227 protein-coding genes, 8 tRNA genes and 3 rRNA genes (2 of these 238 running past the window's edge) are annotated in these 220,746 nt (G+C 66.1%); 69 read left to right on the plus strand and 169 right to left on the minus strand.

Translation table 11 applies throughout. The features are described 5' to 3' along the window. The 3 genes from KB879_RS29210 to KB879_RS40480 all read left to right on the plus strand — a co-directional run. On the plus strand, positions 1–356 hold the end of the coding sequence (locus KB879_RS29210; RefSeq protein WP_153955438.1) for a nucleobase:cation symporter-2 family protein. 994 nt of this gene lie to the left of the window's left edge; 356 of the gene's 1,350 nt are visible here — the last part of the coding sequence; the start codon falls outside the window, past its left edge; it ends in the stop codon at positions 354–356. Positions 357–359: 3 nt separating this feature from the next. Next, on the plus strand, positions 360–1,766 hold the full coding sequence (locus tag KB879_RS29215) for an amidohydrolase family protein (protein ID WP_211980357.1): 1,407 nt from the start codon (positions 360–362) through the stop codon (positions 1,764–1,766). 351 nt (positions 1,767–2,117) lie between these two features. After that, positions 2,118–2,303: a DUF1484 family protein gene (locus tag KB879_RS40480; RefSeq protein WP_211980358.1), complete on the plus strand. Its 186-nt coding sequence runs from the start codon at positions 2,118–2,120 to the stop codon at positions 2,301–2,303. A gap of 58 nt (positions 2,304–2,361) precedes the next feature. Here the strand turns inward: KB879_RS40480 and KB879_RS29225 are convergent, their stop codons facing one another. The 5 genes from KB879_RS29225 to KB879_RS29245 form a co-directional block, all read right to left on the minus strand. Next, on the minus strand, positions 2,362–2,820 hold the full coding sequence (locus tag KB879_RS29225; protein ID WP_013958156.1) for a DUF2846 domain-containing protein: 459 nt from the start codon (positions 2,818–2,820) through the stop codon (positions 2,362–2,364). Then, positions 2,817–3,224 carry a hypothetical protein gene (locus tag KB879_RS29230; protein WP_153955133.1) on the minus strand — a complete coding sequence of 136 codons (408 nt, stop codon included), beginning with the start codon at positions 3,222–3,224 and terminating at the stop codon, positions 2,817–2,819. The genes KB879_RS29225 and KB879_RS29230 overlap by 4 nt, the downstream gene beginning before the upstream one ends. A gap of 261 nt (positions 3,225–3,485) precedes the next feature. Beyond that, positions 3,486–4,490, minus strand: a complete 1,005-nt coding sequence (locus KB879_RS29235) for a Bug family tripartite tricarboxylate transporter substrate binding protein (protein WP_153955132.1) — start codon at positions 4,488–4,490, stop codon at positions 3,486–3,488. Positions 4,491–4,505: 15 nt separating this feature from the next. After that, the gene (locus tag KB879_RS29240) at positions 4,506–5,927 is read right to left on the minus strand and encodes an amidase family protein (protein WP_211980359.1); all 1,422 of its coding nucleotides are present in this window, start codon (positions 5,925–5,927) and stop codon (positions 4,506–4,508) included. 110 nt (positions 5,928–6,037) lie between these two features. Next, complete coding sequence (locus tag KB879_RS29245; protein ID WP_249221208.1) at positions 6,038–6,772, minus strand: FadR/GntR family transcriptional regulator; 735 nt, start codon at positions 6,770–6,772, stop codon at positions 6,038–6,040. A gap of 304 nt (positions 6,773–7,076) precedes the next feature. Here KB879_RS29245 and KB879_RS29250 point away from each other — a divergent pair, with 304 nt between their 5' ends. After that, positions 7,077–7,400 carry a 2TM domain-containing protein gene (locus KB879_RS29250; RefSeq protein WP_013958161.1) on the plus strand — a complete coding sequence of 108 codons (324 nt, stop codon included), beginning with the start codon at positions 7,077–7,079 and terminating at the stop codon, positions 7,398–7,400. Positions 7,401–7,438: 38 nt separating this feature from the next. Here the strand turns inward: KB879_RS29250 and KB879_RS29255 are convergent, their stop codons facing one another. Beyond that, the gene (locus KB879_RS29255; RefSeq protein ID WP_211980361.1) at positions 7,439–8,200 is read right to left on the minus strand and encodes a LytTR family DNA-binding domain-containing protein; all 762 of its coding nucleotides are present in this window, start codon (positions 8,198–8,200) and stop codon (positions 7,439–7,441) included. A 14-nt stretch (positions 8,201–8,214) separates the two neighbouring features. Next, on the minus strand, positions 8,215–9,129 hold the full coding sequence (locus KB879_RS29260; RefSeq protein WP_211980362.1) for a sensor histidine kinase: 915 nt from the start codon (positions 9,127–9,129) through the stop codon (positions 8,215–8,217). A gap of 326 nt (positions 9,130–9,455) precedes the next feature. Between KB879_RS29260 and KB879_RS29265 the strand changes: the two genes are divergently transcribed. After that, positions 9,456–11,288, plus strand: a complete 1,833-nt coding sequence (locus KB879_RS29265) for a DEAD/DEAH box helicase (protein ID WP_153955128.1) — start codon at positions 9,456–9,458, stop codon at positions 11,286–11,288. Positions 11,289–11,429: 141 nt separating this feature from the next. Here the strand turns inward: KB879_RS29265 and KB879_RS29270 are convergent, their stop codons facing one another. The 8 genes from KB879_RS29270 to petA form a co-directional block, all read right to left on the minus strand. Next, positions 11,430–11,825 (minus strand): type II toxin-antitoxin system VapC family toxin, encoded by a 396-nt coding sequence (locus KB879_RS29270; protein ID WP_013958165.1) that lies wholly within the window; start codon positions 11,823–11,825, stop codon positions 11,430–11,432. Then, the gene (locus KB879_RS29275) at positions 11,822–12,055 is read right to left on the minus strand and encodes a type II toxin-antitoxin system Phd/YefM family antitoxin (RefSeq protein ID WP_013958166.1); all 234 of its coding nucleotides are present in this window, start codon (positions 12,053–12,055) and stop codon (positions 11,822–11,824) included. Before KB879_RS29275 ends, KB879_RS29270 begins: the two co-directional genes overlap by 4 nt. Positions 12,056–12,279: 224 nt before the next feature. Beyond that, positions 12,280–12,355: transfer RNA gene (locus tag KB879_RS29280), tRNA-Thr, on the minus strand. 52 nt (positions 12,356–12,407) lie between these two features. Continuing rightward, positions 12,408–12,896 (minus strand): ClpXP protease specificity-enhancing factor, encoded by a 489-nt coding sequence (locus KB879_RS29285; protein WP_013958186.1) that lies wholly within the window; start codon positions 12,894–12,896, stop codon positions 12,408–12,410. Between the two features lie 57 nt (positions 12,897–12,953). Further along, positions 12,954–13,565, minus strand: coding sequence for a glutathione S-transferase N-terminal domain-containing protein (locus KB879_RS29290; RefSeq protein ID WP_010812311.1), 612 nt, complete (start codon positions 13,563–13,565; stop codon positions 12,954–12,956). Between the two features lie 219 nt (positions 13,566–13,784). Next, the gene (locus KB879_RS29295) at positions 13,785–14,528 is read right to left on the minus strand and encodes a cytochrome c1 (RefSeq protein WP_013958187.1); all 744 of its coding nucleotides are present in this window, start codon (positions 14,526–14,528) and stop codon (positions 13,785–13,787) included. A gap of 36 nt (positions 14,529–14,564) precedes the next feature. After that, a complete protein-coding gene (locus KB879_RS29300) occupies positions 14,565–15,968 on the minus strand; it encodes a cytochrome bc complex cytochrome b subunit (RefSeq protein ID WP_013958188.1) in 1,404 nt (467 codons plus the stop codon). Positions 15,969–15,970: 2 nt separating this feature from the next. Further along, positions 15,971–16,588, minus strand: a complete 618-nt coding sequence (petA, locus tag KB879_RS29305) for a ubiquinol-cytochrome c reductase iron-sulfur subunit (RefSeq protein ID WP_013958189.1) — start codon at positions 16,586–16,588, stop codon at positions 15,971–15,973. 214 nt (positions 16,589–16,802) lie between these two features. Here petA and mscL point away from each other — a divergent pair, with 214 nt between their 5' ends. Beyond that, positions 16,803–17,228 carry a large conductance mechanosensitive channel protein MscL gene (gene mscL / locus KB879_RS29310; RefSeq protein WP_010812315.1) on the plus strand — a complete coding sequence of 142 codons (426 nt, stop codon included), beginning with the start codon at positions 16,803–16,805 and terminating at the stop codon, positions 17,226–17,228. Positions 17,229–17,300: 72 nt separating this feature from the next. On the opposite strand, the gene KB879_RS29315 is transcribed toward mscL, so the two are convergent. Next, a complete protein-coding gene (locus tag KB879_RS29315) occupies positions 17,301–18,047 on the minus strand; it encodes a Nif3-like dinuclear metal center hexameric protein (RefSeq protein ID WP_013958190.1) in 747 nt (248 codons plus the stop codon). 20 nt (positions 18,048–18,067) lie between these two features. On the opposite strand from KB879_RS29315, the gene KB879_RS29320 reads away from it, so the two are divergent. Continuing rightward, positions 18,068–19,261 carry a Do family serine endopeptidase gene (locus KB879_RS29320; protein ID WP_013958191.1) on the plus strand — a complete coding sequence of 398 codons (1,194 nt, stop codon included), beginning with the start codon at positions 18,068–18,070 and terminating at the stop codon, positions 19,259–19,261. Positions 19,262–19,727: 466 nt separating this feature from the next. Here the strand turns inward: KB879_RS29320 and KB879_RS29325 are convergent, their stop codons facing one another. The 27 genes from KB879_RS29325 to KB879_RS29455 all read right to left on the minus strand — a co-directional run bounded on the left by KB879_RS29325 (position 19,728) and on the right by KB879_RS29455 (position 40,897). Next, entirely contained in the window at positions 19,728–20,846 is a 1,119-nt protein-coding gene (locus tag KB879_RS29325; RefSeq protein WP_041228196.1) for a porin, read from the minus strand. A gap of 244 nt (positions 20,847–21,090) precedes the next feature. Beyond that, entirely contained in the window at positions 21,091–21,888 is a 798-nt protein-coding gene (gene tatC / locus KB879_RS29330; protein ID WP_153955126.1) for a twin-arginine translocase subunit TatC, read from the minus strand. Between the two features lie 140 nt (positions 21,889–22,028). Next, entirely contained in the window at positions 22,029–22,538 is a 510-nt protein-coding gene (tatB, locus tag KB879_RS29335; protein WP_013958195.1) for a Sec-independent protein translocase protein TatB, read from the minus strand. Between the two features lie 95 nt (positions 22,539–22,633). Continuing rightward, positions 22,634–22,867: a Sec-independent protein translocase subunit TatA gene (tatA, locus tag KB879_RS29340; protein ID WP_013958196.1), complete on the minus strand. Its 234-nt coding sequence runs from the start codon at positions 22,865–22,867 to the stop codon at positions 22,634–22,636. A 148-nt stretch (positions 22,868–23,015) separates the two neighbouring features. Continuing rightward, positions 23,016–23,372, minus strand: coding sequence for a histidine triad nucleotide-binding protein (locus tag KB879_RS29345; protein WP_013958197.1), 357 nt, complete (start codon positions 23,370–23,372; stop codon positions 23,016–23,018). A gap of 63 nt (positions 23,373–23,435) precedes the next feature. Beyond that, on the minus strand, positions 23,436–23,828 hold the full coding sequence (locus KB879_RS29350) for a membrane protein (protein WP_041228198.1): 393 nt from the start codon (positions 23,826–23,828) through the stop codon (positions 23,436–23,438). A gap of 60 nt (positions 23,829–23,888) precedes the next feature. Continuing rightward, positions 23,889–24,260: a phosphoribosyl-ATP diphosphatase gene (locus KB879_RS29355; RefSeq protein WP_013958199.1), complete on the minus strand. Its 372-nt coding sequence runs from the start codon at positions 24,258–24,260 to the stop codon at positions 23,889–23,891. Then, a complete protein-coding gene (hisI, locus tag KB879_RS29360; RefSeq protein ID WP_013958200.1) occupies positions 24,257–24,661 on the minus strand; it encodes a phosphoribosyl-AMP cyclohydrolase in 405 nt (134 codons plus the stop codon). The genes KB879_RS29355 and hisI overlap by 4 nt, the downstream gene beginning before the upstream one ends. A 2-nt stretch (positions 24,662–24,663) precedes the next feature. Continuing rightward, positions 24,664–25,434, minus strand: a complete 771-nt coding sequence (hisF, locus tag KB879_RS29365; RefSeq protein WP_013958201.1) for an imidazole glycerol phosphate synthase subunit HisF — start codon at positions 25,432–25,434, stop codon at positions 24,664–24,666. Positions 25,435–25,494: 60 nt separating this feature from the next. Further along, entirely contained in the window at positions 25,495–26,241 is a 747-nt protein-coding gene (gene hisA, locus KB879_RS29370) for a 1-(5-phosphoribosyl)-5-[(5-phosphoribosylamino)methylideneamino]imidazole-4-carboxamide isomerase (protein ID WP_153955125.1), read from the minus strand. A gap of 138 nt (positions 26,242–26,379) precedes the next feature. Then, a complete protein-coding gene (gene hisH, locus KB879_RS29375) occupies positions 26,380–27,033 on the minus strand; it encodes an imidazole glycerol phosphate synthase subunit HisH (RefSeq protein WP_211980363.1) in 654 nt (217 codons plus the stop codon). After that, positions 27,030–27,653 carry a YchE family NAAT transporter gene (locus KB879_RS29380; RefSeq protein WP_010812329.1) on the minus strand — a complete coding sequence of 208 codons (624 nt, stop codon included), beginning with the start codon at positions 27,651–27,653 and terminating at the stop codon, positions 27,030–27,032. The genes hisH and KB879_RS29380 overlap by 4 nt, the downstream gene beginning before the upstream one ends. Positions 27,654–27,745: 92 nt before the next feature. Beyond that, positions 27,746–28,333, minus strand: a complete 588-nt coding sequence (hisB, locus tag KB879_RS29385) for an imidazoleglycerol-phosphate dehydratase HisB (protein ID WP_013958203.1) — start codon at positions 28,331–28,333, stop codon at positions 27,746–27,748. Between the two features lie 4 nt (positions 28,334–28,337). Next, a complete protein-coding gene (gene hisC, locus KB879_RS29390) occupies positions 28,338–29,438 on the minus strand; it encodes a histidinol-phosphate transaminase (protein WP_211980364.1) in 1,101 nt (366 codons plus the stop codon). Positions 29,439–29,485: 47 nt separating this feature from the next. Then, complete coding sequence (gene hisD / locus KB879_RS29395) at positions 29,486–30,826, minus strand: histidinol dehydrogenase (protein ID WP_013958205.1); 1,341 nt, start codon at positions 30,824–30,826, stop codon at positions 29,486–29,488. Between the two features lie 39 nt (positions 30,827–30,865). Further along, the gene (gene hisG / locus KB879_RS29400) at positions 30,866–31,540 is read right to left on the minus strand and encodes an ATP phosphoribosyltransferase (protein ID WP_010812333.1); all 675 of its coding nucleotides are present in this window, start codon (positions 31,538–31,540) and stop codon (positions 30,866–30,868) included. Between the two features lie 9 nt (positions 31,541–31,549). Then, complete coding sequence (gene murA / locus KB879_RS29405) at positions 31,550–32,800, minus strand: UDP-N-acetylglucosamine 1-carboxyvinyltransferase (protein ID WP_013958206.1); 1,251 nt, start codon at positions 32,798–32,800, stop codon at positions 31,550–31,552. A gap of 81 nt (positions 32,801–32,881) precedes the next feature. Then, a complete protein-coding gene (locus KB879_RS29410) occupies positions 32,882–33,130 on the minus strand; it encodes a BolA family protein (RefSeq protein ID WP_010812335.1) in 249 nt (82 codons plus the stop codon). Between the two features lie 40 nt (positions 33,131–33,170). Then, on the minus strand, positions 33,171–33,992 hold the full coding sequence (locus tag KB879_RS29415; RefSeq protein ID WP_371827378.1) for an ABC transporter permease: 822 nt from the start codon (positions 33,990–33,992) through the stop codon (positions 33,171–33,173). Continuing rightward, positions 33,989–34,939, minus strand: a complete 951-nt coding sequence (locus KB879_RS29420) for an ABC transporter ATP-binding protein (RefSeq protein WP_153955121.1) — start codon at positions 34,937–34,939, stop codon at positions 33,989–33,991. The genes KB879_RS29415 and KB879_RS29420 overlap by 4 nt, the downstream gene beginning before the upstream one ends. Before the next feature lie 251 nt (positions 34,940–35,190). Continuing rightward, the gene (locus KB879_RS29425) at positions 35,191–35,487 is read right to left on the minus strand and encodes a lipid asymmetry maintenance protein MlaB (protein ID WP_114132218.1); all 297 of its coding nucleotides are present in this window, start codon (positions 35,485–35,487) and stop codon (positions 35,191–35,193) included. A 152-nt stretch (positions 35,488–35,639) separates the two neighbouring features. After that, entirely contained in the window at positions 35,640–36,269 is a 630-nt protein-coding gene (locus KB879_RS29430) for a phospholipid-binding protein MlaC (RefSeq protein WP_013958209.1), read from the minus strand. Positions 36,270–36,483: 214 nt separating this feature from the next. Then, positions 36,484–37,575 (minus strand): VacJ family lipoprotein, encoded by a 1,092-nt coding sequence (locus tag KB879_RS29435; RefSeq protein ID WP_211980365.1) that lies wholly within the window; start codon positions 37,573–37,575, stop codon positions 36,484–36,486. Next, positions 37,572–38,084 carry an outer membrane lipid asymmetry maintenance protein MlaD gene (gene mlaD, locus KB879_RS29440; protein ID WP_211980366.1) on the minus strand — a complete coding sequence of 171 codons (513 nt, stop codon included), beginning with the start codon at positions 38,082–38,084 and terminating at the stop codon, positions 37,572–37,574. Before mlaD ends, KB879_RS29435 begins: the two co-directional genes overlap by 4 nt. A 62-nt stretch (positions 38,085–38,146) precedes the next feature. Continuing rightward, the gene (gene mlaE, locus KB879_RS29445) at positions 38,147–38,926 is read right to left on the minus strand and encodes a lipid asymmetry maintenance ABC transporter permease subunit MlaE (protein WP_211980367.1); all 780 of its coding nucleotides are present in this window, start codon (positions 38,924–38,926) and stop codon (positions 38,147–38,149) included. Continuing rightward, on the minus strand, positions 38,923–39,741 hold the full coding sequence (locus KB879_RS29450; protein ID WP_211980368.1) for an ABC transporter ATP-binding protein: 819 nt from the start codon (positions 39,739–39,741) through the stop codon (positions 38,923–38,925). The genes mlaE and KB879_RS29450 overlap by 4 nt, the downstream gene beginning before the upstream one ends. Positions 39,742–39,874: 133 nt before the next feature. Continuing rightward, positions 39,875–40,897, minus strand: coding sequence for a Bug family tripartite tricarboxylate transporter substrate binding protein (locus KB879_RS29455; protein WP_371827379.1), 1,023 nt, complete (start codon positions 40,895–40,897; stop codon positions 39,875–39,877). 290 nt (positions 40,898–41,187) lie between these two features. On the opposite strand from KB879_RS29455, the gene KB879_RS29460 reads away from it, so the two are divergent. Then, positions 41,188–41,727, plus strand: coding sequence for a GNAT family N-acetyltransferase (locus tag KB879_RS29460; RefSeq protein ID WP_211980369.1), 540 nt, complete (start codon positions 41,188–41,190; stop codon positions 41,725–41,727). A gap of 84 nt (positions 41,728–41,811) precedes the next feature. Here the strand turns inward: KB879_RS29460 and KB879_RS29465 are convergent, their stop codons facing one another. The 11 genes from KB879_RS29465 to pilM all read right to left on the minus strand — a co-directional run bounded on the left by KB879_RS29465 (position 41,812) and on the right by pilM (position 57,597). Next, positions 41,812–43,275 carry a glutamate synthase subunit beta gene (locus KB879_RS29465; protein WP_013958216.1) on the minus strand — a complete coding sequence of 488 codons (1,464 nt, stop codon included), beginning with the start codon at positions 43,273–43,275 and terminating at the stop codon, positions 41,812–41,814. A 120-nt stretch (positions 43,276–43,395) separates the two neighbouring features. After that, positions 43,396–48,189 (minus strand): glutamate synthase-related protein, encoded by a 4,794-nt coding sequence (locus tag KB879_RS29470; RefSeq protein WP_211980370.1) that lies wholly within the window; start codon positions 48,187–48,189, stop codon positions 43,396–43,398. Positions 48,190–48,477: 288 nt separating this feature from the next. Then, positions 48,478–49,203, minus strand: a complete 726-nt coding sequence (locus tag KB879_RS29475; protein ID WP_211980371.1) for a transposase — start codon at positions 49,201–49,203, stop codon at positions 48,478–48,480. A 101-nt stretch (positions 49,204–49,304) separates the two neighbouring features. Beyond that, complete coding sequence (locus KB879_RS29480) at positions 49,305–50,441, minus strand: deoxyguanosinetriphosphate triphosphohydrolase (RefSeq protein ID WP_013958219.1); 1,137 nt, start codon at positions 50,439–50,441, stop codon at positions 49,305–49,307. A 48-nt stretch (positions 50,442–50,489) separates the two neighbouring features. Further along, positions 50,490–51,596, minus strand: coding sequence for a 3-dehydroquinate synthase (aroB, locus tag KB879_RS29485; protein ID WP_211980372.1), 1,107 nt, complete (start codon positions 51,594–51,596; stop codon positions 50,490–50,492). Further along, positions 51,593–52,153 carry a shikimate kinase gene (locus tag KB879_RS29490; protein WP_211982343.1) on the minus strand — a complete coding sequence of 187 codons (561 nt, stop codon included), beginning with the start codon at positions 52,151–52,153 and terminating at the stop codon, positions 51,593–51,595. Before KB879_RS29490 ends, aroB begins: the two co-directional genes overlap by 4 nt. 345 nt (positions 52,154–52,498) lie before the next feature. Further along, the gene (gene pilQ, locus KB879_RS29495; protein WP_211980373.1) at positions 52,499–54,631 is read right to left on the minus strand and encodes a type IV pilus secretin PilQ; all 2,133 of its coding nucleotides are present in this window, start codon (positions 54,629–54,631) and stop codon (positions 52,499–52,501) included. Continuing rightward, positions 54,628–55,179, minus strand: a complete 552-nt coding sequence (locus KB879_RS29500; RefSeq protein ID WP_013958223.1) for a pilus assembly protein PilP — start codon at positions 55,177–55,179, stop codon at positions 54,628–54,630. Before KB879_RS29500 ends, pilQ begins: the two co-directional genes overlap by 4 nt. Then, positions 55,176–55,847: a type 4a pilus biogenesis protein PilO gene (locus tag KB879_RS29505; protein ID WP_114132203.1), complete on the minus strand. Its 672-nt coding sequence runs from the start codon at positions 55,845–55,847 to the stop codon at positions 55,176–55,178. Before KB879_RS29505 ends, KB879_RS29500 begins: the two co-directional genes overlap by 4 nt. A gap of 2 nt (positions 55,848–55,849) precedes the next feature. After that, on the minus strand, positions 55,850–56,509 hold the full coding sequence (locus tag KB879_RS29510) for a PilN domain-containing protein (protein ID WP_013958225.1): 660 nt from the start codon (positions 56,507–56,509) through the stop codon (positions 55,850–55,852). A 17-nt stretch (positions 56,510–56,526) separates the two neighbouring features. Then, positions 56,527–57,597 (minus strand): type IV pilus assembly protein PilM, encoded by a 1,071-nt coding sequence (pilM, locus tag KB879_RS29515; protein WP_035820419.1) that lies wholly within the window; start codon positions 57,595–57,597, stop codon positions 56,527–56,529. Positions 57,598–57,999: 402 nt separating this feature from the next. Here pilM and KB879_RS29520 point away from each other — a divergent pair, with 402 nt between their 5' ends. Further along, positions 58,000–60,372: a penicillin-binding protein 1A gene (locus KB879_RS29520; protein ID WP_211980374.1), complete on the plus strand. Its 2,373-nt coding sequence runs from the start codon at positions 58,000–58,002 to the stop codon at positions 60,370–60,372. Between the two features lie 71 nt (positions 60,373–60,443). Here KB879_RS29520 and cyaY read toward each other — a convergent pair whose 3' ends face one another. Then, on the minus strand, positions 60,444–60,779 hold the full coding sequence (gene cyaY, locus KB879_RS29525) for an iron donor protein CyaY (protein WP_010812358.1): 336 nt from the start codon (positions 60,777–60,779) through the stop codon (positions 60,444–60,446). 381 nt (positions 60,780–61,160) lie between these two features. Between cyaY and lysA the strand changes: the two genes are divergently transcribed. Further along, positions 61,161–62,420, plus strand: a complete 1,260-nt coding sequence (lysA, locus tag KB879_RS29530; protein ID WP_211980375.1) for a diaminopimelate decarboxylase — start codon at positions 61,161–61,163, stop codon at positions 62,418–62,420. A 21-nt stretch (positions 62,421–62,441) separates the two neighbouring features. Here lysA and msrQ read toward each other — a convergent pair whose 3' ends face one another. From msrQ to KB879_RS29570, 8 genes are all read right to left on the minus strand, one after another. Then, the gene (msrQ, locus tag KB879_RS29535) at positions 62,442–63,140 is read right to left on the minus strand and encodes a protein-methionine-sulfoxide reductase heme-binding subunit MsrQ (RefSeq protein WP_013958229.1); all 699 of its coding nucleotides are present in this window, start codon (positions 63,138–63,140) and stop codon (positions 62,442–62,444) included. Next, positions 63,140–64,141, minus strand: coding sequence for a protein-methionine-sulfoxide reductase catalytic subunit MsrP (gene msrP / locus KB879_RS29540; protein WP_153955115.1), 1,002 nt, complete (start codon positions 64,139–64,141; stop codon positions 63,140–63,142). The genes msrQ and msrP overlap by 1 nt, the downstream gene beginning before the upstream one ends. Before the next feature lie 179 nt (positions 64,142–64,320). After that, positions 64,321–65,163 (minus strand): anti-sigma factor, encoded by an 843-nt coding sequence (locus KB879_RS29545; protein WP_041228210.1) that lies wholly within the window; start codon positions 65,161–65,163, stop codon positions 64,321–64,323. After that, on the minus strand, positions 65,160–65,702 hold the full coding sequence (locus tag KB879_RS29550) for an RNA polymerase sigma factor (protein ID WP_013958232.1): 543 nt from the start codon (positions 65,700–65,702) through the stop codon (positions 65,160–65,162). Before KB879_RS29550 ends, KB879_RS29545 begins: the two co-directional genes overlap by 4 nt. A gap of 30 nt (positions 65,703–65,732) precedes the next feature. After that, positions 65,733–66,161, minus strand: a complete 429-nt coding sequence (locus tag KB879_RS29555) for a hypothetical protein (protein ID WP_013958233.1) — start codon at positions 66,159–66,161, stop codon at positions 65,733–65,735. A gap of 159 nt (positions 66,162–66,320) precedes the next feature. Beyond that, positions 66,321–67,490 carry a c-type cytochrome biogenesis protein CcsB gene (gene ccsB / locus KB879_RS29560; protein WP_153955135.1) on the minus strand — a complete coding sequence of 390 codons (1,170 nt, stop codon included), beginning with the start codon at positions 67,488–67,490 and terminating at the stop codon, positions 66,321–66,323. 49 nt (positions 67,491–67,539) lie between these two features. Beyond that, positions 67,540–69,726 carry a cytochrome c biogenesis protein ResB gene (locus KB879_RS29565; protein ID WP_211980376.1) on the minus strand — a complete coding sequence of 729 codons (2,187 nt, stop codon included), beginning with the start codon at positions 69,724–69,726 and terminating at the stop codon, positions 67,540–67,542. A 187-nt stretch (positions 69,727–69,913) separates the two neighbouring features. Beyond that, positions 69,914–70,573, minus strand: a complete 660-nt coding sequence (locus KB879_RS29570; RefSeq protein WP_010812367.1) for a c-type cytochrome — start codon at positions 70,571–70,573, stop codon at positions 69,914–69,916. 500 nt (positions 70,574–71,073) lie between these two features. Here KB879_RS29570 and yihA point away from each other — a divergent pair, with 500 nt between their 5' ends. From yihA to KB879_RS29585, 3 genes are all read left to right on the plus strand, one after another. Further along, positions 71,074–71,775, plus strand: a complete 702-nt coding sequence (gene yihA / locus KB879_RS29575) for a ribosome biogenesis GTP-binding protein YihA/YsxC (RefSeq protein WP_013958236.1) — start codon at positions 71,074–71,076, stop codon at positions 71,773–71,775. 264 nt (positions 71,776–72,039) lie between these two features. After that, complete coding sequence (gene hemB, locus KB879_RS29580; protein ID WP_010812369.1) at positions 72,040–73,032, plus strand: porphobilinogen synthase; 993 nt, start codon at positions 72,040–72,042, stop codon at positions 73,030–73,032. Between the two features lie 22 nt (positions 73,033–73,054). Continuing rightward, on the plus strand, positions 73,055–74,266 hold the full coding sequence (locus tag KB879_RS29585) for a magnesium transporter CorA family protein (RefSeq protein ID WP_013958237.1): 1,212 nt from the start codon (positions 73,055–73,057) through the stop codon (positions 74,264–74,266). Between the two features lie 21 nt (positions 74,267–74,287). Here KB879_RS29585 and dsbD read toward each other — a convergent pair whose 3' ends face one another. The 34 genes from dsbD to KB879_RS29755 all read right to left on the minus strand — a co-directional run bounded on the left by dsbD (position 74,288) and on the right by KB879_RS29755 (position 95,285). After that, positions 74,288–76,195: a protein-disulfide reductase DsbD gene (dsbD, locus tag KB879_RS29590; RefSeq protein WP_211980377.1), complete on the minus strand. Its 1,908-nt coding sequence runs from the start codon at positions 76,193–76,195 to the stop codon at positions 74,288–74,290. 73 nt (positions 76,196–76,268) lie between these two features. Continuing rightward, complete coding sequence (gene cutA / locus KB879_RS29595; RefSeq protein WP_013958239.1) at positions 76,269–76,652, minus strand: divalent-cation tolerance protein CutA; 384 nt, start codon at positions 76,650–76,652, stop codon at positions 76,269–76,271. A 121-nt stretch (positions 76,653–76,773) separates the two neighbouring features. After that, positions 76,774–77,169, minus strand: coding sequence for a 50S ribosomal protein L17 (rplQ, locus tag KB879_RS29600; RefSeq protein WP_010812373.1), 396 nt, complete (start codon positions 77,167–77,169; stop codon positions 76,774–76,776). Positions 77,170–77,304: 135 nt separating this feature from the next. Continuing rightward, positions 77,305–78,285 (minus strand): DNA-directed RNA polymerase subunit alpha, encoded by a 981-nt coding sequence (gene rpoA / locus KB879_RS29605; RefSeq protein ID WP_211980378.1) that lies wholly within the window; start codon positions 78,283–78,285, stop codon positions 77,305–77,307. 167 nt (positions 78,286–78,452) lie between these two features. Further along, the gene (gene rpsD, locus KB879_RS29610; protein ID WP_013958240.1) at positions 78,453–79,076 is read right to left on the minus strand and encodes a 30S ribosomal protein S4; all 624 of its coding nucleotides are present in this window, start codon (positions 79,074–79,076) and stop codon (positions 78,453–78,455) included. A 302-nt stretch (positions 79,077–79,378) separates the two neighbouring features. After that, entirely contained in the window at positions 79,379–79,777 is a 399-nt protein-coding gene (rpsK, locus tag KB879_RS29615) for a 30S ribosomal protein S11 (protein ID WP_010812376.1), read from the minus strand. Between the two features lie 24 nt (positions 79,778–79,801). Continuing rightward, entirely contained in the window at positions 79,802–80,167 is a 366-nt protein-coding gene (gene rpsM, locus KB879_RS29620; RefSeq protein WP_010812377.1) for a 30S ribosomal protein S13, read from the minus strand. 19 nt (positions 80,168–80,186) lie between these two features. Further along, positions 80,187–80,303, minus strand: a complete 117-nt coding sequence (gene rpmJ, locus KB879_RS29625; RefSeq protein WP_008642959.1) for a 50S ribosomal protein L36 — start codon at positions 80,301–80,303, stop codon at positions 80,187–80,189. Between the two features lie 30 nt (positions 80,304–80,333). After that, positions 80,334–80,552, minus strand: a complete 219-nt coding sequence (gene infA, locus KB879_RS29630) for a translation initiation factor IF-1 (protein WP_010812378.1) — start codon at positions 80,550–80,552, stop codon at positions 80,334–80,336. Positions 80,553–80,575: 23 nt separating this feature from the next. Then, entirely contained in the window at positions 80,576–81,919 is a 1,344-nt protein-coding gene (secY, locus tag KB879_RS29635) for a preprotein translocase subunit SecY (protein WP_013958241.1), read from the minus strand. 43 nt (positions 81,920–81,962) lie between these two features. After that, on the minus strand, positions 81,963–82,397 hold the full coding sequence (gene rplO / locus KB879_RS29640) for a 50S ribosomal protein L15 (RefSeq protein WP_010812380.1): 435 nt from the start codon (positions 82,395–82,397) through the stop codon (positions 81,963–81,965). A 22-nt stretch (positions 82,398–82,419) separates the two neighbouring features. Then, positions 82,420–82,602 (minus strand): 50S ribosomal protein L30, encoded by a 183-nt coding sequence (rpmD, locus tag KB879_RS29645; protein WP_010812381.1) that lies wholly within the window; start codon positions 82,600–82,602, stop codon positions 82,420–82,422. A gap of 10 nt (positions 82,603–82,612) precedes the next feature. Further along, the gene (rpsE, locus tag KB879_RS29650) at positions 82,613–83,131 is read right to left on the minus strand and encodes a 30S ribosomal protein S5 (protein ID WP_006160449.1); all 519 of its coding nucleotides are present in this window, start codon (positions 83,129–83,131) and stop codon (positions 82,613–82,615) included. A gap of 21 nt (positions 83,132–83,152) precedes the next feature. Beyond that, a complete protein-coding gene (gene rplR / locus KB879_RS29655) occupies positions 83,153–83,509 on the minus strand; it encodes a 50S ribosomal protein L18 (protein WP_010812382.1) in 357 nt (118 codons plus the stop codon). Positions 83,510–83,520: 11 nt separating this feature from the next. Beyond that, entirely contained in the window at positions 83,521–84,054 is a 534-nt protein-coding gene (rplF, locus tag KB879_RS29660) for a 50S ribosomal protein L6 (RefSeq protein WP_010812383.1), read from the minus strand. A 10-nt stretch (positions 84,055–84,064) separates the two neighbouring features. Beyond that, on the minus strand, positions 84,065–84,460 hold the full coding sequence (gene rpsH / locus KB879_RS29665; protein ID WP_010812384.1) for a 30S ribosomal protein S8: 396 nt from the start codon (positions 84,458–84,460) through the stop codon (positions 84,065–84,067). A 27-nt stretch (positions 84,461–84,487) separates the two neighbouring features. Further along, positions 84,488–84,793 carry a 30S ribosomal protein S14 gene (rpsN, locus tag KB879_RS29670; protein WP_010812385.1) on the minus strand — a complete coding sequence of 102 codons (306 nt, stop codon included), beginning with the start codon at positions 84,791–84,793 and terminating at the stop codon, positions 84,488–84,490. A 9-nt stretch (positions 84,794–84,802) separates the two neighbouring features. Further along, a complete protein-coding gene (gene rplE / locus KB879_RS29675; RefSeq protein ID WP_010812386.1) occupies positions 84,803–85,345 on the minus strand; it encodes a 50S ribosomal protein L5 in 543 nt (180 codons plus the stop codon). Positions 85,346–85,370: 25 nt separating this feature from the next. Beyond that, positions 85,371–85,679 (minus strand): 50S ribosomal protein L24, encoded by a 309-nt coding sequence (gene rplX / locus KB879_RS29680; RefSeq protein ID WP_010812387.1) that lies wholly within the window; start codon positions 85,677–85,679, stop codon positions 85,371–85,373. A 9-nt stretch (positions 85,680–85,688) separates the two neighbouring features. Continuing rightward, positions 85,689–86,057 carry a 50S ribosomal protein L14 gene (rplN, locus tag KB879_RS29685; protein ID WP_010812388.1) on the minus strand — a complete coding sequence of 123 codons (369 nt, stop codon included), beginning with the start codon at positions 86,055–86,057 and terminating at the stop codon, positions 85,689–85,691. 279 nt (positions 86,058–86,336) lie between these two features. Continuing rightward, positions 86,337–86,615 (minus strand): 30S ribosomal protein S17, encoded by a 279-nt coding sequence (gene rpsQ, locus KB879_RS29690; RefSeq protein ID WP_211980379.1) that lies wholly within the window; start codon positions 86,613–86,615, stop codon positions 86,337–86,339. Then, positions 86,612–86,806: a 50S ribosomal protein L29 gene (rpmC, locus tag KB879_RS29695; RefSeq protein ID WP_010812390.1), complete on the minus strand. Its 195-nt coding sequence runs from the start codon at positions 86,804–86,806 to the stop codon at positions 86,612–86,614. Before rpmC ends, rpsQ begins: the two co-directional genes overlap by 4 nt. 11 nt (positions 86,807–86,817) lie before the next feature. After that, positions 86,818–87,234, minus strand: coding sequence for a 50S ribosomal protein L16 (gene rplP / locus KB879_RS29700; protein ID WP_013958242.1), 417 nt, complete (start codon positions 87,232–87,234; stop codon positions 86,818–86,820). A gap of 2 nt (positions 87,235–87,236) precedes the next feature. Then, positions 87,237–88,037, minus strand: a complete 801-nt coding sequence (rpsC, locus tag KB879_RS29705; protein ID WP_013958243.1) for a 30S ribosomal protein S3 — start codon at positions 88,035–88,037, stop codon at positions 87,237–87,239. A gap of 9 nt (positions 88,038–88,046) precedes the next feature. After that, a complete protein-coding gene (rplV, locus tag KB879_RS29710; protein WP_013958244.1) occupies positions 88,047–88,376 on the minus strand; it encodes a 50S ribosomal protein L22 in 330 nt (109 codons plus the stop codon). Between the two features lie 9 nt (positions 88,377–88,385). Continuing rightward, positions 88,386–88,661, minus strand: a complete 276-nt coding sequence (rpsS, locus tag KB879_RS29715) for a 30S ribosomal protein S19 (RefSeq protein WP_010812394.1) — start codon at positions 88,659–88,661, stop codon at positions 88,386–88,388. Between the two features lie 22 nt (positions 88,662–88,683). Beyond that, complete coding sequence (rplB, locus tag KB879_RS29720) at positions 88,684–89,514, minus strand: 50S ribosomal protein L2 (protein ID WP_013958245.1); 831 nt, start codon at positions 89,512–89,514, stop codon at positions 88,684–88,686. Positions 89,515–89,516: 2 nt separating this feature from the next. Continuing rightward, a complete protein-coding gene (gene rplW / locus KB879_RS29725) occupies positions 89,517–89,831 on the minus strand; it encodes a 50S ribosomal protein L23 (protein ID WP_006576245.1) in 315 nt (104 codons plus the stop codon). Further along, entirely contained in the window at positions 89,828–90,448 is a 621-nt protein-coding gene (rplD, locus tag KB879_RS29730) for a 50S ribosomal protein L4 (protein ID WP_010812396.1), read from the minus strand. The genes rplW and rplD overlap by 4 nt, the downstream gene beginning before the upstream one ends. 12 nt (positions 90,449–90,460) lie before the next feature. Continuing rightward, complete coding sequence (gene rplC, locus KB879_RS29735; RefSeq protein WP_013958246.1) at positions 90,461–91,111, minus strand: 50S ribosomal protein L3; 651 nt, start codon at positions 91,109–91,111, stop codon at positions 90,461–90,463. A gap of 298 nt (positions 91,112–91,409) precedes the next feature. Beyond that, the gene (locus KB879_RS29740; RefSeq protein ID WP_211980380.1) at positions 91,410–91,910 is read right to left on the minus strand and encodes a flavin reductase family protein; all 501 of its coding nucleotides are present in this window, start codon (positions 91,908–91,910) and stop codon (positions 91,410–91,412) included. Position 91,911: 1 nt separating this feature from the next. Continuing rightward, positions 91,912–93,153: a styrene monooxygenase/indole monooxygenase family protein gene (locus tag KB879_RS29745; protein WP_211980381.1), complete on the minus strand. Its 1,242-nt coding sequence runs from the start codon at positions 93,151–93,153 to the stop codon at positions 91,912–91,914. Positions 93,154–93,183: 30 nt separating this feature from the next. Beyond that, positions 93,184–93,972, minus strand: a complete 789-nt coding sequence (locus KB879_RS29750) for an SDR family oxidoreductase (protein WP_013958249.1) — start codon at positions 93,970–93,972, stop codon at positions 93,184–93,186. Positions 93,973–94,055: 83 nt separating this feature from the next. After that, entirely contained in the window at positions 94,056–95,285 is a 1,230-nt protein-coding gene (locus tag KB879_RS29755) for a dienelactone hydrolase family protein (protein ID WP_013958250.1), read from the minus strand. A 284-nt stretch (positions 95,286–95,569) separates the two neighbouring features. On the opposite strand from KB879_RS29755, the gene KB879_RS29760 reads away from it, so the two are divergent. Continuing rightward, entirely contained in the window at positions 95,570–96,571 is a 1,002-nt protein-coding gene (locus KB879_RS29760) for an AraC family transcriptional regulator (protein ID WP_013958251.1), read from the plus strand. A 12-nt stretch (positions 96,572–96,583) separates the two neighbouring features. Here the strand turns inward: KB879_RS29760 and KB879_RS29765 are convergent, their stop codons facing one another. The 12 genes from KB879_RS29765 to rpoB form a co-directional block, all read right to left on the minus strand. Beyond that, a complete protein-coding gene (locus tag KB879_RS29765) occupies positions 96,584–96,937 on the minus strand; it encodes a tannase/feruloyl esterase family alpha/beta hydrolase (RefSeq protein ID WP_211982346.1) in 354 nt (117 codons plus the stop codon). 144 nt (positions 96,938–97,081) lie between these two features. Beyond that, positions 97,082–97,432 carry a tannase/feruloyl esterase family alpha/beta hydrolase gene (locus KB879_RS29770; protein WP_211980382.1) on the minus strand — a complete coding sequence of 117 codons (351 nt, stop codon included), beginning with the start codon at positions 97,430–97,432 and terminating at the stop codon, positions 97,082–97,084. Continuing rightward, positions 97,359–97,880: a tannase/feruloyl esterase family alpha/beta hydrolase gene (locus KB879_RS29775; protein ID WP_013958255.1), complete on the minus strand. Its 522-nt coding sequence runs from the start codon at positions 97,878–97,880 to the stop codon at positions 97,359–97,361. The genes KB879_RS29770 and KB879_RS29775 overlap by 74 nt, the downstream gene beginning before the upstream one ends. 99 nt (positions 97,881–97,979) lie before the next feature. Continuing rightward, positions 97,980–98,147 (minus strand): hypothetical protein, encoded by a 168-nt coding sequence (locus tag KB879_RS29780; RefSeq protein ID WP_211980383.1) that lies wholly within the window; start codon positions 98,145–98,147, stop codon positions 97,980–97,982. 500 nt (positions 98,148–98,647) lie between these two features. Then, entirely contained in the window at positions 98,648–98,956 is a 309-nt protein-coding gene (rpsJ, locus tag KB879_RS29785; protein WP_006160488.1) for a 30S ribosomal protein S10, read from the minus strand. 78 nt (positions 98,957–99,034) lie between these two features. Further along, positions 99,035–100,225: an elongation factor Tu gene (tuf, locus tag KB879_RS29790; RefSeq protein ID WP_010810470.1), complete on the minus strand. Its 1,191-nt coding sequence runs from the start codon at positions 100,223–100,225 to the stop codon at positions 99,035–99,037. Between the two features lie 81 nt (positions 100,226–100,306). Continuing rightward, the gene (fusA, locus tag KB879_RS29795; RefSeq protein WP_013958257.1) at positions 100,307–102,415 is read right to left on the minus strand and encodes an elongation factor G; all 2,109 of its coding nucleotides are present in this window, start codon (positions 102,413–102,415) and stop codon (positions 100,307–100,309) included. 117 nt (positions 102,416–102,532) lie between these two features. Continuing rightward, entirely contained in the window at positions 102,533–103,003 is a 471-nt protein-coding gene (gene rpsG, locus KB879_RS29800) for a 30S ribosomal protein S7 (protein WP_010810459.1), read from the minus strand. A gap of 225 nt (positions 103,004–103,228) precedes the next feature. Next, on the minus strand, positions 103,229–103,606 hold the full coding sequence (gene rpsL / locus KB879_RS29805; protein ID WP_010810460.1) for a 30S ribosomal protein S12: 378 nt from the start codon (positions 103,604–103,606) through the stop codon (positions 103,229–103,231). A 349-nt stretch (positions 103,607–103,955) separates the two neighbouring features. Beyond that, entirely contained in the window at positions 103,956–105,803 is a 1,848-nt protein-coding gene (gene recQ, locus KB879_RS29810; protein WP_041228215.1) for a DNA helicase RecQ, read from the minus strand. Between the two features lie 186 nt (positions 105,804–105,989). Next, positions 105,990–110,237 carry a DNA-directed RNA polymerase subunit beta' gene (gene rpoC / locus KB879_RS29815; protein WP_013958259.1) on the minus strand — a complete coding sequence of 1,416 codons (4,248 nt, stop codon included), beginning with the start codon at positions 110,235–110,237 and terminating at the stop codon, positions 105,990–105,992. Between the two features lie 125 nt (positions 110,238–110,362). After that, positions 110,363–114,469, minus strand: a complete 4,107-nt coding sequence (gene rpoB, locus KB879_RS29820) for a DNA-directed RNA polymerase subunit beta (RefSeq protein ID WP_013958260.1) — start codon at positions 114,467–114,469, stop codon at positions 110,363–110,365. On the opposite strand from rpoB, the gene KB879_RS29825 reads away from it, so the two are divergent. After that, positions 114,350–114,730, plus strand: a complete 381-nt coding sequence (locus KB879_RS29825) for a hypothetical protein (RefSeq protein ID WP_162097553.1) — start codon at positions 114,350–114,352, stop codon at positions 114,728–114,730. The genes rpoB and KB879_RS29825 overlap by 120 nt on opposite strands. 158 nt (positions 114,731–114,888) lie before the next feature. Here KB879_RS29825 and rplL read toward each other — a convergent pair whose 3' ends face one another. The 17 genes from rplL to KB879_RS29910 all read right to left on the minus strand — a co-directional run bounded on the left by rplL (position 114,889) and on the right by KB879_RS29910 (position 126,288). Next, positions 114,889–115,263: a 50S ribosomal protein L7/L12 gene (gene rplL / locus KB879_RS29830; RefSeq protein ID WP_010810464.1), complete on the minus strand. Its 375-nt coding sequence runs from the start codon at positions 115,261–115,263 to the stop codon at positions 114,889–114,891. A gap of 69 nt (positions 115,264–115,332) precedes the next feature. Further along, positions 115,333–115,854: a 50S ribosomal protein L10 gene (gene rplJ / locus KB879_RS29835; protein ID WP_010810465.1), complete on the minus strand. Its 522-nt coding sequence runs from the start codon at positions 115,852–115,854 to the stop codon at positions 115,333–115,335. 423 nt (positions 115,855–116,277) lie between these two features. Then, a complete protein-coding gene (gene rplA / locus KB879_RS29840; RefSeq protein WP_013958262.1) occupies positions 116,278–116,973 on the minus strand; it encodes a 50S ribosomal protein L1 in 696 nt (231 codons plus the stop codon). Next, positions 116,974–117,405, minus strand: a complete 432-nt coding sequence (gene rplK, locus KB879_RS29845) for a 50S ribosomal protein L11 (protein ID WP_010810467.1) — start codon at positions 117,403–117,405, stop codon at positions 116,974–116,976. It abuts the gene before it with no gap. Positions 117,406–117,564: 159 nt separating this feature from the next. Beyond that, entirely contained in the window at positions 117,565–118,146 is a 582-nt protein-coding gene (nusG, locus tag KB879_RS29850; protein ID WP_010810468.1) for a transcription termination/antitermination protein NusG, read from the minus strand. 10 nt (positions 118,147–118,156) lie between these two features. Beyond that, on the minus strand, positions 118,157–118,537 hold the full coding sequence (gene secE / locus KB879_RS29855) for a preprotein translocase subunit SecE (RefSeq protein WP_013958264.1): 381 nt from the start codon (positions 118,535–118,537) through the stop codon (positions 118,157–118,159). A gap of 59 nt (positions 118,538–118,596) precedes the next feature. After that, positions 118,597–118,672: transfer RNA gene (locus KB879_RS29860), tRNA-Trp, on the minus strand. Positions 118,673–118,756: 84 nt separating this feature from the next. Then, a complete protein-coding gene (tuf, locus tag KB879_RS29865; RefSeq protein ID WP_010810470.1) occupies positions 118,757–119,947 on the minus strand; it encodes an elongation factor Tu in 1,191 nt (396 codons plus the stop codon). Between the two features lie 45 nt (positions 119,948–119,992). Next, a tRNA-Thr gene (locus KB879_RS29870) sits at positions 119,993–120,067 on the minus strand. A gap of 37 nt (positions 120,068–120,104) precedes the next feature. Then, positions 120,105–120,178, minus strand: a tRNA-Gly gene (locus tag KB879_RS29875). A gap of 51 nt (positions 120,179–120,229) precedes the next feature. Next, positions 120,230–120,315: transfer RNA gene (locus KB879_RS29880), tRNA-Tyr, on the minus strand. A 289-nt stretch (positions 120,316–120,604) separates the two neighbouring features. Continuing rightward, positions 120,605–120,717, minus strand: a 5S ribosomal RNA gene (gene rrf, locus KB879_RS29885). A gap of 126 nt (positions 120,718–120,843) precedes the next feature. Continuing rightward, positions 120,844–123,724 (minus strand): 23S ribosomal RNA (locus KB879_RS29890). A 296-nt stretch (positions 123,725–124,020) separates the two neighbouring features. Beyond that, positions 124,021–124,096 (minus strand) — tRNA-Ala (locus KB879_RS29895). Between the two features lie 11 nt (positions 124,097–124,107). Then, a tRNA-Ile gene (locus tag KB879_RS29900) sits at positions 124,108–124,184 on the minus strand. Between the two features lie 62 nt (positions 124,185–124,246). Beyond that, positions 124,247–125,778 (minus strand): 16S ribosomal RNA (locus KB879_RS29905). The 16S, 23S and 5S rRNA genes sit together here with 5 tRNA genes alongside, the layout of an rRNA operon. Before the next feature lie 219 nt (positions 125,779–125,997). Next, complete coding sequence (locus KB879_RS29910; protein WP_211980384.1) at positions 125,998–126,288, minus strand: hypothetical protein; 291 nt, start codon at positions 126,286–126,288, stop codon at positions 125,998–126,000. Between the two features lie 106 nt (positions 126,289–126,394). Between KB879_RS29910 and KB879_RS29915 the strand changes: the two genes are divergently transcribed. The 5 genes from KB879_RS29915 to KB879_RS29935 all read left to right on the plus strand — a co-directional run bounded on the left by KB879_RS29915 (position 126,395) and on the right by KB879_RS29935 (position 132,707). Further along, positions 126,395–128,068 carry an AMP-binding protein gene (locus KB879_RS29915; protein WP_211980385.1) on the plus strand — a complete coding sequence of 558 codons (1,674 nt, stop codon included), beginning with the start codon at positions 126,395–126,397 and terminating at the stop codon, positions 128,066–128,068. A 40-nt stretch (positions 128,069–128,108) separates the two neighbouring features. After that, positions 128,109–128,495 carry a DUF488 domain-containing protein gene (locus KB879_RS29920; protein WP_153954278.1) on the plus strand — a complete coding sequence of 129 codons (387 nt, stop codon included), beginning with the start codon at positions 128,109–128,111 and terminating at the stop codon, positions 128,493–128,495. 57 nt (positions 128,496–128,552) lie between these two features. After that, positions 128,553–129,797 carry a nucleoside recognition domain-containing protein gene (locus tag KB879_RS29925; protein ID WP_211980386.1) on the plus strand — a complete coding sequence of 415 codons (1,245 nt, stop codon included), beginning with the start codon at positions 128,553–128,555 and terminating at the stop codon, positions 129,795–129,797. Between the two features lie 401 nt (positions 129,798–130,198). Beyond that, entirely contained in the window at positions 130,199–132,316 is a 2,118-nt protein-coding gene (locus KB879_RS29930; RefSeq protein WP_211980387.1) for an FUSC family protein, read from the plus strand. Positions 132,317–132,428: 112 nt separating this feature from the next. Next, positions 132,429–132,707, plus strand: a complete 279-nt coding sequence (locus tag KB879_RS29935; RefSeq protein ID WP_013958269.1) for a DUF1488 domain-containing protein — start codon at positions 132,429–132,431, stop codon at positions 132,705–132,707. A 52-nt stretch (positions 132,708–132,759) separates the two neighbouring features. Here the strand turns inward: KB879_RS29935 and KB879_RS29940 are convergent, their stop codons facing one another. Further along, positions 132,760–133,230, minus strand: coding sequence for a universal stress protein (locus KB879_RS29940; RefSeq protein WP_114134455.1), 471 nt, complete (start codon positions 133,228–133,230; stop codon positions 132,760–132,762). 211 nt (positions 133,231–133,441) lie between these two features. Here KB879_RS29940 and paaA point away from each other — a divergent pair, with 211 nt between their 5' ends. The 7 genes from paaA to KB879_RS29975 all read left to right on the plus strand — a co-directional run bounded on the left by paaA (position 133,442) and on the right by KB879_RS29975 (position 138,975). Beyond that, positions 133,442–134,461, plus strand: coding sequence for a 1,2-phenylacetyl-CoA epoxidase subunit PaaA (gene paaA / locus KB879_RS29945; RefSeq protein ID WP_013958271.1), 1,020 nt, complete (start codon positions 133,442–133,444; stop codon positions 134,459–134,461). Between the two features lie 31 nt (positions 134,462–134,492). Beyond that, entirely contained in the window at positions 134,493–134,780 is a 288-nt protein-coding gene (gene paaB, locus KB879_RS29950) for a 1,2-phenylacetyl-CoA epoxidase subunit PaaB (protein ID WP_012354162.1), read from the plus strand. 10 nt (positions 134,781–134,790) lie between these two features. Further along, complete coding sequence (gene paaC, locus KB879_RS29955; RefSeq protein ID WP_013958272.1) at positions 134,791–135,642, plus strand: 1,2-phenylacetyl-CoA epoxidase subunit PaaC; 852 nt, start codon at positions 134,791–134,793, stop codon at positions 135,640–135,642. Positions 135,643–135,673: 31 nt separating this feature from the next. Next, positions 135,674–136,234, plus strand: a complete 561-nt coding sequence (paaD, locus tag KB879_RS29960) for a 1,2-phenylacetyl-CoA epoxidase subunit PaaD (protein ID WP_013958273.1) — start codon at positions 135,674–135,676, stop codon at positions 136,232–136,234. Between the two features lie 27 nt (positions 136,235–136,261). Then, the gene (gene paaE / locus KB879_RS29965; protein ID WP_211980388.1) at positions 136,262–137,350 is read left to right on the plus strand and encodes a 1,2-phenylacetyl-CoA epoxidase subunit PaaE; all 1,089 of its coding nucleotides are present in this window, start codon (positions 136,262–136,264) and stop codon (positions 137,348–137,350) included. A 195-nt stretch (positions 137,351–137,545) separates the two neighbouring features. Next, entirely contained in the window at positions 137,546–138,349 is an 804-nt protein-coding gene (locus tag KB879_RS29970) for a DUF1835 domain-containing protein (protein WP_211980389.1), read from the plus strand. An 8-nt stretch (positions 138,350–138,357) separates the two neighbouring features. Beyond that, positions 138,358–138,975, plus strand: a complete 618-nt coding sequence (locus KB879_RS29975) for a TetR/AcrR family transcriptional regulator (RefSeq protein WP_013958276.1) — start codon at positions 138,358–138,360, stop codon at positions 138,973–138,975. 27 nt (positions 138,976–139,002) lie between these two features. Here the strand turns inward: KB879_RS29975 and kefC are convergent, their stop codons facing one another. Then, positions 139,003–140,817: a glutathione-regulated potassium-efflux system protein KefC gene (gene kefC, locus KB879_RS29980; RefSeq protein WP_211980390.1), complete on the minus strand. Its 1,815-nt coding sequence runs from the start codon at positions 140,815–140,817 to the stop codon at positions 139,003–139,005. Further along, complete coding sequence (locus KB879_RS29985; RefSeq protein WP_013958278.1) at positions 140,814–141,368, minus strand: NAD(P)H-dependent oxidoreductase; 555 nt, start codon at positions 141,366–141,368, stop codon at positions 140,814–140,816. The genes kefC and KB879_RS29985 overlap by 4 nt, the downstream gene beginning before the upstream one ends. Positions 141,369–141,699: 331 nt before the next feature. Between KB879_RS29985 and KB879_RS29990 the strand changes: the two genes are divergently transcribed. Next, the gene (locus tag KB879_RS29990; RefSeq protein WP_211980391.1) at positions 141,700–142,398 is read left to right on the plus strand and encodes a GNAT family N-acetyltransferase; all 699 of its coding nucleotides are present in this window, start codon (positions 141,700–141,702) and stop codon (positions 142,396–142,398) included. Between the two features lie 89 nt (positions 142,399–142,487). Here the strand turns inward: KB879_RS29990 and KB879_RS29995 are convergent, their stop codons facing one another. From KB879_RS29995 to KB879_RS30015, 5 genes are all read right to left on the minus strand, one after another. After that, complete coding sequence (locus KB879_RS29995) at positions 142,488–142,982, minus strand: Lrp/AsnC family transcriptional regulator (protein ID WP_010813460.1); 495 nt, start codon at positions 142,980–142,982, stop codon at positions 142,488–142,490. A gap of 404 nt (positions 142,983–143,386) precedes the next feature. After that, a complete protein-coding gene (locus KB879_RS30000) occupies positions 143,387–143,992 on the minus strand; it encodes an EF-hand domain-containing protein (protein ID WP_013958280.1) in 606 nt (201 codons plus the stop codon). Between the two features lie 152 nt (positions 143,993–144,144). After that, positions 144,145–144,828: a type II secretion system protein N gene (locus tag KB879_RS30005; RefSeq protein WP_013958281.1), complete on the minus strand. Its 684-nt coding sequence runs from the start codon at positions 144,826–144,828 to the stop codon at positions 144,145–144,147. Between the two features lie 113 nt (positions 144,829–144,941). After that, a complete protein-coding gene (locus tag KB879_RS30010) occupies positions 144,942–146,162 on the minus strand; it encodes a globin domain-containing protein (RefSeq protein ID WP_153954272.1) in 1,221 nt (406 codons plus the stop codon). Positions 146,163–146,256: 94 nt separating this feature from the next. After that, the gene (locus tag KB879_RS30015) at positions 146,257–146,709 is read right to left on the minus strand and encodes an Rrf2 family transcriptional regulator (protein WP_013958283.1); all 453 of its coding nucleotides are present in this window, start codon (positions 146,707–146,709) and stop codon (positions 146,257–146,259) included. A gap of 218 nt (positions 146,710–146,927) precedes the next feature. Here KB879_RS30015 and gspG point away from each other — a divergent pair, with 218 nt between their 5' ends. The 11 genes from gspG to gspF all read left to right on the plus strand — a co-directional run bounded on the left by gspG (position 146,928) and on the right by gspF (position 158,454). Further along, positions 146,928–147,395 carry a type II secretion system major pseudopilin GspG gene (gspG, locus tag KB879_RS30020; protein WP_153954270.1) on the plus strand — a complete coding sequence of 156 codons (468 nt, stop codon included), beginning with the start codon at positions 146,928–146,930 and terminating at the stop codon, positions 147,393–147,395. Between the two features lie 22 nt (positions 147,396–147,417). After that, entirely contained in the window at positions 147,418–147,918 is a 501-nt protein-coding gene (locus KB879_RS30025; RefSeq protein ID WP_153954269.1) for a GspH/FimT family pseudopilin, read from the plus strand. Then, positions 147,915–148,337, plus strand: coding sequence for a type II secretion system minor pseudopilin GspI (gspI, locus tag KB879_RS30030; protein ID WP_013958286.1), 423 nt, complete (start codon positions 147,915–147,917; stop codon positions 148,335–148,337). Before KB879_RS30025 ends, gspI begins: the two co-directional genes overlap by 4 nt. After that, a complete protein-coding gene (locus KB879_RS30035) occupies positions 148,315–149,019 on the plus strand; it encodes a type II secretion system protein J (protein WP_211980392.1) in 705 nt (234 codons plus the stop codon). The genes gspI and KB879_RS30035 overlap by 23 nt, the downstream gene beginning before the upstream one ends. Then, positions 149,016–150,056, plus strand: a complete 1,041-nt coding sequence (gspK, locus tag KB879_RS30040; protein ID WP_211980393.1) for a type II secretion system minor pseudopilin GspK — start codon at positions 149,016–149,018, stop codon at positions 150,054–150,056. The genes KB879_RS30035 and gspK overlap by 4 nt, the downstream gene beginning before the upstream one ends. A gap of 270 nt (positions 150,057–150,326) precedes the next feature. Continuing rightward, on the plus strand, positions 150,327–151,754 hold the full coding sequence (gene gspL / locus KB879_RS30045; protein WP_153954267.1) for a type II secretion system protein GspL: 1,428 nt from the start codon (positions 150,327–150,329) through the stop codon (positions 151,752–151,754). Between the two features lie 14 nt (positions 151,755–151,768). Next, positions 151,769–152,377, plus strand: coding sequence for a type II secretion system protein M (locus KB879_RS30050; RefSeq protein WP_013958290.1), 609 nt, complete (start codon positions 151,769–151,771; stop codon positions 152,375–152,377). Then, complete coding sequence (locus KB879_RS30055; RefSeq protein WP_153954266.1) at positions 152,377–153,186, plus strand: type II secretion system protein N; 810 nt, start codon at positions 152,377–152,379, stop codon at positions 153,184–153,186. Before KB879_RS30050 ends, KB879_RS30055 begins: the two co-directional genes overlap by 1 nt. Positions 153,187–153,220: 34 nt before the next feature. Then, positions 153,221–155,659 (plus strand): type II secretion system secretin GspD, encoded by a 2,439-nt coding sequence (gspD, locus tag KB879_RS30060; protein WP_211982350.1) that lies wholly within the window; start codon positions 153,221–153,223, stop codon positions 155,657–155,659. A gap of 8 nt (positions 155,660–155,667) precedes the next feature. Next, positions 155,668–157,221, plus strand: coding sequence for a type II secretion system ATPase GspE (gene gspE / locus KB879_RS30065; RefSeq protein WP_305852184.1), 1,554 nt, complete (start codon positions 155,668–155,670; stop codon positions 157,219–157,221). A gap of 15 nt (positions 157,222–157,236) precedes the next feature. Next, positions 157,237–158,454 carry a type II secretion system inner membrane protein GspF gene (gene gspF / locus KB879_RS30070; protein WP_013958294.1) on the plus strand — a complete coding sequence of 406 codons (1,218 nt, stop codon included), beginning with the start codon at positions 157,237–157,239 and terminating at the stop codon, positions 158,452–158,454. An 83-nt stretch (positions 158,455–158,537) separates the two neighbouring features. Here the strand turns inward: gspF and KB879_RS30075 are convergent, their stop codons facing one another. Continuing rightward, complete coding sequence (locus KB879_RS30075; protein WP_211980394.1) at positions 158,538–159,839, minus strand: NYN domain-containing protein; 1,302 nt, start codon at positions 159,837–159,839, stop codon at positions 158,538–158,540. Between the two features lie 348 nt (positions 159,840–160,187). On the opposite strand from KB879_RS30075, the gene KB879_RS30080 reads away from it, so the two are divergent. Further along, positions 160,188–163,781, plus strand: a complete 3,594-nt coding sequence (locus tag KB879_RS30080; RefSeq protein WP_211980395.1) for an indolepyruvate ferredoxin oxidoreductase family protein — start codon at positions 160,188–160,190, stop codon at positions 163,779–163,781. Positions 163,782–163,837: 56 nt separating this feature from the next. On the opposite strand, the gene KB879_RS30085 is transcribed toward KB879_RS30080, so the two are convergent. Next, a complete protein-coding gene (locus tag KB879_RS30085) occupies positions 163,838–164,449 on the minus strand; it encodes an HD domain-containing protein (protein ID WP_211980396.1) in 612 nt (203 codons plus the stop codon). Between the two features lie 138 nt (positions 164,450–164,587). Between KB879_RS30085 and KB879_RS30090 the strand changes: the two genes are divergently transcribed. The 5 genes from KB879_RS30090 to KB879_RS30110 all read left to right on the plus strand — a co-directional run bounded on the left by KB879_RS30090 (position 164,588) and on the right by KB879_RS30110 (position 168,532). After that, a complete protein-coding gene (locus KB879_RS30090) occupies positions 164,588–165,007 on the plus strand; it encodes a GNAT family acetyltransferase (RefSeq protein WP_041228224.1) in 420 nt (139 codons plus the stop codon). 32 nt (positions 165,008–165,039) lie between these two features. Further along, positions 165,040–165,390, plus strand: a complete 351-nt coding sequence (locus KB879_RS30095; RefSeq protein ID WP_013958300.1) for a GFA family protein — start codon at positions 165,040–165,042, stop codon at positions 165,388–165,390. A gap of 7 nt (positions 165,391–165,397) precedes the next feature. After that, positions 165,398–165,817, plus strand: a complete 420-nt coding sequence (locus KB879_RS30100) for a VOC family protein (protein ID WP_013958301.1) — start codon at positions 165,398–165,400, stop codon at positions 165,815–165,817. An 81-nt stretch (positions 165,818–165,898) separates the two neighbouring features. Then, entirely contained in the window at positions 165,899–167,215 is a 1,317-nt protein-coding gene (locus KB879_RS30105; RefSeq protein WP_371827380.1) for an MFS transporter, read from the plus strand. Between the two features lie 93 nt (positions 167,216–167,308). Next, entirely contained in the window at positions 167,309–168,532 is a 1,224-nt protein-coding gene (locus KB879_RS30110) for an MFS transporter (RefSeq protein WP_211980397.1), read from the plus strand. Positions 168,533–168,536: 4 nt separating this feature from the next. Here the strand turns inward: KB879_RS30110 and KB879_RS30115 are convergent, their stop codons facing one another. Then, a complete protein-coding gene (locus KB879_RS30115; protein ID WP_013958304.1) occupies positions 168,537–169,421 on the minus strand; it encodes a class III extradiol ring-cleavage dioxygenase in 885 nt (294 codons plus the stop codon). Between the two features lie 232 nt (positions 169,422–169,653). Here KB879_RS30115 and KB879_RS30120 point away from each other — a divergent pair, with 232 nt between their 5' ends. From KB879_RS30120 to KB879_RS30130, 3 genes are all read left to right on the plus strand, one after another. Next, positions 169,654–170,037, plus strand: a complete 384-nt coding sequence (locus tag KB879_RS30120) for a hypothetical protein (RefSeq protein WP_211980398.1) — start codon at positions 169,654–169,656, stop codon at positions 170,035–170,037. A gap of 152 nt (positions 170,038–170,189) precedes the next feature. Then, entirely contained in the window at positions 170,190–171,206 is a 1,017-nt protein-coding gene (locus KB879_RS30125; RefSeq protein WP_249221210.1) for a hypothetical protein, read from the plus strand. Between the two features lie 81 nt (positions 171,207–171,287). After that, a complete protein-coding gene (locus tag KB879_RS30130) occupies positions 171,288–172,598 on the plus strand; it encodes an MFS transporter (protein ID WP_013958307.1) in 1,311 nt (436 codons plus the stop codon). 76 nt (positions 172,599–172,674) lie between these two features. Here KB879_RS30130 and KB879_RS30135 read toward each other — a convergent pair whose 3' ends face one another. Continuing rightward, the gene (locus KB879_RS30135) at positions 172,675–173,031 is read right to left on the minus strand and encodes a hypothetical protein (RefSeq protein ID WP_013958309.1); all 357 of its coding nucleotides are present in this window, start codon (positions 173,029–173,031) and stop codon (positions 172,675–172,677) included. A gap of 105 nt (positions 173,032–173,136) precedes the next feature. Here KB879_RS30135 and KB879_RS30140 point away from each other — a divergent pair, with 105 nt between their 5' ends. Next, positions 173,137–173,754: a DNA-3-methyladenine glycosylase I gene (locus KB879_RS30140; RefSeq protein WP_013958310.1), complete on the plus strand. Its 618-nt coding sequence runs from the start codon at positions 173,137–173,139 to the stop codon at positions 173,752–173,754. A 415-nt stretch (positions 173,755–174,169) separates the two neighbouring features. Here KB879_RS30140 and KB879_RS30145 read toward each other — a convergent pair whose 3' ends face one another. Continuing rightward, positions 174,170–175,138: a cation diffusion facilitator family transporter gene (locus KB879_RS30145; protein WP_211980399.1), complete on the minus strand. Its 969-nt coding sequence runs from the start codon at positions 175,136–175,138 to the stop codon at positions 174,170–174,172. A 150-nt stretch (positions 175,139–175,288) separates the two neighbouring features. On the opposite strand from KB879_RS30145, the gene KB879_RS30150 reads away from it, so the two are divergent. Beyond that, a complete protein-coding gene (locus tag KB879_RS30150; protein ID WP_010813430.1) occupies positions 175,289–175,540 on the plus strand; it encodes a hypothetical protein in 252 nt (83 codons plus the stop codon). Positions 175,541–175,619: 79 nt separating this feature from the next. Here the strand turns inward: KB879_RS30150 and KB879_RS30155 are convergent, their stop codons facing one another. From KB879_RS30155 to KB879_RS30245, 19 genes are all read right to left on the minus strand, one after another. After that, the gene (locus tag KB879_RS30155) at positions 175,620–176,297 is read right to left on the minus strand and encodes an aspartate/glutamate racemase family protein (RefSeq protein ID WP_013958312.1); all 678 of its coding nucleotides are present in this window, start codon (positions 176,295–176,297) and stop codon (positions 175,620–175,622) included. 255 nt (positions 176,298–176,552) lie between these two features. After that, positions 176,553–176,628 (minus strand) — tRNA-Ala (locus KB879_RS30160). Positions 176,629–176,702: 74 nt separating this feature from the next. Then, the gene (gene soxB / locus KB879_RS30165; RefSeq protein ID WP_211980400.1) at positions 176,703–178,424 is read right to left on the minus strand and encodes a thiosulfohydrolase SoxB; all 1,722 of its coding nucleotides are present in this window, start codon (positions 178,422–178,424) and stop codon (positions 176,703–176,705) included. A gap of 61 nt (positions 178,425–178,485) precedes the next feature. Beyond that, positions 178,486–178,980 (minus strand): TlpA disulfide reductase family protein, encoded by a 495-nt coding sequence (locus tag KB879_RS30170; protein WP_013958314.1) that lies wholly within the window; start codon positions 178,978–178,980, stop codon positions 178,486–178,488. Between the two features lie 5 nt (positions 178,981–178,985). After that, positions 178,986–179,648, minus strand: coding sequence for a sulfur oxidation c-type cytochrome SoxX (soxX, locus tag KB879_RS30175; RefSeq protein WP_013958315.1), 663 nt, complete (start codon positions 179,646–179,648; stop codon positions 178,986–178,988). A gap of 19 nt (positions 179,649–179,667) precedes the next feature. Continuing rightward, a complete protein-coding gene (soxA, locus tag KB879_RS30180; protein ID WP_013958316.1) occupies positions 179,668–180,495 on the minus strand; it encodes a sulfur oxidation c-type cytochrome SoxA in 828 nt (275 codons plus the stop codon). A gap of 73 nt (positions 180,496–180,568) precedes the next feature. Further along, positions 180,569–181,021, minus strand: coding sequence for a DsrE family protein (locus KB879_RS30185; RefSeq protein ID WP_013958317.1), 453 nt, complete (start codon positions 181,019–181,021; stop codon positions 180,569–180,571). Between the two features lie 85 nt (positions 181,022–181,106). Then, the gene (gene soxZ, locus KB879_RS30190) at positions 181,107–181,418 is read right to left on the minus strand and encodes a thiosulfate oxidation carrier complex protein SoxZ (protein ID WP_013958318.1); all 312 of its coding nucleotides are present in this window, start codon (positions 181,416–181,418) and stop codon (positions 181,107–181,109) included. A gap of 46 nt (positions 181,419–181,464) precedes the next feature. Further along, entirely contained in the window at positions 181,465–181,920 is a 456-nt protein-coding gene (gene soxY, locus KB879_RS30195; protein ID WP_013958319.1) for a thiosulfate oxidation carrier protein SoxY, read from the minus strand. Positions 181,921–182,075: 155 nt separating this feature from the next. After that, the gene (locus KB879_RS30200; RefSeq protein ID WP_013958320.1) at positions 182,076–182,402 is read right to left on the minus strand and encodes a c-type cytochrome; all 327 of its coding nucleotides are present in this window, start codon (positions 182,400–182,402) and stop codon (positions 182,076–182,078) included. 117 nt (positions 182,403–182,519) lie between these two features. Further along, positions 182,520–183,557: a c-type cytochrome gene (locus KB879_RS30205; protein WP_211980401.1), complete on the minus strand. Its 1,038-nt coding sequence runs from the start codon at positions 183,555–183,557 to the stop codon at positions 182,520–182,522. Next, positions 183,541–184,890, minus strand: a complete 1,350-nt coding sequence (soxC, locus tag KB879_RS30210; RefSeq protein WP_153954253.1) for a sulfite dehydrogenase — start codon at positions 184,888–184,890, stop codon at positions 183,541–183,543. The genes KB879_RS30205 and soxC overlap by 17 nt, the downstream gene beginning before the upstream one ends. 108 nt (positions 184,891–184,998) lie before the next feature. Then, a complete protein-coding gene (locus KB879_RS30215) occupies positions 184,999–185,418 on the minus strand; it encodes a metalloregulator ArsR/SmtB family transcription factor (protein WP_013958323.1) in 420 nt (139 codons plus the stop codon). Between the two features lie 47 nt (positions 185,419–185,465). After that, positions 185,466–186,356: an EamA family transporter gene (locus tag KB879_RS30220; RefSeq protein WP_211980402.1), complete on the minus strand. Its 891-nt coding sequence runs from the start codon at positions 186,354–186,356 to the stop codon at positions 185,466–185,468. Positions 186,357–186,471: 115 nt separating this feature from the next. After that, positions 186,472–187,737, minus strand: a complete 1,266-nt coding sequence (locus tag KB879_RS30225; RefSeq protein WP_013958325.1) for an NAD(P)/FAD-dependent oxidoreductase — start codon at positions 187,735–187,737, stop codon at positions 186,472–186,474. A 15-nt stretch (positions 187,738–187,752) separates the two neighbouring features. Beyond that, positions 187,753–188,103 (minus strand): c-type cytochrome, encoded by a 351-nt coding sequence (locus tag KB879_RS30230; protein WP_013958326.1) that lies wholly within the window; start codon positions 188,101–188,103, stop codon positions 187,753–187,755. A gap of 167 nt (positions 188,104–188,270) precedes the next feature. Next, positions 188,271–189,131, minus strand: a complete 861-nt coding sequence (locus tag KB879_RS30235; protein ID WP_013958327.1) for a BON domain-containing protein — start codon at positions 189,129–189,131, stop codon at positions 188,271–188,273. A gap of 46 nt (positions 189,132–189,177) precedes the next feature. After that, complete coding sequence (locus tag KB879_RS30240; RefSeq protein WP_211980403.1) at positions 189,178–189,765, minus strand: phosphoheptose isomerase; 588 nt, start codon at positions 189,763–189,765, stop codon at positions 189,178–189,180. Beyond that, positions 189,762–190,223 (minus strand): YraN family protein, encoded by a 462-nt coding sequence (locus tag KB879_RS30245; RefSeq protein ID WP_211980404.1) that lies wholly within the window; start codon positions 190,221–190,223, stop codon positions 189,762–189,764. The genes KB879_RS30240 and KB879_RS30245 overlap by 4 nt, the downstream gene beginning before the upstream one ends. Positions 190,224–190,241: 18 nt before the next feature. Here KB879_RS30245 and rsmI point away from each other — a divergent pair, with 18 nt between their 5' ends. Then, on the plus strand, positions 190,242–191,150 hold the full coding sequence (gene rsmI, locus KB879_RS30250; RefSeq protein WP_211980405.1) for a 16S rRNA (cytidine(1402)-2'-O)-methyltransferase: 909 nt from the start codon (positions 190,242–190,244) through the stop codon (positions 191,148–191,150). An 87-nt stretch (positions 191,151–191,237) separates the two neighbouring features. On the opposite strand, the gene KB879_RS30255 is transcribed toward rsmI, so the two are convergent. Next, positions 191,238–192,005 (minus strand): septal ring lytic transglycosylase RlpA family protein, encoded by a 768-nt coding sequence (locus KB879_RS30255; RefSeq protein WP_194946812.1) that lies wholly within the window; start codon positions 192,003–192,005, stop codon positions 191,238–191,240. A 281-nt stretch (positions 192,006–192,286) separates the two neighbouring features. Here KB879_RS30255 and KB879_RS30260 point away from each other — a divergent pair, with 281 nt between their 5' ends. The 3 genes from KB879_RS30260 (at position 192,287) to KB879_RS30270 (ending at position 194,033) form a co-directional block, all read left to right on the plus strand. Next, positions 192,287–192,937 carry an MBL fold metallo-hydrolase gene (locus KB879_RS30260; RefSeq protein WP_013958332.1) on the plus strand — a complete coding sequence of 217 codons (651 nt, stop codon included), beginning with the start codon at positions 192,287–192,289 and terminating at the stop codon, positions 192,935–192,937. 4 nt (positions 192,938–192,941) lie between these two features. After that, entirely contained in the window at positions 192,942–193,598 is a 657-nt protein-coding gene (locus KB879_RS30265; protein ID WP_211980406.1) for an exonuclease, read from the plus strand. A gap of 207 nt (positions 193,599–193,805) precedes the next feature. After that, on the plus strand, positions 193,806–194,033 hold the full coding sequence (locus KB879_RS30270) for a hypothetical protein (RefSeq protein ID WP_010812133.1): 228 nt from the start codon (positions 193,806–193,808) through the stop codon (positions 194,031–194,033). A gap of 83 nt (positions 194,034–194,116) precedes the next feature. On the opposite strand, the gene arsC is transcribed toward KB879_RS30270, so the two are convergent. Beyond that, positions 194,117–194,482 carry an arsenate reductase (glutaredoxin) gene (arsC, locus tag KB879_RS30275; protein ID WP_013958334.1) on the minus strand — a complete coding sequence of 122 codons (366 nt, stop codon included), beginning with the start codon at positions 194,480–194,482 and terminating at the stop codon, positions 194,117–194,119. 174 nt (positions 194,483–194,656) lie between these two features. On the opposite strand from arsC, the gene KB879_RS30280 reads away from it, so the two are divergent. Next, a complete protein-coding gene (locus KB879_RS30280) occupies positions 194,657–195,238 on the plus strand; it encodes a GNAT family N-acetyltransferase (protein ID WP_013958335.1) in 582 nt (193 codons plus the stop codon). 495 nt (positions 195,239–195,733) lie between these two features. Here the strand turns inward: KB879_RS30280 and KB879_RS30285 are convergent, their stop codons facing one another. Together KB879_RS30285 and KB879_RS30290 are read right to left on the minus strand one after the other, a co-directional pair. After that, a complete protein-coding gene (locus tag KB879_RS30285) occupies positions 195,734–197,002 on the minus strand; it encodes a M20/M25/M40 family metallo-hydrolase (RefSeq protein WP_013958336.1) in 1,269 nt (422 codons plus the stop codon). Between the two features lie 57 nt (positions 197,003–197,059). Beyond that, a complete protein-coding gene (locus KB879_RS30290; protein WP_013958337.1) occupies positions 197,060–198,316 on the minus strand; it encodes an allantoate amidohydrolase in 1,257 nt (418 codons plus the stop codon). A 426-nt stretch (positions 198,317–198,742) separates the two neighbouring features. On the opposite strand from KB879_RS30290, the gene KB879_RS30295 reads away from it, so the two are divergent. From KB879_RS30295 to KB879_RS30315, 5 genes are all read left to right on the plus strand, one after another. Then, positions 198,743–200,143 (plus strand): C4-dicarboxylate transporter DctA, encoded by a 1,401-nt coding sequence (locus tag KB879_RS30295; RefSeq protein WP_041228234.1) that lies wholly within the window; start codon positions 198,743–198,745, stop codon positions 200,141–200,143. 47 nt (positions 200,144–200,190) lie between these two features. After that, complete coding sequence (locus KB879_RS30300; RefSeq protein WP_013958339.1) at positions 200,191–200,883, plus strand: GntR family transcriptional regulator; 693 nt, start codon at positions 200,191–200,193, stop codon at positions 200,881–200,883. Positions 200,884–201,450: 567 nt separating this feature from the next. Beyond that, positions 201,451–202,254 (plus strand): SDR family oxidoreductase, encoded by an 804-nt coding sequence (locus tag KB879_RS30305; protein WP_013958340.1) that lies wholly within the window; start codon positions 201,451–201,453, stop codon positions 202,252–202,254. Positions 202,255–202,296: 42 nt separating this feature from the next. Continuing rightward, positions 202,297–203,076 carry an enoyl-CoA hydratase-related protein gene (locus KB879_RS30310; protein ID WP_153954247.1) on the plus strand — a complete coding sequence of 260 codons (780 nt, stop codon included), beginning with the start codon at positions 202,297–202,299 and terminating at the stop codon, positions 203,074–203,076. Between the two features lie 26 nt (positions 203,077–203,102). After that, positions 203,103–203,939, plus strand: a complete 837-nt coding sequence (locus tag KB879_RS30315; RefSeq protein WP_013958342.1) for a crotonase/enoyl-CoA hydratase family protein — start codon at positions 203,103–203,105, stop codon at positions 203,937–203,939. A 10-nt stretch (positions 203,940–203,949) separates the two neighbouring features. On the opposite strand, the gene KB879_RS30320 is transcribed toward KB879_RS30315, so the two are convergent. The 3 genes from KB879_RS30320 to KB879_RS30330 all read right to left on the minus strand — a co-directional run bounded on the left by KB879_RS30320 (position 203,950) and on the right by KB879_RS30330 (position 206,100). Further along, positions 203,950–204,318: a DUF2784 domain-containing protein gene (locus KB879_RS30320; RefSeq protein WP_013958343.1), complete on the minus strand. Its 369-nt coding sequence runs from the start codon at positions 204,316–204,318 to the stop codon at positions 203,950–203,952. A gap of 17 nt (positions 204,319–204,335) precedes the next feature. Then, positions 204,336–205,256, minus strand: a complete 921-nt coding sequence (locus tag KB879_RS30325) for a LysR family transcriptional regulator (RefSeq protein WP_010812145.1) — start codon at positions 205,254–205,256, stop codon at positions 204,336–204,338. Positions 205,257–205,404: 148 nt separating this feature from the next. Next, complete coding sequence (locus KB879_RS30330) at positions 205,405–206,100, minus strand: hypothetical protein (RefSeq protein WP_211980407.1); 696 nt, start codon at positions 206,098–206,100, stop codon at positions 205,405–205,407. 283 nt (positions 206,101–206,383) lie between these two features. Between KB879_RS30330 and gcl the strand changes: the two genes are divergently transcribed. From gcl to KB879_RS30365, 7 genes are all read left to right on the plus strand, one after another. Continuing rightward, on the plus strand, positions 206,384–208,168 hold the full coding sequence (gene gcl, locus KB879_RS30335; protein WP_013958346.1) for a glyoxylate carboligase: 1,785 nt from the start codon (positions 206,384–206,386) through the stop codon (positions 208,166–208,168). 111 nt (positions 208,169–208,279) lie between these two features. Next, positions 208,280–209,062 (plus strand): hydroxypyruvate isomerase, encoded by a 783-nt coding sequence (gene hyi / locus KB879_RS30340; protein WP_013958347.1) that lies wholly within the window; start codon positions 208,280–208,282, stop codon positions 209,060–209,062. A 57-nt stretch (positions 209,063–209,119) separates the two neighbouring features. Next, a complete protein-coding gene (glxR, locus tag KB879_RS30345; RefSeq protein ID WP_010812149.1) occupies positions 209,120–210,034 on the plus strand; it encodes a 2-hydroxy-3-oxopropionate reductase in 915 nt (304 codons plus the stop codon). Between the two features lie 66 nt (positions 210,035–210,100). After that, positions 210,101–211,423 carry a glycerate kinase gene (locus KB879_RS30350; RefSeq protein ID WP_211980408.1) on the plus strand — a complete coding sequence of 441 codons (1,323 nt, stop codon included), beginning with the start codon at positions 210,101–210,103 and terminating at the stop codon, positions 211,421–211,423. A 108-nt stretch (positions 211,424–211,531) separates the two neighbouring features. Then, positions 211,532–212,995 (plus strand): pyruvate kinase, encoded by a 1,464-nt coding sequence (gene pyk / locus KB879_RS30355; protein WP_013958349.1) that lies wholly within the window; start codon positions 211,532–211,534, stop codon positions 212,993–212,995. A gap of 235 nt (positions 212,996–213,230) precedes the next feature. Beyond that, positions 213,231–214,109 carry a neutral zinc metallopeptidase gene (locus tag KB879_RS30360; protein WP_211980409.1) on the plus strand — a complete coding sequence of 293 codons (879 nt, stop codon included), beginning with the start codon at positions 213,231–213,233 and terminating at the stop codon, positions 214,107–214,109. Between the two features lie 412 nt (positions 214,110–214,521). Then, entirely contained in the window at positions 214,522–217,668 is a 3,147-nt protein-coding gene (locus KB879_RS30365) for an efflux RND transporter permease subunit (protein WP_211980410.1), read from the plus strand. A gap of 158 nt (positions 217,669–217,826) precedes the next feature. Here the strand turns inward: KB879_RS30365 and KB879_RS30370 are convergent, their stop codons facing one another. From KB879_RS30370 to KB879_RS30385, 4 genes are all read right to left on the minus strand, one after another. Next, a complete protein-coding gene (locus KB879_RS30370; protein ID WP_013958352.1) occupies positions 217,827–218,240 on the minus strand; it encodes a hypothetical protein in 414 nt (137 codons plus the stop codon). A gap of 269 nt (positions 218,241–218,509) precedes the next feature. Next, the gene (gene rnk / locus KB879_RS30375; protein ID WP_010812155.1) at positions 218,510–218,929 is read right to left on the minus strand and encodes a nucleoside diphosphate kinase regulator; all 420 of its coding nucleotides are present in this window, start codon (positions 218,927–218,929) and stop codon (positions 218,510–218,512) included. 197 nt (positions 218,930–219,126) lie between these two features. Then, the gene (locus tag KB879_RS30380) at positions 219,127–219,303 is read right to left on the minus strand and encodes a hypothetical protein (RefSeq protein WP_153954241.1); all 177 of its coding nucleotides are present in this window, start codon (positions 219,301–219,303) and stop codon (positions 219,127–219,129) included. Positions 219,304–219,467: 164 nt separating this feature from the next. Continuing rightward, positions 219,468–219,923, minus strand: a complete 456-nt coding sequence (locus KB879_RS30385) for a Cd(II)/Pb(II)-responsive transcriptional regulator (RefSeq protein ID WP_013958354.1) — start codon at positions 219,921–219,923, stop codon at positions 219,468–219,470. A 204-nt stretch (positions 219,924–220,127) separates the two neighbouring features. On the opposite strand from KB879_RS30385, the gene KB879_RS30390 reads away from it, so the two are divergent. Continuing rightward, the gene (locus tag KB879_RS30390; RefSeq protein ID WP_249221211.1) at positions 220,128–220,481 is read left to right on the plus strand and encodes a hypothetical protein; all 354 of its coding nucleotides are present in this window, start codon (positions 220,128–220,130) and stop codon (positions 220,479–220,481) included. A gap of 125 nt (positions 220,482–220,606) precedes the next feature. After that, a protein-coding gene (gene htpX, locus KB879_RS30395) for a protease HtpX (RefSeq protein ID WP_013958356.1) crosses the window boundary here: on the plus strand, positions 220,607–220,746 show its 5' end (the start). The gene runs 739 nt beyond the window's last position; the window shows 140 of its 879 coding nt (coding positions 1–140); its start codon is at positions 220,607–220,609; its stop codon lies beyond the right edge, outside the window.

The raw sequence follows: 220,746 nt of genomic DNA on the forward strand, positions 1-220,746 counted from the left end.
TGGTGCCCAAGATCGGCGCGTTGTTTGCCTCGATCCCGGCCGCCGCGCTGGGCGGCGCCACCATGGTCATGTTCGGCGTAGTCGTGGCCGCCGGCATCAAGACGCTGGGCGAGGTCGAATACGAGCGCAACCCCAACAACCTCTCCATCGTCTCCATCACGCTCGGCTGCGCGATGATGCCCGTGATGCTGCCCGGCATGCTGGAGAAGCTGCCCGGCTTCCTGCAGCCCTTTGTCCACAGCAGCGTGATCATCGCCTGTGTGGTCTCCGTGGTCCTCAACCTGATTCTCAACGGCGTGCCCGCTCGTGAAGCCGACGAGCTGCCCGCCAGTGCCGACAACGTCCAAGGGGTCTGAAACATGGTGCAGAACACCAACGCCACCACCAACGCGCCCGCCGGCGACCTGCTGATCCGCAACGCCGCTGCCGTCATGACCGGCCGCACCGGCCATGACGCGCGAGCGGGCGCCGCCGACATCCGCATCCGCGACGGCCGCATCGCCGAGATCGGCGCCAGCCTGCAGCGCCACGACGGCGAAGCGGCACTCGACGCCACCGGTTGCGTGGTCTACCCAGGCTGGGTCAACACCCACCACCACCTGTTCCAGAACCTGCTCAAGGCCGTACCCAGCGGCATGAACGTGGGGCTGGAACAATGGCTGGCCTCCGTCGCCTACCCGCGCCTGGCGCGCTTCACGCCGGAGATCTTCCGCACCGCCGTGCGGCTGGGCATGGCCGAGCTGCTGCTGTCCGGCACCACCACATGCGCCGATCATCACTACCTCTACCACCACGGCCACGGCGCGGAGACTGGCGACGTGCTGTTCGAAGTAGCGGAAGAGCTTGGCATGCGCCTGGTGCTGTGCCGCGGTGGTGCCATTCAGTCAGCCTCAGATCATCCGGGTATGCGCGTCACCGCGCTGGTGCCCGAGACGCTGGACGAAATGCTGGCCGATATCGAACGGCTGAAGGCCCGCTATCACGATGCCTCCGCGGATGGCCTGCGGCGCGTGGTAGTCGCGCCGACCACGCCGACCTTCTCCCTGCCGCCGGCACTGCTGCGCGAGCTGGCCGCCTTCGGTCGCGGCATGGACCTGCGGCTGCATTCGCACCTGTCGGAGACCGACAACTACGTGAAGTTCTGCCGCGAGAAGTACCAGTGCACGCCGGTGCAGTTCGTGGCCGACCACGACTGGCTGGGGCCTGACGTCTGGTTCGCGCACCTGGTCACCGTGAATCCCGAAGAGATCCGCATGCTCGCCGTGACCAACACCGGCATGGCGCACTGCCCCGTCAGCAATGCGCGGCTCGGCAGCGGTATTGCGCCAGTGCGCGCGATGGCCGATGCGGGCGTGCCGATCTCACTGGGCGTGGATGGGGTGGCATCCAACGAGTCGGGCAGCATGGTGCATGAAGCCAACTTCGCGTGGCTGGTGCACCGGGCGCTGGGCGGGGCCGCGCAAACCCGCGTGGAAGAGGTCATCCACTGGGGCACCGCAGCCGGTGCGCAGGTCCTGGGGCTGCCAGGGATCGGCACGCTCGCGACGGGGCAGTCGGCCGACCTCGCGATCTATGACGTCAGCGGGCTGCGGTTCCATGGCTTCCACGACATCGGCACGGCACCGGTGGCGGCTGGCGAGCCTACGCCGGTGCGGGACGTGCTGGTGCGCGGGCGTCAGGTCGTGCGCGATGGCGCGATCGTGGGACTGGATCTGGAGAAGCTGCGTCGGGAGGCTCGGGAGGCATTGGTGACGCTGGTGGATTGAGGGTGGTTTAGGCGTTTGGCTATTTGCTGGCGGGCGGAGGTCGGGCAGGATGCGGCGTCCGTATTGGAATGCGAAGTGTCTTATCGAGTCGAGCGCCACGACGCGGGAGACTGGGGCTGTCATCGAACAACGGTGACCGAGTGTGGAAACTCGAAGGCCAAAGCCGGACCGGTCGTACTTGACGATCGGTCCCGCCCATACGAGCAAGCCATCCTGCAATGGCGGGCCGGGCGAGGTAGCCGCAAGGCTGACCGGCATTGGCTTTGGCACCGGTTTTCCACCCTCGCTGTCAGGCCCGCCGCCCTCCTCTTATGTCGCGCGGCGGACCTTCATCCAACGGTAGGAGGTCCTATGTCGGAAGTCGATCTATCCACGGCGCGGTACAGTCTTGAGACGGTGGCAACAGGTATGGAAGGGGTGCTTGTGCTGCTGGAACAGCATAGCGAGCAGTCGGAGGCCTGCTTTAGTGCGTTTTGTTTGTTGGGGTTGGTGAAGGCGCAGCTGGAGAGTTTGTTGGCAGAGGATTCAGCCGCTTGATCCGGACGCCTTCGGTTGACGACGCATTGCGTCGTCAACCTGAGCAAGCTTGTAATGCTTACTTTGCCGCAGCCTTCACCTGATCACCGGTATAGCTCAGCGACGCCAGCTCTTCCTTCGCCTTCTCAGGCGTTTCCAGCTCCAGCACCACGCGGCCCACCATCAGCCCCAGCGACGGGGAGCTGCGCACGTACTTCGTCTCGCCGGCATCCAGCATGAAGCTGAGCGTCTTCTCGGTTTCGGTCGAAGCCGCCGCGACATACTTGCCAGCCGTGCGGTCCACGAAGAAGAAACCGCCGGGCTTGGATTCGCCCACGACCTGGCTATTCAGGCGAATATCTGGCTGGATGGCCGCCCCGAACATCGACGCCGAACGCAGGAAATAGATCCGGCCCTCGCCCGGCTTCAGCGTGGGCATCGATGCCGCCATCTCGGCGTGCTTCACGCCCGAAGCGCATCCCGCCAGCAGCGACGACACCGCCAGTCCGGCGATCAGCATGCGCGCAATCCGTTTCATTCCGATTCTCCCAAGTTCAAAGGTACTGCTGTCGTTAGCGGGGAGTAGTTCTGCTCCCCAGGCAGATAGAAGCCCACCAGCGTCTTGTTGCGAACGACCAGGTAGGCCTCGTGAACATGGCGGCCCTCGATTGTGAGAATGGTGCCGACGGGGCGGTAGACATCGCCTTGCGGGAGGCGCCCGACCTGCGACCAGGTCGACTTGGCAGCGAGGTCTCGGGAATAGCCGGTGTCGAGCTTGACCTGTGCCGGCGCCAGAAGCTGAACGCGCTTGGCCGTGGCGGCTGGCTGCATGAGCTCCACCGTTGCCGGGGTGGTCGCGATCATTGGGGCGCAGGCGGAGAGTGCCAGGCTAAAGCCTGTGGCGAGCCACAGGCGGCGGGCGCGGAAAGAGAAGGCGGTCATGGCTGGAACCCTCGGGTGTATGGCTCGCAGCCTGTGTGGCTGCGCCCCACAGCAATTGCGCCAGTCGGCACGATGCGGCGCCATTGGCACTTTCCCTTGGCGCCGGCCGGGTTGTCTTCTGAGGCTAATTACGACACTGGGGCGGACATGCTTAATACAAGGCGGCACCCTACAGGAGGAGGGTGCCGCGGGAATTCTCCAGCAAGCTAACACAAATAGAAATCGTCTCCAGCCGAGTCTGGCTGCGGCACGGAATTCCGCTCAATCCCCCTTGAAACCCGACGCCTTGATCACCGGGGTCCACCGTGCCGAGAGCGCGCTCGCATACCTGGCAACCTCATCAGAAGTGCCGCCCGGCAAGATGTCATAGCCAGCGCGCGCCAGCTTCTCGCGCACATCCGGCATGGCCAGCACCTTGCGCACGGCCTGATACCACTGCGTTGTCACGTCGGGCGGCGTGTTGGCGCGGACGTAAAGCAGATAGCGCGACGACGTCACCAGGTTGGGAAAGCCAGACTCCGCAAAGGTAGGCACATCCGGCAAGGCATCGGCGCGCTTTTCCCCTGCCACGGCCAGCACGCGAAGCTTGCCGCCGCGATGCAGCTCGGTGAAGGTCGTAATGGCGTCCATGCCCGCCGCGACCTGGTTACCCATTATTTCCGTCACCATCGCCGCGCCACCGCGATACGGCACCAGCGTACTGCCGGTGCGGGACTGGCTGACGAACTCCACGGCAAGGAAATGCAGCAGCGAGCCAACCGTGCTGATGCCGATCGAATAGTCAGCCGGCTTGGCCCTGGCGGCCTTGACGAAGTCGGCCAGTGTCTTGATGGGTGAGCTGGCGCTGACCGCGATACCGAACTGGACGCCCGTCACATCGGTGATCGCCGTGAAATCGGTGGCGGGGTTGAAGCGCATATTGCTGTAGATCAGCGGCCCGATGAACATTGGATCGACGGGGGCCAGCAGCACGGTGGTGCCGTCGGCCGGCGCGTTCTTCAGGAATTCGGCCGCCACGCGCGTCCCGGCACCGGGCCGGTTGTCGACGATGACGGTGCGGCCCATTGTGTCTTTCAGCTTCTCGGACAGCAGGCGGCCCATGTAATCGGCCGGCCCTCCCGGCGGGAACGGCACGATGATGCGCGATACGGTCTGCCCCCATGCGGTCCTGGAGAGCAGGCCACCGGTACACAGGGCGGCGGCGGTGCCGGCCAGCATGGCGCGGCGCGACAGCCGCGGGGCGTAAGCAGGTTTGCGTTCGTTCATGGGAAGCTCCTGGGACTAGATGCCGGTTTGCACGTCGGTGAAAGGGGTAAAACGCGTCGCGTCTTCAATGGCCTGGCCGGCGCGCAGCAACAGGTCTTCCCGGAAGCGCCATGCCATCAGCTGCACGCCGACCGGCACGCCGCCGGCCATGCCCGTCGGCACGGACAGCCCCGGCATGCCGAGCATCGCCGTTGCCAGCATGGGGCTCTGTGCGTCCAGCAAGGCCCGGTTCTCTTCTGGCGTGCGGATATCCGCGTCTTGCACGCTCGGGCGCTGCCACGACACCGGCATCAGCACCAGCGGATAGGTTTGCATGAACAGCGACCAGCTTCGTGCGATCGCCTGGCGCCGCGCCAGGGCATCCAGAAAGCCATCGCGATCGGTTTCCTGCATCCCGTCCAGCATGTTGCGCTGGCTTTGCCGCATGGCCTCGTCGCCATGCTGGTCAACGCCTGCGATGATGTTGCGGCGGCTGTCGTCGACCGTCAGCGTGCGCCAGAGCGCTGCCGCTTCCATGAAATCAGGCAGGCTGGCTTCCTCGACGGCGTAGCCCGCTTGCTGCAGCCATTGCGCGGCACTGTCCAGCGCTGCGCTGACCGCGGGATCGACGGGAGTGCCCGGACAACGCCGGAACAGCGCGACGCGTATCGGTCCCGGCGGCAACGGCAGTTCCAGCGGCACCGGCACCCATGCCGGGTCGCGCCCGTCATAACGGGCCATGGCGTGGTAGCCGAGCCGCAGGTCGGCAATGCTGCGCGCAAGCGGCCCCTGCACGGACATGAGTTGTGGCGTGATGCTGCGCTCGGCAGTGGCCGACGGGTTGTACGCGGGCACCCGCCCCGTCGTCGGCCGCAAGCCGACGACACCGCAGGCATAGGCCGGATAGCGAATGGAGCCGCCGATATCATTGCCATGCGCCAGCGCTCCCATGCCGGAAGCGACCGCGGACGCGGCACCGCCGCTGGACCCACCGGGCGTGATATCCGCATCCCACGGGTTCAGCGTGCGCCCATGCAGGCCGTTGTCGGTAAACCAGCGCGAGGAATAGGTAGCTGTATTGCTGCGTCCGACGATGATGGCCCCGGCACTGCGCAGGTTTGCGACCACGGGGGCATCCTCACGCGCGATGTTGTGCTTCAGCGGGATCACGCCGTTGGTGGTGGCATGGCCCGCCTGGTCGACATTGATCTTGATCGTGACCGGCACGCCATGGAGCGGCCCCAGTTCTGCGCCCTCGGCGACCTGGCGGTCTGCAACATCCGCGCTGGCCAGCGCCTCTTCTGCCAGCACCTCCGGCAACGCATTCAGACGAGGGTTAAGGGCGTCGATGCGGGCCAGCACGCTGGCCGTGACCTCGCGGCAGGAAATCTCGCGCCGCCGCACGGCATCGGCAATATCGACAGCGCTCCAGCGCCAAAGCAATTCAGCAGGTTTCACGTCAAGGCTCCCAGGATTCAGGCAATAGGAATCCCACCCGCCGTGTCGGATGCGACGATGGCGGTTGGGTGTGCAGAAAAAAGGGGGGGGGACGCTAGCGCGTCAGGGGATCAGTCGACCGGGCTCATCAGCAAGCTCCCGCGGTCCACCCGGGATTCGGCCTCCAGGGCCAGGGATTCGGCATGCTCCATGTGCTCCTGCATCAGGGCACGCGCACGCTCCGGGTCGCGCGACCGGAAGGCTTCGATCAGCGCGTTGTGGCTGTGGAAGATCTCTTCATCAAAGTCGTCGAAATCCTCCTGCGCATTCCGTACCACGATGACGCGGCGGATGATGTCGTTGAGCAGGCGGCAGAACAACGCCAGCATCGGGCTGCTGCAGGCGTCGGCCAGGCGGTCGTGGAACAGCAGGTCGGCTTCGCGCCGCTCGTTCCAGTCCGTGCTGCCGCCATGTTCCGGGTGGCTCAGCCCGACCAGGGCTTCCAGATCGGCGATATCGGCATCGGTCAGGCGCAAGGCGGCGTTGGCTGCCAGCTCCGGCTCAACCGCGCGGCGCAGGGCGTACAGCGTGACGATGTCGACCGACTGGAAGTACAGGAAGTTGGACACTGCCTCCAGGCATCGCTCATAAGGCGGCTGCGTCAGAGTGGCACCGCCGTTCGGCCCCGTGCTGACCTTGACCAGCCCCTGCGCCTGCAGCGAGGCAAGCGCCTCACGCACCGTCCCGCGTGCGACGCCCATCTGTTCGATCAACGCTGCTTCCTGCGGCAGCTTGTCTCCGACCTTCTGGTGCGTCTGCACGATCCAGCGCTTGATATCGTTGACTACCTGGTCCGAACGCTTCACGCGTCTGCTGCCCTCTATCTGAGGAGTGGGCTTGGAGTCCATCGCTTCGTATTTATGATCATAATTACTATGATTATGGTGAAGGACTGGGCTTTTCCTATGCGGGTATTCCCGGCGGCGGGGCGAAAAGCTGATCAGGTCGCAGGATGCCGGGGGTCATGGAGGTGTCGGACCCGCCGACATTCGCACTATCCGGGCGCACACCGGCGAACGAAATCCGTCGATTCGGCCCATGGGCCTGGAGAGGCGCTTTGCAGTGGCCTATACCTGAGGCAAGCCAACCATCTTGATCACGAGGTATCCCATGCACCACGCCCTCCCGCCCAACGACGACCCCAACGCCATGGCCTACTGGCGCGCGCGCCGCATGGTGCGTGCCCTGCGCGGCTGGTACATCCACCTGCTGGTCTACGCTGTCGTCAATGGCTGGCTGTGGTTCCGCTTTTTCTACTTTCCCTCGCCGCGGTGGTCGCACTATGCCAGCACCGGCTGGCCGTGGCCGCTGACCACCACCCTGGCCTGGGGCCTGGCGCTGGCGGTGCATGGGTTGCTGGTCTGGACGCGGCTGTCACGCCGCGGACGTGACTGGGAACAGCGCAAGATCCAGGAATTCATGGATCGCCAGTGAATCCCTCAGCCGGCGGCGCAGTGGCGCCGCTGGCTGCCTTACATCTGCCGGAAACGATGCATGTAGGCGCGCGATACCGGCAGTTCGGCTTCGCTGTCGCGCATCCGGACAAAAAGCCGTCCCGACTCATCGCGGCGCGTGCCGGCCACGTTTTCCATGTTGACGATGGACGAGCGGTGGATCTGCCAGAACACCTCGGGATCGAGGCCGGCAATCAACTCCGCCAGCGGTGTGCGGATCAGGTGTTCGCCATCGCGGGTATGCACGACCACATACTTGTCGTCGCTCTGGAAATACATCACCTCCTGGATCGGCACGTGGCTGGTGGTATTGCCACGGCTGGCGCGTACCCAGCGCAACTGGCCACCGGTTTCCGCGCGCGGCTGGGCGCGCGTGAGCTGGTTCAGTAGCTGTGCCAGTTCCGGCAAAGGCGCCGCTTCCTGCAACGCCTTGCGCAGCCGCTCGATGGTGCGGCCGAGCCGTTCCTCGCTGACCGGCTTGACCAGGTAGTCAACTGCCGCGCGCTCGAACGCATCGAGCGCGAATTCGTCATAGGCCGTGATGAACACCAGCCGCGTATCGGTTTCAATCCCTTGCGCCACCTCCAGGCCGGACAGGCCGGGCATCTTGATGTCGAGGAAGGCTACGCTCGGCGACAACCGTGCGATGGCGTCGGCAGCTTCGATGCCGTTGGTCGCCTCGGCAACGATCTGCAGTTCCGGCCAAAGGCGTTCCAGCTTGCCGCGCAGATATGCGCGCAGGTGCTCTTCATCGTCGGCAATCAGGGCGGTGGGCGTCATAGGGCGTCTCCGTTTCAGGATGCACGCGGCAGCGGGATTTCAATCAGCACGGCGGTGCCGGGCGAGCGTTCTTCAATGCGTACGTGGGCGTCACCGTCATAGAGCACAGCCAGCCGTTCACGCAGGTTCGAAAGCCCGACGCCGGCGCCGGCCGAGGGGCGAAAGCCCATGCCATCGTCCTCGATGGTTGCGAGCATGCGCGGGCCGCGCCGCTCAAGCCGGACCAGCAGCCGCCCGCCTTCGATCTTGGGCTCCAGCCCATGCTTGATCGCATTCTCGACCACGGGCTGCAGCAGCATCGGCGCCAGCGGCATCGATTCGAGTTCGGGTTCGACATCGACCGAGTAGTGCAGCCGGTCCCCCATGCGGATGCGGATCAGCGCCAGATAGTCTCGCAGCAGCTTCGCCTCCTGCGCCACCGTGCCTTGCGTGGCGCGGCTGGCTGCAAGCGATGCACGCAGGTAGGCGATGAAATGCTCCAGCATGAGCGTGGCCTTCTGCGGCGCTGGCTCGATCAGGCTGACCACGTTGGCCAGCGTGTTGAACAGGAAGTGCGGTTCGATCTGGGCCTGTAGCAGGCGCATGCGGGCTTCGACCAGCTGCTTCTCCGTCGACAGCGTGCGCACCTGTTCCTGCGCCATGTATTGCGCGATCTTACGTTCTTCCCACTGCCGCCCGAGCAGGCCGACGCGCCCCCAGGTCATCACGCCGTGAATCGCCAGGCCGATGCCCCAGCCCATGAGCGGCCCACCGGACCACGGCCGATGCGGCGATCCCACCAGATGGAAGCCGATCAGCAATGCATTGACCGCCACGTAGACCATGGCGTGCATATAGAAGAAGCGCAGCGCGCGCACGCGGCGGCGGGCGTCTTCGTAGGCGCGCTGCTCTGGGGCGGATCGCCAGATGCGGGAGTCTGGGGAGTGCACGGGCGGGTGGCTGGGGGCGGAGATAGCGGGAGGTTACCACTGCGATCCGGGCTCTGACATGGGGGTGGCGGGAATCGACGGATCGGCGGCGCGGATCGCCGGAAAGCAGGCGCAGACCGCTTGGCAGCCCCCCGGAGCCGCCGGCTCGCCAGTGTCGCCAGTGTCGCCAACCAGCAAATCACCAAAACTACCGAAATAGCCACCGTTACCGTTTTGTGCCTACAATTGCCCCATAACAAACCTGCCTGACCGCCGTCGCACCGGGTCCGCGGCACCAACCGTGGTCAGCGCAGCTCCTGAACGGGCAATAAGAAGAGCAACAACGCATGGCCACGCTGATTCCCGCGCTGGGTTCGGTCACTTCGCGCATGACCAGTGGAGAGAGACGCTTCGCCGAGCGTCTGGAGACAAAGCTGGAGGACGACTACCTGTGCTGGTATGACGTCGCCATCGGAGAGAAGACCAGGCATCCGGATTTCATCGTCTTCCATCCCAGCCGGGGTCTGCTGGTGCTGGAGGTCAAGGACTGGCGGCTGGATACCATCCGGGAGATCGACCAGCGCGATGTCACGCTGCTGACGGATCGCGGGCAGGTGCGGGAGATGACCCCCCTTGAGCAAGCCCGGCAGTACATGTTCTATGTCACCAACCTGCTGCAGCGTGATCCGCAACTGGTCTGGCCCAGCGGCTCACTGAAAGGCAAACCCTTCTTTCCCTACGGCTGCGGCGTCGTCCTGTCCAACATCACGCGTGCCCAGTTCGACAAGACCAACCTCGGTGACGTCCTGCCGCCGCACCTGGTGATCTGCCAGGACGAGATGTACGAGACGGTCGACGCAGAACACTTCCAGCAGCGCCTGTGGGAGATGTTCCCGGTCAAGTTCACCTTCAAGCTTTCCCTGCCGCAGATCGAGCGGATCCGCTGGCACCTGTTCCCGCAGATCCGCATGCCGGAGCAACGCGCGCTCTTTCCGGAGGATGCCGCTGAGCCGCTGGATATGCCTGACATCCTTCGCGTCATGGATCTCCAGCAGGAGCAGCTGGCACGCAGTCTCGGCGAAGGCCACCGGGTCATTCATGGCGTCGCCGGCTCTGGCAAGACGATGATCCTCGGCTACCGGGCTGAGCATCTGGCAAAGATCGTCACACGGCCAGTTCTCGTGCTTTGCTACAACAAGACCCTCGCGGCCAAGCTGGCGGCGACGATGATCGAGAAAGGCATCGAAGAGAAGGTCCACGTCTATAACTTCCACGCGTGGTGCTCGCGGCAACTAGAGACTTACAACATTGACCGGCCGAAGGGGCGCCCCAGCGATGCGCTGTTTGAGGAAATGGTGAATCGGGTCATCCAGGGCGTGGACCGGAAAGCGATCCCGGCCGGCCAGTACGACGCTGTGCTGATCGATGAGGGGCATGACTTCCGGCCGGAGTGGTTCAAGCTGGTCGTGCAGATGGTGAATCCCGAGAGCAATTCGCTGCTGGTGCTCTACGATGACGCGCAGTCCATTTATGGCGGCGCCAGGAAGCGCGGGATGACCTTTGCCAGTGTGGGTATCCAGGCCCGGGGCCGTACGACCATCCTCAAGCTGAACTACCGCAATACGCAGGAGATATTGGCCGTTGCGCGTAGTTTTGCGGATGAGTTGCTGCGGCCGACTGAGGCAGCCGAAGACGAAGCGCCTACCGTGCAACCTGTCGGTGCCGGGCGCCGCGGCAACAAACCGCTGCTGATCGAATTGCCAAACGTAGAGGCGGAAGCTGAGCGCATTGCGCAGATCCTGACCGACGAGAACCGGGCAGGCACGCCCTGGTCAGAGATGGCAGTGCTCTATCGCCATTGGGATACGGTCGGGCACGTCACTAGTGCGCTGACCCGGAAGGGTATTCCATTCGAATGCCCCCAAGTCACCAAGCGATTTACGCCCGGCGCGGACAGCGTCAAGGTGATCACCATGCATAGCAGCAAGGGGCTTGAGTTTCCGCTGGTGTGCATTCCGGCCACGGGGATGCCGCATAAGCATGATGAGGCGGATGAAGACGAAGCGCGGCTGATGTATGTGGCAATGACGCGGGCTACGCGGCAGTTGGTGATGACGTTTGGGGATGGGTCGCGGTTTGTTGGGAAGCTGCGGGACGCGGTTGGGCGCCTGCAGCAGTAGCTTGTTGGCCCACTGGAATTCCGTGCAGCGAGCGGCAAGGAACTTGGCGTTTCGGGGCGGCCTAGCTGGGCGCTCAGCTCCGTCCAATGGCGTTGCATTCGAGATGGTATCTCGCCGTCTATGCGATCCTAGAGGTGTCTTCTACCAGATTGTCTTCACGTGCGAGTACGCGCGGATTTTCTCGTCGCGGGTAACAAGCGGCACGGCCAGCTTGCGCGCCGTAGCAACGATCATGCGATCCGCGGGATCCTTGTGAAAGTCCCCCGGCAGGTGGACCGATTTGGTTGCAATCTCGGTATCGACGGGGACAAAGCTGATCGCATCGATGTCAGCGATCGTCGCCAGCCAAGTGTCGACGTCCATGGCCAGTACCAGGCGCTCGCGCTCGACCAGCATGGCGACTTCCCACGCGGAGATGGCCGACACGATAATCTGGCCATCCTGTAGCTCGCGATCAATCGCCGCCCGCGCGGGGTCGCTCAGTTCGTCGCTCCCAGTTGCCCACCAGACCAAGGCATGGGTATCCAGCACGATCACTGCCCGGCCTCCCACTCAACGTCCACTGGCTCCGTTGGTGCATCGTAGCGCAGCACGGTGCCGCGCAACACCTGAAGGGGGTCACGCTCCAGCCCGCGATAGGGACGCACTTCGAGTGTGGGCTTGCCGTGGTCCGTGACAATGACCGGATCGCCCGAGGCTTCGATCTGGCGGAAATACTCGAGCGCGCGCGCCTTGAACTCGGTCTTGGAAATCTGGTTGCCGGGCATGGATTGCCTCCCAGTCATTGCTACCAGTCAGGAATTTACGCCAAAATGACTATGCAAACAAGTCATTTCTCGACGCCGGGCAAACTGTGGTGGCAGACCGCCCTGCTCCGCATCGCTTTCTTCCAACGTCAGAAATAGGGGAAGTGAAATGCTCAGTCGTTCGTGCAAGATCACGCCAAAAGCAAAACGGGCTACGCAAGATTGCGTAGCCCGTTTTCAAATTCTGGTGCCGGCTGCAGGACTCGAACCCGCCACCTGATGATTACAAATCAACTGCTCTACCTGATGAGCTAAGCCGGCATGTCTGGTGCAGACCGCGATTCTACTGCATTGCGGTCCGCTTTGGGGTGGCTTACTTCACCACTTTCAGTGCGGGCTTCTTGCTGCCGATGCGGGGCACCGGGGGCGGCGTGTCGTCGTCGCCGGGGCCGGTGTCAGCGGTGCTTGCCGAGGTCTCGGCTTCCACCGGGGCCAGCTTGGGCGGCGGGTTGTTTTCGCGCTCGGTGGCGGCCTGGGTTTCCGGCAGGCTGCGTTCGACCGGGAAGGCCATGCCCTGCCCGTTCTCACGGGCGTAGATGGCCAGCACGTTCTCGACAGGGACGTCGATCTTGCGCGAAACGCCGCCGAAGCGTGCGCTGAAGGCGATCCACTCGTTGCCCATATCCAGGCCGCTGGTGGCGTCGAAGCTGACGTTGAGCACGATCTCGTTGTTCTTGACGAACTCGCGCGGCACGCTGGTGTTGGCGTCGACGAAGACGGCGATGTACGGCGTGAAGCCGTTGTCCGTGCACCATTCATAGATGGCGCGGATCAGGTAGGGCTTGGTGGAGGTTTCAGGCATTGTGCTTCCAATGGCGCCGTGGTGGCCCGAGGGCGGATGCTTTCGGGCCGGTGCCGGTTAGCGGCGCATCACCTTCTCGGACGGGGTGAGCGCTTCGATGTACGCGGGACGGCTGAAAATGCGTTCAGCATACTTCAGCAGCGGCGCGGCGTTCTTCGACAGCTCAATGCCGTAGTGGTCCAGGCGCCACAGCAGCGGCGCGATGGCGACGTCGAGCATCGAGAACTCTTCGCCCAGCATGTACTTGTTCTTGACGAAGATCGGCGCAAGCTGCGTCAGGCGGTCGCGGATCGCGGCGCGGGCGCGTTCGTGGTTCTTCTCCGCGGCCTTGCCCTTTTCGTTTTCCAGCGTGTAGACGTGGGTGAACAGTTCCTTTTCGAAGTTGAACAGGAACAGGCGGGCGCGGGCACGCTGCACCGGGTCAGCCGGCATCAGCTGCGGGTGCGGGAAGCGCTCATCGATGTATTCGTTGATGATGTTCGACTCATACAGAATGAGGTCGCGCTCGACCAGGATGGGGACCTGGCCGTACGGGTTCATCACCGAAATATCTTCGGGCTTGTTGAACAGGTCGACGTCGCGGATTTCAAAATCCATGCCCTTTTCAAACAGGACAAGGCGGCAACGTTGGGAAAACGGGCAAGTCGTACCCGAATACAACACCATCATGGTTGGATTCCTTGGGCTTAGCCGAAGCAGGGTCGGACAGTAAGGTCTGACATTCTGCCAAAGTCGGCCACCAGAAAGCAAATTAGTGGCAAATAGCGCACTTTACTGGTGCGCTTCTGCAGGCTTTCCAAGAGAAAAGGCCAGGGGCGGTGCTGCTTTCGCAGCGGCCACCCCTGGCCTTTGTCCTGTCCTGGCCCGGATTCGGGCCCCTGGCATGCCTTACTTCACGTCTTTCCAGTACGCGGCGTTGAGGCGCCAGGCAAAGACGGTGAACACGCCCAGAAACAGCAGCACCCAGACGCCCAGGCGCTTGCGGTGGTTCTGCGCGGGCTCGGCCATCCAGTCCAGGAAGCCGACCAGGTCGGCGGTGGCCTGGTCGTACTCGACCTTGCTCAGCTTGCCCTGGCTCAATTGCTCGAAGCCGGCGAACTTGTGCACCTTCTCGCCGTGCTCTTCCACTTCCGTGAACTTGGCGGCGCGCTGGCCCTGCAGTTCCCACAGCACGTGCGGCATGCCGACGCTCGGGAACACCAGGTTGTTCCAGCCGGTGGCGCGGCTGTCGTCACGGTAGAACGTGCGCAGGTAGGTGTAGAGCCAGTCGTCGCCGCGGGCGCGGGCGATCACCGACAGGTCCGGCGGCTGCGCACCGAAGAAGGCCTTGGCTTCCTTCGGCTGCATGGCGATGGTCATGGTCTCGCCGACCTTGTCCGCGCTGAACAGCAGGTTTTCGCGGATCTGGTCGTCGGTCAGGCCGATGTCCTTGAGCCGGTTGTAACGCATCATCGATGCGCCGTGACAGTTCAGGCAGTAGTTGACGAACACCTTGGCGCCGCGCTGCAGCGACGACAGGTCAGCAGTGTTCACCGGTGCCGGCTCAAGGGGGAAGCCCCCCTCGGATGCCATGGCAGGCGCGCCGGCAAAGCAGGCGCCGGCCAGCGCGAGGATCGAAAGCAGCTTTTTCATCTTGTGTCCTTGTGCTCTTGTCGGGGTTCGCTTCGCTCAGTGCGGGTGGAACGTGACACGCTCCGGGACCGGCTTGAACTCGCCGACACGGCTCCACAGCGGCATGGTCAGGAAGAAGGCAAAGTACAGCAGCGTACCGAGCTGCGACACCTTCTCACCGACCGGCGACGGCGGTTGCACGCCAAGATAGCCGAGCACCAGGAACACCACCACGAAGACGGTCAGGATGGTCTTGTGGAAGGCAGGACGATAGCGGATGGACTTGACCGGCGAGCAGTCCAGCCACGGCAGGAAGAACAGGATCACCACCGAGCCGCCCATCACCAGCACGCCCCAGAACTTGGCGTCGATGAAGTAGAAGCCCACGGCCAGGATCACCGCGATGGCGATCGCGCCGACCTTGATGCGTGCGTCCTTGCTGCGCAGGAACACCATGCCGAGCAGCAGCGCGAAGAACACCCACAGGATCGGCAGGAAGTTCGACGTGGTGGCGCGCAGCATCGAGTAGAACGGCGTGAAGTACCACACCGGCGCGATATGCGGCGGGGTCTTCAGCGGGTCAGCCGGGAAGAAGTTGTTGTGTTCCAGGAAATAGCCGCCCACTTCCGGGAAGAAGAAGATCACGGCCGAGAAGAGCAGCAGGAAGCCGGCAACGCCCAGCGTGTCGTGCACCGAGTAGTAGGGGTGGAACGGGATGCCGTCCAGCGGGATGCCCTTCTCATCCTTCTTGGCCTTGATCTCGACGCCGTCCGGGTTGTTCGAACCGACTTCGTGCAGCGCGATGATGTGGGCAATGACCAGGCCCAGCAGCACCAGCGGCACGGCGATGACGTGGAACGAGAAGAAGCGGTTCAGCGTTGCATCGCTCACCACGTAGTCACCACGGATGAACAGCGACAGGTCCTGGCCGATCACGGGAATCGCCGAGAACAGGTTCACGATCACCTGGGCGCCCCAGTACGACATCTGGCCCCATGGCAGCAGGTAGCCCATGAAGGCTTCCGCCATCAGGCACAGGAAGATCAGGCAGCCGAAGATCCAGACCAGCTCGCGCGGCTTGCGGTACGAACCGTACAGCAGGCCCCGGAACATATGCAGGTAGACCACGACGAAGAAGGCCGAGGCGCCGGTCGAGTGCATGTAGCGCACCAGCCAGCCCCAGGGGACTTCGCGCATGATGTATTCCACGCTGGCGAAGGCCACGGGAATGCCGGCGGCGTTCAGCGTGGCGTCGGGCTTGTAGTTCATCACCAGGAAGATGCCGGTGACGATCTGGATCACCAGCACCAGCAGCGCCAGCGAACCGAAGAAATACCAGAAGTTGAAGTTCTTCGGCGCGTAGTACTTTGAGAGGTGGTCTTCCCACAGTTGGGTTGCGGGGAAGCGGGCGTCGATCCAGCCCAGCAGGCCGGTCGTCTTGACTTGTTTTTCGGCCGCCATGATCAGGCTTCTCCTTTCTCGTCCTTGCCGATCACGATCTTGCTGTCGGTCAGGAACTGGTAGGGGGGAACATCGAGATTCTGCGGAGCCGGCTTGTTCTTGAAGACGCGCCCGGCGAGGTCGAAGGTCGACCCGTGGCAGGGGCAAAGGAAACCGGGATCAGTGCCGAGCTGAGAATTGGCACCGGGGCCGAAGGGGCCCGAAGGCGAGCAGCCCAGGTGGGAACAGATACCCACCACGACCAGGACGTCCTTGTGGTCTGCGCGCGAACGGGTTTCGTTCTTGCAGTACTCAGGCGTTTTCATGGTGAATGGCACGTCGGAATTGGGATCGGCTACCTCGCCGTCCGTCTTCTTCAGCGACGCCAGTTGTTCGTCCGTGCGCCGCATGATCCAGACCGGCTTGCCGCGCCATTCGACAGTCATCATCTCGCCTGGCTTCAGCGCGCCAATATCCGCCTCGACTGGAGCACCCGCGGCTTTGGCCTTCTCCGATGGTGCAAAAGTACTGACGAAAGGAACCGCTACCGCTACGCCTCCGACGCCGCCAGCGACGGATGTCGCGATCAACCAATTGCGGCGACCTTTATCCACGCTCTTCACGTCTTGCTGGTCACTCATTCCAAACCCCAGGGGAAGTCAATTTAGATTTTGCGTCAACCATAAAGTGTACCTTAGACACCAGCGCACTAGATAGGCAGAAAATGCCACGGCCATGCGCGATTATCGGACGTGCAACCCGGAAAGCGGCTTCGGTGCTTGCTTTCCGGTGAGTGATGCGGCAGGCTTCGAGCTTGAAACCGTTCATCGCTAGTGACAAGAAGGAGAACCCCCCATGGGCATGATCTCGGAATTCAGAACCTTCGCCGTACGCGGTAACGTGATCGACCTTGCGGTCGGTGTGATCATCGGCGCGGCATTCGGCAAGATCGTGGATTCAGTGGTCAACGACCTGATCATGCCGTTGGTGGGCCGCGTGATCGGCAAGCTGGACTTCTCCAGTATGTTCATCGTGCTGGCGGATCCCCCACCGGGAACACCCACTACGCTCGATGCCCTGAAGAAGGCCGGCGTGCCCGTCTTTGCCTACGGCAATTTCCTGACCATCGTTGTCAACTTCCTGATCCTGGCCTTCATCATCTTCCTGATGGTGCGTGCCTTTAACAGGATGCGCGCCGCGGAACCGGAAGCAGCGCCCGCCGCACCGCCTGAGGAAGTCGTGTTGCTTCGTGAAATCCGCGACAGCCTGAAGACCCGCTGATTGGTGCGCCATATGCGCGCCGAACCCGGAAGATAAAACGGCCCCGATGGGGCCGTTTTGTTTTGCGTCAGATCAGACGGGATTAGGAATATCGATAAACGTGTGGCGCAGGCCAAAGCGTTCGGCCACATGCTCGCCAAGCGAGCGGATGCCGTAGCGCTCGGTGGCGTGATGACCGGCGGCAAGATACGCCACGCCGCTTTCGCGCGCCAGGTGCGTGGTCTGCTCCGAGACTTCGCCGCTCAGATAGGCATCGACACCCGCGGCCACCGCGGCATCGAAATAACCTTGCGCCCCGCCCGTGCACCAGCCGACGGTGCGGATCATCTGGTCCGGCTCGCCGATGGCCAGCGGCTCGCGCCCCAGCACGCCACCAACGTGCGCGGCCAGCGCAGAGAGCGGCATCGGCGCGGGCAGCGTGCCGGTCCAGCCGAGCTGGTCGTCGCTGAAGCGGCCGGTCGGCGTAAAGCCGAGCTGCAGGCCGAGCTGGGCGTTGTTGCCGAACTCAGGGTGGTTGTCCAGGGGCAGGTGGAAGGCGAACAAGTTGACGTCCGCGCCCAGCAGGCGCTTCAGACGCGCGTGCTTCTGCCCGACCACGCGCGCATCTTCGTTTTTCCAGAAGTAGCCGTGATGGACGAGGATGGCGTCGGCCCCCGCTTCGATCGCGGCATCGACCAATGCCAGGCTTGCCGTCACTCCCGTCACGACGTGTGTGACTTCCGAGCGACCTTGCACTTGCAGCCCGTTGGGACAATAGTCCTTGTAGCGGGAAACTTCCAACAGGTCGTTCAAGTACAATTCAAGCTCTTTTGTTTTCATTTTCTGCTCAAAACTCCAATATGTTGCGGCGCTTTTGGCTGTTCTTTGCCCAGGCTGTCACCGTCGTGCTGGCGGTCTGGTTCGTCGTGGCAACGCTCAAGCCTGATTGGCTGCAGAGGGGGCGCGTCGCGGTCCAGTCCGGTTCGCCCATCGTGGCGCTCAAGGAAGTCGTGCCCAACGTGTCCGGTCCTGCGGCCGAAGGGTCTTACAGCGAAGCCGCCCAGGTGGCCATGCCGGCGGTGGTCAATATCTTTACCAGCAAGAACGGCAACAAGCGCTCGCCCAACCCGCAGGCCGAGGATCCGTGGTTCCGCTTCTTCTTTGGCGACCGCCTGCCTGAGCGGCAGGAGCCGGTCTCCAGCCTGGGGTCTGGCGTCATTGTCAGCGCCGAGGGTTACATTCTAACCAACCACCACGTAGTCGACGGCGCCGATGAAATCGAGATCGCGCTGACCGACGGCCGCAAGGCCAACGCCAAGGTGGTGGGCTCCGACCCGGAAACCGACCTGGCCGTGCTCAAGGTGACGCTCAAGGACCTGCCCGCGATCACGCTGGGCCGGCTTGAGAACGTGAAGGTCGGCGACGTGGTGCTGGCCATCGGCAACCCGTTCGGCGTCGGCCAGACGGTGACGATGGGCATTGTCTCGGCGCTGGGCCGCAGCCACCTGGGCATCAATACCTTCGAGAACTTCATCCAGACCGATGCGGCCATCAACCCGGGCAACTCGGGTGGCGCGCTGGTGGATGCGCAGGGCAACCTGCTGGGCATCAATACGGCGATCTACTCGCGTTCGGGCGGCTCGCTGGGGATCGGCTTTGCCATTCCCGTGTCGACCGCCAAGCAGGTGATGGAATCGATCATCTCCACCGGCAGCGTGACGCGCGGCTGGATCGGGGTCGAGCCGCAGGACATGACGCCCGAGATCGCCGAATCGTTCGGCCTCGATGCCAAGGAAGGCGCACTGATCGCCGCAGTGGTCCAGGGCGGGCCGGCCGACAAGGCAGGCGTGAAGCCCGGCGATGTGCTGACCAAGGTGGATGGCTTGTCGATCACGGACACGACCGCGCTGCTCAATGCGATTGCCCAGCTCAAGCCAGGCGTGGACATCAAGATGACCGTGATCCGCCGCGGCAAGGCAACGGACCTGACGGTGACGATCGGCAAACGGCCTCCGCCGCCGCGCCGCGCACTGCCGTTTGAAGAGGAAGAGTGAGGCTCGGCACGACACGGGCCTGAAGAAAGAACCCCGCCGCCTTGGCGGGGTTTTTTGTGCCCGGTGGCCAGGCAGCCCGCCGCGTCACGGTGATGCGACGGGAAACAATGGACCTGAGCGGCAGACACCGCGCCTCGATGGCATGGCGGCCCACATCAATGCCCGTGAGGGTCGTAGGCAGGGCAGCCCCTCGAATCCTGTCCACGTGCTGGCGGGCCGCAATCCGCGCCGGCAACGCCTTCCCGATCGTCAGCAAGACGAAGCAGAATTCCCTGCGCGCCGCGAGCCACCCGCTCCCCCTCCCTGCCCGGCTGCCGATGCGCAACATGACACGCGAAGCACGGCAACATGCACAACCCGGCCTGTGCCTGCTCTTGGCAGCCCCACAAGACAAGAGGCCGGCATCCTTACGGATGCCGGCCTCTTGGTTCAAGCCAATCCTAAGCGAGCTTACGCTCGCGTCAGATTAGAACTTGTGGCGCAGACCAACCACGGCGCCGAACTGGTTGTCACCTTCGCCGCTGGCGTTGGTGCTAACCTTGCCGAAGCCGTCCAGGCCCAGGTTGGAGTTGTTCTTGTTCAGAACGTAACCCAGGCTCAGGTAGGCATCGGTACGCTTCGAGAAAGCGTAGTCAGCCGAAGCCACGAAGCTCCACGGATCGCCCTTCTGGCCGCGGAAGTCTTGGTAGTAAGCAGCGCCGGTCAGCGACAGAGCCGGGGTCACTTGGTAGCCAACGCCCAGCCAGTACAGGTTCGACGATGCCTTGGCACCGGTGATAGCCTGGATGTTCTGGCCCTGGAACGGCAGCGCGCCCAGATCCACACCCTTTGCCCAACGGTAGCCAGCGTAGACCTTAGCCGGGCCGAAGCCGTACGAGCCAGCCACCGAAGCGCGGCGGATCGTAGCGTCCGGGTTCACGACCGTGCCCACGGCGTTTGCCGAAGCCAGGTTGACTTCGTCATAGGCAGCACCGACCGCGAACGGACCAGCAGCGTAGGTCAGGTTCGCGCCGAATTCACGGCCGAGCTTGGCCGAACCCGGGACTTCGCCCAGGGCGCCGGCGCCGGTGTTTGCACCAGCGCTGTACAGGGCGCTGGCGGTCAGGCCACCGAACGTGCCAATGTACTTGACCGAGTTGTCAGCACGGCTGGCGAAAGCGGCGTCCTGAGCGGTGATCGAGTACTTGTTCGAAATGGCCATCGGGTCGAACTGCAGACCGAAGTCATAGAACGGGGTCTGGTGACGACCCAGGCTCAGCTGGCCATATTGGCTAGCCAGACCGACGTAGGCTTGGCGGCCGAACAGGCGGTTGTCGTTACCCGACTTGCCGTCGTCCAGGTTGAAACCGCTTTCCAGCACGAAGACGCCCTTCAGGCCGCCGCCCAGGTCTTCCACGCCACGCAGGCCCCAACGGCTGCCCGACAGGTTACCCGAGGTCATGCGAACCACGTCGTGGCCATTCGGTTGGTTTTGCTGGTATTCGATACCGGCATCGACCACGCCGTACAGGGTTACGCTCGATTGGGCATAGGCGCCACCAGCGGCCAGAGCGGCGACGGCAGCAGCAAACAGTTTCATCTTCATATCGACACTTTCCTTGTCAACTGATTGGGAAATCTTGGTTGCCCAAGTACTTGGGCGACGCATTAACGTTCACGTCTGTTGCGTATTATGTGCCAGCCCCCCCGGCCGTCAGAAGGCTTTTTCGGCGTAAACCATGCCCACTGGCGGTTTTTGTTGTCGGGGAGCAACAGGAATGGGTAGAAAAATCCCCGTTTTGGTGCAAAACAGGGATGGCAGGCCGACAAGATCTCCTACCTCAGCCGAATTAGTCCGGCTGCGTTTCCCCTGAAGCGGTGGCTTCAGGTGCCGGGCGGCCCACAAAGCGCGCCAGCAGTAGTCCCAGTTCATAAAGCGCCACCAGCGGCACGGCCAGCAGCAGCTGCGACAGCACATCGGGCGGGGTCACGATGGCCGCGATGATGAACGCCCCCACGATCACATAGGGGCGGATCTGCTTGAGCTTTTCCAGTTCCACCACGCCAAAGCGCACCAGCACGATCACCACCACCGGCACTTCGAAGGTAATGCCGAAGGCCAGGAAGGTGGTCATGGCAAAGCTGAGGTACTTGTCGATGTCGGTCGACATCTCCGCCCCCAGCGGGGCGTTGTAGTGCGCCATGAAATGGAACACCGTGGGGAACACCAGGAAATACGCGAACGCCACGCCGCACAGGAACAGGAAATAGCTGCTCGATACCAGCGGCAGGATCAGGCGCTTCTCATGCTGGTACAGGCCGGGCGCGACAAACTGCCAGATCTGGTACAGCACCCACGGCAATGCGATCAGGAAGGCCACCAGCAAGGTGACTTTCATCGGCACGAAGAACGAGCCGGTGACATCGGTCACGATCATCTTGCCGCCCTTGGGCAGCGACTCCATCAGCGGCGCGGCAAACAGGTTGAAGATGAGCGGCGCCCAGTAGACCAGGCTGACGAAGACCAGGATGATGCCGGCCACCGCCTTGACCAGGCGTTGGCGCAGCTCGACCAGGTGGGAAATAAAGGTTTCCTGCTGCGACTCGTCTTGCGGGTCTTGGGGATCTGGGGACCGGGTGTCGCTCATGGCGTGAACCGCTCAGCCGCGGGGGCTGGCAAGGTGGATCGATGGGGCCGCAACGCGGCGGCGCGCGAGTGCGACCAGGACTGCGGCCACGACGGCAGCGGCCGGAACGACGGCCGGCAAGGTGTTGCCGCGGCGCATGCTCACTCGAAGAAGGATCGGGATGGCCGGGTGACCGGCCGGTGGCGCTTGACGCGCGCCGCGCCTGACTGCACCCAGACGCGGACATTGTGCTGGCGCTTGAACCAGAGTGGGCGGGCGCCCTGCTTGACGCGCCAGCTCTTGCGCCCGTTGTGCGCCTTGTGGGCCGCATCCCAGCTTGGCACAAAGCCGCCACTGGCGTCGGCGCTGCCGCCGCTGGTTCCCTCGGCACCACCCAGGGCTTCGTTCAGCGCCTGGGTCTGCTCGCTGACTTCCTTGTGGATGGTGCGCTCGACATCGCGCGCGGCGTCCTCGAATTCCGTGCGCATCTTGCGCAGTTCTTCCAGTTCAACCTCGCGGCTGACCTCGGCCTTGACGTCGTTGATGTAGCGCTGCGCCCGGCCGACCAGCGCGCCCACCGTGCGCGCAACCTTGGGCAGCCGTTCGGGACCGATCACGATCAGTGCCACGGCGCCGATCAGCGCCAGCTTGGAAATGCCGAGATCAATCATGCGGACACATCATGCGGACAATATGCGGAAAAGCGCAGGCGCGAGACGACACGCGGGCAGCGAGGTTTGCGTAGAAGGGATGGCACACCGCCGGATTACTGCTGGCGGGTCTTTTCCTTGGCTTCGACGTCGATGGTGGTGGAGTCGCGCAGTTCCTTAGACTGGGCAGGATCGGCGGCCGCCTTGCCTTCGCCTTCCTTCATGCCATCCTTGAAGCCCTTAACCGCGCCGCCCAGGTCCTGGCCGATATTGCGCAGTTTCTTGGTGCCGAACACGAGCATGACGATCACCAGCACGATCAGCCAGTGCCAAATGCTAAACGAACCCATTTCTTGCTCCTGATGAAGCCGCGGGCGCAATCAGATATGCCCGGACCCGTTGTTCCGTCCCGTTATGGCCGCGCCGGGCGACGGTTGCCGGCGCAGCTTCTGCCCGGGGCGTTTCCGCCGCGGGCGCTCCCATGCCAAGGCTGCCCGGTCAGGGCAGCGGTGCCTTCCACGCGTGGCGCGGCCCACCCAGCACATGCAGGTGCAGGTGGTAGACCTCTTGCCCACCGTCCGGGCCGGTATTGATCACCGTCCGGAAACCGTTGGCACAGCCTGCCGCGCGCGCCAGTTCAGGCACCTTCAGCATCATTCTAGCAAGCACCGCCCCTTCGCCGGCGCCGCAATCGGCCAGCGAGTCGACATGCAACCTGGGAATGACCAGAAAGTGTACCGGGGCCTTGGGATGGATATCGTGGAAGGCCACCATGTCGTCGTCTTCATAGACCTTGCGCGACGGTAGCTGGCCGGCCACGATCTTGCAGAAGATGCAATTATCCTGAGCGTTCATGAAGATTTCATTGCGACGGCCGCGGCACCCGCTGTCACCTTCGCGCGCCCGGCCTGCCCGGCATCAGAACTGCTGATCCGGGTACATCGGCTTGCTGTCATTCAGGTACAGCCAGCCCTTGACAATACGATACAGCATCCACAGCGACAGCACGCCCCAGACCGCAAAGGCCAGCGGTATCAGCACGACTGTCGCAAACAGCACCCCGCCCAGCACGCCCCACACCACCGACCACCAGAACGAGCGGATCTGCCAGGCGAAGTGCGAGGCATAGAGCGAACCGCGCGCGTCGTCGCGCTTGACGTAGTCGATCACGATGGCGATCAGCGCGGTGATGCCGCCGGTCAGCCAGAAGATCGCATACAGGGCATACAGGATGTGCAGCAGCTTGCGCAGGCTGCTCAACTGTTCGCCGCTTGGAGTGGTGACTTGCCCGGTGTAGTCGTTCGCCATCATTGCCCTTGGTTGGAAACCTGCCTTGCGGGCAGGCGGAAGACCGGCCGGCGCCTGCGCCAGCTAGTCCTTGCGCCGGGCCTTTTCCTCGAGGCCAGACAGCCCCTCGCGCCGCGCGAGCTCGTTGACCACATCCGCCGGGGTCAGACCGAAGTTGGCCAGCAATACCATGCTGTGGAACCACAGGTCGGCCACTTCATAGACCACCTTGCCGGCCTCGGCACCGCTCTGCCCGGCGGCGCGCGCGTCCTTGGCGGCCATCACGGTCTCGGTGGCTTCCTCGCCGATCTTCTTCAGGATGGCATCGTCGCCCTTGCTGAACAGGCGCGCCACGTAGGACTTGTCAGGGTCGCCGCCGTTGGCGGGCTTGCGCGATTCCAGCACTTCGGCCAGGCGCGCCAGGACATCATTGCTGCTGAGTTGGGTGTCGCTCATGGCTTGGTGTAGATCTGGGCAGGGTCCTTCAGCACCGGCTCGACCGTGTGCCAGTCGCCGGCTTCCACATCGCCCTCGAACTTCTGGAAGAAGCAGGAATGGCGCCCGGTATGGCAGGCGATATTGTCGATCTGGGTCACCTTCAGCAGCACCACGTCTTCATCGCAGTCCAGGCGGATCTCATGCACTTTCTGCACGTGGCCGGACTCTTCGCCCTTGTGCCACAGGCGCTTGCGCGAGCGCGACCAGAATACGGCCTCGCCCAGCTCCACGGTGCGCTGGAGCGCGTCGCGGTTCATGAAGGCGAACATCAGCACGTCATTCGAGCCGACTTCCTGCACGATCACCGGCACCAGGCCGTTATCGTCCCATTTGACCTTGTTGAGCCACTTCTTTGCCATGATCAGATCCGCACGGGAATGCCCTCGCGGGCCATGAATGCCTTGGCTTCGCCTACGGTGTGTTGGCCGTAATGGAAGATGCTGGCGGCCAGCACCGCGTCGGCGCGGCCCTGGGTGATGCCGTCGGCCAGGTCCTGCAGGCCGCCGACGCCGCCCGAGGCGATCACCGGCACCGGCACGGCGTCGCTGACGGCGCGGGTCAGTTCCAGGTCGAAACCACTCTTGGTGCCATCGCGGTCCATGCTGGTCAGCAGGATCTCGCCGGCGCCGCGCGCGGCCATCTCTCGCGCCCATTCGACCGCATCCAGGCCGGTGGCCTTGCGCCCGCCGTGGGTGAAGACTTCCCAGCGCGGCGCTTCGCCCGGGGCGGAACTGCGCTTGGCGTCGATCGCCACCACGATGCACTGCGAGCCGTACTTTGCGGTCGCGTCCGACACCAGCTGCGGATTGGCGATGGCTGACGAGTTGACGCTGATCTTGTCCGCGCCGGCATTGAGCAGGCGCCGCACGTCTTCGACCGTGCGCACGCCGCCGCCCACCGTCAGCGGGATAAAGACCTGCGACGCCACATCCTCGATGATGTGCAGCATCAGGTCACGCCCGTCGCTGGTCGCGGTGATGTCCAGGAATGTGATTTCATCGGCGCCCTGCTCATCATAGCGGCGCGCGATTTCCACGGGATCGCCCGCGTCGCGCAGCTCGACAAAGTTGACGCCCTTGACCACCCGCCCGTTGGTCACGTCCAGGCAGGGGATGATACGTTTGGCTAGCATGAGATTCCTTGTCCGCCGCCAGTTCCGGCCTGGCGGCGGCTGCGCCCGCGGCGCGTTGCCTTATTGCCCGTCGCGCAGCTTGTCCGCCAGTGCCTGCGCGGCGGCAAAGTTGAGATCCCCGGAGTAGATCGCTCGGCCGCAAATGACGCCTTCGACACCTTCGCCCTCGACGGCGCAGAGGTTGTTGATGTCGGCCAGGTTGGACAGCCCGCCGCTGGCGATCACCGGAATCGACATCGATTGCGCCAGCTTGACGGTGGCATCGATATTGATCCCCTGCAGCATGCCGTCGCGGCCAATATCCGTGTAGATGATGGCCTCGACGCCGTAGTCTTCATACTTGCGTGCCAGGTCCGCCACCTCGTGGCCGGTCAGCTTGCTCCAGCCGTCGGTCGCCACCTTGCCGTCCCTGGCATCCAGGCCGACGATGATATGGCCGCCGAAGGCCGAGCAGGCGTCCTTCAGGAAACCGGGGTTTTTCACCGCGGCCGTGCCGATGATGACGTACGACAGGCCGTCATCCAGCCAGCGTTCGATGGTGTTCAGGTCGCGGATGCCGCCCCCCAGCTGCACCGGGATCTCGTCGCCGACCTCGGCGATGATGGCCTTGATGGCCTCCTCGTTGCGGGGCTTGCCCACGAACGCGCCGTTCAGGTCCACCAGGTGCAGGCGGCGGGCGCCCTGCTCCACCCAGTGCCGTGCCATGGCGGCGGGATCTTCGGAAAAGACGGTGGCCTGGTCCATGTCGCCTTGTTTGAGGCGTACACACTGACCGTCCTTCAGGTCGATGGCCGGAATGAGCAACATATGCGTGACGAGCGTGGTTGAGTGATAGAGATTGAGCGAGACCGGCGCTGCCGGTCAGGTCGGGTCGATAGTCGATCGGAAACAGGTCGGGTGACGGGTCGAGTTAGCGGTCGATGATCGGTAAAAAAACGAATCGGGTCAGGGATTCCAGTGGACGAAGTTCCGGTACAGCTGCAGGCCCAGGGCCGCGCTCTTCTCGGGGTGGAACTGCGTCGCGAAAATATTATCGCGCGCTACCGCGCTGGTAAATACGACTCCGTATTCCGTTTCACCGGCAACATGGGCCGGGTCCTTCGCCTGCACATAGTAACTGTGGACGAAATAGAACCAGCTGTCGTCCGGGATACCGTCCCACAGCGGGTGCGGCCTGGCCTGGCGAACCCGGTTCCAACCCATCTGCGGCACCTTGTAGCGCGAGCCGTCGGGCTGCGTCATGCCGTCCAGCGCAAAGCGCACCACCTGGCCGGGCATCAGGCCCAGCGCCGGCGTACGGTCCACGCCGGCCCGGCTTTCGGTGCTGAACTGGAACAGCATCTGCTCGCCCACGCACACGCCCAGCATCGGCTTGCTGGCGGCGGCCTGCACCACCGCCTCCTGCAGCCCGGACGCGCCCAGCGCCGACATGCAGTCGGGCATCGCGCCCTGGCCGGGCAGCACCACGCGGTCGGCCGAGCGGATGCCTTCGGGGGCATTCACCACGCGCACGTCCGCTTCCGGCGCCGCGGCACGCAGCGCCTGCGCCACCGAGCGCAGGTTGCCCATGCCGTAATCCACAATTGCTATGGTAGTCATGATTTCAAAACAGGCAACAATGTCTTCAGCCCGTCCACAATGAATTCCACGGCCAGCGCCGACAGGATCAGCCCCATCAGGCGCGTGCCGATATTGATGCCGGTGCGGCCGATGACCCGGGCAATCGGGTCGGCCGCGCGAAACACCAGGTACACCACCGCACCGATCACCACGCCCAGGCCGACCAGGATCAGCAACTGGTACCAGTGCTGGGTCTTGCCGGCATAGACGATCACCGTGCTGATCGAGCCCGGCCCGGTCAGCAGCGGCAGCGCCAGCGGCACCACCGCGATGCTGGACTTTACCTCGGCCTCGTCCTCTTCTTCCGGCGTGGCCTTGGTGCGGCTGGTCTGCGCGTTCAGCATGTTCATGGCCATCATGATCATGATGAGCCCGCCACCCACCTGCAGCGACGCCACCGAGATATTGAAGAACTCGATGATCTGCTGCCCCAGCAAGGCCGACACCGCCACCACGATCGCCACCGAAACCGATGCGATCTTGATGGTACGCAGCTTTTCCGCTTCCGTCTGCAGGCTGGTCAGGCTGATGAAGAACGGGATCGCCCCGATCGGGTTGATCAGCGCCAGCAGCGAAATAAACGACTTGAGCGTATCCATCGGTTGCGGGTCGCCAGCATCGCTGGCCAGGTTCAGGCTTGGAAGGTCAGCGGGCGCCGCAACCAGCCGGCACGCCTACCGTGGTGGAAAGGTCAGAGCGTACCCTTGGTCGACGGGATCGTGTTCGCCGCGCGCGGGTCCAGCTCCACCGCCATGCGCAGTGCCCGGCCAAAGGCCTTGAACACGGTCTCGCACTGATGGTGGGCATTGATGCCGCGCAGGTTGTCGATATGCAGGGTCACGCCCGCATGGTTGACGAAGCCGCGGAAGAACTCGATGGTCAGGTCCACATCGAAGCTGCCCACGCGCGCACGCGTGAACGGCACGTGGAATTCCAGGCCGGGGCGGCCGGAGAAATCGATCACCACGCGCGACAGGCATTCGTCCAGCGGCACATAGCTGTGGCCGTAGCGGGTGATGCCCTTCTTGTCGCCGATGGCTTTTGCCACGGCCTGGCCGAGCGTGATGCCCACGTCTTCCACCGTGTGGTGGTCGTCGATATGCGTGTCGCCGGTGGCTTCGACCTCCAGGTCGAACATGCCATGCCGGGCGATCTGGTCCAGCATGTGGTCAAGGAACGGCACGCCGGACGCCAGTTTCTGGCGGCCGCTGCCGTCGAGATTCAGGGAAACGCGAATTTGCGTTTCCGAAGTATTGCGGGTGACCTCTGCAACACGCATGGTGTTAATCCTGCAGCGACGCTGCGAATGCCTCAAGGAACTGCGCGTTTTCTTCGGGGGTGCTGACCGTGACGCGCAGACAATTGGCCAGCAACGGGTGCATTTTACTCACGTTCTTGATCAATACCTTGCGGGCCAGCAGCCGGTCGAACGTCTGTGCAGCATCCGGCACGCGCGCCAGCAGGAAGTTGGCGGCGCTGGGGAACACCGTCACCCCCGCGTGCGCGGCCATGCCGTCGGCCACGCGGGTGCGTTCGGCGCGCAGCTGCGCGGCCTGTTCGTCCAGCACCGACACATGCTCCAGCGCGAACAGCGCTGTCGCTTCGGTCAGCACATTGACGTTGTAGGGCGGGCGCACCTTGTCGAGCTGCGACAGCCATTCCGGCGCGCCGGCCAGGTAGCCCAGCCGGATGCCGGCCAGGCCCAGCTTGGATACGGTTCGCATCACCAGCAGGTTGCCGAATTCCGTCAGGCGCGGCATCCAGCTGTGCTGCGCGAACGGCTGGTAGGCCTCGTCGACCACCACCAGGCTGTTGCAGACCTCGCCCTGGGCGGCGCGGACGATGGCCTCCATGTCGGCGGCATCGAACAGGTTGCCGGTCGGGTTGTTCGGGTAGGCCAGGTAAATGATGGCGGGCTGGTGCTCGGCCATCGCCGCCAGCATGGCGGCGCGGTCGAGCGTGAAGTCCGCGCGCAGCGGCACGCCGACGAACTGCAGGCCGGCGAACTGCGCCGACATCGCGTACATGACGAAGCCCGGCACCGGCGCCATCACCTTGGCGCCGGGATTGGCCGCGGCCAGCGCCAGCATGCTGATGATCTCGTCCGAGCCATTGCCGAGCAACACATCCATGCCGGCGGGCACCTGCATCACGGTCTTCAGCTTCGCGCGCAGCGCTTCGCTGCTGGGCACCGGGTAGCGGTTCAGCGCAACCTCGCCCAGGCGCTCGGCCAGTTCGCGGCGCAGATCGGGCGGCAGCCGGTACGGGTTCTCCATCGCGTCAAGCTTGACCAGACCGTGCGAATCCGGCACGTGGTAGGCGCCCATGGCGCGTACGTCGTCACGGATGATGCGTTCGATCAGGGAGGGCTCTACGGCTGACATGGGAACTCCAAAGTTGGCTGCGTTATCAGGCAGCGTGGGTCAGTAGATCAACTGCGTTTGTTGAAACGATATTCCGCGCTGCGGGCGTGGGCCTGCAGGCCTTCGCCGTACGCGAGTTCGGCGGCGATCTGGCCGAGCATCTGCGCCCCGCCCTCGCTCACTTCGATCAGGCTCGAACGCTTCTGGAAGTCATAGACGCCCAGCGGCGAAGAGAAGCGCGCGGTGCGCGAGGTCGGCAGCACGTGGTTCGGGCCCGCGCAGTAATCGCCCAGCGACTCGCTGGTATAGGGGCCCAGGAAGATGGCGCCGGCGTGGCGGATCTTCTCGCTCCACTGGCGCGGGTTCTCGGCGGAGATCTCCAGGTGCTCGGGCGCGATCGCATTGGCGATCTCGCAGGCCTCTTCCATGTCGCGCACCTTGATCAGCGCGCCACGGCCGGAGATCGACGCGGCAATCACCTCGCGCCGCGGCATGGTGCCGAGCTGGCGCTGGATGCTGGCTTCGACGCGGGCGATATAGCCAGCGTCCGGGCACAGCAGGATCGACTGCGCCAGCTCGTCGTGCTCGGCCTGCGAGAACAGGTCCATCGCCACCCAGTCGGGGTCGGTGGTGCCGTCGCAGATCACCAGGATCTCGGACGGGCCGGCAATCATGTCGATACCGACGGTGCCGAACACGCGCCGCTTGGCCGCGGCCACATAGGCGTTGCCGGGGCCGACGATCTTGTCGACCTGCGGCAGCGTCGCCGTGCCGTAGGCCAGCGCGCCAATCGCCTGGGCGCCGCCGATGGTAAACACGCGGTCTACGCCGGCGATCTGCGCGGCGGCCAGCACCAGCTCATTGCGCACGCCACCCGGCGTGGGCACGACCATGATGATTTCCTTCACGCCCGCCACGCGCGCCGGGATCGCGTTCATCAGCACCGACGACGGATACGCGGCCTTGCCGCCCGGCACGTAGATGCCGACGCGGTCCAGCGGCGTCACCTTCTGGCCGAGCATGGTGCCGTCGGCCTCGGTGTATTCCCAGCTGTGGCTGCCGCATTCGATCTTCTGCTTCTCGTGGTAGGCGCGCACGCGCGCGGCGGCAGCCTCCAGCGCGGCGCGGCGCTTGGGCTCGAGGTCTTCGAGCGCGGCTTCCAGCTGCTGCTGCGACACCTCCAGCGCGCCCATCGACGACGCTTCCACGCGGTCGAAGCGCTTGGTGTATTCCAGCACCGCGGCATCCCCGCGCGCCTTCACGTCGGCCAGGATCTGCGCCGCGGCGCGATCGATGGCCTCGTCCTCGCCAGCCTCGAAGGCCAGCACCTGGCCCAGCGCCTCGGCAAAGCCAGGCTTGCTGGAATCGAGCCGGCGGATCGGCAGGTTTTCCATTTCGGTTGCGTTCATGACTACTTTCCTCTCAGTCGGCGCGGGCCTGGTGTGGCCTTACGCCAGCGCCGCCGAAGCTCGTTCGAATGCGTCGAGAATCGGCGCAAGCCGCTCGCGCTTGAGTTTGAGCGCGGCCTGGTTCACCACCAGCCGCGACGAGATCTGCACGATCTCTTCGACTTCGACCAGGTTGTTGGCGCGCAGCGTGCTGCCAGTGCTGACCAGGTCGACGATGGCATCGGACAGGCCCACCAGCGGACCCAGCTCCATCGAACCGTACAGCTTGATCAGGTCGACGTGAACGCCCTTTTTCGCAAAATGCTCGCGCGCCGTCTGCACGTACTTGGTAGCCACGGCCAGGCGCGCGCCCTGGCGCACCGCGTTGGCGTAGTCAAACCCGGCCGGCACCGCCACCGACATGCGGCAGCGCGCGATGTTCAGGTCGATCGGCGCGTACAGGCCGGCCATGCCGCTTTCCATCAGCACGTCCTTGCCGGCCACGCCGAAGTCGGCGGCGCCATATTGGACGTAGGTCGGCACGTCCGAGGCGCGCACGATCACCACGCGCACGGCCGGGTCGGAGGTCGGCAGGATCAGCTTGCGCGAGGTCTCGGGGTCCTCGGTGACGCGGATGCCGGCGGCTTCCAGGAGCGGCAGCGTCTCGGTGAAGATGCGGCCCTTGGACAGCGCCAGCGTCAGCTGGTTGGGCGATGCGTTGAAAGTGGGGCTCATCGGACTTCCTCAGGCAATGCGGCGGATCTTCGCGCCCACTGCCGACAGCTTGTCTTCCATGCGGTCGTAGCCGCGGTCCAGGTGATAGATGCGGTCGATCACGGTCTCGCCATCGGCCACCAGGCCGGCGATCACCAGGCTGGCCGAGGCGCGCAGGTCGGTCGCCATCACGTTGGCGCCCGACAGGCGCGGCACGCCGTTGACCACCGCGGTATTGCCTTCGACCGCGATGTCCGCGCCCAGGCGGTTCAGTTCCTGCACGTGCATGAAGCGGTTTTCGAAGATGGTCTCGGTCACGCGCGCGGTGCCTTCGGCCACGGCATTGAGTGCCATGAACTGGGCCTGCATGTCGGTCGGGAAGGCCGGGTACTCCGAGGTGCGGAAGCTCACGGCCTTCGCGCGCTGCGGCATCGCCAGGCGGATCCAATCGGCGCCGGTCTCGAGCTTTGCGCCGGCTTCGCGCAGCTTGTCGAGCACGGTGTCGAGGATGTCCGGCTGCACGCCGCGCAGCACCAGGTCGCCCAGCGTCGCGGCGGCGGCGCACAGGAAGGTGCCGGCCTCAATGCGGTCGGCGATCACGCTGTGGCTGGCGCCATGCAGGCGCTCCACGCCCTGCACCACCAGGCGGTCGGTGCCGATGCCTTCGATCTTCGCGCCCATCTTGACCAGCAGGTGGGCCAGGTCGGTCACCTCGGGCTCGCGCGCGGCATTTTCCAGCACGGTCTCGCCTTCGGCCAGCGTGGCAGCCATCAGCAGGTTCTCGGTGCCGGTCACGGTGATCATGTCGGTGACCACGCGCGCGCCCTTCAGGCGCTTGGCGCGGGCATGGATAAAGCCGTGTTCGATGCTGATCTCGGCGCCCATCGCCTGCAGGCCCTTGATGTGCTGGTCGACCGGGCGCGCGCCGATGCCGCAGCCGCCGGGCAGCGACACGCGGGCCTCGCCGAAGCGGGCCACCAGCGGGCCCAGCACCAGGATCGAGGCGCGCATGGTCTTGACCAGCTCATACGGGGCCTCGAGCACGTTGACGTCGGCGCCGTTCAGGGTCACGCGGGCGCCATCCAACTCGGCCTGCATGCCCATCTGGCGCAGCAGCTTGAGGGTGGTGCGCACGTCCTGCAGGTTCGGCACGTTGTCCAGCGAGACGGTATCCGCCGTCAGCAGGCCCGCGCACAGGATCGGCAGGGCGGCGTTCTTGGCGCCCGACACGCGGATTTCGCCCTTCAGCGGGCCATTGCCGTGGATCTGGAATTTGTCCATGTTCTGTCGTCTGGAGCCGGGCACGCGCCCGGCGTCATGGTTCTGGGGCCGCGCGGGTGGCGCGGCGCATATTGGCGGGGCTTACTTGCCTTCGCCCGCCTGCCACTCGGCAGGCGTCAGCGTCTTCATCGACAGCGCGTGGATCTCGGCACGCATGCGGTCGCCCAGCGCGGCATAGACGCGCTGGTGGCGCTGGATCAGCCGCTTGCCTTCAAATTCGGCGCTGACGATGGTGGCAAAGAAGTGCTGGCCATCGCCCTCGACTTGCAGATGTTCGCAGGGCAGTCCTTGGGCAATGTAATCCCTGACTTGTTCCGGTGTAGGCAGCATGGGGTTCTCTTCAGCGTGATTCAGTATGGCCGGCCACAGTTCAGTGGCGCAGCTTGTATCCGGACTTCAGCAAGCGCAGCGCCAGCGCGGCCAGCACCACGAACGCCGATCCGACCACTGCCAGGCTGAACAGCGGCGACACGTCCGAGACGCCGAAGAAGCCATAGCGGAAGCCGTCGATCATGTAGAAGAACGGATTGGCATGGGACACCGCCTGCCAGAAGGCGGGCAGCGAATGGATCGAATAGAACACACCGGACAGGAAGGTCGCCGGCATGATCAGGAAGTTCTGGAACGCGGCCAGCTGGTCGAATTTCTCGGCCCAGATACCGGCGATCAGGCCCAGCGTGCCGAGGATGCCCGCACCCAGCAGCGCAAAGACGAGGATCCAGGCCACATAGGCAAAATGCAGGTTGGCAAACCACGCCGTCACCAGCAGCACGCCCAGGCCCACGGTCAGCCCGCGGATCACCGAGGCCACCACATAGGCGCCGAACATCTCCCAGTGCGACAAGGGCGGCAGCAGCACGAACACCAGGTTGCCGGTGATCTTGGACTGGATCAGCGATGACGAGCTGTTGGCAAACGCGTTCTGCAGCACGCTCATCATCACCAGGCCGGGCACCAGGAAGGCGGTGTAGCTGATCTGGTCATAGACCTTGACCCGGTCTTCCAGCACATGGCCGAAGATCAGCAGGTACAGCACCGCGGTCAGCACCGGCGCGGCCACGGTCTGGAAGCTGACCTTCCAGAAACGCAGCACTTCCTTGTACAGCAGGGTGCGGAAACCCACCAGGCCGCCCACGGCCATCGGCCCAAGGCCGGTGTCGTCCAGGACCTCGATATCGCCAGGCTGCTTCATGCCACGGCCTCCATCGCCGGATCGGGCAACGCACCGGGCATATGCCCCTCGCGGCGCATGATCTGCACAAATACGTCCTCGAGGTCGGCCTTGTTGATTTCCATGTTTTCGATGTCACAGTCCGCTTCGCGGCAGGCGGCCAGGATCGGTTCAACCGCCTGGTAGCCCGACAACCGCAGGCGCACCGCGCGCTCGCCGGGGTTGGCCGGCATGCGCAGCGGCTCCAGCGCCGGCGGCAGGACGCCGCGCGCAAAGGTCAGCACCAGCTGTAGCCCGGCAAACTGCGTCAGCAGGTTGCTGGTGCGGTCCAGCGTCACCACTTCGCCGAACTTGAGCATGGCGATGCGGTCGCACAGGGCCTCGGCCTCTTCCAAATAGTGCGTGGTCAGGATGATGGTGTGCCCTTCCCGGTTCAGGCGCGAGATGAACTTCCACAGCGTCTGGCGCAGTTCCACGTCCACACCGGCGGTGGGCTCGTCCAGCACGATAACCGGCGGGCGGTGCACCAGCGCCTGCGCCACCAGCACGCGCCGCTTCATGCCGCCCGAGAGCTGGCGCATATTGGCGTCGGCTTTCCCGGTCAGGTCCAGGTTGGCCATGATCTCGTCGATCCAGTCATCGTTGCGGGTCAGGCCAAAGTAGCCCGACTGCAGCCGCAGCGTCTCGCGCACCGTGAAGAACGGATCGAACACCAGCTCCTGCGGCACCACGCCCAGCATACGCCGGGCCATCCGGTAGTCGGCGACGACATCGTGACCAAGCACACTGACGCGGCCGGAATCGGCGCGGTTCAGGCCGGCGAGGATCGAGATCAGCGTGGTCTTGCCGGCGCCGTTGGGCCCGAGCAGGCCGAAGAATTCGCCGCGTTCGACGGTGAAGCTGACGCCCTTGAGCGCCTGCAGGTTGCGGTAGCGCTTGCGAACGTCGTGGATTTCAATGGCTTTCATGGCCGATTGTTTGTGGCGGGTCCGGCTTTTTCGGGGCCTGCCGCCGGGAATTGGGGAGCAACTGCGTGCCCGGACTTCCTGGCCCGGCGTGGCATGAACCGGTAACAGGCGGGGGGATGGGCGAACAACCCGGAATTATAGGGGATGCGGGGAGGGTCCCGCTTGATCTGCCCCCAGGGGCTCGGCGACCGCGCAGGGCCGTCGCCGCGGCATCGCGGGCGGCCGCCGTGCTGGCGACCGGCGATGCCGGATCAATGTCGGTGGTGGTGCCCTTGCGGCGCGGCCGCGGGGGCCAGGCCCAGCAGGCCGTCCACGCCGTACAGGCTGGCCAGTTGCGACAGCTGCGGCGGCACGCCGCGCAGCGACAGCGCCTGGCTGCGCGCGGCGGCGGCGCGGTTCCATGCCAGCAGCACGGCGACCGCAGAGGAATCCACCTGCGCCAGGCCGGTGCAGTCGACCTGCACCTCGCCCTGCGCCACGCGTGCCAGCCCGTCACGCAGCACGGCGGCGGCGTTCTGGTTGGTCAGCGAGGTGCCTAGCGAGAGCATGGATGCGTGGCCTGGGGATCGGTAGCTTGAATACGGTGGCAAAAACGACGACTCCCGCACATCGGGCGGGAGTCTGTGCCGCGAACGGCCATTGTAGAGCAGATCGGCGTGCCGTGCTGCATTGCAGCGGCGCACCGTTGGGCACGCGCGCCTCAGCTCTTGGCGCTGGCCAGCTGGCGGTTGCGGTCCTGCAGCGTCTTGATCACGCCCTCGACGCCCTGCTGGCCGACGATGGTGTTGAAGCTGCCCTTGTAGGCTTCGGTCAGCCAGGCGCCCAGCACGTTGATGTCATAGACCTTCCAGCCCTGGGCGGTCTTTTCCAGGCGGTAGTCCATCTGAATCGGCTCGCCCTTGTTGACGACCTGGGTGCGGATGGTGGCATCAGTATCGTCAGCCGTGCCGCGGTACGGGCGGTACTGCACGGTCTGGTCGCGGATCTGGGCGATGGCGCCGGCATAGGTGCGGATCAGCAGGGTCTTGAACTCCTCGGTGATCTGCTTCTGCTGCTCGGGCGTGGCCTTGGACCAGTTGCGGCCCATGGCGATCTGCGTGGTCTTCTGGAAGTTGGCGTTGGGGATGATCTTCTGCTCGACCAGCGCGGTGATCTTGGCGATATTGCCGGCCTGCATGTCCTTGTCGGCCTTGACGGTCGTCATCACGTCACTGACCACGGCCTTGACCAGCCCGTCCGGGGTCGCTGCGTCCTGGGTCGCCACTTGGGCGTGCGCCGTGCCTGCGAAGGCAACTACCGTAAGGAAGGGGACCAACAGTCGCTTTATCATGGATTTTCCTTCTTTATCAAAGACATTTTTCGCCGAAGGCGAACTGGCCGGGCGCCATTGGCTGGCGCGCGGCCTTGCGGTGATTGGAACATAAGCGCGGAGCGGTGGTTGCCCCCACAAGCGCCTTTTCCGCTACTTATAAACAAATTGTTTCAGCCCTCACAGGGCATTCACAGCCTGGCGCGGGCCCTGGAGCCGCCCGCGCCACGCAGAGTCAGCGGATACGAACACCCGGCACGATCCGCTGCATCGGATCCATGGGCGGTATCGGCAGGCTCTGGCTCTCAGGCTGCAGGTCGCCCGGGGGCGTCTGCGCAGGCTGCGCCGGGGTGGCGGCCGGGGCCGAGGCGTCGGCCGGCGGCGCGGCGGGTGCCGGTGCCGGTGCCGGTGCCGGTGCTGCAGGCTGCGCCGGCGTAGCGGGCGTAGCGGGCGTAGCGGGCGTAGCGGGCGTAGCGGGCGTAGCGGGCGTAGCGGGCGTAGCGGGCGTAGCGGGCGTAGCGGGCGTAGCGGGCGTAGCGGGCGTGGCAGGCTTTTCACCTTCGGCCCCGCCAGGGGCTTCAGGGCGCGCCGCCGGCGCCTCCGGGGCGCTGTCTGCATCCTCGTCGCCTTCCGGCGGGTTGCCGTCGTAGACCAGGTACTGGCGCCGCTGCAGGTAGGAATCGCGCATGAACGAGTACTTGTCCAGCGCCGCCTGCTCCAGCAGGTTGCTCGCGCCCAGCAGCTGCGCCCGGCCGGCGACGATGCGCACGCCGGTCAGCGAGTTGCGCAGCGATACCGGATAGAAATAGGCCGATGGATCGAAACTGCGGTCCACCAGCATGCCGCCGGTGTCACGCACCGTGCTGGGCCCGAACAGCGGCAGCACCAGGTACGGCCCGGGCGGCACGCCCCACACGCCCAGCGTCTGGCCGAAGTCTTCCTTGTACTTGGGCAGGCCGGCCGGGGTGGCGATGTCGATCAGGCCGCCGATCCCCAGCACGGTGTTCATGGCCACGCGCATGGTGTCCTCTGCGGCGCGGGCGGGCTTGCCCTGCAGCAGGTTGTTCGCCGCCGAGTAGACATCGCTCACATTGGAGAAGAAGTTCTCCACCGCGCGCTGCACCGGCGTGGGCATGTAGTCGGCATAGACCTGGGCCACCGGGCGCAGGATGCCCTTGTCGAAGTCCTCGTTGATCTTCGCGACTTCGCGATTGAACGGCTCCAGCGGATCTTTCGGATTGGCGGTGGGGCCCGTGGCGCAACCGGCAAGCACGGCCGCGGCAGCCACCGCGGCCAGGCCCTTGCAGAAGGATGGGGCAACGCTCATTTGAGGTCCCCTGCCGGCGCCGGTGCGCTGGCACCGGCGGACACACCGCCGCCGGCATCTGCCGCCTTGTTGTACAGGAACTGGCCGATCAGGTTTTCCAGCACCACCGCCGACTGCGTCATGATGATGCGTCCGCCTTCGGCCAGCATGGCGGTGTCGCCGCCGGCTTCCAGGCCGATGTACTGCTCGCCGAGCAGTCCGGATGTCAGGATCTTGGCCGAGGTGTCCTTGGGAAACTGGTAGCGCTTCTCCAGGCTCATCTCGACGGTGGCCTGGTAGGTCTTGTCGTCGAAGCGGATCGCCGCCACGCGGCCGACCACCACGCCCGCGCTCTTGACCGGCGCGCGCGGCTTGAGCCCGCCGATATTATCAAAGCGCGCCTGCACGCTATAGGTGTCCTGGAAGGAAAAGGCGCTCATGTTCCCCGCCTTGAGGGCCAGGAACAGCACGGCGACAAAGCCCGCCGCGACGAATAGCCCCACCCAGAAATCGAGTGCATTCTTTTTCATTGGAATCTCTTTCTTCAACCCCGTAGTGTTCTTGTCGCTGTCTTGTCGTTGGTACGGCCGCGTCATTTGCTGAACATCAGCGCGGTCAGCAGGAAATCCAGCCCCAGCACGGCCAGCGACGCAATCACCACGGTACGGGTGGTCGCGCGCGCGACGCCTTCCGGCGTGGGCTTGGCCTCGAAGCCCTGGTACAGGGCAATAAACGTCACGGCAATGCCAAAGATAAAGCTCTTGATCACGCCATTGAGCACGTCGGCGCGCACATCGACACCGCCCTGCATCTGCGACCAGAAGGCGCCGGCGTCAACGCCAATCAACTGCACGCCCACCACGTAGCCGCCCAGGATGCCGACCGCGCTGAAGATCGCCGCCAGCACCGGCATGGCGATCACGCCGGCCCAGAAGCGCGGCGCGATCACGCGCTGCAGCGGGTTCACCGCCATCATTTCCATGGCCGTCAGCTGCTCGCCCGCCTTCATCAGGCCGATCTCGGCAGTCAGCGAGGTGCCGGCGCGGCCGGCGAACAGCAGCGCGGTCACCACCGGGCCCAGTTCGCGCACCAGCGACAACGCCACCAGCAGCCCGAGTGCCTGCTCGGACCCGTAGCGGTTCAGCGTGTAGTAGCCCTGCAGGCCAAGCACGAAGCCCACGAACAGGCCCGACACCGCGATGATCACCAGCGACAGGTTGCCGACAAAGAAGACCTGGTCGGTCACCAGCCGGAAGCGGCGCAGCAGCGCCGGGGACAGGCCCAGCAGCGTCAGGAACATGCGCGTGGCATGGCCCAGCCCCGACAGGCTGCGGCGCACGGCCGCGCCGATGGTGGTAAAGAAGTCCGTCACCGCGCACCTCCGGCGAAATCCTCGGCCAGCGAAGGTCCGGCGTAGTGGAACGGCACCGGTCCGTCGGCCTCGGCATGGACGAACTGGTGCACGAACGGGTCGGTGGAGGCGCGCAGCGCCTCAGGCTCGCCCTGCGCGACGATGCGGCCGTCGGCAATGAAATAGACGTAGTCGGCGATCTGGAAGGTCTCGTGCACGTCGTGCGAGACGATGATCGTGGTGGCGCCCAGCGCGTCGTTCAGGCTGCGGATCAGCCGCGCGGTCAGCCCGAGCGAGATCGGGTCCAGCCCGGCGAAGGGCTCGTCATACATCAGCAGCGCCGGATCCAGCGCGATCGCGCGAGCCAGCGCCACGCGCCGCGCCATGCCGCCCGAGATCTGCGACGGCAGCAGGTTGCGCGCGCCGCGCAGGCCGACCGCGTTGAGCTTCATCAGCACCAGGTCGCGGATCATCGAGTCGGGCAGGTCGGTGTGCTCGCGCAGCGGGAACGCCACATTGTCGAACACCGACAGGTCGGTAAACAGCGCGCCGAACTGGAACAGCATGCCCATCTGGCGGCGCACCGCGTAAAGGCCGCGGGTATCCAGCGTGTGGATATCGGTGCCGGCAAAGCTGACCGTGCCCGCCTGCGGGCGGATCTGGCCGCCGATCAGCCGCAGCACCGTCGTTTTGCCACAACCCGAGCCGCCCATCACCGCAATCACCTTGCCGCGCGGGAAATGCATGGTCAGGCCGGACAGGATCGGCTTGCCGTGGTCCGCATAGGCGAAGTCCACCGCAGTCAGTTCGACGAGGTTTTGAGCAGAATCGGTCACGTGGGCACCGGTCAGGACAGGCGCGCATTATAAGGTGTACTACCTAGCCCTGCTGGCGCCCGTGTGCCCCGCGCCACATGCCCCCTCTCTCAGACTTGCCCTAGCCTCCCAAACCGGTCCACCCCTTTGCTGCTCAAGGCTCCTGTGTCGGCGCAACGTCCTTCAGGATCACCTGCCATTGGATCGATTCCGAGCGGATCGCGGTGGCGAACGCCTCCGGCGAGTCGCGCAGCGGCGTGACCCCCGCTGCCTGCAGGCGCGAACGCACCTCGCGCTCGGACATGACGGCGTCGAGCTCGACCGCCAGCCTGGCGACGATCGCGCGCGGCGTCTTGGCTGGCGCCATCACGCCAAACCAGGCGGCCGCGGCATAGCCTTCCAGCCCCGATTCCTGCAGGGTCGGCACCAGCGGCGCCAGCGGCGAGCGGGCCACGCCCGTCACCCCGACCAGGCGCAACCCGCCGCTCCTGACCTGGCCCTGGACCGCGGCAAACGAACAGAAACAGGCACTGATGCGGCCGGCCAGCATTTCCTGGACCACGGCGGCTTCGCCCTTGGCGGTGACCAGCGGCACGCCGCTGCGGATGCCGCGCACGGCGTACTCGGCGTACAGGTGGGAGGGGCTGCCCGATTGGCCGTAGCCATAGCTGTAGGAGCCGGGATTCGACTTCACCGCGGTCATCCATTGCTCGGGCGTGCGCATGGGCAGCCTGGCATCGATCACCAGGAACAGCGGCGTGGTGGCCACGCGCGCCACCGGCGTGAAATCGCGCACGACGTCGTACGGCACCGGCTCCAGTCCGGGCTGGATCAGCATATTGGCCTGGTGCAACAACAGGGTGTGGCCATCGGAGCTGGCCTTGGCGACCACGTCGCCGGCAATGGTGCCGGCGGCGCCGGGCCGGTTGTCGACCTCCACCGGCACGCCCAGCCGGGCGGAAAGACGCTCGGCCAGCATGCGCGCCACCGCATCGGCAACGCCGCCGGCCGGGAACGGCACGATCAGACGCATCGGGCGGTCGGGGAACGACATGCTGCGGGCGAGCTGCTGGGTCCCGGCATGCGCCGGCATGGCTGGCACCGCCAGCGCCAGCGTGGCACACCCCAGGGCATACAGGCACAGGAAAGGCTGGAGCCAGCGCCGGACTGGGCCCATTGGGGGGCGCGGCGCCAACTTTGCTTTACCTCGCCAAAGCCGCGACAACTTGCGCACTTCGGGCATCAATTTCCTCCGGCCGGTCTCCTGAGGAGGCGGCAAGCTGGTTCTGGGGAAAAAGGATTTGCGAGGCAGTTTTCCGTTAGTTGTTTTTGAAAATTGTAAGGACATTACCCAGGCCACCACAGACACGTAAACCATAGCCGGGAGAACCCTGAAGGCCCCGCCAGGCCTTGCCAAACGCGCCATGGCGGCCAGGGCGCACGGACCTCGCCGGCTATAATCGGCCGATGACGATTTACACCCTGCGGCCCATGGTCACCACCGACCTGCCGGCCGTGCTGGCGGTGCAAGCCAGCTGCTATACCGAAGTCCTGCTGGAGAGCCAGGCAGCGCTGGCAAGCCGGCTGGCGCTGTCCCCCGCCACCTGCTGGGTCGCGGACGATCCCGGGCATCCCGGCGCGCTCGCCGCCTACCTCTTTACCCACGCCTGGCCCGAAGCCACCCTGCCGCCGCTGGACGGCGTGCTCGACGATGGCTGGCGTCATGGCGCCGGGCCGGATGCCCTCACCTGGTTCGTGCACGACATGGCGGTTGCGCCCGCCGGACGCGGCGCCGGCCTGGCGCCGCGCCTGTACGCGGCGGCACTGGCGGCCGCGCGCGCGGCGGGGCTGCGGCATTCGCGGCTGATCGCGGTGCAGTCGGCCGCGCCGTGGTGGCGCAGGCTCGGGTACGCCCCGGTGGCGGCGCACACGGCCGCCGCCCATGCGGCCCAGCTGGCCAGCTACGGCGCCAGCGCGATGCTGATGGAGCGCACGCTGGCCGACTGAGCGCTCCATCAGCACACTGGCGCCAGGACGACAAAAAGCCCGCCGGCTTGCGCCAGGCGGGCTTTTTGTTCTTGCCGGGGTGAATCAGCGCGGCAGTTCGGTGTGGCCCATCAGGAAGGCATCGACCGAACGCGCAGCCTGGCGGCCTTCGCGGATCGCCCACACCACCAGCGACTGGCCGCGGCGCACATCGCCGGCGGCGAACACCTTGGGCACGTTGGTGTGGTAAGCACGTTCGCCCTCGGTCGAGGCCTTGGCGTTCTTGCGCGCATCGGTATCCACGCCGAACGCTTCCAGCATCGAGCCCACCGGGTTGGTGAAGCCCATCGCCAGCAGCACCAGGTCAGCCGGCAGGATGAACTCGCTGCCTTCGACTTCCTGCATGCGGCCATCCTTCCATTCGACGCGGCAGGCCTTCAGAGCGGTGACCTTGCCGTTCTCGCCGATGAATTCCTTGGTCGCTACCGACCAGTCGCGCTCGCAGCCTTCATCGTGCGACGACGAGGTGCGCAGCTTGATCGGCCAGTACGGCCACACCAGCGGCTTGTCCTCTTCTTCCGGCGGCTGCGGCAGCAGTTCAAACTGCGTCACCGAGGTGGCGCCATGGCGGTTGGACGTACCCACGCAGTCGGAGCCGGTATCGCCGCCACCGATCACGATCACGTTCTTGCCTTCGGCGCGGATCTCGTTTTCGCCGTCGCCGGCCACTTCCTTGTTCTGCGGGATCAGGAATTCCAGCGCGAAGTGGATGCCGGCCAGGTCGCGGCCCGGCACCGGCAGGTCGCGCGGCACTTCCGAGCCGCCCGCCAGCACCACGGCGTCAAACTGGTCCATCAGGGCCTGGGCCGAGATGGTTTCACGGGCGTAGTTCTTGATCCCGGCCGGCAGTTCGCCGTCGGTCACCATTACGCCGGCGCGGAAGGTCACGCCTTCGGCCTGCATCTGCTCGATGCGGCGGTCGATCAGCGTCTTCTCCATCTTGAAGTCGGGGATGCCGTAGCGCAGCAGGCCGCCGATGCGGTCGTTCTTCTCGAACACGGTCACGTCATGGCCGGCGCGTGCCAGCTGCTGCGCGACAGCCAAGCCGGCGGGGCCGGAGCCGACCACGGCCACGGTCTTGCCGGTCTTGTGGCGCGGCAGCTGCGGCTTGACCCAGCCCTCTTCCCAGGCCTTGTCGATGATGGCGTGCTCGATCGACTTGATGCCCACCGGCAGTTCATTGATACCCAGCGTGCAAGCGGCCTCGCACGGTGCGGGGCAGATGCGGCCGGTGAACTCGGGGAAGTTGTTGGTCTGGTGCAGCACCTCGATCGCCGACTTCCAGTCCTGGCGGTACACCAGGTCGTTGAAGTCGGGAATGATGTTGTTGACCGGGCAGCCGTTGTTGCAGAACGGGATGCCGCAGTCCATGCAGCGCGCACCCTGGATCTTCGCTTCGCTGTCGGACAGCGCGAACACGAATTCCTTGTAGTGCTTCACGCGCTTGACTACCGCTTCGTAGCCTTCGTTCTGGCGCGGAAATTCGAGAAAGCCAGTCGCCTTACCCATGTTGCGTCCTTGGTCATGCTGCGCGGGACCGGCGGCGTCGCCGGCCCTGCGGTGGGGTCAGAATCTTGTCAGGACCGCGGCGGCTGCCGCGGCCCCTCTGCGTCGTTGCGTTGCGCTCGCTCAGGCCGCGATGGCTTCGCGGTCGCTGTCGCGGGCGGCCTGTTCCTTGGCGTACATCTCGCCCAGCGCGCGCTTGTACTCGGTCGGGAAGACCTTGACGAACTTGCGGCGTGCCGTGGTCCAGTCAGCCAGCAGCGCCTTGGCGCGCTCGGAACCGGTGTAGCGGAAGTGCTGCTCGATCAGGTTGCGCAGGATGGCTTCATCCAGCACGCGCTTGCCGTCGACCTTGTGCCACGAAGCCTGGGGCTGGCCCTTCTCCTGGTCGGCCGAGGCCAGCACCGCTTCCAGCGCCACCATCGAGGTGTTGCAGCGCTTGTCGAACAGGCCGTCCTCGTCATAGACGTAGGCCACGCCGCCCGACATGCCGGCCGCGAAGTTGCGGCCCGTGCCGCCCAGCACCACCACCGTGCCGCCGGTCATGTACTCGCAACCGTGGTCGCCGGTGCCTTCCACCACGGCAACCGCGCCTGAGTTGCGCACCGCGAAGCGCTCGCCGGCCACGCCATTGAAGAACGCTTCACCGGCGATGGCACCGTACAGCACGGTGTTGCCGACGATGATGTTGCGGGTCGGGTCGCCGCGGAACTCGTGCGGGGCGCGCACGATCACGCGGCCGCCCGACAGGCCCTTGCCGACGTAGTCGTTGCCGTCGCCCACCAGGTCCAGCGTGATGCCATGCGCCAGGAACGCGCCGAACGACTGGCCGGCGGTGCCTTGCAGCTGGATGTGGATGGTGTCGTCAGGCAGGCCTTCGTGGCCATGCTGCTTGGCGACCACGCCGGACAGCATCGCGCCGACGGTACGGTTGACGTTCTTGACCGGCTGGATGAACGAGACGCGCTCGCCCTTCTCGATCGCCGGACGCGCCTTGGCGATCAGCACGTGGTCCAGCGCCTTGCCGGCTTCCGCCGACAGGCCGTGGTCCTGCACGTCGGTGTGGTACAGCGGCACGTCCGCGCCCAGCGACACCTGGTGGAAGATGCGGCTGAAGTCCAGGCCGCGTGCCTTCCAGTGCTCGATGCCCGGCTTGGTGTCGAGCAGGTCGGCGCGGCCGATCAGCTCGTCGAACTTGCGGATGCCCAGTTGGGCCATGATCTCGCGGGCCTCTTCTGCAACGAAGAAGAAGAAGTTGACCACGTGTTCCGGCTTGCCCTGGAACTTCTTGCGCAGCTGCGGATCCTGCGTGGCCACGCCCACCGGGCAGGTGTTCAGGTGGCACTTGCGCATCATGATGCAGCCTTCCGCAACCAGCGGCGCAGTGGCGAAGCCGAATTCATCAGCGCCCAGCAGCGCGCCGATGACGACGTCGCGGCCGGTCTTCATCTGGCCGTCCGCCTGCACTCGGATGCGGTTGCGCAGGCCGTTGAGCAGCAGGGTCTGCTGCGTTTCGGCCAGGCCCAGCTCCCACGGCGTACCGGCGTGCTTGATCGACGACCACGGCGAGGCGCCGGTGCCGCCGTCATGGCCGGCGATCACCACGTGGTCGGCCTTGGCCTTGGACACGCCCGCGGCCACAGTGCCGACGCCCACTTCGGACACCAGCTTGACCGAGATATCCGACGACGGGTTGACGTTCTTCAGGTCGTGGATCAGCTGTGCCAGATCCTCGATCGAGTAGATGTCATGGTGCGGGGGCGGCGAGATCAGGCCCACGCCCGGCACCGAGTAACGCAGCTTGCCGATGTAGTCCGAGACCTTGTGGCCGGGCAGCTGGCCGCCTTCGCCGGGCTTCGCGCCCTGCGCCATCTTGATCTGGATCTGGTCGGCCGAAGCCAGGTATTCGGCGGTCACGCCGAAACGGCCCGACGCCACCTGCTTGATCTTGGAGCGCAGCGAATCGCCGTCGCGCAGTTCCAGGTCGTTCTCGATCACGCCGTCGCCCAGCAGGCCCTTGAGGGTATCGCCCTGCTTGATGGGGATGCCGCGCAGCTCGTTGCGGTAGCGCTTCTCGTCCTCGCCGCCTTCGCCGGTGTTCGACTTGCCGCCGATGCGGTTCATCGCCAGCGCCAGCGTGGTGTGGGCTTCGGTCGAGATCGAGCCGAGCGACATCGCACCCGTGGCGAAGCGCTTGACGATCTCCTTGGCCGATTCCACTTCTTCCAGCGGAATCGCCTTGGCCGGATCGACCTTGAACTCGAACAGACCTCGCAGCGTCATGTGGCGCTTGCTCTGGTCGTTGATGATGTTGGCGTATTCCTTGTACGTCTGGTAGGCGCCCTTGCCGTCGTCGGCGCGCACCGAGTGCTGCAGCTTGGCGACCGAGTCCGGGGTCCACATATGCTCTTCGCCGCGGATGCGGAAGGCGTATTCGCCGCCGGCGTCCAGCATGCTTTCCAGCACCGGGTTGTCGCCAAAGGCGTCGCGGTGCAGGCGCAGGGCTTCCTCGGCCACCTCGAAGATGCCGATGCCCTCGACGTTCGACGGGGTGCCATGGAAGTACTTCTGCACCAGTTCGCGCGACAGGCCGATGGCTTCGAAGATCTGCGCGCCGGTGTACGACATGTACGTGGAGATGCCCATCTTGGACATCACCTTGAACAGGCCCTTGCCGATCGCCTTGACGAAGTTCTTGACGGCCTTCTCGGGCGACAGGTCGCCGGACAGGCCCTGAGCCATTTCGGCCAGCGTTTCCATCGCCAGGTACGGATGCACGGCTTCGGCGCCATAGCCGGCCAGCAGCGCGAAGTGGTGCACTTCACGGGCGGTGCCGGTTTCGACCACCAGGCCGGTGGACGTGCGCAGGCCCTTCTCCACCAGGTGGTGGTGGATGGCGGACGTGGCCAGCAGCGCGGGAATCGCGACATGCTCGGCATCCACGCGGCGGTCCGACACGATCAGGATGTTGAAGCCCGAACGCACCGCATCCACGGCTTCAGCGCACAGCGAGGCCAGGCGGGCTTCAATGCCTTCCTTGCCCCAGGCCTTCGGGTAGCAGATGTTCAGCTCGTATGAACGGAACTTGCCGCCGGTGTAGTGCTCGATGTTGCGGATCTTGGCGATGTCCTTGAAGTCCAGCACCGGCTGGGACACTTCGAGGCGCATCGGCGGGTTGATGTTGTTCAGCTCCAGCAGGTTCGGCTTCGGCCCGATGAACGACACCAGCGACATCACCATGTTCTCGCGGATCGGGTCGATCGGCGGGTTGGTCACCTGGGCGAACAGCTGCTTGAAGTAGTGGTACAGCGTCTTGTTCTTGGACGACAGCACCGCCAGCGGGCTGTCATTGCCCATCGAGCCGGTGGCTTCTTCACCTGCCAGCGCCATCGGCGCCATCAGGAACTTGACGTCTTCCTGGGTGTAGCCGAAGGCCTGCTGGCGATCCAGCAGCTTGGCCGCCGGCTTCTTCTCGGCGGCAACGTCTTCCGGCTTGGCGTCGAGCTCGTCGAGCTTGATGCGCACGGCGTCGATCCAGCTCTTGTACGGCTTGGCGTTGGCCAGGTTGTCCTTGAGTTCCTTGTCGTCGATGATGCGGCCCTGTTCCATGTCGATCAGGAACATCTTGCCCGGCTGCAGGCGCCACTTCTCAACGATGCGCGACTCCGGGAACGGCAGCACGCCGGCTTCCGAGGCCAGCACCACGATGTCGTCCTCGGTCACGTAGAAACGTGCCGGGCGCAGGCCGTTGCGGTCCAGCGTGGCGCCGATCTGGCGGCCATCGGTGAAGCAGATCGCGGCCGGGCCGTCCCACGGCTCCATCATGGCGGCGTGGTACTCGTAGAAGGCGCGGCGGTTGTCGTCCATCAGCGTGTGCTGTTCCCAGGCTTCCGGGATCATCATCATCATCGCGTGGACGAGCGGGTAGCCGGCCATCGTCAGCAGTTCGAGGCAGTTGTCGAACGATGCGGTGTCGGACTGGCCCGGGTAGATCAGCGGCCACAGCTTGGGCAGGTCGTCGCCCAGCACCGGCGACGAGATCGCGCCAGTACGTGCGTTGATCCAGTTGACGTTGCCCTTGACCGTGTTGATTTCGCCGTTGTGGGCGACCATGCGGTACGGGTGGGCCAGTTCCCAGGCCGGGAAGGTGTTGGTCGAGAAGCGCTGGTGCACCAGGGCCAGGGCCGAGACGGCGCGCTGGTCCAGCAGGTCCAGGTAGTACTCGCCGACCTGGTTGGCCAGCAGCAGGCCCTTGTACACCACGGTACGGGCCGACATCGACGGCACGAAGTATTCCTTGCCGTGCTTGAGCTTGAGCGCCTGGATGGCGTGGCTGGCGGTCTTGCGGATAACGTAGAGCTTACGTTCCAGCGCGTCCGTGGTCATGATGTCGCGGCCGCGCCCGATGAAGATCTGGCGGATCACCGGCTCGGTGGTGCGCACCGTCGGCGACATCGGCATCTTGGCGTCGACCGGCACGTCGCGCCAGCCCAGCACGACCTGGCCTTCCAGGCGGACCGTGCGCTCCAGTTCCTGCTCGCAGGCCAGGCGCGAGGCGTGTTCCTTCGGCAGGAAGATCATGCCCACGCCGTATTCGCCGGCGGGCGGCAGGCTCACGCCCTGCGCGGCCATTTCCTCGCGGTAGAACTGGTCCGGGATCTGAATCAGGATACCGGCACCGTCGCCCATCAGCGCATCGGCGCCGACCGCACCCCGGTGGTCCAGGTTCTCCAGGATCTTCAGGCCCTGCGAGATGATCTCGTGGGATTTCTTGCCCTTGATGTGCGCGACCATGCCGACGCCGCAGGCGTCATGCTCGTTGCTGGGATCGTACATGCCCTGCGCTTGCGGGCGCAGGTCAATGGCGTGGGAAGACTCGCTGGTCTGCGCTTGGGCCGAAAGATTTTTCGTTTGGTCCACGGGCTGAATTCCGGTGAAGGCTGCGCGAACTGGCTGGGCGTACCGGAACGGGGACCGCGCGCTTTCTCGTTTTCTTTATTCCTCCACCCAAACCGGAAACCGGCGGGACGGAAAATGGGGACGAAGCTGTCAGCGGGCCGCAGCGGCGTACACGAGCGTGACGCGCCGCACAATGACTGTGGGTGGAGCAACTATATGGGAATCGCGTTCGTCTCGCAAAATTTTTAAATGGGGTCAGATCACATTAAGTTACGCACCATTTCCGTGATCCATTTAAATAGGGACATATTAATTTTGCGGCGATTCTGACCCATTCGATGATGCGGCTTGCACCTTTTTGGGGCGTCCTTTCGGCAACGGCTGCACGCGCCGCGTTGCATGCCGCTCCAATTGGGCCAGGAACGCTTCGTCGCCAAGCGGCCAGCCGCTATGGGCATGGCCGCGCAGTGTCTCCAGAGTTTTGCCCGACAGGCCCTCGGCGGTCAGCATCCGGTAGTTCGACTGCCGCTCGAACGGCGTATTGCCCAGCTCCCAGTACGCGGAGTGGTCGCTCACAAACGGGCTGGCCTCGATGCCGGCGTGATGGTGGTAACTGCTCCAGCAATCGGCCTCGGGGGTGGTCACCTCCCCCGCGCGCAGCGCGTTACCCTCGACATAGAGCATCGCCGGCAGCATCCACCGGGCGGGGTCGAACACCGCGGAACGGAAGCGCCCTTCCCACAGAGTGCCGGTGCGGCTGGCCACCCGGTTGAAGTAGCGCGCATAGCGCCGCCCCACCGCCTGCATGGTCAGGCTCAGCGAGTCTGCCTCCTTGGGCGTGGCCACCAGGTGCACGTGGTTGGGCCGCAGCGCGTAGGCGTGGATGGCAAGGTCATGCTCGCGCGCGGCCATGCGCAGGCAGTCGAGGTAGTGCAGGTAGTCGTCCGGCCCCAGGAACACGGGCTGGCGGTTGTTGCCGCGCTGCAACACCAGGGCGGGAAGACCGGCGGGGGAAAAGCGGGGAAGGCGTGCCATGACAGGTCATGCGAGCATTGATGCCCGCATGATAGCCTGATCCGTCCCCACTTATGCGGCAGGCTGGCGCGCCGATCGGAGGGCCAGCCCGAACGCGGCCGTCAGTTGCCTTCGCTGACGGCGAAGATGCGGCGGTGCTCGCGGATCGCGTAGCGGTCGGTCATGCCCGCGATGTAGTGGGCAATCAGGCGCGACTGGTCGCCCCCATGGCTGGCCTGGTACTGCGGCGGCAGCAGGCGCGGGTCGGACATGAAGGCCTGGAACAGGTCACCGACAATGCGCTGCGCCTTGGCCGACATGCGCATCACCAGATAGTGCCGGTACAGGTGCCGGAACAGGAAGCGCTTGAGTTCGGCCGCTTCTTCATGCATCTGCGGGCTGAAGCCGACCAGCGGGCCGGCGGCGCGCACCGCGTCGATATTGCGCGGGTTGGCCGCGGCGATATTGCGGCTGGTGGTCTCGATCAGGTCGACGATCAGCGTATTGATCATGCGCCGGACCGTCTCGTTGATGGCGCGCCGGCCGTTGACGGCGGGGAAGACAGCGGCCACCTCGGCGCGGTGGCGGGCCCACATCGGCACCTCGTCCAGCTGCTCCAGCGTCAGCAGCCCCGAGCGCAGGCCGTCGTCGATATCGTGGTTGTTGTAGGCGATCTCGTCGGCCAAGTTGGCCAGCTGCGCCTCCAGCGACGGCTGCGTGCCCTCCAAGAAGCGCCGGCCCAGCTCGCCCAGCGCCGAGGCATTGACCCGCGAGCAATGCTTGAGGATGCCCTCGCGCGTCTCGAAGGTCAGGTTCAGCCCGTTGAAGCCGCCGTAGCGCTCTTCCAGCTCGTCCACCACCAGCAGGCTCTGCAGGTTGTGCTCGAAGCCACCATGGTTCTTCATGCAGGTATTGAGCGCATCCTGCCCAGCGTGGCCGAAGGGGGTGTGCCCCAGGTCGTGCGCCAGCGAGATCGCCTCGACCAGGTCTTCATTGAGGCGCAGGTTGCGCGCGATCGAGCGGGCGATTTGCGCCACCTCCAGGCTGTGGGTCAGCCGGGTGCGGAACAGGTCCCCTTCATGGTTGACGAAGACCTGGGTCTTGTACTCGAGCCGCCGGAACGCCGTGCTGTGGATGACCCGGTCGCGGTCGCGCTGGAATTCGCTGCGCGACAGCGATGCGGGTTCGGCATGCACCCGCCCGCGCGTCTGCGCAGAGCGGGCGGCGTAAGGGGCGAGATGGCTTTCAAAGTCGGTCATGCGGCGCGTCCGGTGGCTGGGGCGGGGTGGCGAGGCATAACCGATCGGTCAGGCGACCGGGGCCTCGGTGGGAGGTTTGAGCACGGCGTGCGCGAGCGTGGCGCGCAGGTCAGCGTCCGGCACGGTGGTGATGAACGCTTCGCCGAGCTGCTTCAGCAGGATGAACTTGATGCTCCCCGCCTCGGCCTTCTTGTCGACCTTCATCAGTTCGATATAGCGGTCGGCACCGAGTTCCGGCGCCACCACGGGCAGGTTGGCGGCCTGCGTCAGCTCGCGGATGCGGGCGCGGGTTTCAGTGTCGATAAAGCCCAGCCGGTGCGACAGGTCGGCGGCCATCACCATGCCGCAGCCGACGGCCTCGCCGTGCAGCCAGGCGCCGTAGCCCATGCCGGCCTCGATCGCATGGCCGAAGGTGTGGCCGAAATTGAGGATGGCGCGCAGGCCGCCCTCGCGCTCGTCCTGGGCCACCACGCCAGCCTTGATCTCGCAGGAGCGCTGCACGGCGAGCGCCATCAGGTCCGGGTCGCAGGCATTCAGCGGCTTGATGTTGCGCTCGATCCAACCGAAGTACTCGGCATCGGCGATCGCGCCGTGCTTGATGACCTCGGCCATGCCGGCGGCCAGCTCGCGCGGGGGCAGCGTGCGCAGCGTGTCGATGTCGGCGATCACCGCGTTGGGCTGGTGGAACGCGCCGATCATGTTCTTGCCCAGCGGATGGTTGATGCCGGTCTTGCCGCCCACCGACGAATCCACCTGCGCCAGCAGCGTGGTCGGCATCTGGATGAAAGGCACGCCGCGCATGTAGCAGGCGGCGGCAAACCCGGTCATGTCGCCCACCACACCGCCGCCCAGCGCGACCAACGTGGTCTTGCGGTCGGCGCCGGCCTGCAGCAGCGCGTCGAAGATCCGGTTCAGCGTTTCCCAGTGCTTGAAGGCTTCGCCGTCGGGCAACGTCACGGTGCGCACGGTCTTGCCGAGCGCCTTCAGGCTGGCTTCCACCCGCGCCGCGTACAGCGGCCCCACGGTTTCATTGGTGACGATGACGGCGTGCTGGCCGCGCACGTGCGGGCGCAGCAGTTCGGCGTTGTCCAGCAGGCCGGTACCGATATGGATGGGGTAGCTGCGCTCGCCCAGGTCGACTTCAAGCGTAATCATGGATTGGGGTCCTGCGCCGGCGGCTCCGACGCTTCCGGCGGCGCGGAGGCCGGCTGCGGGGGATCGATCGGGAAACCGGCCATTTCAAGTTGCATCAACACCATATTAGCAAGCTGCGCCACCGAGGGCTTGCCGGTTTCGATGATGAAGTCCGCGACCTCGCGGTAAAGCGGGTCGCGCTCGGCATAGAGCGCCTCGAGCTTGCCCTTGGGGTCCTCGGTCTGCAGCAGCGGGCGGTTGCGGTCGTGGCGGGTGCGCAGCCACAGGTCGTGCGGGCTGGCGCGCAGGTACACGACCGTGCCGCGGGCCTTCAGCACCTCGCGGTTCTCGGCGCGCAGCACGGCGCCGCCGCCGGTGGCCAGCACGATGCCCTGGCGCGCAGCCAGCTCGCGGATCATTGCGGCCTCGCGGTCGCGGAAGCCGGCTTCGCCCTCGACTTCGAAGATCACCGGGATGCGCACACCGCAGTGCGCTTCCAGTTCATGGTCGGAATCGAAAAACGGATAGTGCAGGCGCCGCGCCACCGTGCGGCCCACGGTGGTCTTGCCGGCGCCCATCAGGCCGACGAAAAAGAGGTTGGGTCGATCGGATTCCGGTCGCTCGGAGTCGGATCGATCGGCGTCGCGCCGATCCTGGGCCTGGCGCTGTGCCGCCGGGCCTGTCGCTGAGGCTGTCACTGGACTGTCGTTCGGGAGCGTGGCATGTGGGCCGTCCTCCCCGGTTGGGAACTGCATCATCTTCTTATGTTGTGGCGCGGCCGGCAAGTGGCGAATGCGGCATGGCCCACATGGCTGGCCCGTCCCAGGGCCGCCTCCGGGCCTCCCGCGACGCGCAAAAAAAGGCCGCATCCCTCGATGCGGCCTGCCAGTCTACTGTATCCGGCGCCTCCGGACGCCATGTCCCTACCTGAGCGACACGCTCTCGTTCAGGATGCGCGGGGTCAGGAACACCAGCAGCTCGGTGCGGTTGCGCACCTTGGCGTTGCTCTTGAACAGGTTGCCCAGCACCGGGATATCGCCCAGCAGCGGCACCTTGTCGGTGTCGTTGGACTCGGTCTGGGTGTAGATGCCGCCGATCACCACCGTGCCGCCGTTCTCCACCAGCACCTGGGTCTGCACGTGCTTGGTGTCGATGGCAAAGCCCGAGGTGGTCTGGATGCCCACGCTGTCCTTGTTCACGTCCACATCGAGCAGCACATTGCCTTCGGGCGTGATCTGCGGCGTCACTTCCAGCTTCAGGTTGGCCTTGCGGAACTGCACCGAGGTCGCGCCACTGGAGGTCGCCGCCTGGTACGGCAGCTCGGTACCCTGCTCGATCAGCGCCTTGATGTTGTTGGCCGTGACCACGCGCGGGCTGGAGATGATCTTGCCCTTGCCGTCCGCTTCCAGTGCCGACAGCTCCAGCGCCAGGAAACGCGTGGCGGCGCTGTTGAACAGGCTCACCGCGATATTGGCCGGGTTGGTGCCGTTGATGGCGCCTGCCGGCAGGCTCAGGAACGGGCCGTTGTCCGAGGTGGAGCCCGGCAGCACGTTGTTGTAGGTGTTGCCGACCTTGGCGTTGTTGTACTGCCCGGCAAAGCCCAGCTTCACGCCCAGGTTGCGGCTGAAGGTATCGGTGGCCTCGACGATACGCGCCTCGATGATCACCTGGCGCACCGGGATGTCGATCTTGCCGATGAAGTTCTGCACCTCCTCCAGCTTGGTGGCGATATCCGAGACGAAGAGCTGGTTGGTGCGCGCATCGGCCGTCAGCGAACCGCGCTTGGACAGCATGCGCGTGCTGGCGCCCGCCGCCCCTGCCACGCCAATGGGCGCCGCCGCAGCAGCACCGCCGCCCGCCCCCAGGCCCAGCAGCATCTTGCGCACGTCTTCGGCACGCTGGTAGTTGAGCTGGAACACCTGGCTGCGGATCGGCTCCAGGTCACTGATCTGCTGCTGCGACTCCAGCTCCAGCTTCTCCTTGGTCTGCAGCTCCGCCTTGGGCGCTACCCACAGCACATTGCCGTTGCGGCGCGAGGCCAGGCCCTTGGCATCCATCACGATCTGCAGCGCCTGGTCCCACGGCACGTCCTTCAGGCGCAACGTGATGTTGCCCTGCACGCTTTCGCTGGTGATGATGTTCAGGTTGGTGAAATCGGCGAACACCTGCAGCAGCGAGCGGATGTCGATGTTCTGGAAGTTCAGCGACAGGCGCTCGCCGCGGTAGCCCGGGCCACTGATCAGCTTGGTCGGGTCTTCCTTGACCGGGCGCACCTCTACCACGAACTGGGTATCGGTCTGGTACGAGCTGTATTCCCAGTTGCCGCGCGGCTCGATCGTCAGGCGCGCGTTGCCGTTGGCGTCCGAGGCATGCATGCCCTGCACCGGCGTGCCGAAGTCGCTGACGTCGAAGCGACGCCGCAGGTTGTCTGGCAGCGTGGTGCCGAGGAAATCGACCACGACGTTCTTGCCCTGCTGCGCGATATTGATGCCCGAATCGCGCGAGGACAGGTCCACCACCACGCGCCCGGCGCCATCGGCACCGCGGCGGAAGTCGACATTGCGCACCGACGGCCGCGCCGCAGCGGCTGCAGGCGTCGCCGCCGGCGCAAACGTGGGCGCGGCGTTCTTGAGCGCCGGCGCCACGTTATCCAGCGCCACCACGAAGTAGTTGCCGCGCTGGTCGGTGCGATAGGTGGCGTTGCGCGTGAGGTCGAGGATCACGCGGGTACGGTCGCCGATCTGCACCACGTTGGCGGACTTGACCAGCTTGCCGCCGTAGTCGTACTGCGCGCGCCGGTTGGCAAAGCCGGTATCGAAGAAATCGATCGCGAGCCGTGCCGGGTTCTGCGTGGTGAAATCCGCCGGCTTCTGCGCCAGCGGCCGTTCGAGCTCAATCGTGAACACGGTCTGCTCCCCGACCATGCTGACGTCAACCGCCTTGATCCGGTTGCTCTGTGCCAGCGCGGCCGGCGCGGCAATCACCAGCAACAGCGCCAGCGCCATCGTTGTCTTTGCGGCGCCCGCAAGCGCACGGTACCAGCGCGTAAGGGTCATGCCGCCACCTCCAGCTTCAGGCTGGTCATTTTCTCTTTCCACTCTGATACCCCCTCCCGGACCAATTCGCGCAGCACGATCTCCTGATCGGTGATGCGGACCACCCGGCCATAGCTCTGGCCGAGATACTGACCCACCTTGACATGGTGGATCTTGTTATCAACCCGCACGATGCCGAAGGTCTCCCCGTGCTTCATCATCATCCCGAGCATCTTGAAGTTCTCGAGCGGGTAGTCCTCCAGCGGCTCGCGGCGCCGCCCGGCTTCGGGCGAATCCGCCAGCGTCTTGTTCAGCTCGCCGATCTTGGCCTGCGCGAACGGCTCGGGCGCCTTGGCTGCGGCGTACTCGCGCGGCACATAGGGCCGGGCGTCGGGCAGCGGCTCGGGCGGCTTGGCGCGCGCGCTGCGGGTGGCATCCATCCACTGGCGCAAGGCGTCTTCATCGCTGGCGCCGCAGGCTCCCAGCAGGCCGACGGCCAGCGCCGCCGCCGCGAACGTGCGTGGCGCCGTGGTCCAGGCGAGGCTGCGGGTACGCGCGGTGCGGCTCATTTGGCACCTCCTGCCTTGGCTGCCGCAGCGGCTGCCGCGGCCTTGCGCTGCGCGGCCTGCTCGTCCGGGTCGAGCGCGCGGTAGGCCATCGCCACCGCCTCCATCGACATCCCGCCATCCTTGGTATTGGCCAGCTGCAGGTTCTGCATCGAGACGATCCGCGACAGTGCCGCCACGTCGGCATTGAACTGCGCCACCTCGTGGTAGCGCCCGGTCACGCGCAGGTTCACCGGGATCTCGGCGAAGTAGGGCTTGATCACCGCCCCCTGCGGCTTGAACAGCTCGAACTGCAGCCCGCGTGCGACGCCGGCGTGGTTGACGTCGGCCAGCAGTGCATCCATTTCGGCCTTGTTGGGCAGCTGCCGCTCCAGCAGCGCCACGCGCTGCTCCACCTGCTTCTTCTGCTCGCGCAGCGCGTCCAGGTTGGCCACCTGCGCCACCTTGGACTGGTACGCCTGCTTCAGGCTTTCCTGCTCCTGGCGCTGGCGGTCGAGTTCGTCGAACCTGGCGCTCCAGTAGAACTGCCAGCCCAGCAGCAGCACCACGGCCGCGGCCAGCACCGCGAACAGCACGCGCGGCGCGGCCGGCCACGTCTCCGGTTCGCTCAGGTTGAGCCCGCGGAACTGGCCGGTCAGGTCGGCCAGGTTGATTTCAGTATTGAGCGCCATGGTCAGGCCTTTCCGGCTGCGGGTGCGGGAACTGGGGCGGCTGCGGGTGCGGAGGCGCCCGGCACGGCCTTCTTGCCGTCGGCCGCCGCTTCCGGCGCGCGATACGTGAAGCGCATCGAGAACTCGAACAACCGGCGCTGCTCGCGCAGGTTGTTGGTCATGGTGACGGCCTTGGATTCGACCAGCTCGGCCTTGTCCAGCCAGGCCACCCCGCTCAGGTTGCGCAGCAGCTCGGAAATGCGCTCGTTGGACTGCGCCACGCCCGCGATGGTGAAGGCCTCGCCGGTCTGCTTCAGGCTGGTCAGGTAGACGCCTTCTGGCACCTGCCGCACCAGTTCCTCAAGCAGCTGCACCGGGCGGTTGCGCTCGGTCTGCAGGCTTTCAACGGCCTTCTGGCGCTGCAGCAGCGCGTCGATGTCCTTCTTCAGGCTGTTGACCTCGCGGATCTGCCCGTCCAGCTTGGCGTTCTCAGCGCTCAATACCTGGTTGAGCGCGACCACCGAAGCGATGCGCCCGTCGATATAGTAGCCACCCAGCAGCACCACGGCAGCGCCAGCCACTGCGGCGCCGGCCAGCATCGTATAGACCTTCTTGCGGCGTGCTGCCTTGCGGGCTTCGTGGTAAGGCAGCAGGTTGACCGAAGGCAGTGTGTTCGTAGACATCTGATGCCTCCGGTGCGTTATTGCAGGCCGCGCAGGGCCAGGCCGGCACTGACGATATACGCCGGCAGGTCGCGCTGCAGGTAGCGCTCGTTGACCTTGGCGTTGGTCGCCATGTTGGCGAACGGGTTCGCCAGCGTGGTGGTGATCTTGGTCTGGTGCTGGATCGCCGATTGCACGCCGAGCAGCGACGCATGCCCGCCCGAGAGCAGGATCTCGTCGACCCGGCCCAGGCTGGAACTGGCGATGAAGTTGCCGACCGCGGACTGCACTTCCATCGCCAGTGCATCCAGCGACGGCTTGAGCAACTGCGCGCGCCAGGCTTCAGGCAGCGTGTTCTTGCGTTTCTTGATCTCGGCCTTGAGCGCATCGAGGGTGAACATGCGCGCCGCACTCTGCGTGAGCTGGTCGCCGTAGCTGTTCAGCGGCTGCTCGTAGAGTTCTTTCCAGCCCTGGTAGAAGATTGCCTTGGAACGGCTGCCGCCCAGGTGGATCACCGCCACCACCGGCAGCGCGCGCGCATCGGCCTCGGGCATCTCGTGCGGCACGCCCAGCATCTGCACGATCGAGCGCTGCACCGCGTATTCCTCGACATCCATGACCTGGGGCTTGAGCCCGGCCATCTCGGCCGCGGTCACGCGCTCCTGCACGCGGTCACTGTTGGCCGCCGTGACGCGCACGCCGATCCCGCCCTCGGTCTCGCTGGGGCCGATCACGGCGAAGTCGAAGTTGACCGCCTGCGACGGCGGATAGAGCCGGTGCGCCTCGGATTCGACCTGGGAATACAGCTCGTCTTCGGACAGGTTGTCCGGCAGGCTGACCGTCTGTGACTCCGTCAACATGGATGGCACACCCAGCACCACGTCCTTCGAACGGATGCCGGCCTTGCCCAGCGCGCGTTTGAGCGCGATCCCGACGGCCTCGATATTGATGACGTTGCCATCGGCAACGGCGTTGCGGTCCAGCAGTTCGCTGGCGCATTTTTCCAGCCGGTAATCTTGCCTGCTGCCCCCTACGGACAGCTCGACTACCTTGACACTGGACGACCCGATATCCACACCGACCGTAGTCCGGCGTAGAAGCCCCGACAAAATGCCCCGACGCAAGGTGACCCCCTGACTTTTGAACTCGCCCCTGGCTTGAACGCTCTAATCGGGCGAGCCTTGTTTCTTGAATGAAACGTTTGCTCTTTTATGTTGGTCGATTCTCACAAAATCCAGCATCGGTGGCAATGTGCCGAACTGGCGCCGAGTTCTTTTTGAGAAGCCCCTCGCCAATCCGTTGCCAAAACCCCACGGTCGTCGGGTTCCCTTCCGTGCGCGCTTGTGCGCCCGCCCGTACGCCTTTAGCTGCATGCAACGTCGCCGTGCATGCCAGCATTCGCCACATTACATCTTGTAACAGCGCGATAGCGGCGCCCGCACCACTGTACGCCCGGACGGGCCTATGCCGGAAGATATAATCCCGGGCACCCCTGACTAGGTATTTCCCTTATGGCCACCGCACAACACAAGTCCCACCCTGCCCGCCGCTCGATCTGGGCGCGGCTCATGTTCGGGGCGGTCGGACTGGTTGTCGCCGGAGCCGTCGTGATCGCGCTGCTGCTTGGCTACGCGCTGCTGGTGGCTGCGCCCAACCTGCCATCGCTGGACACCATCACCGACTACCGGCCCAAGATCCCGCTGCGCATCTACACCGCGGACAATGTGCTGATCGGCGAATTCGGCGAAGAGCGGCGCAACTTCGTGCCCATCGCCGAGATTCCGGACGTGATGAAAAAGGCGGTCCTGGCGATCGAGGACGACCGCTTCTACGAGCACGGCGGCGTCGACTTCGTCGGCGTGCTGCGCGCCGGGCTGGCCAACCTGCGCGGCGGGCTGTCGCAGGGCGCCTCCACCATCACCATGCAGGTGGCGCGCAACTTCTTCCTGTCCAGCGAGAAGACCTACACGCGCAAGATCTACGAGATGCTGCTGGCGTACAAGATCGAGGCCAATCTGAGCAAGGACCAGATCCTCGAGCTGTACATGAACCAGATCTACCTGGGCCAGCGCGCCTATGGCTTCGACAGCGCCGCGCGCGTGTATTTCGGCAAGTCGGTGCGCGACGTGACGCCGGCCGAGGCCGCCATGCTGGCCGGCCTGCCCAAGGCGCCGTCGGCGTACAACCCGGTGGTCAACCCGCGCCGCGCCAAGGTGCGCCAGGAGTACATCCTGCAGCGCATGCGCGACCTGGGCTATATCACGCCCGACCAGTACGAGCAGGCGGTGCATGCCGAGCTGAAGGTGCGCACCGAGGGCAACGAGTTCTCCACCCACGCCGAGTACGTCGCCGAGATCGTGCGCCAGCTGATGTACGCGCAGTACCGCGAAGAAACCTACACGCGCGGCCTGACGGTCTACACCACGCTGACCAAGCCGGACCAGGACGCCGCCTATGAGTCCGTGCGCTCCGGCATCATGAACTACGAGCGCAAGCACGGCTACCGCGGCCCCGAAGCCTTTATCGACCTGCCCTCTGACCCGGCCGAGCGCGAGCAGGCCATCGACGATGCGCTGGTCGAGCACCCCGGCAGCGGCGACCTGCGCTCGGCCGTGGTCACCAGCGTGTCGGCCAGGCAGGTGAAGGCGACGCTGCTATCCGGCGAAGTGGCAACCATCGAAGGCCCGGCGCTGCGCTTTATCTCGCCGTCGCTGTCGTCCAACGCGCAACCCAAGATGAAGATGCGCCCCGGCGCGGTCATCCGCGTGACCCAGGACGAGAAACGCGACTGGTCGGTGACCCAGCTGCCGGAAGTGGCCGCGGCGTTCGTGTCGATCAACCCGCAGGACGGCGAGATCCGTTCGATGGTGGGCGGCTTCGACTTCAACCGCAACAAGTTCAATCACGTGACCCAGGCCTGGCGCCAGCCGGGTTCCAGCTTCAAGCCGTTCATCTACTCGGCCGCGCTGGAAAAGGGCTTCTCGCCGGCCACGGTGATCAACGACGCGCCGCTGACGATCGGCCCCGATACCGGCGGCCAGGTGTGGGAACCGAAGAACTATGACGGCCGCTTCGAGGGCCCGATGACCATGCGCCGCGCGCTGGCCAAGTCCAAGAACCTGGTCTCGGTGCGGATCCTGCGCGCGATCGGCACGCAGTACGCGCAGGACTACATCACGCGCTTCGGCTTCGAGGCGGACAAGCACCCGGCCTACCTGCCGATGGCGCTGGGTTCGGGCGCCGTGACGCCGCTGCAGATGGCGGGCGCGTACTCGGTGTTCGCCAACGGCGGCTACCGCGTCAACCCGTACCTGATCCAGAAGGTGGTGGACGCGCGCGGCAACGTGATCTCCGAAACCCAGCCGCAGCGCGCCGGCAGCGACGCGGTGCGGGTGCTGGACGCACGCACCGCCTTTATCGCCGACACCATGCTGCGCGACGTGGTGCGCATGGGCACCGCCAACAGCGCCAAGCAGCGCCTGGGCCGCAACGACCTGGCGGGCAAGACCGGCACCACCAACGACGCGGTCGATGCCTGGTTCGCCGGCTACACGCCCAACCTGGTGGCGATCGCCTGGATGGGCTACGACCAGCCCAAGAGCCTGGGCGTGCGCGAAACCGGTGGCGGCCTGGCCCTGCCGATCTGGGTGGGCTACATGAGCAAGGCGCTCAAGGGCGTGCCGGAGTCGCCCGAGCGCCCTGCGCCGGAAGGCGTGCTGATGGTGGGCGGCGACTGGACCTTCGAAGAGAACGCCGGCGGCGCCGGCGTGGCTTCGGTGGGCCTGGGCGATCCGTGGCCGGGCAAGCAGGAGGAATCGGCCACCGCGCCGGCCGACACCGAGGCCGAGAAGAAGAAGATCCTGGAGATGTTCGGCGGCGCCTGATCACGGCCGCCAGACAGCAGAAAGCCGGCCACGAGGCCGGCTTTTCTTTTGCCCGCGAGGCAGGCTTTGCGTCAGCCCAGCGTGAGGGCCGCGCCGGCCTGCTCGCTGACGTAGCCCGACAGCGCCGCGTACAGCTCGCCGCCGTTGCGGGTGTCGATCCAGCGCTCGCCGTCGCGGCGGAAGTGGAAGCCGCCGGCGCGCGCGGCCACCCACAGCTCCTGCATCGGCGCCTGGCTGTTGATGATGATCTTGGTGCCGTTCTCGAACTCCAGCTCCATCACGTTGCCGGTACGGCTGATCTCAATATCGGCGTCGGCCGCGTCGGCGGCCGCCTCGACCGTGGCTTCGATGCGGTCCAGCTCCTGCGTGGCCAGGGCCAGGAACTCGCTTTCGCTCAAGGGGGGCATGCTAAACTCCGAGACCGCCGTTGCCGCCGCTGCCCGGACCGGGCGTACGTGGCGCGAACGGCTTTTTTGTTAAGAATCCTTCGGATGCCCGGCCGTTGCGCGTCGGGCCATCCAACGCCTTGCCAACAGCCTAAAGGACGACCCGATGCTGCGTCGTGTTGCGATTGTATCGGCGTTTGCCGCCGCCCTTGCGATGCCCCTACTGGGCGGATGCGGCATCCGCGGGCCGCTGACCATGCCCAAAGTGCCACCCGAGCCGACCCCGCCGACCGTGACGGATCCGGGCCTGGGCCGCGCCGATGCCATGCCGGCCCCGCCCTCCACCCCTGCCCCCGCCACGCAACCGGCCTCGTCCCCTGCCGCCCCCACCACCCGATAACCATGACCGCATTTTTCCATCGCCAGGACGGCGCGCTTGCCGTCGAGCAGGTGCCGCTGGCGCGCATTGCCGCTGAATTCGGCACGCCGACCTATGTGTACTCGCGCGCGGCGCTGACCGCTGCCTACCAGGCCTACGCCGCCGCCTGCCAGGGCCGCAAGGCGCAGGTCCAGTACGCCATGAAGGCAAACTCCAACCTGGCGGTGCTGCAGGTGTTTGCCAAGCTCGGTGCCGGCTTCGACATCGTCTCGGGCGGCGAGCTCAAGCGCGTGCTGGCCGCCGGCGGCGACCCTCGCAAGGTGGTGTTCTCCGGCGTGGGCAAGAGCGCGGCGGAAATGGAACTGGCGCTGGCACACGACGTGCGCTGCTTCAATGTCGAGTCGATCCCCGAGCTGGACCGCCTGAACGAAGTGGCCGGCCGCATGGGCAAGCGTGCGCGCGTGTCGCTTCGCATCAATCCGGACGTTGATGCGAAGACGCACCCGTATATCTCCACCGGCCTGAAGGGCAACAAGTTCGGCATCGCCTTCGAGGACGTACTGCCGACCTACCGCGCCGCGGCCGCGCTGCCGCACCTGGAAGTGACCGGCATCGACTGCCATATCGGTTCGCAGATCACTGAGGTGGAGCCCTATCTTGAAGCGCTGGACAAGGTGCTGGACGTGGTCGAGGCGCTGGAGCGCGACGGCATCCGCCTGGAGCATATCGACGTTGGCGGCGGCCTGGGCATCACCTACACCGACGAAACCCCGCCGGACATCACCGGCTTTGCCACTACGCTGCTGGAACGCGTGGCCGCGCGCGGTCACGGCCACCGCGAGGTGCTGTTCGAGCCGGGCCGCTCGCTGGTGGGCAACGCCGGCGTGCTGCTGACGCAGGTGGAGTTCCTCAAGCCCGGCGCGGCCAAGAACTTCTGCATCGTCGATGCCGCCATGAACGACCTGGCACGCCCGGCGATGTACGAGGCCTACCACCGCATCGAGCCGGTGGTGCGGCGCGACGCGCAAGCGGTGACCTACGACATCGTCGGCCCGGTGTGCGAATCGGGCGACTGGCTGGGCCGCGACCGCGCGCTGGCGGTGCAGCCGGGCGACCTGCTGGCAGTGATGTCGGCCGGTGCCTACGGCTTCACCATGAGCTCCAACTACAACACCCGCCCGCGTGCCGCCGAAGTGATGGTCGATGGCGCCACGGTGCACCTGGTGCGCGAGCGCGAACTGGTCGAGGACCTGTTCCGCGACGAACGCCTGCTGCAGGACTGAATCCCAAAACGCCCGGCCCGCCTACGCGGCGGGCTGGCGCGCCCCCGCGGGCTTGCGCAGCCGCCACCACAGCCGCATCCCCAGCAGCACGAACACCACCGCGGCGTAGATCGACACTTCGCCAAAGTCGTTCTTGCCCGCCTTGTGCCACCAGTAGTGCAGGATGGCCAGCACGGCGATCGCATAGACCAGCTTGTGCAGCGCCTGCCAGCGCTTGCCGCCCAGCCAGCGCACCATGCCGTTAGTCGAAGTCAGCGCCAGCGGGATCATCAGCATGAAGGCAGTGAAACCGACCGTAATGAAGGGCCGCTTGTACACGTCCTTGATCATGTAGGCGAGGTCAAAACCGCGATCCACCCCGATCCACAGCAGGAAGTGCTGCAGGCCGTAGAAGAACGCAAACAGGCCCAGCATGCGCCGCAGCTTGATCAGCCAGTTCCAGCCAGTGAGGCGGCGCAGCGGGGTGATGGTCAGCGTCAGGCACAACATCACCAGCGTCCAGGTGCCGGTGGAGCGGGTCACGAATTCAAGCGGATTGGCGCCGAACTGTTCCGTGGCACCCAGGTACAGCAGCCGTACGAACGGCAGCAGCGCCAGCAGCCAGAGCGCAAGCTTGAGCGCGCGCACGCGCTGCGGCGACAACGTGGCCAGGCCGACCGGCTTGCGCGCCGCCACGGCGGCGGCGCTGGTGGATGAGGTAGCCATGTGTTCGCCTTGCATCAGAAGAACTTCTTCAGGTCCATGCCCTGGTACAGCGAGGCGACCTGCTGGCCGTAGCCATTGAACGGCAGGGTCTTGCGCTTGGGTGCGAACAACGCGCCAAAGCCGCTGCCGCGCTCCTCGCCGATGCGGCGCTCGGTGGCCTGGCTCCAGCGCGGATGGTCCACGTCCGGGTTCACGTTCGAATAGAAGCCGTACTCCTGTGGCGCGGCCAGGTTCCAGCTGGTGGGCGGCTGCTTGTCGACAAAGCGGATCTTCACGATCGACTTGGCGCTCTTGAAGCCATACTTCCACGGCACCACCATGCGCACCGGCGCGCCATTCTGGTTGGGCAGGGCCTCGCCATACAGGCCGAAGGTCAGCAGCGCCAGCGGGTGCATGGCCTCGTCCATGCGCAGGCCCTCGCTGTACGGCCAGTCGAGCACGCCGCTGCTGACGCCGGGCATCTGCTTCTTGTCGGCCAGCGTGATGAACTGGATGTACCTGGCACCAGGCTGCGGCTCGACGCGCCGGATCAGCTCGGCCAGCGGGTAGCCGACCCACGGGATCACCATCGACCAGCCCTCCACGCAGCGCAGGCGGTAGACGCGCTCTTCCATTGCCGCCAGCTTCATCAGCTCGTCCAGGTCATAGACCTTGGGCTTCTTCACCAGCCCTTCCACCGACACCTGCCACGGGCGCGGGCGCAGCGTGCCGGCGTTGCGCGCCGGGTCGGACTTGTCGGTGCCGAATTCGTAGAAGTTGTTGTAGGTGGTGACATCCTCGAAGGGCGTGCGCTTGTCGGTGATGATGTAGGCGTTGTTGGGTGTGGCGGCCAGCTTGTGGCCGTGCTGCCCCTGCGCCAGGGCCTGGCGCGCAAACCACGGCGCCAGCGTGCTCCCGGCGGCGCCGGCGGCGGCCAGCGCCAGCACGCGGCGGCGCGCTTCGAAGACGTGACGGGGCGTGATCTCGCTGGCGGCGATATCGCCGCCGCGCAGCCATTTGGGGGAAGGGATCAGCATGGTTTTCCTCGTTGCCTGGCCGTGCCGGCGCCGGTTGCGCCAACACGCTTGCAGAATTGGACTCTGGCCTTGGTCGGAGAGTGCGGGCCAGTCCTGACAGTTTTTTGTGCCTGCGTCGGAATGCCGCGGGTCATGAGGCGTCAGACGCACGCAATGTGCCGCCTGCACCTCGCGCCCGGCTATCCGCCCTGGTATTGCTGGTACACCACCTGCGCCAGCGTCAGCAGCCGCGCCCGTTCCAGCGGGCCCGCCAGCGCAAAGCCGAGGTCGCGGTCGATCCAGTAGAAGGCCATCATTGGGTCGCGGCCGGGGGCTGGCCGCCTGGTGCCCGCGCCTGGCATGCGCTCGACGCGGAAGCCCGTATCGGGCGTGCCCTGTGCCATGCGCCGCAGCTGCAGCGACAGGCGCGTACCGTCGTCCGCTTCATACATCAGGATGGCCGACGGGCCGCCCTCGGCCACGCCCAGCCGGCCGCCGATCAGGTGGAAGCCCTGCGCGCGCAGGTCCGGCACCTGCAGCGCCTTGCCCAGGCGCTTGGACAGCCATGCGATCAGGTGGGCCTCTTCCGTCGCCGCGACTTCCACCGGGTGGCGCATTTCCGGAGCGTAGACCGCGTGCGTGGCCAGCGCCTCGCGCGCAAAGCGCTCGCCGGGCGCCATCGCCACGGACACGCCGCCAAGGCGGCCATGGGCCAGCCAGCCGAGAACGCCGCCGACAGACAGCAGCGCCACCGACGCGCAGGTGGCCGCCAGCGCCATGGTCCAGCGCGGCCGCCGTAGTCGCGCGTTGTCGCGCCGGCCATCGCCATGCAGCCCGGGCGGCAAGGCCGCGAGCGGCACCGGTTCGTTCAATATCGGATCCAGCCCCCCGTGCAAGGCATCGGCCTGCCGGCGCCAGGCGGCAACCTGCGCCGCCGCGTCCGGGTGCTGCGCCAGGTACGCCTCCACGGCCGCACGGCGCGCGCCGGAAAGCTGGCCATCGGCGTAGGCGTGGAGATCGGCTTCGTGGATGGCGGACATCATTTCACCCGCTGCAGGGGCTTGCCGGAAGCCGCCGGCGCGGCAGCGGGCGCCTTGCCGTCGAGCAGCCGGCGCATCTGCTCGCGCGCCCGCGCCAGGCGCGACATGACCGTACCCTGCGGCACGTCGAGCACGCGCGCGGCCTCCGCATACGTCAGTTGCTCCAGGCTGACCAGCAGCAGCACCGCGCGCTGCGCCTCCGGCAGTTGCGCCAGCGCCTGCACCAGGTCGCGGCGCAGGCCGGGGTCGTCAGCGGGGGCGCTGACCTCGGGCAGCGTATCGGTGGTGACCACCAGTTCCTTCCTGCGCACGGTATTCAGGCGCAGGCGGTGCATCAGGGTCAGCAGCCACGGCAGCAGGCCATCGGCGCCGTCGCCCCACCAGGCGCCGGGGCGCAGGCGGAAGCGCCAGCGGTAGCGCAGCGCGCGCTCGAGCGTGTCCTGCACCAGGTCGTCGGCCAGCGCCGCGTCGCCGGTGAGGCCGCGCGCATGGCGCCGCAGCCGCGGCGCCAGCGCGACGAGCTGGCCGTCAAACCCTTCCATGCCGTGGCTGCGGTGGTGGCTGCTGAAGCGTCAGGGCTTGGCCACGTGCCAGACGTTGTTGAGGTTGTCGCCGGCGCGGTCGCCCGGCTTGGCGTCCTTGGCAAAGCGGTACAGCGGCATGCCGCGGTACGCCCACTGCTTGCCGCCGTCCTCGCGCGTGATGATGGTGTACTGTCCTGACGCATTGGTGCCAGGTGCTGCCATCAGCGGCGGCCAGTTGGTGGCGCACGGGCCGTTGCAGGCGCTCTTGCCGCTGCCGGCGGTGTCGCGGTCGAAGGTGTACAGCGTCAGGCCCTGCGGATCGGTCAGCACGCCACTGGTCACCTTCACCGTGGGCGGCATATTGCCGGCAGTGCCGCCCATACCGGCACAGCCGGCGAGCAGGACCGCCGCGCAGCCGAGCGCGAGCGCGGCGGGACGAACGAGGGATGCTGCAGCGTTACGACGCGGACTTGCCATGATCTTGTTCTCCATGCAAACCGGTGCCGCCAACCGGCACCGCTCCTCAAGTAAACACCGGATGTGATGCCTTTATTCCTTTGGCGTCCAAAAAAATTAAAAAAAGACGAAAAAAAACCTGCCCGGAGGCAGGTTTTTGCATTGCAGCATGAGGCCGCGTCACAGTTCGCCGTAGCTGTGCAGTCCCGACAGGAACATGTTGACGCCCAGGAACGCGAAGGTCGTCACCAGCAGGCCGACCAGCGCCCACCAGGCCGCCACCGTGCCACGCAGGCCCTTCATCAGCCGCATGTGCAGCCACGCCGCGTAGTTCAGCCAGACGATCAGCGCCCAAGTTTCCTTCGGGTCCCAGCTCCAGTAGCCGCCCCAGGCCTCGGCCGCCCACAGTGCGCCCAGGATGGTGGCAATGGTGAAGAAGGCAAAGCCGACCGCGATTGCCTTGTACATCACATCATCAAGCAGCTCCAGCGATGGCAGGCGCTCGGCCAGGATGCCGCGCTGCTTGAGCAGGTAGGCTACCGAGACCATTGCCGCCAGCGCAAAGGTGCCGTAGCCGATAAAGTTGGCCGGCACGTGGATCTTCATCCACCAGCTTTGCAGCGCCGGCACCAGCGGCTGGATCTCCTGCGCATTGCGGCTGACCGTGTACCACAGCAGGAAGCCCACCGCGGCCGACACCACCAGCATCACGAACGGGCCCAGCGCGCGCGTGGCGTAGCGGCCTTCGTAGTACAGGTAGAACAGCGAAGTGATCAGCGTGAACAGCACGAACACTTCATACAGGTTGGAAATGGGGATATGGCCGATGTCAGTGCCGATCAGGTAGGACTCATACCAGCGCACCAGCAGGCCGGTGAAGCCCAGCACCACCGCGCCCCAGCACAGCTTGCTGCCGATGCTGTAGCCCGTGTCCGAGCGCGTCGCCAGCCCGAGCCAGTAGAACAGCGTGGACAGGAATACCAGTGCGCTCATCCACAGGATGGCCGACTGGCTCGACAGGAAATACTTCAGGAAGAAGGCCTGGTCCGCGCGCGCCAGCTGCCCCTGGTAGAGCTGGATCGCGAACAGCGACAGCGCGGTGAGCGCCAGCATCAGCGGGCGCACCGCCTTCCAGTGCCAGCCGAGCAGCGCGAAGGTAGGCACGGCGCCGATCAGCACGGCCTTGTCGTAGCCGTCCATCCACTGCCCGTATTGCGACAGCGCCACGCCGGCGCCAACCGCCAGCGCCAGCGCAAAGAGCCAGTCCACCCAGGTCAGGCGGCGCAGGAAGGAAGGTTCGAGATAGGCCTCGTCAGCCGCGCCGGTGTCGGCGCGCGTGGTGCCGCGCATGGCGGGACCGGCCTGGTTCACATTTGAGGACATAGCGTACCTGCTCAATTCAGTGGGGAGTGCCGGCGGGCCCGGGCGCATCGCTGCGGCCCCCTGCGGCGCGGCCGATATCGTCGCGCAGCGCCGTGAATTCCTTTTCGAAATCCATCGTGCGGCGCTGAGTCGACATCGCCATCAGCACATGGCTGCCAAGCTCGGTGTCGCCCTCGGCGGGCTTGTCCTTCACCCAGATCCAGACCCGGCGCTCACGGATATAGAACATCGCGAACACGCCCAGCACCAGCAGCAGACAGCCAAGATACACGATGTTCTTGCCCGGCGCACGGGTCAACTGGAACACGCTGGCCTTGATCTCCTTGAAGTCGTCGAGCTGCAGGAACACCGGCGCGCCGTAGAAGAAACTGTCCGACAGCGCGTTGATGGCCTGCTGCAGGAAGGTGCCGCTCTGGGCGCTGTTGGCCACCACCGGCAGCTTGTCCTGGGCGCGCGCCAGCTGCCACAGCTCCCACATCGAGCCGTTCAGGATCTTCAGGAGCACGTCGGCCGCCTTCTGCTGCTCGGCCGGGGGCACGGATTTCTCCAGGAAGGCCGCGATCGCGGTGAAGCCGCCCGGGGGCGAATCCGGCGAGGGCCGCGTGGCGCCGGCGAACAGGTCGAGCGCACGCAGCGAGCTTTCCGCCAGCTGGCGGCGCAGGTCGGCCTTGTCATCGCCTGGCATCGACGCCAGCGCAAAGCGGCGCGCGGCCTCGCCGCGCAGCGCGCGGTCCTGCAGCGCGGCGCGCAGGCGCATCCAGTCGGCCACGCTGCCCTGGTCGTCGGCGGGGATGCGCAGATAGCGGAATTGTTCGCTGGGCGATTCGCGCATGCCGGCCAGGAACACCGACTGGCCGTCCATCTGCACCGGCACCATGTAGTTGTTGTACTCGCGCGCCTGGCCGGTGCGGTCGCGCAGCTTGTACTGCACCGACGGGCCGACGTTACGCAGCGTCTTGGCGCGGTCGGTGCTGGCGGCGGCGCCCAGGTGCTTCTCCAGCGTCTCGTTGAAGGACTTGCGCGCCACGCCGCGCGCGTCGGGCTTGCCCGAGGCATCGGTGACGTTCTCGATATTCATCAGCCGGAAGTCGCTGAACTCGACCGTCAGGCCTTCGCTGTCGGCGCTGGTGCCGGTGCCCGCCAGCGGCTTGTTGCCGCCCACCGCGCCATCGATGGTGAAGGTGGCGTGGCCGCTGCCCTGCATCGGGTAGCCGACGAACTTCAGGCGCGAGCCGCCGTCCTCGAAGCTGGACTGGTAGATGGCGATGCCGTCGACGATCAGCGGCTCGTTCACCTTGATGGTGGCCTCGGTCTGCTTGCCGGTGGCGCGGTCGGTCACGACCACATCCGAGGCAAACAGCTTGGGCATGCCGGTCTCGTAGAAATCGACTTTGAACTTTTTCAGCGTGATCGCGAACGGCAGGTCCTGCACCAGCGCCCCGTCGGCGATGTTCAGGATGGCGGTGGACACGGTCGAGCCCTCGGGCACGTAAGCGTTGCCGCGAAAGCCCGGGTTGCTCGCCGACAGCCGGTGCTGCGGCGGGATCTCGCTGATGACCGCGTTGCCGCTGATCGGGGACTTGCCGCCCACCCACATCTGCGCGCGGATCAGCAGGTCGCCATCCAGCAGGCCGCCAATACAGATCACCACGATAGCGGTGTGCGCCAGGATATAGCCGGCCTTGTTGGCCGCGCCGGCCTTGGCCGCCAGCAGCGTGGCGCCGTCATGCTCGACCGCCTTGAGGCGGTAGCCGCGGTTGCGCAGCAGCGCCGACAGGCGGCTCACCGCCTCGGTGCGCGGGCGCGCGCCGTCGAATTCGCCGCGGTGATGGAAGGCGCGCAGGCTGCGCTCGCGCACATGGTCCTTCCACGAGCGCATGTCCGCCACCATCTTGGGCGCGTTGCGGATCAGGCAGAGGCTGGTCGACACCACCAAAAAGGCCAGGATCAGCAGGAACCACCAGGACCCGTAGACCTTCTGCAGCGACAGCGTATGGAACACATCGGCCCAGAACGGCCCGAACTGGTTGACGTAGTTGGGATACGGCTCGTTCTGCTTGAGCACGGTGCCGATCACGCTGGCGATGGAGATCACCGTCAGCAGCGCGATCGCAAAGCGCATCGAGGACAACAATTCGACCGCGTCGCGCAGCACGCGGTGAGAGGTCTTCAGGTGCAGCCCTGAAGTGGAAGCGGTCGACATGTGCAGGGAAACCTAAAACAACGTGCGGCTTGGAAATGAAAAAAGGGCGGACATGCTTTGGCAAGCAGGCCACCCTTTTCGATTGTGACAGGCGCGTTCGGTTGCATGCCGCGGCACACCCGCCGGAACGGGGGCCGCCAGACCAACGCGCCGGCGCCTGGCGGGCGCCAGCGGAGTCGCGGAATCGTTATCGAACGCCGGCGACGTAATCCGCCACCGCCTTGATCTCGGCATCCGACATCTTGGCGGCGATGGTCGTCATGACCGGGTTGTTCTTGCGGGTGCCCTGGCGGAATGCCACCAGTTGTGCTTCGGTATAGTCCGCCCACTGGCCGCCGATGCGCGGGTACTGGGCGGGAATGCCGGCGGCAGTAGGACCGTGGCAGGCGGCGCAGGCGGGCACGCCCTTGGCAGCGATGCCGCCGCGGTAGATCTTCTGGCCGGCTTCGATGGTGTCCTTGTTCTTGGCGGTCGCCGGCTTGAGCGACTGCTTGGCCAGGTAGGCGCCGACGTTGCGCATTTCCTCGTCGGTCAGCACCGACGCCATCGGCACCATGATCGCGTTGTTGCGTGCCTTGGACTTGAAGTCGGCCAGCTGCTTGTGGACGTACTCGGGATGCTGGGCGGCCAGCTTCGGGTTGGCGGCGGCGGCGCTATTGCCGGCGGCGCCGTGGCAGCTCAGGCAGGCGGGCACATTGCGGTCGGGGGCACCTTGCGTGTACAGCGTTTCACCCTTGGCCGGGTCAGCCTTTGCGGCGGCCTGCTCTGCGGCAGATGCCATTCCGGAAAGGGCGGCGGCAGGAACGGCCAAAGCCAGGACACCCAGAATCTTCGCAATGCGGTTCATTCGCACACCTTCTCTGAATTGTTTTGGATACCGTGATGCGTGCCGGCCCGGCGCTTTGCAGGCGGTGAGGACGCGCCGGTGCAAAGGCTGGTATCGTGGCGACCCGCGCGCGGCTGACCGATCCGCAAAGCGCTGGCCGTGGCGGCAGACCCCGCCAGCCCGCTCCCGCCGCCGCCGCACCCTCCGGTGCAACACGCAATGCGGGGCAAGGGCCCTGCCCACGATGGAACGACACACTAGGCTTCCCGCCCGGACGACGGCAGCCAAGGCACGCGGCCATGGATGCCACGCGTCACCCGTTCAGGAGACCGTTAACCGGCGTATTGTACAATAAGTTATGTGCCGGATTGATGCCTTGCGCCTTGTCATGCCCCTTTCGGGCTGCGCCAGATCAACCCCGGCGGGCGGCCCAGGCCGCCAGCCATCCCACCCTGGCGAGACCCCGGCCCCGGCTTGCGCAATGCGCACAGCCTCCGCGGCCCGCCCCACCGCTCTAGCGCATGTCCCTTCTTCACCAGGCCCGCTTCTTCATCACCGTGAACCACCTGCGCGACCTGCCCGCCACGGCCGTGCCGGAGGTGGCGTTCGCCGGCCGCTCCAACGCCGGCAAGTCCACGGCCATCAACATCCTGTGCAACCAGAAGCGGCTGGCGTTCTCGTCGCGCACTCCCGGGCGCACGCAGCACATCAACTATTTCTCGGTGGCGCCGGTCAAGGCGCCCGACCCGCTCGCCTTCCTGGTCGACCTGCCCGGCTACGGCTATGCCGAGGTCTCGGGCACGGCCAAGTACCACTGGCAGGGGCTGCTGAGCGACTATGTGCAGACGCGCCAGCAACTGTCCGGCCTGATCCTGATGATGGACGCGCGCCGTCCGTTCACGGATCTCGATTGCCAGATGGTGGAGTGGTTCCTGCCGACGGGGCGCCCCATCCACGTGCTGCTGACCAAGGCCGACAAGCTCACCAACAGCGACAACGCCAAGGCGCTGCGCGAGACCCGCAAGATGCTGCAGGGCTACGCCGAGCAGATGGAAACGCCGGTGCCCATGACGGCACAGCTCTTCTCCAGCCTGAAGCGCCGCGGCATCGAAGAGGCGCAGGGCGTGATCGCCGGCTGGCTGAACCTGCCGGAAGCGCAGAAGGCCGAAGCCAAGTCCGCAGCGGAGACGAGCGAGCCGCCTGCTGCCGACCCGGCGGTGTAATCACCAGGTCAGCACACAAAAAAAAGCCCCGCTGCAAGCAACGGGGACAAACTTTCCCGCCGCAGGGGCGGGTACCCGCTCAGGGAGGAGTAGCGGGGGACACCGCGCCACGCAGGGCGCAACGCAAAGTGTCCGCGAGTATGATAGCGGGCACGCTCAAAAGTTTAGTTTTTCTTCGGCCAGCCGCCTTGGACCGCGCTTTGCCGCGCGCGCCGTGCTTGCCGGCCCGCTTTCCTGTCCAGCTCTACAGTCAAGAAGCCCGCCATGTCCACCTTCCCCGAATACCGCCCGCGCCGCATGCGCCGCGATGATTTCTCCCGCCGCATGATGCGCGAGCATCGCCTGTCTCCGGACAACCTGATCTACCCCGTCTTCATCCTCGACGGCCAGAACCAGCGCCAGGCGGTGGCGTCGATGCCGGGCGTCGAGCGCGTGTCGGTCGACCTGCTGATGCCGGTGGCCGAAGACTGCGTCAAGCTGGGCATCCCAGTGATCGCGCTGTTCCCGGTGATCGACCCGTCGCTGAAGACGCCGGACGGCATCGAGGCCACCAACCCCGAGGGCCTGGTGCCGCGTGCCGTGCGCGCGCTCAAGGACCGCTTCCCCGAGCTCGGCGTGCTCTGCGACGTGGCGCTCGACCCGTACACCAGCCACGGCCAGGACGGCGTGCTGGACGACAACGGCTACGTCATCAACGATGTGACCGTCGAGATCCTGGTGCGCCAGGCACTGGCACAGGCCGAAGCCGGTGTCGACATCGTGGCCCCATCCGACATGATGGATGGCCGCATCGGCGCGGTGCGCACGGCGCTGGAAGACAACGGCCATATCCATACGCGCATCATGGCGTACTCGGCCAAGTATGCGTCGGCGTTCTACGGCCCCTTCCGCGACGCGGTGGGCTCGGCCGCCAACCTGGGCAAGGGCAACAAGATGACCTACCAGATGGATCCGGCCAATACCGACGAAGCCCTGCGCGAAGTGGCGCAGGACATCCTGGAAGGCGCCGACATGGTGATGGTCAAGCCCGGCATGCCGTACCTGGACATCGTGCGCCGCGTGAAGGACGAATTCCGCTTCCCCACCTACGTCTACCAGGTCAGCGGCGAATACGCGATGCTCAAGGCCGCCGCGCAGAACGGCTGGCTGGACCACGACAAGGTGATGATGGAATCGCTGCTGGCCTTCCGCCGCGCCGGCGCCGACGGCATCCTGACCTATTTCGCGCGCGACGCCGCGCGGCTGCTGACGGCCTGAGCGGCCAACGGACAGAGCGCCTATGGAACTGCTAGGCTTCTCGGCCAGCCAGGTACACCCGCTCGCCTCGCTCACCGAGGCGGGCAACTTCCTCAACGGCAATGCCGCCGCGCTCTTCGTCTGGGCGGACTTTTCCACCGAGGAAGTCACCGCCGCGCCGGATGCCTGGCGCGAGAGCGTGCGCCAGCTTGCCGGCGCGCCGATCCTGGACCTGCACTTGACCGACGCCACCAATGCCGCGCATCCGTCGTATTTCGATACGACCAATGCGTACGACATGGTGATCTTCCGCAAGCTGACCTTCGAGACCAGCCGCGCCATCGCCGAGGCCGAGCCGCAGGATCCCGCGACCGGCACGGCGAAGCCGCCTGCTGCCGAGACTGCCGCCCGCCAGAAGCGCTATCCGCCCGGCTTCCTCCCGGCACTGGCCAGGATCGACACACAGCCGGTCACGTTCTTCATGTTCGACACGGTGCTGGTCACGGTGCGCTCGGGGCAGTCGCGCACGGTCGACCAAGTGCGCCAGCGCCTGCTGGAGCTGTGCCAGGCACCGCGCCCGCAGGCCACGCCCGTGCGCAACGGCCAGCCGCTGCTGCACGGCGTGCGCCCGCCCAGCCGGCCCGAGGACCTGATGCTGCGCCTGCTCAATGCGATGGTCGACCGCTACCTGGAACTGCGCGCGCCGCTGACGCGCCAGCTCGACCGCTGGCAGCGCGCGCTGCTGAACTCGCGCCGCAGCTTTTCAAGCTGGGAGGGACTGCTGGATGCCCGCATCCAGCTGCGCAAGCTGGAACACCTGAGCGAAGAGCAACGCGACGCGCTGCAGGAATTCCGTGACAGCCTGCTCGATAACCGCTACAGCAGCGACCAGCCCGGCGGCCCGGCCAATGCGCCGGGACGCGACGAGGTGCTGCTGGTGCGCATCAACGACGTGATGGAGCACATCCAGCGCGTGCTGGCGCACGCCAGGCGACTGGAGGATTCGATCGAGTCGGCGGTGCAGATTCACTTCTCGGCGGTGGCGCACCGGACCAACCGCACCATGCGCACGCTGACGCTGATCACGGCGCTGTTCATGCCCCTGACGCTGATCACCGGCGTCTTCGGCATGAACTTCGACCGCATGCCCTGGCTGCGCGAGCCGGACGGGTTCTGGTGGTCGATCGGCCTGATGGGCGCCGTGGCGCTGGGGCTGGCCGCACTGTGGGCGCTGGGGCGGCGGCTGGAGCGCTAGCAGCGCAGCGCCAGGTACGCCTCAGGTACTGGTACGCGTGCCAAAGGCCCGCTCCAGGCTTTCCAAGAAGCGGTTGGCCGACTGGTAGCCGATCACGCGCACCGGGCGCTCGCGCCCGTCGGCCCCGAACAGGATGATGCCCGGCGGCCCGAACAGGCCGAAGCGCTTGAGCAGCGCCTTGTCGTCGGCATTGTTGGCGGTCACGTCCGCCTGCAGCAGCACGATCTCCGACAGCCGCGCGCGCACGCGCGGATCGACGAAGGTTATGTGCTCCATTTCCTTGCAGCTGACGCACCAGTCGGCGTAGAAATCCAGCAGCACCGGCTTGCCTGCGGCCGCGGCCTGCGCCACGCGGGCATCGAGCTCGGCCACGCTGCGCACGCGCTCGAAGCGCACCGTCTGCGCGCCAGAAGAGGCTTCTGCGCCACCGCGTGCCACGCTCAGGTGCGACAGCGGCTGCAGCGGATCGCGCCCGCCCGAGGCCACGCCGATCAGCACGATCGCCGCTGCGATCGCAAACAGCACGCCCACGCCCTTGCCCACCCGCGCCAGGTTGCGCGGATCCGGGCCCAGGCCGTCAAAGGCGCCCAGGAACACCGCCGCCACCAGCAGCAGCACCGCCAGCGCCAGCATCGAGGCCCAGGCCGGCAGCACCGGCCCCAGCATCCACAGCGCCACGCCCAGCAGCAGGAAGCCGAAGAAGCGCTTGGTGACCTCCATCCAGCGCCCGGCCCGCGGCAGTAGGTTGCCCGCGCCGACGCCCACCAGCACCAGCGGCACGCCCATGCCGAGCGCCATGGCGAACAGCGCCGCGCCGCCGATCACGGCATCGCGGGATTGCGCGATATAGGCCAGCGCCCCGGCCAGCGGCGCGGTGACGCATGGCCCGACGATCAGCGCCGAGATCGCGCCCATCGCCGCCGCACCCGCCACCTGGCCGCCCTGACGGCGGTTCGACGATTCGGTCAGGCGGGTCTGCCAGCGCCGCGGCAGTTGCAGTTCGTACAGCCCGAACATCGAGAGCGCCAGCGCCACCATCAGCGCCGCGAACAGGCCCAGCACCCACGGTGTCTGCAGCGCGGCCGACAGGCCCTCGCCCAGCAGCCCGGCAGCCACGCCGACCGCTGTGTACACCACCGCCATGCCCAGCACGTAGGCCAGCGACACCAGCAGCGCACGGCCGCGCGTGACGTGCTCGCCCACCACGATGGATGACAGGATCGGCACCATCGGCAACACGCAGGGGGTGAACGTCAGCAGCAGGCCCAGGCCGAAGAACAGCGCCGCGATCAGGGCCAGGTTGCGGCTCGCCAGCGCACCGGCGATGCGGTCGCTGTCGTCGGCACGCAGCACCGCCGCCGCGCCGGGCGTGGCCGGCTCCGGTGCCAGCGCCGCCGCGGGCGCGTCCGAGCGACCGCGCTTGCCGAACAGGTCGGCCAGCCCGCTGCTGCCGACCTTGTACACGCTCTCCATCGGCGGATAGCACAGGCCCTTGTCGGCGCAACCCTGCGAAGTGACCGTCAGCGACCACTTGCCGTCGGCCGGCGCCGCGTCCACCGGCACGCGGATGACCACGCTGTCGCGGTAGGTCTCCATCTCCTTGCCGAAGGTCTCGTCGAACTTGACCTTGCCGTGCGGATACACCGGCGCTCCCAGCTTTACGTCGGCGGGCTGCGCGGCAAAGGCGAAGCGCTCGCGGTACATGTAGTAGCCGGGCGCAACCTCGAAGCGCACCTCGACCGTCTTGTCGTCAAGCTGGCTCGCGGCGAAGCGGAAGGCCTGCTCCGGCGGCAGGAAGTCGTCTTCGGTGGCGGCATGCGCGCCGCCCGCCAGGCACACCCAGGCCAATGCCGCCAGCAGCGCTGCGGCAATATGCCGCGCCCAGTCCTGCCCGCGCGCGCGCTCCGGAAGTGCCAAACCGATGTTCATGTCGCTGTTTCCTGTCTGTCTTGAACCGGGGTTACCTGCGTACCTGCTGCTGCGCTGCGGGCGCCGTTGCCCCCTACTTTGCCGGCGCTGCGGCGGTCTCGGTCTCGCTGCGGACCCAGGCCAGGTACGGCGCGTAACCCGCCGTCACCGGCCAGGCAATGAGCTCCGGCACGTCGTAGGGGTGATGTTGCCGGATCACGGCCTCCAGCGCAGCGTAGCGTGCGCGCGTGGTCTTGATCAGCAACGGCCACTCCTGCGCGCGCTCCAGCTTGCCCTGCCACCAGTACTCGGACTCGACCGGCGCCAGGCGGTTCACGCAGGCGGCGGCGCGCGCCTGCAGCACTACCTGCGACAGGTGCGCCGCGGTCTCGGCATCGGGGGTATTGGTGATCACGACGATCACCTCGGCCGGATCGCCCGGGGCGCCGGCATCCGGCTGGCTGGCATGGCTTTGCATCGACATCTCCTTGCGGCAGGCACGGCAGCGGCCCAAAAAACAAAAGAGCCAGGCAGAAGCCTGGCTCGATTGTAAGCGGTGTGCCCGGACCCGTCGCCGCAGCGGCGGGCGGGAAACTACCTTATTCCGCGGCTTCTTCGGCCGGGGCTTCGGTGATTTCCGGACGATCCACCAGTTCGACCAGCGCCATCGGCGCATTGTCGCCCTGACGGAAACCGAACTTCAGGATGCGGGTGTAGCCGCCCGGACGGGTGGCGTAGCGCGGGCCCAGTTCGGTGAACAGCTTGGTGACCATGTCGCGGTCGCGCAGGCGGGCGAAAGCCAGGCGGCGGTTGGCAACGGTGTCCTTCTTGGCCAGCGTGATCAGCGGCTCGACAACCTTGCGCAGTTCCTTGGCCTTGGGCACGGTGGTCTTGATCAGCTCGTGCTGGAACAGCGAGTTGGACATGTTGCGCAGCATCGCGAGACGGTGCGACGAGGTGCGGTTCAGTTTCCGCAGACCATGACGGTGACGCATGATGATTCCTTTCAGTTAAGTGTTTGACCAGCTCTTCTATCGTCCGATGCGGCTGGACGCGGGCCGGTAGTCATACGAGCCCCGGCCGAAGCCAGGGCGGTTACCGCGGTGCGGGACAAGTGCCCCGCACCACAATTACTTCTCCAGACCTGCGGGCGGCCAGTTCTCGAGCTTCATGCCGAGGGTCAGGCCACGCGAGGCGAGGACTTCCTTGATCTCGTTGAGCGACTTGCGACCCAGGTTCGGGGTCTTGAGCAGTTCGTTCTCGGTACGCTGGATCAGGTCGCCGATGTAGTAGATGTTTTCGGCCTTCAGGCAGTTGGCCGAACGCACCATCAGCTCCAGGTCGTCGACCGGGCGCAGCAGGATCGGATCGATCTGCGGCGTGCGGCTCGAAGCGGCTTCTGCCGCCGACTCGGTGCCTTCCAGCGCGGCGAACACGGACAGCTGGTCGACCAGGATGCGGGCCGACTGGCGGATCGCTTCCTCGGGCGAGATCACGCCGTCGGTTTCGATGTTCATCACCAGCTTGTCCAGGTCGGTACGCTGTTCCACGCGAGCGGATTCCACGGCGTACGACACGCGGCGCACCGGCGAGAACGAAGCGTCCAGCACGATGCGGCCGATGACCTTGCCCGACTCGTCGCCGAACTTGCGCACGTTGCCCGGCACATAGCCGCGGCCTTGCTCGACCTTGATCTGCATGTCCAGCTTGCCGCCGGCGGACAGATGGGCGATCACGTGGTTCGGGTTGATGATCTCGACGTCGTGCGGCAGCTCGATATCGGCAGCCGTGACCACGCCTTCGCCATCCTTGCGCAGCGACACCGTGACTTCGTCGCGGTTGTGCAGCTTGAACACCACGCCCTTCAGGTTGAGCAGCAGGTTAACGACGTCTTCCTGCACGCCGTCGATGGTGGAATACTCGTGGACCACCCCAGCGATCGTGACTTCGGTCGGTGCATAGCCGACCATCGACGACAGCAGCACGCGACGCAGGGCGTTACCGAGCGTATGGCCGTAGCCGCGCTCGAACGGCTCCATCACGACTTTGGCGTGATGGTCGCCCAGAGGCTCGACGGCGATGATTTTTGGCTTGAGGAGTGCTGTTTGCATTAGGTTGTCCTTTTCAATACCCTCGGCTCGTTACACCGATAAGGCTGACGTTTGGAACCTGAAAATCCCATCGCGAGATGGGCGAAGCCCGACCGCGCACACAGCGCGTCGGGCTGAAAGGGAAGCTTTGCGGCGAACGCAAGCTCTGGGCCGTTCCGCTCGCGTGATTAACGCGAGTACAGTTCGACGATCAGGCTTTCGTTGATGTCGCCCGAGATATCGGCGCGATCCGGTACTTGCTTGAAGGTGCCTTCGAACTTCTTCGAATCCACCGCCACCCAGGTCGGGAAGCCCGACTGCTCTGCCAGCGACAGCGATTCAGCGATACGGACTTGCTTCTTCGACTGTTCGCGGATGGTGACGACGTCGCCAGACTTGATCTGGGCCGACGGCACGTTCAGGGTCTGACCGTTCACCAGGATCGCCTTGTGCGACACCAGCTGGCGCGCTTCAGCGCGGGTCGAGCCGAAGCCCATGCGGTACACGACGTTGTCCAGGCGCGATTCCAGCAGTTGCAGCAGGTTTTCGCCGGTGTTGCCCTTGCGGCGGTCGGCTTCGGCGAAGTAGCGGCGGAACTGGCGCTCGAGCACACCGTAGATGCGCTTGACCTTCTGCTTTTCACGCAGCTGGTTGCCGTAGTCGGAGGTGCGGGCACCCGAGGTACGGCCGTGCTGGCCGGGCTTGCTGTCCAGCTTGCACTTGTCGGCGAGCGAGCGGCGGGCGCTCTTCAGGAACAGGTCGGTGCCTTCACGGCGGGAAAGTTTGGCCTTCGGGCCGGTATAACGTGCCACGTTGTCTTCCTTTGATCGATCGCGACGCCTTCAAGACGCGCCGCGAGTCCGCCAACGCAGTGCTTCCGCAGTGCATTTCTGCACCCGGGAGACCGTGACGGACGGTGGGCTTATTAAGCGCGCCCCGTTGCCGGGAACGACGCTGCAAGCATGTACAGTGCGCCGGCATGGGAATGTGCCGTAAGCGACATTCCTTCGACGCAAAACGAAAACCTGCCGCATTAAAATGCAGCAGGTCAGCGCGCAATACTACCATATCCGGAACCGGCAGGTAAACCCACCGGGCCCGGACACACCAACGCTCAGATGCGGCGGCGCTTCGGCGGACGGCAGCCGTTATGCGGAATCGGCGTGACGTCTTCGATGATCGCGATCTTGATGCCCAGCGCGTTCAGCGCGCGGACAGCCGATTCACGACCCGGGCCCGGGCCCTTGATGCGCACTTCCAGGTTCTTGATGCCCTGGTCTTGCGCCACGCGGCCGGCGTTCTCGGCAGCAACCTGGGCAGCGAACGGGGTCGACTTGCGCGAACCCTTGAAGCCCTGGCCACCGGCGGTCGCCCACGACAGGGCGTTGCCCTGGCGATCGGTGATCGTGATGATGGTGTTGTTGAACGAGGCGTGGACGTGCGCAATGCCGTCGGCAACGTTCTTCTTGACCTTTTTACGCGCGCGAGCGGCGTTATTCGGACCTTTTGCCATTAGTTTCTTCCTCTGCCTTCGGCTTTACTTCTTCAGAGCCACGCCGGCCTTGCGCGGACCCTTGCGGGTGCGGGCATTGGTCCGGGTACGCTGGCCGCGCATGGGCAGGCCCTTGCGGTGACGCATGCCACGATAGCAACCAAGGTCCATCAGACGCTTGATGTTCATCGTGGTTTCACGACGCAGGTCACCCTCGACCGTGACCTTGCCCACTTCGTCACGAAGCTTTTCCAGGTCGGCGTCGGTCAGATCCTTGACCTTCTTGTCAAACGGTACACCGGTGGCCTCGCAAATCTTGCGAGCGCGCGAGCGGCCGACACCATAAATGGCCGTCAGGCCGATTTCGGTGTGCTTGTGGTTCGGGATGTTAACCCCTGCGATACGTGCCATTCGTCAATCCTCTTTCCGATTAGCCTTGGCGTTGCTTGTGGCGGGGATCCGACGAGCAGATCACGCGCACGACACCGTTGCGCTTGATGATTTTGCAGTTGCGGCAAATGCGCTTAACAGAAGCCAGCACTTTCATAATTTTCCTCTTCCTTCAATTCCTGTTCGCTCACTTCGTCCGGAAGACGATTCGTGCGCGCGACAGATCATATGGGGTCAGCTCGACCGTCACCTTGTCACCCGGAAGAATCCGGATGTAGTTCATTCGCATCTTGCCGGAGATATGGCCCAGTACTACGTGGCCATTCTCCAGCTTGACCCGGAACGTCGCATTGGGCAGGTTTTCCAGGACCTCCCCCTGCATCTGGATGACGTCGTCTTTTGCCATACCTAGCCTGTACCGATCCGAAGTCAGCGCAAGGTCAGATTGCCCTTGAAATTCGCCTTCTTCAGCAGCGACTCATATTGCTGCGACATCACGTAAGACTGAACCTGAGCCATGAAGTCCATCGTGACGACCACGATGATCAGCAGCGAGGTTCCGCCAAAGTAGAACGGAACGTTCCACCGCAGCACCAGGAATTCCGGCAACAGGCAGACCAGTGTGATATAGACCGCACCAGCCAGCGTCAGGCGCACCAGAATCTTGTCGATATAGCGCGTCGTCTGCTCGCCCGGACGAATGCCCGGAATGAAGGCACCGCTTTTCTTCAGGTTGTCTGCCACTTCACGGCTGTTGTACACCAGGGCCGTATAGAAGAAGCAGAAAAATACAATCGCAGCAGCGTACAGCAGGATGTAGACCGGCTGGCCCGGCGACAGCGTGGCAGCCAGGTCCTTGACGAACCGGCCAACCGCACCCGTCGACTGGGACGTGAACCAGCCTGCAATCGTCGCCGGGAACAGGATGATCGACGATGCGAAGATCGGCGGAATCACCCCTGCCATGTTCAGCTTCAGCGGCAGGTGCGACGACTGGCCGCCGTACACCTTGTTGCCGACCTGACGCTTGGCATAGTTCACCAGGATCTTGCGCTGGCCCCGCTCGACAAACACCACGGCGAAGGTCACACCGATCACGATCGCCACGATGAAGATCGCCGCGATGATGCTCATGGAACCCGTACGGACCAGTTCGAACAGTCCGCCGATCGCGTTGGGCAGGCCCGCCGCGATACCGCCAAAGATGATGATCGAGATGCCGTTGCCCAGACCACGCTCGGTGATCTGCTCACCCAGCCACATCAGGAACATCGTACCGGTCACCAGCGTGATCACTGCCGTGGCCCTGAACATCAGGCCCGGATCCAGCACCAGCCCAGGCTGCGATTCCAGCGCCACCGCAATCGACAGCGCCTGGAACGTGGCCAGGACCACGGTGCCGTAGCGCGTGTACTGCGTGATCTTGCGTTGCCCTGCCTGCCCTTCCTTCTTCAGCGCTTCCAGCTGCGGCAGCACGATCGTCAGCAACTGCATGATGATCGACGCCGAGATGTACGGCATGATGCCGAGCGCGAAGACGGTAAAGCGCGACAGCGCCCCGCCCGAGAACAGGTTGAACATCCCGAGGATGCCACCCGACTGACTCTGGAAAAGCTTCGCAAGCTGCTCCGGATCGATACCGGGCACCGGAATATGAGCGCCGATGCGGTACACGATCAGGGCCAGCACCAGGAACATCAGCCGGCGCTTGAGGTCGCCGTACTTCGCCGTGTTCCTGGCTTGCGCGCTTGCATTGGGTTTCGCCGTGGCCAAACGATGCTCCGACTATGACTGCCTATGCTGCGATAAATGCCTGTCAGGCTGCGATCTGGCCGCCGGCGGCTTCGATCGCGGCCTTGGCGCCAGCGGTGGCGCCCAGACCCTTGATCGTCACCTTGCGGGTCAGTTCGCCAGCCTTGATGACCTTGGCGCTCTTGACCAGCTCGCCCACCAGGCCAGCTTGCTTCAGGACCAGCAGATCGACTTCGGCCGCTTCCAGGCGCTCGATGTCACGCAGCGTGACTTCGGCGTTGAACGCCTTGGTCAGCGAGGTGAAGCCGCGCTTGGGCAGACGACGATACAGCGGCATTTGACCGCCTTCGAAGCCCACCTTGTGGAAGCCGCCCGAACGCGACTTCTGACCCTTGTGGCCGCGACCGGCAGTCTTGCCCAGGCCGGAGCCGATACCGCGGCCGACGCGACGCTTGGCGTGCTTCGAACCGGCGGCCGGTTTCAGGTTGTTCAGTTGCATCTTGCTCTCCGAGTTCCCGGTATCAGGCCAGAACCTTGACCAGGTACGAGACCTTGTTGATCATGCCGCGCACAGCGGGCGTGTCCTGCAGCTCCGACACCGAGTTGATGCGGCGCAGGCCCAGGCCACGAACAGTGGCGCGATGATCCTCGCGCGTGCCGATCAGGCTGCGCACGAGTTGCACTTTTACGGTTTTCTGCGACATTGCGTTCACCTTAACCCAGGATGTCTTCGACCGACTTGCCACGCTTGGCGGCGATTTCGCCCGGCGTGCTCATCTTCTGAAGGCCGTCCAGCGTGGCGCGAACCATGTTGTACGGGTTGGTGGAACCGTGCGACTTGGTCACCACGTTGGTGACGCCCATCACTTCGAAGATCGCGCGCATCGGGCCGCCGGCGATCACGCCGGTACCTTCCTTGGCGGGCATCATCAGCACCTTGGCGGCGCCGTGCTTGCCAACGACTTCGTGTTGCAGCGTGCCGTTCTTCAGCGAGACCTTGACCATCTTGCGACGGGCTTCGTCCATTGCCTTCTGAACAGCAACCGGCACTTCCTTAGCCTTGCCCTTGCCCATGCCGATGCGGCCATCGCCGTCACCAACCACGGTCAGCGCAGCGAAACCGAGAATCCGGCCACCCTTCACCACCTTGGTGACGCGGTTGACCGAGATCATCTTCTCGCGGAGGCCGTCGTCGCGTTCGTCCTGTTGGACTTTTGCTTGCATCTTTGCCATGACGTATCTCTCTCTATGCGCTTAGAACTTCAGGCCGGCTTCGCGGGCGGCGTCTGCCAGGGCCTTAACGCGGCCATGGAAACGGAAGCCGGCGCGATCGAACGCGACGGTTTCCACGCCGGCAGCCTTCGCCTTTTCGGCGATGCGCTTGCCAACCACGGTGGCGGCAGCGGCGGTAGCGCCCTTGCCATCCAGTTCCTTGCGCACTTCCACCTCGGCGGTCGACGCGGAAGCCAGCACCTTGGTGCCGCACTCCGAGAAAACCTGGGCGTAAATATGCGAATTCGTACGGAACACGGTCAGACGATTGACTTTCATCTCCGCGATCTTGGCGCGGGTCTGACGTGCACGGCGCAAACGAGCGTCTTTCTTGTTCATCATTGCACCCCTTACTTCTTCTTGGTTTCCTTCAGGATGACGCGCTCGTCCGAGTAACGCACACCCTTGCCCTTGTAGGGCTCAGGCGGGCGGTACGCGCGGACTTCCGCGGCAACCTGACCGACTTTCTGCTTGTCCGCACCCTTGATGATGATCTCGGTCTGCGTCGGCGTTTCCGCCTTCACGCCTTCCGGCATCTCATGGATCACGTCGTGCGAGAAACCAAGCTGGAGCTTCAGCGCAGCGCCTTGCAGCTGGGCACGATAGCCCACGCCGACGAGGTTCAGCTTGCGCTCGAAACCGGTGGTTACGCCCTTGACCATGTTGGCCACCAGAGCACGCATGGTGCCCTGCAGAGCGTTTGCTTCACGCGATTCGTCAGCCGGGCTGAAGGTCAGCGTGTCATTTTCGACATTGACCTTGACCAGGCTGTGAATCGGCTGCGACAGCGTGCCGAGCGGGCCCTTTACGGAGAGCACGCCAGCCGCCACGTTCACTTCCGCGCCCTTGGGGAGCGCGATGGGAGCCTTACCTACACGGGACATGGTTCTCTCCTTAAGCGACGTAGCAGAGAACTTCGCCGCCCACGCCAGTGGCGCGAGCCTTGCGGTCGGTCATCAGACCCTGCGGGGTCGAAATGATCGCCACACCCAGGCCGTTCATCACTTGGGGGATGTCGCTGCGGCCCTTGTACACGCGCAGGCCGGGCTTCGAGACGCGCTCAATGCGCTCGATGACCGGACGGCCGGCGTAGTACTTGAGACCGATGCTCAGTTGTGCCTTGCCGCCATCTTCCTGGACGGCGTAGTCGTCGATGTAGCCTTCGTCCTTCAGGACCTTGGCGATTGCCACTTTCAGCTTCGACGACGGCATGACAACCGACGCTTTCTGCACGCCCTGGGCGTTGCGGATGCGCGTCAGCATATCGGCGATAGGATCGCTCATGCTCATACTGTTTCTCCTGTAGCCTGTGCGTAATTACCAGCTGGCTTTCGTCAGACCCGGGATTTCGCCCTTGAAGGCGATTTCGCGGATCTTGTTACGCGCCAGGCCAAACTTGCGGAAGGTACCGCGGGGACGACCGGTGATCGCGCAGCGGTTACGCTGGCGAGTCGGGTTCGCGTTGCGCGGGAGCTGTTGCAGCTCGAGACGCGCGCTGTAACGCTCTTCTTCCGACTTCTCTTGGTCGTCGATAATGGCCTTGAGGTTGGCGCGCTTGGCGGCATACTTCGCCACCAGCTTGGCGCGCTTCTTCTCACGTTCAATCAGAGCCAGTTTAGCCACGGTTACCCCTTAATTGCGGAACGGGAACTTGAACGCACCGAGGAGTGCCTTGGCTTCCTCGTCGTTCTTTGCCGTCGTCGTGATGCTGATGTTCAGACCACGCAGTGCGTCGATCTTGTCGTACTCGATTTCGGGGAAAATGATCTGCTCTTTCACACCGATGTTGTAGTTGCCGCGACCGTCGAACGACCGGCCCGACACACCACGGAAGTCACGCACGCGCGGCAGGGCCACGGTAACGAAACGATCGAGGAATTCGAACATGCGCTCGCCGCGCAGGGTCACCATCGCACCGATGGGGTAGCCCTGGCGGATCTTGAAGCCGGCGATAGCCTTCTTGGCCTTCGTCACGACCGGCTTCTGACCGGCGATCTTGGTCAGGTCGCCCACGGCGTTCTCAATGATCTTCTTGTCATTGATGGCTTCGCCAAGACCCATGTTCAGGGTGATCTTGGTGATGCGCGGCACTTCCATGACCGACTTGTAGCCGAACTGTTCGATCAGCTTCGGCACAACCTGTTCTTTGTAAAACTCTTGCAGACGTGCTGCCATGCTCAACTCCTATACGTGCCCAGAATCAAGCTGCCACGACGGCGCCGGTGGTCTTCAGCACGCGCACGCGCTTGCCGTCTTCCACCTTGATGCCGACGCGCGACGGCTTGCCATTGGCATCCACGAGCGCAACGTTGGAAATATGCAGGGGCATGACCTTGTCGACCACACCACCGGTAGTGCCCAGCATCGGGTTCGGGCGGGCATGCTTCTTGGCGATGTTCACGCCTTGCACCGCAACCTTGTCGCCCAGGACGGCTTGCACGGTACCGCGCTTGCCCTTGTCCTTGCCGGTCAGCACAATGACTTCGTCGCCTTTGCGAATCTTGTTCATGGCGGCTCCTTACAGCACTTCCGGAGCGAGCGACACGATCTTCATGAAGCGCTCGGTACGGAGTTCACGAGTCACCGGCCCGAAGATACGGGTGCCGATCGGCTCGAGCTTGTTGTTCAGCAGGACGGCGGCGTTGCCGTCGAACTTGATCAGCGAACCGTCAGCGCGGCGCACGCCCTTGGCGGTACGCACGACGACGGCGTTGTAGATGTCGCCCTTCTTCACGCGACCGCGCGGCGCTGCGTCCTTGACGGTCACCTTGATGATGTCGCCAACGCTTGCGTAGCGGCGCTTGGAGCCACCCAGCACCTTGATGCACAGCACTTCGCGCGCACCAGTGTTATCGGCTACTTCGAGCCGGCTTTCTGTCTGAATCATGGTGTTTGTCTTCCCAACTTAATCCGTCAGGTGCAAAAAGCGCCCATCGGTCAGTCTTGGTCCCGTCGGCTCCGGCATTGCGCCAGCTCCGTATGGGTTGATCAACTTTGAAGTCGGTAGGAACCAGGCGATCTCAACAACTTGCTGAGGCCGCTCGGCCCTGGCTCGCTTCACAGGCCCGCCCGGGTGGTACTACAAAGGCGAACGCAACAAAGCGGAAGTCCAGGATTATAGCTACATAATCCTGGACTTGCAAGTCAAGCTAAGAACGTGTTGTTCTTAGATGACGCGTGCAGCCTCTACCAGCCGGGAAACCACCCAGGACTTGGTCCGCGACAGCGGACGGCCTTCCTGGATCTCGACCTTGTCGCCTTCCTTGTACTGGTTGGCTTCGTCGTGTGCGTGGTACTTCTTCGAACGCAGCACGTACTTGCCGTACAGAGGATGCTTGACGCGGCTTTCCACCAAGACCGTAACGGTCTTGTCCATCTTGTCGCTCACGACACGGCCGACCAGGGTACGGCGAAGCGACTTTTCCGTTTGTGCAGCTTCAGTCATTTCGCGTTTGCCTTTTGAGTCAGCACGGTTTGCACACGCGCGATGTCCTTGCGAACCTTTTTCAGCTGGCTGGTGTTCTGCAGCTGTTGGGTCGCCTTTTGCATGCGCAGGCTAAATTGGGCCTTCAGCAGCTCGGAGAGCTCCTGGTTCAGCCCGGCGGCGTCCTTGCCGCGAAGTTCGGATGCTTTCATCCCTGCTCTCCTTACGTCCCGACCTGGCGCACCACGAAATTGGTGGCGATCGGCAGCTTGGCGGCTGCGAGGCGGAACGCCTCACGCGCCAGGTCTTCGGTCACGCCATCCATTTCGTACAGCATCTTACCCGGCTGGATTTCAGCCACGTAATACTCCGGATTGCCCTTACCGTTACCCATACGGACTTCGGCAGGCTTCTTCGAGATCGGCTTGTCCGGGAAGATCCGGATCCAGATGCGGCCGCCACGCTTGATGTGGCGGGTCATCGCACGACGTGCCGACTCGATCTGACGAGCCGTCAGGCGGCCACGGCCCATGGCCTTCAGGCCGAATTCGCCGAAAGACACGGCGTTACCACGGGTAGCCTTACCCGTGTTGCGGCCCTTCTGCTCCTTGCGGTATTTTCTGCGCTTAGGTTGCAGCATCGTTATTCTCCACTCTTCGCATCGCCAGGCGCACCGCGGCGACCGGCACCTGCACCGGCGCCACCGCGACGGTTGCCACCCGGGCGGCCTTCGCCTTCACGGCGGCGGCCTTCCGGACGACCCGGGCGACGACGACGGTCGTCTTGCGGCTCTTCCACCACCGGCGCGTCATTGCGGCCGAGGTGATCACCCTTGTAGACCCACACCTTGACACCGATGATGCCGTAGGTGGTTTCTGCTTCGGAGAAACCGTAGTCGATGTCGGCGCGCAGGGTGTGCAGGGGCACACGGCCTTCGCGGTACCACTCGGTACGTGCGATTTCGATACCGTTCAGACGGCCGGCGCTCATGATCTTGATACCCTGGGCGCCCAGGCGCATCGCATTCTGCATCGCGCGCTTCATGGCGCGGCGGAACATGATGCGGCGCTCGAGCTGCTGGGTGATCGAGTCGGCGATCAGCTGAGCATCGGTTTCCGGCTTGCGGATTTCCTCGATGTTCACGTGCACGGGCACGCCCATGCGACGCTGCAGTTCAGCCTTGAGCAGTTCGATGTCCTCACCCTTCTTGCCGATCACCACGCCCGGACGCGAGCTGTAAATGGTGATGCGTGCGTTGCGGGCGGGGCGCTCGATCACGACGCGGCCAACCGATGCGTTCTTCAGCTTCTTCTTCAGGAAGTCTCGAACTTCGATGTCTTCCTTCAGCATGCCGGCGAACTTCGTGTTGCTGGCGTACCAGCGCGAAGCCCAGTTACGGCTGACAGCCAGGCGGAAGCCAGTCGGATGAATCTTCTGTCCCATCGTGACTCCTTAGTTGCCGAGCGTCACAGTGATGTGACAGGTTTGTTTCTCGATGCGGTTGCCGCGGCCCTTCGCCCGTGCGGTGAAGCGCTTGAGCGAGGTTGCCTTGTCGACGAAGATCGATTTGACCTTCAGTTCGTCGATGTCGGCGCCTTCGTTGTGCTCAGCGTTGGCGATGGCCGATTCGACCACCTTCTTCACGATCCCGGCAGCCTTTTTCGGGCTGAACTGCAGGACATTGAGCGCGCGCTCGATCGGCAGACCACGGATCTGGTCAGCGACCAGGCGCGTCTTCTGGGCGGAGATGCGGGCACCGCGATGAATCGCTTTCACTTCCATGATGGCACCTTACCTCTTCGCTTTCTTGTCAGCCGCGTGGCCCTTGAACGTGCGGGTAATCGCAAATTCACCGAGCTTGTGGCCAACCATGTTTTCCGTAACGTACACCGGCACGTGTTGACGGCCGTTGTGCACGGCGATCGTCAGGCCAATGAACTCCGGCAGAATGGTCGAGCGACGCGACCAAGTCTTGATGGGCTTCTTGTCCTTGCCGCTCGAGGCGACTTCCACCTTCTTCAGCAGGTGGGCGTCGCAGAACGGACCCTTTTTAGCGGAACGAGTCATATCTTTAGCTCCTACCTACCGATTAACGCTTGTGGCGCTTCTGGACGATCATGCTGTCCGTGCGCTTGTTGCTGCGGGTACGGTAACCCTTGGCCGGGGTACCCCACGGCGAAACCGGATCGCGACCAGCGGCGGTCTTGCCTTCACCACCACCGTGCGGGTGATCCACCGGGTTCATCACGACACCACGCACCGTCGGGCGGATACCGCGCCAGCGGGTGGCACCGGCCTTGCCGATGACGCGCAGGCTGTGCTCTTCGTTGCCCACTTCACCGATGGTGGCGCGGCACTCGATGTGCACGCGGCGCACTTCACCGGAGCGCAGGCGAACCTGGGCGTACAGGCCTTCACGAGCCAGCAGCACGGCGGAACCGCCGGCGGCACGTGCGATCTGCGAACCCTTGCCCGGCAGCATTTCCACGTTGTTGATCGTGGTACCGACCGGAATGTTGCGGATCGGCAGGTTGTTACCGGCCTTGATCGGCGCTTCCGAGCCGTTCAGCAGTTGCTGACCGGCAACCATGCCCTTGGTGGCGATGATGTAGCGGCGCTCGCCGTCGGCGAACAGCACCAGCGCGATATTGGCGCTGCGGTTCGGATCGTATTCCAGGCGTTCGACCTTGGCGGGGATGCCGTCCTTGTCGTTACGCTTGAAGTCGACCACGCGGTAGTGGTGCTTATGACCACCGCCCTTGTGGCGGGTGGTGATATGACCATTGTTGTTACGGCCCGACTTCTGGAATTGCTTTTCCAGCAGCGGAGCGTGCGGGGCGCCCTTGTGAAGGTCCTTGTTGACCACCTTCACCATCGAGCGACGACCCGGGGAAGTCGGCTTGGTCTTGACGAGTGCCATGATTACTTGGCCTCCGCTTCAAAATTGATTTCCTGACCCGGCTTCAGCGAAACGTAGGCCTTCTTCACGTGGTTGCGACGCCCCATGAAACGGCCAAAACGCTTCTGCTTGCCCTTCTGGTTCAGGATCTGAACGGACTGCACCTCGACCTTGAACAGCAATTCGACTGCGGCCTTCACTTCTGCCTTGTTGGCATCGCGGGCCACTTCGAACACGACTTGTTCATTCTTGTCGGCGACCAGGGTTGCCTTTTCGGAAACCACCGGCGCGAGCAGCACCTGCATCAAACGATGATCGTTCTTGGCTACTTGCGTCATTTCAGCAACTCCTCGATCTGCGCGACGGCTGCCTTGGTCACCAGCACCTTCTTGTAGTGCACGAGCGACAGCGGATCAGCCTGGCGCGGCTCGACAACTGCCACGTGCGGCAGGTTGCGCGAAGCCAGGTAGAGGTTTTCGTCGAGGCTGTCGGTGATGATCAGCACCGAGTCCAAGCCCATGGCCTTGAACTTGTCGGCCAAGAGCTTGGTCTTGGGCGCGTCGACAGTGAAACCGTCCACCACGTTGATACGACCTTCACGTGCGAGCTGCGAGTAAATCGAGCGCATGCCGGCACGGAACATCTTCTTGTTGACCTTCTGGGTGAAGTTCTCTTCCGGCGAATTCGGGAAGATACGGCCGCCCCCGCGCCACAGCGGCGAGGAAGACATACCGGCACGAGCACGGCCCGTACCCTTCTGGCGCCACGGCTTCTTGGTCGTGTGCTTGACCTCTTCACGATCCTTCTGCTTACGGTTACCGCTGCGAGCGTTGGCCTGGTAAGCGACGACGATCTGGTGAACGAGGGCTTCGTTGTAGTCACGGCCGAACACTTCGGGCGAAGCGTCAACGCCCGCACCGATCTGGCCATTGTCCTGGAGGAGCTTGAGTTCCATTACATGCGCTCCTTAAGCTTTGGCTTTGGCCTTGACGGCCGGGGTGACGATGACCTTGCCGCCCTTGGAGCCGGGAATGGCACCCTTGACCAGCAGCAGCTTGCGCTCTGCGTCGATCTTGGCGATTTCCAGGTTCTGCACGGTGCGGGTGACATCGCCCAGGTGACCGGTCATGCGCTTGCCCGGGAACACGCGGCCCGGATCCTGCGCCATACCGATCGAGCCCGGCACGTTGTGCGAGCGCGAGTTACCGTGGGTGGCACGGCCGGAGGCGAAGTGATAACGCTTGATGGTACCGGCGTAGCCCTTACCGATCGACACGCCCTGCACGTCGATCTTCTGACCGACTTCGAACAGGTCGACCGACAGCGAACCGCCAGCTTGCAGTTCGGCAGCCTTGGCTGCATCGATACGGAATTCGCGGATGATTTCGCCGGCTTCCACGCCGGCTTTGGCGAGATGACCCGCCAGCGGCTTGGTAACGCGGCTTGCGCGTCGTGCGCCGAAGGTGACTTGAACCGCGGTATAACCGTCGGTCTCGTCCGTCTTGATTTGCGTCACGCGGTTGTCGCCGACCTCGACCACGGTAACGGGAATCGAATCACCGTCGTCCGTGAAAATACGGGTCATGCCAACCTTGCGACCTACAAGGCCAAGGCTCATGGTTTGCTCCATTCCCAGCTGCGATTGGCCGGGGCTGATTGATACACGAAAACTGTGTTTGCTGTGGACTTGCGCTAAAGAAGACTGCGCGCGGCCAAAGTGGCCAGCCCACTACCCGAGGAAACGGGTAGCCTTACACTATATCGCAGCGGTTTGGAAAGGGCAATATGAATTGCGGATTCGCCTGCAGTGTTGTAGGCAGGCTGCCGCAGTAGTGGCGCTTGCGTTGCTTGGGGTGTGGTGTGGAGGCGACGACGGGTAGTTGAAGCGCCGTAAAGTGCATCCAGGGATGGTTTGTTCAGGCGGCGATGCGCACGAAATCGCCGCCGTAGAATACCAGCGGTTCGCCCTCCCCGGCGCCGAACGCCTCGACGGCGCCGACGATCAGCAGGTGATCGCCCACCAAGTCGGCCCGCTCCACGCGGCAGGCCAGCGTCGCCAGCGCCTCGTCCAGGTAGGGCACGCCGCGCTCGCAGCGCCGGTGGGCGACGCCCGCGAACTTGTCCGCCGACGGGGTGGCGAAGCGGCGCGCCAGTTCGCCATGGCCCGCGCGCAGAATGCTGACGCCGAAGGGCGCGCCGCGTGAAAACAGGCCCGCATTCGGCGAGTGCATCGCCAGGCTCCACAGGATCAGCGGCGGCGCCAGCGACAACGAGGCAAACGAGTTCACGGTCAGGCCGACGGGCCGGCCCTGCGCCCCGCAGGCGCCGATGACGGCCACGCCGGTGGCATAGCGGCCGCAAACCCGGCGCAGCTCGCGGGGATCATGGACGGAAGTGGCGGGCGTGGCGGCGTGCATGTCAGGCGGCCTCGGCGACGTACTGGTTGATCAGCTGGTGGCAGGCCTGCGGATCCAACCACCACGGGAAGTAGTCCGGCGGATTGTCGAAGCCGTTGGCGATGCGCGCGGCCAGTGCCGGCGCCTGCCCCGCGGCGCCCAGCAGCGCCAGGATATGCGGCGGCGGCGGGGTCAGCAGCGAGTTGGTCCACGCTACCACGTCGCCCGCGTACTGCCAGTACTGGTCGAAGGTGCGCTCCATCCAGGCCTGGTCGAAGGACTGGTCGCCGCGCGCCAGGATCGCATCGAGATAGACCTTGCAGCATTTGGCGGCGTTGTTCGAGCCCTGCCCCGTGATCGGGTCGTTGACCACCACGGCATCTGCCATGCCGAACACCAGCCGCCCGGATGGCAGCGTCAGCACCGGCTTGCGCACCGTTGGCGCGAAGCGACCGGTAAGGATGCCGTTGTCGTCGGTCAGCGCCACCCGCTCGCAGCGCTCGGCTTCCCACGGCAGGTAGGTCTGCAGGATGCGCAGGCTTTCGGCCAGGTGCTGCGCCGGGGTGCGCGCCTCGGCCCAACGGTCCATCGGGCCGCCCGGGATGCCTTCGAACACCATGATCTCGCACGGCCCGGACAGCGTCAGCGCGGGGAAGACGAAGTACTCGCCCACGCCCGGGATCAGGTTGAAGCAAACCCGCGAGAACGGCGTGCGCGGCTCCATGCCGGTCACATAGGTCAGCGCCAGCGCGCGCTGCGGCTTGTCGAAGGGGCTGCGGGAAGCATCGCGCTCGAAGCGGCTGACGATCTCGCCCTTGCCGGCGGCCAGCAGCACGAGGTCATGCTCGCGGGTCAGGTCCTCCAGCTCGTCCAGGCCGACATCGACGATGCGCAGGTCGCCGCCGCGTGCAACGAAGGTCTCCATCCACGCCGGCATCTTCAGGCGCTGGTCCACCGCCTGCGCCGGGCGGTCCAGGGGCGCGGCCCAGTCGATCGCGCGGGCACCGGCCTGCTCGGGATGCGGCACGGCCAGGCCGATGCCCTCCACCGGCGGGCAGGCATCGTCCCACCAGTTCAGCCCGAGCTCGCGCTCGGCCTGCAGCGCGCGGTCGAACATGCACTGGCTGGACATGACTTTCCCGCCGCGGATCTGCTCGGGTGTCCGGTTGGACAGCAGCGTGACCCGGTAGCCGTTGGCTTGCAGCCCGAGGGCCATTTGCAGGCCCGACTGGCCGGCTCCGACGATGGCGATGCGTTGGCTCATGATTTTCTCCTGAAGGTCGTCCGGCGGCATTCAGCCGGCCAGCTTGCCGATGGCGGGCACATTCTGCTCCGGCCCCATGGCGGAATAGCCGCCGTCGACGGCATAGTCGGCACCGGTGACGAAGCTGGCATGGTCGGAACAGAGGAAGAGCACCACCTGTGCCACTTCATCGGGCTCGCCGACGCGGCCCAGCAGGTGAAACGGCGCGGCCACCGCATCGGTGCGGGCGCGGTTGCCGCCGCTGACCTCATCCATTAGCCGGCACCAGGTCCAGCCCGGCGACACCGCGTTGACGCGGATGCGGTCCGGCGCCAGGTCCATCGCCATGCTCCGCGTCAGCTGCGCGATGGCGGCTTTCGACACCGGATAGAGCCAGCGCCCGGTCTGCGCCACGTTGGCCGAGATACTGGTGAAATTGACGATCGCGCCGCCGCCGCGCGCCCGCATGTGCGGATGCACCGCCTGCGCCAGCATCACGCCCGACACCACGTTGACGTCGAGCGCCGCCAGCCAGTCGGCCCGGCCCGAACGGAAGCCGTCATCGAGATAGGTGCAGGCCAGGTTGACCAGGCAGTCCACGCCGCCAAAGCGCTGCACCACCTGCGCCACCGCATCGCGGACCTGTTCGTCACGCGTGATGTCGGTGGCGATGAAGAGTGCGTTCGGCCCGAGCTGCGCGGCCACGCGCTCGCCGTTGGCGGCATCGATATCGAAGATCGCCACGCGCGCGCCGGCCTCGACAAAGGCCCGCGCCACGCCGGCCCCGATCAGCGTGGCGCCGCCGGTGACAATGGCCACCTTGCCCTGCAGTCCTTTCATGCTTGTCTCCTGTGCCGGCAATCGCCGGCGATGGTTGCGGGCGGGCCTCTGCGGGCCCGTTCCGGATCTATGCCGCGCGCTGCCTACTTGCCATCGCTCTGCTGCCAGCGCGCCATCAGCGTGTTCGACGGCAGCGTCTCGTCCAGCAGCTTGCGCGCGGTCTCCACGCCCGCCACCGGCAAACCCGCCGGGTCCAGCTTGCCGATCTGCACCAGCACGCTGGCCTGGTCCCAGTAGATATGCTCGTGGTACAGCTTGTCACCGCGGAACTTGACGATGGCGATCAGCGGGATCTCCACGCGCTTGCCGGTGGGCGGCACGCCGGGCAGCATCCAGTCGATCTCGCAGGTATGCGTGAAGCAGAACAGCATCTCGTCGACGATCTGCGTGGCCCCGACCGTGCGCGACAGCGGGATCAGCGTGGTGTCGGGCGGATTGCTGTGCACGAAATGGTGCTGGTAGAAGCGCCGCAGCTGCGCGTAGCCGACGCCGCCGGTCATGGTCGGGATATGGTTCACATAGGGCTGCGGCACCATCGTCGCCATGGTGGCGTCGACATCGCGGGTGGCGAATTCATACTCGCAGTGCTTGTCCCACAGCGCGGAGAAATCGTAATGCGGCCCCATCTCGCCGCGCAGCGCAGCGATCGAGCGCTGGTGCGCCATCAGCGCCGAGGGCTTGTCGAAGTGCTCGCCGCCCGTGCGTGCAAAGGCATGGTCTACGCCGGCGTAGACGTAGACCTCGATGTTCTCGCGCCCGGCCAGGGCTTCGCAGATCGCAGCCTGGGCCTGCGGCGGGCAGAATCCGTCTTTCTCGGCGATATGCAGCACCAGGCGGCCGCGCACGTTGGCGGCCTCGCCCAGCGCGTGCTCGATGCCCACGCCGTAGTACGCCACCGCGCAGGCCACGTCGGGCAGCCGGCAGGCCGCCAGGTAGGCCAGCTTGCCGCCCAGGCAGAAGCCCAGCACGCCGGTCTGGCCGACGCATTCCGGCCGCGCCCGCAGTGCCTCAAGCGCGGCGCCCACATCCTGCACGCCCGTGGCTTCGTCGAACTGCTGGTACAGGCCCAGCGCCCGCTGGAAGTCCTCGCCGCGGTCGGTCAGCTCGATCCCGGGCGCGATGCGCCAGAACAGGTCGGGCACCAGCACCGTATAGCCCTCCTCGGCGTAGTATTCCGCCACCTGCCGCATGGTCGCGTTGACGCCGAAGATCTCCTGGCACAGCACGATGCCGGGGCCCTTGCCTGCCGCCGGGGTGGCGAGATAACCGCTGAAACTGCCTTCGGGGGTCTGGATCTGGATGGTCTGGCCCATGGCCTGCGCTCCTTGTCGTTCTCTTTCCAGTATCTGGTGGGACTGCCGTGCTGGCTTCCATGATGGTGGCTCCGCACCGCAGCAAACTAGCCGCTGGACGCAGCGGCTATCCGATTAGTGCAGGAAACTTCGGAATCGGTCAACGCCGCAGCGCTGACAGCGGGGCCATCCGCTATAGTGGATCGCGTGGGAAACCGTGCCCGGCCGTCATGCCGGGCCGGCCCCGGAACCAGCGGCGCGCACGGTCACCGGCAGCGCCGCGGCCCCGCCAGAGGAGCGAGACAATGCAGCTGCCCCCCGCCGCCGGACCGCTGGCGAGCGCCCTGCTCGGCGATCCCGCCCGGTGCGTGTTCGCCTCGACCGACCTGGCCGAGACGCGCGCCGCGGTCGGGCGCGTGTTCAAGCCGCACCGGCTCGAGATACGCGGCCCCCGGTTGCAGGCACGCATGCACCATGCGCCGCTTGGCGCGGTCTCGTTCAACCGCCTGGCCTACGGCGCCGACGTCACCATCGACCCCGGCCCGCTCGGCGACTTCCTGCTGGTGCAGATGCCGCTGCAAGGACAGGCCGAGATCCGCTGCGGCGACCAGCACATCGTCTCCACGCCCGACTGCGCTTCGGTGCTGACGCCCAGCGATGCGCTGGCCATGCGCTGGAGCGCCGACAACGACCAGCTGATCGTGCGCATCGAACGCAGTGCGCTGGAACGCGTCTGCGCCGCCCACCTGGGCCGGCGCCCCGAGCAGCCGCTGCGCTTCGCGCTCGGCATGGCCTGGCGCAGCGGCGCCTGGTACGAACTGATGCGCTATCTCGCCGCGATGCTGGAGACCGCGCCCGAGACCGCGCGCCATCCGCTGACCGCCTGCCAGCTGGAACAGCTGGTGATCGGCACGCTGCTGACCTGGCAGCCGCACAGCCTGTCGGACGCTTTGCGCGAGCACGGCAAACCGCTGGCACCACGCCATGTGAAGGTGGTAGAGGAGTACATTCACGCGAACGCCGCTGCGGAGCTGACGCCGGCCTTGCTGGCCGAGGTTGCCGGCGTCAGCGTACGCAGCCTGTTCGCCGGCTTCCGCGAGCATCGCGGCACCGGGCCGATGGCCTATCTGCGCACGGTGCGCCTCGAGCGCGTGCGGCACGACCTGCTGAACGACGCGTCGGTGTCGTCAGTGAGCGGGGCAGCGCTGCGCTGGGGCTTTGCCCATCTGGGGCGCTTCAGCGCGGAGTACCGGCGCGCGTTCGGGGAGTGCCCCGCGCAGACGTTGCGGCGGCGCGGGGCGGGCTAGGCTGGTGATCGCTCAGTTCGTCGCGCAACTGTAGCTGGCAGCAAGACTGGCATCTCCCGACCCCGAGTACTTCGGGAATTTCGGGTACACGCACAGCGGCATGGTGCGCACCACGGTCTGCCGCGCGTCCATCTTCGAACTCTGCAGCTGTTCAGGGGCCACCGATTTCTCGACCCAGTCGATCATGCCCCCGAGATAGTCGACCTGATCCGGGCCGACACCGCCTTGCACATGCCCGACACCCGGCTCGAGGTAGAAGCGTGCATTGGCCGCACCGGCGCCAGCAAGCTGGGTCATCGCCATGAAATTGCGAACGTGGTCCCTGCCGCTGAGCGGCGAGTCGGCGCCGCCGTGCCACGAAATCAGCTACTTGCCCGATGACACGAATTGCGCGATGGCACGCATATGGTGATCCGCCCCAGCCTGCTGCAAGCCGGCGGCGATCGGCGGCAAGTCCCGCGTCACGTCGAACGTTGCCTGCAAGCTGCCCGGCTGCGTGGCGGGCAACATCTACGCCGCGTTGCCCGTGGCGATGGCGGCGAAGCCGCCGCCGAGGCCCACGTAGTATGGCAAGAATTCGCCAAAATCGGCCCAGTAGTAGCCCGCGTAGACCAGCGCGCCCGCCGCGTCGCTCAGCGGCCCGACCTGTTCCTGAACGGTGCGCAGCTGCCCGGGGGTCAGGCAGGTGGCCGCGTCAGCCCCGGGGGCACCGCACGCCAGCGCGGCCGGACTGAAGGTACAGGCGTTGGGGTTGGCGATGATGCCGTCCCTGATCCCGCCCAGCCCGTCACATGCTGCGATCGCGGCAGCGTTCAGCGCTGTCCACTGGGCCGCGGCCGGCATGTCGGTCGGAACCGGCACGCCGGGCCAGGTTGAGCCACGCTGCTGTCTGCGTGGCCATGTTCATGGTTTCCGCGCCGGCGATGATCCCGTCATACTGGTCCGGCCAGCGCTGCGCCGCGATATAGGCATTGCGCCCGCCATTGGACGCGCCGTTGAAGTAGGTATAGCTGGGTGCGCGCCCGTAGAACGCCTTGACTGCTGCCTTGGCGAAAGCGATCGTGGTGCCGACCGCGGCATAGGCATAGTCGGACTTCTCGGTTTGGCTCGTCAGGAATTCGGAGGGGTCGCCAGTACGGTTGCCGCCATTCGACGCGGCGTACGCAACGGCCCGCTGGAGCGGCTGGTACAGGGGGAAGCCGGCGCTGAAGCTCTCCACGGTTTTCACCTGCCCATCGAAACCTCCGCCACCCTGGTGCATCAGCCTGCCCGTCCAGTTGTCCGGCAGATCCACTTCGATGTCGAGCAACGTGCCGCTGGTTGCCGAAACCTTGCAGTAGCCCGGCAGCCCGCCCGCCGCCTCGATGCGCTTTACCGCCGTTATGCTGGCCCCGCCGATGGCCCTGCCTTACAGCGTAGCGCACGCCGCCGTGTAGTTGACCGCGGCCACGGTTGAAGCTTCAGGCTGCCCATCGCCGCCGCCGCACTCACTGAGCGTGAGTCCGATGCCCAACGCCAGGGCAATGCCGATGGCATTGCCCGAGCGCGGACGCACGGGTCCGGTGAGTCCTTTCAAACATGATTGTCTCCTCTGGGGGGCGCCACGCTTAGGGTTGCGGCTTTGCCGTCACGACTGAAATAAGGTAAAGCCGCTGCGGGGGACGCGCCGGAGCGCCATTTCGCGCTCCCCTTTTTCAAGATTTCGAACGCATGAAGAGGACCAGCACCGGGACGTTGAGCGGTGCGGGGATTGCTGCTTCTCGGGCAGGGCGCCGGGCACCATGACGGACACGCCGATCAGCGTGGCAGCGTTGGCGTCGCGGCTTTGATTTGCATCACTTGCGCCAGTTGCAATCGACGTTAGTGATACAACATGATTCAATCAATCAGTGCTTATGTATCACTTTGCGGCGCGAGATGGCGGCGGCAACCGGATCGATTCGTCGCCCTCGCTCGCACGGTACGGGAGCAATCGGGCGAGCAAGGCAGCTGTATGCAAGCCTTGAAAACAAAAACGGCGAACCATACGGTTCGCCGTTTTGCTGCAGCAGGCCGCGGGCGCGGCCCGAAGCATGATTACACCTTGATCTCGACGTCCACGCCTGCCGGCAGGTCGAGCTTCATCAGCGCGTCAACCGTCTTGTCGGTCGGGTCGACGATGTCCATCAGGCGCTGGTGCGTGCGGATCTCGAACTGATCGCGGCTGGTCTTGTTGACGTGCGGCGAACGCAGGATGTCGAAGCGCTGGATGCGGGTCGGCAGGGGCACCGGGCCCTTGACGATCGCGCCGGTACGCTTGGCGGTATCCACGATTTCCGCAGCCGACTGGTCGATCAGGCGGTAGTCGAAAGCCTTCAGGCGGATACGGATCTTCTGGTTCTGCATGATATTTCCTTAAAAGAGCGATTGGGCAACGTGCCCGTTGAATGGGGACATGCCCGACAGGCATGTCCCAGGAAGTGCTTAGTCGAGGATCTTTGCCACGACGCCGGCGCCGACGGTACGGCCGCCTTCACGGATAGCGAAGCGCAGGCCTTCTTCCATGGCGATCGGGGCGATCAGCTTGACGGTGATCGACACGTTGTCACCCGGCATGACCATTTCCTTGTCCTTCGGCAGCTCGATCGAGCCGGTCACGTCGGTGGTACGGAAGTAGAACTGCGGGCGGTAGTTGTTGAAGAACGGGGTGTGACGGCCGCCTTCGTCCTTCGACAGGATGTACACCTCGCCGGTGAAGTGGGTGTGCGGCTTGATCGAACCCGGCTTGCACAGCACCTGGCCGCGCTCGACGTCTTCACGCTTGGTGCCGCGCAGCAGCAGGCCAACGTTGTCGCCGGCTTGACCCTGGTCCAGCAGCTTGCGGAACATTTCCACGCCGGTGCAGGTGGTCTTCACCGTCGGCTTGATACCGACGATTTCGATTTCCTCACCGACCTTCACCACGCCGCGCTCGATACGGCCGGTCACCACGGTGCCGCGACCCGAGATCGAGAACACGTCTTCCACCGGCATCAGGAAGGTACCGTCAACGGCACGCTCCGGCGTCGGGATGTAGGTGTCCAGTGCGTCGGCCAGGTTCATGATGGCCACTTCGCCCAGCTCGCCCTTGTCGCCTTCCAGCGCCAGCTTGGCCGAACCCTTGATGATCGGGGTGTCGTCGCCGGGGAACTCGTACTTGCTCAGCAGCTCGCGAACTTCCATCTCGACCAGCTCGAGCAGTTCAGCGTCGTCCACCATGTCGCACTTGTTCAGGAACACGATGATGTAAGGCACGCCAACCTGACGGGCCAGCAGGATGTGCTCGCGCGTTTGCGGCATCGGGCCGTCAGCGGCCGAGCAAACCAGGATTGCGCCGTCCATCTGGGCGGCACCCGTGATCATGTTCTTCACATAGTCAGCGTGGCCCGGGCAGTCAACGTGCGCGTAGTGGCGGTTGGCCGTTTCGTACTCGACGTGGGCGGTATTGATGGTAATACCGCGTGCCTTTTCTTCCGGCGCTGCGTCGATTTCGTCGTACTTCTTGGCGGCACCGCCGAACTTGGCTGCCAGCACCGTGGCGATCGCCGCGGTCAGCGTGGTCTTGCCGTGGTCAACGTGACCGATCGTACCAACGTTCACGTGCGGCTTGGTCCGCTCGAACTTTTCCTTTGCCATTTTTCAGCTCCTAATGGAATTCAGTCTTGTCGATTCATCACGCCGCCGCGCCCCACGCGGGGTGCGGCGGCAAACAGCTTATTACTTGCCCTTGGCCGTCATCACGGCTTCGGCGATGTTCTTCGGTGCTTCAGCGTAGTGCTTGAATTCCATGGTGTACGTGGCGCGGCCTTGCGTGGCCGAGCGCAGCGACGTGGAATAACCGAACATTTCCGACAGCGGGACTTCGGCCTTGATGATCTTGCCGCCGCCCACCATGTCGTCCATGCCCTGCACGATGCCGCGGCGGGACGACAGGTCGCCCATCACGGTACCCGTGTAGTCTTCCGGCGTTTCCACTTCCACGGCCATCATCGGCTCAAGCAGAACCGGGCTGGCCTTGCGCATGGCTTCCTTGAAAGCCATCGAGCCGGCCATGCGGAACGCGTTTTCGTTCGAGTCCACGTCGTGGTACGAACCGAACGTCAGCGTGACCTTCACGTCTACCACCGGGAAGCCAGCCAGGATGCCGTTCGGCAGCGTGTCGACGATACCCTTTTCGACCGCCGGGATGTATTCGCGAGGAATCACACCGCCCTTGATGGCGTCGATGAACTCGAAGCCCTTGCCCGGCTCTTGCGGTTCCAGCGTGATCACAGCGTGACCGTACTGGCCGCGGCCGCCCGACTGCTTGACGAACTTGCCCTCGACGCCTTCGGCCGTCTTGCGAATGGTTTCGCGGTAGGCCACCTGCGGCGCGCCGATGTTGGCTTCCACGCCGAATTCGCGCTTCATGCGGTCGACCAGAATTTCGAGGTGGAGCTCGCCCATGCCCGAAATGATGGTCTGACCCGATTCTTCATCGGTACGCACGCGGAACGACGGATCTTCAGCGGCCAGGCGGTTCAGGGCGATGCCCATCTTTTCCTGGTCAGCCTTGGTCTTCGGCTCGACAGCCTGCGAGATCACCGGCTCCGGGAACACCATGCGCTCGAGCACGATCGGTGCAGCCGGATCGCACAGCGTGTCGCCCGTGGTGGCGTCCTTCAGACCCACTGCAGCGGCGATGTCGCCGGCCAGCACTTCCTTGATTTCTTCGCGTTGGTTGGCATGCATCTGCAGAATACGGCCCAGGCGCTCCTTCTTGCTCTTGACCGGGTTGTACACGGTGTCGCCCGAATTGATCTTGCCCGAGTAGACGCGGAAGAAGATCAGCTGACCAACGAACGGGTCGGTCATGATCTTGAACGCCAGTGCCGAGAACTTTTCGTTGTCGTCAGCCTTGCGCTCGAGCTTCTTCTCGCTGTCGTCCTCGTCCGTGCCCGTAACCGGCGGAATGTCGACCGGCGACGGCAGGAAGTCGATCACGGCGTCGAGCATACGCTGCACGCCCTTGTTCTTGAACGCGGTGCCGCACAGCATCGGCTGGATTTCGCAGGCGATGGTACGGTCACGCAACGCCTTGACGATCTCGGCGCGGGTCAGCTCTTCGCCGCCCAGGTACTTTTCCATCAGCTCTTCGCTGGCTTCGGCGGCGGACTCGACCATCTTCTCGCGCCATTCTTCAGCGGTGGCTTGCAGCTCAGCCGGGATGTCCTGGTATTCGAACTTCACGCCCTGGCTGGCTTCGTCCCAAATGATCGCCTTCATTTCCAGCAGATCGACGACGCCCTGGAAGCCGTCTTCAGCGCCGATCGGCACCACGACGGGCACCGGGTTGGCCTTCAGGCGGGTCTTCAGCTGGTCGTAGACCTTGAAGAAGTTCGCGCCGGTACGGTCCATCTTGTTGACGAATGCCAGACGCGGCACGCGGTACTTGTTGGCCTGACGCCAGACGGTTTCCGACTGCGGCTGCACGCCACCCACTGCGCAGTACACCATGCACGCGCCGTCCAGCACGCGCATGGAACGCTCCACCTCGATGGTGAAGTCCACGTGGCCCGGGGTGTCGATGATGTTGAAGCGATGCTCGGGGTAGTTGCCGGCCATGCCCTTCCAGAAGGCGGTGGTCGCAGCAGACGTGATGGTGATGCCGCGCTCCTGCTCCTGCTCCATCCAGTCCATGGTGGCCGCGCCATCATGCACTTCACCGATCTTGTGGTTCACACCGGTGTAGAACAGGATCCGCTCGGTCGTGGTGGTTTTACCCGCGTCAATGTGAGCCGAAATACCGATGTTACGGTAGCGCTCAATAGGAGTCTTACGAGCCACTTTAATCCTCTATTCGTCCGTGAGGCGCCGGCATCTCATGGCCCGCGCCCCTAACACAAACGGGCGAGATGTGTAAAAACACAGCCCGCCCGGCAACCAACAAACGCTATCGCGCGCTTAGAAGCGGAAATGCGAGAACGCCTTGTTGGCTTCGGCCATGCGGTGCACTTCGTCGCGCTTCTTCATTGCGCCGCCACGGCCTTCCGATGCTTCCAGCAGCTCACCTGCCAGGCGCAGCGCCATCGACTTCTCGCTGCGTTTCTTCGCGGCCTCGCGCAGCCAACGCATCGCCAATGCCAGACGACGCGACGGACGGACTTCGACCGGAACCTGATAGTTGGCGCCGCCCACGCGACGGCTCTTCACTTCCACCACCGGCTTCACGTTGTTGATGGCAACGGAGAACACTTCGATGGGGGCCTTGCCTGCCTTCTTTTCGATCTGGTCGAACGCGCCATAGACGATACGTTCGGCAACCGACTTCTTGCCGTCCAGCATCAGCACGTTCATAAACTTGGCAACTTCAACGTTGCCGAACTTCGGATCAGGCAGAACATCCCGCTTGGGGACTTCACGACGACGTGGCATCTTCTTTCCTTTAGATTCAGTTGAGAGCGCGGTCAGTTTTTCCCGCTCTCCGGCCACCAACTAGCTTGCATGCGATAGACAGCAAATTCGCCGGGTGACCACTTACTCGACGGCACGGTTGCCAAAAAGGCGCTCCGTTGTACCGCCGCCTGGTGACAGCACCATGACTCGCGCCACAGGCTATCGTTTGTTGCTTCGGGTCTTTCCGACCCAGGCTGCTTAAGCTTAGGCTGCCTTCGGACGCTTCGCGCCGTACTTCGAACGAGCCTGCTTGCGGTCCTTCACGCCTTGCAAGTCGAGCGAGCCACGGACGATGTGGTAACGCACACCCGGCAAATCCTTCACACGGCCGCCGCGGATCAGCACGACCGAGTGTTCCTGCAGGTTGTGGCCTTCACCGCCGATGTACGAAATGACTTCGAAACCGTTGGTCAGGCGCACCTTGGCAACCTTACGCAGTGCCGAGTTCGGCTTCTTCGGCGTCGTGGTGTACACGCGGGTGCACACGCCACGGCGCTGGGGGCAGTTCTCAAGCGCCGGGCTCTTGCTCTTGACGACTTCAGAGACGCGCGGCTTGCGAACCAGTTGGTTGATAGTTGGCATTGTTCAATCCAGCTTGGTTTGACGAAAAACGCCACTCGCACCGGCATGCGCCAGGATGGAGAGGCAACTACGGGTTTTGGGCGGGAGAGGTGAGCGGACGCGCTCTGGAGACGGGACTGTGCGGTAACAGCATGCCAAAGAGCGCGAGCCGGCACCCGGATCCCGCGTCTGCCGCCACCGGTCCATGGAAACCCAGTCCGGAAGGCTTGCCGGCAGCGGCCTAAAGGCCACTTGTCCGACGGGCGAGCGAAATCCAAAGCCAAAAACTCGAATCTGGCATCCTAGCAGGGGAATCGTATACCGTCAAGCCGTATACCCTTTCCGGGACGCGCTGACGCTGCCCTCCCGCTCAGACCCCGCGGAGCGCTTCCAGGATGGACTGCCCGTAGCGCTCAAGCTTGGAGGCACCAATCCCGGGAATGCCCTGCATCGCCGACAGGGATCCCGGCGCGGTCCGGGCCAGCTCCGCCAGCGTTGCATCGTGGAAGATGACATAGGCCGGCACCCCGTGCTCACGCGCGGCCTCGGTGCGCCAGCGGCGCAGCGCCTCCCAGTTGGCCAGCATGTCGGCATCCATGTCCGCGGTGTGGTCGGTGCGGGTGCCGCGTGCGGCACGCTCGCCGGACTTGCCCGGCTTGGTGGCCTGGCGACGCAAGATGATCTGGCGCTCGCCCTTGAGCACCGCGCGCGCGTCCTCGCCCAGCAGCAGCGCGCCATGGCCGCCATGGTCGATGGTCAGCAGCCCCTGGGCGATCAGCTGGCGGAACACCGTATGCCATTCATGCACCGAGCGGTCCTTGCCGATGCCGAAGGTGGACACCTTGTCGTGCCCCCACTGGCGGATCTTCTCCGAGCTGTTGCCGCGCAGCACGTCAATCAGGTGGGTGGCGCCGAAGTGAACCCGGCTCGCCTGGGCAGTGCGGTACACGCACGACAGCGCCATCTGCGCCTCACGCGTGCCGTCCCAGGTCGCCGGCGGCTCCAGACAGGTATCGCAGTTACCGCAGGGTTCGCTGGCCTCGTTGAAATACGCCAGGATGCGCACGCGCCGGCAGCCCGCGGTCTCGCACAGGCCCAGCAGCGCATCGAGCTTGGACGACGACACGCGCTTGAAGGCCTCGTCCGCCTCGGACTCGTCGATCATGCGCTTCTGCTGCACCACGTCGCCCAGGCCGTAGGCCATCCAGGCATTGGCCGGCAGGCCGTCGCGGCCGGCGCGCCCGGTTTCCTGGTAGTAGCCTTCCATGCTCTTGGGCAGGTCCAGGTGGGCGACAAAGCGCACGTCGGGCTTGTCGATGCCCATGCCGAAGGCGATCGTCGCCACCATCACCAGCCCTTCTTCCTCGCGGAAGCGCGCCTGGTGGTGCTGGCGCACCTGGGCATCCATGCCGGCGTGGTAGCCCAGCGCATTGATGCCCTGCCCGCTCAGCCACTGTGCCGTGTCTTCCACCTTCTTGCGCGACAGGCAATAGACGATGCCGCTGTCATGGGTGCCGTCGGCCGCGGTGTGCTCGGCCTTGATGAAGGCCAGCAGCTGCTGGCGCGCATTGTCCTTCTCGACGATGCGGTAGCGGATATTGGGCCGGTCGAAGCTGGAGATGAAGACGCGGGCGTTGTCCAGCGCCAGGCGCTCGATGATCTCATTGCGCGTGAGTGCGTCGGCCGTTGCCGTCAGCGCGATGCGCGGCACGTACGGGAAGCGCTCATGCAGCACCGACAACTGGATGTACTCGGGGCGGAAGTCGTGGCCCCACTGCGACACGCAGTGCGCTTCGTCGATGGCAAAGAGCCCGACCCGAATGCGCTCGAGCAAGTCCTGGAAGCGCGGCGTCATCAGCCGTTCCGGCGCCACGTAGAGGATCTCGATGCGCCCGGCCAGCAGGTCGCGCTCGACCGCCGAGGCCTCGGCCCCGGTCAGCGTCGAATTGAGCACCGCGGCGCGCACGCCGGCTTCGGTCAGTGCCGCGACCTGGTCCTGCATCAGCGCGATCAACGGCGACACCACGATGCCGACGCCGTCGCCGGCACGCTGGCGCAGCAGCGCCGGGATCTGGTAGCACAGCGACTTGCCGCCGCCGGTTGGCATCAGCACCAGGCAGTCGCCGCCCGTCGCAACGTGGTCGATGATCTCGGCCTGGCGCCCACGGAAGGCGTGGTAGCCGAACACATCTTTGAGGATCGCCAGCGCGTGCGACATAGACAACGGAATTGCTGAAGCCGGAAAAGCCGTAACCATACCACTAAGGGACCCGGCTTCAGCGACCGCAGGGCAAACTCTGCGACGTTTCTCACGAAAGCAAACGCCGCGTGCAGACGAAAAAAAAGCCCGGCTGGATCAGCCGGGCTTTCGGGCCGCCTTGCGGCGGCAAACAGCTTACTGCGATCAGACGTTGTCGCCTTCGCCTTCGGTCGTCGCCTGCACCACCGGCGCCGGCTCGATGAAGAGCGACTGCTCTTCTTCGGCGATCGCCTGGGCGCGTTCGCGCTCGGAGGCCTCGCGCGCCTTGCGGGCGCGGTGGTAGGCCAGGCCGGTACCGGCCGGGATCAGACGGCCGACGATCACGTTTTCCTTCAGACCACGCAGGTCGTCGGTCTTGCCCATGATCGCGGCTTCGGTCAGCACGCGCGTGGTTTCCTGGAACGATGCCGCCGAGATGAAGCTGTCGGTCGACAGCGACGCCTTGGTAATACCCAGCAGCAGGTTCTCGTACGTGGCCGGACGCTTGCCTTCGGCGATCACGCGGTCGTTCTCGTCGAGCAGTTCCGAACGCTCCACCTGTTCACCCGGGATGAACTTGGTGTCGCCGACATCGGCGATCTGCACGCGGCGCAGCATCTGACGAACAATCACTTCGATGTGCTTGTCGTTGATCTTCACGCCCTGCAGACGGTACACGTCCTGGACTTCGTCCACGATGTAGTGCGCCAGCTCTTCGATGCCCTTCAGGCGCAGGATGTCGTGCGGGTCCGCCGGACCTTCCACGATCATTTCGCCCTTGTTCACCACCTGGCCGTCGTGCACCAGCACCTGCTTTTCCTTCGCGATCAGGAACTCGTGGGCATTGCCGTCCAGGTCGGTAATGACCAGACGCTGCTTGCCCTTGGTGTCCTTGCCGAACGAGGTCGTGCCGGTGACTTCCGCCAGCACGGCGGCGTCCTTCGGCGAACGCGCTTCGAACAGCTCGGCCACACGCGGCAGACCACCGGTAATGTCGCGGGTCTTCTGCGATTCGGTCGGGATACGCGCGAGCACTTCACCCACGTGCACCTGCTGGCCATCCTTCACGGTAATCAGCGCGCCGACCTGGAAGCCGATGGTCACGGAATGGTCCGTGCCCGGGATCTTCACTTCCTGGCCGCTGGCGTCGAGCAGCTTCACCTGCGGGCGGATGCCCTTGGTTGCAGCCGTGCGGCGCTTGGCGTCGATCACCACCAGGGTCGACAGGCCGGTGACTTCGTCCATCTGCTTGGCGACGGTCACGCCTTCTTCGACGTTCTCGAACTTGGTCGTGCCGGTGTATTCCGAAACGATCGGGCGAGTCAGCGCGTCCCACGTGGCCAGCTGCGTGCCAGCCTTGATGGCCTGGCCGTCCTGCACCAGCAGCGTGGCGCCGTACGGGATCTTGTGGCGTTCGCGCTCGCGGCCGTGGTCGTCGGTGATCAGCGCCTCGCCCGAACGCGAGATGACGATCAGTTCGCCCTTCGCATTGGTGACGTAACGCATGGTCGCCGTGAAACGCACGGTACCGGTTGCCTTGGCTTCCACGCTCGACGCCACTGCCGCACGCGATGCCGCACCACCGATGTGGAACGTACGCATGGTCAGCTGCGTGCCCGGCTCACCGATCGACTGGGCGGCAATCACGCCAACCGCTTCGCCGGAGTTCACCAGCACGCCGCGGCCCAGGTCGCGGCCGTAGCACTTGCCGCACAGGCCGTAGCGCGTGTCGCACGACAGCGGGGTGCGGACCTTGACTTCGTCCACGCCGATGTTGTCGATCAGCTCAACCAGGTCTTCATCCAGCAGCGTGCCGGCTTCGATCGCGGTTTCCTGGGTTTCAGGGTTCACCACGTCGGCCACGGTCACACGGCCGAGGATACGGTCGCGCAGGGCTTCGATCACTTCACCGCCTTCGACCAGGGCCTTCATGGCCACGCCGTTGGAGGTGCCGCAATCGTCTTCCACCACAACCAGATCCTGCGTCACGTCGACCAGACGACGGGTCAGGTAACCCGAGTTCGCGGTCTTCAGTGCCGTATCGGCCAGGCCCTTACGTGCGCCGTGGGTCGAGATGAAGTACTGCAGAACGTTCAGGCCTTCACGGAAGTTCGCCGTGATCGGCGTTTCAATGATCGAGCCGTCCGGCTTTGCCATCAGGCCACGCATACCGGCCAGCTGGCGGATCTGCGCGGCGGAACCCCGTGCGCCCGAGTCGGCCATCATGTAGATGGAGTTGAACGACTCTTGCTTCACGGTCTTGCCTTCGCGGTCGACCACGTCTTCGTGCTGGAGCTGCTCCATCATCGCCTTGCCCACCTGGTCGCCGGCGGCGCCCCAGATGTCCACGACGTTGTTGTAGCGTTCCTGGTCGGTCACCAGACCCGACATGTACTGCTTGTCGTATTCCTTCACCTTGGCCGAGGCCTCGGCGATGATCTTTTCCTTCTGCGGCGGCACCAGCATGTCGTCGATGGCGATCGAGATACCGGCGCGGGTTGCCAGGCGGAAGCCCGACTGCAGCAGCTTGTCGGCGAAGATCACGGTCTCGCGCAGACCGCACTTGCGGAACGCGGTGTTGATCAGGCGCGAGATTTCCTTCTTCTTGAGCGGCTTGTTCAGCACCGAGAACGGCAGGCCCTTGGGCAGGATCTCGGACAGGATCGCGCGGCCGACCGTGGTGGCCTGCAGCGTGATCTTGGGTGCGAAACGGGCGTCGCCCTCGGCGTCCTTGTCGACCAGCTCATACTCGGTGATACGCACGTTCACGCGCGAAGCCAGTTCGACTTCCTTGTTCTCGTAGGCGCGGATCACTTCGCTGATGTCGGCAAAGGTCATGCCCTCGCCGCGGCCGTTGATCTTGTCGCGGGTCGTGTAGTACAGACCCAGCACCACGTCTTGCGACGGCACGATCGACGGGTCGCCGTTGGCCGGGAACAGCACGTTGTTGGAAGCCAGCATCAGCGTGCGAGCTTCCATCTGCGCTTCCAGCGACAGCGGGACGTGAACAGCCATCTGGTCACCGTCGAAGTCGGCGTTGAACGCCGCGCAGACCAGCGGGTGCAGCTGGATGGCCTTGCCTTCGATCAGCACCGGCTCGAACGCCTGGATACCCAGGCGGTGCAGCGTCGGCGCACGGTTCAGCATCACCGGGTGCTCGCGGATCACCTCTTCGAGGATGTCCCACACCACCGGGGTCTGGCTTTCCACTTCCTTCTTCGCCGCCTTGATGGTGGTGGCGATGCCCATCGTTTCCAGCTTGTGGAAGATGAAGGGCTTGAACAGCTCGAGCGCCATCAGCTTGGGCAGGCCGCACTGGTGCAGCTTGAGGGTCGGGCCCACCACGATGACCGAACGGCCCGAGTAGTCGACGCGCTTGCCCAGCAGGTTCTGACGGAAACGGCCGCCCTTGCCCTTGATCATTTCAGCCAGGGACTTCAGCGGACGCTTGTTGGCGCCAGTCATCGCCTTGCCGCGACGGCCGTTGTCCAGCAGCGAGTCAACCGCTTCCTGCAGCATGCGCTTTTCGTTGCGCACGATGATTTCAGGCGCCTTCAGCTCCAGCAGGCGCTTGAGGCGGTTGTTACGGTTGATGACGCGGCGATACAGGTCGTTCAGGTCCGAGGTCGCGAAGCGGCCGCCGTCCAGCGGCACCAGCGGGCGCAGCTCGGGCGGCAGCACCGGCAGCACTTCGAGGATCATCCACTCGGGCTTGATGCCCGAACGCTGGAAGGCCTCGAGCACCTTCAGGCGCTTGGCGAACTTCTTGATCTTGGCTTCGGAGCCGGTGGCCTGCAGCTCGGCGCGGATCTGTTCGATCTGCTTCTCGATGTCGATGCCGCGCAGCAGCTCACGGATGCCCTCGGCACCCATCATGGCGACGAACTCGCCCTCGCCGTACTCGTCGCACTTCGCCAGGTAGTCGTCTTCGGACATGATCTGGCTCTTCTTGAGCGGGGTCATGCCGGGTTCGATCACCACGAATGCTTCAAAGTACAGCACGCGCTCGATGTCGCGCAGCGTCATGTCCAGGACCATGCCCAGGCGCGACGGCAGCGACTTCAGGAACCAGATGTGCGCGGTCGGCGCGGCCAGTTCGATGTGGCCCATGCGCTCGCGGCGCACCTTGGCCAGCGTCACTTCAACGCCGCACTTCTCGCAGATCACGCCACGGTGCTTCAGGCGCTTGTACTTGCCGCACAGGCACTCGTAGTCCTTGATCGGGCCAAAGATCTTGGCGCAGAACAGGCCGTCGCGTTCCGGCTTGAAGGTACGGTAGTTGATCGTTTCCGGCTTCTTGACTTCGCCGTACGACCACGAACGGATCTTCTCGGGCGAGGCCAAGCCGATCTTGATCGCGTCGAACTGCTCTTCCTGCTGTACCTGCTTAAAGAGATCGAGCAATGCTTTCATTGCAACTCCTTGTTTCGCCACCGCCCCGGATTTGGTCCGGGTCGATGGCATTCATCCTGTGGGAAATCCTTCGCCTGTAGTGTCGACGGGGAACCGGCCGCAACCGGCTCCCCTCACCTGCCCGATCAGTAGCGATCGAGGTCGATGTCGATACCCAGCGAGCGGATTTCCTTCACCAGCACGTTGAACGATTCCGGCATGCCGGCATCGATCGAGTGCTCGCCCTTGACGATGTTCTCGTACACCTTGGTACGGCCGTTCACGTCATCGGACTTGACCGTCAGCATTTCCTGCAGCACGTACGACGCGCCGTAGGCTTCCAGTGCCCAAACTTCCATCTCACCGAAACGCTGGCCACCGAACTGGGCTTTACCACCCAGCGGCTGCTGCGTCACCAGCGAGTACGGGCCGGTGGAACGCGCGTGCATCTTGTCATCGACCAGGTGGTGCAGCTTCAGCATGTGCATCACACCCAGCGTGACCGGACGCTCGAACGCCTCGCCGGTGCGGCCGTCGAACAGCGTGACCTGCTGCTTGGAAGCCGTCAGGCCCTTCTCCTTCGCGATCTCTTCCGGATAGGCGAGGTCCAGCATGCGGCGGATTTCGTCCTCATGCGCACCATCGAACACCGGCGTCGCGAACGGCACGCCCTTCTTCAGGTTCTCGGCCAGTTCCAGGACTTCCGAATCCGACAGGCTGTCGAGGTCTTCGACCTTGCCGCTCTCGTTGTAGATCTGCGTGAGCAGCTTGCGCACTTCGGCTGCCTTGGCTTGCGCCTTCAGCATGTTGCCGATGCGCTCGCCCAGACCGCGCGCGGCCCAGCCCAGGTGGGTCTCGAGAATCTGACCCACGTTCATCCGCGAAGGCACGCCCAGCGGATTCAGCACGATGTCGGCAGGCGTGCCGTCGGCCATGTAGGGCATGTCTTCGATCGGAGTGATCTTGGACACGACACCCTTGTTGCCGTGACGGCCTGCCATCTTGTCGCCAGGCTGCAGGCGGCGCTTGACGGCCAGGTACACCTTGACCATCTTGATCACGCCCGGCGGCAGTTCGTCGCCCTGCGTGAGCTTCTTGCGCTTCTCTTCGAAGGCCAGGTCGAACTCGTGGCGCTTCTGCTCGATGGCTTCCTTGACGGCTTCCAGCTGGGCAGCCAGTTCCTCGTCGGCCGGACGGATGTCGAACCAGTGGTACCTGTCGATGTCCGCCAGGTATTCCTTGGTGATCTTGGCACCCTTGGCCAGCTTCTTCGGACCGCCGTTGACGGTCTTGTCGATGAGCAGGCGCTCCAGACGCTGGAACGCGTCGCCTTCCACGATACGCAGCTGGTCGTTCAGGTCCAGGCGGTAGCGCTTCAGTTCGTCGTCGATGATCGACTGGGCACGCTTGTCGCGCGTCACGCCTTCGCGGGTGAAGACCTGGACGTCGATCACGATGCCGCTCATGCCCGACGGCACGCGCAGCGAGGTGTCCTTCACGTCCGAAGCCTTCTCGCCGAAGATCGCGCGCAGCAGCTTCTCTTCCGGGGTCAGCTGGGTCTCGCCCTTCGGCGTGACCTTGCCCACCAGCACGTCACCGGCTTCGACTTCAGCGCCGATGTAGGTGATGCCCGACTCGTCCAGGCGAGCCAGCTGGGCCTCGGCCAGGTTCGAGATATCGCGCGTGATTTCTTCCGGTCCCAGCTTGGTGTCGCGGGCAACGACCGACAGTTCCTCGATGTGGATCGAGGTATAGCGGTCTTCGGCCACCACACGCTCCGAGATCAGGATCGAATCCTCGAAGTTGTAGCCGTTCCACGGCATGAACGCCACCAGCATGTTCTGGCCCAGGGCCAGTTCACCCAGGTCGGTCGAGGCGCCGTCGGCGATCACATCGTTGCGGGCAACGATATCGCCAACCTTGACCATCGGACGCTGGTTGATGTTGGTGTTCTGGTTCGAGCGCGTGTACTTGATCAGGTTGTAGATGTCCACGCCGACTTCACCGGCAACGGCTTCGTCGTCGTTCACGCGGATCACGATACGCATCGCGTCGACGTAGTCGACCACGCCGCCACGCATCGCCTGCACGGCCGTACCCGAGTCGACCGCAACGGTACGCTCGATGCCGGTGCCGACCAGCGGCTTGTCCGGACGCAGGCAAGGCACGGCCTGGCGCTGCATGTTGGCGCCCATCAGTGCACGGTTCGCGTCATCGTGTTCCAGGAACGGCACCAGCGAGGCAGCGGCCGACACGATCTGCGACGGTGCCACGTCGATGTACTGCACGCGGTCCGGCGTGACCATGCGGGTTTCACGCTCGGAGCCTTCACGCGCCGACACCAGTTCGTCGGTCAGGTTGCCCTCGGCGTCAACGGTCGCGTTAGCCTGCGCCACCACGTACTTGCCTTCCTCGATCGCGGACAGGTAGTCGACCTGGTCGGTCAGCTTGCTGTCGACCACCTTGCGGTACGGCGTTTCCAGGAAGCCGTATTCGTTCAGGCGGGCATACAGTGCCAGCGAGTTGATCAGACCAATGTTCGGACCTTCCGGCGTTTCGATCGGGCACACGCGGCCATAGTGGGTCGGGTGCACGTCACGGACTTCAAAGCCGGCGCGCTCGCGCGTCAGACCGCCCGGGCCCAGTGCGGAGACACGGCGCTTGTGCGTGATCTCGGACAGCGGGTTGGTCTGGTCCATGAACTGCGACAGCTGCGACGAACCGAAGAACTCGCGGATCGCCGACGAGATCGGCTTCGAGTTGATCAGGTCGTGCGGCATCAGGTTCTCGGTCTCGGCCTGGCCCAGACGTTCCTTGACGGCACGCTCCACGCGCGACAGGCCGGCGCGGAACTGGTTTTCGGCCAGTTCGCCGACGCAACGCACGCGACGGTTGCCCAGGTGGTCGATGTCATCGACCTCGCCCTTGCCGTTGCGCAGGTTGACCAGGATCTTGATAGTCTCGAGGATGTCCTCGTCCTGCAACACCATGGCGCCTTCGCCGGTGGGGCGGCCCAGGCGGCTGTTGACCTTCATGCGGCCAACGCGCGACAGGTCGTACGACTCTTCGCTGTAGAACAAGCGCTGGAACAGCGCTTCCACGGCTTCCTCGGTCGGCGGCTCGCCCGGGCGCATCATGCGGTAGATCGCGATACGCGCAGCGGTCTGGTCGGCGGTCTCGTCCACGCGCAGGGTCTGCGACATGTACGGGCCCTGGTCCAGGTCGTTGGTGTACAGGGTCTGGATCTGCTTGACGCCGGCTTCGCGCAGGTTTTCCAGCAGCGTTTCGGTGAGCTCGTCGTTGGCGTTGGCAATCACCTCGCCGGTATCCGGGTCGATGATGTTCTTGGCCAGCACGCGGCCCAGCAGGTAGTCTTCCGGCACGCTGATCAGCTTGGTGCCGGCCGAATCCAGGTCGCGGATGTGCTTGGCGTTGATCCGCTTGTCTTTCTCGACCACCACGCGGCCGTTCTTGTCGGCGATGTCGAAGCGCGCGACTTCACCGCGCAGGCGCTCGGGCACGAACTCCAGCTGCGCGCCTTCGGCCTGCAGCGTGAAGTTGTCGAACACGAAGAAGTGCGCGAGGATCTGTTCCGGGGTCAGGCCGATCGACTTCAGCAGGATCGTCACCGGCATCTTGCGGCGGCGGTCGACGCGGAAGTACAAGATGTCCTTCGGGTCGAACTCGAAGTCCAGCCACGAACCGCGGTAGGGGATGATACGTGCCGAGAACAGCAGCTTGCCCGAGCTGTGGGTCTTGCCCTTGTCGTGCTCGAAGAACACGCCCGGCGAGCGGTGCAGCTGCGAGACGATGACACGCTCGGTGCCGTTGATGACGAACGAACCCGTGGAAGTCATCAGCGGGATTTCGCCCATGTAGACTTCCTGCTCCTTCACTTCCTTGACCTTGCCAGGATTCTCGCGATCGTTGATGATCAGGCGAACCTTGGCGCGCAGCGCCGAGTGGAAGGTCAGGCCACGCTGTTGACATTCCTTGACGTCGAACGGCGGGTTGGACAGGTGATACGAGACGAACTCCATACGGGCAAGCCCGTTATGCGAGGAGATCGGGAAGATTGCGTTGAAAGCGGCCTGGAGGCCTTCGGTCTTGCGACGCGCGGTCGGCGTTTCCGCTTGCAAGAACTGAGTGTAGGATTCAATCTGGGTGGCAAGCAGGAATGGAACCTGATGTACCGTCGCGCGCTTCGCAAAACTTTTGCGAATGCGCTTCTTTTCGGTGAAGCTGTACGCCATGGGATCTCCGAATCATCGCAGGGCTGGCTGGACCTGGCCGGACCTGAGGTGTTCAGCGACTGGGAGGGGATTTGGCGGTTGGCCGCTACCAACCTCTGGCTGACGGTGTCCGCACGCTGCGGGCGGTGTGGTCGTCGCATCAAGCGCAACGCCTGTACTCGCCCGGGGGACACCCGACCAAACTTGTCTTCTGCAGTCGGTTCAGAAGACAAACATCAGCAGCAACCCCTTAGTGTGCCACTGATGTTTGGCCTCTGCTGAGACTCCGGCATGCCCAAAGGCACCGGGGCTCGCAAACATCACTTTTTCACGCGAAGAGTGCTCCTCAAAACACTTTCGCACAAGCGCAAAAAGGCTGGCGCCGGGAATTTCCCTTTGCCAGCCCCATCCGCGTGCCGGAAGGGCACGCGAGCAATGCCTTACTTGACGTCGACCTTTGCGCCAGCGTCTTCCAGCTTCTTCTTGGCTTCGGCAGCTGCAGCCTTGTCCACGCCTTCCTTGACGGGCTTCGGTGCGCCATCGACCAGGTCCTTGGCTTCCTTCAGGCCCAGGCCGGTGATTTCGCGAACAGCCTTAATCACGCCAACCTTGTTGGCGCCGACTTCGGCCAGGATCACGTTGAACTCGGTCTGCTCTTCAGCAGCGGCGGCACCGCCGGCGCCCGGGGCAGCTGCCACGGCCATGGCAGCGGCGGACACGCCAAACTTCTCTTCAAACGCCTTGACCAGGTCGTTCAGTTCCATCACGGACATCGCGCCAACGGCTTCCAGGATGTCGTCTTTGGTGATTGCCATTTGAAATACTCCTACTAGATTTGATTCGGTATCGGTAATGCGATCTTTCGATGCGAGGCCTGGATTGCCTTAGGCGCCAGCAGCTTCCGCTTCCGCGGGAGCGCCTTCGGCGTTCTTGGCAGCCAGTGCAGCCAGCAGACGGGCGAAGCCCGACACCGGTGCCTGCATCACGCCCAGCAGCTGAGCAATCAGTTCGTCGCGGCTCGGGATCGATGCCAGCGCCTTCACGGCGGCAGCGTCGAGAACCTTGCCGTCATACGACCCAGCGCGCAGGACCAGCTTGTCGTTGGTCTTGGCAAAGTCGTTCAGAACCTTGGCCGACGACACTGCATCTTCGGAAATACCGTAGATCAGCGGACCGGTCATCTGCTCTGCGAGGCTTGCAAACGGCGTACCTTCGACGGCACGGCGGGCCAGCGTGTTCTTCAGAACACGCAGGTACACGCCTTGCTGCCGAGCGGTGGAACGCAGCTTGGTCAGATCGCCAACCGTAATGCCGCGATATTCGGCCACGACGATGGTCTGGGCCTTGGCGACTTGCGCCGAAACCTCAGCAACGACGGCCTTCTTATCTTCAATATTGAGTGGCACGGTTAAGCTCCAAAATGACGCTAGCCCTCCGGCAATACCGGAGTCTTCACGTCAGCACAAACGAACGGCGTCCGATTGGCCCGAATCACCCGGGACAGGCCCGGATTCATCAATCCCTTCGGGTGCGCCATCTGCGCTGGTTGCCCGGGGTTGGTCATGCACGGCACCTGGCCCTGCCTGTACGTCCCGGCCGATTAAGCCCGCATGCCTGACTGCGGTCATGTGGACACCAGCGGTCTTTGATAACCAGCGGCGACTGCCTGAACACCATGTGTCCGGCTGCCGCCACTGCCCAAAGCCTTGCTCCCTATCCTTGTCCCGCCGCTTGACAGAACCAGGTCCGGAGCCGATCCCCGCTTACGCCAGGATCTTCAATTCGCGGCCGACCGGTGTTATCGGGTCCGGTCAGCCCATGCCGTCAGCTCAGGCCGACAGCGAAGCTTGTTCCACGCGCACGCCAACGCCCATGGTGGACGAGACGGCGATCTTGCGCAGGTACACGCCCTTGCTCGTAGCCGGCTTGGACTTCACCAGGGCTTCCAGCAGTGCGGACAGGTTGCTCTTCAGCGCTGCGTCTTCGAACGAGCGGCGGCCGATGGTGGCGTGGATGATACCGGCCTTGTCGACACGGAACTGCACCTGACCAGCCTTGGCGTTCTTCACGGCCTGGGCCACGTCGGGCGTCACGGTACCGACCTTCGGGTTCGGCATCAGGCCGCGCGGGCCCAGGATCTGGCCCAGCGTACCGACGATACGCATCGTGTCCGGCGAAGCGATCACGACGTCGAAGTTCAGGTTGCCGGCCTTGACTTGCTCAGCCAGGTCTTCCATGCCGACGATGTCAGCACCGGCGGCCTTGGCGGCTTCGGCCTTTTCGCCCTGGGCGAACACAGCCACGCGAACCGACTTGCCGGTACCTGCGGGCAGCACCACCGAACCACGAACCACCTGGTCCGACTTCTTGGCGTCAATGCCCAGCTGCACGGCCACGTCGATCGACTCGTCGAACTTCGCCGAAGCGCAGCCCTTCACCAGGCCCAGGGCCTCGTCGATCGGGTAGAACTTGGTACGCTCGATCTTCGCCTTGTTGGCGGCGACGCGCTTGGAAACCTTAGCCATTTACAGACCCTCCACGGTGATGCCCATCGAACGAGCCGAACCGGCGATGGTACGCACGGCGGCGTCCAGGTCGGCGGCGGTCAGGTCAGCGTTCTTGGCCTTGGCGATTTCTTCAGCCTGGGCGCGGGTGATCTTGCCAACCTTGTCGGTATGGGGCTTCGGCGAACCCTTGGTGATGCCAGCTGCCTTCTTGATCAGCACAGTCGCCGGGGGCGACTTCATCACGAAGGTGAAGCTCTTGTCGGCGAAGGCGGTAATCACCACCGGCACCGGCAGACCGGGTTCCATACCCTGGGTCTGGGCGTTGAACGCCTTGCAGAACTCCATGATATTCAGACCACGCTGACCCAGTGCGGGACCAACGGGCGGGGAGGGATTTGCCTTACCAGCCGGAATCTGCAGCTTGATAAAGCCAATGATCTTCTTGGCCATCTCTACTCCAATCCGGATCGCCCTTTCGGGATGCGATCCTGTTGAGTCGTAACGCGCTGTCGCCGCACCTTCGGCACGGCCTCACGCTCCTCTTGGCGCCGCCACCGGGGCGTCGCCGTTGCCAGTTGCCGCCCTTTCAGGCCGCAGCCGGCAAATTCCTTAAACCTTCTCGACCTGGCCGAACTCGAGCTCGACCGGCGTGGCACGCCCGAAGATCGTGACCGAGACGCGCAGGCGCGATTTCTCGTAGTTCACTTCTTCCACGTTGCCGTTGAAGTCGGTGAACGGGCCGTCCTTGACGCGCACCATTTCGCCCACTTCGAACAGCGTCTTGGGACGCGGCTTCTCGACCCCTTCCTGCATCTGGGTCATGATCTTGTCGACTTCGCGCTGCGAAATCGGGCTCGGGCGGTTGCGGGCGCCGCCCACGAAACCGGTGACCTTGCTGGTGTTCTTCACCAGGTGCCAGGTCTCGTCGGTCATTTCCATTTCCACCAGCACATAGCCCGGGAAGAAACGACGCTCCGTGACCGACTTGTGGCCGCCCTTGATTTCCACGACTTCTTCAGACGGCACCAGGATGCGGCCAAACTTGTCCTGCATCTCGGCGCGTTCGATGCGCTCCTGCAGCGCGCGCTGCACGCTCTTCTCCATGCCGGAGTAGGCATGCACGACATACCAGCGCTTCTTCGACGAAGGCGATTCCGGCGCGGTGGTTTCCTGCTGAGCGTTATCCGTCATGTGCTACCTCTTATTTCCAGCCCAGCACGAGCGAGAAGACGACCCACTCGATGAGCTTGTCAGCCGACCACAGGAACAGCGCCATGACGACGACAAAGACGAAGACCAGCCCCGTCATTTGCCCGGCTTCCTTGCGCGTCGGCCAGACGACCTTGCGAACTTCCCGATACGATTCCTTGGCGAACCCGATAAAGTCCTTGCCTGGTACGGACACCAGTGCAACCACGATACCCAGTGCAATACCACCGAACAGTGCGGCGCCACGTACATAAGACGGTTGCTGTGCCAGTGCATAGAAACCGATGACGCCCGCAACCACCAGCAGCACCGCCACGCCAAGCATCCACTTGCCGCTGCTGGCGTTCACGGTTTCAACATTGGGATTGGCCATGTTTCGCAAACGAGACTAAGCCGCGTCACGATTGCTCTTCGCGACGCGGCTGATTGATTTGGCAGGGGCAGAGGGAATCGAACCCCCAACCTTCGGTTTTGGAGACCGACGCTCTGCCAGTTGAGCTATACCCCTAAAACAACTGTGGGGCCGGCGCTGGCGCCAACCCCTTCTGGCAACGAACGCGGCCGGTTGGTGCCGCGTTCGCTATCAAACAACTTAGTCGAGGATCTTTGCCACGACGCCGGCGCCGACGGTACGGCCGCCTTCACGGATAGCGAAGCGCAGGCCTTCTTCCATGGCGATCGGGGCGATCAGCTTGACGGTGATCGACACGTTGTCACCCGGCATGACCATTTCCTTGTCCTTCGGCAGCTCGATCGAGCCGGTCACGTCGGTGGTACGGAAGTAGAACTGCGGGCGGTAGTTGTTGAAGAACGGGGTGTGACGGCCGCCTTCGTCCTTCGACAGGATGTACACCTCGCCGGTGAAGTGGGTGTGCGGCTTGATCGAACCCGGCTTGCACAGCACCTGGCCGCGCTCGACGTCTTCACGCTTGGTGCCGCGCAGCAGCAGGCCAACGTTGTCGCCGGCTTGACCCTGGTCCAGCAGCTTGCGGAACATTTCCACGCCGGTGCAGGTGGTCTTCACCGTCGGCTTGATACCGACGATTTCGATTTCCTCACCGACCTTCACCACGCCGCGCTCGATACGGCCGGTCACCACGGTGCCGCGACCCGAGATCGAGAACACGTCTTCCACCGGCATCAGGAAGGTACCGTCAACGGCACGCTCCGGCGTCGGGATGTAGGTGTCCAGTGCGTCGGCCAGGTTCATGATGGCCACTTCGCCCAGCTCGCCCTTGTCGCCTTCCAGCGCCAGCTTGGCCGAACCCTTGATGATCGGGGTGTCGTCGCCGGGGAACTCGTACTTGCTCAGCAGCTCGCGAACTTCCATCTCGACCAGCTCGAGCAGTTCAGCGTCGTCCACCATGTCGCACTTGTTCAGGAACACGATGATGTAAGGCACGCCAACCTGACGGGCCAGCAGGATGTGCTCGCGCGTTTGCGGCATCGGGCCGTCAGCGGCCGAGCAAACCAGGATTGCGCCGTCCATCTGGGCGGCACCCGTGATCATGTTCTTCACATAGTCAGCGTGGCCCGGGCAGTCAACGTGCGCGTAGTGGCGGTTGGCCGTTTCGTACTCGACGTGGGCGGTATTGATGGTAATACCGCGTGCCTTTTCTTCCGGCGCTGCGTCGATTTCGTCGTACTTCTTGGCGGCACCGCCGAACTTCGCAGCCAGCACCGTAGCGATCGCTGCCGTCAACGTGGTCTTGCCATGGTCAACGTGACCAATCGTGCCAACGTTCACGTGCGGCTTGGTCCGCTCGAACTTTTCCTTTGCCATTTCGCGACTCCTGTCTCGGTAGCGATATTGCCAGTGCGTGGTATTTGGTGCCCATGGGCAGGATCGAACTGCCGACCTCTCCCTTACCAAGGGAGTGCTCTACCACTGAGCCACATGGGCGAAACTTGACGTACTACTCTGACAGCAACCGCGCGACTGGAGCGGGTGAAGGGAATCGAACCCTCGTCGTAAGCTTGGAAGGCTTCTGCTCTACCATTGAGCTACACCCGCCCGGTTCTTTCCTGCTTCTTCACCGGCACTGCCGGCTGCTGTCTTGCATTCTGGTGGAGAGGGCTGGATTCGAACCAGCGTAGGCGTAAGCCAACAGATTTACAGTCTGCCCCCTTTAGCCACTCGGGCACCTCTCCGCAGAGAACTATCGATTATGGGGCTTCTCACCTTGCCTGTCAAGCACTTTCCGTTGCGGATGCTGTACTTGGGCAGACCAGGGAAGGCGTTCCAGCGTGGCGCTTGAACCGCCTGATCGCTCCCACAAGCGCAGTTTAGATTTCTGCGTTCTCACCCTATAGGGGCTTTCCAGCGCGGCTCCTGGAGGCTCTGAGGCGGCCTGGCAGGGCCGCGGGGCCACGCGCGGCGACGGCCGGAAAAAACAAAACCCCTCGCAGCACACGCTGTCGAGGGGTTTTGGGAATAAGAGCCTGGCGATGACCTACTTTCACACGGGTATCCGCACTATCATCGGCGCGGAGCTGTTTCACGGACCTGTTCGGGATGGGAAGGGGTGGTTCCAGCTCGCTATGGTCACCAGGCATAAGGGGTTGCAGCGCTGAGGTTGAGGTCAACGCTGCGAATAGGGATGTAGTTGGGGTTGTGCGTCTTGTGTCAACTGTTTCGGCACAGTCACGATCACACACCAGGCAAAACACACTGGTTATAGGATCAAGCCTTACGGGCAATTAGTACTGGTTAGCTTAACGCATTACTGCGCTTCCACACCCAGCCTATCAACGTCCTGGTCTCGAACGACCCTTCAAGGAGGTCAAGCCTCCAGGGAATCCTCATCTTCAGGCGAGTTTCCCGCTTAGATGCTTTCAGCGGTTATCTCTTCCGTACATAGCTACCCTGCGATGCCTCTGGCGAGACAACAGGTACACCAGCGGTACGTCCACTCCGGTCCTCTCGTACTAGGAGCAGCCCCCGTCAAGATTCCAACGCCCACGGCAGATAGGGACCAAACTGTCTCACGACGTTTTAAACCCAGCTCACGTACCTCTTTAAATGGCGAACAGCCATACCCTTGGGACCGGCTACAGCCCCAGGATGAGATGAGCCGACATCGAGGTGCCAAACACCGCCGTCGATATGAACTCTTGGGCGGTATCAGCCTGTTATCCCCAGAGTACCTTTTATCCGTTGAGCGATGGCCCTTCCATTCAGAACCACCGGATCACTATGTCCTGCTTTCGCACCTGCTCGACTTGTCGGTCTCGCAGTTAAGCACGCTTTTGCCATTGCACTTTAGGTACGATGTCCGACCGTACCAAGCGTACCTTCGAACTCCTCCGTTACACTTTGGGAGGAGACCGCCCCAGTCAAACTGCCTACCATGCACTGTCCCCGACCCGGATTCACGGGTCAAGGTTAGAACCTCAAACAAACCAGGGTGGTATTTCAAGGACGGCTCCACGTGAACTAGCGTCCACGCTTCAAAGCCTCCCACCTATCCTACACAGATCGGTTCAAAGTCCAATGCAAAGCTACAGTAAAGGTTCATGGGGTCTTTCCGTCTAGCCGCGGGGAGATTGCATCATCACAAACACTTCAACTTCGCTGAGTCTCGGGAGGAGACAGTGTGGCCATCGTTACGCCATTCGTGCAGGTCGGAACTTACCCGACAAGGAATTTCGCTACCTTAGGACCGTTATAGTTACGGCCGCCGTTTACCGGGACTTCAATCAAGAGCTTGCACCCCATCATTTAATCTTCCGGCACCGGGCAGGCGTCACACCCTATACGTCCACTTTCGTGTTTGCAGAGTGCTGTGTTTTTATTAAACAGTCGCAGCCACCATTTTATTGCAACCCCTTCACCCTTCTGGCGCAGGCCAGTCAAGCTACCAGGGCGTACCTTATCCCGAAGTTACGGTACCAATTTGCCGAGTTCCTTCTCCCGAGTTCTCTCAAGCGCCTTAGAATACTCATCTCGCCCACCTGTGTCGGTTTGCGGTACGGTCTCGTATGACTGAAGCTTAGAGGCTTTTCTTGGAACCACTTCCAATTGCTTCGCAGCACTAGGCCGCTCGCCCCACATCCTTGAATTCCGCGCCCGGATTTGCCTGAGCGCCTTCTCCAATGCAGGGACCGGGACTTCCAACACCCGGACAACCTTCCGCGATCCGTCCCCCCATCGCATCATACGACGGTGCAGGAATATTAACCTGCTTCCCATCAGCTACGCATCTCTGCCTCGCCTTAGGGGCCGACTCACCCTACGCCGATGAACGTTGCGTAGGAAACCTTGGGCTTACGGCGAGGGGGCCTTTCACCCCCTTTATCGCTACTCATGTCAGCATTCGCACTTCCGATACCTCCAGCATCCTTTACAAGACACCTTCACAGGCTTACGGAACGCTCTCCTACCACGCACATTACTGTGCGTCCGCAGCTTCGGTATATAGCTTAGCCCCGTTACATCTTCCGCGCAGGACGACTCGATCAGTGAGCTATTACGCTTTCTTTAAAGGGTGGCTGCTTCTAAGCCAACCTCCTGACTGTTTTAGCCTTCCCACTTCGTTTCCCACTTAGCTATATTTGGGGACCTTAGCTGGCGGTCTGGGTTGTTTCCCTCTTGACACCGGACGTTAGCACCCGATGTCTGTCTCCCGTGATTGCACTCTTCGGTATTCGGAGTTTGCTATGGCGGGGTAATCAGCAATAGACCCCCCAACCATGACAGTGCTCTACCCCCGAAGGTGAGACACGAGGCACTACCTAAATAGTTTTCGGAGAGAACCAGCTATTTCCAGATTTGTTTAGCCTTTCACCCCTATCCACAGCTCATCCCCTAACTTTTCAACGTTAGTGGGTTCGGTCCTCCAGTACGTGTTACCGCACCTTCAACCTGGCCATGGATAGATCATCTGGTTTCGGGTCTACACCCAGCGACTCAACGCCCTGTTCGGACTCGCTTTCGCTACGCCTTCCCTAATCGGTTAAGCTTGCCACTGAATGTAAGTCGCTGACCCATTATACAAAAGGTACGCCGTCACCCCTTACGAGGCTCCGACTGTTTGTATGCATGCGGTTTCAGGATCTATTTCACTCCCCTCCCGGGGTTCTTTTCGCCTTTCCCTCACGGTACTGGTTCACTATCGGTCGATCACGAGTATTTAGCCTTGGAGGATGGTCCCCCCATCTTCAGACAGGATTTCACGTGTCCCGCCCTACTTGTCGTACACCTAGTTCCACAACGCTGTTTTCGCATACAGGGCTATCACCTGCTATGGCCGGGCTTTCCATCCCGTTCTGCTAACAATGCTGCTAAAGAGTACAAGGCTCTTCCCATTTCGTTCGCCACTACTTTGGGAATCTCGGTTGATTTCTGTTCCTGCAGCTACTTAGATGTTTCAGTTCGCCGCGTTCGCTTCCCTGACCTATGTATTCAGTCAGGGATGACCCATACGGGCCGGGTTTCCCCATTCGGACATCTCCGGATCAAAGCTTGTTTGCCAGCTCCCCGAAGCTTTTCGCAGGCTACCGCGTCCTTCATCGCCTGTGATCGCCAAGGCATCCACCACATGCACTTGTTCGCTTGACCCTATAACGAGTGTGTCTCGATTGCTCGAAACAGTCGCTACAGGATGAGTTCTCGCATTTGTGCCGTATTCCAAGTCATCTTTCGATCACTTAAATACATTTTGGTTGATACAATCACAACCCGGTATCGCGTTTTGTACTGCAGCGTCTCATCAACGCTTCGCGACACCTTTACTACATCCCATATTTTTAAAGAACAGCCGATCATTCGATCGCTTGGCAATGCCAAATGGAAACACTCGCAACTCAGCGTCGCGAAGCGCTTTCATTTGACAACCAATCCAAGGTACCAGGTAGTGGTGGAGGATGACGGGATCGAACCGACGACCCCCTGCTTGCAAAGCAGGTGCTCTCCCAGCTGAGCTAATCCCCCTTCGGATAACTTGGTGGGTCTGGTAGGACTTGAACCTACGACCCCCGCCTTATCAAGACGGTGCTCTAACCACCTGAGCTACAGACCCTTGGCTGTAACAGCAAACAAACCGATAAGTGTGAACGCTAGGCTTGAGACACAAGCCTCTAGAAAGGAGGTGATCCAGCCGCACCTTCCGATACGGCTACCTTGTTACGACTTCACCCCAGTCATGAACCCTGCCGTGGTAATCGCCCTCCTTGCGGTTAGGCTAACTACTTCTGGCAAAACCCACTCCCATGGTGTGACGGGCGGTGTGTACAAGACCCGGGAACGTATTCACCGCGGCATGCTGATCCGCGATTACTAGCGATTCCAGCTTCACGTAGTCGAGTTGCAGACTACGATCCGGACTACGATGCGTTTTCTGGGATTAGCTCCCCCTCGCGGGTTGGCAACCCTCTGTACGCACCATTGTATGACGTGTGAAGCCCTACCCATAAGGGCCATGAGGACTTGACGTCATCCCCACCTTCCTCCGGTTTGTCACCGGCAGTCTCTCTAGAGTGCCCTTTCGTAGCAACTAGAGACAAGGGTTGCGCTCGTTGCGGGACTTAACCCAACATCTCACGACACGAGCTGACGACAGCCATGCAGCACCTGTGTCCACTTTCCCTTTCGGGCACCTAATGCATCTCTGCTTCGTTAGTGGCATGTCAAGGGTAGGTAAGGTTTTTCGCGTTGCATCGAATTAATCCACATCATCCACCGCTTGTGCGGGTCCCCGTCAATTCCTTTGAGTTTTAATCTTGCGACCGTACTCCCCAGGCGGTCAACTTCACGCGTTAGCTACGTTACTGAAGAAATGAATCCCCAACAACTAGTTGACATCGTTTAGGGCGTGGACTACCAGGGTATCTAATCCTGTTTGCTCCCCACGCTTTCGTGCATGAGCGTCAGTGACGTCCCAGGGGGCTGCCTTCGCCATCGGTATTCCTCCACATCTCTACGCATTTCACTGCTACACGTGGAATTCTACCCCCCTCTGACATACTCTAGCCTTGCAGTCACAAGCGCCATTCCCAAGTTGAGCTCGGGGATTTCACGCCTGTCTTACAAAACCGCCTGCGCACGCTTTACGCCCAGTAATTCCGATTAACGCTCGCACCCTACGTATTACCGCGGCTGCTGGCACGTAGTTAGCCGGTGCTTATTCTTCCGGTACCGTCATCGACCCCGGGTATTAACCAGAGCCATTTCTTTCCGGACAAAAGTGCTTTACAACCCGAAGGCCTTCTTCACACACGCGGCATTGCTGGATCAGGGTTGCCCCCATTGTCCAAAATTCCCCACTGCTGCCTCCCGTAGGAGTCTGGGCCGTGTCTCAGTCCCAGTGTGGCTGATCGTCCTCTCAGACCAGCTACTGATCGTCGCCTTGGTAGGCTTTTACCCCACCAACTAGCTAATCAGACATCGGCCGCTCCTGTAGCGCGAGGCCTTGCGGTCCCCCGCTTTCACCCTCAGGTCGTATGCGGTATTAGCTAATCTTTCGACTAGTTATCCCCCACTACAGGGCACGTTCCGATGTATTACTCACCCGTTCGCCACTCGCCACCAGGCCGAAGCCCGTGCTGCCGTTCGACTTGCATGTGTAAGGCATGCCGCCAGCGTTCAATCTGAGCCAGGATCAAACTCTTCAGTTCAATCTCTGTGTGGAAGCCTCGCGGCTCCCTCGCTCTTTCGAGCGGTCGCTCACTCTCAGAAAACTGACTGACCAGATCCGAAGACCCAGTCACGTTTTGCTGTGCGAGCACTGTATAACTTGTGAAGCAACACTGTCCGAAGACAGCGGCGTCCGCTACCCAGCGCCCACACTTATCGGTTGTTTGGTTGTTAAAGAACTTCGCTGCCGGCTTTGCCGTTCAGCGCTGCTGCGTTGTCTGCAGCAGAGAAACGAGATTATGCAGAGCTTTCTTCGTTTCGTCAACCGTTTCAGCAACTTTTTTCGCTGCGGCCGGCGCGCTAACTTCGCTGCGCCAACCTACCCGGTCGACCCCGCAACCCTTGCTGCGTCTGCTTTGCAGCGCTGCGTTGTGTTGCGAGGGGGCGAATATTAAGGGACGCAGGACCGACTGGCAAGCGATTTCGCGAAATAATTCGAAGTACTCGAAAAAGCGGCGCAGGGGGCGCAAATGTCGCGCTGGTGACAACATTCAGCAACGCCTCGGCTTAAGCTGGCGCCGTGGGCGTTGGCCCAACCCGAAACGCCTTCCTCTATATAGGCGTCGAATGCCAAGCAGAGCAGTTGAAGGAGACAAGATGACCCGACCCGTGACGCCCGGCCTCTCCCTGGTCGCCGGCAGCACCGACATCCCCCTGTCTGATCAGACGATTCCGGCACTGCTGGCGCGCTCGGTCGCCGCAAACCCGGACGGCCCTGCCGTGGTGTTCCGCGAGCATGGCGTGCGCTGGAACTGGGCGGAGTTCAGCGACCAGGTCGATCGCCTGGCCAGCGGCCTGCTCCAGCGCGGCATCCAACCGGGCGACCGCGTCGGCATCTGGGCGCCGAACCGGCCCGAATGGCTGGTGACTCAGTTCGCCACCGCGCGCATCGGCGCCATCCTGGTCAATATCAACCCGGCCTACCGCCAGGCGGAGCTGGAATATGCGCTGAACAAGGCGGGCGTGCGCATGCTGATCACGGCCGCGCGTTTCAAGAGCAGCGACTACCTGGCCACCCTGCAGGCGCTGGCGCCGGAACTGGCCGAGGCCGAGCCGGGTGCGCTGCGCGCCGCACGGCTGCCTCGGCTGCAGTGGGTGGTCCGCATGGGATCCGAGGCGACGCCCGGCATGCTCAATTACGATGCACTCCTGGCCGAACCCGATACTGCGCGCCTGGACGCGGTGACCGCGACGCTCTCCGCGCACGATGCCATCAATATCCAGTTCACCAGCGGCACCACCGGCAACCCCAAGGGCGCCACCCTGACGCATCACAACGTGGTCAACAACGGCCGCTTTGTCGCCATGGCGATGCGCCTTGGCGACAGTGACGTACTGTGCATCCCGGTACCGCTCTATCACTGCTTCGGCATGGTGCTGTCGGTGCTGGCCTGCGTCTCGGTCGGCGCCTGCATGGTGTTCCCGGGCGAGGCCTTCGATCCGCTCGCAACCATGCAGGCGGCCAGCGAGGAACGTTGTACCGCCCTGCATGGCGTGCCGACCATGTTTATCGCCCAGCTGGACCATCCGGAGTTCAGCCGCTTCGACTTCTCGACCCTGCGCACCGGCATCATGGCCGGCGCCCCCTGCCCGATCGAGGTCATGAAGCGCGTGGTGGCCGACATGCATATGTCCGAGGTCACCATTGCCTATGGCATGACCGAAACCAGCCCGGTCTCGTTCCAGAGCGCCACCGACGATCCGCTGGACAAGCGCGTCGCCACCGTCGGGCGGGTGCAGCCGCACCTGGAATGCAAGGTGGTCGACGCCCTCGGCGAGGTCGTGCCGACCGGCGCCACCGGCGAGCTTTGCACCCGCGGCTATTCCGTGATGCAAGGCTACTGGGAAGACGACGAGCGCACCCGCGAGGCCATCCGCGACGGCTGGATGCACACCGGCGACCTCGCCACCATTGACGACAAGGGCTACTGCAACATCGTCGGCCGGGTCAAGGACATGCTGATCCGCGGTGGCGAGAACATTTACCCGCGCGAGATCGAGGAATTCCTGTTCCGCCATCCCAAGGTGCAGGCGGTGCAGGTCTTTGGCGTGCCTGACCAGAAGTACGGCGAGGAGGTCTGCGCCTGGATTGTGCTCAAACCCGGCCAGTCCGCCACCGAGGACGAGATCCGGACGTTCTGCCGTGACCAGATCGCCCACTACAAGATTCCGCGCTATATCCGCTTTGTCTCGGAAATGCCGATGACTGTGACGGGCAAGGTGCAGAAGTTTGTCATGCGCGACACCATGATTCATGATCTGGGACTTTAGCCGGACGCACTCGCGTCGGCAGACATGAGCGGGATCCTCCATGACCATCCGAATCGTAAGACTCGGCGCGCCGCGCGCGGCCGATGAAGGCCTGCGCATCGGCACCGTGCGCCGGCCGCCGCGGGGCGTGCCCAAAACCGAGTTTGCCAGCCGCGATTTCTACGATGTCTGGTATCCCGTGCTGTCGCCATCGCCCGAACTGGTGGCCCAGGCGCTGCAGGCCACCGATGACAAGCAATGGCGGGCGTTCGTGCAGCACTTCCGCAAGGAAATGGCCGCGCCGGACCCCAGCCGCACGCTAGACCTGCTGGCGGCGCTGTCGCACCAGACCAATTTCTCGGTAGGCTGCTACTGCGAGAATGAGGCGCACTGCCACCGCTCGGTCCTGCGCGAGCTGCTGGCCGAACGCGGGGCCGTGATCGGCTGAGCTGCACGCCGTGCCAGGGATCTCCCCGGCTTTGATTCCCCCGCTTCCCGCATTCCGATGGCCCTGAACGTTGTCTGGCTTGGTTTCTTCCTGATTTCCTTTGTCGCCGCCTGCGTCCGCCTGGCCAGCGGCGATCTCACCGTGTTCCCCGCCATGCTGGCGAGCCTGTTCGACAGCGCGCGCACGGCCTTCGAGATCGCGCTCGGCCTGGCCGGGGTGATGAGCCTGTGGCTTGGCATCATGCGCATCGGCGAGCGCGCCGGCGTGGTCGATGCCTTCGCCCGGCTGGTGAACCCGCTGCTGCGCCATTTCTTCCCCGGCGTGCCGCAGGGCCATCCGGCACAGGGGGCGATGATGATGAACGTGTCGGCCAACCTGCTCGGGCTGGACAATGCCGCGACGCCGCTCGGCCTGAATGCCATGCGCGAGCTGCAGACGCTGAACCGGCGCCCGGACGTCGCCACCGATGCGCAGATCATGTTCATCGTGCTGAATACGGCCGGGCTGACGCTGATTCCGACCTCGGTGATCGCGATCCGGCAGGCCATTGCGGTCAAGCAGGGGCTGGTGGGTTTCAATGCGGCCGATATCTTCCTGCCGACGCTGCTGGCCACCGGCGGCTCATGCTTGGCCGGCCTGCTGGCAGTGGCGTGGGTGCAGCGGCTGAACCTGCTGCGCCCGGCCGTGCTGGTGGCGTTCGGGCTGGTCGCGGCGCTGCTGGGCGGGATGTTCGCCTGGCTGCGGCACGCGCCGCCGGGGCAGGTCGGCAGCGTGACGGCACTGGCCGGCGCCGGCTTCATCCTGTCACTGATCACGCTGTTCCTGGTCTACGGCGCGCTGCGCAGGGTCAATGTCTATGAAGCCTTTATCGATGGCGCCAAGGAAGGCTTTGGCGTCGCCGTGCAAATCATTCCCTACCTGGTGGCGATCCTCGTAGCCATCGGCCTGTTCCGGGCCACCGGCTGCATGGACGTGCTGATGGGCTGGCTGACGCTGGGCTTTGCCCAGCTGGGCGTCAATACGGACTTCGTGCCGGCGCTGCCGGTCGGGCTGATGAAGATCCTGTCCGGCGCCGGCGCGCGCGGGCTGATGGTGGATGTGATGACGACCTATGGGGTGGACTCGTTCCAGGGACGGCTGGCCGCGATCATCCAGGGCTCGACCGAGACCACTTTCTATGTGCTCGCGGTCTACTTCGGCAGCATCAATGTGCGCAATACGCGCCATGCGCTCGGTTGTGCGCTGGTGGCCGATGCTGCCGGGATCGTGTGTGCGGTAGGTGCCGCCTATCTGTTCCGTTAGGACACGGCTCGATCGTTGGAAACCGGAATTTGTTGCATCGATACAACGTCATTGTGCGTATTGTCAGACATTGACACATGACCGCTTGGTGCGTCGCAGCAAACCAGGTATAGTGGAGTCTGTCTCCTCCACCACCTCGGTGGATTCCAACCCACGCACAACCTGCGTGGGTTTTTTTTCGCCTTCGCGCCGGAACGGTCACAACCCCTGTGCACGTTTGCCCCTGCTGGCGCTGCAATCGTGCTTGGGGCCTCGCCACGCGGCTTTCTCGCTCCAACGTGGTGCGGCGAGCCGCTGCTGTGGGCAACAAACCAGTTTTGTTGCAACGCAGCAAACGGTATCGTAGAGTGGTCTCACGACGGGCGCCCGACCTGGCTGGCTCGCGTGGATCCTGGCCCCGCATGTTCGCTTCCGCCCTCCTTGCCCGCTACTGGCCTGACCCCATGCTGCTCCGGCGCGGGATCATCTATGCGCTGTCGTTCCTGGCCCTTGCCGGTATTGGCTGGCTGACCGGGGATGCAGGCTACCTGTGGTCGGCCACGGCCTCGATCTGGGCCTGCCTGGCGGACCGGCAAGGCACGGCGTCGGCACGGCTTTCCAGCCTGGGAGCGGTCGGCATTGGCGGGGCGGTGGCCAGCGCGCTGGGCGCGGCCGTGGCGCCGACGCCCTGGCTGGCCGTGCTGGTGGTGATGGCGGGAGGGCTTGCCGCAGGCCTGGCAGAGACGCGCGGCCCGGCCAGTGCGCTCGCGGCCAAGCTGCTCTATGTCGTGCTGGTGGCCGCGTGCCTGCAGCCTGCGGCCGGGCCTGACCTGGCCGTGCAGGCCCTGCAGAGCGGGCTCGACTTCCTACGCGGCGGCGTGTTCGCGTGCCTAGCTTGCCTGGCGCTGATCCCTTCGGCCCGCGACGACCGGCCGCGCACCGAGATCGTGGCCGCCTACGACGCGCTGGTCCGGCTCGCCACGGCACTCGCCGACACCCGCCACGGCAATGACCTCGCCACCTGCAAGCAGGACATCCGCAACCGCATCGAGGCCGCGCGCCGGGCCATCGAGGCCCGACGCAGCCTGCACGACCCCAGCAGTCTCCTGCACTATGCCTATGCCGTGGGTGTCGCCGACGCCCTGTTTGCGCTGCTTATCGTCGCGGGCGAACTGCGCGAGCGCGCCGGCGCCGCCCAAGGCTTGCCGATGCAGCCGCCGTTGCGTCATATCGCGCGCTGTGTCGCCGACGCCCGGGAGCAAGTCGGCCAGGCACTGGCGCGGCACGCGCCCGACCTGCCGGCGTTGAGCGCGGCGCTGCGCCACGAACTGCGGCGACTGACCGCGCCCGTGGCCAATGCCAGCGCACCGCCCCCCTATCAGTCGGCACTATCCGCCCTGGCGCACCATCCGGATTTCGACCGATGGCGCGCAAGCTTCCGCTGGCCGCGGCGCGGCATCGGGCACGGGCTAGCCCAGATGCTGCGCGGGCTGGCCGACCACGCCGCAGGCGATGCCCTGGTCACGCGCCACGCCCTGCGGCTGGCGCTGGCCGGCAGCCTCAGCCTCGTGCCCGCGCAGTGGTGGCGGCTGGACCACGGCTACTGGGTGGCGGTGACCGTGATCATGGTGCTCAGCCCCCAACTGCAGACCACCCGGCAGGTTTCCGTGAAACGCTTTGCGGGCTCGCTGGCGGGCGCCCTGTGCGCCTGTGTGATTGGCCTGCTCCATCCGGCGCCGGTGGTGGCGCTGGGCATCAGCGCGGCCTTCCTGGCCGGGGCTTATGCCAGCCGCCTCGCCGGGCAGCCCGGGGCATTCGCGTTCTGCCTGACGCCGGCCGTGATCCTGTTCTCATGGGTGGGCGCGCCGGCCGTCGACAGCAGCCACTTTGCCGCGCTGCGCGGCATCGACACCGCGCTCGGCTGCCTGATCGCGCTGGCGACTTACTTTGTGCTGGCACCGCGCGTGGAAATGTCGCGCGTGTTCCGCCATGCCGTCGACGCGGTGGCGGTCAACGCGGTCTACCTGCGTGCCGCCTTCGCCGCCAGCCGCGTGGCTGAGGCCGCGACGCCGCGCGCCGTGCCGCGGCTGGAAGCCTTGCGCATTGCCGCCGGCCGGGCTTCCACCCGCGCCGAACTCACGCTGGCACAGGCCGCCGGCGCGCTCGCACCCGACTATGCCGAGGCCTACCAGCGCGTGCATGCGTGCGCGCGCCGCATGGCCGCGCTGGCCGGCGTGGTGCGAGCCGGGGTGGAGTCGGGCGTTTTCACGCTGCCCGCCGGTGCTGAAGTGCGCATGCTCCTGACGCAACTGGAAGCGCAACTGGCCGAGCTGGCGATGCGGCCGGGCCTGGCAGACACTACCGGCAGCGCCGAGCGCCCCGCGCTACCAGCCGCTGCCGCGCTCGACGCCTTCCTGGCGGAACAGGCCGACTACGCCGCCGCGCATATCGCCGCCGCCCATGCCGCGGTGGCGGACCTGCGCACGCTGGGCGCGGCCGCGCGCAAGCTGCCGGGGCGGCGGCGGGCGCACAGCGGCTGAGCGGAACCAAAAAAGAAGGTTGCCGGACCGGCCAGCGGACTGGCCGGGCTTTACGGAATGCGGCGATGGCCTATATTGATTGAATACGCCCGCCGCCAGCACGAGGCACGCCATGTCCGACATCACGTTCCCTCGCAGCCTCCCGACCTACTGCGCAGCCAGCCTCACGCTGTCCTGCCCTGCGACGGTCAACGGCAGTCCCACCTTGTATTCCGTCACCGCCGAGGCCCTCGAGGCCCATTTCGGCGCGCGTTCGCCGCGCGAGGAAGACCTGGTCGCAGCCTTCACCAGCAACCGCCAGCGCATCGAGCGCCTGGCCGAAAGCCTGTTCGAGCTGACCGAGGCGCGCGAGATCGTGCTGCGCAGCGGCCATTTCCGCTTCGCCGGCTGAATCCCGTCAGTGTCCTGACGCCCCCGATCGGGGGCGTGATTTCATCGGCCATTCAGTCGGCCTTCGCCTCGCCGCGCACCAGCAGCACCGGCATGGTGGACTGCCGCATCACCGCCTCGGCCACGCTGCCCAGTACCAGCCGGCGCACGCCGCGGCGTCCGTGCGTGCCGATCACCAGCAGGTCGGCGCCCCACTGGCGCGCGGCCTCGTTGATCGACGCCCCCATGTCGCCGGGCACCGGCGCTTCGGTCACCAGCCGGGTTTCATGCGCCACACCGGCTGCGGCCAGCCGCTGCGAGGCAGCCTGCAGCGCGCGCTGGCCGCTTTCCTCGAACGCCTTCTGCAGCTGGCTCGGGTCGTAGTACCCGGCATCGAACATGGGCGTGCCGGTGTCCACGACATAGAGCGCCAGCACGGTGGCGCCGCCCGGAGCCGCCACGCGGATGGCTTCGCCCAGCGCCAGGTCGGACGTGCTGCTGCCGTCCACCGCCACCACGATCTTGCTGTATGCCGTGCTAGTCATAGGTATTGCCTCCGTTGACAGGGAAAGGGATGGCGGCGGTAACGCCGCCTGCCTTCGATACTACCCGTGCGGCAGCCGCCACGTGGCGAGCAGGATCAAGCACGGGTCACGGTAGCGGGCTTTCCCTTAAATTGACCGACCGGTCGGCATATATATAATAGGGCCAGTCGCTGTCCGCGATCCGAGCGGCATTCCCGCCAGAGGAGACAATATGTACACGCAGAGTCTTGACCTGCCCGGCCAGCACGCTGATGCGGCGCAGGCCAGCGCGCCCCAGGACGAAGCCGCCTGCCAGGCCGCGTTCGACGCCTGCATGGCCGCCGACGGCAAGATCGAGCCGCAGGACTGGATGCCGCAGGCCTACCGCAAGACCCTGGTGCGCCAGATCTCGCAGCATGCGCACTCGGAGATCGTCGGCATGCTGCCGGAGGGCAACTGGATCAGCCGGGCCCCGTCGCTCAAGCGCAAGGCCATCCTGCTGGCCAAGGTGCAGGATGAAGGCGGCCATGGGCTCTACCTGTATTCCGCCGCCGAGACGCTGGACGCCTCGCGCGATGACCTGGTCGACGCGCTGCACAGCGGCAAGGCCAAGTATTCGTCGATCTTCAACTACCCGACGCTGACCTGGGCCGACGTGGGCGTGATCGGCTGGCTGGTCGACGGCGCGGCGATCATGAACCAGATCCCGCTGTGCCGCTGCTCGTACGGCCCGTATGCACGCGCCATGATCCGCATCTGCAAGGAAGAGTCGTTCCACCAGCGCCAGGGCTTCGACGCGCTGCTGGCGATGATGCGCGGCACCGAGGCCCAGCGCGAGATGGTGCAGGATGCGGTCAACCGCTGGTGGTTCCCGGTGCTGATGATGTTCGGCCCGCCCGACGCTGCCTCGACCAACAGCGCGCAGACCATGGCCTGGGGCATCAAGCGCATCTCCAACGACGACCTGCGCCAGAAGTTTGTCGATGCCACGGTCGAGCAGGCCCGCGTGCTGGGCGTGACCCTGCCCGACCCCGGCCTGCAATGGAATGCCGAGCGCGGCCACTATGACTACAGCCCGCTGGACTGGGATGAGTTCTGGCGCGTGATCAACGGCGACGGACCCTGCAACCGCGAGCGCCTGGCCACCCGCGTGAAAGCGCATGAGGACGGCGCCTGGGTGCGCGAGGCCGCGCTGGCGCACGCCGCCAAGGTGGCCGAACGCGAAGCCCGCGCAAGCCGCGCCGCGGCCTGAACCCCGCGCCCGAGGGCGGAGGAGACAATCGATGCAACGCAAGGAATGGCCGCTGTGGGAAGTGTTCGTACGCAGCAAGCAAGGCCTGGAACACAAGCATTGCGGCAGCCTGCACGCCGCCGATGCGCAGCAGGCGCTGCACATGGCGCGCGACGTCTATACGCGGCGCCAGGAAGGCGTGTCGATCTGGGTGGTGCCGTCCGCGGCCATCACCGCGAGCGTGCCCGAGGAAAAACCGGAGCTGTTCGACCCGATGGCCGACAAGATCTACCGGCACCCGACGTTCTACCAGCTGCCCGACGAAGTCAACCACATGTAAGGCCCGCACCATGACCGCGTCCCCACAGCCGACTGTGCCCGCCTCGCTCGATCACCTGCCGCCGGCGCGCACCGCGGCCTTGCGCTACGTGCTGCGCCTGGCCGACAACGCCCTGGTCCTGGGCCAGCGCAACGCCGAATGGTGTGGCCACGGCCCCGTGCTTGAAGAAGACATCGCACTGGCCAACATCAGCCTGGACCTGATCGGCCAGGCGCGGCTGCTGTACGGCCGCGCCGGCGAGTTGGAAGGCGAGCTGACCGGCCTGCCCCACCATGAGGACGACTACGCCTACTGGCGCGCCGAGCGCGACTTCCGCAACTGGACACTGCTGGAGTTGCCGCACCGCGGCCCGCTGGCCGGCAACGCCGCCGCCGAGCGCGACTACGCCGTCACCATCATGCGCAACTTCTTGTACAGCGCGCTGATGGTCGAGCTTTGGGAAGCCTTGCTGGCCAGCCGCGATGACCAACTGGCCGCGATCGCCGCCAAGTCGGTCAAGGAAGCACGTTACCACCTGCACCACGCGGCTGGCTGGGTAGTGCGCCTGGGCGACGGCACCGAGGCATCGCACGCGCGCATGCAGCGCGCGCTGGAACACCTGCTGCCCTATATGAACGAGTGCTTTGCCGAAGACGCGGTGGAAGCCGAGGCCGCCGCGCAGGGCATCGGCGTCATCACGGCCACGCTGCGCCCCGCCTGGGATGCCACCGTCGCCGAGACGCTGCAGGCTGCCACGCTAACCCTGCCCCAGGCCACGCGCTTTGTCTCGACCGGGAAGCACGGCGTGCACTCCGAACACATGAGCTACCTGCTGGGCGAGATGCAGGGGCTGGCGCGGGCCCATCCGGGCGCGCAATGGTAAGCGCCCGCTTCGCCGCAAAGGATTGACCAACATGACCATCGCCGCCCTCCCCCTACGCAACGACCGCGCCATCGATGGCCGCATCGCGCGTGCATGGGCGGCGCTGGAGGCGGTGCCGGACCCGGAGATCCCGGTGGTGTCGATCCGCGACCTGGGCATCTTGCGCGATGTCCTGACCGGCGCCGACGGCGCGCTTGAGATCGTCATCACGCCCACCTACTCCGGCTGCCCGGCGATGTCGCAGATCGCCGAGGACATCGGCCGGGCGCTGGACGGCGCCGGGCTGGCGCCGTGGCGCATCCGCACCGTGCTGGCGCCGGCCTGGACCACCGACTGGATCACCCCGGCCGCGCGCGAGCGCCTGCGCGCCTTCGGCATTGCGCCGCCGGGCCAGTGCGGCATGCCGGCCGAGGCGCAGCCGCTGCGCTTTGTGCCTAGCGCCGCCCGCGCGGGCGCACCGGATGTCGTGGCCTGCCCGCGCTGCGGCAGCGTGCATACGCAGGAAATCTCGCGCTTTGCCTCGACCGCCTGCAAGGCGCTGTACCGGTGCCTGGACTGCCGCGAGCCGTTCGACTATTTCAAACCCTACTGAGCCCCGCCGGGCCGAAGCCAGGCTGCCATGACTCCACAGTTCCATCCGCTGCGCGTGGCGAAGGTGCGCCCCGAGACCGCCGACACCATATCGATCGCCTTCGAGGTGCCGGACACGCTGCGCGATGCCTACCGCTTCACCCAGGGCCAGTTCCTGACGCTGAGGGCGCCGGTCGACGGCAAGGACCTGCGCCGCTCCTACTCGATCTGCTCGGCCGTGCAGGACTACGACGCGCACGGCGAGTTGCGCGTGGCGGTCAAGCTGGTCGAGGACGGACTCTTTTCCACGCACCTGCATGACTCCATCGCCCCGGGCCAGGTGATCGACGTGATGACCCCCGACGGGCGCTTCCACGTGCCGCTCGATGCTGGCGCGGCGCACCACTACGTGGCCTTTGCCGCCGGCAGCGGCATCACGCCGGTGCTGTCGCTCGTCCGCACCACGCTGCTGGCCGAGCCGCACAGCCGCTTCACGCTGGTCTATGGCAACCGCAACGTCGACAGCATCATCTTCTCCGAGGCGCTGGAAGACCTGAAAAACCAGTATCTGGCGCGCTTCACGCTCTACCACGTGCTGTCGCGCCAGCCGCAGGAGGTGGACCTGCTGCACGGCCGGCTCGACCATGCCCGCGTGACGGCCTTCCTGCAGACCCTGATCCCGGTGGAAGACATCGACGCGGCCTTTGTCTGCGGGCCGGCCTCGATGATCGACGAGGCCGAGGCGGCGCTGCGCGATGCGGGCCTCGACCCGCACCGCATCCACGCCGAGCGCTTCGGCGTGCCGCTGGCCCAGGCCAGGCGCAAGCCGCCCCCCGCGCACGCCGACGATGCCGGCACCGCCGAACTGGTGGTGGTGCTCGACGGCAAGCAGCACAGCATGCGCCTGCCGCTGGAAGACGCCAACGTGCTCGACACCGCGCTGGCCGCCGGGCTGGACCTGCCCTACGCCTGCAAGGGCGGCGTCTGTTGTACCTGCCGCGCCAAGGTGCTGGAAGGCCAGGTGGAAATGGAAAAGAACTACACGCTCGAGCCGTGGGAGATAGAAAAGGGCTTCGTGCTCACCTGCCAGGCGCGGGCGCTCACGCCGCGGGTAGTGGTCAGCTACGACGAACGCTGATCCGGGCACGCCGGCGCGTGCGTATTCAGACAATTGCCGACATTGGCCAGCACGGGCCGTGACTACAATGGCGGCAGGCGGCTTCCTGCTGGCGCGATGCTTGCAGGGCAGCGACCGGGCGGGCGGCGACCCCGCCTGTCGCATCGCCGCCGCGGCGGTGCCAGCGAACCGTCCCACCCATATACAATCACGGCCATGCAATATATCCACGTCGTCAATGGTGATGTAGCAGGCACGACCCTGCGCCAGGCCCTGGCCCAGGCTGCACGGCCGGACCCTGTCGTGGTGCTGCGCGACGACCTGGCGGTGGGACCGCTGGCCGACATCGACAGCACCGGCCTGATCCGCTCCGGCTTCTGGCAGCGGGTCGCCCCGCATACCGACATCGATTTCGGCGCCGAGATGCGCCAGGCGCTGGACCAGCTCCAGGCGCTGCGCCAGGACGACATGGAAGTGGCCATCTGGCACGGCCAGAGCGCGGCCGACCAGCTGATGCTGCGCCGGGTGGTATTCCACCTGTACCAGGCGCCGCAGCGGATCAATGAAGTCGCCATGGACCTGCGCGAGCTGGAAATGCCCGCGCAGGGCAACCTGGCGGCGATCGGCATGTACACGCCCGCGCGGCTGGCGCGGCGCTTTTCCACCATCGCCCCGGTCTCGGTGCTGCGCCTGGGCCGCCTCGGCTACGAGTGGCAGCAGAACGTCAAGGAAAACGCCGACGTGCGGCTCTGGAAGGGCAACACGCTGGTACCGGCGGCCTATCACACCATCGACGAGATCATCATGGAACGCGCCCCGTCCGAGTGGACGCCCGCGGCGCAGGTGGTGGGCAGCGTGATGGGCGCGATCGAAGGTCTGCTGGCCAGCGACTGGTTCGTGTTCTGGCGCTGCCGCGAGCTGATCGCCATGGGCCAGCTGGTGCTGCGCGGCAATGCTGACTCGCTCGATACCTGCGAACTGCGCCGCCATGTCGGCAGCGGTGGCACCGGCGGCGAATAAACGAGAATATGGCCCGTACCAAGGCACCCGATTTCGAGGCGCAGCGCGAGCAGATCCTGGACCTGGCCGCCGCCGCCTTTGCCAACAGCAGCTACCCCAGCACCTCGATGGCCGACCTGGCCGCCGCCTGCGGCACCTCCAAGGCGCGGCTGTACCACTATTACGAGAGCAAGGAAGCGATCCTGTTCGACCTGCTGGACCGCTACACGCGCCGGCTGATGCTGCTAGTCACTGAAGTGGAGGCCGACGCCGAGCGCCACGCGCGCACCGACAAGGAAGCCTTCGGCAACCTGATACGTGCCTTCCTGGCGGAGTACGAGACCTCGCAGACGCGCCATATCGCGCTGATCAACGACGTCAAGTTCCTGGCCGAGACCCAGCGCGACCTGATCCTGGGCCGCGAGCGCGACGTGGTCGCGGCCTTCTCGCGCCTGCTGCGCCGGGCCTACCCGGAGCGCGTCACGCGCGAGAACCAGACCGCGCTGACCATGACCATCTTTGGCATGATCAACTGGACCTTCACCTGGCTCAAGCCGGGCGGCCGGCTGTCCTATGCAGCGTTTGCCGAGATGGTGGTCGACCTGCTCGAAGGCGGCCTGCCCGGCCGGGCCGCGGCCGCGCGCTGACGCGGCGCTGGCCCGTCGGCCTGCCACTCACATCCACTCGGCCTCTTCGCGCTGGCGCCGCTGCTCGCGGTCCTGGCGGAACATCTCTTCCAGTTCGTCGCGCGCCTGGCGCGCCAGCGAGACCAGCTTCTTCTGGTCGGTGTAGTGCGGATAGAAGCGGTCGATCGCCTGGATGTTGTGGCGCCGGAAACGCAGTGCCACGTTGCGGGCCTCGGCCGGATCGAAGCCCAGCCCCTCCAGCACGCGGCGCCCCAGCATCAGCGAGCCCTCGAACATCTCGCGCTCGAACAGGTGCACGCCGCGGTCCTTGAGCTGGTAGACATGCGACACATGGCGCGCCCGGGCGTAGATCTGCAGTTCCGGAAAGCGCTGGCGCACGCGGTCGATCAGTTCCAGGCCCTCGTCCATGCCGTCGATGGCGACCACCAGGATGCGCGCGTCGGCAATGCCCGCGGCCTCCAGCAGGTCCAGCCGGGTGGCGTCGCCATAGAAGACCTTGAAGCCGTACTGGCGCAGGAACTCGATCTGGTCGGGGTCGTGGTCCAGCACTGTCACGCCCACGCCCTGGGTGTACAGCAGGCGGCCGACGATCTGGCCGAAGCGCCCGAAGCCGGCGATCAGCACCGGATTGTGCTGCGGCGTGATGGCCTCGTCCGGCCGGGCCTTGCCGCTGCCCAGGCGCGGCGCTACCAGCCGGTCATAGGCCAGCAGCAGCAAGGGCGTGGACACCATCGACAGCGCCACCACCAGCACCAGCAGGGCCTCGGTCTCGCGCGGCAGCAGGCCGGCGGTGCCGGCCACGCCGAACACCACGAAGGCGAACTCACCGCCCTGCGAGATCAGCAGCGCAAACAGCAGCCGCTGGCCGCGAGCGATGGCGAAATACCGCGCCAGCAGCGCCAGCAACGCGGTCTTGGCAATCACGAAGGCGGCCACCAGACCCAGCACCAGCCAGGGCGAGCGCGCCAGCACGGCAAAGTCGATCGACATGCCGACGGCCATGAAGAACAGGCCCAGCAGCAGGCCCTTGAACGGCTCCAGGTCGGCCTCGAGCGCGTGGCGGTATTCCGAATCGGCCAGCAGCACGCCGGCCAGGAAGGTGCCCAGCGCCATCGACAAGCCCACCGCGTCCATCATCAACGCAATGCCCACCACCAGCAGCAGCGCAAACGCGGTGAACATCTCGCGCATGTCGGTGCGGGCGATAAAGCGCAGCGCCGGGCGCACCAGATAACGGCCGCCGACCACCACCGCACCGATCACCGCCACCGCCTTGCCTGCCGCCAGCCAGCCGGCCGCGCCCGGACCCGCGCCTTCTGCGCCCTGCGTGGCCAGCAGCGGCAACAGCGCGATCATCGGGATCGCGGCGATGTCCTGGAACAGCAGGATGCCGAAGCTCGCCGCCCCCGCCGGCGTGCCGAAGAGGTTGCGCTCGGTCAGTGTCGCCAGCGCGATCGCGGTGGACGACAACGCCAGCCCCAGGCCCGCCACCAGCGCCACCTGCCACGGCGCGCCCGCCAGCGCCGCCACCGCGCCAATCACCAGCGCGCAGGCGGCCAGCTGCGCGCCGCCATAGCCAAATATGCTCCGCCGCAGTGCCCACAGCTTGCGCGGCTCCAACTCCAGGCCGATGACGAACATCATCAGCACCACGCCGAACTCGGAGAAATGCAGGATCGATTCGACATTGGTCACCAGGCGCAACGCAAACGGCCCGATCGCCGCCCCCGCCAGCAGGTAGCCCAGCACCGCGCCCAGGCCGCCGCGCCGCGCCAGCGGCACCGCCACCACCGCCGCCACCAAGAACACCAGCAGCGCAATCAGGAAATCGTGCTGGTTCATGCCTGCCTCCCCGCCGGCGCGGTGCCGGTGCCCAGCCGCCCGCAGACGTGGGCGATATGCTCGGCCAGCGCCTGGGCGTCGGCATTGTTGGCGTCGTGCAGCACCACCGGCGGCAGCCAGTTCATGCCGCACAGCAAGGCGGTCTGCTCCAGCGGCAACAGGAAGTCCCCGATCGGGTGGCCATGGGTGCCGTCCGGCCCGTAGGAATCGGCTGTGCCGCCGGTGCTCACCACCGCCAGCAAGGACTTGCCACGCAGCGCGGTGCCGCCGGGGCCATAGGCCCAGCCTGGCTCCAGCACCTCATCGAGCCACAGCTTGAGCAGCGCCGGCACGCTGTACCAGCGCACCGGGAACTGCAGCACGACGGTGTCAGAGACCGACAGCACGCGCTGCTCGGCGACGACGTCGATGTCATAGTCGACATAGCTGCGGTAGAGATCGCGTACCTGTACCTGCGACAGCGCGGCCAGGGCATCGGCCAGGGGCCGGTTGACGCGCGAACGGCTGGGCGTGGGATGCGCGTAGATCACAACGATTGGGGGCTCGGTCATCAAAGGCGATCGGCTGGGCAAGGAAAGCAGACGAACCTGCGGGAAAGCGCGGAATTGTGGCGTTGCACCAAATCCACATCCGGCGTCCGGCAACAATTCATCACATTTTTTCAAGCTATTGATTTTATTCGATTTTTAATGGTGCTGCGGCGAGACAACGGCCTGCTGCGGCGCGGGAAGCTTACGCCGAACTGACAATTCCACTACAATACTTTTGGCTCCGCATCAAGATGGTGTTTCCCCGAGTCCTGCACCGATGCAGGGAAAAGTGCCTGAAAAAACACCAACGCAGTGCTATGTTTATCTGTGACCGCACGAGGAAGGAATTAACGTGAATCCGCTCGAACTGAGCAAGGCCGTCGGCGCACTGACCGACGAAGATCTGCGCAAGGCAGCCGAAGCCGCACAGGCCACCCGCCGCGCCACCGTACTGGTGCGCGAGCTGGCGGCCCACCATCGCTCGCGCCTGCTGAAGCATTTCCTCGCCCTGGGCGAGGAGGATCGCCTGCTCCGTTTTGGCCAGTCCGTGGGCGACCACGTGATCGAAGCCTATGTCGACAGCATCGATTTCGACCATGACAGCGTGTTCGGCGTGTACGACGACAAGCTCGAGCTGATCGGGGTGGGCCACTTCGCCAACCTGCGCGACAACGCCCAGGGCCGCGTGGCGGAGTTCGGCGTGTCGGTGTCGGGCAGCGCCCGCGGTCGCGGCATCGGCAGCGCGCTGTTCGAGCGTGCCGCGATCCATGGCCGCAACACCAATGTGCGCACGCTGTACATGCACTGCCTGTCGCGCAACGCAGCGATGATGCACATTGCCAAGAAGGCCGGCATGAAGGTCCAGTACGCCTATGGCGAGGCCGATGCCTACCTGGAACTGCCGCCGGCCGACACCGCCAGCCGCCTGACTGAAGCGCTGGACGAGCAGCTCGCCGACCTGGACTACGCGGTGCGCCGCAACCTGCGTGACGCGCGCCGCTTCGGGCTGCGCTTCTGGCGCACCATGATGCCGCAGAAGCACACCGCCTGAGCTCCGCGGGGTCCGCTTATTGCGGATTCCACGCCAACGGCGCATCGCATCGATGCGCCGTTTTTGTTTGCGGCCTCAGGTTTGCCGCATCAGGCCGCGCCACCCACCGGCAGCGCCGTGGTGTCCTTGATGCTTTCCAGCGCAAAGCTGGAGCGCACGTCGATCACCGACGGATGCGCCAGCAGCTGTTCCTGCATGAAGCGCGCGAAGTGCTCCATGTCTTCCACGTAGACCTTGAGCAGCAGGTCCATTTCGCCGGTCATGGCGTGGCACGCGGCCACCTCCGGCCAGACCGCGATCGAGGCGCGGAACAGGTCCAGCGGTGCCTTGCCCTTGGGCGCGCCGCCATGCTTTTCCAGCCGGACATTGATATAGGCCAGCAGGCCAAGTCCGATCTTGTTGGGCTCCAGCAGCGCTGCGTACTGCCGGATCACGCCGATCTCCTCCAGCCGCCGGATGCGGCGCAGGCAGGGGCTGGGCGACAGGTTGACGCGCTCGGCCACTTCCAGGTTGGTCAACCGGCCGTTGGTCTGCAGCACTTCCAGGATCTTCCGGTCGATCTTGTCCAACTCCACCTTGCTCACGATATTGTTGCTCCGCAATATGTTTATTGGCAATTTTTTTGCGCAAATTTAGCAAGCCGTGCACAAGTACGCAATTTTTTGTGCAATTACGTCCGATACAGGGCCGCTTCTGATGAGCTGACAGCCTTATCGGTCACTCGCGCGGCAGCCGGTCGGGCTGGGCAAACCTGTGCGGTGGCGCCTCCGCGAATCGCGGCCGCGCCCCGCCGGCCGGAAGCAGGCAAGGATGGTGCCAAGCCCGGCAAACAGGGAAGCGGCATTCTACGGGCGTTTGCGAGCGAGGTCAGATTCTTCCTGGTGCACGAACAAGGCGGACAGGCAAAGAAAAAGCGCGCGAACCCTAAGGCTCGCGCGCTTGGTGGCGTCGCTGGCAGTGTCCGCTGGCGCGGCCCTGCCAGGGCCGGTCAGCCGCCGCTGGTAGACGGAGAGCCCGGTGCCGCGGGTGCCGGCTGGCTGCCCGGAGCCCCCTGGCCACGCGGGCCGCGGTCGCCGCGCTGCGAGTGCTCGCGGTGCATCTTTTCCATGCCGGCGCGGATTTCGTCGCGGGTCAGCTTGCCGTCGTGGTTGGCGTCGAGCTGGTCGAAGCGCTTGGCCAGGCGCGGCATGCCGGCATTGGCCTCAGCCTTGGTCAGCGCGCCGTCGCCGTTCTTGTCGGCCGCCTTGAACTTCTCGTCGAAGGCTGCCTGCATGCGCGCATGATGCTCGGCCATGGCGGCCTTGCGGTGCGCATCCATCTCGGCCTTGTCGATCTTGCCGTCGTGGTTGGTGTCGAGCTTGTTGAACCAGGCGTCGGCTTCCGCCTTGGAGATCGCGCCATCGCCGTCGGTATCGATCGACTTCATCCACATGCCGCCACCGTGGTGGTGATGCTGACCCATGCCGGGCTTGCCGGCCGGCGCAGCGGGTGCGGCAGGGGCGCTGGCCTGGGCAAATGCGCCACCGGCGACCAGGAGGGCGGCCGATGCGGCCAGGAACTGCTTCAGGATCTGCGGCTTGTGATTGCGTTGCATGTCTTGCTCCTTTTCATCACGTTTGGCATGTACGGATTAGAACGCAGACGATGCGGGGAAGTTGGCGCTTTTAATACGATGTTACCCGGCTCACAGAAAGGCCCGCGCGCCGTAAGGGAACGCAAGCAAGCGCGAATATTTGGTGCCCTGTATCAGTCCTTCGGCGCCAGCTGGTCTTCGCCGGCCGCCTGCGGTGCCATCAACGGCTGGTACTGGCGCGGATCGACCGGTTGCGGCTGCGGTTGCGCGGGCTGGGCCTGCTGCGCAGGCGCCTGGCCTTGCGGCTGCTGGCTCACGACCGGCGCCGGGGGCGGCATCGGCGTTGCCATCGGTGCCGCGGCGCCGGCGGGCGGCGTGGGCAAGGCACCGGCCGCTGCCGGTGCGCCGCGCGTGGCGCCGGCCTGCAGCGGCAGCACGATTTCCTGGCGCACGCCGCCGCGCTCGATCACCACCGCACGCTGGCGGATCTCCGCCAGCCGGATCTGCGGCGACAGCTCGGCGCCGGCGCGCACCGCCTTGGGCGGGCCGCCATCGATCGACACGATTGCCGCGCCCGCGCCGCCATCCACCTCGGCCACTACGCCGATCAGCTGCACGTCGCGCGGGCCGCCCTGCGCCGAGCCGCCAAACAGCGTCGCGACCGCGCCGGTCTCGACCGCCTCGGTCTGGGCTACGCGCGCGTTCTGCGGCACCGGGATGGTACGCATCGCGCTGAAGGTCAGCACCCAGTAGGTGGCAAGCGCACATAGCGCTATGAACAACACCAGGCTGGCCAGGCGCGACAGCCAGGGCGCGGAGGCATCGAAGCGGAGCGAAGGCCGGAGGGACAGTTGCATGGGATCGGGACCTGGATACCCACAAGGCGGGCAATGGCGCGTGAGCGCAGACGCGCCAAGCGTACCAGAGCCCCATGACACTGTCTGCCGTGCCGGTGCCGCCCCGCCGACGCTTAGAGCAGGTCGTCCAGCAGGTCCGGCCCGAACACCTCGCGCTCGATATGCGCCACCGGCACGCCCGCGCTGACCAGCGCATGGCGCTGCTCCTGCATGAAGCCGAGCGGTCCGCACAGGTAGAAGCTGCCGTCAACAAAGCGCTGCAGGTCGGGCTGGCGCAGCAGTTCGGCCACCGGCATTGTGCCGGCGTGGTCGTAGTCGCGGCCGGCGACGTCGCCCGCTTGCGGGGTTTCATAGCTGATGTGCGTGGCGAGCTGCGGCAGGCGTTCGCGCGCCCATTGCAGGTCGGCGCGATGGGCGTGGTGGCGGCCATCGCGCGCGGCATGGGCAAACAGCACCTGGCGCTGCGATCCCTGCGCGGCCAGCGTGCGCAGCACCGACAGCATCGGCGTGATGCCGATGCCGGCCGATAGCAGCACCAGCGGACGGCGCCCGTCGAGCGCCGGCGTGAACTCGCCGAACGGCGCGCTCACCTTGAGTTCCGTGCCCTCCTGGGCGTTGGCGTGCAGCCAGTTGGACACCGCGCCGGCCGGGGTGGTGCGGTCGCCCGCCTCGCGCTTGACCGAGATGCGCCAGGTCGGCAGCCCGCTTTCGGCCGACAGCGAATACTGGCGCAGCTGGCGCTGGCCATCGTCGAGGCGCGCCTCGACGCTGATGTACTGGCCCGGGCGGAACGCACGCAGCGGCTGGCCGTCGGCGGCAGCCAGGGTGAGCGCCACCACCTGGTCGCCCTGCGCCTCGCGTCGCACCACGCGCACCGGCGTCAGCTCGCCGGCGGCCACGCCGGTGCGCTGGTACAGGCGCGCCTCGGCGGCGATCAGCTCGCCGGCCAGCAGCCAGTAGGCCTCGTCCCAGGCGGCCAGCAGCGGCGGCGTGGCGGCCTCGCCCAGCACCGCGGAGATGGCGCCCAGCAGGTGGCGGCCGACGATCGGGTAGTGCGCGGGCGTCAGGCCCACGGCCGCATGCTTGTGGACGATGCGCTCGAGCACCGGCCCCAGCGCCGCGGCGTTATCGATATTGGCCGCATAGGCGAACACGGCCGAGGCCAGCGACTGCTGCTGGCTGCCGTTGGCCTGGTTGCCCATGTTGAACATTTGCGTCAGCTCGGGCCGGTCCGCGAACATCTCGCGGTAGAAATGCGTGGTGATGGCCAGGCCGTGCTCGCGCAGCACGGGGACGCTTGCATCGATATAGGGGCGGGAAGCGGCGGACAGCATCAGGAAACACTCCGTTTTAAATCATGCAAATAAAATGCATGTTTTTGCTCAAAATAAAACCGGCTCTCGCCGGCCCGGGGCGGACAGGATCCGCTCAGGCCGAATGCCGGTTCAGGAAATCGCGATGCAGGCGGATGATCGACTCGGCCGTCTGGCTGCCGGTGACATCGGCCAGCGTGACGTCGTCCAGCGCGCGGTAGAAAGCCTGCTCGGCCACGTCCAGCGCGCGCTTCAGTCGGCAGTTGCCGTTCAGCGCACAGGGCGGGTTGTTGCAGTCGATCACCGCCTTGTGCCCTTCCAGCTCGCGCAGGATGGTGCCGATGGTCAGCCGCTCGGCGCCGGGGCCCAGCTGCAGGCCCCCGTGGCGGCCGCGCGTGGCACTGATCCAGCCCAACTTCGACAACCGCGCCGCCACCTTGACGAGGTGGTTGTGCGAGATGCCGAACTGCTGCCCCACCTCGGCAATGGTGATCGGCCGGCTGCCATCGCCACGGGCGACGTACATCAGCAGGCGCAACGCATAGTCGGAAAAGCGGGTCAGTTGCATCGTGTCGCCATCTTAAAAAAGATGCATCCAGGATGCAAGTTATTTCCCTGCCGGATGCCCGTCCTCAGTAACTGTGATCCGGATCAGACAATGCTGAGGTGCCGAAGGGGCCGCCCATAAAACAGTCATGTGGCGCCGGTTATACTGACTGGCGAACCCGGCCCGCCGCCCCCCAACCGGTGCGGGCCCAGCCATTCCAGCCAAGAGGTCCACTGACGATGCGCAGATTCACTTCCCAGATTGCCAGCCCCGCCCGTTCCGTGCGTGCCCGCCGTGCGCGTGGCTTCACCCTGATCGAGATCATGGTCGTGATCGTGATCCTTGGCGTGCTGGCGGCGCTGGTGGTGCCCAAGATCATGAGCCGTCCGGACGAGGCCCGCATCGTGGCCGCGCGCCAGGACATCTCGTCGATCATGCAGGCGCTCAAGCTGTATCGCCTGGACAACAGCCGCTACCCCACCACCGAGCAGGGCCTGGCCGCGCTGGTGGCCAAGCCCACCACCGAGCCCGTGCCCAACAACTGGAAGGGCGGCGGCTACCTGGAAAAGCTGCCCAAGGATCCCTGGGGCCATCCGTACCAGTACCTGAACCCGGGCGTGCGCGGCGAGATCGACGTGTTCAGCTTCGGCGCCGACGGCCAGGCCGGCGGCAACGGCAACGACGCCGACATCGGCAACTGGGAATAAGCACCGCCCCCCCCCTGCAACCATGACCACGGCGCCGCGCCGCCGCGCGACCGGCCCCCGGCGCCGCGGCTTTACACTGCTAGAGCTGCTGGTGGTCATGGTGATCGCCGGCATCGTGATCTCGCTGGTGGCGGTCAACGCCTCGCCCAATGAACGGGGCCGCGTGCTAGACGACGGCCAGCGCATCGCGCGGCTGTTCGAGCTGGCGCAGGAAGAGGCACAGCTTGGCGCCCGCCCGCTCGCCTGGGAGGGCAATGCCAGCGGCTGGCGCTTCCTGGAATTGACCCCCAATGGCTGGATCCCCATGCGTACCGACGTGTTTGCCCCAGGCCACTGGCGCCTGGCGCTGGACCAGGTGATCGTGGCCGAAGGGGGCCGCAGCACCGGGACCAGCAGCCCGCCCCGGCTGATCTTCGGGCGCGAGCTGATCGATGCCCCGCAGCGGCTGATCCTGGTGCGCGGCGATATCCGCGTGGACGTTGCCGGCGACGGCAGCGGCCGCTATTTCGCCAGCACGCCATGAAACCCTGCCCTCGCTCCTTGCCGCGGCCGGCCCGGCGCGGGCGCAACGCCGGCTTTACGCTAATCGAAGTGCTGGTGGCGCTGACCATCCTGGCGGTCGCGCTGACCGCGGCAATGCGGGCGATGGGCTCGATGGTCGATGCCAGCGCGTCGCTGCAGGCGCGCATGCTGGCCGAGTGGAGTGCCGAGAATCACCTGGCCGCGCTGCGCCTGGCCAAGACCTGGCCCGAGCCCGGCGTCAGCGGCTATGCCTGCCCGCAGGGCGGCACGCCGTTGTATTGCGAGCAATCCGTCTCGGGCACGCCCAATCCCGTTTTCCGCCGCGTCGAAATCGCGGTCTACCCGTCCGCCACGGACAAGTCCGTACGCCTGGCGTGGCTGGTCACCATAGTCCCCAATGAAACCCGCAACGTGCTCTGAGCGCCGCCGCCCAAGGCGGCCCGGCGGCTTCACGCTGCTGGAGATGCTGGTCGCCATCACGCTGCTGGCGGTGATGGCGGTGATCGGCTGGCGCGCGCTGGACAGCCTGACGCGCAGCCGCGAGCGCCTCACCGACCACGACGCGCGCCTGGACGCGCTGAAAGTGCTCTACGGCCAACTCCAGGCCGACTGCGAGCACCTGGCCAACCCCACGCTGCTGCAGGCCAGCCCGGTCGAGATCGGCCAGAATCGGCTGCTGCTGGTGCGCGACCGGCGCGACGAAGGCCAGCCGCCTACCTGGCAGGTGCTGTCGTACCAGCTCGACGGCAATACCCTGGTGCGCGTGGCGGCACCGCCGGTGAACAGCAGGGCCGGCCTGCAGTCGGCGCTGCTGGCCCTGCGCCAGGGCGGCGGCAACACCGCGCAGGTGCGGCGCGTGCTGGCCGACGTGGACGGCATGAGCATGCGCGCATGGGTGGAGCCCGCCGGCTGGCAGGCCGACAGCGGGCGCATCCGCAACGTGCTGTTCGCGGGCAATGCCGCCAGCGCCGTGGCCGCCTCCGCGCCCGGCGCGGCACAGCCCAACACCGCGGTGCGCGCAGTGGAACTGACCATCTTCGCCCGCATGGGCGATGGCGATGCGCCGCGGCAGTTCCAGAAGATCTGCATGACCGGGCTATGAGGCAAGCCGGCCGCCCGCCTCGCCTGGTGCCGTTGCGCCGCCGCCCGCGCGGTGCGGCCGTGGTCACCGCGCTGCTGATGGTGACGCTGGCCGTGGTGGTGGTGTCCGGCATGCTGTGGCGCCAGCAGGTGCAGATCCGCGCCATCGAGAACCAGCGGCTGCTGGCCCAGGCCACCTGGATCGAGCGTGCCGCCGTGGACTGGGCGCGGCTGATCCTGCGCGACGACCAGCGCCGCACCAATGTCGACGAACTGGGCGAGCCGTGGGCGGTGCCGATCGCCGAGACGCGGCTGTCGGACTTCCTCGGCGCGGCACTGCGCACCGATGTCGCGGGCGAGACCTCGTTCCTGTCGGGCCGCATCCTGGATGCGCAGGCGCGCCTGAACCTGGCCAACCTGGTGGTGTGGACCGCCACTGGCGGCGAAGGCGGCCAGGCAGGCCGCGCGGCCTCGGTCGACCCGGCGGCGCAGGCCGCATACCGCCGCCTGCTGCAGACGGTCGGCCTGAACCCGGCGCTGGCCGAGAACACGGCGCGCTACATGCTGCAGGCCGCGCAGGGCGGCAATGCCAGCGGCCAGCCGGCGCCGCGCCCGCTGGACAGCGTGCAGGGGCTGATGGCACTGCCCGGCTACACGCCGGAGATGGTGGCGGTGCTGGAGCCCTTTGTTACCGTGCTGCCCGAGCGCACGCTGGTCAACGCCAACACCGCCGAGGCCGAGGTGCTGGCTGCGGTCATCGACAAGCTGCCGCTGGAGCGCGCGCGCGAACTGGTGCGCCAGCGCGACCGCGCCTACTTCAACAACCTGGGCAACCTGCAGACCCAGCTGGCCGCGGTGGCGCCGCAGGCGGATGCCGCCAACCTCGGCAACCTGCTCGACGTGCGCACGCACTACTTCCTGGTCTACGGACTGGTGCGGCACGAGCGCGCCACCCGGCTGCAGGTGTCGCTGATCTTCCGCGGCGAGCCGCTGGGCACGGCCAACACCACCCGCGTGGTCTGGACCCAGGATGCGGACCGGCTGCCGGACCTGCGCTGAGCGGCGCCCACCAAACCAGGCAACAGGCCGAATTTGCACGCGCAAGCAACCGGGGAGAATGGTATTGACGCGGTTTAGTCACACAGGCAAGGTATGCTGCGGCGCTGGCGCGAGCGTGGCCCCAGCCCACCCGCCGCCGTCCGGCCTTCCTGGCCGCCCGCCGGCATCCCCGCGCCCCGGCAAGTTTCTGACTCCGGGGCGATCCAGGGCGCATCCCAACCGGCCATGCGCCTGCCCGAGCCGTTCCACTGACGCCAAAGCAAGGAAACCTTGAGCACCACCCTGTACGTCCGCCTGCCGCACCGGCCGCATGACCAGCCGCAACCGTGGCAGTTCGGCACCCTGCCGTTCGCGCTGGTGCGCACGGCCACGGCCGACGCAGCGCGGCGTGGCCAGGCCCGTGCGGCACCGGAAGTGTTGCGCGAAGGCCACGCCCGCATCGCTGACCTGCCCGCGGCCGAGCGCCTGGTGCTGATCCTCGCCGCCAGCGACGTACTGCTGACCACCGCCAGCGTGCCGCCGCTGCCGCCCGCCCGTTTGAAACAGGCGCTGCCCAACCTGGTCGAGGACGCGCTCGCCACCGATGCGCAGCCGTGCCATATCGGCGTGGGCCCTGCCCTGGACGGCAGCGCCGCGCGCGGATCGCGCCAGCGGCTGCTGATGGTGGCCGACCGCGCCTGGCTGCGCGCCGTGCTCGACGCCTTTGCCGAACACCGCCACCGGCGCCGCCATGTGCTGGCCGCGCAGCTGTGCGTGCCGCTGGCCGCCGCCGCGCAAGCCAGCACCGAGCCGTCACTGGCGAGCACCGACGCGCCGCCACCGGCGGCCACGCTGGTGGTCGAAGCCGCCGCCAGCGCCCTCGCCCGGAGCGGCGAGTTGAGCGATGCGTTAAGCGGCGAACTGCCCGCCACCGCCGCCGACGCCGCGCGCCAGTGGCAACTGACCGTGCGCACCGGCGCCCACGCCGGCTACGGCTTGCTGCTGGGCGACGATGCCCTGGCCGCGTGGCAGGCGCTTGCGCCTGCCGGCACCTGGTATGCCGATGCCGACGCTGCCGCCGCGGCCCCGGTGCCCGACCTGCGCCAGGCCGCCCGCACCAGCTGGCAGCTGTGGATCGAAGGCGCGCAGGACTGCCTGCGCGAGCCGGCGCTGGACCTGGCGCAGTTTGAATTCGCGCAGGGCCGTGCCGACCGCTGGAACCTGGTGGCATGGCGCGTGCCGCTGGCATTGCTGGCGGGCATCGTGCTGGTCCAGGTCATTGGCATGAACACGCACTGGCTGCTGCTGCGGCGCGAGCAGCAGCGGCTGGAAGCCGCGCAGTTGCAGGCGCTGCACGGCGCCTTCCCGCAGATCCAGACCGTGCTCGACGCGCCGCTGCAGATGCGGCGGCAGGTCGAGCAGCTGCGCACCGCCAGCGGCCGCAGCACGCCGGAAGACTTCCTGCCGCTGGCCGACCGCTTTGCCCAGGCCGCGCGCAGGCTGCCGCCCGACGCGCTGCAGGCGCTGGAGTACCGCGGCCGCATGCTGGTGGTGACGCTCAAGCCGGGCACGGACACGGCCGGGCTGCGCAGCGCCGCGCGCCAAGCCGGACTGCAGATGGAAGAAGACAAGGCCGGAAGTGCCGCTGGCAGTACCAGCAGCAGCGCAGGCACCCCGGTGACGCCCGGCTCCCGCTGGACCGTCAGGCCCGGCCTGTAAGCGGGCCCACCAGCATGAACCCCATGAAAGACACAGCCCGAAGCCAGACGCCACGCGCCAGCCGGCCAGGCGCGACCTCTGCGCTGCGCACGCGCCTGGCGCGGCTGCGCCCGTCCGTGCCGCAGGCGTGGCAGGAGCGCTTCAACGCCTTCTGGTCGGCGCGCAACCCGCGCGAACAGGCCATCCTGGGCGGCGGCGGCGCCGTGCTGGCGCTGGTGATCGGCTACCTGGTCCTGTGGGAGCCGGCCGCCGACGGCCGCGAGCGCCTGGCGCGCAACCTGCCCAAGCTGCGCGCCGACCTGGCCGAAATGGAAACCCTGGCGCAGGAAGCCCGCGGCCTGAAGGCCACGCCGGCGCCATCGCTGCGCGGCGACGCGCTCACGCAAGCGCTACAGGACAGCCTGGGCCAGCACGGCCTGAAGGCGACCCGGCTGGCCGCCGGCGCCGACAACAGCGTGCAGGTGCAGCTGGACAAGGTGCCGTTCGGCGCGGTCAGCGGCTGGCTGCAGGACGTGCGCCAGCAGCAGCGCATGAAGGTGATCGACGCCCGTATCGTCTATGTCGGCGCCACGGCGCTGGTGAACGTCAGCGCGACCCTGCAGGGTCCGGGCGGCCGCAGCTGATGGTACGGCTGGAAACGCTGCGCCTGCCGCGCCGCAAGCTGCGCCAGCCGGCCGCATGGCGGCGCCTGCGCTGGCTGGGGCTTGGCCTGGCGAGCGCCGCGGTGACCGTGGTGGCGATGCTGCCGGCGGCATGGATCGCCGCGCGCGTGGCCACGCAGACGCAGGGACGGGTACTGCTGGCCGATGCCAGCGGCTCGCTCTGGCATGGCAGCGCCACGCTGGCGCTGTCGGCCGGCGCCGGCAGCCAGACCGCGACCGTGCTGCCCGGCCGGCTGCAATGGACGCTGGCGTTCTGGCCGCTGCTGGGCGGCAGCGCGCGCCTGGTGGTGAGCCACTCCGAGGCCATGGCCGCGCCGGTCGCCATCACCGTGACCCCCGGCGGCTGGAGTGCGCAGGCAGGCGCCATCCGGCTGCCCGCGGCGCTGCTCGAAGGCATCGGCGCGCCGTTCAATACGCTGCGCCCGGACGGCCTGATGCGCGTGGACTGGTCCACGCTGCAGGGACGCTTTTCGGGCCAGGGCATGCGCGGCCATATGACGCTGCGCATCGAACAGGTGTCGTCGGCCGTGAGCCGGCTGCGCCCGCTGGGCAGCTACCGCGCCGAAATCGACTGGACCGGCGAGGGTGGCGGCAAGCTGCAGCTGAGCACCATCGCCGGGCCGCTGCACCTGGAGGGCAGCGGCACGCTGGGGCGGCAGGCGCGCTTCGAGGGCACCGCGCACGCCGAGCCCGAAGCGGCAACGCAACTGACCAGCCTGCTGAGCCTGCTGGGACGACGAGACAACCATGTGACAAGGCTGCGCTTCTGATGCCTGGCCAATCCAGGAGCGCCCGGAAATGACTATGAAAACCCACGCCATCCGACCTGTTTTCCACACCGCCTGCGCCCGCGCCGTGGCCCTGCTGTGCGGGCTCTCGCTGCTGGCGCCCGCGCCGTTGTGGGCCCAGCCCGGCGCGCGCACCGGCACCCCGCCCGCGCCGCCCGACATCACGCCGTCCAACCGCGACCAAGTGGTGCTGAACTTCGTCAACGCCGACCTTGACTCGGTGGTCAAGGCGGTCGGCCAGGCCACCGGCAAGAACTTCGTGATCGACCCGCGCGTGAAAGGCACGGTCAACCTGGTCACCGAGCAGCCGGTCTCGCGCGCGCAGGCGCTGCAGACGCTGGGCTCGGTGCTGCGCATGCAGGGCTATGCCATGGTCGAGAGCAACGGCTTCACCAAGGTCGTGCCCGAGGCCGACGCCAAGCTGCAGGGCTCGCCCACGGTGATCGGCGCCAGCCCCAGCCGCGGCGACCAGGTGGTGACGCAGGTGTTCCGGCTGAACTATGAATCGGCCAACAACCTGGTGCCGGTGCTGCGGCCGATGATCGCGCCCAACAACACCATCACCGCCTACCCGGCCAACAACACGCTTGTCATCACCGACTACGCCGACAACCTGCGCCGGCTGGCGCGCATCATCGCCGCGGTCGATGCGCCGGCCTCGGGCGAGGTCGAGCTGGTGCCGCTCAAGCACGCCCTGGCCAGCGATACCGCGGCGGTGCTGCAGAAGCTGCTCGACCCCGGCGCCGCGGGCGCCACCGGCGGCGGCGCACCGGGCGTCGACGCCAGCCTGCGCACCTCGGTGGTGGCGGAGCCGCGCAGCAATTCGCTAATGATCCGCGCCACCAGCCGCGCGCGGCTGCAGCAGGCGCGCCAGCTGATCGAAAAGCTCGACCAGCCCTATGCGCGCCCCGGCAATATCTGGGTGGTGCCGCTGAAGAACGCCGATGCGATCAAGCTGGCGGCCACGCTGCGCGCCATTGTCGCCGCCGACAGCAGCTTTGCCAGCGCCACCCAGCCCGGCGGGCAGGCCGGCGGCATCGGCGGCGCGGGGGGCATGACCAATGTCTCGACGCCGGCCGGCGGGCAATTCACCGGCGGCGCCACCGGCACCCAGGCCAGCATGCGGGGCGGCACCGGCGCGGCGGGAGGCTCCGGCGGCGCCTATGGCAACTCGGCCTTCGCCGCGTCGTTCGGCACCAATACCCAGCCGGCCACCGGCGGCATCATCCAGGCCGACCAGTCCACCAACTCGCTCATCATCACCGCCAGCGAACCGGTCTACCGCAACCTGCGCGGCGTGATCGACGACCTCGACGCGCGCCGCGCGCAGGTCTACATCGAGTCGATGATCGTCGAAGTGACCTCCACCCAGGCGAGCGAGCTGGGCATCCAGTGGCAGGGCCTGATCAGCTCGTCGAGCGGCAACAACAACGTCTTTGCCGGCACCAACTTCGGCACCGGCGGACAGAACATCCTGAACCTGACCCTGGCCGGGGCGCTGGCCGACACCAACCGCGGCGCCGCCATCGCCGCGGCGCAAGGGTTCGTGAAGGACGTCGGCGGCCTGAACCTGGGCATCGTCAACAAGGCGATGGGGCTGGGCGCGCTGCTGCGCGCGCTGGGCTCCAACGGCAGCGTCAATCTGCTGTCCACGCCGAACCTGATCACGCTGGAGAACGAGGAAGCCAAGATCCTGATCGGCCAGAACATCCCGATCACCACCGGCTCCTATGCCCAGACCGGCGGCGCGGCGTCGGTCACGCCGTTCCAGACCTTCGACCGCAAGGACGTGGGCATCACGCTGCGCGTGAAGCCGCAGATCACCGACGGCGGGCTGGTGAAGATGCAGATCTTCCAGGAATCGTCGTCGGTGGTGCAGTCCACCGCCAACCTGATCCAGGGCCCGACCACCAACGTGCGCTCGATCGAGACCAATGTGCTGGTCGACGACGGCCAGATCATCGTGCTGGGCGGCCTGATCGAGGACTCATACGGCGACGGCGTGCAGAAGGTGCCGCTGCTGGGCGACATCCCATGGATCGGCGGCCTGTTCCGCTACGAGAACAAGAACCGCTCCAAGACCAACCTGCTGGTGTTCCTGCGCCCCTATGTGATGCGCACGGCCGGCGCCACCGACCGCCTGACGCAGGACCGCTACGACTATATGCGCGCGCAGCAGCAGGGCTTTGTTTCGCCTAACATCATGATGCGTGATACCAACACGCCGTTGCTGCCGCCGGCCGAGGCTCCGTCCACGCCGTTCGTCGATCCGCGTGCAAACGGCCCGGTTGCCGCCCCGTTGCCCCTGCAGCAGCCCCTTCCGCAGAATGCCCCGCAGCCCGGCGTGCCGGGCCAGCCACAGCCCGTGCAGCCGGCACCGCAGCAGCTGCCGCAAGCACCGGCGAACGCACCCCAGCCGCTGAGCCTGCGCGGCGAGTCTGCGTTCCAGAACTAGGCCCCGACATGGCTAGCGAAGTCCAAACTGCCCTGCCCGCCGGCGCCAGCGCGCCGGCCGAGACCCTGGAGCCGCCCTCGCCGATGGCCGCGCGGCTGGTCTCGTACGGCTTTGCGCGCGAGGCGCCGCTGCTGGTCGCGCACCAGCGCCCTGACGGACTGGAAGTCTGGGTGACCCGTGCCACGTCCCCGACCGCGCTGGCCGAGGTCGCGCGCGTGCACGGCGCGCTGCGGCTGCGCGTGCTTGAGCCCGACGCACTGGAACTCGCCATGGCCGACGCCTACAACCGCCAGGACGCCGGCAGCGCCGCGCAGGTGGTGGGCGAGGTCGAAGGCGAGGTCGACCTGTCGCGCCTGATGCAGGACATCCCGGCGGTGGAGGACCTGCTTGAATCCGAGGACGACGCGCCGATCATCCGCATGATCAATGCGCTGCTGACGCAGGCCGCGCGCGAAGGCGCCTCGGATATCCATATCGAGCCGTTCGAGTCGTCGTCGGTGGTGCGCTTTCGCGTGGACGGCACGCTGCGCGACGTGGTGCGGCCGAAAAAGGCGCTGCACGGCGCGCTGATCTCGCGCATCAAGATCATGGCGCAGCTCGATATCGCCGAGAAACGCCTGCCGCAGGACGGCCGCATCACGCTGCGCGTGGGCGGGCGCCCGGTCGACGTGCGGGTCTCGACCCTGCCCACCGGCCATGGCGAGCGCGCGGTGCTGCGCCTGCTGGACAAGGAAGCGGGCCGGCTCGACCTGGCCAAGCTGGGCATGGCGCCCGGCACGCTGCGCGGCTTCGACCACCTGATCCGCCAGCCGCACGGCATCGTGCTGGTGACCGGGCCGACCGGCTCGGGCAAGACCACCACGCTGTATGCGGCGCTGTCGCGGCTGGATGCGCGCACCACCAACATCATGACGGTGGAAGACCCGATCGAGTACGACCTGGACGGCATCGGCCAGACCCAGGTCAACGCGCGCATCGACATGACCTTCGGCAAGGCCCTGCGCGCGATCCTGCGCCAGGACCCGGACGTGGTCATGATCGGCGAAATCCGCGACCTGGAAACCGCGCAGATCGCGGTGCAGGCCTCGCTGACCGGCCACCTGGTGCTGGCCACGCTGCACACCAACGACTCGGCCTCGGCGGTGACGCGGCTGGTCGACATGGGGATCGAGCCGTTCCTGCTGTCGTCATCGCTGCTGGGGGTGCTGGCACAGCGGCTGGTACGCCGCCTGTGCCAGCACTGCAAGCGCGAGGAAGTGATCGAGATCACTGCCGCCGAGGCCGAGGTGCTGCACGCGCAGGGCAAGCCGCTGCAGACCGTGTGGCACCCGGTGGGCTGCGACAAGTGCGGCCAGTCCGGGTACCAGGGGCGCATGGGCGTGTATGAGCTGCTGACCGTCGGTGACGAGATCCGCACCATGATCCACCGGCAGGCGCCGGAGTCCGAGATCAAGCAGGTGGCACTGGCGCACGGCATGCACACCATGCGCGGCGACGCGCAGCGCTGGGTCGACAGCGGCGCGACCTCGCTTGAGGAAGTGCTGCGCGTGACGCGCGACTAAAGCGGAGCCACCCGAATGCCAGCCTTCCGCTACGAAGCCGCCGACGCCGCCGGCAAGACCGACCGCGGCGTGATCGAGGCCGACAGCCCGCGCCAGGCGCGTTCGCAGCTGCGCGCGCGCGGGCTGACACCGCTGACCGTTGACCCGCTGGCTGGTGCCGGCCTGGCGCCGCGCAGCGGCAGCCAGCTGTTTGCGCGCAGGCTGTCGACGCAGGAGCAGGCGCTGTTCACGCGCCAGCTGGCCAGCCTGATCGTGGCCGGGCTGCCACTGGACGAGGCCCTGGGCGCACTGGCCGACCAGGCCGAGCGCGCCTATGTGCACGAGCTGCTGGCCGGCATCCGCGCCGAGGTGATGGGCGGCAGCTCGCTGTCGGTGGCGCTGGCGCAGCACCCGCGCGACTTCCCCGACATCTACCGCGCGCTGGTCTCGGCCGGCGAGCACTCCGGCCACCTGGGACTGGTGCTGGAGCGGCTGGCCGGCTATATCGAGTCGCGCAACACCCTGACCTCCAAGATCCGGCTGGCCTTCACCTACCCCGCCATCGTCACGGTGGTGGCGTTCGCCATCGTGATCTTCCTGCTGTCGTACGTGGTGCCGCAGGTGGTGAGCGTGTTCGCCAACACCAAGCAGAAGCTGCCGACGCTGACCATCGTCATGCTGGCGCTGTCGGACTTCGTGCGCAACTGGTGGTGGGCGGCGCTGGCGGTGATCGCGGTGGCGGCGTTCAGCATCCGCCGCCTGCTGCGCCAGCCCGCGGTGCGGCTGGAATGGCACCGCTGGCTGCTGACCGCGCCGCTGCTGGGCAAGCTGATCCGTGGCTACAACACCGCGCGCTTTGCCGGCACGCTGGCCATCCTGGTGTCGGCCGGGGTGCCGATCCTGCGCAGCCTGCAGGCCGCGGGCGAGACGCTGACCAACGAGGCGCTGCGCGCCAACGTGGAAGACGCCAACACCCGCGTGCGCGAAGGCGCCTCGCTGGCGCGCGCGCTGGCGGCGCAGAACCAGTTCCCGCCGGTGCTGGTGCACCTGATCCGCTCCGGCGAAGCCACTGGCAACCTGCCGGTGATGCTGGACCGCGCGGCCCAGGGCGAGGCGCAGGAACTGGAACGCCGCACGCTGTTCCTGACCAGCCTGCTGGAACCACTGCTGATCCTGACCATGGGCGTGGTGGTGCTGCTGATCGTGCTGGCGGTGCTGATGCCGATCATCGAAATCAACCAGCTGGTGCGGTAAGGACCTCTGCAAAAGAAAACGCCGGCGCGATGCCGGCGTTTTCTTTTTGGCGGGTGGGGCCGGCATGGCGCCGGCCGGCCACATTACTCCGCTTTCTTGGCCGGGCGCTTGCGCGTCTTCCTGGCCGGTGCACGGGCGGGCGCCGCCTCGGCAGCGGCCGCCTCAGGCTGGGGCTGGGCCTCTGGCTGCGCTTCAACCTGCGCCGACAGCACCGTCGTGCCCGGCGCGGCAAAGATCGACTGGTCGATCGGCCACGGGGTTTCGCTCAGCGTCACGTCAGGGCGGCGCGTGGCGCGTTTGCGTGCGGGGCGGGCCTTGGACTCTGCCTGCGGCGCTGCCTCCGCCACCGGCTCGGCAACGGGCTCCGGTTCGGCCACTTCGGCGGCGATGACAGACTGCCCGATCGCGGGTTCGCGCACTGGCACCGGCTCAGGCGCCGCCTCTGGCTGGGCCACGACGGGCGCAGGCGGATCCGCGGGCACGGGCGCCGGTGCCGGCTGGCGGCGCGCTTCAGGCTGTGCCTGAGCCTGCTGGGCCTGGCGCTGCTGCTGCGACTGCTGCGGTTGGGATTGCTGCGGCTGCGGCTGGCCACGCCCGTCGCTCTCCCCGCCCCCCTTGGAACGCTTCTTGAGCCGGATCCAGATGGTCTTGTTGTTGCCGCCGTTGCGGGTCTCGACCTCGAACAGGCCGGTGGCCTGCACCAGCTCGGAAAGCTTGCCGTAGCCGTAGTTGCGCGAGTCGAATTCCGGCGCCTGCTTGGCGATATGGTTGCCCATGCTGCCGAGCGTCAGCCAGCCGTCTTCATCCGACACGGCCTGCGCCGCGTTCTGCAGCAGGCGCACCAGGCGCGAGTCCTGGCGCAGTTCGCCGGTGCTGCGCTTGCGCGTGGGCGCGGCAGCCCCGTCGACGCCTTCGGTCCCTTCCGTATCCGCGTCGGCGCGCAGCACGTCGGAGTAGATGAACTTGTCGCAGGCGGTGACAAAGGGCTTGGGGGTCTTGCGCTCGCCGAAGCCATAGACGGTCAGCCCCTGCTCGCGGATGCGCGAGGCCAGGCGGGTGAAGTCGCTGTCGCTGGAGACGATGCAGAAGCCGTCGAAGCGCCCGGTGTAGAGCAGGTCCATGGCGTCGATGATCATGGCGCTGTCGGTGGCGTTCTTGCCCACGGTGTAGCGGAACTGCTGGATCGGCTGGATCGAGTGCGACAGCAGCCGCTCCTTCCAGCCGGCCAGGTTGGGTCGGGTCCAGTCGCCGTAGATGCGCTTGACGGCGGCCACGCCGTACTTGGCGACTTCGGCCAGCAGGCCTTCGACGATGGCGGGCGCCGCGTTGTCGGCGTCGATCAGCACGGCCAGGGTCGCGGTGCCCTGGCGGGGGGAATTGGTCATGTTCAGGTAGTCACTGGTTTGCCCGTCTCATGCGTACATCAGGACGGGCAATCGGAAATCAGGTTGCACCAGGCTGGCTGTGCAGGTGTGGCGCATCGCGGACAGCCTGGCAGCGGCACGGGCCGTCTCGATGCAACGCAGTGTACACGCGAACCCCTGTCCATACGGGAAATCACGGGCGCGACGGGCACGCTTTGTGCTGCATTGCAAGGTACCGCCAATTATGTGGCGGTGCTACCATGCCGCGCAGAGACACGACCGCCCTACACCTTCACAAGAGGCTACGAGGCGGTCGCCCACAACTGTAGGTGTCGGTGATCCCGACAGCACGCCCATAGAGGAGCACCTATGAATGCCCCCCTGACCCCTCCGGTCAGCGACGCCATCCGCCGCGCGCTCGAAAACGTTTCCCTCGAAGATAAATACACGCTGGAGCGTGGCCGCATCTATATCAGCGGCACGCAGGCGCTGGTACGCCTGCCAATGCTGCAGCAGGAGCGCGACCGTGCCGCCGGCCTGAACACCGCCGGCTTTATCTCCGGCTACCGGGGCTCGCCGCTGGGCGCGCTGGACCTGTCGCTATGGAAGGCCAAGAAGCACCTCGCCGCGCACAACATCGTGTTCCAGGCCGGCCTCAACGAGGACCTGGCCGCTACCTCGGTGTGGGGGTCGCAGCAGGTCAACATGTACCCGGATGCCAGGTTCGATGGCGTGTTCGGCATGTGGTACGGCAAGGGGCCGGGCGTGGACCGCACCGGTGACGTGTTCAAGCATGCCAACTCTGCGGGATCGTCGAAGCATGGCGGCGTGCTGGTGCTGGCCGGTGACGACCATTCGGCCAAGTCCTCGACGCTGGCGCACCAGTCCGAGCACATCTTCAAGGCCTGCGGCCTGCCGGTGCTCTATCCGTCGAACGTGCAGGAGTACCTGGACTACGGCCTGCACGGCTGGGCCATGAGCCGTTACTCCGGCCTATGGGTGGCGATGAAGTGCGTGACCGACGTGGTGGAATCGTCGGCCTCGGTGGAACTGGACCCGCACCGCGTGCAGATCGTGCTGCCGGACGACTTCATCATGCCGCCGGGCGGCCTGAATATCCGCTGGCCGGATCCGCCGCTGGAACAGGAAGCGCGACTGCTCGACTACAAGTGGTACGCGGGCCTGGCCTATGTGCGTGCCAACAAGATCGACCGCATCGAGATCGATTCGCCGCACGCGCGCTTCGGCATCATGACCGGCGGCAAGGCCTACCTGGACACGCGCCAGGCGCTGGCCGACCTGGGCCTGGACGATGCCACCTGCTCGCAGATCGGCATCCGCCTGTACAAGGTCGGCTGCGTGTGGCCGCTGGAGGCGCACGGCGCCCGCGCCTTTGCTGAAGGCCTGCAGGAAATCCTGGTGGTCGAAGAGAAGCGCCAGATCATGGAGTACGCGCTCAAGGAAGAGCTGTACAACTGGCGCGATGACGTGCGCCCCAAGGTCTACGGCAAGTTCGACGAGAAGGACAACGCGGGCGGCGAATGGTCGATCCCGCAGAGCAACTGGCTGCTGCCGGCGCACTATGAGCTGTCGCCGGCGATCATTGCCAAGGCCATCGCCACGCGCCTGGACAAGTTCGAGCTGCCGATGGACGTGCGCGCGCGCATCACCGCGCGCCTGGCCATCATCGAGGCCAAGGAAAAGGCGCTGGCCACGCCGCGCGTGACGGCGGAGCGCAAGCCCTGGTTCTGCTCGGGCTGCCCGCACAACACCTCGACCAATGTGCCCGAGGGCTCGCGCGCGCTGGCCGGCATCGGCTGCCACTACATGACGGTGTGGATGGACCGCAATACCAGCACCTTCAGCCAGATGGGCGGCGAAGGCGTGGCGTGGATCGGCCAGGCGCCGTTCGCGGGCGACAAGCACGTGTTCGCCAACCTGGGCGACGGCACCTACTTCCACTCCGGTCTATTGGCGATCCGCGCGTCGATCGCGGCCAACGTCAACATCACCTACAAGATCCTGTACAACGATGCGGTGGCGATGACCGGCGGCCAGCCGGTGGACGGCCAGCTGTCGGTGCGGGACATCGCCTGGCAGGTGCACAGCGAAGGCGCGAAAAAGATCGTCATCGTCAGCGACCAGCCGGAGAAGTACAACGGCGCGATCAAGCTGCCCGAAGGCGTCACGATCTATCACCGCGACCAGCTCGACAGCGTGCAGCGCGAGCTGCGCGAGGTGCCGGGCTGCACCATCCTGATCTACGACCAGACCTGCGCCACCGAGAAGCGCCGCCGCCGCAAGCGCGGCACGATGGAGGATCCGCAACGCCGCGCCTTTATCAACGACGCGGTGTGCGAAGGCTGCGGCGACTGCTCGGTCAAGTCCAACTGCCTGTCGGTGGAACCGCTGGAAACGGATTTCGGCACCAAGCGCCAGATCAACCAGTCGTCATGCAACAAGGACTTCTCGTGCCTGAATGGCTTCTGCCCGAGCTTTGTCACGGCCGAAGGCGCGCAGGTGCGCAAGCCCGAGCAGCACGGCGTGTCGATGGACACCCTGCCCGCGCTGCCTGACCCGGAACTGCCGCCGATCCGCCGTGCCTACGGCATCCTGGTGACCGGCGTGGGCGGTACCGGCGTGGTGACCATCGGCGGCCTGCTCGGCATGGCCGCGCACCTGGAGAACAAGGGCGTCACGGTGCTCGATATGGCGGGCCTGGCGCAGAAAGGCGGCGCGGTGCTGTCGCACGTGCAGCTGGCCGCGCGCCCGGACGACCTGCATGCCACCCGGATCGCCATGGGCGAGGCGGACCTGGTGATCGGCTGCGATGCGATCGTGTCGGCCACCGACGAAGTCATCTCCAAGACCCAGGCCGGCCGCACCCGCGCCGTGGTCAACACGGCGCAGACGCCGACCGCCGACTTCATCAAGAACCCGAAGTGGCAGTTCCCGGGTCTGTCGGCCGAGCAGGACGTGCGCACCGCCGTGGGCGAGAAGTGCGAGTTCATCAACGCCTCGGGTCTCGCCGTGGCGCTGCTGGGCGACGCGATCTACACCAACCCCCTGGTGCTGGGCTACGCCTGGCAGAAGGGCTGGATCCCGCTGACGCTGCAGGCACTGGAGCGCGCCATCGAACTCAACGGCGTCGCCGTCGAGAAGAACAAGGCCGCGTTCGACTGGGGCCGCCATATGGCGCACGACCCCGAGCACGTGCTGTCGCTGACCGGCAAGCTGAAGAACACCGCGGAAGGCGCGGAAGTGGTCAAGATGCCGACTTCCAGCGGCGCGATGCTGGAGAAGCTGATCGCCCGGCGCATGGAACACCTGACGGCCTACCAGGATGCCGCCTACGCGCGCACCTACCGCGAAGCCATCGACCGCGTGCGCGTGGCCGAGAGCACGCTGGCTGGCAGCGGCAAGGCCCTGCCGCTGACCGAGGCCGCGGCGCGCAACCTGGCCAAGCTGATGGCGTACAAGGACGAGTACGAGGTGGCGCGGCTCTACACCGACCCTGCCTTCCTCGACAAGCTGCGTGCGCAGTTCGAAGGCGAACCGGGCAAGGACTACCAGCTCAACTTCTGGCTGGCACCGCCGACGACGTCAAAGCGCGACGACAAGGGCCACCTGGTCAAGCGCAAGTTCGGTCCGTCGACGATGAAGCTGTTCCGCGTGCTGGCCAAGCTGAAGGGCCTGCGCGGCGGTGCCTTCGACATCTTCGGCAAGACCGAGGAGCGCCGCACCGAGCGCGCGCTGATCGGCGAGTACCGGGCCTTGCTGGATGAACTGGTGGCGGGCCTCAATGCCGCCAACTACGACACCGCGGTGACGCTGGCCAACCTGCCGGACGATATTCGTGGCTTCGGGCATGTGAAGGAAAACAACCTGAAGGCGGTACGCGGACGCTGGGCCAAGCTGCTGGAGCAGTTCCGCCATCCGGAGACGGCGCAGCGCGCGGCCTGACTGGCCACGGCATGACACAACGGCCTCGCTTCGCATGAAGCGAGGCCGTTGTGCTTTCAGGGCTGTGCCAGCGTCGCTTCTCCCGGCTTCACATACATCGAGTTGCGCGGTTGCGCCAGCACGCGCCGCACCATCGGCTCGAAGAACGACAGCGGCAGCGTGTCGTAGTCCGTCATGAAGGCGGCACCGTCGTACTTGCGGCAGAACTCCGCGGTGCGCTCGAACAGTTCGGGCTGGCTGCGGTACTGCTCGCGCAGGTTGCGGTCCAGGCCGAGGTGATGGAAGAAGTAGTAGCCCTGGAACACGCCGTGCTTTTCCACCATCCACAGGTTCTCGGGGCTGACGAATGGCTTGAGGATGGCGGCGGCGATATCGGGATGGTTGAAGCTGCCGAGCGTATCGCCGATATCGTGCAGCAGCGCGCAGACCACGTATTCCTCGTCCTGGCCGTCGCGGTGCGCCAGCGTCGCGGCCTGCAGCGAATGCGTGAGCCGATCCACGGGGAAGCCGCCGTAATCGCCATCCAGCAGGCGCAGGTGCGCCAGCACACGCTCCGGCAGCGCCCGCGCGAATGGCATGAACTCGGCGGAGATGGCGGCCCAGTCTTCGCGGGTGCCGTGTTCCATATGGCTGAAGGTGGCGCGTGCAGGCGCGTGGATGTCGCTCATGCGGGTCTCCTGTTGTGGGAGCGTGCGCGATGGCCGCGCATCGTCTCGTCATGTTTTGCAGGCATTGTGGCACCCGCAGCGGCGATACACTGTCAAAAAGCTAACAATGTGCCGGCATATTGCGGCGCACCACCAAGCATGCTGATCCGTCCTTTCCGACCGGAAGACCAATCCTGCGTCATTGCCTTGTGGCAGGCCTGCGGCCTGACCCGTCCGTGGAACGACCCGCAGCGCGATATCGCGCGCAAGCTGACCGAGCAACCTGAACTGTTCCTGGTCGGTGACATCGACGGCCATCCCGTCGCCACTGCCATGGTGGGGTTCGACGGGCATCGCGGCTGGGTCTACTATCTGGCGGTACAGCCCGGCCTGCAGGGCAAGGGGTACGGGCGCATGCTGATGGCGCATGCCGAACAGCTGCTGATCGAGCGGGGCTGTCCCAAGATCAACTTGCTGGTACGCGCAGGCAACCGCGCCGTGATCGATTTCTACGACAAGCTGGGCTATGCGCCCGACGAGGCGGTCAGCCTGGGCAAACGACTGATTCCCGATATTTAGCGGGCACGCCGGACCGACAACAAGGAGACGACATGACTTTCCACGGAAGCTGCCACTGCGGTGCCATTGCCTTCGAAGTGGAGGCCGACAGCATCCCCAGCGTGATCCGCTGCAACTGCTCGATCTGCCGCCGGCGCGGCCACCTGCTGTGGTTCGTGCCGCGCGCGACGTTCAAGCTGGAAACGCCGGAGAGCAATGCCTCCACCTACCGCTTCAACACCATGAAGATCGCGCACCGCTTCTGCCCCGTGTGCGGCTGCGGCCCGTATGCGGACGGGCAGGACAAGGACGGCAAGCCGATGGCCGCGGTCAATGTGCGCTGCCTGGACAATGTCGACCTGGACAGCCTGAAGGTCATCGACTACGACGGGCTGCACCACTGAGGCCGCCATGTTCCGCATCCTGGGCATCGACCACCTGGTACTGCGCAGCCCCGACGTGGACGCGCTGCGGCGCTTTTATGTCGAGGTGCTGGGCTGCAGCGTGGAGCGCGAGCAAACCGAACTGGGCCTGACGCAGCTGCGCGCGGGCAGCGGGCTGATCGACCTGGTCGCGCTCGACGGCCCGCTCGGCCGCGCCGGCGGCGCGGGACCGGGTGCGCAGGGCCGCAACCTGGACCATTTCTGCCTGCGCATCGACCCGTTCGATGCCGACGCGGTGCGGGCGCAACTGGCACGGCATGGCGTGCAGGCCGGCGAGGTGGCGCAGCGCTTCGGCGCCGAAGGCAAGGGACCGTCGCTCTATGTGAGCGATCCGGACGGCAACGTGGTCGAGCTCAAGGGACCGCCCGCGCCGGTGACCGCACAGTAACGCGCGCCCCCCACGGCACCCCGCGCGCAGGGTGCGCGCGGGATCGCTACAATTTCCGACTGGCCCCACGCGCCGCCACCCATGGCGACCACCCCCGCCGGGCCCGCCATGACAACATTGGAAGCCAGCTCCGACGCGGACGCCGCCAGCACAGACCCAGACGCCAGCCCGGCACGCACCGGACCCGCGCACCCCGCCACGCCGCCGCGCCGGCTGGTCTGGATCCTCGGCCTGACCGAGACCATCTCCTGGGGCACGCTGTTCTTCGCCTTCACTGTTTTCATCGACCCCATGATCCGCAGCCTGGGCTGGTCCAAGCCCTTCCTGGCGGGCGGCTATTCGCTGGGGCTGCTGGTATGGGCGCTGTGCTCGTTCGCGGTGGGGCGGCTGCTGGACCGCGCACCAGCGCGCAAGGTGATGGGCGCGGGCTCGGTGCTGGCCGGGCTGGGCCTGCTGCTGTGGGCATGGACGCCATCGCAGCCGGTGTTCCTGCTGATGTGGGTGCCGATCGGGCTGGCCATGGCGACCACACTGTACGAGCCCGCCTTCGTGGTGCTGCGCCAGGCCTATGGCGACCAGTACCAGAAGCCGATCGTGGTAGTCACGCTGATGGCCGGCTTTGCCAGCACGATCTTCGTGCCGCTGGCGCAATGGCTGGTGATCCATCTGGGCTGGCGCCCGACGCTGATCGGCTTTGCCGCGCTCAACCTGCTGGTCTGCGCGCCGCTGCACGCGCGCATGCGCTACGCGCTGCATCCCACCTACACCGGCATGACCCCCGCCGACGGCCAGGCCGGCAGCCGCGACATTGCACGCGCCACGCTGCGCCAGCCGGTGTTCTGGGCGGTGGTGCTGGCCTTTACCGCGACCGCCGTGGTGGCCTCGCTGCTGGGCGCGCACCTGATCCCGATGCTGACCGAAAAGGGAATGCCGGTGGCGCAGCAACTGGTGGTCGCCGCGCTGATCGGCCCGGCCCAGGTGGCGGGCCGCATGCTGATGATGCGCGCGGGGGTGCGCCACCCGGTGCGGCTGTCGCTGCCGGTCTATGCGCTGATGGGCGCCGGGCTGCTGTGCTTTGCGCTGGGGCACGGCGCCTGGCTGATGGTGGCCGCGGTGCTGTACGGCTGCGCCAATGGCGTCAACACCATGCTGCGTGCGATGGCTATGCCGGAACTGATCTCGCGCCATCACTACGCCACGCTCAACGGGCTGATGATGACGCCGGTGCTGCTGATGCAGGCCGCCGCGCCGTGGCTGGGCGCGCTGCTGTGGCGTGCCGCCGGCGGCTACTGGCTGATGCTGTGGGTGATGGTGGCGCTGGCGCTGGGCGCGCTGCTGGCCTTCGGCTACGCGCTGCACCGACGCGGGCTGCTGCGCGTGGATGCCGCCAGCCGGTAGCGCTAGTGCGGTGCTGTCATGCCCGCCCCACGCCGATGCGGGACAATGACGGCTTTTGCAGGGGCACCGCTGCGCCGCCTGCCGCACCCTCCCATGCCTGATCCGCATTCCCCGACCGCCTCCGCGCCCTTGCCGGCCGCGGTGTCGCGCGCCACGCGCGGCACCATGGCGCTTTTCTTCGTCAATGGCGCCACCTTTGCCACGTGGGGCGTGCATATCCCCACCATCAAGGCACGCTTCGGCCTGTCCGACGCCATGCTCTCGCTGGCGATGCTGGCCGTGGCCGGCGGCGCCATCCTGGCGATGGGCCCCGTCGGGCGCTGGGTGGCACGTGCGGGCAGCGCACGGGCGTCGATGACGGGCGGGCTGCTGTTCGCGCTGGCCACGGTGGCGATCCTGGCGATGCCGTCGTTCTGGCTGCTGCTGCCCGCGCTGGCGGCGTTCGGCATGGCCAATGCGGCCTTTGATGTCGCCATGAACGCGCAGGCCGCCACGGTCGAGGCCGGCCGCACGCGGCCCGTGATGTCGGCGCTGCACGGCATGTTCAGCCTGGGCGGCATGGCGGGTGCGGGCGCGGGCGGCCTGATGCTGTCGCTGGGCGTGGCGCCGCTGGCGCATGCGGCGATGATGGCGGGCGTGACCGCGACGGTGGCGCTCGGTACGCTGCCCGGGCTGCTGGCGGATCATCCGGTGCTGCCATCGGCGGCCCACCATCGCGACCATGCGGTGCGCGCGCTGTGGCTGCTGGGGCTGCTGGCCTTCCTCGGGCTGATCGGCGAGGGCGCGATGTACGACTGGACCAGCGTCTATATGCGCGACGTGGCGCAGGCGCCCGATGGCTGGATCAGCCTGGGCTACGCCGCGTTCTCGGGCGGGATGGCGTGCGGACGCTTCGGCGGCGACCGCCTGCGCGCGCGCTTGGGCGACGGCGCCACGCTGACTGGCAGTGCCTGGCTGGGCTTTGGCGGCATCGCGCTGGCGCTGCTGGTGCCGCTTCCGCTGGCTGCGCTGGCGGGCTTTACGCTGATGGGGCTGGGCGCGGCCAATATGGTGCCGATCTTCTTCGTTGCCGCGTCGCGGCTGCCGGGCGTGGCGCCGGCCGAAGCAATTTCGCGCGTGGCGCGCTTTGCCTACCTGGGGCTGCTGCTGGGGCCGGTGCTGATCGGTGGGGTGGCGCACCTGGCCAACCTGCGCATCGGGCTGGCGCTGGTGGCGCTGACCATGGGCTGGATTGCGCTGGCGGGCGCGCGCTCGGCACGGCGCTACCTGCCGGCGCGCGCCGGCACGCCGGCGGCGCAGGCCGCGGCCGAGCGGTAAGGCATCAGGCGGCCGCGCGCAGCGGCGCGCCGGCGCCTAGGCCCTCGAACACGAAGCTGTCCATGGCGAGCACGCCATAGGTCACTTCATCGGCAACCCGCGACACGCTGGCCGGCGCCGCTCCTGCGCCCCTGGCAGCCTGCGGCCCCAACGCCGCGCCCAGCGCCACGAAGAGCGGCAGCAGGTGCTCGTCGGTCGGGTGCGCGCGGCGCGCATATGGCGCCTGGGCGCGGTAGTCGGCAATACGGCCGGTATCGCCGGTGGCCAGGGCCTCGTCCAGGGCATCCGTCATCCAGCCGCGGAAGGCTTCCACATACGGCTCGGCCTGCGGCCCATGCTGGTCGCGCCGGCCGCCGCCAAACACTTCCTGCAGGTTGTGCGTGAAGCTGCCGGACGCCAGCACCAGCACGCCCTCGTCGCGCAGCGGGGCCAGCGCGCGGCCGATCTCGATCTGCGTGGCGGGCGACAGGTAGGGGTTCAGCGCCAGCTGCACCACCGGCACGTCGGCATCCGGGAAGAAGTGGCGCATCGGCATCCAGGCGCCATGGTCCAGCGGGCGCTCGTCGTCCTGGCCGACAAACCCGGCGCCGGGGACGGCCGCCGCCTCGACCAGGGCCTTGACCCGCTCGGCCAGCGCCGGCGAGCCCGGGGCGTCGTAGCGCAGTGCATACAGCTCGCGCGGGAAGCCGCCAAAGTCGTGCCAGGCTTCCTGGCGCTCGCGGCTGGTGACAGCCAGCGTGCTGTAGATCCAGTGCGCCGAGATCACCAGCACCGCGCGCGGGCGCCGGGCGCGCAACTGCCCGCCCAGCGCATCGAAGGCGGCGCCGGTGGGGCCGGGGTCGATGGCGAGCATCGGGGAACCGTGGGAAATATAAAGCGAGGGAAGCATGGCGGGACCACCTTCAAACTGTTTGTGTACCTGCATCCAGTTTGGCAAATATCCGAGCTCGGCACGGGCGCCATTTGCGGACACATCGTGCAAAAAAGTTGAACGGCCGGACTCAGCGTGGCGTGGCGCACACAGCGCCTGGGGCACCGGCAGCGCAGCCAGGGGCGATCAGCCTATGATGCAACCGTGAGTCCGCCGGCGGTGTCATCCGGCGGGGTCCTGCAACGCCTTGATGCCACCGGCACGCCCCGCGCGCCATGTGTGGCCGGAGACTTCGGTGGTACCGCGCATCCCGCGCCGCCCCGGGCGGCACCCTCCCTTCCTGGCCCACTGGTGGCAACCGGGCGTCTACGGCAGCGTGCCCGCCGTCGCCCTGTGGATCCTGGCGCGCCTGCCGGCCGGCTTGCTGGCATCCCTGGCCGGCACGCCCTCGGCGGCAGCCTGGCTGAACCATGCCGGCGACACCGTGTTCGTGACCGGCTGGGCCGCCAGTGCCCTGCTGCTGTGGCTCATGCGCCGCCGGCCGGCGCCCGCCTGTCCGGCCATGCCGGCTACGCCGCCCTCCCCGCCTGCCTCACCCTCCAGGCCGTCAACCCGGCGCCATCCTGCCGGCTGACCGGCGCCGCCGCGCCGATGTAAGGCGGCAACAGTCCGATCTGAAAGATTTCGCGCGACGCTCCCACCCTATCCTGCGTCGCTAGAATGCGCGGGAGACCGCCGCATGCCGCACTGCAGCGCGCACCGGCACCGACTGCACAGAGATTGTCCATGTCCGCACGCCAGCGACACCGCCGGTTCCACCCCGCGCCAAGCCGCCGCTCGCGGCCTCTTTGGCGGGCGGCCCTGGCCGCCACGGGCGCGGCGGCGCTGCTGGCCGCCGGCGCGGCACATGCCCAGGGCACGCCCGGACTGCGCCTGGCCGGGGCCAATGTGCAGCGGCACGCCAACGCGGTGCTGTCGCTGATGGCGTACTCGGTGGTGCCGGACCTTACCTCCAGCTCGCTGTCGATCAACAACACCAGCACCAACGATCCCGGCATCGTCATGTCGCAGCTGGGCGGCGGCTTCACGATCAGCAAGTCGTTCCCGCTCTACCTGGAAGGCGCCATCGCCTACAGCCGCTACGATCCCACCTTCGTTGCCACCAATGGCGCCGAGTCCCGCGCCATCCCGACCCGCTGGAACACCTTTTCCGGCACCATCGGCGTGGGCTGGGACTTTCCGCTGACGGCCAACAAGGAACTGGTGTTCCGGCCCATCTTCAACGCCTCGCTGGGCAATGTCTCCAGCGACCTGTCAATCGGCAAGTTCGCGGTCGAGCAGGTCACCGACCGCCAGATCAACTTCCTCGACGGCGGCAGCCTGAACGCCTACGGGCTGGGCGGCTCGGTGATGCTGGACTGGGAGCACTACCGCGAGAACTATGAGATCGACGTGGAACTGCGCTACACCAATATCCACCTGCAGAGCTTCGGCGGCACGACCAGCTCGGTGACGGGCACGGCCACGGCGCAGACCGCCAACCTGTGGGCGCGCTGGCGGGCGCCGACCGGGATGCACGCGTTCGACCGGCCGGTGCGGTACGTGCTTGAACTATCCCATTCACACTACCTCGGCAGCCAAGCCGGCATCCTCGGCTTCAACTACCTGACCACGCTCGGCACCGGGCTGGAACTGGACACCAGCGCACACGAGGTCTTTGTCACGCGGATCCGGGCGGTGGTGCGCTATGTGTTCGGCAACAACGTGTCGGGCGTCTCGCTGGGGCTGGCGGCCAGCTTCTGAGCGCGTTCACAGCGGATCAGGGGCGGATCGAAAATTAAGGAATCGCTTAACATTGCGGTTTCCCTGCATTTCCGACGCTTCATGACCGCGACTACCGCCCCCATCCCCGACATTTCCGCCGCCACCCGACGAAAGGCGATCATCGCCGCCACTATCGGCAACGGCCTGGAATGGTTCGACTTCACCGTCTACAGCTTCTTTGCCGTCATCATCGCCAAGCTGTTCTTCCCGACCGGCGATGACCTGACCTCGTTCCTGCTGACCGTCGCCACCTTCGGCGTGGGCTTTTTCATGCGCCCGGTCGGCGCCATCGTGCTCGGCGTCTACGCCGACCGCGTGGGCCGCAAGGCGGCACTGACGCTGACCATCCTGCTGATGGCGCTGGGTACGGCCATCATCGGCCTGGCCCCGACCTACGACCAGATCGGTCTGTGGGCACCGGCGCTGATCGTGCTGGCGCGCCTGATCCAGGGCTTCTCCGCCGGCGGCGAGGTGGGCGGCGCCACCGCCTTCCTGATCGAGCACGCGCCCGACGCGGAGCGCGGCGCCTACGCCAGCTGGCAGCAGGCCAGCCAGGGCATCTCCTTCATGCTGGGCGCGGCCATGGGCGCGCTGGTCACCAACGGCCTGTCGCCCGAGCAGATCGATGCCTGGGGCTGGCGCATCCCGTTCCTGTTCGGCCTGCTGATCGGCCCGGTCGGCATGTATATCCGCTCGCACCTGGACGAGCCACCCGAGTTCGAGGCGCGCCAGGCCGCCCGCAAGGCTGCCAAGGTCAAGTTCTCGCCGCTCACGCAGGTGCTGCGCGACCACCCGCGCGAAGTGCTGGCCGGCCTGGGCGTGACCATCCTGTGGACGGTGTGCACCTACGTGCTGGTGTTCTACATGCCGTCGTACGCCAAGCAGCAGTTGGGCCTGCCGCTGGGCGCGACCTTCAAGTCGACCGCGCTGTGCGGCGCCATCATCCTGGTGCTGTGCCCGCTGATGGGCATGCTGTCGGACCGCATGGGCCGCAAGCGCATGCTGGGCATCGTGGCGCTGCTGATCGGCGTGCTGGCCTATCCGCTGTTCCACTGGCTCAATGTGTCGCCGAGCACGCAGACGCTGCTGCAGGTGCAGATCGTGCTGGGCATCCTGCTGGCGGCCTTCACCGGCCCGGCCCCGGCGGTGCTGGCCGAGCAGTTCCCGACCGAGGTGCGCTCCACCGGGCTGTCGCTGGCCTACAACTTCGCCGTGACCATCTTCGGCGGCTTTGCGCCGCTGATCGTGACGTGGCTGATCGAGTCGACGCAGAACAAGCTGGCGCCGGCTTACTACGTGATCGCTGCTGCCGTGGTGAGTTTTATCGCGCTGGTGTTCATGCACGACCGTACGGGCAAGAAGCTGGCCTGAGCCGTCTGCGCCAGTTCCCAGCAAGAAAGCCAGCCGCGAGGCTGGCTTTCTTTTTTGTTGTCCGCTGACAGGCCCCCTAGCCGGCTTCGTCCTCGTCCCGGTGGATATTGATCACATGCCGCGCCTCGAAGCACAGCGGCATGCCCGGGTTCATCTCCTCGGTGCAATACGGCTGGTTGTCGAGCTCGCCGGTGTAAAGGCTACCCTCGCGCCCGGTGACGATCACCCACATCCGTTCGACGTGGACCTCTTCGCTGCCCGCCTCGTCGGCGACCAGGATGCGGAAGATCAGCTTGACCAGCTGGCCGGGTGCGAGTGCATCACGTTCCTCGCGCGGCGGCATCCAGAAGGTATCGGGATGGGCGGCGGCGATGGGCTCGGCGTCGTCGAGCTCCCATCCGTCTTCGTCCAGGGTTGTCAATCGCATGTCCATTTTCAGCCTTCCGCAATCTCTCAGGTGCGGGCATGATCGCAGCAAATGCGCCGGTCGGCGAGAGCCTGGCCGGCGTCCGGGACTTTCAACAGGGAACAGGTACCCATGACAAGCAAGAAGGAAGCATCGGTGCGCTGCGGCTGGTGCGGCACGCTGGAGGACTATTGCCACTACCACGACACCGAGTGGGGATTCCCGGTCGCCGATGACCGCCGGCTGTTCGAGAAGCTGTGCCTGGAAGGCTTCCAGTCCGGGCTGAGCTGGCTGACCATCCTGCGCAAGCGTGAGGCCTTCCGCAAGGCGTTTGCCAATTTCGACATCGAGAAGGTGGCGCGCTTCAGCGAGCGCGATATCGCTCGCCTGCTGGGCGACGCCGGCATCGTGCGCCACCGCGGCAAGATCGAGGCGGCCATCAACAATGCGCAGCGGGCCCGCGAACTGCTGGAGACGGAATCGTCGCTGGCCGCCTACTTCTGGCGCTTCGAACCCGATCCGGCCAGCCGGCCCAGGGTGCTGACACCCGAGGTGCTGCGCACCATGGCGACCTCGCCGGAATCCACCGCGCTGTCAAAGGACCTGAAGAAGCGCGGCTGGCGCTTTGTCGGTCCCACCACCATGTACGCGCTGATGCAGGCGATGGGCCTGGTCAATGACCACCAGGAAGGCTGCACGACCCGTGCCGAGGTACTGGCTGCGCGCAAGGCCTTCAAGGTGCCGCGCTAGCGTTGCGCGGACGTATACCCGGTGCGCGCCAGCTATACGTCCGCGTGCGCCGGCTGGCGGCGCCGGTATACGCCGGCGCATGGCCATGCCTGCGTAAACGTCAGGCCACCGCGAACAGCGCAACGGTCCTACCTATGTCTTTAATATTGTTTACATATGTAAACATAGTAGTAGTAGGTAAACCAGTCTTCAGGCCGTGGATAAGTCACCTTTTCCCTTTCAGCTCAGGGACTTGCAGCAAAGATAACCACTCCGGGATAACCCTGATTCGCCGGGATAGCCCGGCAGCCGCGTATACGTCGGCGGCGTGGGTGCCGGAGTTATCCGTATACGTCCCACAAGGCGCCCCCAGGCGGGGCACAGCTTGTCCGGGCGGTTATCCCCAGCAAGCTGCGAAGATATCCACAGGCCGGGCTCAGGCAGCGCTGGCCTGGCTGGTCATGTATACGGGGTCGACGTGGGTCATCACGTTGAGCACGTGATGATGTTCCAGGGCGCGGCGCCGGGCTTCGACCGCGATGGCATGGCCCTGCGCCACCGTCAGCGTGGCATCGATCTCCAGGTGCACGTCCACCAGCACCTGGTCGCCCATCTTGCGGGTGCGCAGGTCGTGCAGGCCCAGCACGCCGGGCGTGCCCAGCATGGTCGCGTGGATCTCCGCGACGGTCTCCTCGTCGGCCGCGCGGTCCATCAGGTCGTCGAGCGCATCCCAGCCGAAACGCAGGCCCATGCGCGCCACCATCAGCCCCACCACGATGGCCGCCACCGGATCGAGCATGTGGTAACCCAGCAGGTTGCCGCCAATGCCCAGTGCCACCACCAGCGACGAGGCCGCATCCGAGCGCGCATGCCACGCATTGGCCACCAGCATGCCCGAGCGCACGCGCCGCGCCACCGCCAGCATGTAGCGGAACAGCAGCTCCTTGGACGCCAGCGCGGCCAGCGCCACCCACAAGGCCACCGGCTGCACCGGCTGCAGGCTGGCCGGATGCTGCAATTTGTCCACTGCCGCCCACAGCATGCCCGCGCCCACCGCCAGCAGCAGCGCGCCGAGCGCCAGCGACGCCGCGGTCTCGAAGCGCAGGTGGCCGTACTGGTGGTCGGCGTCCGGGTCCTTGCGGCTCTGCCAGCCGGCCAGCAGCACCACGAAGTCGGACAGCAGGTCTGAGAGGGAATGCGCGGCGTCGGCGATCAGCGCCTGCGAGCCAGAGATAACGCCGGCCACCGCCTGCGCGGCGGTGAGGCCGATATTGACGGCCACGCTGACCAGCGTGCTGCGCCGGCCGGCCCGGTGGCGCGCGTCGGCCTCGGCCGGGCTGGCGGCGGTGGCGTCGTCCGGCAGGCCGGCAGAGGCGGGCCGCAGAGGGTTGTGTTCCGATTCCATCGGGTGACTATAGCCCAACATCCGCGATGGGCGGAGTGGGCCATGGCGGCGCTGCCGTGCCGATTTCGTAACAGCGCTGGCGAAGTTTTGGTGTCGCCTTTACCGTTACACAGGACGGGCATACCCGGACACTGCAAGGAGGACCCAACGATGGCGATTCGGTCACTTGCCTCGCACAGCACATCCCAGCTGCGCCGCCTGGTCGGACAGATGCAGGCGGAAGTCGATGCATTAGAGAACCTTTCCACCCCTGACGCCGACGCGCAAAGCCGCCTTGGCTATGCCATCGGCCGCCTGCGCGACGGCATCGAGGCGGTCGAGGACGCGCTGCAGTCGCTGCGCGCGCTGCAACAGGTACGGCCGTCGGCGATGAAGGCCCGCCGGCCGACCCGGGTGGCCTAGCCTACCCGCGCCTGCACGCTGGCGCGATCCACACGGCCGGGCAGATCACTCGCGCTCCTAGTTGTCCCCACGGGCCGGCTCACGCCGCCGGACAATAGCGCAGCGCCTGCGACATGGCTTCGCACGCGGCCGGCACCGGGCCGATGACCGGAATCGGAAAGCGCTGGCCCAGCGCCCGGGCGGCCTCGCCCAGCGGGCCGCCGCCGATGATCACGGCTTGCGCGCCATCGGCGCGGATGCAGGTATCGACCGCGCCCGCCAGCAGGTCTTCCTGCTGCTGCGGCGTGCCGCCCAGCGCGCGCGGATCCCCCTCGGTGAAGCGCGCGCCGGTGAAGAGTTCGTCCAACCCCTGCCGGCGCACGCTGGCGCTGATCGACGCCGCCAGCCGCGGCGTGGTGGTGGCAATGCCGAAGCGCCGCCGCCCGGCCGCGGCCGCATGCATCGAGGCTTCGCCGATGCCCACCACCGGCACCGACAGGTGCGCGCGCAGGGCCTCGATGCCGGGGTCGCCGAAGGCGCCGACGATCACGCCGTCGGCACCGCCGGCCAGTCGCAGCATGTCTGCATCGCAGATCGCCTCAGCGGCCACGGCAAGATCGTCTTCGTCGATGATCATCGGCGCCCCGCGCGTGACCGTCGCGCCGACCACGGCCGGCGGCGCGGCCATGGCCTGCGCGAACCAGGCGCGCGCGATCTCAACCATCATCTGCGTGGTGGCGCTCGACGTATTCGGGTTGATCAGCAGGATGTGGCTCATGGATGTCTCTTGAGATTCAGGATTGCCAGCGCAGGTACATCGCCAGCGGGTGGCCCGATTTCCTGTTGGCTTGCATGGGATCGAACAAGGCCCCGGCGGGTGTGGATTGACGGCGGCACAAGGCGCGTACGCCTGTGCCGAGGGGTCAACGATAGCGTATGGCGGCTGCCAGCGCGAGATGGCGGACAGCGCAGGCGGCAGAAACACAAAAGCCCCGGAAAGCGTTGGCTTTCCGGGGCTTTTGCGCGGGATATCTGGTGGACCGAAGGAGGATCGAACTCCCGACCTCTGCATTGCGAACGCAGCGCTCTCCCAGCTGAGCTATCGGCCCGTGGCGGTTGATTGTAGCGTAATACGGCGGCGCCCTTCAATCCTCGCGGCGGCGCATGAGGGTGCTGTGCAACATCAGGCTGCCATGCCCGGATTGCCGTCCATGCCGCGCACGCGCGGCAGGTTCAGCGGGCGGGCGCTGACTTCCTTCGTGCTGCGCAGCCACTGCGCCATCACGTCCCAGATCGGGGCGCCGCCGGCCTGGCGCGCCTCTTCGGCCACCGGGGCCCAGCCCGCCACCTTGTAGGTCTTGCCGGCTTCCAGCGGCTTGCCGCCCAGGCGCATGTCGCTGATGCGCTTGCCCATGCCGGCGGTCGGATCGATGGTGTACTGCAGCCCACCCACGCGAACCATGTCGCCGCCCTGCTGGTAGTACGGGTCGGGGTTGAACAGGTTGTCGGCCACGTCTTCCAGGATGGTCTTGATGGTCTCGCCGCTCATTTGCGTCACCGTGGTGTACGGGTAGGTGATGGCGGTCTGGTCCATCAGGTGTTCCATGGTGATGGCCTCGCCCGGCAGCAGCGTGGTGCCCCAGCGGAAGCCCGGCGAGAACGCGATCTGCGCGCCCTGGGCCTGCATCAGGCCGTCCAGGATCAGCTGGTCGAAGGTGCCGTTGAAGTTGCCGCGGCGGTACAGCAGGCCGCGGTTGACGGCCAGCACTTCGCCCAGTTTTTGCTCATAGGGCGCGCGAACCTTCTTGATCAGCGCGTCCATGGCAGGGTCGGCCGGCAGGTAGTTGGCGAACACCGGCAGCAGCCGGTAGCGGAAGTCCGCGACCTTGCCGCCCTTCACGTCAAAGTCCAGCACGCCGAGGAACTTGCCGTTGGAGCCGGCATTGGTCACCAGCGTGGTGCCGCCGGCATTCTTCACCGGCACCGGCGCCGGCATGCCGTCATGGGTGTGGCCGCCCAGGATGGCGTCGAGCCCGCGCACGCGCGAGGCCAGCTTGAGGTCCACATCCATGCCGTTGTGGGACAGCAGCACTACCGCCTGCGCGCCCTTGCCGCGCGCTGCGTCGATGACCTCCTGCAGGTTCTCTTCCTGGATGCCGAAGGTCCAGTCCGGCACGAAGTAGCGCGGATTGGCAATGGGCGTGTACGGGAAGGCCTGGCCGATGATGGCCACCGGCACGCCGTTGATCTCGCGGATTACATACGGATCGAACACCGGATCGCCGAAATCGTTGGTCTTGATGTTCTGCGCCAGGAAGGCGACCTTGCCCTTGAAGTCCTTGTCGACGATCTCCTTGACGCGGTCCGCGCCGAGGGTCATTTCCCAGTGCGGGGTCATCACGTCCACGCCCAGCGCCAGTGCGGCATCGACCATGTCCTGGCCTTTGGTCCACAGCGCGGTGGCCGAGCCCTGCCAGGTATCGCCGCCGTCCAGCAGCAAGGCGCCCGGCCGGCCCGCCTTCAGCCGTTTCACCAGCGTGGCCAGGTGCGCAAACCCGCCGACCTTGCCATAGCGGCGCGCGGCCTCGTTGAAATCCAGGTATGTGAACGCATGCGCCTGCGGCGTGCCGGGGCGGATGCCGTACTGGCGCAGCAGCGCGTCGCCGACCAGGTGCGGCGGCTTGCCAGCATAGTCGCCGATGCCGAGGTTGACATTGGGTTCGCGGAAGTACACCGGCCGCAGTTGCGCATGGCAGTCGGTGAAATGCAGCAGGTGGACGTTGCCAAAGCGCGGCAGGTCGTACATGGCCTCGGCGGCCTGCGCGGCGTGCGCGTCTTGATGGGGGAACGTCATGCCGCCGGCGCCGGCAATGGCCAGCACCTGCAGGAACTCGCGTCGGTTCATGTCTCTTCCTGGAATTGGCGGTGGCGGTCGGCCCGTGGCGCGAGCGTCCGCCATCGCCTGGCTATGGCCGCGCGTACCGCTCCAGCGCCGCCACGTCGTCTTCAAGCATTTCGCCCACTTCCTTCTGCACCACGCGGCCACGCGCGTCGATCACGTACAACTCCGGCAGCCCCTTGCGCTTGCCGAACACGGCCTGCAGCGCGGGCGAATCCATCGTCGCCGGGAAGGTGTAGCCGCGCTTCTTCATGTAGTCGGCGGCCTCGCGTGGATCCTTGTCGATGCTGATGGTCAGCACCTGCAGCGGCGTGCCGCGCGTGCGTTCATGGAGCTTCTGCAGGCGCGGGTTCTGCATCGCGCAGAAAGGGCACCACGAGGCCCAGTACTCGACCACCAGCGGCTTGCCGGCCAGCGCGGCGGCGCTGAGGGTGCGGCCGTCGAGCGTGCGCACGTCGGGCAGGCGCACGGTGTCGCCCACCTCCAGCGCTGCCGCGCCTGCTGCAGCGCCGGCCAGGCTGAAAGCCAGCAGCCAGCGCAGCAACACGGCAGGCGCGCGCATCGGCCTTACTGGTTGACCGGCGAGGCCGGGTCGAGCAGCAGCGCCATCACGTCGCGGATCTGGGCTTCGGTCAGGATGCCCTTGTGGCCGAAGCGCGGCATGTTGGAGCAGGCGGCGTAGGCGCTGGAGTCCCAGATCTTGCCCCAGGTGTACTTGATGACCTCCTGCGAGTTGCCGCGCAGCTTGCCGTACTGGTACAGCGACGGACCGATATTGCCGAACGAGATCTCGGCCTTGGTCATCTGGTGGCAGGCGTAGCAATTGCCGCCGTTGGTGCCGCCGACCTGGTCGGTGAACTGCATGCCGCGGCCGTTCTGGGCGACCTTTTCGCCTTCCTTCCAGTCGCCCAGCCATTTGTCTTCGGCGGGGTATTTCACCTGCTTGAGCTCGGCGGCTTCGATCTTCCTGGCAAGCTTTGCCGGCACCTTGGTGCGGTCCGGGTACTGGCTGCAGGCCTGCTGCATGCCGTCCTGGTTGAGCACGCCCTCGACCGTGACGGGGCCGCGCGACGAGAACGAGTCCTCGATCAGGTGCTTCATGTCGGCGCCGCTGACGGCGGCGGGCTTGCCCTTGGGCGTGCGGGCCTTGGTGCTGTCCTGCGCGTTGGCGCCGGTTGCCAGCAGGGTGGCCAGGGCCGCGATGGCCAGTGCCTGGTGTTGTCGTTGCATGTTGTCTCTCCCGTACTGGTCAGCGCTTCATCGCCGGGCCGTCGTAGGTCCCGCCGTTGGCGTTCTTCGCCAGGAACATGGTCAGCGCGGTGATCACGTCCGAGCCATAGGCGGGTTCGGGAAAGCGCTGCTGGCGCAGGCAGTCGTACAGGCGGTGCTGCATGGTGCGGACCTCGCCCTGCGAGACGCGGTAGGCGGGCCAGGTGGTGTAGGCCGCCTGCGCGCCCTTGTCGGTCAGCAGGTTGGGCAGGTCCTGCAGGCGGATGCGCTGGCCGTCCACTGCATGACAGGTGGCGCAGGCAAAGTCATAGGCGCCGCCGCGGTAGAAGAACATCTTCTCGCCCAGCGCATAGGTGCGCTTTTCTTCGGGATGGCTGAGCTGCACGTTCATCTTCACGCCGCGCGACTCGCCGGTCAGGTAGGCCACCAGGCGCTCGATCTCGGACGGCTTGCCCGACGACGAGAACGGGTTCTTCGTTGCCTCTTCCTTGGTCAGCCCCTGCAGCGTCATGCGGCAGTAAGCCAGCCGCTGCTCCAGGTCCATCACCTTGCTGGCGTCCTTGAAGTAGCGCGGCAGCTCGGCGTAGGCGCCCTTCGTCACGCCCGGGCCCTTGCCCAGGTCACACTGTTCCAGCGAGGCGTTCTTCGGGCCGGCCGGCTTCTTCCACAGCTCTTCGCCGGCGGCTTCCCACAACTCGGCGGGATTGCCTTCGGCCAGCATCTGGCGGTACTTGGCGATTTCTTCGGCGGTGCTGCCCTGCGCATGCACGGCGGCGGCAGAGGCCACCGCAGCGGTGGCCGCCGCGGCCAGCGCGGCGCGCCGGGCCAGGCTTCGGATGGTGTTCATGGGGCTTCTCCTCGCGACCTCGCACCGTGGCGGGCCGTTCTCTCTCTTGTTGCCGGAAGCTACGCCGCCCGGCTCAGGGCTTGATATAGGCGTAGCCTTCTTCGGCCTGCAGGCGCGCAATCTCGACCACGCCGGCCGGTACCACCTTGGCTTCCATCAACAGGCTCGATTCCGGGATCTTGCGCGCCGTCAGCGTATTGCGGCACACGCGGAACTCCACCCCGGCCGAGGCCAGCGCGCCCACCGGGCCGTCAAAGGTGTTGCCGCGCGCATCCTTGGCGCCTTCGACCAGGAAATCGATGCCGTAGCCGAACGCGACCACCACGATCTTCGTTCCCGGCGCGCCGTTCAGGTGGTTGCGCAGGTTGCCCATCGCGCGCACCGCCTGGTCGATGCCTTCGGACAGCTGGTACACCACCTTCACGCGCCCGCCCTTGCCGGCGGACGGGGCAGCCTGCGCCGCCGCCCTGGCGCTCAGGCCGATGGCGGCCAGTGCCGCCGATGCTCGAATAAATGCTCGCCGCATGTTGTTCCTTCCCGCCGGGCCAGTCCCGGCATCCGTCCCGAACCTTAGCAGAGGACGGCATGGCCTGCCGGCCGCGGAACGGCTGTCAGGCGATGGTCGCTTCGTCGGTGCGCTTGTCGCCCTTGTTGTCGATCCAGGTCACGGCGACCTTGTCGCCCTTGGCGCCGCCCTTGAACTTGAAGTTCAGGAACGGGTCCTTCGACACCGCCGGTCCGAACTGGGCGCGGAACACTTCCTTGCCCTTGCACTGGGCGGTCACGGACTGGATATGCCAGGCCGGCACGACCTTGCCGGACGCGTCCTTGCGCTGGCCGGTTTCCATGTCGTGCTTCATCAGAATCTTGACGTCAACCACGCCGCCGTTTTCGGTGGCGCGTACGCGCATCGGGTCTGCCATGTGTTTCTCCTGTTGCAGTTTGGGAATCTCGATCCGGGGCGCGGCGTCAGCCGCCGCAGCCGCCCAGCGTGACCTTGATTTCCTTCGATGCCACGTACCACTTGCCGCCGGCCTTGACCGCGGCATGCACGACCGAGGTCTGGCCCATCTTCACGCGCGTGGAGACGAACGGCTCCGTGCCGGCCGGGATGACGAAGTCGGCGGCCAGCGTGTTGGGGTTCTTTTCCACCAGGATCGCGATCTGCTCGGTATCCGGGATGGTGCTGGTCACGGCCACCGGCACCACGGCGCCGTTCTCGGCGATATCGGGGGCGGTGAAGGTGATGGCGGTGCTTTTCTCGGTGCCGCTGCCGCCCAGCGCCTTGATCACGTCGGCAACGCTCTTGCCGTCAAAGGCGTTCTTGTTCCACTCGGCCGCCTGCGCTTCGCTGATCAGGCCGGTGGCGGCCATCAGCGACAGGACAGCGGTGACCCGCAGCACTTCTCGTCGTTTGGAATTCATTCTTTGCTCTCCGGCTACTCCGTTCCAGTCGGTCGATGACCGCTTCGGGGATCTTCATGCGGCCGGTACATGGCCGGCCGCTGGTCTGTCCTGGCCGCGCGGCATTCACCGCCCGGCCTGGTGCATCGGCGGACTGCCCGCCTGGTCGGTCAGGCTTACTTGGCCGGGGCGCCAGCCAGCACCCACTCGACCACGGTCTTCAGGTCGGCGTCGCTGACCGCCGCATTGGCGGGCATCGGCACCGGGCCCCAGACGCCCGAGCCACCGCTCTTGACCTTCTTGGTCAGGGTCGCGAGGGCGTTCTTGTCGCCCTTGTACTTGGCGGCCACGTCCTTGTAGGAAGGACCGACCAGCTTCTTGTCGACCTGGTGGCAACCCATGCAGGCGTTCTTGTTGGCGATCTCCTGTGCCTTGGCGGCATCGACCGCGTGGGCCGATGCGGCGGCGCCGAGCATCAGCGCTGCGATGACAAACTGCTTCATTGTTAAGCTCTCCAAACTCTGTAAAGCCGTGGGGACGGCAAAGGCCGCTGGGTCGTACTGCAATGGCTTCGCGGCACACACTGGCCGCCGCCCGGGGGCACTGCGGTGGCCAGTCCGCTATTTTGCCTCAAGAATCCAGCCCACCATGGCCTGCACGTCCGAATCCGGGATCTGCGGCTGCGGCGGCATCGGCACGCTGCCCCATGCGCCCTGCCCGCCCGCCTTGACCTTGCGCGCCAGCGCGGCATGCGCGTCCTGGCCCTTGTACTTGCCGGCGATGTCGGCAAAGGACGGCCCCACCAGCTTGCGGTCCATCGCGTGGCAGGCCATGCACTGGTACTGGCCGGTGAGGCGCGCGCCCGGCGCGCCCGGTTCCGAAGACGCTGATGCAGCACTTTTCGATGCGGCATTGCCCGCGGCCACGCCGCGCACCGGGCCGAAGGCCCGCTGCTGCTGCGCCAACTCGCCATGGGCATCGCGAGCATAGTCCGGTATCGACGAGGCAATCACCACCTTGCCGGTACAGTCCTTCATGCAGGCCGTATTGCGCGTGTCCGGGCGGCCGCGCCCCGGCCACAGGCCGTGGCCGGTGGTCATGCCGTCGCGGTTGGGCATGCGCCGCTGGACCTCGGCGATATTGGCGTCAGACAGCGTGAAGTCGGCCGGGACGATCTCGCCCAGGTGCAGCATATAGGCGGTGACGGCGTAGACGTCGCTCACGCTCAGGCTCTTGGGCACATTCCACGGCATGGCACGGTGGATGTAGTCCCACAGCGTGCTGACGGTGCTGACCTTCATCAGCGTGGTGCGGTACGGCTGGTTGCCGGTCATGCCGGCCACGCGGCCGCGCCTGATGTCTTCGGCCGTGGTGCCGCCGACCAGCGGCGAGAACACCTCGTTGGATTCACCGAAGTCGCCGTGGCACGACGCGCACTTGCCGTCCCAGACCTTCTGCCCCTGCGCCACCGTGCCGCTGCCCCTGGGCAGGCCCTGGAAGTCCGGGCGCACGTCGATGTCCCACGCGGCGACTTCGGCGGGCGAAGCGGTGCGGCCAAGCGCCGCGCGCGCGTCGGCCGTGCCTGCCCAGGCCGGGGCGGCGCTGACGGCTGCCAGCACCAGGGCAGCGGCGGTCCTGAACTCAGCCCACATGGACATTGGACACCTCGCCGCCTGCTGCCACCTGCCAGCTCTGGATCGCGTTGTTATGGTAGATCGAGCGCGTGCCGCGCACCGCGCGCAGCTGCCCCAGCTTCGGCTGCACGTAGCCGGTGTCGTCGATGGCGCGGCTTTGCAGGATGGCGGGGCCGCCGTCCCAGACCCAGTCCAGGTTGAAGCGCGTCAGGCACTTGGACAGCACCGGCGCCTCCAGCCGCGCGGTGCGCCAGTTGCGCCCGCCGTCGGTCGAGACATCGACACGCCTGATGCGCCCGCGCCCCGACCACGCCAGCCCGCTGATGTTGTAGAAGCCCTTGCCCACCAGCTGCTGCCCGCCCGAAGGCGTGGTGATGACCGACTTGCACTCCTGGATCGAGGTGTACTGGCGCAGCTTGCCGTCCGGCATCATGTCCACGTAGTGGATGGTCTCGTCCTTGGCGTTCCAGGGCTGGTCGCCCAGCTCCAGCCGGCGCAGCCACTTGACCCACGACACTCCCTGCACGCCCGGCACCACCAGGCGCAGCGGATAGCCATTCTCGGGGCGCAGCATTTCGCCGTTCATGCCCCAGGCGACGATGATCTCGTCGGCCAGCTCCATCGGGATGGTGCGCGTCATCGACGAGCCATCGCCACCTTCGGCCAGCAGGTAGCGGCCGCGGCGCAGGTCGGCGCCGGCATCGTCCAGCAGCACCCGCAGCGGCACGCCGGTGAACTCGCAGCACGACAGCATGCCGTGGGTGTACTGGACCGTGGGCACGGCCACATTGCCCCATTCCATGCCGGTATTGGCGCCGCATTCGATGAAGTGCATGCGCGACACCGCCGGCAGGCGCATCAGGTCGTCCATGGTGTAGACGCGCGGCGTGCGCACCAGGCCGTTGAGCATCAGGCGGTGACGGGCCGGGTCGATATCGTGCCAGCCCTGGTGGTGGCGCTCGAAATGCAGGCCGTTGGGCGTGATGATGCCGAAGAAGCCCTGCAGCGGCGCGAAGGCCACCGAAGCGGCAGAGACGCGCGTCAGGCCCGGCGACTCGCGCCGGACCAGGTTTTTCTCATGCACGGAGGGTTGCCCGTACGGGCGTGCCGCCACCGGCTGGCCGAGCGAGGTGGCCCAGGGCTGCGGCTGCAGGATGGCGGGATCGCCGTCGGCCGCCAGCGCCTGGCGGCCCGCCGTGGCGGCGGCAATCCCCGCGGCCGCGCCCAGGAAGCTCTTGCGCAGGAAGTCGCGCCGCGGCGCGTCCAGGCCGTGCCGGCCGATGTCCTGCTGCAGCGATGCGCTGACGAAGTGCTCGGGCGCGGGCACGATGCGCCCGGGCCGGTTCCGTTCCTGCAAATCAGTCTCCTCCGGCGCGCTCGCCACGGTCCTATGGACCGGTCGGCGTGCCTGTTATCGGGCCGCTGCAACGGGTGCGGCAGCGATCCGTTTGCCGGAAGAGCTGAGCTAGCCAGCGGTGCGCCGCCTGCGCGCCGGGGCTTCGGGTGCCGGCTGTGCCATGAAGCGGTCGACCACGCCGGAGGACAAGGCGCTATCCTCCAGCCGGCTCGCCACCTGCACGCAGACCGTGCGGCACAGCTCGATCACGCTTTCGTCCGCAATGGCATAGAACACCAGGTTCGCCTCCTTGCGGCGCGACAGCACGCCCGAGCGGTACATCGCGTTGAGATGCCGCGACACATTGGTCTGCGACGAACCCACCGTCTCGACCACCGTGCTGACCGGCTTCTCGCCATCGCACAAGGCGTGCAGGATCTTCAGCCGCGTCGGCTCCGCCAACAGGCTGAAGTAGCCCGATACCTTTTCGAATACGCGATCCAGCTCTTCCATGGCATCCAATATATTCGTATATGCGTGAATGCGCATATAGTGTTTACCCACTGATGCAGCACAGCATAAGCGCGGCGGGCGGATCAGCGGCGCGCCAGCGCCCTGCCCGCCCACAGGCGCTGGCCGAACACATTGAGCAGCAGCCCGGCCATCACCACTGCCGCGCCCGCCCACTGCGCGCCGGAAAGGTCCTCGCCCAGCAGCACATGCGCCGACACCAGCCCCACCACCGGCACCAGCAGCGTTAGCGGCGCCACCTGGCTGGCCGGGTAGCGCGTCAGCAGGCGGCCCCACATGGTGTAGCCGAACACCGTCGCAGCAAAGGCCAGGTAGGCCACGGCGAACACGGCCATGCCCGACACATGGGTGACGCTCTGCATGATGCGCGCCGGGCCCTCGACCCACAGCGACAGCAGCGCGAACGGCACGATCGGGATCAGCGCGCCCCAGATCACCAGCCCCAGCAGGTCGACCGGGCCGATCTTCTTGCTGACGATATTGCCGCTGGCCCAGCAGAACGCCGCGCACAGCGTCAGCACGAAGCCCGCCACGCTCATGCCGCCGGCGCTGCCGGCACCGGCTCCGATCAGGGCCAGCCCGCCCGCCGCCACTGCCATGCCCGCAATGTTGTGCCAGCGCACCGGCTCGCCCAGCCACAGCGCCGCAATGGCCAGCGTGAAGAAGGCCTGCGACTGCAGCACCAGCGAGGCCAGTCCGGCCGGCATGCCGACCGCCATGGCGTAGAACAGGAAGGCGAACTGGCCCAGGCTGATGGTGACGCCGTAGGCCAGCAGCAGCCGCCACGGCACGCGCGGGCGCGGCACGAAGAAGATCGCCGGGAACGCCACCAGCAGAAAGCGCAGCGCACCCAGCAGCATCGGCGGCATGCCCGCTAGGCCAACCTTGATCACGACGAAGTTGACGCCCCAGACGCAGACAATGGCGAGGGCGAGGAGACGGTCTCTGGCTTGCATGAGGGGGCTGGGGGTGCGGCCCGGCGCAGTGCCGGACAAAACCCATAGGGTAGCAGCCCGCGGCCTTCGGGGCATGGCTCGCGCCTGCCGCGCGGCAGGGCGAGCCGTCCTGCCCCTACCCCAGCATCTCCGCCCAGATGCCCTTTGCCCACGCCAGCGCGTAGTCGCCTTCGAGCTGGTTCGGCGCCTCCGACAACCCGCCCGATCCCGGCACCGTGACCATGGTCTTCTGCGCCGCGTCATAGCGGTGCACGCTGGCCACATGCACCGCCTCGCGGTCGGAGGTGAAGCTGTAGCAGGTGTTGTTGTAGAGCGGCTGCGGGTCAGGTGCCCGGCCCGACAGCAGCGCGACCATGGCCGCGGCCGCGACCTTGCCGTGCTGGTTGGCCATATGGCCCGACTTGGGCATCAGCGGCGCGATCTGGATGGCATCGCCGATCACGTGGATATTGGCCGCGGCGCGCGACTCGAAGGTGACGAAGTCCACCTCGCACCACTTGCCATTGGCCGTGGCCAGCCCCGCCGACACCGCGATCGCGCCGGCGCGCTGGGGCGGCAGCACGTTGAGCACATCGGCGCGCTCGTCGTCCTGCACGTCGAACTTGAGCGTGCGCGTGGCGGGGTCCACATCCACCGCGTTGAACTGCGGCCGGTATTCCACCAGGCCGGGGTACTGCGACGCCCACACCTTGCGGAACAGCCCGGCCTTGGAGGTGATGTCGGGGTTGGCATCGAGGATCAGCACCTTGCTGCGCGGCTTGTGCTGCCTGAAGTAGTACGCCACCTGGCAGGCGCGCTCGTACGGTCCCGGCGGGCAGCGGTACGGCGCCAGCGGGATGCTGATGACATAGGTGCCGCCGTCCGGCATGGCCTCCAGCTGGCGGCGCAGCGCCACGGTCTGTGGGCCGGCCTTCCAGGCGTGCAGGACCTGGTCGCCGCCGGGCTGCTTCAGCCCGGGCAGCGCATCGCTCATCATCTCGACGCCCGGCGACAGCAGCAGGCGGTCGTACGGCAGCGTGGAGCCGCCCGCTAGGCGCACGGTCCGCTTGGCCGGGTCGATGGCCACGGCGGTATCGCGCACCAGCCGCACGCCGTGGCGGCGCACCAGCGCGTCGTACGGCAAGGTCAGGTCCGCCAGCTGCCGGCTGCCGCCGAGCACCAGGTTCGACAGGGGGCAGGAGACAAAGGCCGGATTGGGTTCGACCAGCGTGACCTCGATCGCCTGTCCGCTCCACTCGCGCAGGTAGCGGGCGGCGGTGGCGCCGCCGTAGCCGCCACCCACCACCACCACCTTGGCCGGCGACGCGGCGCGTGCCGCCCCGACCCCGACCGAACCCAGTACTGCGGCGCCCGCGGCGCCCAGGAAGCTTCGTCTTTGCATGGTAGTCCCCCGCTGTCAGCGCACCGCGGCGAACCACGCCGTGATGGCCGCGATCTGGTCGTCGCTGTAGCCCTTGGCAATCTGGTGCATCACCGTGGCCGGCCGCGTGCCGGCTTTGAAGGCCTGCATCTGCGCGGCCAGTTCCGCCTGCGGGCGGCCGGCCAGCGGCGGGATCGTGCTGCCCGCTGGCGCCCGCCCGGCGGGGCCGTGGCAACTGGTGCAGGCAGCGGCCTGGCTGCGCGCACGCAGCGCGGCATCGGTGGCAGGGGCGGCGCTGTCTGCCGGCAGCGCCGGCCGGGCGCCGCACAGCGCCGCGGCCAGCAGCGCCAGCCGCAGCAACACAGCGGGCCGGGGGAAGATTGTCATGGTCTCGCTCCGTGTGGGGGCCGGCGCTGGACTCCGCTGGGGGCGGCCGGCGTGGCAACCGTAGCACATCGGGCGGGGCGGTGTGCGGTGAAAACCGCAGAAGGACAAACGGCGTCCGCATGAGCGGACGCCGTCGAGATCGGCCCCGGCAGCTGGACGGGGGGCGCTCAGGGCAGGTTGCGGCCCGGCGGCAGTGTCACCGGCGAAGTCACCGGTGCGGCGACCGGGCTGGTGGTCGCCGCCGTGCCAGCGGCGGCACCGGCCGGCGCATCGACCGGACCGCCCACGCCCGGCACCGACTGCACCGGCGCCGGCGTGCCGACATTGCCGTCGAACGACGGGTTCTGCGAGGTGGAAGCCGCGTCCAGGCGCGCGCGCTCGGTGTCGTTGACGTAGTCGAAGGCCTTGACCACCTTGGTCACGCCCGAGGCATTGCGCGCCACGTCGGTGGCGCGGTCGCCCTCGGCCGCGGTCACCACGCCCAGCAGGTAGACCACGCTCTTCTCGGTGGTGATCTTGATCGAGTTGGACGGCACGCCCTCGGCGGTCATCATCAGCGTCTTGACCTTGCTGGTCAGGTAGGCGTCCTGGCTCTGGGTCATGAAGCCGGGCGAGTTGACGATCTCAAGCTCGTTGATCACCACGCGCGCATTGGGCAGGCCGCGCACGTACTGTTCGATCTGCTGCTTGACGTTGTCGTTGCTGGCTTCGCCGGTCAGCAGCACCTTGCGGTTGAACACGGTCACGTTGACGCGTGCCTGGCCGCTGTAGCGCGAGTTGATGGTGCTCTCGGCCTCGAGCTGCAGGCCGCGGTCCACGGTCTGGGTGGCGGCCGGGCGACGGTCGGTGGCCATGGCCACGCCGGTCCCCATGGCGCCGGCGATCACGGGGAAGCAGCCGGCGAGCTGGGTGGCGCAGACCAGCACGGCCGCCGCGGCCAGGCTGGCGCGGCCCAGGCCGGCGGTGCGGGAAGGATGGCGCGCGCCGGCGCCGTTCCGGGGGGCTTGCGTAGTGGGCAGGTTCGTCATGCGGTCCTTGCTGTGGCTGGATGTTGGGAATGGAAGGAAGGCAGGATCAGGCTTCCCCGAGCAGTGCCTCGTCGATGCCGTCGCACAGGCAATGCAGGGTCAGCAGGTGCACTTCCTGGATGCGCGCGGTGCGCTCGCTCGGCACGCACAGGTGGATATCGAATTCATCGAGCAGGCCGGCAATGGTGCCGCCGCCCTTGCCGGTCAGCGCAATCACGGCCATCTCGCGCTGCCGCGCGGCTTCGATGGCGGCGATCACGTTGGCCGAATTGCCCGAGGTGGAAAGCGCCAGCAGGATGTCGCCGGGCTGGCCCAACGCCTCGACCTGCTTGGAAAACACCTTGCTGAAGTCATAGTCGTTGCCGATCGCGGTCAGGATCGAGCTGTCGGTGGTCAGTGCGATCGCGGCCAGGCCTGGGCGCTCGCGCTCGAAGCGCCCGACCAGTTCGGCGGCAAAGTGCTGCGCATCAGCTGCGGAGCCGCCGTTGCCGCAGGCCAGGATCTTGTTGCCGCTGGTCAGCGCGCCGACCATGCGTTCCACGGCGGCGGCGATATAAGGGGCCATCACCGCCGCAGCCTGTCGCTTGGTCTCGGCGCTGTCTAGAAACTGTTGCTGGATACTGTCGATACTCATGGCTCTGGGGGCCTTGTTGTTGCCATTGCGATCCGCGGATCGTACCTCAGGGTCTGCCACGCATATGAAACAGCCCCAGCAGCATTCTGGTCAAAGGCATGCTGCAGCCAGTCCAGCCGGCCGGGTTCCAGGGCCACCACGTCGAAGCGGCACGGCGGCACCTGCGCCAGCGTGGCCAGGTAATGCGCGGCCGCCAGCAGCACGCGACGCTGCTTGGCCGGCGTGACGCTGGCGGCGGCGCCGCCGAAGCCCCGGCCGCTGCGCCGGCGCACCTCCACGAACGCCAGCGTGCCGTCCGGCGCCCGCATGACCAGGTCGATCTCGCCGCCTTTGCAGCGATAATTGCGAACCACGGGCTCCAGGCCCTGGCGCCGCAGGTGTGCCAGGGCCCGGTCCTCCGCCTGCGCACCGCGTAGCTGTGTGGTTTGCAACTGCGTGGTGGATTTGAATGATCGCATCAACGGAAGTTCTCAAGCATGAGTGACTGGATCTCCCTGGCGGCCAGCCAGTCCTACCCGGCCGGCACCCTTTATGTCGTGGCCACGCCCATCGGCAACGTCGCCGACCTGTCGCTGCGCGCGCTGCATGTGCTCGGCCTGGCCGACGCCGTGGCCTGCGAAGACACCCGCAATACCGGCCAGCTGCTGTCGCGCGTGGGCCTGCAGCGGCCGCTGGTGGCCGTGCACAAGCACAACGAGCGCGAGGCCGCGGTCCGCATCGCGGCGCGCCTGGCGGCCGGCGAGCGCATCGCCTACGTCTCGGATGCCGGTACGCCGGGCATCTCCGACCCGGGTGCGCGCCTGGTCGAGGCGGTGCGCGCCGCCGGCCATCCGGTGGTGCCGTTGCCCGGGCCCAGTGCCGCGGTGGCCGCGCTGTCGGTGGCGGGCGACATGCTCGATGCCGGCGAGGGCCGCTTCACCTTTGTCGGCTTCCTGCCCAACAAGCCCAAGGCGCGCACCGAGGCCATCGCCCGGCTGGCGGCGCTGGACCACGCCTGGGTCTGCTACGAGGCGCCGCACCGCATTGCCGACACGCTGGCCGCGCTGGCCGCGGGCCTGCCAGGCGAGCGCCGGCTGCTGGTCGGGCGTGAACTGACCAAGCTGTTCGAGGACATCGCGGTGCTGCCAGTGGCGCAGGCGCCGGCCTGGCTGGCCGCCGACCCGAACCGGGCCAAGGGGGAATTCGTGCTGGTGGTGGAAGGCGCTGGCGTCGCAACGGCCGCGGACGGCTTGCCGGATGCCGAAGCCCAGCGCGTGCTGGCGCTGCTGCTGGCGGAGCTGCCGGCCAAGCGCGCCGCCAAGCTCGCGGCCGCCATCACCGGCGCCGGCACCGATGCGCTCTACCAGCTGGCGCTGGCGCAGCGCGCGGGGCAGGCACAGGACTGACGCGGCCCGCGCGTGGTCCCGGGATGGGGAGGAGGAAGGTAAAGCGGAGGTGTCAGCGCGCGGCGGCATGCGGCGGCGCTGCGCTGGTCAGCGCCGTGTGCGCTTGACGGTCTTGCCGCTGGCCCTGGTCCACTTGCGCGCCTTGGCGGGCGCCAGCGAATTGGCCAGTTCCGGCACGGATACGTCGTCGTCGCCGCTGCCGTCGCCGGCCTCGGTGCCGCCGGCCTCGACCTGCGGACCCAGCGCGGCCACTTCGGTGCGCGTCAGGCGGCGGATTTCAACGTTGGTGGCGCCGCGGTCGACGAAGCCGAGGCGGCGCGCAGCGCCGAAGGACACGTCCAGTACGCGGTTGCCGTGGTACGGCCCGCGGTCATTGATGCGCAGCACTGCTACCTTGTTATTGCGCAGGTTGCGCACCAGCACCCAGCTGTCGAGCGGCAGCGAAGGATGGGCGGCGGTCATGGCGCGCATGTCGAAGCGTTCGCCGTTGGCGGTCTTGCGGCCGTGGAAGCCCTTGCCGTACCAGGACGCGACGCCGCGCTGCTCGAACGTGCCGATGTCGGCGCGCAGGCCTTCCAGCGAGCTGCCGCTGCGGCCTTCGTCCGCGTCATAGCCGAACAGGTTCCAGCTGCCGCTGTCCGAGGCACGCGCGGACTTGTCGGCGTCGGTGCGATCGGTCCTGCCGGCCTTGCCGCTCTTCGTCGCGCGCGTGGGCACGGCGCCTGCGTTGTCGTTGCTTGCGTGGTCGCCTTCAGGGGGCGTGGCACAGGCGGCCAGCACCACGGCGCATGCGGTGCATGCGCCGAGCTTGGCAAGCCGTTGCCAGCGCTTGGCGAGAGCGGAGATCCGTAACATGGGCGGCAGTCTAACATTGACTCTTTACGACTATCTCTTTCAATTTGTTACGAAGTCTGTGCGATTTCGCACCATCGTGGCCTATCTGCCCGGAATCCCGCTTGTGGCAAGGGATTTCCGCCCGAGACGGGGCTTTCGCACGGGTAACGCATAAAGCACGCGGCTTGCCTTGCGGGCGGTGAATCGCCGCCCGGCGCTACAATGCTGGGCACCGCCCGCCGTTCGTGCGGGCCAGTCCGTGGCGCCCGGCCAGAAGGCGCCCGGCGCACAAGAAATCGTCCATGAAAGCCCTGCTCATTCCCGTCACGCCCTTCCAGCAAAACTGTTCGCTGCTGATCGATGAAAGCACCGGCCGCGCCGCGGTCTGCGATCCCGGCGGCGACCTGGATCGCATCCGCGCGGCGGTCAAGGAGCAAGGCGTCACGCTGGAAAAGATCTTCCTGACACATGGCCATGTCGATCACTGCGCCGGCGCCGCGGCGCTCGCGCGCGAGCTGGGCATCCCGATCGAAGGCCCGCAGCAGGACGAGCGCTTCTGGATCGAGCAGCTGCCCGAACAGACGCGCCGCTTCGGCTTCGGCCAGGCCGAGAGCTTCGAGCCAGACCGCTGGCTGGAGAACGGCGACACCGTGCAGTTCGGCAACGAGACGCTGGAGGTCTACCACTGCCCCGGCCACACGCCCGGCCACGTGGTGTTCTTCTCGCGCGCAAACCGGCTGGCGGTGGTGGGCGACGTGCTGTTCGCCGGCTCGATCGGCCGCACCGACTTCCCGCGCGGCAACCACGCCGACCTGATCCGCTCGATCCGCACGCGGCTGTGGCCGCTGGGCGAGGACGTAACCTTCATCCCCGGCCACGGCCCGGTCTCGACCTTCGGCGAAGAGCGTCGCAACAACCCCTACGTGGCTGACCATCTGATCGACGTGGGCTGACGCCATGGCCAAGCGACAGGCGCCCGACACCCGCCCGGAGATCTACGTCAGCACCGACGTGGAGGCTGACGGCCCGATCCCGGGCCCGCATTCGATGCTGTCGTTCGCGTCCGCGGCGATGCTGGCGGACAAGACCGTGGTGGGCACGTTTTCCGCCAACCTCGAGACCCTGCCCGGCGCCGCCGGCCACCCGGTGCAGATGCAGTGGTGGCAGACCCAGCCCGAGGCCTGGAGCGCCTGCCGGCGCGACCTGCAGCGGCCCGAGGACGCCATGGTCCGCTATGTCGAATGGGTCGAGAGCCTGCCCGGCAAGCCCGTCTTCGTGGCCTTCCCGGCCGGCTTCGATTTCACCTGGATGTTCTGGTACATGATGCGGTTCGCCGGGCGCTCGCCCTTTGGCTGGGCCGCCCTCGACATCAAGACGCTGGGCTTTGCGCTGACCGGGCGCCCCTATCGCAAGACCGTCAAGGCGGCCTTCCCGGCCGCCTGGATGGATCCGCTGCCGCACACCCATGTGGCGCTGGACGATGCGCTCGAACAGGGTGCGCTGTTCTGCAACATGCTGGCTACGCTACGTGAGCGCGAGGGCGCACTGGCCAGCCTGGTGCCCGACGAGGAAACGGACGGTAGCGAGCCCTCACCTTCGCCCGGGCAACCCTGAATCGGTTGCTGCGCCGCGGCAGCCCCGGCGGCACGCCCCTTGCAGGCTTGCGTTAGCATCTGACGCCAGCGCGCCTATAGTAGAAGCGGATATGGCGTACCGGGCGAAACGAGCCACAGACTATCCGGCGCACTTGCGCAGCCACGCCATATGCCATTTGAGCCATGTTGCCCGGATCGCGCGGCGCCTGCCGAGGAGGTGTCGATCATGCGTTTTCATACCGACCTGCACTTGAGAGACCTGGCCGGCCGGATTCATTGGCCGCATGCCACGCGGGGCGCCACACCCATTACCCATCGCCACACCTCGGATGAGGACGCCGAAGTTGCCAAGGCCACGCTATACGTCAGCACGGTGACGCTGGTGGTGCTGCTGGTCGTGCTTGCGGCCATCGCTTTCGGTCAGGAGGCCATGCACTGGCTGGGTGTTCATTAGACGACCCGCCTGAAGCTGTTTGCCTCAAGCACCGGCCGGCCCCCACAACGTGGGGGCCGGTTTTATTTGGGGCCGTGCATTGGCTAGCTCAGGCCCAGCAGCGGTGCCACGTTCTCGGGCGGCCGGCCGATCGCGGCGCGGCGGTTGCGCACCACCACCGGACGCTGCAGCAGGATCGGGTTGTCAGCCACGGCCGCCAGCAGCTCGGCCTCGGTCAGGCCGGGATCGGCCAGGCCCAGCTCGGCATACGGCGCTTCGTTGTCGCGCAGCATCTCCCGCACCGGCACGCCCAGCATGGTGTGCAACTGGCGCAGCGTGGCCAGCGACGGCGGCTCTTTCAGGTATTCCACGATTTCCACCGGTTCGCCCAGCCGCTCGCTGGCGGCCTGGACCAGGGCGAGCGTTTCGCGCGACTTGGAGCAGCGGGGGTTGTGGTAGATGGTGATCATGGCAGGGTCCTTTCTTGTCGTTGCCGTGCCTCGCCCCGGGGCGTTGGCACTAATGCGGTGCAAATCAATCCGCACTATATACAAGACACCGGCCCTCGCGCAGCATCACGCTGGTGCATGTGCCCGGCACGCATCCTGCGTTGCCCCAAGTCCTTGCATAGGGCGCCATTCCCGATGACTTCCACTACCCTTTCCGCCACGACGCCGTCCGCCGGCACGCGCAAACCCTTTACCCTGCGCGACGCCACGCCCGCCGACGTCCCCGCCATCCACGCCATCTACGCGCACCATGTGCTGCACGGCCGCGCCTCGTTCGAGGAAGCGCCGCCGGGCCTGGACGAGATGCAGCAGCGTTTTGCCGAAGTGCAGCGCAAGGGCCTGCCCTACCTGGTCGCCGTGCGCGACGGCGAGGTGCTGGGCTATGCCTATGCCTCGTCCTACCGCGCGCGCAGCGCCTACCGCTTTGCCATCGAGGACTCGATCTATATCGACCACCGCCGCGTCGGCGAGGGCCTGGGCCAGGCCCTGCTGGCCGAACTGGTCGCCCGCTGCGAGACCGGTCCCTGGCGCCAGATGGTCGCCGTGATCGCCTGCACCGCCGGCGGCGAAGGTGCCGGTTCGCTGGCCGTGCATGAGCGGCTGGGCTTTCGCACTGTCGGCCGGCTGGAGGCGGTGGGGTTCAAGCATGGGCAGTGGATCGACACGGTGCTGATGCAACGGGTGCTGGGGGCGGGGGCGATGACGCTGCCGGGATAAGAGACTTTTCCGTTGTTGCGGCAGACGAGTCTGCTTGAGCGATGGGATGGCAGTCTGAAGAATGGCTATGGTCAGAGCACCTCATCGGAACCTGCCCATGCCCAAGAAAACTGACTTCACCATTACGCTGGATGCAAAGCTCAAATTCGCATTCCTGCAGGCGATCGAGGTTGAACAGCGTCCCGCTTCGGATGTAATCGCTGACCTGATGCTCGTGTACTGGAGTTTTGCGAGCATGTCTACGATGACGACGACTACCTGCGCGCCAAGGTTGAAGCAGGCAGAGCGAGCATCCGAGCTGGGGAAGGAATACCTCACGAGCGAGTCGAAGCCGAGTTCGCGGCCTGGCGGGCGGAAATACTGCAGAGTCCCGGAATGGCAGACTAGAAGTGAGCGGCGGGATCAATCCCATCCCGCCCGCATCAAACAAAAACGCCACGGATTCCTCCATGGCGTCTTGCGCAGCAAAGCCCGGCGCCTTCCGGCGCCCAAGCCTTACTTCATTAGGTCCGACAGCGCCAGCGCCACCACCTTGGTAGCGCGGTTCAGGTCGTTCAGGCGCAGGTTCTCGTCCGAGTTATGGCCGCGGGCTTCCATCAGCGTGCGCGGGCCGGCGCCGTACAGCACGGTCGGGATGCCGCGCTTGGTGTAGTGACGGGCGTCGGTGTAGAGCGGCACGCCTTGCACCGGGATCTCCACGCCGAACACGGACTCGGCACGGCTCTTCAGGGCGCCGATCAGCTTTTCCACGCCCGGCAGTTCCGACAGCGGCTCGGCCAGGATGATGCGCTCGACCTTCACTTCGATGCCCGGACGGTCCTTGGCGGCCTTTTCCACCACGGCGCGGATCTCGCCTTCGGCGTCGAAGCCGATTTCCTCAGGGATCATGCGGCGGTCGACGCGGAAGGTCACCAGGTCAGGCACTACGTTGGTGTTGATGCCGCCCTTGATCAGGCCCACGTTCAGCGTGGCGGTGTCGATGCCCGGCACCTTGGACTTGCGCGTGGCCAGCTCGGCACGCAGGCCGTAGATGGCTTGCAGGATGTGGGTGGCGGCTTCGATCGCGTCCACGCCGGTGTGCGGCATGGCGGCGTGGCCCTGCTTGCCCTTGACCGTCACTTCGACGTGCAGGCAGCCGTTGTGCGACGAGGTGATGCCATACGAGAAGCCGGCCGAGATGGCGTAGTCGGCCTTGCTCAGGTTGTTGTCGAGCAGGAACTTGGGACCGATGTCGCCGCCGGTTTCCTCGTCATAGGTGAACTGCAGCTCGACCGCGCCGTTGATCGTTGCGCCCTGCTTCTCGGCCTCCATCAGCGCCAGCACGGCGTAGGTGTAGGTGGCGAAATCCGACTTGGACACCGCCACGCCGCGGCCGTACATGACCGGGCCGTGCTCGCTGTCTGCCACTTCGCCGCCGTACGGGTCCTTGGTCCAGCCCAAGCCCGGGGGCACCACGTCGCCGTGGGCGTTCATGGCGATGGTCGGGCCGCCCGTGCCGAACTGCTTGCGCACGACCAGGTTGGTGGCGCTGATCATGCCGGCTGCCTTCACCAGCTCGTCCGGCACCTTGTGCGCCTCCACCGTGAAGCCCAGCCCCTCCAGCAGTTCCTTGGCGCGCTTGCCATGGGCGTCGCAGTCGCCTGCGGGGTTGTCCGAGGGAACCTTGACCAGTTCGGCCAGGAAGGCTTCCTGTTCCGGACGGTGCTGGTCGATGAATTGCGTCAGCGTGGTTTCAGTCGGGTTCATATTGTCTCGTGCGGTCATGACTTGTTCTCTTAACTACGGAGGAGGGTTCGGGTGGGTTCCGGGGAGTCTGCTGGCTTACTGCGGCAGGCGGAAGTGCTCGACGAAATCGCTGAACACGCGCGCGGACAGGGCTGCGTCCTCGGCGGTCATGGTTTCGGTGGGATGGTGGCTGATGCCGCCGTTGCCGCAGCGCACAAACAGCATGGCGACGTCGGCGATGGCGGCAATGGCCATGGCGTCGTGGCCGGCGCCCGACGGCAGGTGGCGCACCGGCACGCCCTGGCGGGCAATCGCGGCGGCCCATTGCTCTTGCAGCCACGGGGCACACGGCACACTCTTCGCCTCGTGGGTCTTGCGCACTTGCGCGCGCACGTTGCGGCGCGCGCACACACGCTCGATCTCGGCCAGCACGTCGTTGGCGGCGGCCTCGCGCTCGGCATCAATGCCCGAGCGGATGTCGATGGAGAACACCGCATGGCCGGGCACCACGTTGGTGGCGCCGTTGGGCACGTTGAACTGGCCGACCGTGCCGACCAGGCCCGGCTTGCCGCCGCAGCGCTTCTCGATATACAGGCCGATCTCGGCCCCGGCCATGGCGGCGTCGCGGCGCATGTCCATCGGCACCGTGCCGGCGTGGCCAGCCAGGCCTTCGAGCTCGACGATAAAGCGGGTGGCGCCGGAGATGGCGGTCACCACGCCCACCGGCAGGTTTTCATTGAGCAGCACCGGACCTTGTTCGATATGGACTTCGATGAAGGCCGCGACCTGGCTGCGGTCATGCCTGGCGGCGGGCAAGGCAGCGGGGTCGAAACCGGCCTCGCGCATCACCTGGCGCATGGTCTTGCCGCTGTCGTCGACGTTGTCCAGCACGTTGTTGTCGAAGGTGCCGGCGATGGCGCGGCTGCCCAGCAGCGTGGCCTTGAAGCGCACGCCCTCTTCCTCGGCAAAGCCGACCACCTCGATCGCAAACGGGAAGCGCTTGCCCTGGCGGTTCCATTCGGCCACGCACGCGGTCGGCAGGATCACGCCGAGGTTGCCGTCATAGCGGCCGCCGTCGCGCACGGTGTCGAAGTGCGAACCGGTCAGCAGCGCTGGCGCGTCGGGCGTGGTGCCCTCATAGCGGCCGATCACGTTGCCGGCGGCGTCGCGCCGCACCGTCATGCCGGCCTGCTGCATCCATTCGGTCAGCTGCGCGGCGGCGCCGTGGTGGGCCTCGGTCAGGTAGGTACGGGTGAGCATGCCGGGCTGCTCGGTGTGGACGGCCAGGGCGTCGGCCCAGGCCATGATGCGCGTGCCAGTCTCTGCGGCGGACGGCGACGGATTTGCTGCCATGCGTTGTCTCCTGCTGGAAGTGCGTGAACGCCGCGGCGGGTGGTCCGGCAAGGCCCGCCGGTGTCTGCCGCAAGGCCTGCCGGCGCGGGCGGGGCGCCCGGGCCGAAGCTCTATTCTGTGCGATTCATGTTAGCACAGTGAATTCAAAAATTGCATACAAAAATGATATGCACTATATTCGCTTCCACGTTCAGACAATTTGCCGCGGACAATCCGGTCCGCACAGGCGATTGCGTGGATTCCGCCTCAACAGGGGGGCTATCCGCGAGGTGGCGCGCTCCCGACCCGGAAGCCCCGCACGGAACGTAAGGCCGGCAGCCACCCGCCAGTAGAGCAGTACGGGGCCGCCGGTGATTCCTGGATCAGATGGGCCAGCCAGCACCAGCCAATGCACAGGCGCCGGACCGGCCCGGTACGGAGACAACCATGCAGCATGCAGTTCCCTCGCAGCCCCGCCCCGGCACCCCCCAGCCCCGTTTGCATACCCGCTTCACCCGTTCGCTGTTTGGCCAGGTGCTGATTGCCCTGGTGATTGGCACGGCACTCGGCCTGGCATTCCCCGAGTTCGCCGCCAAGCTCAAGCCGCTTGGCGATGCCTTTATCAAGCTGATCAAGATGCTGATCGGCCCGATCGTATTCTGCGTGGTGGTGGCCGGCATCTGCGGTGCGGGCGAGCTGAAGAAGGTCGGCCGCGTCGGCATCAAGGCGGTGGTGTACTTCGAGATCGTCACCACCATCGCGCTGGCGCTTGGCATCCTGCTGGCCTATGTGTTCCAGCCCGGCGTCGGCATGAATGTCGACCCGCGTTCGCTCGATGCGTCGGCCATCGCCGGCTATATCGACAATGCCACCAAGGTGAAGGACCAGGGCACCGTCGATTTCCTGCTCAAGCTGATCCCCAATACCGTGTTCGGTGCCTTTGCCAATGGCGACGTGCTGCAGGTACTGGTGGTATCGATCCTGTTCGGCTGCGCGCTGTCGCTGGTGGGTGAGCCGGGCCGGCCGCTGGTCAGGCTGATCGATACCTTCTCGCACACGCTGTTCAAGATGATGGGCTTCATCATCAAGCTGGCGCCGCTGGGCGTGCTGGGCGCGGTGGCCTTTACCGTGGGCAAGTACGGCATCGGCTCGCTCAAGCAGCTGGGCTTCCTGGTGTTCCTGTTCTACGGCGCGGTGGCCATCTTCGTGCTGGTGGTGCTGGGCACGATCATGCGCGTGTGCGGTTTCTCGGTGATCAAGCTGATCCGCTACCTGCGCGCCGAGCTGCTGGTGGTGCTGGGCACGGCCTCGTCCGACAGCGTGCTGCCGCAGGTGATGAAGAAGCTGGAGTTCATGGGCATCAAGAAGTCGGTGGTGGGCCTGGTGATCCCGACCGGCTACTCGTTCAACCTGGATGCGTTCTCGATCTACCTGACGCTGGCTGCGGTGTTTATCGCGCAGGCGACCAACACGCCGCTGGCGCTGGGCGACCTGCTTGGCATCCTGGCGGTGGCGCTGGTCACCTCCAAGGGCGCGCACGGCATCCCCGGCTCGGCCATCGTGATCCTGGCGGCAACGCTGTCGGCGCACCCGGCGATTCCGGCGATCGGGCTGGTGCTGGTGTTGTCGGTGGACTGGTTCATCGGCATCGCCCGCGCGCTCGGCAACCTGATCGGCAACTGCGTGGCCACCGTGGTGGTGGCCGCCTGGGAGAAGGATATCGACCGCGAACGGGCCCATGGCGTGCTCAACGGCACCATTGAAGCGACCGACCTGGATGCGGGTCTGGCCGCGATGGCGGAGGACGGCGTGGACGCCGGATCTCCGGTCGCCGTGCCAGGGCGATAGAATCACGCATCTCCCCAACCGCGCAGCCTCTGCGCAAGTGCGCTGCCATGCCCGAGCATATCGATCCTGACATGACCGCCGAGGCGATCGCCGAAGACATAGTCGCGGCCATCGTTTCGCACCGCCTGCCGCCCGGCACCAAGCTGCGCGAGGAGGCCTTGGCCAGTGTCTACCGCGTCAGCCGCACCAAGGTGCGCGCGGCGCTGCTGATGCTGTCCAAGGACAAGGTCATCCAGATCGTGCCGGACAAGGGCGCCTTCGTGGCCAAGCCCAGCGCCGAAGAGGCGCGCGAGGTCTTCGCGGTGCGCCGCATCCTGGAAGCGGCGCTGGCGCGCGAGTTCGTCGCCAAGGCGACGCCCGCCGACTACAAGCGGATTGACAAGCACCTGGCGGCCGAGCGCAAGGCGCTGACGGGCAACGATGCGCAGGTGCGCACCCGGCTGCTGGGCGACTTCCATATCGTGCTGGCCGAGGTGGTCGGCAACGGCGTGCTGACCGAGATGATGCGCGAGCTGTCGACGCGCAGCGCGGTCATCACCATGCTGTACCAGTCGCGCCGCGACGCGGCCTGCTCCTCCGACGAGCACCGCGAATTCATCGAGGCCGCCCGCGCCGGCGATGTCGAGCGGGCCGTCGCGCTGATGGTGGACCACCTGGGCCACGTGGAAGGTGCGCTGCATTTCGAGGAAACCGCGCCGGTGTCGCGCGGCAAGGACCTGGTGACCGCGCTGCTCGCGTAGGCGTCCGCTTGATGTGAGTCAAAGCGGCCCCAGCCGCCCACGCGCACACTTGACCCCGCCATGAAGACGCGGGGGCGCACTTCATGAGCACTCCGCCTTCCGGCACCTCATCGTCGGAAGGCTGCCCGCACGCTGCAACGGTGTGCGGGCTTTCTTTTTTCTGAGGACTGGGTTTTGCGCTGCGGAATGGCGCCCTGTCCCGCCCCTTCGCCGCCACGCTGCCGCACCCGTTTTTCCCTTTCCCGCCAGCTAGTTGCAGCCCCCGGACGGCATTCCCGGCGCCGCCATTGTTGCGTCCGCGGCGGCCGGCATTGCCGGCAATACGCGAAATCGAATCCCGGCTTCGGGTTAGGATGCCGGAGGCCAGAGGCCGGCGCCGCCCCCGCAGCATCGGGAGCGGACGCACACCAGAACAGAAACATGGAGACCGTCATGCGCCATCGCGCGATACCTGCCGTGCAGCCACGCCGCCGGCGCTAGCCCTCCCCTGCATTTCGCCCCGCCACGGTTCTGCCCGACGCCGGATCGCGGCCCGCATCGCCTGACCATCGATCGAGAGGACTTCCCATGCCCAGTGCCTTCCGCCCCGACGCCTTTGCCGGCAAGACCGTATTCGTCGCCGGCGCCTCCTCCGGCATCAACCTCGGCATCGCGCACGGCTTCGCGCGCGCCGGGGCGAAGCTGGCGCTGATCAGCCGCACCGCCGAGCGCATCCAGGCCGCCGCCGACACCATCACCGCGGCCGGCGGCACCGCCATCGGCATGGCCGCCGACGTGCGCGACTATCCCGCCGTGGAAGCGGCCTTCGCGCGCGCCCAGGACGAACTGGGGCCGATCGACGTGGTGATCTCCGGCGCCGCGGGCAACTTCCTCGCGCCCGTGGTCGGCATGTCGGCCAATGCCTTCAAGACCGTGGTCGATATCGACCTGCTCGGCACCTTCAACGTGTTCCGCGCCAGCTTCGACCACCTGGCCAAGCCGGGTGCATCGCTGATCGCCATCACCGCGCCGCAGGCGGTCAACGCCATGATGTTCCAGGCCCATGCCTGCGCCGCCAAGGCCGGCATCAACATGCTGATCAAGTGCCTGGCGATGGAATGGGGCCCGGCCGGCGTGCGCGTGAACGGCATCTCGCCCGGGCCGATCGCCGACACCGAAGGCATGGCGCGGCTGGCGCCCACGCCCGAGATGGAGGCGCGCTACAAGGCCCGCCTGGCGCTGCGCGACTACGGCACCAAGGACGATATCGCCGATGCCGCGATGTACCTGAGCAGCGACAACGCGCACTACGTCACCGGCACCATCCTCGACTGCGACGGCGGCAGCAAGCTGGGCGACGCCTCGGCCGATGCGCTGAAGAAGCCGCAGTAAATCACCGTACCGAATACCGACCACGAGACCAGGAGACCCCCCATGACGGCATCCGTCCTCTATCAAGCCAGCGAAGGCGTGGCCACGCTGACCCTGAACCGCCCAGACGTGCTCAACGCAATGAACGGCGACCTGATGCGCGAGCTGCGCGAGGGCGTTGAGCGCGCCGCCGGCGACGCTGACGTGCGCGCCGTGCTGATCACCGGCGCGGGCCGCGGCTTCTGCGCCGGCGCCGACCTGGCCGCGCGCGGCAAGGATGGCATCACCGATTCCGGCACGCTGCTACGCGAGCGCTACCACCCGATCATCATGGCGCTGCGCCAGATGCCCAAGCCGGTCGTCACCGCGGTCAACGGCGTGGCCGCCGGTGCCGGCATGAGCCTAGCGCTGGCGGGCGACGTGGTGCTGGCGGCTCGCTCCGCCAGCTTCCTGCAGGCCTTCTCCAAGATCGGCCTGGTCCCGGACGCCGGCAGCACCTACTTCGTGCCGCGCTATGCCGGCGAGATGCGCGCCCGCGCGCTGGCCATCCTGGCCGAAAAGATCGATGCCGAGGAGGCCCAGCGCATCGGCCTGGTGTGGAAGGTCCACGCCGACGACGCGCTGCAGGACGAGGCCGGCAAGCTGGCCCGCCACCTGGCCACCATGCCGACCATGGCCTACGGCATGATCAAGGAAGCCCTCAACCAGAGCTTCGACAACGACCTGGCCGCGCAGCTCGAAGTGGAAGCCACGCTGCAGTCGCGTGCCAGCCGCAGCGATGACTGCAAGGAAGGCGTGGCCGCCTTCATGGAGAAGCGCAAGCCGCAGTTCAAGGGCCGTTGAGCACCCACATCACAAGGAGCCAGCGCATGAGCGCCAGCAGCAACGAACGTATCCTCGTCACCATCGAAGACGGCGTCGCCGACGTCCGCCTGAACCGCCCCGACAAGATGAACGCGCTCGACCAAGCCATGTTCGACGCACTGATCGAGACCGGCGAGCAACTGGCGCGCATGCCCGACCTGCGCGCCGTGGTCCTGTCAGGCGAAGGCCGCGCCTTCTGCGCGGGGCTGGACATGGGCAGCATGGCGGGCATGTTGTCGGACGGTGGCGGCGAATCCCACAACGACAGCATCGGCGCGGGCCGCCTCGGCAAGCGTACCCACGGCATGTCCAATCGCCCGCAGTACGCGTGCATGGTCTGGCGCGAGCTGCCGGTGCCGGTCTTCGCGGCGGTGCACGGCGTGGCTTTCGGCGGCGGGCTGCAGGTGGCGCTGGGGGCGGACGTACGCTACGTCGCGCCCGATACCAGGCTGTCGGTCATGGAAATGAAGTGGGGGCTGGTGCCCGACATGGCCGGCATGGTGCTCACGCGCGGCCTGGTGCGCCCCGACGTGCTGCGCGAGCTGATCTACAGCGCGCGCGTGCTGAGCGGCACCGAAGCCTGCGAACTGGGCCTTGGCACCTACCTGGCCGACGACCCGCGCGCCGCGGCGCTGGAAGCCGCGCGCCAGGTGGCACAGAAGAACCCGGATGCGATCCGTGCGGCCAAGCGCCTGATGGCGGTGGTGGAGCGCGGCGACAATGCCGCCATCCTGCAGGCCGAGTCCGATGAGCAGGACCGGCTGGTCGGCTCGCCCAACCAGCGCGAGGCAGTGCTGGCCAATATGCAGAAGCGCGCGCCGCGCTTCGAGCCGGCGGGCTGAAGCAACGCGCTCAGTGGTGGCGCCGTCGGCGCCACCACAGCACATAGACGGCCACGTTGACCGCCAGCACCACCGCGCCGAGCCACAGTTGCACCGCCGGCGTAAGCCCGGCCGGATAGATCAGCGGCAACAGGTAGCGCTCGACAAAACCGCCGCTGTAGCCCGCCTGCCCGGCAGCCTGGCGCAGCGTGTTTTCCAGCGGCGTCAGCGGGCAGATCCAGCCGGACCATTCGATCAGCACGCCCCATGCCGCCGCGGGCAGGTGCAGCCATGCGACACGCGGCCATCGCAATACCAGCAGTCCGCCCGCCACCACGAACAGGATAAACAGCCCGTGCACGATGACCACCAGGTCGGCCAGCCAGGCTGTGATCGGCATCGCGCTCGGCGGCGGCCTCAGTTGCCGCCCGCCGTGTCCATCCAGTAGCCCGGGCGCGCGAACTGCGCCTTCAGGTGCTCGATGAAGAAACGAATCTTGGCCGGCACCGGGCGCTGCTGCGGGTACACGGCAAGGATGTCGTAGGCCGGCAGCGCGTATTCGTCCAGCACCGTGATCAGCTCGCCGCTCTCCAGCTGCGGCAGGATCTCCCAGGTCGAGCGCCAGCCCAGGCCCAGGCCCTCGCCGGTCCAGCGGTGCAGCAGCTCGCCGTCGTTGCAGTCCAGGTTGCCGTTGACGCGCACGGTCACGGTCTTGCCGTTCTGGCTGAAGTACCAGCCGCGCTGCTGGCCGCCCTGCAGGTTGAACGCCAGGCAGTTGTGCTGGGCCAGGTCGTCCAGCGTCTGCGGCACGCCGTACCTGGCAAAGTACGCCGGCGTGCCGCACACCACGCGCTTGTTCGACGCCAGCTTGATCGCGACAAAGTTCGGGTCGATGGCGCCGCCGATGCGGATGCCGACGTCATAGCCTTCGCGCACCAGGTCGACCACGCGGTCGGTCAGGTTGAATGAGATCTGCACTTCCGGGTTGGCCGAGAGGAACGCCGGCGCGTGCGGTGCCACGTGCTTGCGCCCGAACGCCGCCGGTGCCGAAACGATCAGGTGGCCGGTGGCCTTGTGCTTGCCTTCGGCAATCAGCATCTCGGCGCGGTCCAGGTCGGCCAGCGCCTTCTTGCACTGCTCCATGAACACCGCGCCCTGCTCGGTCACGGCAATGCGGCGCGTGGACCGGTGCAGCAGCTTGACGCCGATGCGGGCTTCCAGCGCGTTGATGCGGCGGCCGATCATCACCGGCGTCACGTTCTGCGTGAGCGCCGCGGCCGCCATGCTGCCGTGCTCCACCACGGCGATAAAGGCTTCGATTTGCTTGAGTTTGTCCATCGGATATTCGTCTCCCGGGCGCCATTGTGCGGCATCCCCGGGGATGTGGCATCCCTGCGCGGCTGATGGGCAGGATCGCGGCATCCGCATACGGCCGCGTCAGCGCCGCTGCCAGGGGCACGCCGCGTCACCCGGCGCCGGTGCGGAATCAGCCGCCCGGAGCCGCCCGCGCCCTGACCTGCGCGTTCATCTCGGCCGCTTCGCCCAGCACATGGGCCAGCCGCCGCAGCGGGCGGCTGCATTGCACATGCAGGTACAGGTAGCAGGCCGCGCCGGTCACCACCATCACGCCGTAGATCCACAGCAGCGCCCCGGCCATGGCCTGCTGACGCGGCAGCGCGGCCACCACGGCCGCGGCCGGCGCCAGTGCCAGCAGCATTGCCACGGTGCGCGCAGCACCTTCCCACAACCGCAGTTGCAACACCACGCGCCGCTGGCGCGCCTGCAGCTGCGGCGGCGGGATGCGCGCCAGCCGGCGCAGCAGCGCATCCTCGGCCACACTGTGGCGGTCCATCTCGGCGGCCTGCCAGCGCAGCGGATGGCGCAGCCTGGCCAGCACGGTGCCGGCGCGCGTGAGTCCGGCGCCGACATAGCAGGCGGCGGACAGGGCCAGCAGCGCCTCGAAGGTCCGCAGCGACCACGGCGGCACCGGGTGCTTCAGCCACAGCCGCCAGACGGCCAGGGCCGCGCCGCTCAGGATGGTCGCGACCAGCGCCGCGATAAAGCCCACCCACAGCGCGCGCCCGAGGCGGCCGCCCTGCGCCGCACGGTCGGCGGCCGGCCCGGGCGGGGCGGCGGCAAGCGCTTCAAGCAGTTCGTAGGTAGACGGCAGCCTGGAATACATGATCGGCCCGGATGGCGAGGAATCCCGCCATTTTGCCGCACTGCGCTGCGGCGGCCGGCCGGCGCCGGCCCGTACCCACCGCTGCGCTGCGTGCCCGCACCGTCACACCACATATCCAATTGCGTACCCCGGCGTACCCCCGCCGACCGTCCGATCGAGCTTCCAAGGCGATATTGCGTACCCCAGGTATCGAATCAACTGATCTCCCTTCTGTTTATCCCACCCCGCCTGCGGGAATAGGATCGACTCCAACGGAATTCACACCATCACTGGAGACAAGATCATGGCAAAGATGAGAGCAATCGACGCGGCAATCGCCGTGCTGGAGAAGGAAGGCGTGACCACGGCATTCGGCGTGCCGGGCGCGGCAATCAACCCGTTCTACTCGGCAATGCGCAAGTCGGGCAACATCAACCACGTGCTGGCCCGCCACGTCGAGGGCGCCTCGCACATGGCCGAAGGCTACACCCGTGCCGAGCCGGGCAACATCGGCGTCTGCGTCGGCACCTCGGGCCCCGCCGGCACCGACATGATCACCGGCCTGTACTCGGCCTGGGCCGATTCGATCCCCATCCTCTGCATTACCGGCCAGGCCCCGCGCGCCCGCCTGTACAAGGAAGACTTCCAGGCCGTCGATATCGAATCGATCGCCAAGCCCGTGACCAAGTGGGCCGTGACCGTGCGCGAGCCGGCACTGGTGCCGCAAGTGTTCCAGCAAGCCTTCCACATCATGCGTTCGGGCCGCCCGGGTCCGGTGCTGATCGACCTGCCGTTCGACGTGCAGGTGGCCGAGATCGAATTCGATGTCGACACCTACCAGTCGCTGCAGCCGTACAAGCCGGCTGCCTCGCGCGCCCAGATCGAGAAGGCCATCTCGATGCTGAACGCGGCCGAGCGCCCGCTGATCGTGTGCGGCGGCGGCGTGATCAACGCCGACGCGGCGGAACTGCTGGTCGAGTTCGCCGAACTGGTCAACGTGCCGGTGGTGCCGACCCTGATGGGCTGGGGCGTGCTGGCCGACGACCACCCGCTGCAAGCCGGCATGGTCGGCCTGCAGACCTCGCACCGCTATGGCAACGCCACGCTGCTGGCTTCGGACTTCGTGATGGGCATTGGCAACCGCTGGGCCAACCGCCACACCGGCAGCGTCGATGTCTACACCAAGGGCCGCAAGTTCGTGCACGTCGATATCGAGCCCACCCAGATCGGCCGCGTGTTCGGCCCGGACCTGGGCATCGTGTCGGACGCCAAGGCCGCGCTGGAACTGTTCGTCGAAGTTGCCCGCGAAATGAAGATGGCCGGCCGCCTGCCGTGCCGCAAGTCGTGGGTGGCCGACGTGCAGAAGCGCCGCCGCACCATGCAGCGCAAGAGCGACTTCGACAACGTGCCGGTCAAGCCGCAGCGCGTGTACCGCGAGATGAACCAGTACTTCCCGCGCGACGTGCGCTACGTCAGCACCATCGGCCTGTCGCAGATCGCCGCGGCGCAGTTCCTGTCGGTCAATGAGCCGCGCCACTGGATCAACTGCGGCCAGGCCGGCCCGCTGGGCTGGACCATCCCGGCCGCGATCGGCGTGAAGACCGCCTCGCCGGATTCGGATGTGGTGGCGATCTCGGGCGACTACGACTTCCAGTTCATGATCGAAGAGCTGGCCGTGGCCGCGCAGTTCAAGGTGCCGTACATCCACGTGGTGGTGAACAACTCCTACCTCGGCCTGATCCGCCAGGCGCAGCGCAACTTCGAGATGGACTACTGCGTGCAGCTGGCCTTCGACAACGTCAACTCGCCCGAACTGAACGGCTATGGCGTGGACCACGTCAAGGTGGTCGAAGGCCTGGGCTGCAAGGCGATCCGCGTGTTCAAGCCGGAAGACATCGCTCCGGCCTTCGCCGAAGCGCGCGACCTGATGGCCGAATTCTCGGTGCCGGTGGTGGTCGAGGTGATCCTGGAGCGCGTGACCAATATCGCGATGGGCACCGAGATCGACAACGTCAACGAGTTCGAGCCGATCGAAGACCTCGAGGACATCGAGGAAGCGATCCTGAAGGAAGAAGTGGAAACGGCGTAAGCAGCACCATTCCAACATGGAAGCGCGGGCTACGGCCCGCGCAAATCCAGCGCCCCTGCATCACCGGTTCTGCACCGGCAGAACGACAACACAACTAAACCGGAGAGACTCATGACTAAACTTGCGGCCAACCTCACCATGCTGTTCAACGAAGTGGGGTTTCTCGACCGCTTCGAAGCCGCCGCGCGCGCGGGCTTCCGCGGCGTGGAATTCCTCTTCCCCTATGCCTTCCACGCGGACCAGATCGCTGACCGCCTGAACCGCTTCCAACTGGATCTAGTGCTGCACAACCTGCCCGCCGGCAAGTGGGAAGCGGGCGAGCGCGGCATTGCCTGCCACCCGGACCGCGTCGGCGAGTTCCAGGACGGCGTGGGCGAGGCCATCAAGTACGCCAAGGTGCTGGGCGTGCGCCAGCTGAACTGCCTGGTCGGCATCCAGCCGCAGAACGTCAAGCGCGAGCAGGCCCAGGAAACGCTGGTGGAAAACCTGCGCTTCGCCGCCAGCGCGCTCGCCGCCGAGCATATCGACCTGCTGGTCGAGCCGATTAACACCTTCGACATCCCCGGCTTCTTCCTGTCGCGCACGCAGCAGGCAGTGGACCTGATCAACCAGGTCAATGCGCCCAACCTGTACGTGCAGTACGACATCTACCACATGCAGCGGATGGAAGGCGAGATCGCCAACACCATCAAGGCCAACCTGCCGAAGATCAAGCACGTGCAGCTAGCCGACAACCCGGGCCGCAATGAACCGGGGACCGGCGAGCTGAACTACCACTTCCTGTTCAAGTTCCTGGACGAGATCGGCTACAAGGGCTGGATCGGCTGCGAGTACAAGCCGAAGACCACCACCGAAGCCGGCCTGGGCTGGCGCGCCGAACACGGCGTGCAGTAACGGGTTACCACCTACGCCAACCAAGACAGACTTAATCTCATTCAAGGAGACATCAACATGGCAAACCAACGCAACGTCGGCTTCATCGGCCTGGGCATCATGGGCGCACCGATGGCGGGCCACCTGCGCGCCGCCGGCCACACGCTGTTCGTGCATGACGTCAACCCGGCCCCGCAAGCGCTGGTCGATGCAGGCGTGACCGTCTGCACCAGCGCCGAGGAAGTCGCCAAGCGTGCCGACATCATCGTCATCATGGTGCCGGACACCCCGCACGTGGAAGCCGTGCTGTTCAGCGAAAAGGGCGTGGCCGCCGCGTTCAAGGCCGCCGGCAAGGAAGCCAGCCACAGCAAGATCGTGGTCGACATGAGCTCGATCTCGCCGATCGCCACCAAGGACTTCGCCGCGCGCATCAACAAGCTGGGCGCCTCGTACCTGGACGCGCCGGTGTCGGGCGGTGAAGTGGGCGCCAAGGCCGCTTCGCTGACGATCATGGTCGGTGGCCCGCAGGAAGCCTATGACCAGGTCAAGCCGCTGTTCGACCTGATGGGCAAGAACGTCACGCTGGTCGGTGGCAACGGTGACGGCCAGACCACCAAGGTGGCCAACCAGATCATCGTCGCGCTGAACATCCAGGCCGTGTCCGAAGCCCTGCTGTTCGCCTCCAAGGCGGGCGCCGATCCGGCCAAGGTGCGCCAGGCGCTAATGGGCGGCTTTGCGGCCTCGCGCATCCTGGAAGTGCACGGCGAGCGCATGGTCAAGCGCACCTTCGACCCGGGCTTCCGCATCGAGCTGCACCAGAAGGACCTGAACCTGGCGCTGCAGGGTGCCAAGGCCCTGGGCGTGGCACTGCCCAACACCGCCACCGCGCAGGAGCTGTTCAATACCTGCGCCGCCAACGGCCTGGGCAAGCAGGACCATTCGGCCCTGTGCCGCGCGATCGAGATCATGTCTAACCACCAGATCGCCAAGTAAGCAGCAACCAAGTCGTCCCCGCCCTGCGGGGACGACTAGCTTTCCCCGTCAGCACCAGGACTTTTCATGCTCGCCACCGAACCTCAAGCCGCCCTGCTCTCGCCCCAGCGCGCCGCAGCGCATCCCGGACAGTCCGAAGCGCGCGCGTTGCTGCGCGACCTGTTCGATACCGCGGTCGCTTCCGTCAGCGCCAGCCACTGCCTGCCGCCGCACCTGCCCACGCCGCCCAAGGGCCGCACGGTAGTGATCGGCGCCGGCAAGGCCGCTGCCGCGATGGCGCAGGCGGTCGAGGCGAACTGGCAAGGCGAGCTGTCGGGCCTGGTGGTGACGCGCTATGGCCATGGCGCCGAGTGCCAGCGCATTGAAGTGGTGGAAGCCGCGCACCCCGTTCCCGATGAAGCCGGTGCGCGCGCCGCGCAACGCATGGTGGAACTGGTGCAGGGCCTGACCGCCGACGACCTGGTGCTGTGCCTGATCTCCGGCGGCGGCTCGGCCCTGCTTGCCGCGCCAGCACCCGGCCTGACGCTGGCCGACAAGCAGGCCGTCAACAAGGCGCTGCTGCGCAGCGGCGCCAGCATCGGCGAGATGAACTGCGTGCGCAAGCACCTGTCGGCGCTCAAGGGAGGCCGGCTCGCGCTGCACTGCGCACCGGCACGCGTCGAGACGCTGCTGATTTCCGATATCCCCGGCGATGACCCGACCCTGATCGCCAGCGGCCCGACGCTGCCCGACGCGACCACCTGCGCCGACGCGCTGGCCGTCATCGCCAAGTACGGCATTGAAGTCCCCGCCAACGTGCGCGCCCACCTGGAAAGCGGCGCCGGCGAAACGCCCAAGCCCGGCGATGCCCGCTTCGAGGGCCACCGCAACGTGACGCTGGCTACCGCGCAGCAATCGCTGGAAGCCGCGGCCGCGCGCGCGCGTGCACTGGGCTACGAGGCCCATATCCTGTCCGACTGCATCGAAGGCGAAGCCCGCGAAGTGGCCGAAGTGCACGCCGCCATCGCGCGCCAGGTCGCGCAGCGCGGCCAGCCCTTCAGCAAGCCCTGCGTGATCCTTTCCGGCGGCGAGACCACCGTGACCGTGCGCGGCAAGGGCCGCGGCGGGCGCAATGCCGAGTTCCTGCTGGCGCTGGCGGTGGCGCTGGACGGCCTGGCCGGCGTGCACGCGATCGCCGGCGACACCGACGGCATCGACGGCTCCGAGGACAATGCCGGCGCGCTGCTGTCGCCCGACACCCTGACCCGCGCCGCCGCGCGCGGGCTGTCGGCGCGCGCGCACCTGGACAACAACGACGGCTACGGCTTCTTTGCCGGCGTGGACGACCTGATCGTCACCGGCCCGACCCGCACCAACGTGAATGACTTCCGCGCCATCCTGATCGTGTAGGCCTGCAGTCGTCAGCGCAGTACCGCCGTACCGAAGCAGTCGTTCACCTGAACAGCATTACCCGGCGCGCCACGTGGCGCGCCGTCCGAGAATGGAAGAGGAGACATCATGAGACGCCAGCGCAAAGCGAAGATCGTTGCCACGCTTGGACCCGCAAGCACCGATATCGCGGTGATCCGCGAACTGTTCGAGGCGGGCGCCGACGTGTTCCGGCTGAACTTCAGCCACGGCACGCACGAAGACCACCGCGCGCGCTACGACGCCGTGCGCAAGATCGAGGCCGAGACCGGCCGCCCGATCGCGATCCTGGCCGACCTGCAGGGCCCCAAGCTGCGCATCGGCACCTTCGCCGCCGGCAAGGTCGCGGTGCGCGCGGGCGATGTGTTCGTGCTCGACAGCGATCCCACCCCGGGCGACGGCACCCGCGTCTACCTGCCGCACCCCGAACTGTTCGCCGCCGCGCAGCCGGGCCAGTCGCTGCTGATCGATGACGGCAAGGTACGCCTGTCGATCGAAGCGGTGACCACCGGCACCATCACCACGCGCGTGGTCAACAACGGCACGCTGTCCGACCGCAAGGGCGTGAACGTGCCCGACGCCGTGATCCCCATCCCCGCGTTGACCGAGAAGGACCGCAAGGACCTGGACTTCGCGCTGGCGCTTGGCGCTGACTGGATCGGCCTGTCGTTCGTGCAGCGCCCGTCCGACATCGTCGAAGCGCGCGAGATCGTCGGCACCCGTGCCGGCATCCTGTCCAAGATCGAGAAGCCGGCCGCGCTGCAGCAACTCGAAGAGATCGTGCGCGTGTCCGATTCCGTGATGGTGGCGCGCGGCGACCTCGGCGTGGAGTTGCCGCCCGAGCGCGTCCCCGGCGTGCAGAAGCGCATCCTGCGCGTGTGCCGCCAGCTGGGCAAGCCGGTGGTGATCGCCACGCAGATGCTGGAATCGATGATCGACTCGCCGGTCCCGACCCGCGCCGAAGCATCGGACGTGGCCAGCGCCATCTATGAAGGCGCCGACGCGGTAATGCTGTCGGCCGAGTCGGCCAACGGCCGCTACCCGGTGCCGGCGGTGTCGATGATGAACCGCATCGTCACCGAGGTGGAACGCGACCCGCTGTACCGCAATCTGCTCGATGCCCAGCATGAGACCCCGCTGAACACGCGCCAGGATGCCATCTGCGCGGCGCTGCGCGAAGTCACGCAGATCATCGGCGCCGCCGCGACCGTGACCTACACGTCCTCGGGTGCCACCGCGCTGCGCGCCGCGCGCGAGCGGCCGTGCGCGCCGATCGTCAGCATCACGCCGAACCTGGAAATCGCTCGCCGCCTGGCCATTGCCTGGGGCGTCCACTCCACCGTGAGCCCGGATGTGCAGAGCGTGGATGAAATGGTCGAAGCCGCCACGCGCGCGGCGGTGGCCGAAGGCTATGCCGTGCCGGGTGACCAGATCACCATCGCCGCGGGGATGCCGTTCGGGCAAGGCGGGACTACCAACCTGCTGCGCGTGGCTGAAGTTGGCGCCAGCGCGGTGGCAACCGCACCGGCTGCGCGTGAGGCTGCTTTGGCGTAATTGCGCTGTTGCGTTCCCGTCCCGGAACGTTCAGGTCATGACGAAACCGGGTGCAAACCCGGTTTCTTTGTTTTGCCGCACACCGCCTGCGTTGCCCGTCTCCAGGGTGAGTGGGTGGTGTTTTTTTGTTGTGCGCCTGGATGCGGCTGGCTGATGGCGGAAGCAGCACCAACCCCCGGATTGCTATACTGATTGCCCCCCCCTGCAACTCACCCCCCCCAATCCCGGAGCCCCCATGCGCCTAGATGACGAAGCCGAAAGCCAGAACGTTGAAGACCGCCGCGGCGGATTCGGCGGCGGGTTCGGCGCCGGGCCAAAGACCATTGGCATCGGCACGATCGTCATCGCACTGGCAGCGTCCTATTTCTTCGGCATCGACCCGATGCTGATCATGCAGGGCGCCTCGGTGCTGCAAGGCTCCGGCCCGCAGCAGCAGCAGCATCAGGTGAACCGCCCGCCGGCGACGGATCAGATGACGGTGTTCACGCGCAAAGTGCTGGGCAATACCGAGCGCACCTGGCAACACATCTTTGAAACCCAGCTGAACCGCCGCTATGCACCCCCCACGCTGGTGCTGTTCTCCGGCGCCACGCCCACGGCCTGCGGCACCGGCCAGTCGGCGATGGGCCCGTTCTACTGCCCCGGCGACCAGAAGGTCTATATCGACCTGGCTTTCTATGACGAGCTGCGCCAGCGCTTCGGCGCCAGCGGTGACTTTGCCCAGGCCTATGTGATCGCGCACGAGATCGGCCATCATGTGCAGAACCTGCTGGGCGTATCGGACAAGGTCGACAGCGCGCGCCGCCGCATGGGCGAGGCGCAGGCCAACCAGCTGTCGGTGCGCATGGAACTGCAGGCCGACTGCCTGGCGGGTGTCTGGGCCGCCACCGCGCAGCGCGCCAACCAGCAGCTGCTGGAGCCTGGCGATGTCGAAGAAGGCCTGAAGGCCGCCGCCGCGATCGGTGACGACCGTCTGCAGCGCCAGTCGCAGGGCTATGTCGTGCCGGAGGCCTTTACCCACGGCTCCAGCGAGCAGCGCGTGCGCTGGCTGCGGCGCGGCATTGAGTCCGGCGATATCCGCAAGTGCGATACCTTCGCCTCGCGCGACCTGTAAGCGCGAACTCCACCCCCGACGTCTGAGGGGTGCCGGCAATGTGACGTTTGCGTTGTCCGGACCCTGTTCCCTGTCTATAATCGCCGGCAAGGCCGCATCACGACGGCCAGTCGCCGGCGTCGATCCTCACCGATCCTTCCTGCCGCAGCGCCGGGTTCTCCCCACAGGACCCCTGCAAGCGCCGCGGTGCACGCCGGCCCCGGTCGACGGGCCACGCGCCCCCTGACCGACAGGCGACCCGACCCGCGGCCAGATCGGCACCATCAGCAACATCGGCCCAGCTTTGCCGCGACTTGCCGCCTCTTGCCGCTGAGCCTTGCGGCGTCTCCACACCCAAGCCGTTCCGTTCCAACCGCACCGGAGCCACGGCCGATCTTCACTTGCCGTGCGCCCGTGCCAGCCCTGACCTGATATGGCGTCGTTTTTTCTGAAGCGCCCGGCGTTTGCCTGGGTGCTGGCCATCCTGACCGTGGTAGCGGGCCTGGTGGCTCTGAACCGCATCCCCATCGCCCAGTACCCGGCGGTGGCGCCGCCCACGGTGATCATCTATGCCGATTACCCGGGTGCGTCCGCGCGCACGGTGGAGGACCGCGTCACCGCGGTGCTGGAGCAGCAGATGCATGGCATCCCCGGCCTGCTTTACCTGGATTCCAGCAGCGAGGGCGGCACCGCCACGGTGACGCTGGGCTTCCGCCAGGGCACCGACCCGCAGCTGGCGCAGGTCAACGTGCGCAACCGCGTGGCGCAGGCCGAGCCCTTGCTGCCCGAGGCGGTGCGCCGCGGCGGCGTCTATGTCGACCAGGCCAGCAGCAGCGCCTTCATGTACGTGTCGCTGGTGTCCGGCAGCGGGCAGCTGGACGAGACCGCGCTGGGCGACTTTGCCGCCGGCTCGGTGCTGCCGCTCCTGCGCCGCCTGCCCGGCATCGGCAAGGCCGAACCGTATGGCGCCGAATACGCGCTGCGGATCTGGTTCGATCCCGACAAGCTGCATGCCTTTAACCTGACCACGGCCGAGGTCGAGGCCGCCATCCGCGCGCGCAACGGCAACGTGACGCCGGGCCAGCTGGGTGCCGCGCCTGCGGTGCCGGGACAGCCGTTCCAGGCGATCGTGCGCCCGCCCGCGCCGATGAGCGATGCACAGGCGTTCGGGCGCATCGTGGTGCGCGCGGCCACCGACGGCTCCGCCGTGCTGCTGCGCGACGTGGCGCGGGTGGAGCTGGCCGCCAGCGACTATCGCTACGGCTCCACGCTCAACACGCGCAATGCCGCGTCGATCGGGCTGAAGCTGGCCGACGGTGCCAACGTGCTGCAGACCTCGCGCACCGTGCGCGCGGCGCTCGATGCCGCCAGCAAGGGCTTTCCGGGTGACGTGCGCTATGAGATATCGTATGACGGCGCCACCTTCGTGCAGGCGTCGATCTCGCGCGTAGTGCTGACGCTGGTCGAAGCCACGGTGCTGGTGTTCCTGATCCTGTACCTGTTCCTGGGCAACCTGCGCGCGACGCTGATCCCATGCATCGTGGTGCCGGTATCGCTGCTGGGCACGGTCGCCTGCCTGTACGCGCTGGGGCTGTCGCTGAACGTGATCACGCTGTTTGGCGTGGTGCTGGCGATCGGCATCCTGGTGGACGACGCCATCGTGGTGGTCGAGAACGTCGAGCGCATCATGCGCACCGACGGCGTGGGCGCGATGGAGGCCGCGGCGCGCTCGATGCGCGAGGTCTCGGGCGCGCTGGTGGCGGTGACGCTGGTGCTGTGCGCGGTGTTCGTGCCGATGGCGTTCTTCGGCAGCGCGGTGGGCGTGATCTACCGGCACTTTGCGGTGACTCTGGCGGTGTCGATCGCGTTCTCGCTGTTCTTTGCGCTGACGCTGGCGCCGGCCATGTGCGCCAGCCTGCTGCGCCACAGCGCGGCGCCGGCGCGCGGGCCGCTGGCCTGGTTCGATGCGCGCTTTGCCGCCTTCACCGGGCGCCATGCCGGCTGGGTGCAGGCGCTGCAGCGCAGGCGGCTGCGCTGGCTGGCGGTCTACCTGGCGTTGACGCTGGCATGCGGCTACGCCTTGTGGAAGATGCCCAGCGGCTTCCTGCCGGAAGAGGATACCGGCGAGATCGTGGTCGATGTCGAGCTGCCCGCCGGCAGCACGCAGGCCGACACGCGCCGGCTGGTGGCCGGGCTGGAACAGTGGATGCGCGACCAGCACTACCCGGTGCATTCGAGCTTTGCCGTGCTGGGCTGGTCCAGCGGCGGCAGCGGCGAGCAGCGCGCCAGCCTGTTTATCGGCCTGACCGACTGGAAGGCGCGCGGGCGCAAGCACACGGCCCAGGCCGTGCTGGAGCGGCTGTCGGCCGGGCTGGAAACTTGGCCGGGACGCGGCGCGGCGCAGCTGTTTGCGTACAACAGCTCGGCGCTGCCCGAACTGGGCAGCATCGGTGGCCTCGACATGCGCCTGGTGGCGCGCCAGCCGGTGGGGCGCGAGGCGCTCTTCGCCGCGCGCGACAAGCTGCTTGAGCGCGCCAGACAAGACCCGGTGTTGGGCGAGGTACGCGCCACCACCGGCCAGCCGGTGCCCGCGCTGGACCTGAAGATCGACTACCGCAAGGCCGAGGCCTTCGGCGTCGATGCCGATACCGTGCACCACACGCTGTCGGCCACGCTGGGCTCGCGCTATATCGACGAAGTCGCGCGCGAGGGCCGCGTGCGGCGCGTGATCCTGCAGGCCGACGCGCCCTTCCGCATGCGGCCGGATCAGCTCGCGCGCGTGCACGTGCGCAACGCACAGGGCGCGATGGTGTCGCTGGCCGCGTTCGCCTCGCTGGAATGGGGACGCGGCGAGGTCACGCTCGAGCGCTTCGACGGCTTCAGCTCGGTGCGCATCAATGCCGAGGTGGCGCCGGGCTACACCACCGGCGCGGCCATGACGCGGCTGGCCGAACTGGTGCGCGAGCTCGGGCCGGAATACGACGTGCGCTGGACCGGGCGCGCCTTCGAACAGGAGCAGACCGGCACGCAGGCGCCGTGGCTGTTCGCGCTGTCGCTGCTGTTTATCTTCCTATGCCTGGTGGCGCTGTATGAAAGCTGGACCCTGCCGCTGGCGGTGATCGCGATCGTGCCGACCGGCCTGATGGGCGCGGCCGCGGCGATCTGGCTGCGCGGCATGCCCAACGACGTCTACTTCAAGGTGGGCGTGGTGGTGATCATGGGGCTGGCGGCCAAGAACGCGATCCTGATCGTCGAATATGCCGAGCAGTTGCGGCGCAGCGGTGCGGGCACCATGGGCGCGGTGGAGGCCGCCACGCGCGCGGCGCGCCAGCGGCTGCGGCCGGTGGTGATGACCTCGCTGGCCTTTGTGCTGGGCGTGGTGCCGCTGGCGATCAGCACCGGCCCGGGCGCGGGTGCGCAGCAGGCGGTCGGCACCGGCGTGCTGGGCGGCATGCTGGGTGCGACGGTGCTGGGTACGCTGGCAGTGCCGCTGCTCTATGCAGCGATCGCGCGCAGGTTGCCGCGCGCGCAGCCGGAACCCGGACACGACGCGACCGCCACGCAGCCGCCTTCGGCATGAGGGGCATGCCTGCGCGCTGACGCGGTCACGAGCCGACGGAAGAGAAAAGCGCCTGCCTGGCGAAGAGAGAAGGAGGAGGAGGTCAGCCGGGCAGGCGGGAGAGAAAACTTGCGGCCACCGCAGTGGCCGCACGAGGTCTTTGGGAAGACCTACGAGGATCAGACGCGATAGCCGTACAGGGAACCGTCACCCGAGCGGGAATTGTCGAGCGCACGATCGGCAATATCACCGGTGAAGGTGTGCGTACCTTCGCTGAAGGTATCGAACTTGCCTTGCTTGGAGATCTCGCCACTGAAGCTATGCGAGCCTTCGGTGAAGCTGTCGAACTTGCCGTCGCGGCGCGAACCTTCCGAGTACGGGTCGAAGCGGCCGGTGCGGGCTCCGTCCGTGTACGTATCGAACTTGCCTTGCTTGGCGCCGTCCGTATACACATCGTACTTGCCGGCCTTCAGCGCATCGGCATACACATCAAATTTGCCAACCTTGCTGGCAGCGGGGGCAGCCAACGCCACAGCGGACGCGGCGACAGCCGCGAACACGAGCGCGCCGCCAAGGATACGTCTGGCGATCATTTGGGACTCCTTCAACTGATTTCGTCGTTCTTTCTTGTATGGACCGGGATGAGACTCCGGCCGCTCTGCAATCTATGTTGCGATGCGAGCACGGACTGAAGATTAGTCACAGTCCACGCAAGCAGAAATACCGCTGCGACGAATGGTGCGTTGCGAGTCGTGAAACGACTGGCTTGCCGATGAATGGTGTCGATGGATCGCCAGGCACACGCGGCGCATGACGCGCCGGCGTGGCCCCGGCAGCACGCCTCAGGCGGCCGGGATGCGGCTCAAAGCGTGTACTGGCCGCTGGCTTCCGGCTGGAACGCGATCCCGGCGACACTCACCTGCTGCTCGCGGCCGTCGGGCAGCCGGTAGCTGACGGTCTGGCCGGCGCGCGCGCCCAGCAGCGCCTGGCCCACTGGCGACAGCACCGACAGGCGGCCGGCATCAAAGTCGGCCGCGTCGGGGTACACCAGCGTCCAGTTGCGCGGGGCCTGCTCGCCCGGCAGGTTGCAGACCAGGCGCGTGTTCATGGTGACCACGTCGGTCGGGATCTCTTCGGGCGCGACGATGGTGGCGCGCGCCAGCAAGCTGTCGAGCATGTCCTCAAGTTGCGCCGAGCCGGCGCGGCTGGCGATGCGCTCCAGGCGGGTCACGTCGAGTTCGGTCAGGTACAGGGTGGCGGTATTCGTTTTGGTGGCCGTCATGGCGGGTCCTCCGGCAGTCAGGTGGTTGGCGCGGCCCGGCCAGCATGGCAGGCGGCGGCGGTCAGGTCTGGCAGGTATGGCGTTTGCGCGGCAGCGCGGACATCAACGAATCCGGCGCGGGCCTTGCGGCAGTGGCCGGAAAAACTGAAAACGCTGGCTCGGGCCCGGTTCGGCCCGGGCCCCGCTATGGAGACGAATCAGGCTGGGAACCGGGCGGAATCAGGCGGTGCGCTGATCCGGCGGGGAGAGACTGCGCGCGTGGCGCGCTGGGGCAGGATGTTGGCCGTGGCGATCGCGCACGCGTGCGCGCGGCCGGTCCGCATCAGGCGGACAGGCGCATCGGGCATCGGCGTCAGGCGATCAGTCATGGTCATGCAGAATGTTTGATAAGGGGCAGCGGATGGTTCTCTGAACAGGCGAGCCGCGTAAGTCGTTGCTCACTACATCGCTCACTGGCTGCGCTGCCGCCGGGGCCCGTGCACCGCAGTGGTGCGATCACGGGAACAGCCATCGTAGCACAGCGACGCGCCTGCGCGCCTCACCCGTTGGCAGCATGCCCGGCCTCGTGCGCGCCCGCATGGCATTCACAGGCCGCGCCGGCCGCGGCCTGCTGCAGGTTCTGCAGGATGCCGCACTCACTGGCGGGCTGGTGGTGGTGGCAGGTCTCGCGCAGCGCGCGCAACTGCCCCTCAAGCGCCTCCAGCGCCACCCGCTGCGCATGGATCTGCGCGATCTGGCGGTCCAGCAGCGTATTGATGTCGTCGCAGTCCTGCGACGGATTGCGCTCGAACTCACGCAGCCGCCGTACATCCGACAGGCCCATGCCGAGCGAGCGGCAGTGGCGCACGAAATTCAGCTGGACCAGGTGGCCGTCGTCATAGCGGCGATAGCCGTTGGCCTCGCGCCGCGGCGCGTCGAGCAGGCCTTCGCGTTCGTAATAGCGGATGGTCTCAACATCGCAGCCGCTGGTACGGGAGAGTTCGCCGATGCGCATGATCCATGGTCCTCGCTTTGTACCCTGTAACTACTACAGGGTTAGTGATAGTGTAGGCCAGTCCGGCAGGTCTTGTCAGGGTGCCAGATGCAGCACTTATTGAACGGGTGACGCCGGCGTGCGACGGGCCCTGCGGGCGGCGCCTGCGCCATGCCGCATCCTGTAGAATTCCTTCCACATCTACCGATAAACCGTCCCCCCTTCGTGCGCTCCCTCCGGCTACTCCTGCTGGTCATGATGCTGGCCTTCCTGCCCCTGCCGGGCTGGGCGGCAGCGTTCGCGCACGCCGTGGTGGCCACCGGCGAGATGTCGGCCGCGCCAGCGGCCGGCATCGGCAACGACGACGCTGCCGGAACCGCCGCAACGGGCGAGCCGTCACCCGCTTCCGAAGCCGCCGAGCCGCAGTGGCAGCCCGGCGCCGACCTTGCCGAGCAACTGCTGCCGGCATCTCCCTTGCGCCTGGCCGCCTGGGGCGGCCGCGCCGGACCGCCGCGCTATGCCGGCGCCCCGCTGCCCGACCCCGATCTGCCGCGGCTGCCGCGTCCGCCGAGCGCCTGAGTCCCACCGGCGCGGCCTGGCCGTGCCCGCCTGTTCCTGCGTGCCGCGCCTGAGCGTGCGGCGTGCGTCTGCGGCCCGTCCGCATCCTGGCTGTACCGCCCTACACACCACTGCTCCACACACACATGAAACGCGTATTGCTTTTCCTGGCGACCAACCTCGCCGTCATGCTTGTCCTCAGCATCACCGCCAGCGTGCTGGGGGTGAACCGCTTCCTGACCGCCAACGGCCTGAACCTGGGCACGCTGCTGGCGTTCGCCGCCCT

Origin of the sequence: Cupriavidus sp. KK10 (assembly GCF_018223725.1) — a bacterium.
Classification (GTDB): Bacteria; Pseudomonadota; Gammaproteobacteria; order Burkholderiales; family Burkholderiaceae; genus Cupriavidus; species Cupriavidus necator.

Excerpts from the sequence above, each read along its gene's own strand:
- rpsK (WP_010812376.1), bottom strand. The coding sequence starts at position 79,777 with ATGGCAAAAGGTCCGAATAACGCCGCTCGCGCGCGTAAAAAGGTCAAG.
- KB879_RS30135 (WP_013958309.1), bottom strand. The coding sequence starts at position 173,031 with ATGGACATGCGATTGACAACCCTGGACGAAGACGGATGGGAGCTCGAC.
- KB879_RS29355 (WP_013958199.1), bottom strand. The coding sequence starts at position 24,260 with ATGAGCGACACCCAACTCAGCAGCAATGATGTCCTGGCGCGCCTGGCC.
- KB879_RS30360 (WP_211980409.1), top strand. The coding sequence starts at position 213,231 with ATGCGCCTAGATGACGAAGCCGAAAGCCAGAACGTTGAAGACCGCCGC.
- gspF (WP_013958294.1), top strand. The coding sequence starts at position 157,237 with ATGCCAGCCTTCCGCTACGAAGCCGCCGACGCCGCCGGCAAGACCGAC.
- KB879_RS30205 (WP_211980401.1), bottom strand. The coding sequence starts at position 183,557 with ATGTCCATGTGGGCTGAGTTCAGGACCGCCGCTGCCCTGGTGCTGGCA.
- hisF (WP_013958201.1), bottom strand. The coding sequence starts at position 25,434 with ATGCTAGCCAAACGTATCATCCCCTGCCTGGACGTGACCAACGGGCGG.
- KB879_RS29505 (WP_114132203.1), bottom strand. The coding sequence starts at position 55,847 with ATGGCGCTCAATACTGAAATCAACCTGGCCGACCTGACCGGCCAGTTC.
- rpsL (WP_010810460.1), bottom strand. The coding sequence starts at position 103,606 with ATGCCAACTATCAACCAACTGGTTCGCAAGCCGCGCGTCTCTGAAGTC.
- rplW (WP_006576245.1), bottom strand. The coding sequence starts at position 89,831 with ATGACGCAAGTAGCCAAGAACGATCATCGTTTGATGCAGGTGCTGCTC.
- rpsS (WP_010812394.1), bottom strand. The coding sequence starts at position 88,661 with ATGACTCGTTCCGCTAAAAAGGGTCCGTTCTGCGACGCCCACCTGCTG.
- KB879_RS29490 (WP_211982343.1), bottom strand. The coding sequence starts at position 52,153 with ATGGGCGCCGGCAAGACCACCGTGGGCCGCACGGTGGCGCGGCGCCTG.
- KB879_RS29740 (WP_211980380.1), bottom strand. The coding sequence starts at position 91,910 with ATGCACGCCGCCACGCCCGCCACTTCCGTCCATGATCCCCGCGAGCTG.
- KB879_RS30245 (WP_211980404.1), bottom strand. The coding sequence starts at position 190,223 with ATGCGATCATTCAAATCCACCACGCAGTTGCAAACCACACAGCTACGC.
- KB879_RS30185 (WP_013958317.1), bottom strand. The coding sequence starts at position 181,021 with ATGCGGCGAGCATTTATTCGAGCATCGGCGGCACTGGCCGCCATCGGC.
- rplD (WP_010812396.1), bottom strand. The coding sequence starts at position 90,448 with ATGGAACTCAAGCTCCTCCAGGACAATGGCCAGATCGGTGCGGGCGTT.
- KB879_RS30055 (WP_153954266.1), top strand. The coding sequence starts at position 152,377 with ATGGTACGGCTGGAAACGCTGCGCCTGCCGCGCCGCAAGCTGCGCCAG.
- KB879_RS30100 (WP_013958301.1), top strand. The coding sequence starts at position 165,398 with ATGTTCCGCATCCTGGGCATCGACCACCTGGTACTGCGCAGCCCCGAC.
- hisA (WP_153955125.1), bottom strand. The coding sequence starts at position 26,241 with ATGTTGCTCATTCCGGCCATCGACCTGAAGGACGGTCAGTGTGTACGC.
- KB879_RS30265 (WP_211980406.1), top strand. The coding sequence starts at position 192,942 with ATGGCCAAGCGACAGGCGCCCGACACCCGCCCGGAGATCTACGTCAGC.
- soxA (WP_013958316.1), bottom strand. The coding sequence starts at position 180,495 with ATGAACACCATCCGAAGCCTGGCCCGGCGCGCCGCGCTGGCCGCGGCG.
- KB879_RS30035 (WP_211980392.1), top strand. The coding sequence starts at position 148,315 with ATGAAACCCGCAACGTGCTCTGAGCGCCGCCGCCCAAGGCGGCCCGGC.
- cutA (WP_013958239.1), bottom strand. The coding sequence starts at position 76,652 with ATGCAAAGCCATGCCAGCCAGCCGGATGCCGGCGCCCCGGGCGATCCG.
- KB879_RS30320 (WP_013958343.1), bottom strand. The coding sequence starts at position 204,318 with ATGCCGATCACAGCCTGGCTGGCCGACCTGGTGGTCATCGTGCACGGG.
- rplA (WP_013958262.1), bottom strand. The coding sequence starts at position 116,973 with ATGGCTAAGGTTTCCAAGCGCGTCGCCGCCAACAAGGCGAAGATCGAG.
- KB879_RS29255 (WP_211980361.1), bottom strand. The coding sequence starts at position 8,200 with ATGACGCCCACCGCCCTGATTGCCGACGATGAAGAGCACCTGCGCGCA.
- KB879_RS29475 (WP_211980371.1), bottom strand. The coding sequence starts at position 49,203 with ATGGCACGCCTTCCCCGCTTTTCCCCCGCCGGTCTTCCCGCCCTGGTG.
- mlaD (WP_211980366.1), bottom strand. The coding sequence starts at position 38,084 with ATGAAAAAGAATGCACTCGATTTCTGGGTGGGGCTATTCGTCGCGGCG.
- KB879_RS30075 (WP_211980394.1), bottom strand. The coding sequence starts at position 159,839 with ATGACCAATTCCCCCCGCCAGGGCACCGCGACCCTGGCCGTGCTGATC.
- gspD (WP_211982350.1), top strand. The coding sequence starts at position 153,221 with ATGAAAACCCACGCCATCCGACCTGTTTTCCACACCGCCTGCGCCCGC.
- KB879_RS30380 (WP_153954241.1), bottom strand. The coding sequence starts at position 219,303 with ATGACCATGACTGATCGCCTGACGCCGATGCCCGATGCGCCTGTCCGC.
- KB879_RS30290 (WP_013958337.1), bottom strand. The coding sequence starts at position 198,316 with ATGGCAGCAAATCCGTCGCCGTCCGCCGCAGAGACTGGCACGCGCATC.
- paaB (WP_012354162.1), top strand. The coding sequence starts at position 134,493 with ATGCAACGCAAGGAATGGCCGCTGTGGGAAGTGTTCGTACGCAGCAAG.
- rpmD (WP_010812381.1), bottom strand. The coding sequence starts at position 82,602 with ATGTCGCAGAAAACCGTAAAAGTGCAACTCGTGCGCAGCCTGATCGGC.
- KB879_RS30145 (WP_211980399.1), bottom strand. The coding sequence starts at position 175,138 with ATGGAATCGGAACACAACCCTCTGCGGCCCGCCTCTGCCGGCCTGCCG.
- KB879_RS30010 (WP_153954272.1), bottom strand. The coding sequence starts at position 146,162 with ATGCTGTCCGCCGCTTCCCGCCCCTATATCGATGCAAGCGTCCCCGTG.
- rplO (WP_010812380.1), bottom strand. The coding sequence starts at position 82,397 with ATGCAACTGAACAACCTGAAACCGGCCGCCGGTTCGAAGCACGCCAAG.
- rpsQ (WP_211980379.1), bottom strand. The coding sequence starts at position 86,615 with ATGACTGAAGCTGCACAAACGGAAAAGTCGCTTCGCCGTACCCTGGTC.
- rpoB (WP_013958260.1), bottom strand. The coding sequence starts at position 114,469 with ATGGCGTACAGCTTCACCGAAAAGAAGCGCATTCGCAAAAGTTTTGCG.
- pilQ (WP_211980373.1), bottom strand. The coding sequence starts at position 54,631 with ATGACCCTTACGCGCTGGTACCGTGCGCTTGCGGGCGCCGCAAAGACA.
- KB879_RS30155 (WP_013958312.1), bottom strand. The coding sequence starts at position 176,297 with ATGAGCCACATCCTGCTGATCAACCCGAATACGTCGAGCGCCACCACG.
- KB879_RS30370 (WP_013958352.1), bottom strand. The coding sequence starts at position 218,240 with ATGATCGCCAGACGTATCCTTGGCGGCGCGCTCGTGTTCGCGGCTGTC.
- rplQ (WP_010812373.1), bottom strand. The coding sequence starts at position 77,169 with ATGCGTCACCGTCATGGTCTGCGGAAACTGAACCGCACCTCGTCGCAC.
- tatB (WP_013958195.1), bottom strand. The coding sequence starts at position 22,538 with ATGATTGATCTCGGCATTTCCAAGCTGGCGCTGATCGGCGCCGTGGCA.
- KB879_RS29295 (WP_013958187.1), bottom strand. The coding sequence starts at position 14,528 with ATGAAAAAGCTGCTTTCGATCCTCGCGCTGGCCGGCGCCTGCTTTGCC.
- rpsH (WP_010812384.1), bottom strand. The coding sequence starts at position 84,460 with ATGAGCATGAGCGATCCTATCGCCGATATGCTGACGCGCATCCGCAAC.
- KB879_RS30235 (WP_013958327.1), bottom strand. The coding sequence starts at position 189,131 with ATGACGAACCTGCCCACTACGCAAGCCCCCCGGAACGGCGCCGGCGCG.
- KB879_RS30270 (WP_010812133.1), top strand. The coding sequence starts at position 193,806 with ATGCGTTTTCATACCGACCTGCACTTGAGAGACCTGGCCGGCCGGATT.
- KB879_RS30080 (WP_211980395.1), top strand. The coding sequence starts at position 160,188 with ATGAATGCCCCCCTGACCCCTCCGGTCAGCGACGCCATCCGCCGCGCG.
- KB879_RS29300 (WP_013958188.1), bottom strand. The coding sequence starts at position 15,968 with ATGGCGGCCGAAAAACAAGTCAAGACGACCGGCCTGCTGGGCTGGATC.
- KB879_RS29480 (WP_013958219.1), bottom strand. The coding sequence starts at position 50,441 with ATGACCGACTTTGAAAGCCATCTCGCCCCTTACGCCGCCCGCTCTGCG.
- KB879_RS30115 (WP_013958304.1), bottom strand. The coding sequence starts at position 169,421 with ATGCTTCCCTCGCTTTATATTTCCCACGGTTCCCCGATGCTCGCCATC.
- KB879_RS29345 (WP_013958197.1), bottom strand. The coding sequence starts at position 23,372 with ATGAACGCTCAGGATAATTGCATCTTCTGCAAGATCGTGGCCGGCCAG.
- KB879_RS30110 (WP_211980397.1), top strand. The coding sequence starts at position 167,309 with ATGCCTGATCCGCATTCCCCGACCGCCTCCGCGCCCTTGCCGGCCGCG.
- tuf (WP_010810470.1), bottom strand. The coding sequence starts at position 100,225 with ATGGCAAAGGAAAAGTTCGAGCGGACCAAGCCGCACGTGAACGTTGGT.
- nusG (WP_010810468.1), bottom strand. The coding sequence starts at position 118,146 with ATGACGGATAACGCTCAGCAGGAAACCACCGCGCCGGAATCGCCTTCG.
- KB879_RS29425 (WP_114132218.1), bottom strand. The coding sequence starts at position 35,487 with ATGCTCTCGCTAGGCACCTCGCTGACCAACCAGAACGCCGCCGCCGTG.
- KB879_RS30000 (WP_013958280.1), bottom strand. The coding sequence starts at position 143,992 with ATGCAACGCAATCACAAGCCGCAGATCCTGAAGCAGTTCCTGGCCGCA.
- rpsM (WP_010812377.1), bottom strand. The coding sequence starts at position 80,167 with ATGGCACGTATCGCAGGGGTTAACATCCCGAACCACAAGCACACCGAA.
- KB879_RS29930 (WP_211980387.1), top strand. The coding sequence starts at position 130,199 with ATGTTCGCTTCCGCCCTCCTTGCCCGCTACTGGCCTGACCCCATGCTG.
- KB879_RS30150 (WP_010813430.1), top strand. The coding sequence starts at position 175,289 with ATGGCGATTCGGTCACTTGCCTCGCACAGCACATCCCAGCTGCGCCGC.
- KB879_RS30005 (WP_013958281.1), bottom strand. The coding sequence starts at position 144,828 with ATGCAACTGTCCCTCCGGCCTTCGCTCCGCTTCGATGCCTCCGCGCCC.
- KB879_RS29520 (WP_211980374.1), top strand. The coding sequence starts at position 58,000 with ATGGCCACCGCACAACACAAGTCCCACCCTGCCCGCCGCTCGATCTGG.
- KB879_RS30305 (WP_013958340.1), top strand. The coding sequence starts at position 201,451 with ATGCCCAGTGCCTTCCGCCCCGACGCCTTTGCCGGCAAGACCGTATTC.
- KB879_RS29555 (WP_013958233.1), bottom strand. The coding sequence starts at position 66,161 with ATGGCAAGTCCGCGTCGTAACGCTGCAGCATCCCTCGTTCGTCCCGCC.
- msrP (WP_153955115.1), bottom strand. The coding sequence starts at position 64,141 with ATGCTGATCCCTTCCCCCAAATGGCTGCGCGGCGGCGATATCGCCGCC.
- KB879_RS29455 (WP_371827379.1), bottom strand. The coding sequence starts at position 40,897 with ATGGGCCCAGTCCGGCGCTGGCTCCAGCCTTTCCTGTGCCTGTATGCC.
- aroB (WP_211980372.1), bottom strand. The coding sequence starts at position 51,596 with ATGATTACGCTTGAAGTCGACCTGGGCGAGCGCAGCTACCCCATCCAT.
- KB879_RS29975 (WP_013958276.1), top strand. The coding sequence starts at position 138,358 with ATGGCCCGTACCAAGGCACCCGATTTCGAGGCGCAGCGCGAGCAGATC.
- paaE (WP_211980388.1), top strand. The coding sequence starts at position 136,262 with ATGACTCCACAGTTCCATCCGCTGCGCGTGGCGAAGGTGCGCCCCGAG.
- KB879_RS30215 (WP_013958323.1), bottom strand. The coding sequence starts at position 185,418 with ATGCGCATTCACGCATATACGAATATATTGGATGCCATGGAAGAGCTG.
- KB879_RS30105 (WP_371827380.1), top strand. The coding sequence starts at position 165,899 with ATGGCGACCACCCCCGCCGGGCCCGCCATGACAACATTGGAAGCCAGC.
- tatC (WP_153955126.1), bottom strand. The coding sequence starts at position 21,888 with ATGAGCGACACCCGGTCCCCAGATCCCCAAGACCCGCAAGACGAGTCG.
- KB879_RS29760 (WP_013958251.1), top strand. The coding sequence starts at position 95,570 with ATGCAGCTGCCCCCCGCCGCCGGACCGCTGGCGAGCGCCCTGCTCGGC.
- hyi (WP_013958347.1), top strand. The coding sequence starts at position 208,280 with ATGACTAAACTTGCGGCCAACCTCACCATGCTGTTCAACGAAGTGGGG.
- glxR (WP_010812149.1), top strand. The coding sequence starts at position 209,120 with ATGGCAAACCAACGCAACGTCGGCTTCATCGGCCTGGGCATCATGGGC.
- recQ (WP_041228215.1), bottom strand. The coding sequence starts at position 105,803 with ATGTCGCACGCGCTGGCGATCCTCAAAGATGTGTTCGGCTACCACGCC.
- hisC (WP_211980364.1), bottom strand. The coding sequence starts at position 29,438 with ATGTCAGCCGTAGAGCCCTCCCTGATCGAACGCATCATCCGTGACGAC.
- KB879_RS29570 (WP_010812367.1), bottom strand. The coding sequence starts at position 70,573 with ATGAACCGCATTGCGAAGATTCTGGGTGTCCTGGCTTTGGCCGTTCCT.
- KB879_RS40480 (WP_211980358.1), top strand. The coding sequence starts at position 2,118 with ATGTCGGAAGTCGATCTATCCACGGCGCGGTACAGTCTTGAGACGGTG.
- rplE (WP_010812386.1), bottom strand. The coding sequence starts at position 85,345 with ATGGCAGCACGTCTGCAAGAGTTTTACAAAGAACAGGTTGTGCCGAAG.
- rpmJ (WP_008642959.1), bottom strand. The coding sequence starts at position 80,303 with ATGAAAGTGCTGGCTTCTGTTAAGCGCATTTGCCGCAACTGCAAAATC.
- KB879_RS30095 (WP_013958300.1), top strand. The coding sequence starts at position 165,040 with ATGACTTTCCACGGAAGCTGCCACTGCGGTGCCATTGCCTTCGAAGTG.
- gspK (WP_211980393.1), top strand. The coding sequence starts at position 149,016 with ATGAGGCAAGCCGGCCGCCCGCCTCGCCTGGTGCCGTTGCGCCGCCGC.
- KB879_RS30285 (WP_013958336.1), bottom strand. The coding sequence starts at position 197,002 with ATGACCGCACGAGACAATATGAACCCGACTGAAACCACGCTGACGCAA.
- KB879_RS29565 (WP_211980376.1), bottom strand. The coding sequence starts at position 69,726 with ATGTCGACCGCTTCCACTTCAGGGCTGCACCTGAAGACCTCTCACCGC.
- KB879_RS29415 (WP_371827378.1), bottom strand. The coding sequence starts at position 33,992 with ATGAAGCAGCCTGGCGATATCGAGGTCCTGGACGACACCGGCCTTGGG.
- KB879_RS29225 (WP_013958156.1), bottom strand. The coding sequence starts at position 2,820 with ATGAAACGGATTGCGCGCATGCTGATCGCCGGACTGGCGGTGTCGTCG.
- rplN (WP_010812388.1), bottom strand. The coding sequence starts at position 86,057 with ATGATTCAGACAGAAAGCCGGCTCGAAGTAGCCGATAACACTGGTGCG.
- rplX (WP_010812387.1), bottom strand. The coding sequence starts at position 85,679 with ATGAACAAGATTCGCAAAGGCGACGAAGTCATTGTGCTGACCGGCAAG.
- KB879_RS29350 (WP_041228198.1), bottom strand. The coding sequence starts at position 23,828 with ATGATGGCGAACGACTACACCGGGCAAGTCACCACTCCAAGCGGCGAA.
- KB879_RS30120 (WP_211980398.1), top strand. The coding sequence starts at position 169,654 with ATGCCACCGGCACGCCCCGCGCGCCATGTGTGGCCGGAGACTTCGGTG.
- KB879_RS30365 (WP_211980410.1), top strand. The coding sequence starts at position 214,522 with ATGGCGTCGTTTTTTCTGAAGCGCCCGGCGTTTGCCTGGGTGCTGGCC.
- KB879_RS30310 (WP_153954247.1), top strand. The coding sequence starts at position 202,297 with ATGACGGCATCCGTCCTCTATCAAGCCAGCGAAGGCGTGGCCACGCTG.
- KB879_RS30125 (WP_249221210.1), top strand. The coding sequence starts at position 170,190 with ATGTCCGCACGCCAGCGACACCGCCGGTTCCACCCCGCGCCAAGCCGC.
- rpmC (WP_010812390.1), bottom strand. The coding sequence starts at position 86,806 with ATGAAAGCATCCGAACTTCGCGGCAAGGACGCCGCCGGGCTGAACCAG.
- KB879_RS30240 (WP_211980403.1), bottom strand. The coding sequence starts at position 189,765 with ATGAGTATCGACAGTATCCAGCAACAGTTTCTAGACAGCGCCGAGACC.
- gcl (WP_013958346.1), top strand. The coding sequence starts at position 206,384 with ATGGCAAAGATGAGAGCAATCGACGCGGCAATCGCCGTGCTGGAGAAG.
- rplP (WP_013958242.1), bottom strand. The coding sequence starts at position 87,234 with ATGCTGCAACCTAAGCGCAGAAAATACCGCAAGGAGCAGAAGGGCCGC.
- soxB (WP_211980400.1), bottom strand. The coding sequence starts at position 178,424 with ATGAACCGACGCGAGTTCCTGCAGGTGCTGGCCATTGCCGGCGCCGGC.
- KB879_RS29250 (WP_013958161.1), top strand. The coding sequence starts at position 7,077 with ATGCACCACGCCCTCCCGCCCAACGACGACCCCAACGCCATGGCCTAC.
- KB879_RS29325 (WP_041228196.1), bottom strand. The coding sequence starts at position 20,846 with ATGAAGATGAAACTGTTTGCTGCTGCCGTCGCCGCTCTGGCCGCTGGT.
- rpoC (WP_013958259.1), bottom strand. The coding sequence starts at position 110,237 with ATGAAAGCATTGCTCGATCTCTTTAAGCAGGTACAGCAGGAAGAGCAG.
- hisH (WP_211980363.1), bottom strand. The coding sequence starts at position 27,033 with ATGACTACCATAGCAATTGTGGATTACGGCATGGGCAACCTGCGCTCG.
- KB879_RS29430 (WP_013958209.1), bottom strand. The coding sequence starts at position 36,269 with ATGATAAAGCGACTGTTGGTCCCCTTCCTTACGGTAGTTGCCTTCGCA.
- rplF (WP_010812383.1), bottom strand. The coding sequence starts at position 84,054 with ATGTCCCGTGTAGGTAAGGCTCCCATCGCGCTCCCCAAGGGCGCGGAA.
- KB879_RS29320 (WP_013958191.1), top strand. The coding sequence starts at position 18,068 with ATGTTGCGGCGCTTTTGGCTGTTCTTTGCCCAGGCTGTCACCGTCGTG.
- KB879_RS30325 (WP_010812145.1), bottom strand. The coding sequence starts at position 205,256 with ATGGACAAACTCAAGCAAATCGAAGCCTTTATCGCCGTGGTGGAGCAC.
- gspE (WP_305852184.1), top strand. The coding sequence starts at position 155,668 with ATGGCTAGCGAAGTCCAAACTGCCCTGCCCGCCGGCGCCAGCGCGCCG.
- rpsE (WP_006160449.1), bottom strand. The coding sequence starts at position 83,131 with ATGGCAAAGATGCAAGCAAAAGTCCAACAGGACGAACGCGACGACGGC.
- KB879_RS30130 (WP_013958307.1), top strand. The coding sequence starts at position 171,288 with ATGACCGCGACTACCGCCCCCATCCCCGACATTTCCGCCGCCACCCGA.
- KB879_RS30200 (WP_013958320.1), bottom strand. The coding sequence starts at position 182,402 with ATGAAGCAGTTTGTCATCGCAGCGCTGATGCTCGGCGCCGCCGCATCG.
- KB879_RS29500 (WP_013958223.1), bottom strand. The coding sequence starts at position 55,179 with ATGAGCCGCACCGCGCGTACCCGCAGCCTCGCCTGGACCACGGCGCCA.
- KB879_RS30260 (WP_013958332.1), top strand. The coding sequence starts at position 192,287 with ATGAAAGCCCTGCTCATTCCCGTCACGCCCTTCCAGCAAAACTGTTCG.
- KB879_RS30350 (WP_211980408.1), top strand. The coding sequence starts at position 210,101 with ATGCTCGCCACCGAACCTCAAGCCGCCCTGCTCTCGCCCCAGCGCGCC.
- KB879_RS29745 (WP_211980381.1), bottom strand. The coding sequence starts at position 93,153 with ATGAGCCAACGCATCGCCATCGTCGGAGCCGGCCAGTCGGGCCTGCAA.
- KB879_RS30280 (WP_013958335.1), top strand. The coding sequence starts at position 194,657 with ATGACTTCCACTACCCTTTCCGCCACGACGCCGTCCGCCGGCACGCGC.
- KB879_RS30170 (WP_013958314.1), bottom strand. The coding sequence starts at position 178,980 with ATGCGCGCGCCTGCCGTGTTGCTGCGCTGGCTGCTGGCTTTCAGCCTG.
- KB879_RS29925 (WP_211980386.1), top strand. The coding sequence starts at position 128,553 with ATGGCCCTGAACGTTGTCTGGCTTGGTTTCTTCCTGATTTCCTTTGTC.
- yihA (WP_013958236.1), top strand. The coding sequence starts at position 71,074 with ATGTCCCTTCTTCACCAGGCCCGCTTCTTCATCACCGTGAACCACCTG.
- cyaY (WP_010812358.1), bottom strand. The coding sequence starts at position 60,779 with ATGCCCCCCTTGAGCGAAAGCGAGTTCCTGGCCCTGGCCACGCAGGAG.
- rplK (WP_010810467.1), bottom strand. The coding sequence starts at position 117,405 with ATGGCCAAGAAGATCATTGGCTTTATCAAGCTGCAGATTCCGGCTGGT.
- KB879_RS29940 (WP_114134455.1), bottom strand. The coding sequence starts at position 133,230 with ATGACTAGCACGGCATACAGCAAGATCGTGGTGGCGGTGGACGGCAGC.
- KB879_RS29970 (WP_211980389.1), top strand. The coding sequence starts at position 137,546 with ATGCAATATATCCACGTCGTCAATGGTGATGTAGCAGGCACGACCCTG.
- KB879_RS29510 (WP_013958225.1), bottom strand. The coding sequence starts at position 56,509 with ATGTCTACGAACACACTGCCTTCGGTCAACCTGCTGCCTTACCACGAA.
- rpsC (WP_013958243.1), bottom strand. The coding sequence starts at position 88,037 with ATGGGACAGAAGATTCATCCGACTGGCTTCCGCCTGGCTGTCAGCCGT.
- KB879_RS29910 (WP_211980384.1), bottom strand. The coding sequence starts at position 126,288 with ATGTTGTCACCAGCGCGACATTTGCGCCCCCTGCGCCGCTTTTTCGAG.
- KB879_RS29550 (WP_013958232.1), bottom strand. The coding sequence starts at position 65,702 with ATGGAAGGGTTTGACGGCCAGCTCGTCGCGCTGGCGCCGCGGCTGCGG.
- secE (WP_013958264.1), bottom strand. The coding sequence starts at position 118,537 with ATGGCCAATCCCAATGTTGAAACCGTGAACGCCAGCAGCGGCAAGTGG.
- murA (WP_013958206.1), bottom strand. The coding sequence starts at position 32,800 with ATGGACAAATTCCAGATCCACGGCAATGGCCCGCTGAAGGGCGAAATC.
- paaA (WP_013958271.1), top strand. The coding sequence starts at position 133,442 with ATGTACACGCAGAGTCTTGACCTGCCCGGCCAGCACGCTGATGCGGCG.
- KB879_RS30220 (WP_211980402.1), bottom strand. The coding sequence starts at position 186,356 with ATGCAAGCCAGAGACCGTCTCCTCGCCCTCGCCATTGTCTGCGTCTGG.
- KB879_RS30315 (WP_013958342.1), top strand. The coding sequence starts at position 203,103 with ATGAGCGCCAGCAGCAACGAACGTATCCTCGTCACCATCGAAGACGGC.
- rpsG (WP_010810459.1), bottom strand. The coding sequence starts at position 103,003 with ATGCCACGTCGTCGTGAAGTCCCCAAGCGGGATGTTCTGCCTGATCCG.
- KB879_RS29915 (WP_211980385.1), top strand. The coding sequence starts at position 126,395 with ATGACCCGACCCGTGACGCCCGGCCTCTCCCTGGTCGCCGGCAGCACC.
- KB879_RS29435 (WP_211980365.1), bottom strand. The coding sequence starts at position 37,575 with ATGAGCGTTGCCCCATCCTTCTGCAAGGGCCTGGCCGCGGTGGCTGCC.
- dsbD (WP_211980377.1), bottom strand. The coding sequence starts at position 76,195 with ATGAACATCGGTTTGGCACTTCCGGAGCGCGCGCGCGGGCAGGACTGG.
- petA (WP_013958189.1), bottom strand. The coding sequence starts at position 16,588 with ATGAGTGACCAGCAAGACGTGAAGAGCGTGGATAAAGGTCGCCGCAAT.
- rplR (WP_010812382.1), bottom strand. The coding sequence starts at position 83,509 with ATGAACAAGAAAGACGCTCGTTTGCGCCGTGCACGTCAGACCCGCGCC.
- arsC (WP_013958334.1), bottom strand. The coding sequence starts at position 194,482 with ATGATCACCATCTACCACAACCCCCGCTGCTCCAAGTCGCGCGAAACG.
- lysA (WP_211980375.1), top strand. The coding sequence starts at position 61,161 with ATGACCGCATTTTTCCATCGCCAGGACGGCGCGCTTGCCGTCGAGCAG.
- KB879_RS30385 (WP_013958354.1), bottom strand. The coding sequence starts at position 219,923 with ATGCGCATCGGCGAACTCTCCCGTACCAGCGGCTGCGATGTTGAGACC.
- hemB (WP_010812369.1), top strand. The coding sequence starts at position 72,040 with ATGTCCACCTTCCCCGAATACCGCCCGCGCCGCATGCGCCGCGATGAT.
- KB879_RS29755 (WP_013958250.1), bottom strand. The coding sequence starts at position 95,285 with ATGGGCCAGACCATCCAGATCCAGACCCCCGAAGGCAGTTTCAGCGGT.
- soxZ (WP_013958318.1), bottom strand. The coding sequence starts at position 181,418 with ATGGCAGACCCGATGCGCGTACGCGCCACCGAAAACGGCGGCGTGGTT.
- KB879_RS30330 (WP_211980407.1), bottom strand. The coding sequence starts at position 206,100 with ATGTATTCCAGGCTGCCGTCTACCTACGAACTGCTTGAAGCGCTTGCC.
- KB879_RS30015 (WP_013958283.1), bottom strand. The coding sequence starts at position 146,709 with ATGCAACTGACCCGCTTTTCCGACTATGCGTTGCGCCTGCTGATGTAC.
- rplV (WP_013958244.1), bottom strand. The coding sequence starts at position 88,376 with ATGGAAGTGAAAGCGATTCATCGCGGTGCCCGCATCTCCGCCCAGAAG.
- kefC (WP_211980390.1), bottom strand. The coding sequence starts at position 140,817 with ATGAACCAGCACGATTTCCTGATTGCGCTGCTGGTGTTCTTGGTGGCG.
- paaC (WP_013958272.1), top strand. The coding sequence starts at position 134,791 with ATGACCGCGTCCCCACAGCCGACTGTGCCCGCCTCGCTCGATCACCTG.
- KB879_RS29215 (WP_211980357.1), top strand. The coding sequence starts at position 360 with ATGGTGCAGAACACCAACGCCACCACCAACGCGCCCGCCGGCGACCTG.
- KB879_RS29265 (WP_153955128.1), top strand. The coding sequence starts at position 9,456 with ATGGCCACGCTGATTCCCGCGCTGGGTTCGGTCACTTCGCGCATGACC.
- KB879_RS30090 (WP_041228224.1), top strand. The coding sequence starts at position 164,588 with ATGCTGATCCGTCCTTTCCGACCGGAAGACCAATCCTGCGTCATTGCC.
- KB879_RS30300 (WP_013958339.1), top strand. The coding sequence starts at position 200,191 with ATGCCCGAGCATATCGATCCTGACATGACCGCCGAGGCGATCGCCGAA.
- KB879_RS29230 (WP_153955133.1), bottom strand. The coding sequence starts at position 3,224 with ATGACCGCCTTCTCTTTCCGCGCCCGCCGCCTGTGGCTCGCCACAGGC.
- rplL (WP_010810464.1), bottom strand. The coding sequence starts at position 115,263 with ATGGCAATCACCAAAGACGACATCCTGGAAGCCGTTGGCGCGATGTCC.
- tatA (WP_013958196.1), bottom strand. The coding sequence starts at position 22,867 with ATGGGTTCGTTTAGCATTTGGCACTGGCTGATCGTGCTGGTGATCGTC.
- KB879_RS29920 (WP_153954278.1), top strand. The coding sequence starts at position 128,109 with ATGACCATCCGAATCGTAAGACTCGGCGCGCCGCGCGCGGCCGATGAA.
- tuf (WP_010810470.1), bottom strand. The coding sequence starts at position 119,947 with ATGGCAAAGGAAAAGTTCGAGCGGACCAAGCCGCACGTGAACGTTGGC.
- KB879_RS29985 (WP_013958278.1), bottom strand. The coding sequence starts at position 141,368 with ATGACCGAGCCCCCAATCGTTGTGATCTACGCGCATCCCACGCCCAGC.
- KB879_RS29460 (WP_211980369.1), top strand. The coding sequence starts at position 41,188 with ATGACGATTTACACCCTGCGGCCCATGGTCACCACCGACCTGCCGGCC.
- KB879_RS29410 (WP_010812335.1), bottom strand. The coding sequence starts at position 33,130 with ATGCTGCCTACACCGGAACAAGTCAGGGATTACATTGCCCAAGGACTG.
- KB879_RS30225 (WP_013958325.1), bottom strand. The coding sequence starts at position 187,737 with ATGCAAAGACGAAGCTTCCTGGGCGCCGCGGGCGCCGCAGTACTGGGT.
- KB879_RS30230 (WP_013958326.1), bottom strand. The coding sequence starts at position 188,103 with ATGACAATCTTCCCCCGGCCCGCTGTGTTGCTGCGGCTGGCGCTGCTG.
- KB879_RS29290 (WP_010812311.1), bottom strand. The coding sequence starts at position 13,565 with ATGATGGTGTTGTATTCGGGTACGACTTGCCCGTTTTCCCAACGTTGC.
- KB879_RS29545 (WP_041228210.1), bottom strand. The coding sequence starts at position 65,163 with ATGATGTCCGCCATCCACGAAGCCGATCTCCACGCCTACGCCGATGGC.
- rpoA (WP_211980378.1), bottom strand. The coding sequence starts at position 78,285 with ATGCAAACAGCACTCCTCAAGCCAAAAATCATCGCCGTCGAGCCTCTG.
- pyk (WP_013958349.1), top strand. The coding sequence starts at position 211,532 with ATGAGACGCCAGCGCAAAGCGAAGATCGTTGCCACGCTTGGACCCGCA.
- msrQ (WP_013958229.1), bottom strand. The coding sequence starts at position 63,140 with ATGCAAGGCGAACACATGGCTACCTCATCCACCAGCGCCGCCGCCGTG.
- rplB (WP_013958245.1), bottom strand. The coding sequence starts at position 89,514 with ATGGCACTCGTCAAGACCAAGCCGACTTCCCCGGGTCGTCGCTCGATG.
- hisB (WP_013958203.1), bottom strand. The coding sequence starts at position 28,333 with ATGCGTGTTGCAGAGGTCACCCGCAATACTTCGGAAACGCAAATTCGC.
- KB879_RS29285 (WP_013958186.1), bottom strand. The coding sequence starts at position 12,896 with ATGCCTGAAACCTCCACCAAGCCCTACCTGATCCGCGCCATCTATGAA.
- KB879_RS29465 (WP_013958216.1), bottom strand. The coding sequence starts at position 43,275 with ATGGGTAAGGCGACTGGCTTTCTCGAATTTCCGCGCCAGAACGAAGGC.
- KB879_RS30255 (WP_194946812.1), bottom strand. The coding sequence starts at position 192,005 with ATGTTACGGATCTCCGCTCTCGCCAAGCGCTGGCAACGGCTTGCCAAG.
- rpsJ (WP_006160488.1), bottom strand. The coding sequence starts at position 98,956 with ATGCAGAACCAGAAGATCCGTATCCGCCTGAAGGCTTTCGACTACCGC.
- rsmI (WP_211980405.1), top strand. The coding sequence starts at position 190,242 with ATGAGTGACTGGATCTCCCTGGCGGCCAGCCAGTCCTACCCGGCCGGC.
- KB879_RS30295 (WP_041228234.1), top strand. The coding sequence starts at position 198,743 with ATGCAGCATGCAGTTCCCTCGCAGCCCCGCCCCGGCACCCCCCAGCCC.
- KB879_RS29275 (WP_013958166.1), bottom strand. The coding sequence starts at position 12,055 with ATGCCCGGCAACCAGATTTCCAAGACCGAGTTCAAGGCGCGCGCGCTC.
- gspG (WP_153954270.1), top strand. The coding sequence starts at position 146,928 with ATGCGCAGATTCACTTCCCAGATTGCCAGCCCCGCCCGTTCCGTGCGT.
- KB879_RS29585 (WP_013958237.1), top strand. The coding sequence starts at position 73,055 with ATGGAACTGCTAGGCTTCTCGGCCAGCCAGGTACACCCGCTCGCCTCG.
- mscL (WP_010812315.1), top strand. The coding sequence starts at position 16,803 with ATGGGCATGATCTCGGAATTCAGAACCTTCGCCGTACGCGGTAACGTG.
- KB879_RS29750 (WP_013958249.1), bottom strand. The coding sequence starts at position 93,972 with ATGAAAGGACTGCAGGGCAAGGTGGCCATTGTCACCGGCGGCGCCACG.
- KB879_RS29315 (WP_013958190.1), bottom strand. The coding sequence starts at position 18,047 with ATGAAAACAAAAGAGCTTGAATTGTACTTGAACGACCTGTTGGAAGTT.
- gspI (WP_013958286.1), top strand. The coding sequence starts at position 147,915 with ATGAAACCCTGCCCTCGCTCCTTGCCGCGGCCGGCCCGGCGCGGGCGC.
- KB879_RS29935 (WP_013958269.1), top strand. The coding sequence starts at position 132,429 with ATGTCCGACATCACGTTCCCTCGCAGCCTCCCGACCTACTGCGCAGCC.
- KB879_RS29380 (WP_010812329.1), bottom strand. The coding sequence starts at position 27,653 with ATGGATACGCTCAAGTCGTTTATTTCGCTGCTGGCGCTGATCAACCCG.
- paaD (WP_013958273.1), top strand. The coding sequence starts at position 135,674 with ATGACCATCGCCGCCCTCCCCCTACGCAACGACCGCGCCATCGATGGC.
- hisG (WP_010812333.1), bottom strand. The coding sequence starts at position 31,540 with ATGAGCCCCACTTTCAACGCATCGCCCAACCAGCTGACGCTGGCGCTG.
- KB879_RS30025 (WP_153954269.1), top strand. The coding sequence starts at position 147,418 with ATGACCACGGCGCCGCGCCGCCGCGCGACCGGCCCCCGGCGCCGCGGC.
- KB879_RS29235 (WP_153955132.1), bottom strand. The coding sequence starts at position 4,490 with ATGAACGAACGCAAACCTGCTTACGCCCCGCGGCTGTCGCGCCGCGCC.
- KB879_RS30050 (WP_013958290.1), top strand. The coding sequence starts at position 151,769 with ATGAACCCCATGAAAGACACAGCCCGAAGCCAGACGCCACGCGCCAGC.
- hisD (WP_013958205.1), bottom strand. The coding sequence starts at position 30,826 with ATGAACGCAACCGAAATGGAAAACCTGCCGATCCGCCGGCTCGATTCC.
- KB879_RS30140 (WP_013958310.1), top strand. The coding sequence starts at position 173,137 with ATGACAAGCAAGAAGGAAGCATCGGTGCGCTGCGGCTGGTGCGGCACG.
- hisI (WP_013958200.1), bottom strand. The coding sequence starts at position 24,661 with ATGGCAAAGAAGTGGCTCAACAAGGTCAAATGGGACGATAACGGCCTG.
- rnk (WP_010812155.1), bottom strand. The coding sequence starts at position 218,929 with ATGACGGCCACCAAAACGAATACCGCCACCCTGTACCTGACCGAACTC.
- soxX (WP_013958315.1), bottom strand. The coding sequence starts at position 179,648 with ATGCAACGACAACACCAGGCACTGGCCATCGCGGCCCTGGCCACCCTG.
- KB879_RS29420 (WP_153955121.1), bottom strand. The coding sequence starts at position 34,939 with ATGAAAGCCATTGAAATCCACGACGTTCGCAAGCGCTACCGCAACCTG.
- KB879_RS30085 (WP_211980396.1), bottom strand. The coding sequence starts at position 164,449 with ATGAGCGACATCCACGCGCCTGCACGCGCCACCTTCAGCCATATGGAA.
- soxY (WP_013958319.1), bottom strand. The coding sequence starts at position 181,920 with ATGAATTCCAAACGACGAGAAGTGCTGCGGGTCACCGCTGTCCTGTCG.
- ccsB (WP_153955135.1), bottom strand. The coding sequence starts at position 67,490 with ATGCGCGGCACCACGCGCGCCGACACCGGCGCGGCTGACGAGGCCTAT.
- rplC (WP_013958246.1), bottom strand. The coding sequence starts at position 91,111 with ATGAGCCTTGGCCTTGTAGGTCGCAAGGTTGGCATGACCCGTATTTTC.
- infA (WP_010812378.1), bottom strand. The coding sequence starts at position 80,552 with ATGGCAAAAGACGACGTCATCCAGATGCAGGGGGAGGTCCTGGAAAAC.